Source organism: Bacteroides ovatus, from assembly GCF_001314995.1.
Classification (GTDB): domain Bacteria; phylum Bacteroidota; class Bacteroidia; order Bacteroidales; family Bacteroidaceae; genus Bacteroides; species Bacteroides ovatus.
In genome coordinates this window covers 4379457-4610142 of record NZ_CP012938.1, presented here as the reverse complement: position 1 = coordinate 4610142, position 230686 = coordinate 4379457, and the positions used below count along the sequence as shown (strand labels likewise).

The 230686-nt window shown below is 41.4% G+C and carries 162 protein-coding genes, 1 tRNA gene and 4 pseudogenes (2 of these 167 only partly in view); 94 read left to right on the top strand and 73 right to left on the bottom strand.

Features of this window, described 5'->3' with window-relative positions; all coding sequences use genetic code 11:
• The 3 genes in view from Bovatus_RS17650 to Bovatus_RS17640 are tightly spaced (at most 21 nt apart) and all read left to right on the top strand, a layout consistent with a single transcriptional unit that may run on beyond the window.
• Positions 1 to 2492, top strand: the 3' portion of a protein-coding gene (locus Bovatus_RS17650) for a SusC/RagA family TonB-linked outer membrane protein (RefSeq protein WP_049701670.1). 634 nt of this gene lie to the left of the window's left edge; 2492 of the gene's 3126 nt are visible here — the last part of the coding sequence; its start codon lies off the left edge, out of view; it ends in the stop codon at positions 2490 to 2492.
• A gap of 14 nt (positions 2493 to 2506) precedes the next feature.
• The gene (locus tag Bovatus_RS17645) at positions 2507 to 4558 is read left to right on the top strand and encodes a RagB/SusD family nutrient uptake outer membrane protein (RefSeq protein WP_004297623.1); all 2052 of its coding nucleotides are present in this window, start codon (positions 2507 to 2509) and stop codon (positions 4556 to 4558) included.
• A 21-nt stretch (positions 4559 to 4579) separates the two neighbouring features.
• On the top strand, positions 4580 to 5599 hold the full coding sequence (locus Bovatus_RS17640; RefSeq protein ID WP_004297621.1) for a DUF4973 domain-containing protein: 1020 nt from the start codon (positions 4580 to 4582) through the stop codon (positions 5597 to 5599).
• A 113-nt stretch (positions 5600 to 5712) separates the two neighbouring features.
• Here Bovatus_RS17640 and Bovatus_RS17635 read toward each other — a convergent pair whose 3' ends face one another.
• Positions 5713 to 7062 carry an ATP-binding protein gene (locus tag Bovatus_RS17635; protein WP_052587893.1) on the bottom strand — a complete coding sequence of 450 codons (1350 nt, stop codon included), beginning with the start codon at positions 7060 to 7062 and terminating at the stop codon, positions 5713 to 5715.
• Positions 7063 to 7342: 280 nt separating this feature from the next.
• Here Bovatus_RS17635 and Bovatus_RS17630 point away from each other — a divergent pair.
• The 16 genes and pseudogenes from Bovatus_RS17630 to Bovatus_RS17555 form a co-directional block, all read left to right on the top strand.
• Positions 7343 to 7954: pseudogene (locus Bovatus_RS17630) on the top strand (DUF1793 domain-containing protein); the annotation flags it as partial.
• Positions 7955 to 7972: 18 nt separating this feature from the next.
• Entirely contained in the window at positions 7973 to 9457 is a 1485-nt protein-coding gene (locus tag Bovatus_RS17625) for an IPT/TIG domain-containing protein (protein ID WP_004298154.1), read from the top strand.
• A gap of 21 nt (positions 9458 to 9478) precedes the next feature.
• On the top strand, positions 9479 to 12601 hold the full coding sequence (locus tag Bovatus_RS17620; protein WP_049702262.1) for a SusC/RagA family TonB-linked outer membrane protein: 3123 nt from the start codon (positions 9479 to 9481) through the stop codon (positions 12599 to 12601).
• Between the two features lie 15 nt (positions 12602 to 12616).
• Positions 12617 to 14665, top strand: a complete 2049-nt coding sequence (locus Bovatus_RS17615) for a RagB/SusD family nutrient uptake outer membrane protein (protein ID WP_004298159.1) — start codon at positions 12617 to 12619, stop codon at positions 14663 to 14665.
• A gap of 16 nt (positions 14666 to 14681) precedes the next feature.
• Positions 14682 to 15680 (top strand): DUF4973 domain-containing protein, encoded by a 999-nt coding sequence (locus tag Bovatus_RS17610; RefSeq protein WP_049702263.1) that lies wholly within the window; start codon positions 14682 to 14684, stop codon positions 15678 to 15680.
• 238 nt (positions 15681 to 15918) lie between these two features.
• Positions 15919 to 16725 carry a type IV toxin-antitoxin system AbiEi family antitoxin domain-containing protein gene (locus tag Bovatus_RS17605; protein ID WP_049702264.1) on the top strand — a complete coding sequence of 269 codons (807 nt, stop codon included), beginning with the start codon at positions 15919 to 15921 and terminating at the stop codon, positions 16723 to 16725.
• Entirely contained in the window at positions 16722 to 17522 is an 801-nt protein-coding gene (locus tag Bovatus_RS17600; RefSeq protein ID WP_004298164.1) for a nucleotidyl transferase AbiEii/AbiGii toxin family protein, read from the top strand. The genes Bovatus_RS17605 and Bovatus_RS17600 overlap by 4 nt, the downstream gene beginning before the upstream one ends.
• A 241-nt stretch (positions 17523 to 17763) precedes the next feature.
• Positions 17764 to 18375, top strand: a pseudogene (locus tag Bovatus_RS17595) (DUF1793 domain-containing protein); the annotation flags it as partial.
• Positions 18376 to 18618: 243 nt separating this feature from the next.
• On the top strand, positions 18619 to 21771 hold the full coding sequence (locus Bovatus_RS17590; protein WP_004298170.1) for a SusC/RagA family TonB-linked outer membrane protein: 3153 nt from the start codon (positions 18619 to 18621) through the stop codon (positions 21769 to 21771).
• Between the two features lie 21 nt (positions 21772 to 21792).
• A complete protein-coding gene (locus Bovatus_RS17585; protein WP_004298172.1) occupies positions 21793 to 23673 on the top strand; it encodes a RagB/SusD family nutrient uptake outer membrane protein in 1881 nt (626 codons plus the stop codon).
• Positions 23674 to 23691: 18 nt separating this feature from the next.
• The gene (locus Bovatus_RS17580; protein WP_004298175.1) at positions 23692 to 26763 is read left to right on the top strand and encodes a SusC/RagA family TonB-linked outer membrane protein; all 3072 of its coding nucleotides are present in this window, start codon (positions 23692 to 23694) and stop codon (positions 26761 to 26763) included.
• 18 nt (positions 26764 to 26781) lie between these two features.
• Positions 26782 to 28578 carry a RagB/SusD family nutrient uptake outer membrane protein gene (locus tag Bovatus_RS17575; RefSeq protein WP_004298178.1) on the top strand — a complete coding sequence of 599 codons (1797 nt, stop codon included), beginning with the start codon at positions 26782 to 26784 and terminating at the stop codon, positions 28576 to 28578.
• A 14-nt stretch (positions 28579 to 28592) separates the two neighbouring features.
• Positions 28593 to 29531, top strand: a complete 939-nt coding sequence (locus Bovatus_RS17570; RefSeq protein WP_004298180.1) for a DUF1735 domain-containing protein — start codon at positions 28593 to 28595, stop codon at positions 29529 to 29531.
• 150 nt (positions 29532 to 29681) lie between these two features.
• The gene (locus Bovatus_RS17565) at positions 29682 to 30110 is read left to right on the top strand and encodes a hypothetical protein (protein WP_004298183.1); all 429 of its coding nucleotides are present in this window, start codon (positions 29682 to 29684) and stop codon (positions 30108 to 30110) included.
• A 241-nt stretch (positions 30111 to 30351) separates the two neighbouring features.
• Positions 30352 to 31704: a sulfatase family protein gene (locus tag Bovatus_RS17560; RefSeq protein ID WP_004298185.1), complete on the top strand. Its 1353-nt coding sequence runs from the start codon at positions 30352 to 30354 to the stop codon at positions 31702 to 31704.
• A 37-nt stretch (positions 31705 to 31741) separates the two neighbouring features.
• Entirely contained in the window at positions 31742 to 33427 is a 1686-nt protein-coding gene (locus Bovatus_RS17555; RefSeq protein WP_004324401.1) for an arylsulfatase, read from the top strand.
• A 121-nt stretch (positions 33428 to 33548) separates the two neighbouring features.
• On the opposite strand, the gene Bovatus_RS17550 is transcribed toward Bovatus_RS17555, so the two are convergent.
• Genes Bovatus_RS17550 through dut form a run of 5 tightly spaced genes read right to left on the bottom strand, consistent with a single transcriptional unit; the run spans position 33549 to position 41687 of the window.
• A complete protein-coding gene (locus Bovatus_RS17550) occupies positions 33549 to 37565 on the bottom strand; it encodes a hybrid sensor histidine kinase/response regulator transcription factor (RefSeq protein ID WP_004298189.1) in 4017 nt (1338 codons plus the stop codon).
• 20 nt (positions 37566 to 37585) lie between these two features.
• Entirely contained in the window at positions 37586 to 38887 is a 1302-nt protein-coding gene (locus Bovatus_RS17545; protein WP_004298191.1) for a murein hydrolase activator EnvC family protein, read from the bottom strand.
• The gene (locus Bovatus_RS17540) at positions 38884 to 39462 is read right to left on the bottom strand and encodes a DUF4292 domain-containing protein (RefSeq protein ID WP_004298193.1); all 579 of its coding nucleotides are present in this window, start codon (positions 39460 to 39462) and stop codon (positions 38884 to 38886) included. The genes Bovatus_RS17545 and Bovatus_RS17540 overlap by 4 nt, the downstream gene beginning before the upstream one ends.
• Entirely contained in the window at positions 39459 to 41231 is a 1773-nt protein-coding gene (locus Bovatus_RS17535) for a tetratricopeptide repeat protein (RefSeq protein ID WP_022200118.1), read from the bottom strand. The genes Bovatus_RS17540 and Bovatus_RS17535 overlap by 4 nt, the downstream gene beginning before the upstream one ends.
• A gap of 24 nt (positions 41232 to 41255) precedes the next feature.
• Positions 41256 to 41687: a dUTP diphosphatase gene (dut, locus tag Bovatus_RS17530; protein ID WP_004307331.1), complete on the bottom strand. Its 432-nt coding sequence runs from the start codon at positions 41685 to 41687 to the stop codon at positions 41256 to 41258.
• A 124-nt stretch (positions 41688 to 41811) separates the two neighbouring features.
• Here dut and Bovatus_RS17525 point away from each other — a divergent pair, with 124 nt between their 5' ends.
• Entirely contained in the window at positions 41812 to 43158 is a 1347-nt protein-coding gene (locus Bovatus_RS17525) for a deoxyguanosinetriphosphate triphosphohydrolase (protein ID WP_004322452.1), read from the top strand.
• Here Bovatus_RS17525 and Bovatus_RS17520 read toward each other — a convergent pair.
• On the bottom strand, positions 43130 to 44146 hold the full coding sequence (locus tag Bovatus_RS17520) for a GNAT family N-acetyltransferase (RefSeq protein WP_004298199.1): 1017 nt from the start codon (positions 44144 to 44146) through the stop codon (positions 43130 to 43132). The genes Bovatus_RS17525 and Bovatus_RS17520 overlap by 29 nt on opposite strands.
• A gap of 26 nt (positions 44147 to 44172) precedes the next feature.
• Positions 44173 to 44991 carry a 1-acyl-sn-glycerol-3-phosphate acyltransferase gene (locus Bovatus_RS17515; RefSeq protein ID WP_004298200.1) on the bottom strand — a complete coding sequence of 273 codons (819 nt, stop codon included), beginning with the start codon at positions 44989 to 44991 and terminating at the stop codon, positions 44173 to 44175.
• 259 nt (positions 44992 to 45250) lie between these two features.
• On the opposite strand from Bovatus_RS17515, the gene Bovatus_RS17510 reads away from it, so the two are divergent.
• The 22 genes from Bovatus_RS17510 (at position 45251) to Bovatus_RS17405 (ending at position 71467) form a co-directional block, all read left to right on the top strand.
• Positions 45251 to 45754: an RNA polymerase sigma factor gene (locus Bovatus_RS17510; RefSeq protein ID WP_004298201.1), complete on the top strand. Its 504-nt coding sequence runs from the start codon at positions 45251 to 45253 to the stop codon at positions 45752 to 45754.
• A gap of 418 nt (positions 45755 to 46172) precedes the next feature.
• Positions 46173 to 46643: a division/cell wall cluster transcriptional repressor MraZ gene (gene mraZ / locus Bovatus_RS17505; protein WP_004307337.1), complete on the top strand. Its 471-nt coding sequence runs from the start codon at positions 46173 to 46175 to the stop codon at positions 46641 to 46643.
• On the top strand, positions 46630 to 47544 hold the full coding sequence (gene rsmH / locus Bovatus_RS17500) for a 16S rRNA (cytosine(1402)-N(4))-methyltransferase RsmH (protein ID WP_044919145.1): 915 nt from the start codon (positions 46630 to 46632) through the stop codon (positions 47542 to 47544). The genes mraZ and rsmH overlap by 14 nt, the downstream gene beginning before the upstream one ends.
• A 6-nt stretch (positions 47545 to 47550) precedes the next feature.
• The gene (locus Bovatus_RS17495) at positions 47551 to 47907 is read left to right on the top strand and encodes an FtsL-like putative cell division protein (RefSeq protein ID WP_004298204.1); all 357 of its coding nucleotides are present in this window, start codon (positions 47551 to 47553) and stop codon (positions 47905 to 47907) included.
• 76 nt (positions 47908 to 47983) lie between these two features.
• Complete coding sequence (locus Bovatus_RS17490) at positions 47984 to 50110, top strand: penicillin-binding protein (protein ID WP_004307341.1); 2127 nt, start codon at positions 47984 to 47986, stop codon at positions 50108 to 50110.
• A 29-nt stretch (positions 50111 to 50139) separates the two neighbouring features.
• Positions 50140 to 51588 carry a UDP-N-acetylmuramoyl-L-alanyl-D-glutamate--2,6-diaminopimelate ligase gene (locus Bovatus_RS17485; protein ID WP_004298206.1) on the top strand — a complete coding sequence of 483 codons (1449 nt, stop codon included), beginning with the start codon at positions 50140 to 50142 and terminating at the stop codon, positions 51586 to 51588.
• A 90-nt stretch (positions 51589 to 51678) separates the two neighbouring features.
• Positions 51679 to 52947, top strand: a complete 1269-nt coding sequence (locus tag Bovatus_RS17480) for a phospho-N-acetylmuramoyl-pentapeptide-transferase (RefSeq protein WP_004298207.1) — start codon at positions 51679 to 51681, stop codon at positions 52945 to 52947.
• Positions 52948 to 53088: 141 nt separating this feature from the next.
• Positions 53089 to 54423, top strand: a complete 1335-nt coding sequence (murD, locus tag Bovatus_RS17475) for a UDP-N-acetylmuramoyl-L-alanine--D-glutamate ligase (protein WP_004298208.1) — start codon at positions 53089 to 53091, stop codon at positions 54421 to 54423.
• 32 nt (positions 54424 to 54455) lie between these two features.
• Positions 54456 to 55784, top strand: a complete 1329-nt coding sequence (locus Bovatus_RS17470; RefSeq protein ID WP_004298209.1) for an FtsW/RodA/SpoVE family cell cycle protein — start codon at positions 54456 to 54458, stop codon at positions 55782 to 55784.
• Positions 55785 to 55815: 31 nt separating this feature from the next.
• A complete protein-coding gene (gene murG / locus Bovatus_RS17465) occupies positions 55816 to 56937 on the top strand; it encodes an undecaprenyldiphospho-muramoylpentapeptide beta-N-acetylglucosaminyltransferase (RefSeq protein WP_004307349.1) in 1122 nt (373 codons plus the stop codon).
• 88 nt (positions 56938 to 57025) lie between these two features.
• Positions 57026 to 58402 (top strand): UDP-N-acetylmuramate--L-alanine ligase, encoded by a 1377-nt coding sequence (gene murC, locus Bovatus_RS17460; protein WP_004298211.1) that lies wholly within the window; start codon positions 57026 to 57028, stop codon positions 58400 to 58402.
• A gap of 70 nt (positions 58403 to 58472) precedes the next feature.
• The gene (locus tag Bovatus_RS17455) at positions 58473 to 59210 is read left to right on the top strand and encodes a cell division protein FtsQ/DivIB (RefSeq protein WP_004298212.1); all 738 of its coding nucleotides are present in this window, start codon (positions 58473 to 58475) and stop codon (positions 59208 to 59210) included.
• Positions 59211 to 59290: 80 nt separating this feature from the next.
• On the top strand, positions 59291 to 60742 hold the full coding sequence (gene ftsA, locus Bovatus_RS17450; protein WP_004298213.1) for a cell division protein FtsA: 1452 nt from the start codon (positions 59291 to 59293) through the stop codon (positions 60740 to 60742).
• Positions 60743 to 60799: 57 nt separating this feature from the next.
• On the top strand, positions 60800 to 62110 hold the full coding sequence (gene ftsZ, locus Bovatus_RS17445) for a cell division protein FtsZ (RefSeq protein WP_004298214.1): 1311 nt from the start codon (positions 60800 to 60802) through the stop codon (positions 62108 to 62110).
• A gap of 85 nt (positions 62111 to 62195) precedes the next feature.
• Positions 62196 to 62645 carry a GatB/YqeY domain-containing protein gene (locus Bovatus_RS17440; protein ID WP_004298215.1) on the top strand — a complete coding sequence of 150 codons (450 nt, stop codon included), beginning with the start codon at positions 62196 to 62198 and terminating at the stop codon, positions 62643 to 62645.
• A gap of 753 nt (positions 62646 to 63398) precedes the next feature.
• On the top strand, positions 63399 to 65096 hold the full coding sequence (locus Bovatus_RS17435) for a tetratricopeptide repeat protein (RefSeq protein ID WP_004298216.1): 1698 nt from the start codon (positions 63399 to 63401) through the stop codon (positions 65094 to 65096).
• Positions 65097 to 65256: 160 nt separating this feature from the next.
• On the top strand, positions 65257 to 65646 hold the full coding sequence (locus Bovatus_RS17430; RefSeq protein WP_004298217.1) for a DUF3244 domain-containing protein: 390 nt from the start codon (positions 65257 to 65259) through the stop codon (positions 65644 to 65646).
• Between the two features lie 44 nt (positions 65647 to 65690).
• Positions 65691 to 67157, top strand: coding sequence for a C10 family peptidase (locus Bovatus_RS17425; protein WP_004298218.1), 1467 nt, complete (start codon positions 65691 to 65693; stop codon positions 67155 to 67157).
• 7 nt (positions 67158 to 67164) lie between these two features.
• Entirely contained in the window at positions 67165 to 68715 is a 1551-nt protein-coding gene (locus Bovatus_RS17420) for a C10 family peptidase (protein ID WP_004322468.1), read from the top strand.
• A 7-nt stretch (positions 68716 to 68722) separates the two neighbouring features.
• On the top strand, positions 68723 to 69472 hold the full coding sequence (locus tag Bovatus_RS17415) for a hypothetical protein (protein ID WP_004298220.1): 750 nt from the start codon (positions 68723 to 68725) through the stop codon (positions 69470 to 69472).
• 23 nt (positions 69473 to 69495) lie between these two features.
• Positions 69496 to 70215 (top strand): hypothetical protein, encoded by a 720-nt coding sequence (locus tag Bovatus_RS17410; RefSeq protein ID WP_004298221.1) that lies wholly within the window; start codon positions 69496 to 69498, stop codon positions 70213 to 70215.
• Positions 70216 to 70234: 19 nt separating this feature from the next.
• Positions 70235 to 71467 (top strand): C10 family peptidase, encoded by a 1233-nt coding sequence (locus Bovatus_RS17405; RefSeq protein ID WP_004298222.1) that lies wholly within the window; start codon positions 70235 to 70237, stop codon positions 71465 to 71467.
• Positions 71468 to 71503: 36 nt separating this feature from the next.
• Here the strand turns inward: Bovatus_RS17405 and Bovatus_RS17400 are convergent, their stop codons facing one another.
• From Bovatus_RS17400 to recO, 3 genes are all read right to left on the bottom strand, one after another.
• Complete coding sequence (locus tag Bovatus_RS17400) at positions 71504 to 72730, bottom strand: acyloxyacyl hydrolase (protein WP_004322474.1); 1227 nt, start codon at positions 72728 to 72730, stop codon at positions 71504 to 71506.
• Between the two features lie 7 nt (positions 72731 to 72737).
• Positions 72738 to 73691: a hypothetical protein gene (locus Bovatus_RS17395; RefSeq protein WP_032842883.1), complete on the bottom strand. Its 954-nt coding sequence runs from the start codon at positions 73689 to 73691 to the stop codon at positions 72738 to 72740.
• A gap of 269 nt (positions 73692 to 73960) precedes the next feature.
• A complete protein-coding gene (recO, locus tag Bovatus_RS17390; RefSeq protein WP_004298226.1) occupies positions 73961 to 74689 on the bottom strand; it encodes a DNA repair protein RecO in 729 nt (242 codons plus the stop codon).
• A 141-nt stretch (positions 74690 to 74830) separates the two neighbouring features.
• Here recO and Bovatus_RS17385 point away from each other — a divergent pair, with 141 nt between their 5' ends.
• The 11 genes from Bovatus_RS17385 to Bovatus_RS17335 all read left to right on the top strand — a co-directional run bounded on the left by Bovatus_RS17385 (position 74831) and on the right by Bovatus_RS17335 (position 86117).
• Complete coding sequence (locus tag Bovatus_RS17385; RefSeq protein ID WP_004298227.1) at positions 74831 to 75790, top strand: tyrosine-type DNA invertase cluster 3b; 960 nt, start codon at positions 74831 to 74833, stop codon at positions 75788 to 75790.
• A 350-nt stretch (positions 75791 to 76140) separates the two neighbouring features.
• A complete protein-coding gene (locus Bovatus_RS17380) occupies positions 76141 to 76812 on the top strand; it encodes a DUF3575 domain-containing protein (protein ID WP_004298228.1) in 672 nt (223 codons plus the stop codon).
• Positions 76813 to 76837: 25 nt separating this feature from the next.
• Positions 76838 to 77869: a DUF3868 domain-containing protein gene (locus Bovatus_RS17375; RefSeq protein ID WP_004298229.1), complete on the top strand. Its 1032-nt coding sequence runs from the start codon at positions 76838 to 76840 to the stop codon at positions 77867 to 77869.
• Between the two features lie 12 nt (positions 77870 to 77881).
• On the top strand, positions 77882 to 78451 hold the full coding sequence (locus Bovatus_RS17370; protein ID WP_004298230.1) for a DUF3575 domain-containing protein: 570 nt from the start codon (positions 77882 to 77884) through the stop codon (positions 78449 to 78451).
• 251 nt (positions 78452 to 78702) lie between these two features.
• Positions 78703 to 80118, top strand: a complete 1416-nt coding sequence (locus Bovatus_RS17365) for a DUF3868 domain-containing protein (RefSeq protein WP_004322478.1) — start codon at positions 78703 to 78705, stop codon at positions 80116 to 80118.
• 24 nt (positions 80119 to 80142) lie between these two features.
• A complete protein-coding gene (locus tag Bovatus_RS17360; RefSeq protein WP_004298232.1) occupies positions 80143 to 81636 on the top strand; it encodes an Mfa1 family fimbria major subunit in 1494 nt (497 codons plus the stop codon).
• Positions 81637 to 81667: 31 nt separating this feature from the next.
• Positions 81668 to 82642: a FimB/Mfa2 family fimbrial subunit gene (locus tag Bovatus_RS17355; protein ID WP_004298233.1), complete on the top strand. Its 975-nt coding sequence runs from the start codon at positions 81668 to 81670 to the stop codon at positions 82640 to 82642.
• Positions 82643 to 83170: 528 nt separating this feature from the next.
• A tRNA-Glu gene (locus tag Bovatus_RS17350) sits at positions 83171 to 83242 on the top strand.
• Positions 83243 to 83284: 42 nt separating this feature from the next.
• A complete protein-coding gene (gene rpsT, locus Bovatus_RS17345; protein ID WP_004298235.1) occupies positions 83285 to 83539 on the top strand; it encodes a 30S ribosomal protein S20 in 255 nt (84 codons plus the stop codon).
• A 198-nt stretch (positions 83540 to 83737) separates the two neighbouring features.
• Positions 83738 to 85696: a DNA topoisomerase (ATP-hydrolyzing) subunit B gene (gyrB, locus tag Bovatus_RS17340; protein ID WP_004298236.1), complete on the top strand. Its 1959-nt coding sequence runs from the start codon at positions 83738 to 83740 to the stop codon at positions 85694 to 85696.
• A gap of 211 nt (positions 85697 to 85907) precedes the next feature.
• Positions 85908 to 86117 (top strand): hypothetical protein, encoded by a 210-nt coding sequence (locus Bovatus_RS17335; protein WP_004298238.1) that lies wholly within the window; start codon positions 85908 to 85910, stop codon positions 86115 to 86117.
• Here Bovatus_RS17335 and Bovatus_RS17330 read toward each other — a convergent pair.
• Together Bovatus_RS17330 and gpmI are read right to left on the bottom strand one after the other, a co-directional pair.
• Positions 86114 to 86695, bottom strand: coding sequence for a DUF3109 family protein (locus Bovatus_RS17330; RefSeq protein ID WP_004298239.1), 582 nt, complete (start codon positions 86693 to 86695; stop codon positions 86114 to 86116). The genes Bovatus_RS17335 and Bovatus_RS17330 overlap by 4 nt on opposite strands.
• A 66-nt stretch (positions 86696 to 86761) precedes the next feature.
• A complete protein-coding gene (gene gpmI / locus Bovatus_RS17325; RefSeq protein ID WP_004298240.1) occupies positions 86762 to 88276 on the bottom strand; it encodes a 2,3-bisphosphoglycerate-independent phosphoglycerate mutase in 1515 nt (504 codons plus the stop codon).
• A 172-nt stretch (positions 88277 to 88448) separates the two neighbouring features.
• On the opposite strand from gpmI, the gene Bovatus_RS17320 reads away from it, so the two are divergent.
• Both Bovatus_RS17320 and Bovatus_RS17315 read left to right on the top strand, forming a co-directional pair.
• Complete coding sequence (locus Bovatus_RS17320) at positions 88449 to 90899, top strand: TlpA family protein disulfide reductase (protein ID WP_052587920.1); 2451 nt, start codon at positions 88449 to 88451, stop codon at positions 90897 to 90899.
• 230 nt (positions 90900 to 91129) lie between these two features.
• Positions 91130 to 92059: a magnesium transporter CorA family protein gene (locus Bovatus_RS17315; RefSeq protein ID WP_008776058.1), complete on the top strand. Its 930-nt coding sequence runs from the start codon at positions 91130 to 91132 to the stop codon at positions 92057 to 92059.
• Between the two features lie 127 nt (positions 92060 to 92186).
• Here Bovatus_RS17315 and Bovatus_RS17310 read toward each other — a convergent pair whose 3' ends face one another.
• The 4 genes from Bovatus_RS17310 to Bovatus_RS17295 form a co-directional block, all read right to left on the bottom strand.
• The gene (locus Bovatus_RS17310; RefSeq protein ID WP_004298243.1) at positions 92187 to 93728 is read right to left on the bottom strand and encodes a DUF5723 family protein; all 1542 of its coding nucleotides are present in this window, start codon (positions 93726 to 93728) and stop codon (positions 92187 to 92189) included.
• Between the two features lie 180 nt (positions 93729 to 93908).
• Positions 93909 to 94511 (bottom strand): ribonuclease HII, encoded by a 603-nt coding sequence (locus Bovatus_RS17305; RefSeq protein ID WP_004298244.1) that lies wholly within the window; start codon positions 94509 to 94511, stop codon positions 93909 to 93911.
• A gap of 90 nt (positions 94512 to 94601) precedes the next feature.
• The gene (locus Bovatus_RS17300) at positions 94602 to 96806 is read right to left on the bottom strand and encodes a sodium-translocating pyrophosphatase (RefSeq protein WP_004298245.1); all 2205 of its coding nucleotides are present in this window, start codon (positions 96804 to 96806) and stop codon (positions 94602 to 94604) included.
• A 476-nt stretch (positions 96807 to 97282) separates the two neighbouring features.
• Positions 97283 to 100111, bottom strand: coding sequence for a two-component regulator propeller domain-containing protein (locus Bovatus_RS17295; protein ID WP_004298246.1), 2829 nt, complete (start codon positions 100109 to 100111; stop codon positions 97283 to 97285).
• Positions 100112 to 100353: 242 nt separating this feature from the next.
• Here Bovatus_RS17295 and Bovatus_RS17290 point away from each other — a divergent pair, with 242 nt between their 5' ends.
• Together Bovatus_RS17290 and Bovatus_RS17285 are read left to right on the top strand one after the other, a co-directional pair.
• Positions 100354 to 102723 (top strand): porin family protein, encoded by a 2370-nt coding sequence (locus tag Bovatus_RS17290; RefSeq protein WP_004298247.1) that lies wholly within the window; start codon positions 100354 to 100356, stop codon positions 102721 to 102723.
• 82 nt (positions 102724 to 102805) lie between these two features.
• Positions 102806 to 104995, top strand: a complete 2190-nt coding sequence (locus Bovatus_RS17285) for an alpha-galactosidase (RefSeq protein WP_004298248.1) — start codon at positions 102806 to 102808, stop codon at positions 104993 to 104995.
• A 377-nt stretch (positions 104996 to 105372) separates the two neighbouring features.
• Here the strand turns inward: Bovatus_RS17285 and Bovatus_RS17280 are convergent, their stop codons facing one another.
• From Bovatus_RS17280 to rimP, 8 genes are all read right to left on the bottom strand, one after another.
• Positions 105373 to 106584 carry an aminotransferase class V-fold PLP-dependent enzyme gene (locus Bovatus_RS17280; protein WP_008776065.1) on the bottom strand — a complete coding sequence of 404 codons (1212 nt, stop codon included), beginning with the start codon at positions 106582 to 106584 and terminating at the stop codon, positions 105373 to 105375.
• Positions 106585 to 106603: 19 nt separating this feature from the next.
• Positions 106604 to 107947, bottom strand: a complete 1344-nt coding sequence (gene sufD, locus Bovatus_RS17275) for a Fe-S cluster assembly protein SufD (RefSeq protein ID WP_004298250.1) — start codon at positions 107945 to 107947, stop codon at positions 106604 to 106606.
• A 13-nt stretch (positions 107948 to 107960) separates the two neighbouring features.
• A complete protein-coding gene (sufC, locus tag Bovatus_RS17270; protein ID WP_004298251.1) occupies positions 107961 to 108713 on the bottom strand; it encodes a Fe-S cluster assembly ATPase SufC in 753 nt (250 codons plus the stop codon).
• Between the two features lie 43 nt (positions 108714 to 108756).
• Positions 108757 to 110235, bottom strand: a complete 1479-nt coding sequence (sufB, locus tag Bovatus_RS17265) for a Fe-S cluster assembly protein SufB (RefSeq protein WP_004307399.1) — start codon at positions 110233 to 110235, stop codon at positions 108757 to 108759.
• Between the two features lies 1 nt (position 110236).
• Positions 110237 to 110770 carry a CvpA family protein gene (locus tag Bovatus_RS17260; RefSeq protein ID WP_008776068.1) on the bottom strand — a complete coding sequence of 178 codons (534 nt, stop codon included), beginning with the start codon at positions 110768 to 110770 and terminating at the stop codon, positions 110237 to 110239.
• Between the two features lie 187 nt (positions 110771 to 110957).
• Positions 110958 to 114056 (bottom strand): translation initiation factor IF-2, encoded by a 3099-nt coding sequence (gene infB / locus Bovatus_RS17255; protein ID WP_004298254.1) that lies wholly within the window; start codon positions 114054 to 114056, stop codon positions 110958 to 110960.
• A 91-nt stretch (positions 114057 to 114147) separates the two neighbouring features.
• On the bottom strand, positions 114148 to 115443 hold the full coding sequence (gene nusA, locus Bovatus_RS17250; protein ID WP_004298255.1) for a transcription termination factor NusA: 1296 nt from the start codon (positions 115441 to 115443) through the stop codon (positions 114148 to 114150).
• Positions 115444 to 115445: 2 nt separating this feature from the next.
• Positions 115446 to 115913 (bottom strand): ribosome assembly cofactor RimP, encoded by a 468-nt coding sequence (gene rimP / locus Bovatus_RS17245; protein ID WP_004298256.1) that lies wholly within the window; start codon positions 115911 to 115913, stop codon positions 115446 to 115448.
• Positions 115914 to 116085: 172 nt separating this feature from the next.
• Between rimP and Bovatus_RS17240 the strand changes: the two genes are divergently transcribed.
• A complete protein-coding gene (locus Bovatus_RS17240) occupies positions 116086 to 116481 on the top strand; it encodes a hypothetical protein (protein WP_004298257.1) in 396 nt (131 codons plus the stop codon).
• A gap of 124 nt (positions 116482 to 116605) precedes the next feature.
• Here the strand turns inward: Bovatus_RS17240 and Bovatus_RS17235 are convergent, their stop codons facing one another.
• Positions 116606 to 117304, bottom strand: coding sequence for a YgjP family zinc-dependent metalloprotease (locus Bovatus_RS17235; protein WP_004298258.1), 699 nt, complete (start codon positions 117302 to 117304; stop codon positions 116606 to 116608).
• Positions 117305 to 117433: 129 nt separating this feature from the next.
• Here Bovatus_RS17235 and Bovatus_RS17230 point away from each other — a divergent pair, with 129 nt between their 5' ends.
• A complete protein-coding gene (locus tag Bovatus_RS17230) occupies positions 117434 to 118216 on the top strand; it encodes a head GIN domain-containing protein (RefSeq protein ID WP_004298259.1) in 783 nt (260 codons plus the stop codon).
• 182 nt (positions 118217 to 118398) lie between these two features.
• Here Bovatus_RS17230 and Bovatus_RS17225 read toward each other — a convergent pair whose 3' ends face one another.
• The 9 genes from Bovatus_RS17225 to Bovatus_RS17185 form a co-directional block, all read right to left on the bottom strand.
• Positions 118399 to 118878: a hypothetical protein gene (locus Bovatus_RS17225; RefSeq protein ID WP_004298260.1), complete on the bottom strand. Its 480-nt coding sequence runs from the start codon at positions 118876 to 118878 to the stop codon at positions 118399 to 118401.
• Positions 118868 to 119377, bottom strand: a complete 510-nt coding sequence (locus tag Bovatus_RS17220) for an RNA polymerase sigma factor (protein WP_004298261.1) — start codon at positions 119375 to 119377, stop codon at positions 118868 to 118870. The genes Bovatus_RS17225 and Bovatus_RS17220 overlap by 11 nt, the downstream gene beginning before the upstream one ends.
• Positions 119378 to 119438: 61 nt before the next feature.
• Positions 119439 to 120212 carry an acetylglutamate kinase gene (gene argB / locus Bovatus_RS17215; RefSeq protein ID WP_004322481.1) on the bottom strand — a complete coding sequence of 258 codons (774 nt, stop codon included), beginning with the start codon at positions 120210 to 120212 and terminating at the stop codon, positions 119439 to 119441.
• A gap of 56 nt (positions 120213 to 120268) precedes the next feature.
• Positions 120269 to 122161 (bottom strand): biosynthetic arginine decarboxylase, encoded by a 1893-nt coding sequence (gene speA / locus Bovatus_RS17210; RefSeq protein WP_004298263.1) that lies wholly within the window; start codon positions 122159 to 122161, stop codon positions 120269 to 120271.
• Between the two features lie 69 nt (positions 122162 to 122230).
• The gene (locus Bovatus_RS17205) at positions 122231 to 123301 is read right to left on the bottom strand and encodes a tetratricopeptide repeat protein (RefSeq protein ID WP_004298264.1); all 1071 of its coding nucleotides are present in this window, start codon (positions 123299 to 123301) and stop codon (positions 122231 to 122233) included.
• 8 nt (positions 123302 to 123309) lie between these two features.
• Complete coding sequence (locus Bovatus_RS17200; RefSeq protein WP_004298265.1) at positions 123310 to 125076, bottom strand: HSP90 family protein; 1767 nt, start codon at positions 125074 to 125076, stop codon at positions 123310 to 123312.
• Positions 125077 to 125085: 9 nt separating this feature from the next.
• Positions 125086 to 127584: a tetratricopeptide repeat protein gene (locus tag Bovatus_RS17195; protein ID WP_004298266.1), complete on the bottom strand. Its 2499-nt coding sequence runs from the start codon at positions 127582 to 127584 to the stop codon at positions 125086 to 125088.
• A 256-nt stretch (positions 127585 to 127840) separates the two neighbouring features.
• Entirely contained in the window at positions 127841 to 128368 is a 528-nt protein-coding gene (locus Bovatus_RS17190) for a shikimate kinase (RefSeq protein ID WP_004298267.1), read from the bottom strand.
• 115 nt (positions 128369 to 128483) lie between these two features.
• Entirely contained in the window at positions 128484 to 129086 is a 603-nt protein-coding gene (locus tag Bovatus_RS17185; RefSeq protein ID WP_004298268.1) for a nitroreductase family protein, read from the bottom strand.
• 140 nt (positions 129087 to 129226) lie between these two features.
• Here Bovatus_RS17185 and Bovatus_RS17180 point away from each other — a divergent pair, with 140 nt between their 5' ends.
• On the top strand, positions 129227 to 129862 hold the full coding sequence (locus tag Bovatus_RS17180; RefSeq protein WP_004298269.1) for a ribonuclease H1 domain-containing protein: 636 nt from the start codon (positions 129227 to 129229) through the stop codon (positions 129860 to 129862).
• Between the two features lie 29 nt (positions 129863 to 129891).
• On the top strand, positions 129892 to 131664 hold the full coding sequence (locus tag Bovatus_RS17175; RefSeq protein WP_004322482.1) for an ArnT family glycosyltransferase: 1773 nt from the start codon (positions 129892 to 129894) through the stop codon (positions 131662 to 131664).
• On the opposite strand, the gene Bovatus_RS17170 is transcribed toward Bovatus_RS17175, so the two are convergent.
• The 7 genes from Bovatus_RS17170 to Bovatus_RS17140 all read right to left on the bottom strand — a co-directional run bounded on the left by Bovatus_RS17170 (position 131651) and on the right by Bovatus_RS17140 (position 141100).
• Positions 131651 to 133630 carry an LTA synthase family protein gene (locus Bovatus_RS17170; protein WP_004298271.1) on the bottom strand — a complete coding sequence of 660 codons (1980 nt, stop codon included), beginning with the start codon at positions 133628 to 133630 and terminating at the stop codon, positions 131651 to 131653. The genes Bovatus_RS17175 and Bovatus_RS17170 overlap by 14 nt on opposite strands.
• Before the next feature lie 46 nt (positions 133631 to 133676).
• Positions 133677 to 134096 (bottom strand): GtrA family protein, encoded by a 420-nt coding sequence (locus Bovatus_RS17165; protein ID WP_004298272.1) that lies wholly within the window; start codon positions 134094 to 134096, stop codon positions 133677 to 133679.
• Positions 134080 to 135036, bottom strand: coding sequence for a glycosyltransferase family 2 protein (locus Bovatus_RS17160; protein WP_004298273.1), 957 nt, complete (start codon positions 135034 to 135036; stop codon positions 134080 to 134082). Before Bovatus_RS17160 ends, Bovatus_RS17165 begins: the two co-directional genes overlap by 17 nt.
• A complete protein-coding gene (locus Bovatus_RS17155; RefSeq protein ID WP_004298274.1) occupies positions 135033 to 135836 on the bottom strand; it encodes a polysaccharide deacetylase family protein in 804 nt (267 codons plus the stop codon). The genes Bovatus_RS17160 and Bovatus_RS17155 overlap by 4 nt, the downstream gene beginning before the upstream one ends.
• A gap of 14 nt (positions 135837 to 135850) precedes the next feature.
• Positions 135851 to 137686 carry an ABC transporter ATP-binding protein gene (locus Bovatus_RS17150; protein WP_004298275.1) on the bottom strand — a complete coding sequence of 612 codons (1836 nt, stop codon included), beginning with the start codon at positions 137684 to 137686 and terminating at the stop codon, positions 135851 to 135853.
• A 120-nt stretch (positions 137687 to 137806) separates the two neighbouring features.
• Complete coding sequence (locus tag Bovatus_RS17145) at positions 137807 to 138940, bottom strand: AAA family ATPase (protein ID WP_004298276.1); 1134 nt, start codon at positions 138938 to 138940, stop codon at positions 137807 to 137809.
• 78 nt (positions 138941 to 139018) lie between these two features.
• The gene (locus tag Bovatus_RS17140) at positions 139019 to 141100 is read right to left on the bottom strand and encodes a BT4734/BF3469 family protein (RefSeq protein ID WP_004298277.1); all 2082 of its coding nucleotides are present in this window, start codon (positions 141098 to 141100) and stop codon (positions 139019 to 139021) included.
• Between the two features lie 606 nt (positions 141101 to 141706).
• Between Bovatus_RS17140 and Bovatus_RS17135 the strand changes: the two genes are divergently transcribed.
• Complete coding sequence (locus Bovatus_RS17135; protein WP_004298279.1) at positions 141707 to 142318, top strand: HU family DNA-binding protein; 612 nt, start codon at positions 141707 to 141709, stop codon at positions 142316 to 142318.
• 171 nt (positions 142319 to 142489) lie between these two features.
• Here the strand turns inward: Bovatus_RS17135 and Bovatus_RS17130 are convergent, their stop codons facing one another.
• From Bovatus_RS17130 to Bovatus_RS17125, 3 genes and pseudogenes are all read right to left on the bottom strand, one after another.
• Positions 142490 to 144043: an ATP-binding protein gene (locus Bovatus_RS17130; protein ID WP_004298280.1), complete on the bottom strand. Its 1554-nt coding sequence runs from the start codon at positions 144041 to 144043 to the stop codon at positions 142490 to 142492.
• Between the two features lie 45 nt (positions 144044 to 144088).
• Positions 144089 to 144277 (bottom strand): annotated as a pseudogene (locus Bovatus_RS25825) (ATP-binding protein); the annotation flags it as partial.
• A gap of 168 nt (positions 144278 to 144445) precedes the next feature.
• Positions 144446 to 145318 carry a glycosyltransferase gene (locus Bovatus_RS17125; RefSeq protein ID WP_004298281.1) on the bottom strand — a complete coding sequence of 291 codons (873 nt, stop codon included), beginning with the start codon at positions 145316 to 145318 and terminating at the stop codon, positions 144446 to 144448.
• 384 nt (positions 145319 to 145702) lie between these two features.
• Between Bovatus_RS17125 and Bovatus_RS17120 the strand changes: the two genes are divergently transcribed.
• Together Bovatus_RS17120 and Bovatus_RS17115 are read left to right on the top strand one after the other, a co-directional pair.
• Positions 145703 to 146701: a glycosyltransferase gene (locus Bovatus_RS17120; protein WP_004322484.1), complete on the top strand. Its 999-nt coding sequence runs from the start codon at positions 145703 to 145705 to the stop codon at positions 146699 to 146701.
• 313 nt (positions 146702 to 147014) lie between these two features.
• On the top strand, positions 147015 to 147806 hold the full coding sequence (locus Bovatus_RS17115) for a family 6 glucosyltransferase (protein WP_004298285.1): 792 nt from the start codon (positions 147015 to 147017) through the stop codon (positions 147804 to 147806).
• Between the two features lie 18 nt (positions 147807 to 147824).
• On the opposite strand, the gene Bovatus_RS17110 is transcribed toward Bovatus_RS17115, so the two are convergent.
• The 3 genes from Bovatus_RS17110 to Bovatus_RS17100 all read right to left on the bottom strand — a co-directional run bounded on the left by Bovatus_RS17110 (position 147825) and on the right by Bovatus_RS17100 (position 150822).
• On the bottom strand, positions 147825 to 148736 hold the full coding sequence (locus Bovatus_RS17110) for an alpha-1,2-fucosyltransferase (RefSeq protein ID WP_004322485.1): 912 nt from the start codon (positions 148734 to 148736) through the stop codon (positions 147825 to 147827).
• A gap of 119 nt (positions 148737 to 148855) precedes the next feature.
• Positions 148856 to 149830: a glycosyltransferase family 2 protein gene (locus Bovatus_RS17105; RefSeq protein ID WP_004308033.1), complete on the bottom strand. Its 975-nt coding sequence runs from the start codon at positions 149828 to 149830 to the stop codon at positions 148856 to 148858.
• 11 nt (positions 149831 to 149841) lie between these two features.
• Entirely contained in the window at positions 149842 to 150822 is a 981-nt protein-coding gene (locus tag Bovatus_RS17100; protein ID WP_004298288.1) for a glycosyltransferase family 2 protein, read from the bottom strand.
• A 276-nt stretch (positions 150823 to 151098) separates the two neighbouring features.
• Between Bovatus_RS17100 and Bovatus_RS17095 the strand changes: the two genes are divergently transcribed.
• On the top strand, positions 151099 to 152040 hold the full coding sequence (locus Bovatus_RS17095) for a glycosyltransferase family 2 protein (protein ID WP_004298289.1): 942 nt from the start codon (positions 151099 to 151101) through the stop codon (positions 152038 to 152040).
• A 93-nt stretch (positions 152041 to 152133) separates the two neighbouring features.
• Here the strand turns inward: Bovatus_RS17095 and Bovatus_RS17090 are convergent, their stop codons facing one another.
• A complete protein-coding gene (locus tag Bovatus_RS17090; RefSeq protein ID WP_004308031.1) occupies positions 152134 to 153138 on the bottom strand; it encodes a glycosyltransferase in 1005 nt (334 codons plus the stop codon).
• Positions 153139 to 153431: 293 nt separating this feature from the next.
• On the opposite strand from Bovatus_RS17090, the gene Bovatus_RS17080 reads away from it, so the two are divergent.
• From Bovatus_RS17080 to Bovatus_RS17050, 7 genes are all read left to right on the top strand, one after another.
• A complete protein-coding gene (locus Bovatus_RS17080) occupies positions 153432 to 154421 on the top strand; it encodes a glycosyltransferase family 2 protein (protein ID WP_004298291.1) in 990 nt (329 codons plus the stop codon).
• A 421-nt stretch (positions 154422 to 154842) separates the two neighbouring features.
• The gene (locus Bovatus_RS17075; RefSeq protein WP_004298293.1) at positions 154843 to 155652 is read left to right on the top strand and encodes a glycosyltransferase family 2 protein; all 810 of its coding nucleotides are present in this window, start codon (positions 154843 to 154845) and stop codon (positions 155650 to 155652) included.
• A 1-nt stretch (position 155653) separates the two neighbouring features.
• Positions 155654 to 156703, top strand: a complete 1050-nt coding sequence (locus Bovatus_RS17070) for a pyridoxal phosphate-dependent aminotransferase (RefSeq protein WP_004298294.1) — start codon at positions 155654 to 155656, stop codon at positions 156701 to 156703.
• The gene (locus Bovatus_RS17065) at positions 156700 to 157431 is read left to right on the top strand and encodes a phosphocholine cytidylyltransferase family protein (protein ID WP_004298295.1); all 732 of its coding nucleotides are present in this window, start codon (positions 156700 to 156702) and stop codon (positions 157429 to 157431) included. Before Bovatus_RS17070 ends, Bovatus_RS17065 begins: the two co-directional genes overlap by 4 nt.
• 15 nt (positions 157432 to 157446) lie before the next feature.
• Positions 157447 to 158259 (top strand): LicD family protein, encoded by an 813-nt coding sequence (locus tag Bovatus_RS17060; protein WP_004298296.1) that lies wholly within the window; start codon positions 157447 to 157449, stop codon positions 158257 to 158259.
• 29 nt (positions 158260 to 158288) lie between these two features.
• A complete protein-coding gene (locus tag Bovatus_RS17055) occupies positions 158289 to 159422 on the top strand; it encodes a glycosyltransferase family 4 protein (RefSeq protein WP_004298297.1) in 1134 nt (377 codons plus the stop codon).
• The gene (locus tag Bovatus_RS17050) at positions 159419 to 160231 is read left to right on the top strand and encodes an FkbM family methyltransferase (protein ID WP_004298298.1); all 813 of its coding nucleotides are present in this window, start codon (positions 159419 to 159421) and stop codon (positions 160229 to 160231) included. Before Bovatus_RS17055 ends, Bovatus_RS17050 begins: the two co-directional genes overlap by 4 nt.
• Here the strand turns inward: Bovatus_RS17050 and Bovatus_RS17045 are convergent, their stop codons facing one another.
• On the bottom strand, positions 160232 to 161143 hold the full coding sequence (locus tag Bovatus_RS17045; RefSeq protein ID WP_004298299.1) for a lipopolysaccharide kinase InaA family protein: 912 nt from the start codon (positions 161141 to 161143) through the stop codon (positions 160232 to 160234).
• A 232-nt stretch (positions 161144 to 161375) separates the two neighbouring features.
• Between Bovatus_RS17045 and Bovatus_RS17040 the strand changes: the two genes are divergently transcribed.
• Positions 161376 to 162434, top strand: coding sequence for a glycosyltransferase family 9 protein (locus Bovatus_RS17040; RefSeq protein ID WP_004298301.1), 1059 nt, complete (start codon positions 161376 to 161378; stop codon positions 162432 to 162434).
• On the opposite strand, the gene Bovatus_RS17035 is transcribed toward Bovatus_RS17040, so the two are convergent.
• Genes Bovatus_RS17035 through Bovatus_RS17025 form a run of 3 tightly spaced genes read right to left on the bottom strand, consistent with a single transcriptional unit; the run spans position 162417 to position 165191 of the window.
• The gene (locus tag Bovatus_RS17035) at positions 162417 to 163493 is read right to left on the bottom strand and encodes a glycosyltransferase family 4 protein (protein ID WP_004298302.1); all 1077 of its coding nucleotides are present in this window, start codon (positions 163491 to 163493) and stop codon (positions 162417 to 162419) included. The genes Bovatus_RS17040 and Bovatus_RS17035 overlap by 18 nt on opposite strands.
• Positions 163494 to 163550: 57 nt before the next feature.
• Positions 163551 to 164582: a glycosyltransferase family 9 protein gene (locus Bovatus_RS17030; RefSeq protein WP_004298303.1), complete on the bottom strand. Its 1032-nt coding sequence runs from the start codon at positions 164580 to 164582 to the stop codon at positions 163551 to 163553.
• A 3-nt stretch (positions 164583 to 164585) separates the two neighbouring features.
• Complete coding sequence (locus Bovatus_RS17025) at positions 164586 to 165191, bottom strand: DUF4254 domain-containing protein (protein WP_004298304.1); 606 nt, start codon at positions 165189 to 165191, stop codon at positions 164586 to 164588.
• A gap of 117 nt (positions 165192 to 165308) precedes the next feature.
• On the opposite strand from Bovatus_RS17025, the gene pdxB reads away from it, so the two are divergent.
• Positions 165309 to 166349, top strand: a complete 1041-nt coding sequence (gene pdxB, locus Bovatus_RS17020; RefSeq protein ID WP_004322488.1) for a 4-phosphoerythronate dehydrogenase PdxB — start codon at positions 165309 to 165311, stop codon at positions 166347 to 166349.
• A 106-nt stretch (positions 166350 to 166455) separates the two neighbouring features.
• Here the strand turns inward: pdxB and purN are convergent, their stop codons facing one another.
• On the bottom strand, positions 166456 to 167082 hold the full coding sequence (gene purN, locus Bovatus_RS17015) for a phosphoribosylglycinamide formyltransferase (RefSeq protein ID WP_004307440.1): 627 nt from the start codon (positions 167080 to 167082) through the stop codon (positions 166456 to 166458).
• Between the two features lie 98 nt (positions 167083 to 167180).
• Here purN and Bovatus_RS17010 point away from each other — a divergent pair, with 98 nt between their 5' ends.
• Genes Bovatus_RS17010 through rnc form a run of 3 tightly spaced genes read left to right on the top strand, consistent with a single transcriptional unit; the run spans position 167181 to position 169719 of the window.
• Positions 167181 to 167417: an acyl carrier protein gene (locus Bovatus_RS17010; RefSeq protein ID WP_004291965.1), complete on the top strand. Its 237-nt coding sequence runs from the start codon at positions 167181 to 167183 to the stop codon at positions 167415 to 167417.
• Positions 167418 to 167432: 15 nt separating this feature from the next.
• On the top strand, positions 167433 to 168695 hold the full coding sequence (gene fabF, locus Bovatus_RS17005) for a beta-ketoacyl-ACP synthase II (RefSeq protein ID WP_004298307.1): 1263 nt from the start codon (positions 167433 to 167435) through the stop codon (positions 168693 to 168695).
• Entirely contained in the window at positions 168661 to 169719 is a 1059-nt protein-coding gene (gene rnc / locus Bovatus_RS17000; RefSeq protein WP_004298308.1) for a ribonuclease III, read from the top strand. The genes fabF and rnc overlap by 35 nt, the downstream gene beginning before the upstream one ends.
• Here the strand turns inward: rnc and Bovatus_RS16995 are convergent.
• Positions 169661 to 170671 (bottom strand): ATP-dependent 6-phosphofructokinase, encoded by a 1011-nt coding sequence (locus Bovatus_RS16995; protein WP_004298309.1) that lies wholly within the window; start codon positions 170669 to 170671, stop codon positions 169661 to 169663. The two genes, rnc and Bovatus_RS16995, sit on opposite strands and share 59 nt — an antisense overlap.
• A gap of 137 nt (positions 170672 to 170808) precedes the next feature.
• On the opposite strand from Bovatus_RS16995, the gene Bovatus_RS16990 reads away from it, so the two are divergent.
• A complete protein-coding gene (locus Bovatus_RS16990; RefSeq protein ID WP_004298310.1) occupies positions 170809 to 172335 on the top strand; it encodes a GH3 auxin-responsive promoter family protein in 1527 nt (508 codons plus the stop codon).
• 180 nt (positions 172336 to 172515) lie between these two features.
• Here Bovatus_RS16990 and mnmA read toward each other — a convergent pair whose 3' ends face one another.
• Positions 172516 to 173652, bottom strand: coding sequence for a tRNA 2-thiouridine(34) synthase MnmA (gene mnmA, locus Bovatus_RS16985; protein WP_004298311.1), 1137 nt, complete (start codon positions 173650 to 173652; stop codon positions 172516 to 172518).
• A 53-nt stretch (positions 173653 to 173705) separates the two neighbouring features.
• Here mnmA and Bovatus_RS16980 point away from each other — a divergent pair, with 53 nt between their 5' ends.
• From Bovatus_RS16980 to Bovatus_RS16970, 3 genes are all read left to right on the top strand, one after another.
• Entirely contained in the window at positions 173706 to 176546 is a 2841-nt protein-coding gene (locus Bovatus_RS16980; protein ID WP_004298312.1) for a DEAD/DEAH box helicase, read from the top strand.
• A gap of 145 nt (positions 176547 to 176691) precedes the next feature.
• Positions 176692 to 179280 carry a DUF4955 domain-containing protein gene (locus tag Bovatus_RS16975; protein WP_004322491.1) on the top strand — a complete coding sequence of 863 codons (2589 nt, stop codon included), beginning with the start codon at positions 176692 to 176694 and terminating at the stop codon, positions 179278 to 179280.
• 21 nt (positions 179281 to 179301) lie between these two features.
• Positions 179302 to 181299, top strand: coding sequence for a PL29 family lyase N-terminal domain-containing protein (locus Bovatus_RS16970; protein ID WP_004298314.1), 1998 nt, complete (start codon positions 179302 to 179304; stop codon positions 181297 to 181299).
• Between the two features lie 137 nt (positions 181300 to 181436).
• Here Bovatus_RS16970 and Bovatus_RS16965 read toward each other — a convergent pair.
• Positions 181437 to 181653, bottom strand: a pseudogene (locus Bovatus_RS16965) (AAA family ATPase); the annotation flags it as partial.
• Between the two features lie 147 nt (positions 181654 to 181800).
• Between Bovatus_RS16965 and Bovatus_RS16960 the strand changes: the two are divergent.
• Positions 181801 to 182613 (top strand): Cof-type HAD-IIB family hydrolase, encoded by an 813-nt coding sequence (locus Bovatus_RS16960; protein ID WP_004298316.1) that lies wholly within the window; start codon positions 181801 to 181803, stop codon positions 182611 to 182613.
• Between the two features lie 231 nt (positions 182614 to 182844).
• On the top strand, positions 182845 to 184326 hold the full coding sequence (cysS, locus tag Bovatus_RS16955; RefSeq protein ID WP_004298317.1) for a cysteine--tRNA ligase: 1482 nt from the start codon (positions 182845 to 182847) through the stop codon (positions 184324 to 184326).
• Between the two features lie 140 nt (positions 184327 to 184466).
• Here cysS and Bovatus_RS16950 read toward each other — a convergent pair whose 3' ends face one another.
• From Bovatus_RS16950 to Bovatus_RS16910, 9 genes are all read right to left on the bottom strand, one after another.
• Positions 184467 to 187328 carry a chondroitinase family polysaccharide lyase gene (locus Bovatus_RS16950; protein ID WP_004298318.1) on the bottom strand — a complete coding sequence of 954 codons (2862 nt, stop codon included), beginning with the start codon at positions 187326 to 187328 and terminating at the stop codon, positions 184467 to 184469.
• 113 nt (positions 187329 to 187441) lie between these two features.
• Positions 187442 to 188992 carry a sulfatase family protein gene (locus Bovatus_RS16945; protein WP_004298319.1) on the bottom strand — a complete coding sequence of 517 codons (1551 nt, stop codon included), beginning with the start codon at positions 188990 to 188992 and terminating at the stop codon, positions 187442 to 187444.
• A 151-nt stretch (positions 188993 to 189143) separates the two neighbouring features.
• Positions 189144 to 190346: a glycoside hydrolase family 88 protein gene (locus Bovatus_RS16940; protein WP_004298320.1), complete on the bottom strand. Its 1203-nt coding sequence runs from the start codon at positions 190344 to 190346 to the stop codon at positions 189144 to 189146.
• Between the two features lie 282 nt (positions 190347 to 190628).
• Positions 190629 to 192437, bottom strand: coding sequence for a glycoside hydrolase family 2 protein (locus Bovatus_RS16935; RefSeq protein WP_004298322.1), 1809 nt, complete (start codon positions 192435 to 192437; stop codon positions 190629 to 190631).
• Positions 192438 to 192476: 39 nt separating this feature from the next.
• Positions 192477 to 193553 (bottom strand): metallophosphoesterase, encoded by a 1077-nt coding sequence (locus Bovatus_RS16930; protein WP_004298323.1) that lies wholly within the window; start codon positions 193551 to 193553, stop codon positions 192477 to 192479.
• Positions 193554 to 193556: 3 nt separating this feature from the next.
• Complete coding sequence (locus Bovatus_RS16925; RefSeq protein WP_004307466.1) at positions 193557 to 194642, bottom strand: family 43 glycosylhydrolase; 1086 nt, start codon at positions 194640 to 194642, stop codon at positions 193557 to 193559.
• Between the two features lie 26 nt (positions 194643 to 194668).
• Complete coding sequence (locus Bovatus_RS16920) at positions 194669 to 196498, bottom strand: RagB/SusD family nutrient uptake outer membrane protein (RefSeq protein WP_052587921.1); 1830 nt, start codon at positions 196496 to 196498, stop codon at positions 194669 to 194671.
• A 23-nt stretch (positions 196499 to 196521) separates the two neighbouring features.
• Entirely contained in the window at positions 196522 to 200022 is a 3501-nt protein-coding gene (locus tag Bovatus_RS16915; RefSeq protein WP_004298326.1) for a TonB-dependent receptor, read from the bottom strand.
• Between the two features lie 57 nt (positions 200023 to 200079).
• Positions 200080 to 201804 carry a hypothetical protein gene (locus Bovatus_RS16910; protein ID WP_004298327.1) on the bottom strand — a complete coding sequence of 575 codons (1725 nt, stop codon included), beginning with the start codon at positions 201802 to 201804 and terminating at the stop codon, positions 200080 to 200082.
• Positions 201805 to 202209: 405 nt separating this feature from the next.
• Between Bovatus_RS16910 and Bovatus_RS16905 the strand changes: the two genes are divergently transcribed.
• The 3 genes from Bovatus_RS16905 (at position 202210) to Bovatus_RS16895 (ending at position 204343) form a co-directional block, all read left to right on the top strand.
• The gene (locus Bovatus_RS16905; RefSeq protein ID WP_004298328.1) at positions 202210 to 202806 is read left to right on the top strand and encodes an RNA polymerase sigma-70 factor; all 597 of its coding nucleotides are present in this window, start codon (positions 202210 to 202212) and stop codon (positions 202804 to 202806) included.
• A 101-nt stretch (positions 202807 to 202907) separates the two neighbouring features.
• Complete coding sequence (locus Bovatus_RS16900; protein WP_004298329.1) at positions 202908 to 203900, top strand: FecR family protein; 993 nt, start codon at positions 202908 to 202910, stop codon at positions 203898 to 203900.
• A gap of 32 nt (positions 203901 to 203932) precedes the next feature.
• Positions 203933 to 204343: a PaaI family thioesterase gene (locus Bovatus_RS16895; RefSeq protein WP_004298330.1), complete on the top strand. Its 411-nt coding sequence runs from the start codon at positions 203933 to 203935 to the stop codon at positions 204341 to 204343.
• A 169-nt stretch (positions 204344 to 204512) separates the two neighbouring features.
• Here Bovatus_RS16895 and Bovatus_RS16890 read toward each other — a convergent pair whose 3' ends face one another.
• Together Bovatus_RS16890 and Bovatus_RS16885 are read right to left on the bottom strand one after the other, a co-directional pair.
• Entirely contained in the window at positions 204513 to 205388 is an 876-nt protein-coding gene (locus Bovatus_RS16890; protein WP_008641759.1) for a DUF3108 domain-containing protein, read from the bottom strand.
• The gene (locus Bovatus_RS16885; protein ID WP_004298332.1) at positions 205333 to 207249 is read right to left on the bottom strand and encodes an Ig-like domain-containing protein; all 1917 of its coding nucleotides are present in this window, start codon (positions 207247 to 207249) and stop codon (positions 205333 to 205335) included. Before Bovatus_RS16885 ends, Bovatus_RS16890 begins: the two co-directional genes overlap by 56 nt.
• 337 nt (positions 207250 to 207586) lie before the next feature.
• Here Bovatus_RS16885 and Bovatus_RS16880 point away from each other — a divergent pair, with 337 nt between their 5' ends.
• From Bovatus_RS16880 to Bovatus_RS16870, 3 genes are all read left to right on the top strand, one after another.
• Positions 207587 to 208198, top strand: a complete 612-nt coding sequence (locus tag Bovatus_RS16880; protein WP_004298334.1) for an HU family DNA-binding protein — start codon at positions 207587 to 207589, stop codon at positions 208196 to 208198.
• Positions 208199 to 208674: 476 nt separating this feature from the next.
• The gene (locus Bovatus_RS16875) at positions 208675 to 209019 is read left to right on the top strand and encodes a hypothetical protein (RefSeq protein ID WP_004298335.1); all 345 of its coding nucleotides are present in this window, start codon (positions 208675 to 208677) and stop codon (positions 209017 to 209019) included.
• A gap of 333 nt (positions 209020 to 209352) precedes the next feature.
• On the top strand, positions 209353 to 209829 hold the full coding sequence (locus tag Bovatus_RS16870; protein ID WP_004298336.1) for an HU family DNA-binding protein: 477 nt from the start codon (positions 209353 to 209355) through the stop codon (positions 209827 to 209829).
• A 96-nt stretch (positions 209830 to 209925) separates the two neighbouring features.
• Here the strand turns inward: Bovatus_RS16870 and Bovatus_RS16865 are convergent, their stop codons facing one another.
• Genes Bovatus_RS16865 through Bovatus_RS16850 form a run of 4 tightly spaced genes read right to left on the bottom strand, consistent with a single transcriptional unit; the run spans position 209926 to position 219322 of the window.
• Complete coding sequence (locus Bovatus_RS16865) at positions 209926 to 211581, bottom strand: RagB/SusD family nutrient uptake outer membrane protein (protein ID WP_004298337.1); 1656 nt, start codon at positions 211579 to 211581, stop codon at positions 209926 to 209928.
• Positions 211582 to 211589: 8 nt separating this feature from the next.
• Positions 211590 to 214361, bottom strand: coding sequence for a SusC/RagA family TonB-linked outer membrane protein (locus tag Bovatus_RS16860; protein ID WP_004298338.1), 2772 nt, complete (start codon positions 214359 to 214361; stop codon positions 211590 to 211592).
• A 27-nt stretch (positions 214362 to 214388) separates the two neighbouring features.
• Positions 214389 to 216185, bottom strand: coding sequence for a RagB/SusD family nutrient uptake outer membrane protein (locus tag Bovatus_RS16855; RefSeq protein ID WP_004298340.1), 1797 nt, complete (start codon positions 216183 to 216185; stop codon positions 214389 to 214391).
• An 11-nt stretch (positions 216186 to 216196) separates the two neighbouring features.
• Positions 216197 to 219322, bottom strand: coding sequence for a SusC/RagA family TonB-linked outer membrane protein (locus Bovatus_RS16850; protein WP_004298342.1), 3126 nt, complete (start codon positions 219320 to 219322; stop codon positions 216197 to 216199).
• A 484-nt stretch (positions 219323 to 219806) separates the two neighbouring features.
• Here Bovatus_RS16850 and lacZ point away from each other — a divergent pair, with 484 nt between their 5' ends.
• The 5 genes from lacZ (at position 219807) to lpxA (ending at position 229913) form a co-directional block, all read left to right on the top strand.
• Positions 219807 to 222914 carry a beta-galactosidase, LacZ type gene (lacZ, locus tag Bovatus_RS16845; protein ID WP_004298344.1) on the top strand — a complete coding sequence of 1036 codons (3108 nt, stop codon included), beginning with the start codon at positions 219807 to 219809 and terminating at the stop codon, positions 222912 to 222914.
• A gap of 183 nt (positions 222915 to 223097) precedes the next feature.
• The gene (locus Bovatus_RS16840; RefSeq protein ID WP_004298346.1) at positions 223098 to 224273 is read left to right on the top strand and encodes an efflux RND transporter periplasmic adaptor subunit; all 1176 of its coding nucleotides are present in this window, start codon (positions 223098 to 223100) and stop codon (positions 224271 to 224273) included.
• 16 nt (positions 224274 to 224289) lie between these two features.
• Positions 224290 to 227721, top strand: coding sequence for an efflux RND transporter permease subunit (locus Bovatus_RS16835; protein WP_004298349.1), 3432 nt, complete (start codon positions 224290 to 224292; stop codon positions 227719 to 227721).
• Positions 227722 to 227732: 11 nt separating this feature from the next.
• Positions 227733 to 229124, top strand: a complete 1392-nt coding sequence (locus tag Bovatus_RS16830) for a TolC family protein (protein ID WP_004324284.1) — start codon at positions 227733 to 227735, stop codon at positions 229122 to 229124.
• Between the two features lie 18 nt (positions 229125 to 229142).
• Positions 229143 to 229913, top strand: a complete 771-nt coding sequence (gene lpxA, locus Bovatus_RS16825) for an acyl-ACP--UDP-N-acetylglucosamine O-acyltransferase (RefSeq protein WP_004298353.1) — start codon at positions 229143 to 229145, stop codon at positions 229911 to 229913.
• A gap of 161 nt (positions 229914 to 230074) precedes the next feature.
• On the opposite strand, the gene Bovatus_RS16820 is transcribed toward lpxA, so the two are convergent.
• Positions 230075 to 230686, bottom strand: partial view of a carbohydrate-binding family 9-like protein gene (locus Bovatus_RS16820; protein ID WP_004298355.1) — the 3' portion only. Its footprint extends 30 nt past the window's final position; the window shows 612 of its 642 coding nt (coding positions 31–642); the start codon falls outside the window, past its right edge — the gene reads right to left on this strand; its stop codon occupies positions 230075 to 230077.

Below are 230686 nucleotides of genomic sequence, written 5' to 3'. Positions count from 1 at the left end.
CGGCTATCTATGGTCCCCGTGGTGCTAACGGAGTAATACTTATTACTACAAAACGGGGTAAAGAAGGTAAAATTAATATCAATGCAAAGGTGGAAAGCTCTTATAATACACGCACTATCACACCTGAATTTGCAGATGGTTATAGTTATGCGATGTTGATGAATGAAGCACGTATTACTCGCAACCAGGAACGGATCTATCGCGATGATGAAATGGAAATTTTACGATTAGGTCTTGATCCGGATCTCTATCCGAATGTAGATTGGATGGATACATTGTTGAAAGACGGAGCCATGACTTACCGTGCTAACTTAAATATGAATGGTGGAGGTAGTACCGCACGATATTTTGTATCTCTTAGCTATATTAATGAGGAAGGGATGTATAAGACAGATGAAGCGATGCGTAAAGATTATAATACTAATCCCAGTAGTCAACGTTGGAATTATCGTTTGAATACGGATATTGATGTTACGAAAACAACACTTGTGAAAGTCGGTGTGTCCGGTTCATTGAAAAAACGGAATGCTCCGGGACAAGGTGATAATGTATGGTATTCTTTGTTAGGACAAAATCCGATTAGTATTCCTATTATGTATTCTGATGGTTCCATACCTGCATTCGGTGAGGGTGAGAATCGGAAGAATCCTTGGACGCTTGCCACACAGACCGGTTATAAGGAGATTTGGAATAACAAGATACAAACGAACATCTCATTGGAACAGAAATTAGATTTTGTTACTAAGGGACTGCGTTTTGAAGGTCGATTCGGTTTTGACACTGACAACCAGAGCTCGATTACTCGTAAGAGAATGCCGGAGACATGGCGTGCCCAACGTGAGCGCGATGACAACGGAGATATTATATTAAAACAGCAAAGTATCGAGAAACCGATGGAACAAACAAGCTCGTCAACTGGTGATCGCCGTGAGTTTTTTGAGGCTATTCTGCAATACAATCGTGCATTCAAAGCACATCATTTAGGCGGAACGTTGAAATATAGTCAAGATGCATACCGGACTACAGTGGATATCGGTACTGATGTAAAGAATGGTATTGCCAAGCGTCATATGGGTGTGGCAGGACGTTTCAGTTATAACTGGAATTACCGCTATTTTGCAGATTTCAATTTCGGCTATAACGGTTCGGAAAACTTTGCAGACGGGCATCGATTCGGCTTCTTCCCTGCCTTTTCCGTAGCTTGGAATGTTGCTGAAGAGAAATACATCAAGAAGCATCTGAAATGGATGAATATGTTTAAGCTGCGTTATTCTTACGGAAAAGTGGGTAATGATAAACTAGGTGAGCGTTTCCCTTATTTATACACTCTTGCTAATGAATATACGGAAAAGGTAGATGGTAAAGATGTGGTGAAATATTATCCGGGATGGACCTGGAGTGACTATGACTCTGAAGACAATAAATACAACGGCATGTTGTATACCCAGTTGGCTTCGGAAAGTGTTACTTGGGAGATTGCAACCAAACATGATGCGGGTGTAGATATGTCTTTATTTAATGATAAGTTTACTGCTTCTGTTGATTATTTTCACGAACAGCGTGACGGCATTTATATGGAGAGAAAATACCTCCCCAGTATAGTCGGTGTAAGAAGCAATCCGAAAGCTAATGTGGGAAGTGTTTTATCACAAGGCTTTGATGGAAATTTTGCTTATAAACAAAAAATAGGCAAAGTAAACTTAACCGTCCGAGGAAATATGACTTATAGCAAGAACGAGATATTAGAAAAGGATGAAGAAAATGCTGTTTATCCTTATCAGACAGAAGCCGGTTATCGAGTGAACCAGGCAAAAGGTTTGATTGCGCTCGGCTTGTTCAAAGATTATGATGATATCCGTAACAGTCCGAAACAAGCTTGGAATAAAGTACAACCGGGTGATATTAAGTACAAAGATGTCAATGGAGACGGTATTGTAAATGATGCTGATATGGTAGCTATCGGCGCAACTACTAAACCAAATCTGATTTATGGTTTTGGTGTTTCAGCACAATGGAACGGATTTGATTTTAATGTTCATTTCCAAGGTTCGGGTAAATCTTCTTTCTTTATCAACGGTACCAGTGTGCATGCCTTTAGTGACAGCCAATGGGGTAATGTTTTTACTAATCTTGTAAAAGATCGCTGGGTAGATCCGGAAACGGCAAAGATTCTAGGCATTCCTGTCAACGAAAATCCGAATGCTTCTTATCCGAGGCTTACTTACGGAGGGAATGAAAACAACTATAAAAAATCCACATTCTGGTTGCGTGATGGTTCTTACTTACGTCTGAAGACATTAGAAGTTGGCTATACTTTACCTAAATCAATTGTAAATAAGATGAGATTCAATAAAATCCGCATATTTTTCATCGGAACCAATTTATTGACATTTGCCAAGTTCAAAGAATGGGATCCGGAAATGGGTAGTTCGAATGGAGAACAATATCCACTGGCTAAAGTCTTTACTTTGGGATTGACTGTTAACATCTAATAAATGTATGTGAAATGAAAAAGATATATAAACTATATATTGGTGTTTTATTAAGCGTGATTGCCGTTTCTTGTACAGATAGTCTGGATTCGGACAAATATTTCACTGACCGGAGGTCGTTGGAAGATGTGTTTACTGATAAAACATATACGGAAGAATGGCTGGTACATGCTTATTCTTTCTTAGGAGGCAATAATATGGAAGTCTCTACCAGAGATAATATTCTCTGGAATTTTGCCGATGATATTTATTTCGGCGGCAATAGTCTCGGTGATTATAAGAAATTCAAAACCGGAACTTATGATGAAAATTGGTATCAATCATGGGGGGCTAGTTATAAAGGTATTCGTCAGGCATCCATCTTCATCGAAAATATTGACATGAATACAAAGTTTACGGAAGAAGAAAGAGCCGATTTGAAAGCCCAGGCTCGTTTCGTACGTGCATACTATTATTGGTTGTTGTTACGCAGGTATGGACCTGTACCTTTGTTGCCTGACGAGGGACTTGATTACACAAGTAGTTATGACGATTTGGCTGTTCAACGCAACTCGTATGATGAATGTGTAGAATATATAGAGACCGAAATGCGTTTGGCAGCTCAAGATCTGCCTTTGACCAGAGCGGTGAACCAAATTTCACGTCCAACGAGAGGTGCAGCATTAGCCGCACGTGCCAGAGCATTACTTTATGCGGCGAGTCCGATTAATAATCCTCGTCCGGAAGATACAGATAAGTTTTCGGATTTGGTAGATTATGATGGAAGATGCCTGATCTCACAGGAATATAATGAATATAAATGGGCTAGAGCTGCAGCTGCTGCAAAAGATGTAATGGAGCTTCCTGGAAGTAACAGTGGACATCGTTACGAACTATACCATAAAAAAGCAGTCACTACATCGGAGCCGGGATATCCTGCCACTGTCGCTCCTTGTCAAGACGGTGATTTTTCGGAGAAGACATGGGATCAAGGTGGTTATAATGATATAGATCCTTACGCATCCTATCGTGAAGTTTTCAATGGTTCATTGGCCATGTACCAAAATCCGGAACTGATTTTCAGTCGTGGACGTAATCAGGGAGATAACAGTCTCGTTGCAATGGTGAGGCTCCAAATGCCCAAAGTATTTGGTGGTGGGAGCAATGCTTATGGCATGACAATGAAAATGTGTGATGCTTATTATATGGATAATGGAGAGGAATTCAATAGAGAACTGTTTAAAGAAACATATCCTGCGGATAAGCGTTTTGTGACCAAAGAGGAAGCCGAAGCTGAAACCTACCCTCATTTGAAAGAGGGAGTATATAAGGAATATGCTAATCGTGAACCGCGTTTCTATGCTTCCGTTTCGTTTAATGGTTGTGTGTGGTCCTTGTTAAAAAATGCAGAAACGGTAGATTATAAAAAAGATGTTGAGAAACAAGTTAATTATTATTATGGTATCAACACAGATGGTTTCTCGGGGACAGGTGTCTATTTGCGTTCCGGTATTGGCATCATGAAGTATGTGCATCCGGATGATACTAATCGTAAGGAGATTAAACCGAAAGCAGAACCTGCTATTCGTTTTGCTGAAATCCTGTTGATTTATGCTGAAGCGTTAAATGAACTTGAAGAAGGAGCCAACTATGATGTCCCTTCATGGGATAGTTCTACTACTTATTCTATTAAGCGTGACATTGATGAAATGAAAAAAGGAATCCGCCCGATTCGTCGTCGTGCGGGTGTACCAGACTATGATCTTGAGACTGTATACAAGAGCCAGGATGAATTCCGTAAAAAAATGAAAAAAGAACGTCAAATAGAATTGATGGCAGAAGGACAGCGTTATTTCGATTTGCGTAGATGGAAAGATGCAGAAGTGGAAGAGTCGAAAAAGAATTATGGTTGCAATTTCTATATGTCGGATTCTAAGGACCAAAAAGAACAGTTCTATACTCCGATAGAGATTACAGATCTACCGACTGCATTTTCTCGTAAATTGTATTTTTGGCCGATTAGTCATGAAGAATTGAAGCGGAACAAAAGGTTGACACAAAATCCAGGATGGACATATAATGATTAGTTCAAAACAACAGAATATGATATGAAAAATATATATGCTTATTTAATGATATTGGCTACTGTCACATTGAGTGCTGCCTGTAATAATGAATGGGAAGACGAACAGTATGAACAATATATATCTTTCAAATCGCCTATTCCTGCAGGGGGCGAAGGAGTTACTGATATTTACGTCAGATATAAGGAAGATGGAAAAGTGACTTATCGGTTACCGATCGTTGTTAGCGGGTCTACGACGAATACACTGGATAGGGAAGTACATATAGCAGTGGATAAAGATACGTTGGAAACGTTGAATATAGAGCGTTTCAGCATTCATCGTCCGGGATTGTGGTATACAGCATTGGAGGAAGATAAATATGATTTTCCTAAGACGGTACATATTTCGGCCGGTTCCTCTGTGGAACAATTGAATATTGATTTTAATTTGCAAGGCATCGATATGTTGGAGAAATGGGTATTGCCTTTAACTATTGTTGATGACCCTTCTTATAATTATAAAAGTCATCCGCGCAAAAATTATGCGAAAGCATTGTTGCGTGTAATCCCATTCAATAATTATTCTGGTTCATATACTTCTTCGGCTATGAAAGTATACACATACATAAACGGTAAGCCGGATACGAATGCAAGAACCGCGAATAAGCGGACTGGATATGTGATAAATGATAATACCGTTTTCTTTTATGCAGGTTTAATCAGTGAGGATTTGGATAAAGAAGTGCGTGAAAAATACAAAATAAACGTGCATTTTAATGAGGATGGAACACTGCACATGGAGCAAGGTGATCCGACAAATAAAATGAAGTTTGAGTTGATAGGAACACCAACTTATAGCAAAACGTCAGTTATGGATGCCACACGTCCTTATTTGGAACGGCGTTATGTTCAAATCATGTTTGAATATGACTTTGAAGATTTTAGTTACGGTGGGAACGGTGTAGATGTAATTCCTATTAAATATAAAGTAGAAGGTAGTATGACGCTGCAACGGAACATCAATACACAGATTCCGGATGAGGATCAGCAGATTGAATGGTGATGCAGACGAACTGCAATAGAAGAGCTCCATAAACACTAATTATTCCCCCAGTTACAACATAGTAGCTGGGGGAATTCTTTAAGAGCACCGTCCATCACTCTATTTGAATAAAATTACATATCCTCTAGGCCTAAGACTCGTGTTTCAATATCATATTTCGCCATTTCTTTGTGTTTTAAATGCTCCACTTTCTCCATGAAAGTTGAATGGACATAATTATTCTCTGGCATCCGTTTAACCTCTGCTATAAGAGCTTTCTTACCACTTGATTTGAGAGCGACAATATCAATTTCAAAAGAGTTTAATCGTTCCTTGTTTGCAGAACTTTTAGTTTCCCACCAGGAACCAATTTCTTTAAACCCTCCTTCCTCTGCTAATTTCTGTTTAAAATATTTCTCCAATACTCTACCTGAATAAGTCTGATAATCAGCCTTTGCTAGTTGACGAAGGTCTTCAAAGTTCTGTAGCTCAATATAAGAACGGTTCCGTTCAATGTATTTAAACCAGAAATTTAGAAAGTTATCGCCAATAATATATCGTACATTCTTCTTAGTACCGGGTTTCGCAAAAATAGGCCGCTCACGTGTTATCAAATTATACACATTTTCTAATTTACTTAAATGGCCCCCGATAGATATACCACCTAATGCCGATTCTATTTCTCCTTGTGTATAATGCCCATTTGCTATTTCTAATAGGATAGAAAAGTAAATACCATAATTTTTCCCAAATTCAGTAATCAACAAATTACGCCCTTCATCTATAAACAGGGAATTCTCTGAAAAAACAAAGTCATATATCCGGTCAACAGAAAGGGCTTGATTGTCACAGAACAGCTCTACATATTTAGGGATTCCTCCGGTCAGTGTATACAAAGCTAATAGGTCATCATTACTATATCCGGGCGCAAAATCCTCCATAATTTGTTTTAGCACTTTTGTATTGAAGGGTCGAAGACATAAAATATTGTCAGCACGTCCGAATAATGGTTCTCCATGATCTGTGAATATCTTTTGCATCAATGAATATACAGAGCCGCTAATTACAAGATTTATTTTAGTTTCTTGCCGATATTCATCCCAAAGATTTTGCATATCACTAAAAACATCGGGTCTGATATTATAAAACTCCTGAAATTCATCAATAACAATATTAAAAGAACGTGTTTTTCCTATTTCGAAAAGATATTGTATCAAAGTAGTAAAGTTGGATATGCCATCCGGAATAAAAATAGATAATGTCTCGCGTACTATTTTTATAAAATCTGCGACTAATATACTCTCTGCTTTTCTTCCAATGAAAAAATATACAGTAGGTGTTCCTTTCAGAGCTTGTTTTATAAGACTGGTTTTTCCAATACGCCTACGGCCTGTTACCACAATCATTCTGGAATTTTGACCAAATGCAAGCTCTTGTACACGCTTCAATTCTGCAATTTCTTTCTCTCTATTATAAAACTTCATAATCAATAAGTTTTTCTCAACGGCTGTTGAGTCAACCGTCGTTGCAAAAATATGAAATAAATTAAGAACAGCCAATTTTGCAATACTTAATTATTGATGTTTTCGCCATTTTTAGAGTTCATCCGAAAGAAAATAGAATAATAAAGTAATGAAAATAAGTGACTTTATTGAGAGAAAAATCACTTTAATTTTACTTGAAAAAGATGTAAAGCACAACACAGTAACAATACGCTAATTTATAATATTCAGATTATCAAATAGATACAATTAGGTTTGTTAGTTTGGACAGGACCCGGAAAACCAACTTTGCACGGATGACTTCGCCGGACATTGGGCTCATAATGCCAATCTTTCCGTGAAAGCGATCATGGGAGTGGCCGGATACAGTGAAATGGCTCGGATGCTCGGGTTGAATGATGTAGCTGAAAAATATGCTGTTATAGCTAAGAAAATGGCAGTGAAATGGGAAAAAATGGCGAATGAGGGTGATCATTACCGTTTGGCTTTTGACAGAAAGAACACTTGGAGTCAAAAATATAACATGGTTTGGGATAAGTTATGGAACCTGAATTTATTTCCTAACGATGTAATCGGAAAAGAAATAAACTATTACTTGACAAAGCAGAATCCTTACGGGCTTCCTCTGGACTCTCGTAAAGAATACACAAAATCCGACTGGATAATGTGGACGGCAGCTATGTCTCCGGATCAAGTAACCTTTGAAAAGTTCTCTGATCCTGTCTATAAATACATTAACGAGACCGTGTCACGTGTGCCTATCAGTGATTGGCACCATACCGACAGCGGTAAATGGGTAGGCTTCAGAGCGCGTTCGGTGATCGGAGGATACTGGATGAAAGTGTTAATGGATAAAGTTCAGAATAATCAATAATTTTAAATCTAGTGTATTATGAAATGTAAAACTATGAAACATGGGAACATAGGACTACAATGCATGATGTTGGCATTCATCTTTACAGTCTGTTTCAGCAGTTGTAAAGACGACAAAGATACAACTGCAGCCCCTTATGATCCAAGTCAACCAGTAGAGGTAACGGACTTTACCCCTAAATCAGGAGGAACAAAAGTACGTATGATTATTTATGGTAGTAATTTTGGCATTGATCCCTCTATTATTTCAGTTAGGGTAGGTGGAAAAGAAGCTAAGGTTATTAGTGTAGAAGGCAATTGTTTATATTGCATTACTCCAGACCAGTGTTATGAAGGTACGATAGAACTAACAGTCGGCGAAACCCCAACTGTAACTATACCACAGAAATATAAATATGTCCAACAGATGCTTGTCACTACTTTATGTGGCTATGTGGATGAACTAGGAAATGGAGAAATAAAAAAAGAAGGTCCATTTAATGATTGTGGAAAGATAGATTCTCCTACGTGGTTTTCATTTGATCCAAAATTTCCGAATCTTCTTTATTTAACCCAAGACAATGGTGATCAAGGTAAAAAGCCTATACGAATTTTAGATTTAGAAAGAGAATACATAACGACTGGATTGGCTGCCGGAAGTGATGGAGTAGGACGTTTTCGCAGTATTACCTGGACATTAGATGGTGATACAATGATAATTGCATGCTCAAAAGGAGATGTTAATGGTGCAAGTAACATCTTCATGACTCGCCAAGGTAACTTTTTGGATCAGAAACGATTGACTACCGGTAATGGATGCCAAGCTTCTGCTGTGCATCCCAGAAATGGAGAATTATATTATAATAACTTCGGAGAAGGTATGGTGATAAGATATGATTATCACAAGTGGGGAATAAACAATAATAAGGAACATCAAGAAAAGCTGTACGCTATTCAAGATATAGATTGGGAATTCAATTATATCATTCACCCATCCGGAAAGTATGCATATATAGTGGTAATAAACCGTCACTATATCCTCCGTGCAAACTATGATGAAGACAAGAAAACATTTACCAATCCGTATGTCGTATGCGGAGCACCAGGTCAAGCTGGCTATGATGATAAAATTGGAGCTAAGGCGCGATTAAGCAGACCCTACCAAGGAGTGTTTGTCAAGAATCCAGAGTATAAGGCAGCCGGAAAAGATGAAATTTACGATTTTTACTTTACTGATCGTGATAATCATTGTATTCGAAAGCTGACACCAGACGGAATTACTTCAACTTTTGCAGGACGAGGAAGCGTTGGTATGAATATACATGCCAATGGTTATGTAGATGGGGCATTACGCGAAGAGGCTCGTTTTGATTCTCCAGCCGCATTGGCATACGATGAAGTAAACAATATATTTTATGTGGGAGATGTAAATAATCATCGTATCCGTAAAATTGCTTTGGAAAAAATACCGGAAGACCTCATTAGAGACCAATCAGATAAAAGAATATCGGATGAAGTTAAATAATAACCGAATAATATGGAATGCATAAATATTAAGAAATTGATAACTTTCTGTCTATTATTGATTTCTATAAGCGTTTTTGCGCAAAAAAAGATAGAAGTTACAGGAATTGTAACAGATGAGAATAAGGAACCACTGATTGGTGTGAATGTAACAGTAAAAGACCAGGCTGGCTTGGGAGCTATCACAGATATTAACGGACGTTACAAAATAAATGTTGAAGAATATTCAAGGCTGCTCTTTTCATATATTGGATTTGATAAACAGGAAGTGCTGATAAAGCAGCAACGTATAGTGAATATTACAATGAAAGAAGCCAATGCAAGAGAGATTGATGAAGTTGTCATCACCGGAACAGGCGTGCAGAAAAAACTGACGGTGACAGGAGCGGTAACGACTGTAAATGTAGACGACCTGAAATCAAATCCTTCAGCAAACCTCTCAAATGCTTTGGCAGGTAATGTAGCAGGTATTCTCGCCATGCAGACATCAGGGCAGCCGGGAGTGAATACTTCTGAATTCTGGATTCGGGGTATCTCCACTTTCGGAGCAAACAATTCTGCGCTGGTATTAGTTGATGGATTTGAACGTAGCCTGGACGAAATGAATATAGAGGACATTGAGTCTTTCACTGTATTGAAAGATGCTTCTACGACAGCTATATATGGTCCCCGTGGTGCTAACGGGGTAATCTTGATTACCTCCAAACACGGTAAAGCCGGTAAAATCAATATAAACGCAAAAGTTGAAACGTCTTACAACACACGCACCATTACACCCGAATTTGCAGACGGTTACACTTACGCACGCATGATGAATGAATCACGCATTACTCGTAATAAAGAACCTATATACCAAGATGATGAATTGGAGCTTTTACGATTAGGACTTGATCCTGATCTTTATCCGAATGTGGATTGGAAGGATGTGTTGCTGAAAGATGGAGCGATGACTTATCGTGCTAATGTGAACATGAATGGTGGTGGGGCTACTGCACGCTATTTTGTTTCACTTAGTTATATCAGCGAAGGAGGAATGTATAAAACAGACGACGCTATGCGTGAGGATTATAATAGCAACCCAAGTAGTCAACGTTGGAATTATCGATTGAACACGGACATTGATATAACTAAAAGTACTCTCCTGAAAGTTGGAGTTTCCGGTTCTTTAAAGAAACGAAATGCACCGGGACAAGGGGAAAATGTATGGAAATCATTGATGAATCAAAATCCGATTAGTGTTCCATTGATGTATTCTAACGGCTATATACCGGCATTTGGTAAAGAAGATGATCGCTCGAACCCATGGGTGCTTGCTACGCAAACTGGATACAAAGAGTTTTGGAATAATAAAGTACAGACAAACATTTCTTTGGAACAAAAACTGGATTTTATAACAAAAGGGCTACGCTTTGAAGGACGTTTTGGATTTGACATCAATAATGATAATGAAATCAACCACAAGAAAATGCCTGAAACATGGCGTGCACAACGTTTCCGTAATTCGGCGGGCGAAATAGTGTATGATCGACAAAGGGAAGAACAGAAGATGGAACAGACCAGTAAGTCATCAGGTAATCGCAGAGAGTTCCTCGAAGCTTTTTTACAGTATAATCGTGGATTTAAAGAACACCATGTAGGAGCAACTCTCAAATATAGCCAGGATGCTTATAAAACAACTGTTGATGTTGGTACAGATGTAAAAAACAGTATTGCCAAACGTCATATGGGAATAGCCGGACGAGCCAGTTACAACTGGAATTACCGTTATTTCGTCGATTTCAATTTTGGATACAACGGTTCGGAGAACTTTGCTGACGGACATCGGTTCGGTTTTTTTCCTGCATTTTCTGTTGCTTGGAATATAGCTGAAGAAAAATTGATCAAGGATCATCTGAAATGGATGAACATGTTTAAACTACGTTATTCATACGGAAAAGTCGGAAATGATCAGTTGGGAACACGCTTTCCTTATTTATATACCATTTCCGGTAAGTATACAGAAAAAGTGGATGACAAAGATGTAGAAAAGATATTCCCCGGATGGAATTGGGGAGATTACGGATACGATAAAAAGTTTGATGGTATGACATATAGCATGTTGGCTTCCGAAAATGTAACATGGGAAATTGCTACCAAACATGATTTTGGAGTAGATTTATCTCTATTTAATGATAAATTGACAGCTACAGTCGATTATTTCCACGAGCAACGTGATGGCATTTACATGGAGCGAAAATTTCTTCCAGGTATGGTAGGTATCGTAAGAAGTAATCCTAAAGCCAATGTCGGTAGTGTATTATCTGAAGGATTTGACGGTCATTTTGCTTACAAACAAAAGTTAGGTAAAGTAAATCTCACCATTCGAGGTAATATGACTTATAGTAAGAATGAAATTCTGGAGAGAGATGAAACAAATACTGTCTATCCTTATCAATTAGAAAAAGGATATCGTGTCAATCAGGCAAAAGGACTTATTGCGTTAGGTCTGTTCAAAGATTACGATGATATTCGTAATAGTCCTAAACAACAGTTTGGTAAAGTACAGCCAGGTGACATCAAGTATAAGGATGTGAATGGTGACGGGGTCATTAATGATGGAGATAAAGCGGCTATTGGAGCCACTACCAAACCGAACTTGATTTACGGATTTGGTATTTCGGCACAATGGAGAGGACTTGACTTCAATGTTCACTTTCAAGGAGCCGGCAAGTCTTCATTCTTTATTGAGGGCTCTACCGTATATGCTTTCAAAGACAACCAATGGGGAAACGTATTGGAGAATTTGGTGGAAAATCGCTGGGTGGATGCAGAAACTGCTGCCAGGTTTGGTATTCCTGCTAATGAAAATCCAAATGCTTCGTATCCTCGTTTAAGTTTCGGTGGAAATGATAACAATTTCCGGAAGTCTACATTTTGGTTGCGTGATGGTTCTTATTTGCGATTAAAAACTCTGGAAGTTGGCTATACTTTACCTAAAACAGTTGTAAACAAACTGAAATTTAATAAGATACGCGTATTCTTTATCGGAACGAACTTATTGACATTCGCTAAATTCAAAGAATGGGATCCTGAACTCGGTAGTTCTACAGGTACCGAGTATCCACTTTCCAAAGTCTTTTCTCTAGGTTTATCTGTTAATATCTAATTTAATATACGTGAAATGAGAAGAATATATTATATATGCATATATATCCTATTAGGAGTAGGAATTGCATCCTGTGCGGACAACTTGGATTCTGACAAGTATTTCAAAGACCGCATGTTACTTGAAGATGTGTTTACTGATGAAACACGGACAGAAAGGTGGTTAGCACATGCTTTTTCATATCTGTCAGGAGAAAATATGGATGTTTCCAGTAAAGATAATAATCTGTTCTGCTTTGCCGATGATATTTATTTCGGTGACCGTGATGATTATAAAACATTTAAGAACGGTACATATAATGAAGGCTTCCGACATTCTTGGGGAGCAAGCTATAAAGGCATTCGTCAAGCTTCTATTTTTATTCAAAATGTTGACATGAATATGAAGATTACGGAACAGGAAAAAGCAGACTTTAAAGCACAAGCGCGCTTCGTAAGAGCTTATTACTACTGGCTTTTACTTCGTAGGTATGGTCCTATACCTTTGTTGCCGGACGAAGGACTTGATTACACTGATAGTTATGAAGGTTTGGCACGGCAACGCAATACTTATGACGAATGTGCCAACTACATTGCTTCCGAAATGGCTTTAGCTGCAAAAGATTTACCATTGGAGAGAGGAACCAACCACATAGCTCGTCCAACCAGAGGAGCCGCTCTAGCTGCGCGTGCCAAAGTGTTACTGTATGCGGCAAGTCCGATAAACAATCCTCGCCCGGAAGATACAGAAAGATTTACTGACTTGGTGGACCATGATGGTAAATGTCTCATTGCGCAGGAATATGACGAATATAAATGGGCAAAAGCTGCTGCAGCTGCACTTGATGTGATGAAACTCGGGCAATATGAGTTGCATTATTCGTTAGCAAAGACAGAATCAAGTCCAGGCTTTCCTAAAACCGTTACTCCCTATCAAGATAACGATTTCTCGAAACAGGATTGGCCGGATGGGTACAAAAATATAGATCCGTTTGAGTCATACCGTTCGCTCTTTGATGGTGATTTAGCAGCCTCAGATAATAAAGAATTGATTTTTACACGTGGTAAAAATCAGGGTGACCGTGATCTGGCGGATATGGTCAGGCATCAACTCCCATCAATTTATGGTGGTTGGAATACACATGGTATGACACAAAAACAATGTGATGCCTATTATATGGCTAATGGGGATGATTGTCCGGGTAAAGAACGTGAATTAAATATTCCTGGTCGTAGTGACATGCGCGAACGTGCAAATGGATTTGTCAGCAAAACAGAAGCAGGAACTGAAGGATATGAACACTTACGTGCTGGAGTCTCCAAGCAATATGCCGGGCGTGAACCTCGCTTCTACGCTTCCGTCGGATTTAATGGAGCTATATGGCCTATGCTACAAAATTCATCCCTAACCCCTGCCCAGCCGGTAGATGTACAAATATTCTATTATCGTGGTAATGGTAATGGATATACGAATACAAATTTCTGGTTACGTAGTGGAATAGGAATTATGAAATTTGTCAGTCCGGATGATACAGCAGTAGGCAAAATAAACGACCGCATCACTAAAAAACCAGAGCCTGCAATCCGCTACGCAGAAATATTACTGATATATGCGGAAGCTTTGAATGAGCTGGAAGATGGATCCACGTATGACATTTCGTCGTGGGATGGCTCTACTAGTTATTCCATCAAGCGTGACATTAATGAAATGAAGAAGGGGATTCGACCGATTCGCTGCCGTGCCGGTGTGCCTGATTATGATCTTACTACTATATATGGGAATAAGGATGAATTTCGTAAGAAGTTGAAACGTGAGCGCCAAATTGAATTAATGGGTGAGGGGCATCGATATTTTGATTTACGTAGATGGAAGGATGCTCCGGTGGAAGAGGCAATGAAAGTATATGGATGCAATACGTTAATGACTGATTCGGAAGATCAAAAAGTTCTATTTCATTCTCCTGTGGTTATAAACGATCTGCCTTCAACCTTCTCGCGCAAACTATATTTCTGGCCTATTAGCCATGATGAGTTAAAACGGAATAATTTGTTAACCCAGAATCCTGGATGGACATATAATGATTAATATAAAAAAGTATAATATGAAAACTATATATAATTGTTGGATTGTATTGTCCGTTTTGCTATTAGCTACATCTTGTAATGATGAATGGACAGAAGAACAGTATAAGCAATACATATCTTTTGCAGCTCCCATAAACGATCAGGGTGTCATGAACATCTATGTGCGGTATAAAACAGATGGTAAAGTAACGTATAAGTTACCTCTAACAGTGAGTGGAACCACTATGAATTCTCAAGATCTGGATGTACATGTCGCCATAGATCCAGATACTTTGAATATTATGAATCAGGAACGTTTTAGTACACGAACTGAATTGTTCTATGAGCTATTGGATGAGAAGTTTTACAGTTTTTCTGAATCGGTTCATATCCCTGCCGACTCTTATGCGGAAACTATGAATATTGATTTTACATTAAACGGAATTGACATGGTAGAAAAATGGGTATTACCTCTGACTATAGTTGATGATGCTTCTTATAATTATATGAGTCATCCGCGTAAGAATTATGCAAAAGCACTCTTAAGGGTTATTCCGTTCAATGATTATTCAGGAAGTTATAGTACAACTACTATGGAAGTGTTTTTTCGTAATCCGGATGGAAGCATTGATAAAAAGCCAATGGTTGCCAATTCACGTACTGCATACGTAGTAGACGAAAATACAATTTTCTTTTACGCAGGTTTAGTCGGTGAGAATTTAGACAAAGAGATACGCCGTACCTACAAAATATATATGCAATTTGATCAGGAAACAAAAACATTGAAAGTATGGCCGGAAGATGATAGGATTAATTTCGAATTGTTTGGTACACCTGATTACAGTGTTGCGGTAATTAAAGATGCTACTCGTCCATACTTGGAACATCATTATGTCTCCTTTTCGATTGAGTATAATTATGATGACATTACTTCTGCTCCGGGAGCAATAGTGCCATATAAAGTAAAAGGTACATTAACGCTTGAACGTAACATCAATACCCAAATACCAGATGAAGATCAACAGATTGAGTGGTAATATTAGTCTTTACTAGAAGAGGTTAAAGAAATACGTCTGAAAGGATTTCCCCCCTGTTACAAAACAGTTGTAGCAGGGGGAAACTTCATTTTAAGGCATTTCTCGAATAGTCACTTTTAATGATTAAGACAAAAATAAGCTATTCTTTCGATGATATATTAATGGATAAAATGCCTGTTTTTAATGCAAAAGTAATCTATTTATGATTATCTTTGCATTGAATTTAGCATATCAAGAAATGACAGTAAGAGAATGGATCAGAGAAAAAGAAATCAATGGGACTTCAACTTTTAGTGTTGAAGAGCTTCGTTCTTGTTTCATTGCTTCATCAGAACAAGTAATTAAGAATGAACTTTACCGATTAAAAATGCAGGGCAAAATTTTGTCTGTTTATAAAGGATTTTATGTAATTGTTCCCATACAATATGCTGCCAAACGTATTGTACCGCCAATATATTACATTGAACAGCTAATGAGTTTTCTGAAAAAACCCTATTACATTTGCCTGTTAAATGCTGCTGAATTATTAGGTGCTGCCCATCAACGTCCACAAAAGTTTTCAGTAATGACTATTCTTCCCAAATCGTCTGTTTCAGAAAATAAAAATAGTTTTTTGAGTTGGATATATCGCAAACAGATTCCTGATAGACTTTTACAAGAAAAGAATTCAGAAACAGGAACTATTCTTTTTTCTAATCCAGAGTTAACAGCTATTGACCTTGTACAATATGAGCAATATGTAGGTGGATTATCACGAGTGTCTACTGTATTAGCTGAACTTGTTGAAAAGACAGATTTCTCTAACGCAGTGGAAGATTATTTGTTTGATAATACATCCGTAGCAACTATTCAGAGACTAGGTTATATTTTGGATTGTATTCTCAATGAATCAGAACAGGCAGATACACTATATGAACAGTTACGGATTTATGATAAACGTTTGAATTATATACCTTTGAGTTCACGCCATCCTCGAATTTTGAAGGGTGCGAATAGACGTTGGAAAATAAATATAAATATTGATATAGAAATAGACGAACTATGATAAACAGAGCTGCTATAATGCAATGGAGAACACATGTTCCATGGAATGCAAACGAACAAGTTGAGCAAGATCTTATTATTAGTCGGGCATTAGTTGCCATCTTCAGTGATGATTTTTTAGCTTCCAAACTTGCTTTTAGGGGTGGAACTGCATTACACAAATTATATCTTTCTCCGCAGCCTAGATATAGTGAGGATATTGATCTTGTACAAATCGATGCAGAACCAATTAAATCTACTATGTATAGACTAGGTGAAGTCTTGAATTTCTTGCCAGACCGAGTCACAAAACAGAAAAGATTTAATAACACAATGCTTTTTCGTATGGAATCGGAGATACCACCGACTGTGCAAATTCGATTGAAAGTGGAGATTAACTGTTTTGAACACTTCAACGAATTAGGGCTAGTCAAGATTCCTTTTTCTGTAGACAATAGTTGGTTTACAGGACAATGTGAATTAACGACTTATAGACTGAATGAACTGTTAGGCACTAAGTTACGCGCATTATATCAGCGTAAAAAAGGTCGTGACTTATTTGATTTATACAAAGCTCTCACTTTACATGAAGTAAATCCGGATGAAATTATTCGCTGCTATAAACGATATATGGACTTTGTTGCCGGACAACCACCTACTTACAAACAGTTCATTTTGAACATGGAAGAAAAGATGAACGATATGGATTTCTTAGGGGATATCCAAAATCTAATACGTCCTAATGAGATGTTCAATCCTCAAGAAGGGTATGAGCTTATTAAAGAAGTATTGATTGAGCGTTTGAAAAAAGACTTTTAAATTCATATACTTTATTACATACACTTATCTATTTTTGATTTTGTTTTTTGGGGGAGGGAAAGACAAAATAATTCATAATTCAAGCACATTATTCATTAATATACCTGATAAAAAATAAAAGCTATTTTTTATCAGGCAAAATCTCTGGTTTTTACCTGATACATCTTCTTATAACAATACAAAAACAACACAATAATGAATAATACACTAAATTACAGCAGGTTACATACTTATATCTTAGTTTGGACAGGACCCGGAAAACCAACTTTGCACGGATGACTTCGCCGGACATTGGGCTCATAATGCCAATCTTTCAGTGAAAGCCATCATGGGAGTGGCCGGATACAGCGAAATGGCTCGGATGCTCGGATTAAATGATGTAGCAGACAAATATGCGGCTATAGCCAAGAAAATGGCGGTGAAATGGGAAGAAATGGCAAATGAAGGTAGTCATTATCGCCTGGCTTTTGACCGTAAAGATACCTGGAGCCAAAAATACAATATGGTTTGGGATAAGTTGTGGAATCTGAATTTATTTCCTAATAATGTAATTGGAAAAGAGCTCAATTATTATCTAACAAAACAGAATCCTTATGGACTCCCTTTGGATTCTCGTAAAGAATACACAAAATCCGACTGGATCATGTGGACGGCAGCTATGTCATCAGATAAGGAAACTTTCCAGAAATTCTCTGATCCTGTCTATAAATATATCAATGAAACAGTCTCTCGTGTACCTATCAGCGACTGGCACCATACAGACAGCGGTAGATGGGTAGGCTTCAGAGCCCGTTCGGTGATCGGAGGATACTGGATGAAGGTATTAATGGATAAAGTTCAGAATAATCAATAAAGTTAGCACGACGTTTACTTCAAATTTATGCATATGAGATCTTTAAAGAATATTACTATAAAATCAAATTATCTCATTTTGCCCATAGCATTATTGTTCATCAATAATGCTATGGCAAAAAGTAGTTGAAATGACAAAGGCTTACAAAATATGGGCTAAACGCTGTATAGTAGAACCTTACCCAAAACAGAAAAAAAGAAATAAGAATGTTTTTTATACACACAACTTTTTAACGTTATTACTATGAAACATCAAAACTTGGAATTTAAGTGGATGTGTCTACTCTTTCTAGCTCTGCTACTCTCTCCTCCTCTACTTTGGGGACAGAATCATAGCATTAAAGGGCAAATTGTAGATGCAAAAAGTAATGAACCTTTAATAGGAGTAAATATTACTGTTGAAGGCACTTCGAATGGTACCATTTCTGACATAGATGGTCGGTTTACGCTATCTGTAGCTGCTAATGCCGTACTCAAAATCTCTTATATCGGCTATCAAGAAAAGAAAATCAAAGTGGATGATCTGAAAAAAGAGCCTATCATTTCTCTGGAAGAAGACAGCAAGCAACTAGAAGAAGTAGTGGTAGTAGGTTATGGTATTCAGAAAAAGGTATCAAGTGTAGGCGCCATTACCCAAACTAAAGGAGAAGAATTGTTGAAAGGAGGTAATATTACTTCTGTATCAGAAGCTTTACAAGGCAAACTAAATGGTTTGGTAGCTATCAATACGTCAGGCAAGCCTGGAGCAAGTGATACCAAAATGTACATTCGTGGTAAGGCTTCCTGGCAAAACTCTGACCCTTTAGTATTAGTGGATGGTATAGAAAGGGATATGAACGATGTTGACATGAATGAAATCGAGTCTATATCTATTCTAAAAGACGCTTCTGCTACAGCTGTATATGGGGTTCGAGGTGCAAATGGTGTAATATTGTTAACAACCAAACGCGGACAAGATAAGAAACCAAACATCAATTTTTCTACAAGCTTTGGTATTAAACAGACTACTGCAAATATGGAATGGGCAGATTATGTTACATCTATGAAAATGTATAATGAAGCTGTAGCTAATGACAACAACTGGAATCAACAAATTAAACAATCTGTCATCAATGCTTGGTCAAATGCTTTTGATACAGGCAACTACGGCCCTTATAATGATGTCTTTCCACAAGTAGACTGGTGGGATGAGTTGGTTAAACCAGGTTTTTCCCAACAATATAATGTGAATATCAGCGGAGGAACCAATTTCATGCGTTACTTCGCCTCCATCGGTTATCAAAATGACGGTGATATTTATGATTTACAGAAACAGGAGAATTTTGATCCAAGGAACTACTATCGCCGTTATAACTGGCGTTCAAATTTAGATTTTAATTTAACTAAAACGACTTCCTTATCAGTAAATATTGCAGGGAAAATGGGATACCGCAATGACAATTTTGCTGATGATGTGTACACTAGAATCATTGCGGCACCAACCAATTCCTTCCCGATAAAGTATAGTGATGGCTATTGGGGAGATGGATCTACTGCCGGCTATAATCCTGTTTGTAATATGAATACAAATGGATCACAACTGTATAAAACCTTTCAAGGATGGTATGATGTTCGTTTGGAACAAAAACTGGACTTTCTAACTAAAGGACTAAAAGCTGCCGCTAAAGTTTCATACACCTCTGCTTCCACTACTCGTTCTAGTATAAAGACTGGTGAAATTTGGGGTAACAATGATTTTGAATCCAGAAACAGTATTATTAAATACCATCGCGAATATGATTATTCTAATCCGATAGTCAATGCAGATGGTTCCCTCACTTACCCCATGATTTTGGAAAAACGATGGCCAAATGATGAGGATATTGAACTCCCTCCCAACGTTTCTTATGATAATTTGGATGGTTATAATCGTAAGTTATATTACGAATTCTCTGTGGAATATAATCGTTCATTCGGGAGTCATAATGTAACAGCGTTAGCTCTGATGAACCGTCAAGTATCTGATTCAAAAGATGATAAAGTTATCAAATTCCCAAGTTATCGTGAAGAATGGGTGGGACGTGTTACTTATAACTGGAAAGAACGTTATTTGGCAGAGATGAATATCTCTTATACAGGTTCGGAAAAATTTGCCCGAGGACAACGCTTCGGCCTGTTCCCTTCCTATTCTTTGGGATGGCGTGCTTCAGAAGAACCTTTTATAAAGAAACATGTTGGAGATGTGCTGACTAACCTAAAATTTAGATATTCATACGGAAAAGTCGGTAGTGATGCAGCTGCTGCACGTTGGAATTACATCCAATTATTTAATTCTTTAGGAAGTATTGAATTAGGAAATACACAAGGAGTCACACATAGCCCGCTCTATACAGAAGGAGATATTGCTAACTTGACTTCAACATGGGAAAAAGCGACTAAACATAACTTTGGAATAGAAATTGGCTTATGGAATAAGTTAGATTTAACTTTGGATTTATTTAAAGAGAATCGTAAAGATATTCTAATGACTCCACAAACCACATCTTCCATTGTAGGAGCTACTTTTAACGCTATCAACCGAGGAGAAACGAAAAATCATGGTTTAGAATTAGAGTTACGCTGGAATGACAAAATCGGACGTAATTTTAATTACTGGGGAGCTTTAACTTTTGCAGCCAGCGAAAACCGGATTGTCTATAAAGATGATCCTAGAAATGCGGATGAGCACTTGAAAGCTGCAGGTAAACCGATTGATTATCAAAACCGTTTTATTGCGATCGGTAATTATGGTTCGATAGACGATGTGTTCAATTACGCACAAACAGCTATAAATGGTACTACAGCATCGCAAGTAATTCCTGGAGACCTTATCTATATAGACTTCAATGGAGACGGAATAATCAACTCAAACGACAAGGTAGTTGTAGACGAATTGAATTACCCATTGACTACCATCGGATTTTCTTTCGGGTTCAATTGGAAAGGACTTAACTTCAGTGCAATGCTCTATTCGCCACGCAATATATATAAGTTACAGTTCGATCAATATCTGTGGGATTTTCCAGCTTCAAACATACGTGTTCAACCAAAATCCATGGAACGATGGACGCCGGAAACAGCTAATTCATCGGGTGTTATGCGACCTGCTACACACTTGAACAATACATACAACAAAGTGGAAAGTACTTATCGCTATTCCGACTATTCGTATATACGATTAAAGAACATGGAGATAGGATATACATTCCCTAAAAAATGGTTGAGTGAAGCACATATCTCTAATCTTCAGGTTTACATGAACGGGAATAATTTACTAACCTTCTGGAAAGGGGACAAACGCGTGGACCCTGAAACAGGAGGTGTTGGCAGCTATCCGATTGTCCGTACTTACACTTTAGGACTAAGAGTTTCATTTTAATCATATTCAAAAGAAATAAAGATGAGAAAAGTATTATTATATATCTGTTCAGTTTTCATTCTTGGTGGGATGACAAGCTGTGAAGACTTCTTAGATAAAAGGGAAGATGTAGGATTGACAGAAGATGATATCTTTAGGGATTACTATTCCTTACGAGGTTTCTTAGATCAATCTTTCAACCAATTGGAAAATGTTATGGTAATGGATAATTGGGAAAATGGACGCGCATTTGTCGGTCTCTTTGCAGACGAAATGGCAACTACAGATAATTCATCTGCCGTTTTTACTTTACATTCCGGAAACTGGTTAAGTAATGCCAAATCAAATAAGACTTTCGAAATCGGTAATGCTGGAAGTACAGCTATATCTCGATCATATAAGGCGTTGCGTATCAATAACCGCATTATTAATGATATCGATAAGGCTCCTTTGACACCTGAACAAAAAAATGAGATTCTGGGACAAGCTTATTTCTATCGTTCTTGGTTCTACTTTCAGATAATCAAAAGATATGGGGGGATGCCTATTATTGACAAGGTCTTTGAAGGTGGAGATGATGATATTCCCCGTATGACCTACCATGAATCACACGACTGGATGATGGAAGATATACAAAAAGCAATCTACATGTTACCTGACAGTTGGGATGATCCAAACTATGGAAGACCCACAAAAATTGCAGCAATGGCACTTAAAGAATGGGCACAGTTGTTTGATGCAAGTCCATTGATGCAGAATGATTTAAATTCTACAGAAAACAAAGGCTATGACACGGAACGCGCAAAATCCGCAGCAAAATCAGCTTATGAAGTAATACGTTATATGGATGGAAGCAAGTCTGCCCCTTATCCCTATGGTTTGGCTAGTAAAGAAGAATATACGAATGTTTTCTATTTTAAATATCCACCTGTGCATCAACCGGAATACATTTGGGTCAAGCGACAATTTCCTAACGCTGCTAATCAAAACCAAAAACGCACTATCCGCACATTCTGGCAATATGAGGATCTTGCATTCGGTTCGGGACCAGATGGAAATTCCATGTGCTGCCCAAGTTTGAATATCGTCAACATGTTTGACAAGAAGGGAGCAGACGGTATTTATTACCCGATTGATGACCCACGAAGCGGCTATGCACTTGACTATGACCATAAGCCATTTGAGGATCGTGATCCCCGTTTCTATAACAACATCCTTTTACCTGGAACAACTTGGGGACATTACGCTGATGGACGTACCTATTACATTACAACCTACAAAGGAGGAGCAGCCTATCAACACATGTTAACTCAAAAAGACTGCAACAAACGAATGTTCACAGGATTTATGTGTAAAAAGTTCATGTGGCCGGAATGCAATCAGTATCTTGAAAAGAACAATCCGAACTGTTGGTGGGACTATCGCTTCCTCACCATATATATCCGTGCTTCGCAAATTTATTTAGACTATGCAGAAGCGCTATTTGAGGGTTGTGGAAGTGCTACGGCAACTATTGAAGGATGTCCTATATCAGCTGCAGAAGCTATTAATATTCTTCGCAGACGAATTGGCTTAACAGATCTGCCATCAGATATTGTAGCCGATCCTGATAAATTCCGTGCAGCTTATCGCCGTGAGCGTGCCGTAGAATTAATGTTTGAAAATCATCGTTGGTGGGATATCCGCCGCTGGATGATCTTGGAAGAAACATTCAAGGATACTTATCCTATTAAGGGAGCATTATTCACACCACGAGAATCTAATCATGGAAGTATCACGGATAAGTCTACATTGACTTATGATTATGAACAAATCGATATAACTCCGGAAGTGCGTTCTTTTACAAAGAAGAATTACTGGTATCCTTTGCCTCAACATGACGTAGACGCATTGAATAATTTGCAACAAAACCCATATTGGTAATTAAAATGGCTTAATCAAATGAAAAGATATAATAAATTCATATTTATTCTGTTTGTCACTGCTATATTATCCGGCATAGCCACTTCGCTAGAAGCACAGGATAAACCTAAAAAGAAAAAAACAGCCCTTATTGAAGTGAAAGGGCTGGTGACAGACAACACAGGTAAACCGCTAAGCGGAGTAACAGTATTGAGCGGTGAAGGTTCTATTATAAACTATACAGATGCAAATGGAAAATTTGCACTCAAAACAAAAGCTAATGGAACCTTATTAATTGAAGCGTTCGGTTATAAAGATGTTGTAATAAACCTCGCAAAAGAACAGCCCACTGTCATCAAATTACAAAATGAAGATCTATATGCTTCAGAAAGGGACATACACGAACGTGCAGACGGTGGAAAAACGTATCAGCGGGACCTGGTAGGTACAGTATCCAAGTTATCTATGGAAAATGTATTAAAATACCCTGATTTACAATTATCCAATGCCTTACAAGGACAGGCTGCCGGGCTAATTGCTATTTCCGGTGATGGCGGCTTGGGCTATAACACATCAACATTATATGTACGCGGACAACACAATAATGGAACAAATACGGCCTTGGTTATTATTGACGGAATAGAACGCCCGATAGATGATATTTTACCGGAAGAAATAGAATCCATCGAAGTTTTAAAAGATGCTACAGCCAAAATCCTGTATGGAGCAGCCGCCACAAACGGAGTGGTTTTGGTACGTACTAAAAGAGAAGAAGCCCATAAACGAATTGTTCGTGTCGGGGTAGAATACGGTGTACAACCCTCTACACGTGTACCTAAATATCTGGATTCCTACAACTATTCAAAATTGTTTAATGAAGCTCGTATAAACGATGGAATGAATCCTTATTATACTGACACACAATTAGAAGGATACAGAAATAGTAGTGGAGTCAATGATGTATTGTATCCAAATGTTGATTATTACAATGAATTCTTATTGAACCAAAATATCTACCGAAAAGGTACAATTGAGTTTAATGGAGGTAATGAAGGTGTGAAATACGCATTAGTTGGTGGATATACTGGTGGTTCCGGATTAGAAAAAGTTGGAGAACGTTCGGCTTTACACCGTATGAATGCACGTGGTAATCTGGATATTAAAATCACCGATTTTCTTACAGTAACAGCAGATGTTGCAGCTCGTGTGGAACTGAAAAACTGGGGAGCAAAAGATGGTGCAGGCATATTCAGTACATTATCTTCTAATCGTCCCAATGAGTACCCTTTCATTATTCCTAATGAAACATTATCGGGACAGTTTACCCCCAATGAAGATGGCACGCCATTCTTCGGAGCCAGCACACGGATAGTAGACAATTTATATGCAGATATGGTTTATGGAGGTGACACTTCCGAAAGGTATGTAAATAGCCAGACAAACCTTGGAGCAAATTTTGACTTCAATAAATACGTTAAGGGATTGACATTTAATGCTTATGTAACTTTTGACAATTATAGTTACTTACGTCAAGAATTAAGGAATACCTATCCAACTTATGCCATTGACACTTATAGTGATTTAGACGGTGAAACTATCACCCGATATACACAGATGAAAAAACTGGATTTGCCCAAAACGCAAAAGATAGCCTCCAATAATACCTACCGCTATTTTGGTATGCGTGCAGATATAGGATATGAACGCACATTAGGAGTGCATGACTTTTCAGCAATTGGCGCATTCCGGTATACAAAGAATGAGATGACAGGAATGACACAAGATTTTAAAGATGCCAACATCTCTCTGCGTTTAAACTATAGTTATGACAAACGCTATCTAGCCGAGCTAACTCTGGCTGGTATGGGGTCCAACAAATTTGATAAAAACGATCGTTTTTTCTTTTCTCCGGCTGTAGGAGCTTCATGGATAATTTCTAACGAAAGTTTCATGAAAGAAGTAAAGGCTGTTAACTTTCTGAAGCTAAAAGCAAGTTTCGGTGTATTAGGCTATACAGGTAATACTGGATTCTTCTTGTATCAAACTGGTTGGAATAATAATGGCAACTATAATTTCTTCCAGGATCAAACAGATCATAAAGTTAGTTTAGCTCGCTGGGGAAATCCTGATTTAACATGGGAATACTCTCAAGAGTTTAATATTGGTATCGAAGGATTATTCTTTAATAATCGCCTAAGCACAGAACTCAATTATTTCCATGAATGTAGAAAAGATATCATCGGAGTGAATAACGCCCAATATGCCGCTACAGCAGGGAATTATACCATGTATGAAAATATCGGCCAAGTGACTAATCAAGGTATAGATATTGCAATCAACTGGAAAGGGAATATCGGACGGGACTTTTTATACACAGTCGGAGCCAATATGACTTATTCAAAAAATAAATTAGATAAATGGAATGAAATAGAAGGAGTGGAAAGCTATCGTAAAGCCATTGGACGGCCTACTAGTACTATTTTTGGCTTACAAGCACTAGGATTATTTGGAAAAGACATTCCATTAGAAGATCACTCATTACAATCATACGGTATATATCAAAACGGCGATATTGCATACGCTGACTTAAACAACAATGGGATTGTAGATGATAATGACCGTATGAGCCTAGGGCAAAGTTTTCCTGTAACCACTTGGGGAATCAATGTAGACCTCAAATACAAAGGGTTTGGACTTTATATGTTAGGAACTCTTCATACAGGTATTACTCAATTATGTACAAACGCTTATTATTGGAATAATGGTCTGAATGGATACTCTGAATTAGCATTAAATCGCTACCATGAGGTTAATAATCCTTCAGGTACAATGCCCCGATTAACAACAACGACAGAAAGCAATAACTTTCGTGATTCCAGTTTCTGGACAGAGAATGGCTCATTTTTCCGTTTGAAAAATGTAGAACTTAGTTATACATTTGAAAATAAGGCAGGTAGATTCTTTGCAAACAAATGTAAACTATTCGTACGTGGTACAAATTTGCTTACCTTCTCTAAAATAAAGGATCTGGACCCGGAAAGATTAAATGCCGGAATCACAAATTATCCGGCCTATATGACTGTAACCGGCGGTTTATCCGTCTCTTTCTAAACTTAAAAATATGCAAATATGAAAATAAGCAAATTAATACTGTTAACCTGTGTTTGGGGAAGTATTGTTTCTTGTGAAGATCTGCTTGACCCTAAATTGACAAATGAATGGTCCAGTGAGACCGTATGGACTAATCCCGATATGGCACAAGCCGTTTTGACGCAAGTATATGCAGATTTAATGGTTGTTCCGGATCATTATGATGATAATTTCTTAGATGCTGCAACAGACAATGCACTAACCCGAAATTATGGTTCGAGTGTATACCGAGCTAGCATGGGAGCATTCAGCCGATCAACAAATCCACTTGGAAATTGGGACAATATGTATGATAAGATACAAAGCATCAATCTATTCATGGAAAAAGGAGTTACAGATGATGTAATATACAATCGTGTAAGTAAAGAAACTGATCAGGCAATAAAGACTCGTTTACTTGGTGAAGCCTATTTTTTAAGAGCATGGTGCAGCTTCAAATTGTTACAAACTTATGGAGGACGAACAGACGAAGGAGAAGCATTGGGATATACGATCACCAACCATTTCATTGGTGATAAGGAATCTGCGAAGCCGAGCCTGTTTAAACGTGACTCGTATAAAGATTGCGTCAGCCAGATTGTTTCCGACTGTGAAGAAGCTGCCAGACGTTTGCCTGTAACTTACACAGGAGATGATGTAGTTGTCGGAAAATCTAAAATTGGTAGAGCTTGCGGATTAGCGGCAAATGCTCTTAAAGCAAGAACTTTGCTCTATGCAGCAAGTCCGGCTTATCAAGACAAGGATGTAATTCAAATAAATGGCATGGGTAATTTTACTGTATTAAATGAAGCTACTTATCAAGCTGGTTGGGAGCGTGCTGCCCTTTTTGCCAATGAAGTGCTCAAAGACGCAGGGATAAACTATACCTTTACAGCGATGGCTGCTAAAGATTTGGCTGACGCTGGCAGTGATACCCCGGCCGATTTTATTTTCCGCACCTACATGGGACTTGTACATGGTATGGAAAGCCGACACTATCCTCCTTTTTATTTGGGAAATGCACAAACAATTCCTTCCCATAATTTAGCTGCCGCCTTTCCTGCCAAAAATGGTTATCCAATAACAGATTCACGTTCATTATATGACGAGCAAGATCCGTATTTGATAGCTAGAGATAACCGATTCAATATGAATCTATATTATCAAGGAAAAAAATTTGGAGCTTATAACTCAAACATTGATGTATCTGAAGGTGGAAAAGATTCAGAGAGTTTTCACATTTATGCCAGTCGTTCGGGATATTATTTATCTAAGTTCTTGTCTACTACACAAAAAAATATGCTGGATCCGATTCAAACATTGAATTCTCGGCACTTTAACCCATTATTACGTAAAACAGAAGTTTGGCTGAGTTATGCAGAAGCCGCCAATGAAGCATGGGGACCTGAAGGTAAAGGTGACGACTGCAAATATAGTGCTTATGATGTCTTAAAAATCATACGTGAAAAATCAGGTGGTATCACAGATGCTACCTATTTGTCAGAAGTAGCTTCTGAAGGTAAAGACGCATTCCGGAAATTAATCCAAAATGAACGTCGTATAGAATTTGCTTTCGAAGATCACCGTTTTTGGGATTTACGCCGCTGTTTACTTCCCCTAGATACCACTATTGAAGGAATACAAGTGACAAGAACAGATAACGGTCTTTCTTATGAAATAAAAGAAATAGAACAACGTCCGTTGGATGCACTTCGCTATTACTATTTGCCGTTACCTAACGACGAATTATTAAAGAACCCAAACCTCAAAAATAATATGGGGTGGAATAATAACTAATATTAGATACGATTATGAAAATTGCAAAAATAATATTGCTCGCTTTGACGACTTGTTTAACGTCTTGCTATGAAGATTATACGCATGATTATGAAACAACAAATGTTGGTTTTGCTTTACAGAACCCATTGCGCACAGTAATATCAGACCGTGACATGCCTATATATGTAGGAGTATCATTAGGAGGTAAACGAGAAGTTGACATGAATGATTGGGCTAAATTTACCTTGGATGCTTCTTTATTAGAGGGTACTCCTCTTACACTTCTCCCCAAAGAGTATTACATATTGGAAGATCCGGAGATATTTAAAGTGCGGAAATCTAATTTACCTGTAGCAGATGTTGAAATCAAGTTTACAGATGCTTTTTATACAGATCCATTAAGTCTGACTACCCATTATGCCCTCCCTTTCAAAGTTACAGAAAGTTCCATGAACACTATTCGCGAGGGAGCGGATTATTCTATTGTAGCAATCAAGTATGTCAGTTCCTTTTCCGGAGTTTACTACCTTCAAGGTGAAGTAAGTGAAGTAGACGATAATGGAAATACAATAGAAGGTACCACTGTGGTGTATAAAGAAAAAGACTTGATAAATAATAATACATTGGAACTAAGTACTCTCGCGAAAAATAAATTGTTAAGACCCGGAGTAGCAAACTTGGCAAAAAGCAACATCAATCGTTTCCAGTTGACAATCGACAACAACGGCGAATCAGGTTCAGACTACAATGTTCAAATAGAAGGTATAGAAGGAGGAGTTACAATCATTGAAGGAAATGGCAGCTACATTGCCCAAAGTCCGACTTACACCTTCAACAATGGAGACAAACCTTGTCCGGAAATCAACCTGAATTACACCTATGAATTGGCAGGCAAACGCTATAAAGTGAAAGAACAATTAGTGTTACGTCGCGATCCTGTGAATGATTTACGAGTAGAATCATGGAAGTAATCTAAAAACTTGAGACATGGGGAACTATATTGGTTTCTCATGTCTCAAAATGATAACAATATAAGTAAAAAGGTATATAAGAAATGAAAAGAAAAATCTCTGATCTTGTCTATAAATATACCAATAAAATGGCTTCTTGAACGCACCTATATGGCCGCTGATGCCATGAAATATACAAACGAAGTCGATTTCTCACTCGGAGATATTATCTTGCCTTCAGGAAGCGAAACTGTACCAGTTCTTGTTTCACCTGCTAAAAGAAGTGATTATGGCTTGATGACAATTAATGGTTTACAACACACATTATTTGCTGAAACCTCTTTATCACAATCAGAATTTAATGCAATCTCCCAAGTAGATGCAACTCCGATAGAAAATCTGGCAGATCCAATCTCCGAAGTCTTAGCTATTCAGGCAAATAAAGTTTACCTGTTTAAAACAGCCAATGGAAAGAAAGGATTGATTTGCATACAAAAAATAACAGCAAAAACTGGTACTATCGAAGTCTCACCGGATAATTGGGCAGCAAACACTAAATACTCATGGGTACAATTACTGACTAAAACCGTGGCGAAGTAAAGCTCCCATTCAAGATACTTTCTCCAATGATCGTATCATAGAATAATTAGAAGAATAGAGAAGTTCTTGGTTTCTACGAGCTTCTCTATTCCTGTTTTCTCAATTAGAAGAAAGAAGAAATCTATCATTCTACCATTTTTTTTCCTTTATTGATTAGTATTTTTCCTTCCTTCTCTGATATCTTCCCTACTTTTGCGAAAAGTCATCATGAAAAACTGAAGTTAATTAAATCACAATAATTATGAATCTGAAAAAACATTTACCCTGGCTGGGAGCCCTACTCCCTATTGCTAACACACAAGCAGAAACAAAACCTAATGTAGTAATTATCTATATCGATGATATGGGTATCGGTGACATAGGTTGTTATGGAGGTAAATTCGTTCCTACTCCCAATATTGACAAGTTGGCACAGGACGGACTATTATTCAACCAATATTACTCTTCTGCGCCGGTTAGCTCTCCATCCCGTTGTGGATTAACCACAGGTCTCTTTCCTCTTGAAGTGGGAATCAACACTTTCCTGAACGACAAAGCTGCTAATAAGAGATGCGAACAACATAATTTCCTGGATGACAAGTTGCCTTCCATGGCGCGTGCCTTCCAAAATGCAGGTTACTCAACAGGACACATCGGAAAATGGCACATGGGAGGCGGACGTGACGTACATGATGCTCCTTCTATTAAGAATTACGGTTTTGATGAATACATATCAACTTACGAGAGTCCGGATCCGGAACCGGCAATCACTGCTACCAAATGGATCTGGTCGGATAAAGACAGCGTGAAACGCTGGAGACGTACCGAATACTTTGTAGATAAAAGTATTGAGTTTGTAAAAAAGCACAAAGACGAACCCTTCTTCCTAAACCTATGGCCGGATGATATGCATACCCCTTGGGTACCGGAATTCAAACAAAAGGAAAGAAAAAGCTGGGAAACACAAGAAGCATTTGCTCCTGTACTAGCGGAGATGGACAAACAACTCGGACGTTTCATCAAAACCCTGGATGAGTTGGGAGTGGGAGAAAATACAATCATTATTTTCACTAGCGACAATGGTCCTGCACCCAGCTTTAAATCTGTACGTTCCGCTTATTTGAGAGGAACTAAAAATAGTCTTTATGAAGGGGGAATCCGTATGCCGTTCATAGTTAGATATCCCAAAAAAATTAAAGCCGGACAGGTAAATAACGAGTCTGTATTATGCGCAGTAGATTTATATCCGACTTTGTGTTCTATAGCCGGAATCAAAACAGAAAAAGGTTACAAAGGCGATGGACAGAACTATTCAAAAGTTCTTCTCGGTAAATCGGAAGCCAAACGCAAGACCGATTTAATGTGGGACTTCGGACGAAACAAACATTTTGGCTTTCCAGGAAACCCTTATGACAGAAGCCCCCATTTAGCTATACGCAGTGGAAAATGGAAATTATTAGTGAACGGTGACGGAAGCGATGCGCAATTATATGATATGGAAAAGGATAAGTTCGAAAAGAATAATATCGCAAATGAGCATCCTGATTTGGTTGCCAAGTTGAGCAAGAAAGTATGTAAATGGTATGAGGAAAACAAAGACAAAGGAAAAGAGTAATACAGTGAAAAACAAATTATAAACCAACATTAAACTTATGAATTCTAATTTTTTACTATTACCAACCGCCTTGATGGTTGCAGGACATTCTGCAGCAGAGGCCAAAGGAAAAAAGTCCGATCAAAGACCCAATATCCTGGTAATTCTTGCAGATGACCTAGGCTATTCCGACCTGGGATGCTACGGTAGTGAAATTCACACACCTAATCTGGACAAACTGGCAAAACAAGGAGTACGTTTCAATCATTTCTATAACACCAGCCGGAGTTGTCCGACGCGTGCTTCCCTGTTGACAGGACTTTATCAACATCAGGCAGGAATCGGACGTATGACCTTCGATGACCACCTGCCGGGTTACCGGGGAACACTCTCACGCAATGCCGTTACTATCGCAGAGGTATTGAAAGAATCAGGATATGCTACCAGCATGGTAGGTAAATGGCACATCGCAGAAACTCCACTACGCAAAGACCAACGCGAATGGCTCGCACATCACGTATACCACGAAACCTATTCTGATCTTTGTCATTATCCGGTGAATCGCGGATTTGATACCCACTATGGTACTATCTACGGAGTAGTAGACTATTTTGACCCATTCAGTCTGGTAGAAGGTGAAGTACCCGTGAAAGAAGTACCCGACGGATATTACATCACACAGGCGCTTTCAGACCGTGCAGTGAAAGAAGTGAAAGAGTATGCCAAAGACGATAAACCATTCTTTATGTACCTGGCTTACACAGCACCACACTGGCCATTGCATGCACTGCCGGAAGATATTGAAAAATATAAGGATACCTATAAAGTAGGCTGGGAAGCTATCCGTAACGCCCGTTACGAACGTCAGAAACAGCTTGGTATATTCCCTAACATGGATAATTTCCTGTCTGATAGACAGTTCAAAGATAAATGGGAAGATAACCCACATGCTGAATGGGATGCTCGTGCCATGGCTGTTCATGCTGCCATGATCGACCGTATGGACCAGGGAATAGGACAAGTAATCGATGCTCTGGAAAAGACAGGACAACTTGAAAATACACTGATTTTATTCCTTTCCGACAATGGATGCAGCAATGAAGATTGTCAGAACTACTCTCCAGGAGAAAATGACCGTCCTGATATGACACGTAAAGGGGAGAAAATGGTTTATCCTCATAACAAAGAAGTGCTGCCTGGCCCGGAAACAACTTATGCTTCACTGGGAGCACGCTGGGCAAACGTAGCCAACACACCGTTCCGTTTTTGGAAAGCCAAATCTTATGAAGGAGGTATCTGTACTCCGATGATTGCTCACTGGCCGAAAGGTATCAAGAAGAATGTCGGCAAAACGACTCCCGAAATCGGACATGTGATGGACATCATGGCTACTTGTATCGATATGGCAGGCGCCACTTATCCTACCAAATATAAAGGAAATGACATCATCCCATTGGAGGGTAAGAGTCTGGTTCCTATCTTCAAGACCGGACATCGTGAAGGACATGACTACCTTGGATTCGAACATTACAATGAACGTGCATTCCTCTCTAATGACGGTTGGAAACTGGTTCGTCCGGGAGAAAACGCTAAATGGGAATTATACAACCTGAATGAGGACCGGAGCGAAATGCATAATCTAGCAGCACAATACCCTGAAAAAGTAGCTGAAATGACAAAGGCTTATGAAGCATGGGCTAAACGTTGCATGGTAGAGCCTTACCCGGGACAAAAAAAGAAATAAAGCCTACTCAATTAATTAGAAAGAGTACTCGATTAATTATTTTATATTTGACTCCTGTCGGAAAATATCCAATGATATTGCACGACAGGAGTTTTTTTTATATGCTTTTATCCCTTCTTTATCAAGCCTCACCTGAAATCGGAGGCTGACCTGTATATTCCTTAGGCAGTACACCATATTGCGCTTTAAAACATTTCGCAAAATAAGAAGAAGAAGTAAATCCTACCTGCGCTGCCACTTCAGAAATCCGGGTACCGCTCACAATCAGTTCAGCGGCTCTATTCATACGAAGTGTCTTCAAATAATCATTAGGAGACATTCCGGACAAAGCCTTTATCTTCCGATAGAAATTAGAACGGCTCATATTCATCTGTTCCGCCAAAGTATCTATCGAGAAGTTCTCATCCGCCAACTGTTCGGCTATTACTCCCTGTATCTTCGCTATAAATTCACAGTCTTTTTGAGACATCGCAAAATCCGTTGTCGAAACAGCAACCGTATCTCCTGCCAAGCTCACCATCAATTTATGGAAAGACTGCCTCAACTTCAACAGATTCTCGATCTGCATATGGAGCTGTTTAACAGAGAATGGTTTCTCAACATATACATCCGCTCCACATTCAAGTCCTTCGACTTTAGACTCCAAAGTGGTTTTCGCCGTCAACAAAATAACCGGAATATGTGAATAAGAGATTTCAGACTTCACCTTGCTGCAAAGTTCCAGCCCATCCATCTCCGGCATCATTACGTCACTCACTATCACATCCACATTTTCCTTCGCAAGCACTTCAAGTGCTTCACGACCGTTGGAAGCCCTCAACACACGGAACCATGCCGCCAATGACTCACGAGTCAGATTCAGCAAATCAACATTATCCTCAACCAACAGAACTGTGAACTTCTTTCCAGCATACTCCGAAGAGATCGTTTCAGAAGCATCTGCATGCTCCGGGGATATTTCTACAATATCGCCCATTTTTTCCGTCTCCCACTCTTTGAACGGAAGAGACAGTATAAACGAAGAACCACCTCCAACATTATCTTCCAGACGCAAATCTCCCTGATGAGCTTCTGCCAAAGATTTCGCAAAAGCCAATCCGATGCCAGTGCCTACTGCTGTGGCCACCTTATCGTCAGGCAGTTGATAGAAAGCCTCAAATATCTTTTGTTTCTGTTCATTTGGTATTCCGGGACCATCATCGTTCACTTGTATCTCATATCCCCCATCAGTGACAAGCAGCTTCAAATCAATACGCGCATGCGCATATTTGATGGCATTTCCCATCAGATTGACAAGAATCTTACTTAATTTGTCCCTATCCACCGTAGACACCAGCTCTTGTTCGGGCACGATCAGTTGCAAATCAATTCCTTTTAATTCAGCAGGGCTTGTAAACTGATTATAAACGTCACTGACAAGTTCTTTAATATCACTCTTTTTCAGATTCAGATGTAGCGTACCACTCTCCATTTTCTGAAAATCAAGCAATTCATTAGTAATCCCCAACAGATAATTTACATTCTTATCTATCACAGACAAATACTTGAGATCTTTTCCTTCATGCTCTTTCTCTAATAATTTCTCCAAAGGAAGCCGTATCAAACTAAGCGGAGTACGTATCTCATGTACCAGATTGATGAAAAAGCTAATCTTCGACTTATAAACTTCCTGTTCCTTGGCAGTTTGGTATTTTTCCATCCGCCGTTTATATTTGCGTTTAACACGGAGGTTCCATCGCCAAGCCATCCAGCCGATCCATCCCAACAGCATGAGCACATAAACGAAGTAAGCAAAGGTACTACGCCACCAGGGAGGAGTAATCACCACCTTTAAAGTGGTAGTATTCTCGTTCCACTGACGATCATTATTAGAGCCTCTGACTTCGAACAAATACTCACCGGGAGGCAAATTGGTGTAAGAAGCCATATTGTTATCGGTATTCAGAATCCACTCCTTGTCCACTCCCCGAAGTATGTAAGAATACCGGTTCTTCCCCGGATCTTCAAAACTAAGAGCGACAAAACGAATGGAGAAGCTATTGTTTTCATAAGATAAAGTCACCTTATCAGCCATATAAAGCGGTTTATCCAACTGAAGCAGTTTCTTCACCTCCTGCTCATCGGTTTGATAAGGTAACCGGATATCGGTCACATAAACCGGAGGAATATATTTGTTATCTACAAACTGTTCCGGCTGGAATACATTAAAGCCATTGATCCCACCAAAATACAATTTTCCTTCGGATGATTTTAATGAAGATCGAGCTATAAACTGATTCCCTTGCAAGCCGTCATTAATCGTGAACTGGCGGAAATGATCTTTGGTAACAGGATTAATCTTAAAAATTCCGGCATTGCTGGATACCCAGAAATCACCTCCTTGATCTTGCTCAATCGCATAAATAACCTTGTTAGGTAATAAAGTATTATGCGGGTCAAACTCAATGAATCTTTTCTCTTTAGCATCAAAAGAACACAGTCCTCCCCCATTCGTTCCAAACCACATGGTTCCTTTCGTATCTTCAAATAAAGTAATGACCGAATTACTGGTGATCGTAGTCGAATCTTCCCGTTCATGCTGATAATGTTTCCAATGAGCATTCATTGTATTGTAAGAAAACACACCACTATTGGAAGTCGCAATCCAGAGATGATTGTACATATCCTCATAGATATCGACAACAGAAACCATTGAACCGACACTTGTGATGGTCATAAAGTTATCTCGAGCAGCGTCATAACGACACAATCCCCAACTCGTTCCTACATAAATTTCTCCTTTTCGTCCTTTATAAATACACAACACATCGTTGCTACAAATCGTATTGGGGATTCCACGAGAATGAGTATAGGCTTTCACTGCCCCTGTGCGTAAATTGATAACCCGTATTCCCCCGGCATAAGTACCGATCCATAAATAGTCACCATCCAGCATTAGAGAACGAATGTCATACTTTTGATTTTTAGTTCCTCCTATTGCATAAGGAGAAAGCTCCCGAGTAGCAGCATTGAAAAAATACAAACCGCTTTGAGTTCCAATCCAGATATTCCCATCCTTATTCTCACAGAAAGGAGCAACGACCTCCCCCGCTCCCGGCACTCCGGACAGATAGGCAGGCGAATAATAATCAAAACGTTTAGTCTGCTTGGACATATAGTTAATCCCACCCAAATTGGTCAACACCCAAAGAGCCCCTTCGGCATCCCACATCATTCCATTGATAGTCTGGTCGCTCAAACTTCTCGGATCGGCGGGATTATCCGCCCGCTGAAATGTGTTTGTATTTTGATCGAACAGATAAAGCCCGTTATCCGTTCCTACCAACAGCTCTTTATCCGTATACTTCAACAAACAATGAACAGCTCCGAAATTAAACGCCGAACCACTGTAATTGTCTATAGCTTCGGTTCGTTCATCCAAACGGCTCAACAGATTACTTCCCGCACCAATCCAGATTTCTCCATCGATATTCTGAATACAGTTCACTTTATAACTATCGGAAGCATTTATATCCAATGAGATTTCATACGTCCGGAGAAACTTGCCGTTTTCGTCAAAGCACAAAAGTCCTTCCTGTAAGGAAGATATATAGACCCTCTTCCGATCAGCGCTCTGACAGAGGTCCCATACAAAAGACGTCTGAACACTATTTTGAGTCAGCACCTCTGTTTTCGGATCATAAATAAAAAATCCCTGGCCCAAAGTCGCAATCCAGATAAGACCATTTTCCGTCTTGATAATCTTTTTAATCTCACTGCTGATATACACATTATACTGCGTCGTTTTATCAAAGTAAGAGAAACGATCGGTATCCCGGTCATAAATATAAAGTCCGGAGTTTGTTCCAACCCAGAGATTCTTGTCCACCTCTATCAAGGCTTCTACAAAATTGTTTTCTAATGAGAACTTTTCGTTGAGAACATTCCGGTACACTTTATTGCCCCGCCCGTCATAACGGTTCAGTCCGTCACTGGTACCCAACCAGATAAAGCCATAACTATCTTGAAGGGCGCACCACACGGTATTATGAGACAATCCATCTTCTACCTGATATTTCTTGAACGAAAAATAAGGAGACGCGGATAGTGTTCCGGTCCAGAAGATCAGCAAGCATATTAGTATTTTAGTTAACTTCATTCTACGTGTTTTTTATTCAATTATCGGTTCAGCCAAGGTTCAGGATTCAACTTTTCTTTCTCCCTACGCAACTGGAAGTGCAATACCGTCCGTCCATTATCCGTACCGTCAGAAAAGACCTGACCGATGGATTGCTTCGTCTTCACCGTGTCACCGGCTTTGACGGATGCAGAAGAAAGATTGCAATAAACAGAAATATAATTGCCATGACGAATGAGGACATTAAATAATCCGTTCAATTGGAATACAGCCGCCACCTTTCCATCAAAAATGGCACGTGCCTGTGCACCCGGTTTTCCCTGAATATCAATACCCTTGTTATCCAGTTTCACGTTGCGCAACCCCTCTACGGCATATTGTCCGTAACGGCTGGTGATAATATAAGCGCCGGATATAGGCATTGGCAATTTCCCGCGATTCGCGGCAAAGTTACCTGATAATTCCCGATCCGCCTTACTCATGGTATAAGCCTCAAGAGGTTTCGATTTGGCGGCCGTTTCCGTTGCGGCGGATTTTCCCTCCTTGCTTTCCTCTTTCTTACGGGCAGCCGCTTCACGACGAGCTTCTTCCTGCGCACGCTTGCGGGCACGCTCTATTTCTTCTGCAATTAATTTATCGATGCGGGCATTCAGCTGATTGGCTTCCCTGCGTTTTTTATTTATCTCATTCTGCAATCCTTTCTGCTTCTTTTGCAGATTAGTCACTAGCGTGCGTTTCTCTTTTTCCTGCTCTTCCAACTTCACCTTTTCGCTCTCACGTTCTTGCAGCAGGTTCTCTTTGGCGGCTTTCACTTGCTGACGTTCCGCTTTCTTCTTGCGTATCTGCTCCTGTTTCTTTAGGATTTCTTCCCCTTGCAGACGTTGATAAGTGGCATATTCACGAACATATCGCATACGCCGATAAGTCTGCCCCAGATTCTTTGCCGAAAAAATAAACATGAGCTTCTCCTCTATCGACTTATTCTTATACAAGTACTGGACAGAAGCTTCATATTTCTTCTTTTTATCTTTCAAATCCTTCTCCAGCCCGTGCAACTGGCGCTCCAATGAAGCCAACTCACGCTGGATAGCCTCCACATCATTGTTGATAGCCATGATATAGCGTTTCCGCTCTTCAATCTGTCCGGTCAACACAGCCAGACTATTCAACTGGCTTCCCACATCTTTCTTTGTATCCTTCAATATAGATTCCGATTCGGCAATCTGTTTTTGCAGCGCACCGCGTTTACTTTCCAGCTCACGAATCAACTTGTTCGATTGAGCGAAAAGAGGAACTGCCAACCAAAGGCAACTGATTAGAATAACAAAGAAACGTTTCATCATAATAAAGCTACCAGCATTTTTACTAATTCTTCCAAGGGAATCTGGTTGTATTTGGACGTCAGTTCCGTCGGAGTTATCGAAAACTCTTGTGTGGAGAACTCATAAAGTTGGACTTTTGCCTTTTCTAATGAAGGAATTCCTATATCTTTTCCTGTCAGCTCTGTCTTTCCACCAGGAAGAGAGGCATCCATCAATATCTTTTCCAAACGGGAAAACTCCACATTCTTCGACAATACATTTTTCAATTCAGCTTTAGTGGCACGAACAAAGCGTTTATTCATCCTGTCTACCAATAAAACTTCGTCGGGAGTAACTTCTATACGTGCCACTTCTGTACGCAGAATAGGCATCAATAAGGAGATTTGTACCCGCTCATGAGTTTTCATCTTCATGGTTCCCCCTACAGACATGCTTCCCTTCTTGCCGGGAATAGTCAACTGAAGCTTGGAAGCCAGGTAACTGGATGTCGGAGCCTTTGTCGAAGTCTTAGTTTCCGAAGTTGCCAAGTGTTTCGAACTCTTACAGCCGGCCAACACCACTACCACCAACAACAGTAGATAAATGATTCTTTTCATTCCGCAATATATTTCTTCTTCTCTATTTTCTGTTTCAACGTTTTCGACTCGCTACCCATTTCCAGTGCCTTCTTCCAATATTTCAACGCACCTTCCACATCGCCGGTCATAAAATAAATATCTCCGCAATGCTCCACAATCACATCACTCTTCTCGCCGTCGTTCTTCATTGCATTATCAATATAGATACGGGCTTCGGCATAGTTTCCCTTTTCAAAAAGAATCCATGCATAAGTATCGAGATAGGTCGAATTATTAGGTTCGGCTTTCACCGTTTTGTAACTCATCTCCTCCGCCTTGTCCAAGTCACGACGTTCCACAGACAGATAATAAGCATAATTATTTAATGCGCCAATATTGGAAGGATTATATACCAAAGCCGAATCGTAAGCAGCATAAGCCTCCGTCATTTGTTTCTTGGTATGATAAATATCCCCCATGATAGAATAAAAATCTGAAATGACTTCTTTTCTGGTATCGGGAGTTATATGTTCCAATGCTCTATTACAAACACTCAATACACTATCTCCCTGTTCTGCCTGATGATAAGCGATAGCCAGATAATAATAAAGTTCCAACGCATCCGGAGTAGCTTCAATGCCCGGTTCGCAGACCTTGATAATTTGCTTGTAATCTTCCTTCTTCACCGCCGCACTAACCAGCATCAAACGGGCCGCCTTATTGGTAGGATCCAGATCAACCACCTGCTCCAATACCGGCACAGCCTCTTGTTCCATATTCTTCGACAACAGGTATTGAGAATAAAGCATCGGTATCTGCGGATCATCCATATCCTGCTTCATCATCCGGTCAAACAAGGCAATCACCTGAGTGCTATCTTTAGCGGACGACTGTTCATTTTCCGCAATCACCTGTCTCATGACACTGATTTTAGTATCAGAAGTCACCTTTTTGTTCAATAACAACGTATCCAGTTGCTGTTGATACAATTCTTTCTGCCCGGTCTGTTCATAGTAAGAAGCCATCGAGAAGAGAGCCATCGGATTATCAGGCTCTACAGCCAGTACCTTCTGGTATGCATCATAAGCTTCCTGCTTTTTCCCGTTCTGAAGATATACATCTCCCAGTATCACCTGATAACGCATATCCATCGGATATTCCTGTACCAGACTTTCTATTTCCTGAAATGCCTTCTTATCATCTTTCATCTGAAGATAAATCCGGAATTTCTCCATAGACAGCTGCTCATTCTTACCCAAACGTTTCTCTAAACGATTCAATGTAGAAATGACATCATTATACTTCTCCTGGCGACTGTAAATATCAAGAAGGCTGAACAAAGGGTCCTGTTTCGACGGGAAACGGGTCACCATCTTCTCAAGCAAAGCCGCAGCCTTATCCAATTCATTTTGTTGCTGGTACAAACTGACCAATCCCTGACTATACCAATAGTTATCAGGCGCAAAAGCCACTGCCTGCTCCAAAGCAACCTGACCTTGCGGCACCTGGCGAAGGAACATATAATATTGCGATATTTCATAAAGCGCAGAAGAAGCAGTGGGGTTGATATCCAGACAATGCTGTAGCAATCCAAATGCCGCATCATACTCATTCTTTCCTTTCATCCGCATGGCTTCTAAAAAGAAGTAGTCATATTTACGCTGTTGTTCAGCAGAAAGCAATGTTTCCTTCATCAAAGAAGCTCCATCTGCTTTCGCTGTTGTTTTTGCTGTACGCACAGACCGGATTCCCCCACATGAAGTGAGCATCAATACCGTCACGAACAGCCATCCTATTTTTATCTTCATTCTATTTTCTCCATTAAGCATTCATCATACTCCGGTATGTCCGAAACCACCGGCTCCCCGTTCTGTTTCATCCAGCACCTCTACTTCCTGCCATGCAGGCTGTTCGTGCTTCGCTATCACCATCTGCGCGATACGTTCACCGTCTTCAATCACAAACGTTTCAGAGGAGAGATTGACTAAAATGATACAAACTTCCCCACGATAATCCGCATCAATCGTACCCGGAGAATTGAGCACCGTAATCCCTTTCTTGATCGCCAGTCCGCTACGTGGACGAACCTGTGCCTCAAATCCCTTCGGCAAGGCGATATACAGTCCTGTCGGCACCAGACAACGTTGCAACGGTTCCAATGTGATAGGTTCAGAAAGATTAGCACGGATATCCATTCCTGCGGACAATTCAGTGGCATAAGCCGGAAGCGGATGCTTCGATTTATTGATAACTTGAATATTCATAAATGCATGTTTACTATTTAACGGGCGAAAATACACATTTTGAACTGAAAAATAGTTAAGTTTGCAGTTAAATAATGTACCTGTAGCCAATTTGCGAATGGTAAACACTAAAATTATAGATAAAATGATGAATTGGAACCAATTAATATCAGCGAAACGTTTCGGAATGGAAGAATTCCATGAGGAACGACAGGAAAACCGATCCGAATTCCAACGGGACTATGACCGTCTTATTTTTTCGGCTCCTTTCCGCAGATTACAGAACAAAACGCAAGTATTCCCTCTACCGGGCAGCGTTTTTGTACACAACCGACTTACGCACAGTCTCGAAGTCGCCAGCGTTGGCCGTTCACTCGGGGACGATGTTGCCAAAGCACTTCTGGAACGTCATCCGGAACTTCAGGATTCTTTCCTGCCGGAGATTGGTTCTATCGTCTCGGCCGCTTGCCTGGCACACGATTTGGGGAATCCGCCCTTCGGTCATTCAGGTGAAAAGGCTATTTCTACTTTTTTCTCTGAAGGAAAAGGAGTTCGCCTGAAAGAAAAGCAGCCGAACGGCGAGCAACTTTCTCCGATGGAATGGGAAGATTTGACACATTTTGAAGGAAATGCAAATGCGTTCCGAATACTGACACATCAGTTTGAAGGACGTCGCAAAGGCGGATTTGTCCTGACATATACCACTCTGGCTTCTATCGTGAAATATCCCTTTTCATCAAGCCTTGCAGGAACCAAATCGAAGTTTGGATTCTTCATCAGCGAAGAAGAAAGTTTCCAAAAAATAGCAACTGAATTAGGACTGACCTTGCTCAACGAGCATCCTTTGAAGTATGCACGCCACCCACTAGTCTATTTAGTGGAAGCGGCAGACGATATTTGCTATCAAATGATGGATATTGAGGATGCATATAAACTGAAGATTCTCACCACTGAAGAAACCAAAGAACTATTAATGACCTATTTCAGCGAAGAGCGGCAGGAACATCTCCGGAAAACATTCCTGATTGTCAATGATGTCAACGAGCAAATCGCCTACCTGCGCTCTTCCGTCATCGGTTTATTGATCCGGGAGTGTACCCGTGTCTTTTTAGATCATGAACAAGAAATACTGTCCGGCACGTTCGAAGGATCACTAATCAAGCGCATAGCCGAACGTCCGGCAGCAGCCTACAAACACAGCGTCGAAGTATCTATCAATAAAATCTACCGTTCACGGGACGTGCTGGATATCGAGCTAGCGGGATTCCGCATCATCAGTACCTTACTCGAATTGATGATAGACGCCGTAACCTCACCCGAGAAGGCTTATTCCAAACTCCTGATCGACCGGGTATCCAGCCAATACAATATAAATTCGCCCGTACTCTATGAAAGAATACAGGCGGTACTTGACTATATATCGGGAATGACCGATGTCTTTGCTCTTGATCTTTATCGTAAAATTAACGGGAACAGTCTGCCTGCGGTGTAACCACTTTAGGAGTAAAAACCTCTTCCCCTTCACAAGAAGACAATCTCAACGCATCCGGATGGCTTTCAATAAACGTCTGGATGTGTCGAATTCGTTTATCTTCAAGAATTTCGTCTACAGCAATCAGGATACCGGTTTCTTCCACATCACCGAACTCGTAATTGACAGCTGTTCCGAACATACGCATCGTAGGGCTTAAGCTCATATACGCATTTACCAACGGAGGAATATTATAGCCCAATTTACGGATTTCACAATTCAATATCTTATAGTCCTCTTTAAAAGTACTCTTGCAGAACAATGCGTTCAACTCTTCTTCGGAAGTCTCAAGTTGCAGAGGCTCAATCGGAGTAACAAGTTTCTCTTTATCATAAAAATGTTTCTTGAGGAAATGAAGAATCATATCACGGCCACGACGATGGTAGCTAGGATACATGGTCACCTTGCCAAAGAAATACTTCACATTCGGCATAACCACGGTCAACGCTCCCAACCCGTCCCACAGATTATCCAAAGCGAACAATCCTTTGCTTCCGGCACGGGTAGACTGATATTCAAGCGTAACAAACGAACGCCCCAGTTCAATTGTCTGCGGCAGGTATTCTCTAATAAAAGCATCAGAAAAATGAAACATGTGGGAAGTAGCCAGAATTGGCGCGCCTTTTTCATCAAAACGCACGTCCGTACCAAGCAGATACCGGTAACCACCCAGAATTTCTTCCGCTTCCGGATTCCATACGATCAACTGCTTGTAGGGGTGTTCCATCGTGTCGTATTCATCAATATCCATTGACAGGCCTGTACCTCCACCAGCAGCACGGAAAGCTATTTCACGCAAACGACCAATCTCTCTCATTACATTAGGAGCATTCTGATGAGTAATAATATAAATCTGATTATTACTCTTATTCGTCATTCGTAAGCGTTTGTCTTCCGTCAATTCTGCCTTCAGCAGTTCTTTGCTTACCGGTTTAATAATCTCTTCCATATTCCTTGTTATAGTTGTTCTATCAGTTACAGTTTATAAACAATATCCTTTACGTATTCAGCCCACTGCGCAGGGGTTTTCGATTTATCAAAAGTCTGCCAGGGTATGGGTTTGCCAAAAGTGACAGTAAAAGTTTTGTGGCGATTCTTAAACATTTCATCCGCAAGATACAACATAGCAATGTTAAACTTGATACCCAATGCCTTGCAAATATTTGCCAGGTTGTAAAAGAAATCAGAATTCCTGCCCCCAAAATGCACGGGTATTACATCACGTTTTGCTTGTATGCTCTTTACTACAAATGTCTTTTTCCATTCCAGGTCGCGAATCACTCCATTCTGACGGCGCGAGCACAGTCCGGCAGGAAACATAATCAGCTGATCGTCGGACTGGAATCCGGCTTCCACCATCTTCGGAAAGTCCTTTGCCTGCTTGCCGGTTTTATTAATAGGTATGCAAAGGGGAGCCAACCCGCGTAGATTCATCAATAGATCATTCACCAGGTATTTCACCTTCCCCTCATAGTGCTTTCCTAACACATAACCAAGCGCAACACCATCCTGTCCGCCTAACGGATGATTGGAAACAAAAGTGTACAGACCATCCTTTGGCAAATTCTCAATGCCTTTTACGTCCACTTTCGCATCCAAAAAGCCCATACATGCCTCCAGAAAGTCCACTCCCAGTTTATCCTTCGACTCATTCAGGAATACATTAATTTCATCCTGATGAACAATTTTCTTCAGATAAGAAATCACGAACTTAGGGATGTACTTGTAATGCTTCGGAGCCTTCGTCCGAAGTATCTTATCGACATCGATCAAAAATAAAGAGTCATCAGTCATTCTTTTCAAATAAAAATGATGGCACAAAATTAACGGTTCTTTTTTATTAATCGCAATAATTTGGTAGAAAATGCAGGATTTAAGTTCAGAACACAAAAAAACACCACCCAAAAACTATCAAAAATGACCTAAAAACTATCCGCGGATAGTTTTCGGATAAAAAAACGTCAGTTTTTCCCCTACCGGGTTTCAAAAATTCATGTAAACTTGCAACATCGAAAATAACAAACGAATATTCACCTTTAAAAAGCAACACATTATGAAAAGTTTAAGCTTCAGAAAAGACTTAGTAGGAGTACAAGATGAATTACTACGCTTCGCTTATAAACTGACAACTGACCGTGAAGAAGCAAACGATTTGTTGCAGGAGACATCATTAAAAGCATTAGATAATGAAGATAAATATACCCCTGATACAAATTTCAAAGGATGGATGTATACCATCATGCGCAATATATTCATAAACAACTACCGCAAGGTAGTCCGCGACCAGACATTCATCGACCAGACTGATAATCTTTATCATCTGAATTTGCCACAGGATGGAAGTTCTGAAAATACAGAAAGAGCATACGACCTGAAAGAGATGCACCGTGTAGTTAACAAACTCCCCAAAGAATACAGAGTTCCGTTTGCGATGCACGTTTCAGGATTCAAATACCGTGAAATTGCGGAAAAACTGAACCTCCCGTTGGGTACAGTGAAAAGCCGTATTTTCTTCACGCGCCAGAAATTACAGGAAGAGTTGAAAGACTTCCGCTAAACCTTAACTATATAAAACTTAGTGATTTTGAATCACATATTTCTTTAATGCAGATTTTTAGTTTTGATAATGATTAAAAGGCAGAAATACTCCGGTATATTCTGCCTTTTCTTTTATTGCGAAGATTAGTTGTCCGACACCCGGGTGTCGGGTGCACTGAGACCCAGGTGTCAGATAAACCTCTATTGCATGAAAAAGAATCTCCCCCACCACATTATTTAAATTTTACCTATACAGACATTTTTTCCGTTCTACGCCCACGGGCTCCCCACCAGTAAAGCATTCTCGAAGGCACATCATTTTCAAGCAAATAGACATTTAACATTCTGTTGAAAACTTCTCTGAAAGTTTTTTATGGAAAGTTGTGGGGAATTGTGGGGAATTTCATACTTTTACGGTCGCTTATTATAATAAGGTAATGATACGTTTTTTAGGAAATATTGAAGCCAGGGCGGACGCCAAAGGAAGGGTGTTCATACCCGCCACCTTCAGGAAGCAATTACAAGCCGCTTCCGAAGAGAGGCTTATTATGCGTAAAGACGTATTTCAGGACTGTTTAACCCTGTACCCCGAGAGCGTGTGGAACGAGGAGTTGAACGAGCTACGTAGTAGACTTAACAAATGGAATAGCAAACACCAACTTATTTTCAGGCAATTCGTGAGCGACGTTGAAATAGTGACACCTGATAGCAACGGGCGCATATTAATTCCGAAACGGTATTTACAGATTTGCAGTATCCATGGGGATATTCGCTTTATCGGCATCGATAACAAGATAGAGATCTGGGCGAAAGAACGGGCAGAACAGCCTTTCATGTCACCCGAAGAGTTCGGTGCAGCATTAGAAGAAATTATGAACGATGATAATAGACAAGATGGAGAAAGATGAATTGACATATCACGTACCTGTATTGCTGAAAGAAAGCGTTGACGGTATGAATATCCAACCGGATGGAACGTATGTAGACGTTACATTCGGAGGAGCGGGACATTCGCGCGAGATCCTTTCACGGCTCGGAGAAGGCGGACGTCTGCTGGGATTCGACCAAGACGAGGATGCTGAACGGAACATTGTCAACGATACTCATTTCATCTTCGTGCGCAGTAACTTCCGCTATCTGCACAACTTCCTGCGTTATCACAACATCGAACAGGTAGACGCGATCCTGGCCGACCTCGGCGTATCTTCCCATCATTTCGATGATAGCGAACGTGGCTTCTCCTTCCGTTTTGACGGGGCACTGGATATGCGTATGAACAAGCGTGCCGGTATGACAGCAGCAGATATCGTGAATACTTATGATGAAGAACGTCTTGCAAACATCCTCTACCTGTACGGGGAACTAAAGAATAGCCGCAAACTGGCTTCTGTCATCGTTAAAGCCAGAAGCGGACAGAATATCCGGACCATCGGTGAGTTTTTGGAAGTCATCAAACCGCTTTTCGGTCGTGAACGCGAAAAGAAAGAGCTGGCAAAGGTGTTCCAGGCACTACGAATTGAAGTAAACCAAGAGATGGAGGCGTTGAAGGAGATGTTGCTGGCTGCTACGGAGGCATTAAAGCCGGGCGGCAGACTGGTAGTTATCACCTATCATTCGCTGGAAGACCGAATGGTGAAAAACATCATGAAGACAGGCAATGTAGAAGGAAAAGCGGAAACCGACTTCTTCGGCAATCTGCAAACGCCTTTCCGCCTTGTCAACAATAAGGTAATCGTTCCCGACGAGGCAGAAATAGAACGAAACCCGCGGTCGAGAAGCGCCAAATTACGAATTGCAGAAAAGAAATAAAAAGATATGGAAGAAGAAGTAGTAAACAAGAAAGCAGAAGAGGACAAGAAGAAAAAACGCACCTCTCTGAAGAGTATTCTGGGTGGAGACATTCTGGCTACCGATTTTTTCCGCCGTCAAACGAAGTTGCTGGTACTTATCATGGTATTCATCATCTTCTACATTCACAATCGTTATGCCAGTCAACAGCAACAGATCGAAATAGACCGGCTGAAAAAGGAATTGACAGACATTAAATACGATGCACTGACTCGCAGCTCAGAGCTGATGGAAAAGAGCCGCCAGTCACGCATTGAAGATTATATATCGAGTAAGGAAAGCGATTTGCAAACATCAACCAATCCTCCTTACCTTATTAAATAGATGATAGTGGATAGTTGATAAATGATAGTTAAGCGTTTAAAAGACAAATACTGTGGCAGTTAATAAAAAGAACATAATGACCCGTTACTTCTTCGTCATCCTGTTGATGGCGTTGATAGGAGTAGCTATTGTTGTAAAAGCAGGCATCACCATGTTTGCCGAACGACAATACTGGCAGGATGTGGCTGACCGTTTCGTAAAAGAGAATGTGACGGTAAAACCTAATCGTGGAAACATTATTTCTTCTGACGGTAAACTGATGGCCAGCTCTCTGCCCGAGTACAGAATATATATGGACTTTATGTCCGGTGAAAAGGATGAAAAACGCAGGCAGAAAGATCAGGCACGCCGGGATTCCATCCTCAATGCCAATATGGATTCAATCTGTATCGGACTTCACAAGATATTCCCGGACAAGAGTGCGGCTCAATTCAAGGCACACCTCAAGAAAGGACGCCAGGCAAAAAGCCGCAATTATCTGATTTATCCGAAACGTATCTCCTATATACAATATAAAGAGGTAAAGAGACTGCCTGTATTCTGCTTGAACCGGTATAAAGGCGGATTCAAGGAACAAGCTTACAATCAGCGTAAGAAACCGTTCGGTTCACTGGCTGCCCGTACACTGGGAGATGTGTATGCAGACACAGCCAAAGGAGCGAGAAATGGTATCGAACTTGCTTTCGACACCATCCTGAAAGGGCGGGACGGATTGACACACCGTCAGAAGGTGATGAACAAATACCTGAACATTGTCGATGTGCCACCAGTTGATGGTTGCGATCTGATTAGTACTATCGATGTAGGTATGCAGGATATTTGCGAGAAGGCGTTGGTGGATAAGCTGAAAGAGCTGAATGCGAGCGTGGGTGTGGTGGTATTGATGGAGGTAAGTACCGGAGAAGTGAAAGCCATCGTCAACATGATGCAAGGCAAAGACGGTGAGTACTACGAAATGCGCAACAATGCTATTAGTGATATGCTCGAGCCGGGGTCTACTTTCAAAACGGCCTCTATCATGGTAGCTCTTGAAGACGGAAAGATCACGCCGGACTATGTGGTAGATACCGGCAACGGCCAGATGCCGATGTATGGACGTGTCATGAAAGACCATAACTGGCATCGCGGAGGATATGGAAAGCTGACTGTTACGGAAATTCTAGGGGTTTCGTCCAATGTGGGTACCTCTTATATTATAGACCATTTCTACGGCAGCAACCCGCAGAAATTTGTAGACGGGTTGAAACGGATGAGCATCGACCAGCCGTTACACCTGCAGATTGCGGGAGAAGGAAAACCGAATATACGCGGCCCGAAAGAACGTTATTTTGCAAAGACAACATTGCCGTGGATGAGTATCGGCTACGAGACACAGGTTCCACCGATCAATATTCTCACATTCTATAATGGGATAGCCAACAACGGAGTCACCGTGCGTCCGAAGTTTGTCAAAGCTGCCATGAAGGACGGGGAAGTAGTGAAAGAATATCCGACAGAGGTAATCAATCCCAAGATTTGTTCGGATAAGACTTTGGCACAGATCCGTGAGATTCTCCGAAAAGTGGTTGGTGAAGGACTTGCCAAACCTGCGGGAAGCAAGCAGTTCCACGTTTCAGGAAAAACAGGAACGGCGCAGATTTCACAGGGAGCAGCCGGATACAAAACGGGAAGAACAAATTATCTGGTTAGTTTCTGCGGGTATTTCCCGTCAGAAGCACCTAAATATAGCATGATTGTCTCTATCCAGAAACCGGGATTACCGGCTTCGGGAGGTTTAATGGCAGGTAGTGTGTTCAGCAAGATTGCAGAAAGGGTGTATGCCAAAGACTTGCGGTTACCGCTGACCAATGCGATTGATACTAATTCCGTAGTCATTCCGAATGTAAAAGCCGGAGAGATGCGCGAAGCGCAACGAGTATTGGAAGAGCTGCAGATTAACGTACAAGGCAAAATCGCTGATTCGGGCAAAGAGGTTTGGGGAAATACCCATTCTGCCCCACAAGCTGTGGTTCTTGAGAGCCGGAGCAATATGCAGAATTTTGTACCGAGTGTGATAGGTATGGGAGCGAAAGACGCTGTGTACTTGTTGGAAAGCAAAGGATTGAAAGTCAATCTGGTCGGCGTAGGCAAAGTAAAAAGCCAGTCGATAGCCAACGGAACGATTGTTAAGAAGGGACAGACAGTGACGCTTACGCTTAATTAAAAATTAAAGATTAAAAATTGAATAGAGTGATGTTATTAAATGAGTTACTGAAAGCAATCCAACCGGTAGAGGTAGCCGGAGATTCAAACATAGAAATCACCGGTGTCAACATAGACTCCCGTCTAGTGGAAGCCGGACAGCTATTCATGGCAATGCGTGGCACACAAGCCGACGGCCATGCTTATATACCTGCTGCCATCGCAAAAGGAGCAATCGCCATCCTTTGCGAGGATATGCCGGAAGAACCTGTAGCGGGGATCACCTATGTACGAGTAAAAGACAGCGAAGATGCGGTAGGAAAAATTGCCACTACCTTCTACGGAGACCCGACTTCCAAGTTGGAACTGGTCGGCGTTACCGGAACGAACGGAAAAACAACGATCGCTACCTTATTATATAATACATTCCGTTATTTCGGCTATAAGGTGGGATTGATTTCTACCGTTTGCAATTACATCGATGATGAACCGATTCCGACAGAACATACTACTCCTGATCCAATCACGTTGAACTGTTTGTTGGGACGGATGGCAGATGAAGGATGCAAATATGTGTTCATGGAAGTCAGCTCCCACTCGATTGCACAGAAACGTATCAGTGGATTAAAGTTTGCAGGAGGGATCTTTACCAATTTGACCCGCGACCATCTCGACTATCATAAAACAGTAGAGAACTATCTGAAAGCGAAGAAGAAATTCTTTGACGATCTGCCGAAAAATGCATTCAGCCTGACCAATCTGGACGATAAAAACGGACTGGTAATGACGCAGAATACACGTTCGAAGGTCTATACTTATTCATTGAGAAGTCTTAGCGACTTTAAAGGACGGGTATTAGAGTCTCATTTCGAAGGGATGCTGCTCGACTTCAACAATCATGAACTGGCAGTTCAGTTTATCGGAAAGTTCAATGCTTCCAATTTGTTGGCGGTATTCGGGGCGGCAGTTCTGTTAGGCAAGAAAGAGGAAGAGGTGCTTGTAGCTCTTAGCACACTTCATCCGGTAGCCGGACGCTTCGATGCGGTCCGCTCACCGCAGGGAATTACGGCGATTGTTGATTATGCACATACCCCGGATGCTCTCATTAATGTACTGAACGCTATTCATGGAGTGCTTGAAGGAAAAGGAAAAGTGATTACCGTGGTAGGCGCCGGCGGTAACCGCGACAAGGGCAAACGCCCCATCATGGCAAAGGAAGCTGCCAAAGCGAGTGACCGCGTCATCATCACTTCCGACAATCCGCGCTTTGAAGAGCCGCAAGACATCATCAATGACATGCTTGCCGGACTGGATGCGGAAGATATGAAGAAAACACTAAGCATTGCCGACCGTAAAGAAGCGATTCGCACGGCTTGCATGCTGGCGGAGAAAGGAGATGTAATTCTCGTTGCCGGAAAAGGACATGAGAATTACCAGGAGATAAAAGGAGTGAAACATCATTTTGATGACAAAGAAGTACTCAAAGAAATTTTTAAATAACGAATAGACTGTGCTAATATGCCGACCGGCTTCGTTATCTATCCGACAGCAACCGGCATAACAACACATCAATAAATTGGCAAATTATTTATGTTATACTATCTATTTGAATGGCTACATAAGCTCAATTTTCCAGGAGCGGGAATGTTCGGATATACTTCATTCCGTGCTTTGATGGCGGTTATCCTCGCATTACTTATTTCAAGTATCTGGGGAGATAAGTTCATCAACCTACTCAAAAGGAAACAAATCACAGAAACGCAGCGTGATGCTAAAACCGACCCGTTTGGCGTCAATAAAGTAGGCGTGCCGAGCATGGGAGGTGTCATCATCATTGTAGCCATCCTGATCCCTTGTTTATTGTTAGGTAAACTGCATAACATATACATGATACTGATGCTGATCACTACCGTATGGTTGGGATCGCTCGGATTCGCAGACGACTATATCAAAATCTTCAAAAGAGACAAAGAGGGTTTGCATGGCAAGTTCAAGATTATCGGTCAGGTCGGTTTAGGTTTAATTGTCGGAATGACCTTGTATTTAAGTCCGGACGTAGTGATCCGTGAGAATATCGAAGTTCATAATCCGGGACGGGAGATGGAAGTGATACACGGAACGAATGATCTGAAATCTACCCAGACAACGATTCCTTTTTTCAAGAGCAACAACCTTGATTATGCTGATCTGGTTTCGTTCATGGGAGAACATGCGCAAACAGCCGGATGGATATTGTTCGTCATTGTCACAATCATTGTGGTTACCGCCGTATCAAACGGCGCCAATCTGAATGACGGTATGGACGGAATGGCAGCCGGGAACTCGGCAATTATCGGTGCAACGTTGGGGGTACTGGCCTATGTATCATCGCATATCGAATTTGCAGGCTACCTGAACATCATGTATATTCCGGGCTCGGAAGAACTCGTAATCTATATCTGCGCCTTTATCGGTGCACTGATAGGTTTCTTATGGTACAACGCCTATCCGGCACAAGTATTTATGGGAGATACAGGCAGTCTTACTATTGGCGGTATTATCGCAGTGTTTGCCATCATCATCCACAAAGAGTTGCTGATACCGATTCTTTGCGGTGTATTCCTGGTAGAAAACCTGTCGGTAATCCTGCAACGGGCTTATTATAAGGCGGGAAAACGAAAAGGTGTGAAACAGCGATTGTTCAAGCGTACACCGATTCACGATCACTTCCGCACTTCGATGAGCCTGATTGAACCGGGATGCACGGTGAAATTCACCAAACCCGACCAACTGTTTCATGAATCAAAGATTACCGTCCGGTTCTGGATTGTAACGATTGTATTGGCAGCAATAACGATTATAACGCTTAAAATAAGATAACCGGCAAGGTGCCGGAGCCAAGTTTCCATACGGGAAACAAGTTTTATAGATAGAGAGTATTAACCCGATTATTAACTTTTAAAGATGTGCACAGCTAATAGATAAATCAATCAATTAGAAAATAAGGGCACATTATTGTAGATGAAAAGAATAGTAATTTTAGGAGCTGGCGAAAGCGGCGCAGGTGCAGCCGTACTCGCTAAAGTCAAAGGATTTGAGACGTTTGTTTCGGACATGTCCGCTATCAAGGACAAGTATAAGGAACTTCTCGACAGCCATCAGATTGCCTGGGAAGAAGGACACCATACCGAAGAACTCATTCTGAATGCCGACGAGGTAATCAAAAGCCCCGGTATCCCGAATGATGCCCCGATCATCCTGAAACTGAAAGCTCAAGGCACACCGGTGATCTCCGAGATAGAGTTTGCCGGACGCTATACTGATGCCAAAATGATCTGTATTACAGGTTCTAACGGGAAGACCACAACGACTTCCCTGATCTACCATATTTTCAAAAGCGCAGGTCTGAACGTAGGTTTGGCAGGCAACATCGGCAAAAGCCTTGCTTTGCAGGTAGCCGAAGATTACCACGATTACTATATTATCGAACTTAGCTCTTTCCAGCTGGATAATATGTATAACTTCCGTGCGAACATCGCCGTATTGATGAACATCACTCCGGACCATCTTGATCGCTACGACCATTGTATGCAGAATTACATCGACGCTAAATTCCGCATCACCCAAAACCAAACACCGGACGATGCTTTCATCTTCTGGAACGATGACCCTATCATCAGACAGGAACTGGCAAAACATGGTCTGAAAGCTCACTTGTATCCTTTTGCCGCTGTAAAAGAGGATGGAGCGATTGCATACGTAGAAGATCACGAAGTGAAAATCACCGAACCGATTGCCTTCAACATGGAGCAAGAGGAACTGGCCCTGACAGGACAACACAACCTGTACAACTCTTTAGCCGCCGGTATCTCGGCAAACCTTGCCGGCATCGCCAAAGAAAACATCCGGAAAGCCCTCTCCGATTTCAAGGGAGTGGAACATCGGTTGGAAAAGGTGGCACGTGTGCGCGGAATTGATTTTATTAACGACTCTAAAGCCACGAATGTCAACTCCTGCTGGTATGCCCTGCAAAGCATGACTACCAAAACGGTATTGATTCTCGGTGGTAAAGATAAAGGAAACGACTATACTGAAATTGAAGACCTGGTACGCGAAAAGTGTTCAGCACTGGTATATCTGGGACTTCATAACGAAAAGCTTCACGAATTCTTCGACCGTTTCGGTCTGCCGGTAGCCGATGTGCAAACCGGCATGAAAGATGCCGTAGAAGCAGCCTATAAACTGGCAAAGAAAGGTGAAACGGTATTATTAAGTCCTTGCTGCGCTTCTTTCGACCTCTTCAAGAGTTACGAAGACCGTGGCGACCAATTTAAAGAATGTGTCCGTGCCCTTTAATTTCTAATTATTAATTTTTAAATTCTGCAAGATTGGATTTATTAAAGAACATATTCAAAGGTGACAAGGTAATCTGGATTATCTTCCTCTGTCTCTGCCTCATCTCGATCATCGAGGTGTTTTCGGCAGCGTCGACGCTGACTTACAAAAGTGGCGACCATTGGGGGCCGATTACGCAACACTCCATCATCCTGATGGTGGGAGCTGTGGTAGTCGTATTTCTGCATAATGTTCCCTACAAATGGTTCCAGGTATTTCCGGTCTTTCTATATCCGGTATCTCTGGTTCTACTGGCATTTGTCACGCTGATGGGCATCATCACAGGCGACCGTGTCAACGGGGCCGCCCGTTGGATGACCTTTATGGGATTGCAATTCCAGCCATCGGAATTGGCAAAGATGGCGGTAATCATTGCCGTCTCATTCATCCTGTCCAAAAGGCAGGACGAATATGGGGCCAATCCGAATGCCTTTAAATATATCATGATCCTCACCGGACTGGTATTCCTGCTCATCGCACCGGAAAACCTTTCGACAGCAATGCTGCTGTTCGGAGTGGTATGTATGATGATGTTCATCGGACGGGTATCTTCCAAGAAACTGTTCGGGATGTTGGGGATATTGGGGCTTGTAGGCGGTGTTGCCGTAGGCATACTGATGGCTATTCCCGCCAAAACACTGCACAACACTCCGGGACTTCACCGTTTCGAAACGTGGCAGAATCGTGTTTCCGGTTTCTTTGAGAAAGAAGAAGTGCCGGCAGCCAAATTTGATATTGACAAAGACGCACAGATTGCACACGCGCGAATCGCTATTGCTACCAGCCATGTAGTAGGCAAAGGTCCGGGAAACTCGATACAACGCGACTTCCTTAGCCAGGCATTCTCCGATTTTATCTTCGCGATTGTGATTGAAGAAATGGGACTGGTAGGAGGAATATTTGTGGTGTTCCTCTATTTATGGTTGCTGATGCGAGCCGGACGAATCGCCCAAAAGTGCGAGCGAACCTTCCCCGCCTTTCTCGTCATGGGTATTGCGCTGTTGTTGGTATCACAGGCAATACTGAATATGATGGTTGCCGTCGGGTTATTCCCCGTCACCGGACAACCCCTGCCTCTGGTCAGCAAAGGAGGTACAAGTACGTTAATCAACTGCGCTTATATCGGAATGATATTAAGCGTAAGCCGATATACCGCTCATCTGGAAGAACAGAAAGCGCACGATGCACAGATCCAACTGCAAATAGAGGCGGATGCCGCAGCCAATTCGGAAGCACAGGCCGCAGCCGAACCGACAGCGCAGATTCTGAACAGCGACGCCAAATTTGAAGATGAGCATGATAGCAGAAACAATGAACGGTAAATGTTGAGAAAGGACAGAAGAAAACAGAATGATGGAAAAAGAACTTAGAATTATCATCAGCGGTGGAGGAACAGGAGGACATATCTTTCCTGCCGTCTCTATCGCAAACGCTATAATAGAGCTACGCCCCGACGCAGAAATTCTCTTTGTAGGCGCTGAAGGACGTATGGAAATGCAACGGGTTCCCGATGCAGGCTACCGGATTATCGGACTTCCGATAGCCGGATTCGACCGCAAACATTTATGGAAAAATGTATCCGTATTGATTAAACTGATGCGCAGCCAATGGAAAGCGCGCAAAGTAATCAAAAACTTCCGCCCGCAAGTGGCGGTAGGTGTAGGCGGATATGCAAGCGGGCCGACACTAAAGACTGCCGGAATGATGGGAGTCCCCACATTAATCCAGGAACAAAACTCGTATGCCGGAGTTACCAATAAACTCCTGGCACAGAAAGCTCGTAAGATTTGTGTAGCTTATGACGGAATGGAAAAGTTCTTCCCCGCCGACAAGATCATCATGACGGGTAATCCCGTCCGCCAGAACCTGACAAAGGATATGCCGTCAAAAGAAGAAGCGCTAGGTTCTTTCCACTTACAGCCCGGCAAAAAGACAATCCTGATTGTAGGTGGCAGCTTGGGTGCACGCACCATCAACAACACGCTGACAGCCAGTCTGACAACCATCAAGGAAAACACGGACGTGCAGTTTATCTGGCAAACGGGCAAATACTATTACCCGCAAGTAACAGAAGCCGTAAAAGCGGCAGGAGCACTTCCGAATTTATATGTAACGGATTTCATCAAAGATATGGCAGCCGCTTATGCAGCAGCCGATCTGGTTATCTCCCGTGCGGGAGCAGGTTCCATTTCTGAATTCTGCCTGCTGCACAAACCTGTTATCTTAGTGCCCTCGCCCAACGTGGCAGAAGATCACCAGACGAAGAACGCCTTAGCGTTGGTGAACAAACAGGCAGCTATCTACGTCAAAGACAGTGAAGCGGAAACCACTTTGATGGACGTAGCCCTGTCCACTGTCAACGACGAGCAGAAACTGAAAGAACTAACAGAGAATATCGCCAAACTGGCTTTACCCGATTCAGCGAGAATCATCGCACAAGAGGTCATTAAGCTGGCGGAAGCAAAGAACAGATAAATGGACGATCGGATTACGCAGATTGAAGTAACGGCACAATGCCCGTATCAAACAACGTAATCTGCACTAAAATAAAAAGACAGAAGAAATGAATATAGAAACGATAAAATCAGTCTATTTCGTAGGTGCCGGCGGCATCGGTATGAGCGCACTTGTACGCTACTTCCTTTTCAAAGGAAAGGTAGTGGCAGGATATGACCGTACTCCTACTCCATTGACTGAAACGCTAATCTCCGAAGGCGCACAAATACATTATGAAGAAAACGTCGACCTGATTCCCGCAGCCTGCAAAGACAAGGAAAGTACGTTAGTCATATACACTCCGGCCGTTCCGCAGGAACACGAAGAACTCGTTTATTTCCATAACAACGGATTCGAAATACAGAAACGCGCCCAAGTATTGGGAACGATTACCCACTCAAGCAAAGGTCTGTGTGTGGCAGGTACCCACGGGAAAACAACCACATCGACTATGACAGCTCATCTGTTCCACCAGTCGCACGTGGAATGTACCGCTTTTCTCGGAGGAATCTCAAAGAATTACGGCACCAACCTGCTGCTTTCTCAAGCAAGCCCTTACACAGTGATTGAAGCGGATGAATTTGACCGTTCTTTCCACTGGCTGTCACCCTATATGACCGTAATCACGTCTACCGACCCCGATCATCTGGACATCTACGGAACAGAGCAAGCCTACCTGGAAAGTTTCGAACATTACACCACGCTAATCCAACCGGGTGGCGCACTGATTATCCGCAAAGGCATCTCTCTGCAACCCAAAGTGCAGCCGGGCGTTCGTGTCTACACTTACTCACGTGACGAAGGCGACTTCCATGCAGAAAACATCCGTATCGGAAACGGAGAGATATTCATCGACTTTGTTGCTCCGGGCACCCGTATCAACGACATCCAACTGGGAATTCCGGTAAGCATCAACATAGAGAACGGCGTAGCCGCCATGGCCTTGGCACACCTCAACGGGGTGACCGATGAAGAAATTAAAAGAGGTATGGCAAGTTTCCGAGGAGTAGACCGCCGGTTCGACTTCAAACTCAAGAACGACCGGATTGTCTTTCTAAGTGACTACGCACACCACCCCTCTGAAATCAAACAGAGCGTGTTGTCTATGCGCGAACTTTACAAAGACAAGAAGATCACAGCCATCTTCCAGCCTCATCTCTATACCCGCACCCGCGACTTCTATCAGGATTTTGCCGATAGCCTGTCGCTACTCGACGAAGTGATTCTGGTAGACATCTACCCGGCACGTGAAGCACCAATTCCGGGCGTCACCAGCAAACTGATTTATGATAATCTCCGTCCGGGTATCGAAAAAAGTATGTGCAAAAAGGAAGAGATACTGAACATTCTGAAAGATAAAAACATTGAAGTATTAATTACTTTAGGAGCCGGAGACATCGATAACTATGTCCCCGAAATAAAGGAACTATTAGAAAAAAGATAAATGAATAATCATCCGGCAGCCTGTCCGAAACAGCGCAAGCATTTTAATTTTTAATCTTTAATTTTTGATTATGATTAAAAGAATCCTTCTATCCATCGTCATGCTGGTGCTCATAGCTTACCTTGCCGTAGCTATCACCGCTTTCAACCGCAAGCCTGCCGACCAGACCTGCCGTGACATGGAATTGGTTATCAAGGATACCGCATACGCCGGCTTCATCACCAAAGAAGAGCTGAAAGGTATCCTTCAGCAGAAAGGGATCTACCCCATCGGGAAGAAAATGGAACGCATCTCCACCAAGTCACTGGAACGGGAACTAAGCAAACATCCGTTGATTGACGAAGCCGAATGCTACAAAACACCCAGCGGCAAAGTGTGCGTGGAAGTGACACAACGTATTCCTATCCTCCGGGTCATGAGCGCCAACGGCCAAAACTACTACCTTGACAACAAAGGAACTATCATGCCACCGGAAGCAAAATGCGTCGCTCACCGGGTAATTGTCACCGGAAACGTAGAAAAGTCGTTTGCAATGAAGGATTTATATAAGTTTGGTGTATTTTTGCATAATAATAAATTCTGGGACGCCCAGATAGAGCAGATCCATGTGCTGCCCGACCAGAACATCGAATTGGTGCCGCGTGTGGGAGACCATCTGGTCTATCTCGGAAAACTGGAGAACTTTGAAGATAAACTGGCACGTTTGAAGGAGTTCTACAAAAAAGGACTCAACCGGGTAGGCTGGAACAAATATTCACGTATCAATCTCGAATTCAGCAACCAGATTATCTGTACAAAACGAGAGTAGTTGATAAGTGATAGATGATAAGTAAACAGTCTCTCTATATAGTAAATTGTAAATAGTAAAATAGTAAATAAAATAACCCTATGGCAACAACAGAATTTATCGCCGCTATTGAACTTGGTTCATCGAAGATAACCGGTGTGGCCGGAAAAAAGAACAGTGACGGAAGCATGCAGGTATTAGCGTATGCCCAGGAAGACTCTTCTACGTTCATTCGTAAAGGAGTGATCTTTAACCTGGACAAGACAGCGCAAAGCCTGACTTCAATCATCAACAGACTGGAAGGTGAGTTGAAAAACTCAATTGCCAAGGTATATGTAGGCATCGGCGGACAATCACTCCGCACCGTCCGCAATGTAGTAAGCCGCGACCTGGAGGAAGAAGCTATCATATCCGAAGAGCTTGTAAGCGCTATCGGTGATGAGAACATTGCCATCCCGGTGGTCGATATGGATATATTGGACGTAGCTCCACAAGAATATAAGGTAGGTAATAACCTGCAAGCCAATCCGGTAGGTCTGGTAGGAAGCCACATCGAAGGACGTTTCCTCAATATCGTTGCCCGTGCTTCCGTACGTAAGAACTTGGAGCACTGTTTCCAACAGGCTAAAATTGATATTGCCGACCAACTGATCGCTCCGTTAGTAACCGCAAATGCCGTACTGACAGAAAGCGAACGCCGTTCGGGTTGTGCACTGATCGACTTCGGAGCAGACACAACTACCATCTCTGTATATAAGAATAACATTCTCCGTTTCCTGACTGTATTGCCTTTGGGAGGCAACAGCATCACGCATGACATCACCACCCTGCAAATGGAGGAGGAAGAAGCCGAACGCCTGAAAAAAGCCTACGGTGACGCCCTCTATGAAGAGGACCCCGAACAGGAAGAAGCAACCTGCAAACTGGATGATGACAACCGTATCATCAAAGTGGCGGATCTTAACAATATCATCGAAGCCCGTGCCGAGGAAATCGTTGCCAACGTATGGAACCAGATACAACTATCGAGCTACGAGGACAAATTGCTGGCAGGAATCATCTTGACAGGAGGGGCCGCCAACCTGAAGAATCTGGACGAAACCTTGCGCAAACGCAGCAAGATAGAAAAGATACGGATGGCGAAACTCCCACGCAATACGGTTCATGCGCCCAACAACATACTGAAGAAAGACGGTTCGCAGAACACTTTGTTCGGGCTCCTGTTTGAAGGTAACCAGAACTGCTGCCTGACGGAAACTGCTCCGCAAGCTGCTCCTGCACCATCAGTCTCCAAACCGGAGCCGGAAGTGCATAAGACAGTGGATATGTTTGAGGACGATCAGGAACTGAAAGAACAGGCCCGCATCGCCCGTCTCAAGAAAGAAGAAGAAGAGCGGGAAGCCAAGCTAGCCGCCAAAGAAGCGGAAAAACTTCGCAAGCAAAAGGAAAAGGAAGAGAAAGAAAGACGGAAAAGAGAAGCAGGTCCGAGTTGGATTCAACGCAAGATCGATTCGTTGACGAAAGAAATCTTTTCCGACGACGATATGAAGTAACCTTCAGCAGCTTGTTAATCAATATTCATAATTCGTAATTCATAATTCAATCAAGATATGGACGAGATAGTACAATTCGATTTCCCGACAGATTCACCGAAGATCATCAAAGTGATTGGTGTAGGTGGTGGTGGTGGTAACGCTGTAAACCACATGTACCGGGAAGGCATCCATGATGTAACGTTCGTTCTTTGTAACACGGACAACCAGGCATTAGCCGAATCACCTGTCCCGGTGAAACTGCAACTGGGCCGTAGCATCACGCAAGGGCTTGGAGCCGGCAACCGTCCCGAACGGGCACGCGACGCCGCCGAAGAAAGTATAGAAGATATCAGAAACCAGCTGAACGACGGCACCAAGATGGTATTCATCACCGCCGGAATGGGAGGAGGAACCGGAACAGGAGCTGCACCGGTCATCGCCCGCATTGCGAAGGAAATGGATATTCTGACTGTCGGTATCGTCACCATCCCCTTTATCTTCGAAGGAGAAAAGAAAATTATCCAGGCACTGGACGGCGTAGAGCGTATCGCCCAGCATGTTGATGCCTTGCTGGTTATCAACAACGAACGCCTGCGCGAAATATACGCCGACCTTACTTTTATGAACGCCTTCGGCAAAGCCGATGATACTCTTTCCATTGCTGCCAAGAGCATTGCCGAGATTATTACCATGCGGGGTACAGTCAATCTTGACTTTGCCGATGTGAAAACCATCCTGAAAGATGGTGGAGTAGCAATCATGAGTACCGGATTCGGCGAAGGAGAAAATCGTGTGACGAAAGCAATCGACGATGCCCTGCATTCTCCGTTGCTCAACAACAATGATATCTTCAATGCCAAGAAAGTAATGTTGAACGTATCTTTCTGCCCGTCGTCGGAACTGATGATGGAGGAAATGAACGAGATACACGAGTTCATGAGCAAATTCCGCGAAGGGGTGGAAGTGATTTGGGGTGTTGCCATCGACAACTCACTGGAAACAAGAGTAAAAATCACCGTATTGGCAACCGGATTCGGTGTGGAAGACGTTCCCGGAATGGACAGCTTGCATGCTGCACGCAGCCAGGAAGAGGAAGAACGTCAACTGCAACTGGAAGAAGAGAAAGAGAAGAACAAAGAACGTATCCGCAAGGCATACGGCGAAAGTGCCAGCAACATCGGAAGCAAGAGCCTCCGCAAACGCCGACACATCTATCTTTTCAATACGGAAGATCTGGACAACGACGACATCATCGCCATGGTAGAAGATTCTCCCACTTATATGCGTGATAAGACTACTCTTACCAAAATCCGGACGAAAGCCGCTCTGGAAGAGGAAGTAGCCACGGAAGAAGCTACAGATGACAACTGTGTGATTACGTTCTAAACAAAGAACTAAGAACGAAAATTATAAACTCGCAAAATCAGGCTTCAGATCTAATTTTTAATCTTTAATTTTTAATTATAATAGTATGGATTTATTCGATCAAGTCAGCGAAGACATTAAAACCGCAATGAAGGCGAAAGACAAAGTAGCCCTTGAAACTTTGAGAAATATAAAGAAGTTCTTCCTGGAAGCTAAGACTGCCCCGGGAGCTAACGATATATTGACAGATGATGCTGCTCTGAAGATTATCCAGAAACTTGTGAAACAAGGAAAAGATTCTGCTGAAATCTATATCGGACAGGGTCGTCAGGATTTGGCTGACGTAGAATTAGGCCAGGTAGCCGTTATGGAGAAATACCTGCCGAAACAAATGACTGCCGAAGAACTGGAAGCTGCATTGAAGGAAATTATCGCTGAAACAGGTGCTACAAGCGGTAAAGATATGGGTAAAGTAATGGGAGTTGCCTCCAAGAAGCTAGCAGGTCTTGCAGAAGGACGTGCCATTTCTGCAAAAGTGAAAGAGCTTTTGGGATAACCTCTGCGACTTCCACAGAAGATTTTATTATTTTGATTTTATCTTGCACCCTACACTAACCAGAGTTTATCTATTTGATTAATAGCAGTATAAACCTGTGCAAGATACCGTTGCAGATGCGTGCAAGATGTTTTATCTTACACACATCTGCAACTTTTCTTTAAACATGACGTTCACCTCCTTCACCACTCTGAAACATCGATGAATAAAGGGATTTCGGGTGAAGAGCTGCCTTTCACATAGGTTTCACCCGATTCACTATACCTTTCTGCCGAATTTTGATTAATAGACTGATTCCAATCTATTAGATATAAACTTATTCTCTATTAATGCCAAACTTCCTTTTCACTAATAGAAAAGATTACTTACATTAAAGGTAATCTATAAATGAAGCTTTTGTTTTTATAAACAAAGCTTTCATTTATAAAATCAAAAGCTTCATTTATATAATTACAACTTGCAATTATAGATTACGATTAATGAAAAACAAGTTTAGAATTATAGTAAAGTAATTTAGGTATTAATAGAAAGGAACTTTTCTCACTATAAATAAGAAAGAGTCTATTAATAGCTGGGAAATAATCAAATTAGATCACATGAACTTAATAAAATAAAAGCACATTTGAAATTAATATGATGTATGATATAGACAGTACTAATATTATTTCCCGAACTAAAAGAATCTCCCTATAAAAGAGCATAATATAGAAAATAAAGATTACTTTTACAACGAAACTAAACCACGACAGACAAATGAGAAAGAGTATTGCTATAATTATAACATCTATATTAGTGCTATCAGGATGCAACAAACAACAATCCGTATCTGACAGACTGCTAAATGAAGTAGAAAAAGCCATTGCCATAAATCCTGACAGCGCATCCAACCTACTAAAAAGTATATCATCTCCTGAAAAACTAGACGACAAAGCTTTTGCACGCTGGTGTATGTTATCAGGTAAGATTACAGACGAAATTTTTAATAGTATCCTACCAACTTACCAATTAGAAAGAGCTTATGACTGGTATTCCTCACATGGTAGCCCTGACGAGCAAGTGCAAATTTTGATTTATTTAGGTCGTTCCTATTTTGCTGATGGAGATTATGATAAAGCAATGTCTATTTATACTAATGCGCTGGACATTGCAGGAAAAAACAAGCTCAATAACCTCATTGGATATACCTATGACTATATAGGCGATCTATATCGAGAAAAATTCATGTTCACAGAAGCTATCAAAAAATACGAGACTGCTGCCGAATGCTTTAAAAAAGAAAATAACACCGATAGTTATGCCTGCGCATTAAAAAACATAGGACGTGAATATGCATGTATAGACTCATTATCATGTGCTATAGAAATACTGACTATTGCCGATTCCGTAGCAGCTAATACTAAAGATATAGAAGTTACCGCTTCAATAAATAATGCTTTAGGAAATATCTATGTAATGCGAGAAGAATATGATAAAGCCGAAAAGTACTTTCTTAAAGCATTATCGACGGGAAAAGAAAAAATGCCTGATTATGTAGCACTGATTGACTTATATACCACAACTGATTCTATAGATAAAGCTAAAGAACTATTATCTAAAATTCCACAAGATGACCCCCAATATACGTGTAGCATCAATTATTTATATTATCAAATCCATAATGCAGAGAGAGACTATAAAGAAGCGCTTGCCTACCTGGAAGAATATGTTGACATGGTAGATTCTATCGTATACGCTGACAGCCAATCTAAGATATTAAACATAGAATCTAAATATAATCATTTAAAAATCAGTCAAGAAGTAGATAGATTAAAGATTAAACAACAAAGCTACATTATATTTTCAGTTATCTGCATTTCATGCTTATTATTAATAATGATAGTGTATTTACTATATAGAAAACAAGCAAAAGAAAAAATACACAGACAACAAGATGAATTAAACCGGATAAAAACAGATTTAACCTATGTTTCATTAGAATTGGAAGAGAAAAAAAAGTTATTAGACACATTTAAAGAAAAAGATGACAACTATAATAAAATAGAGAAAGAAATAGCTCTTTTAACTAGCAATTATAAGGAACTACAACATAAGTCTCTAGAAAATTCACCAACATTTAAAGAGTTGGTACGGTTAGCCAAACAAAATAAGCCAAGAAATGATAAGCCATTAATAACAGATAAGCAATGGGAACTCATTGCAGATGAAATAACATATATCTATCCAAATTTATCTAAATACTTATATAGTCTATGTCCCAACTTACCAGAACAAGACTTTTTGTATTGTTGTTTATGTATGTGCGGATTTGATACTAACACAGAAGCAAAGTTGCTAAATATTGCAAGTGATTCAGTAAGAAAGAAACGGTTTAGACTTAGAGAAAAACTGAACATTGCATTGCTGAATGACAATACTACATTATATGAGTACTTGATTGAGAATATGCACTAATACCTTCATTTTAGTAGGAAATAAACTACAGTTTAAGAAGTTGTCCACGCAAAATTGCATAAGCCACTGATTATCAACAGTCTTTTGTCCACGCCGAAAAACATCTTTTGCTTGTGCACCCCTTCATTTCTCTATAACTTTGCAGAAAACAATTAAAAATATGAGAAAGCTAAGTATTGTACTATTATTAATTGGCATTTCATTTATAACGATAGAAGCCAATACTCTATCAGAGCATAGAGCTAAGCGTTTAGTTATCAAAAGATGGCATCAGCACAGAGGAGTACCAGTTCCTATTCCTATAGAAGCTATTCTCTACGAAAATACTATTGAAGTTCGTTTTTTAGAAAACGTAGACAAACAAGTCATCTTCCAAGTAAAAGATCAGCAAGGAAACATCATGTTCCAAGGTGTGATAATCCCCCCTAATGGGCAAGAGACTTATAAAATTAATTTAACAGGCTACAAAACCGGTCATTATGAGCTTCTTTATATAGAAGAAGACATGACTTTAGTTGGAGAGTTTGAAATTGAACACTCAATGCCATAAAAGTAACAAACATACAATCATTACGCAACTTAATAATTAAAAATATGAAAAAACATTTCTATTTTTTATGTGCAATAGCCAGCCTATTCACCATCTATTCGTGTACGAATGATGTTTCAGAAGATTTTATCTCTCAAAAGAAAGTCAAACTAACACAAGATGAAGTCTTTAGCATCTCCTATGATGAAACAAAAGATTTGGAAGAGAAAACTCTTTTCAACATGGTAAGTGCCTTTGCTAATCTGCAAAACGGAACAACGACAAGAAGCAATGCAACTTCCTTTAAGATTGTAAAAGAGAGTTTTATTAATAAAGAGGGAGAATTCAAAAAACAAGAGCAAGCAACAAGAGCCATTAACAATGACGATATCACATCGAAAATTTGCGAAATCGAATTTAGTAATGGCTCTTCTATCGGTCGTGCTATAGTTTCAGCGAATGCAAATTTTCCTGCCCTCATTGCCTTCATTCCTAAATGTAGTAGTGAAAAAATGATGGAGCAAACAGGAGCTAGTAAACTATTACATGCTTCAAAAGCAAGCTATCTCTATAATACAATAAAGATGAAAGAAGCTGTAGACTCTTTACGACTTCCAACACTTGAAAAGATTAGTAAAGAACTGGAAATACCTATAAATGAGGTTTCTTATGAGGCAGTCAAAAACTATATAACTATTACTGATGCAGAACCTACAACCAGATCAACTGCTGTACAAATAGGAGATATAGAAATGCAAATCTATCATGACAAATCTATATTTCCTCTAGTAAAAACAAATTGGGGACAAGAGGATCCTTATAATGGATGGTTCTCTAATATAGATAGAGATGGTTTACGAGACTGGGTAAGAACACAAGATGGAGGAAAGAATTTCACATCAGTTCCTGCTGGATGTGTGAATATTGCTATGGCGCAGATGATGACATATACTCACTGTAATAAAAGGCCTCCAGTTGCATTTCTAATCCCTACAGGAAAGTATGAAGTACAAACAGGTATGACTTTCATTCCCAATTGGGATCAAATGACAAAGACCCCTAAATTAGATGACCCAGGCGCAGGAGGCATAATTGATGCCCAGCGCCTAATTCTAGACCTCTATATCGAAAACAAAACCACATCTAAAAAAGACTGGGATAATGCTGTTATCTCGAGTGAAGTTTCAGAACAGAATATGCTAAAGACAATGAACAAATACTTTAAATACCAAGCTAAGGCAGCTTTTAATGGTGACATGGCGTGGGCAGCATTACGAGACAAGCATTTGGTTCTAATGTTAACTTCTGATCACGCCTTCATCATATCCGGTATACTGGTTACAGAAAAAGCCATTTCGACTCGCGAACTAGTGAAAAGAAACGATGTTTATTGGCACGCTAATTTAGGATGGGCAGATGAATGTACTGGATTCTACCAATTGGACAGCAATGCCAACACATATTTTCAGGCAAATGCCGTTCAAGAATGGGCTCATAAGATGGATTACTTAAATAATATTTATGCTAAATAGACACAATATGCTAAATAACAGATACTTAATATATCTATTCATCATTTCCTTTCTTTTTTCATCATGTACAGATAGCAACATTGCCAATAAGTTTGATAATGAAAAAGCTGAAAATGACCAGATAGTTTTAACTCCAGAAGAGTTCGCTAGCATTGCGTATGACAATCCGCAAGAACTGACTATAGAAGAAATCAGCAATATTGTTGCTAATTTCCAAAATAATATAGAAGTTGGAGATAAAATAGCTACACGAAACTCTGAAACAACAAAAATATCTATAAGAAAGAAGTATTATGTTGCCGAGGAAAACAACATCATTAAAAATATAGCCGATACCCGCTCGACAACATCCAAAGGGCCCACAGTTCCAATATTCGAGGTTGAATTATCCAATAATGAGGGAAATAAAAGTCTAGCTGTCATATGTGGAGACGAGAGAGTGCCGGAAGTTCTTTACTATGTGGACAATTATACTTCGCATTCCGAAATTGCCACGGAAGCACGTTATCTATTGGAACTATCTAAAAAAAATGTCTTTTTAGATATCCAGCAAATAGAATGTATGAGATCTACAAAAAGGGATTCCACTTTACATAAAATAGCCCAACAATTAAACATCCCGCAGAAAAATGTTTCCTATTCTGACTTTAAAGACCGAATTATAACAACGGATGAGATATCAACTAGAAATAATAATCCTGGAAATCAGTCTGGAGGCGTAAGCAGACCTCAATCCAATGTAGTAGGTTTTGTCAATCCTTTATCTAAAGTTTCATGGACTCAGAATGATCCATACAACTACGGCAGGCCTATAATGATGATCTACGACGGATATGGAGGTGAGCGTGAAGGGCATCTTGCTGTAGGATGTGCCAATGTAGCAATCGGAATATTGTTCAGCATAGTGAAACCAGACATGTATTTAGCTAATAGTCAAAAGGTTGACTGGGATTATGCAACATCAGTCGAATTCATCAAATTTACCCAAGGATATCCAGAAGCTAGTTCACCTGAAGATCTGGTAAATATGATTACAGGATTATTTGCACAGATTGCCACAGCAACAGATTCACACCCCTCTTATGAAGAAAAGGACTTATTAGATGTCAATACAGGAAAAACATATAAAAAATCAGTGATTACTCAAACAGAAACTCCTACAATCAATACCATAAATTATTTAAAGAGTATGGTTAATTTCTACGGGAACCAAAATAACAAGTTTAATGGCAATCTAGCAAAACAATCTTTATTTGAAAGAAAACCTGTTTTTCTTTGTGGGCCCGGACATATTGTAGACGACAATGGTAAGATTCTAGGTAATGGGGGAGGACACGCATGGCTAATCGATGGGGTTGTTATTACGAAGCGTCAGCACCAAGCCGGATATGACCATTACTGGTCAGTAAATATGGGATGGGGGAAAAGATCTAGAGTTTACTTTAGAACAAGTAATGACCTGCAGGATTGCGATGTTGTATTTCCAGACGACGATAATAATAATATTGCATATTACACGCAGGAAATGACTATGCTATATAATATAACTAGAAAATAACCGGACTATGAGAATCAGTAGAGTTTTACTAATTGTATTATTACTGGCATCTTCGTATGGTTGCTCTGAAGAGGAACCATACGAAGTTGAAAAGAAATCAGTTTCTATATGGGAAGGAGACACATGGCATGTCATTATAGAAACAGACTTAACAGAGCACAACTATAGGTTAGAATCAGAAAATCAAGAAATTGCGACTGCTATTCTTGACGAAATGAGCGTATGCATCACTACCTACAAAAGTGGAAGCACCATGATACGACTTATCGATACTGACAATAATAAGATAGCATGTGAAATCTCCGTATATGTCAAATACTTCAACAGTCCGGAAATTGTCAATTGGGGAATTCCGCTAAAAGGTAACCCTGATTATCCGGGAGTAATAATAAAAGCAGTGGATCTAAGAATCCCCCCAGAGATAGAAATTGAGTTACGAGAAAAAGAAAAACCATTCATCGGTGCCACTTATACATTCAATCAGGAAACCAAAAAGTTTACAATGAAAACTGATTCGGGAATATTCAGAGAAGGCACATACGAATGGAATATTACCTCTTTAACCCTAATGTATGACGATAAAACAGAAAAATTCGGTTTTAAATTTGCTACAAAAATGTCATACGGATATATTCTACAGAGTGATAAAACAGCAGAATATCAACAGCGGTATCCTGACGCAGGTATCACAGAAGTAAAAGTGAATCATATTTGGAAAGATAATGGAATAATTCTATTAGGAGGGCTTACATTTTGATCGATAAAAAAGGAGATAGATAAATGAAACTATTATTTTTGATATTCTGTATATTTACAATCAGTTGCTCAAACGAAGACAAACTAAATTGTGAATCCATTGAATTAAGTAGCAACTCCATACACATTTTGGCTGGAGAGAAAAGAACTGTGTATATATTGTCTGATTTAGAAAAATTCCAAATGGGGCTTGGATTACAGTCAGAGAATCCCCAAATAGCAACAGTTGAACCACAGAACGATAGTAAGGCAATCCTCATCACAGGAAACAGTGTAGGAAACACTTCCATATATCTGCGTGACTTAAAATATCCTGACAATTATGCAGAGATTAAAGTTATTTCCGACTACCTTTCTGGAAAGTTCATAGAAAAAGGAGATTCATCCAATACTTGGATAAATGGTGATGACCTGCACATTCGAGAAATAATAGAGAGCGAATTAAGAGGAATTGCCAAAAGCAGATCGGGAATACTATACTCTTTTGACAAAGATACTAAAGCTGTGGAAATTGATTATTCTTCATCCGACTATGACAATAATAAAAGAATCGGAACCTACGAATGGGATAAAGACAGCCTTACCTTAAACTTTAACAACAGCATATCTAAACACGGATTTGCCGTAGTGAACGACCATACAATTATCATTGTATTAGACTTTACAGAAAAGTGTAAATCAAAATATCCGAATGCATCTGTAAGAGGTGCAAAAATCCAATGTTTTCTATCAGCAATTGAATAATTAAGTAAACAAAAACATTATGAGAAAAAACATATTTATATGTATCATTTTTACTGTATCAATTTCAGCATGCACAGAGGAACTAGACAAGGAAATTAAGATAGAAGCTAATAGTAGCCTTTATGATTTGTCAGAAAGTGAAGCACTTGCAATTGCCAAAACATTTCACGAATCTGTAACATCCGAACCACAAACTAGAGATAATTATACCGCATTTGATGTAAAAAGCACATACAGACTACACGCTTCTGAAAAAACAAGAGCTTTATCAAGTGAAGAACTCCCCTTGGTTTATGAAATAGAGATAAATAATGGTCTGGAAAATGGAAGAATTATTGTTTCTGGAGATAAAAGATTTCAAGAAGTACTCGCATATATGCCTTCATTCAATGATTCGCTTTATCAAGTCTCCTTAGGGCCGAATATTATGATGCAAATGGCGAAGAATACTTTATTGGATAAAATCCAAAACTATAAAAACGCATTGTCTACACGTTCTTACCCTGTTGACCCTATACCAGGAGAAGTAAGTGTGATGATTGTGCCTTTCTGTAGCACCCAATGGTCACAAAGTGCACCACACAATCGTTTATTACCCAAAGCATGGGTACAATATGCTGAAGGAATCGGAAGTAGACCGGGATCGGCATGGTATGATAACTATTATACAGGAGAAGCGGTTATAAGCATTGCTCAAGCAATGGCTTACCTACAACCATATATAAGCATTAACGGAGTGTATATTAATTGGGAAACATTAATTATGGAGAAAAACGACACAGTACCCGAATGGTGGGAGTTAGCAGGAATTTTATCCAAATACATATATGACACTATTGGAACATATCCAGTATGGGGCAAAGCCTATGATGACAAATGGCCACAATCTTCTATTGTAAATGCCGTTGTTGCCATGGAAACTCCAACAGATAAAATATCTGCAGCCTTGAATTCTTCTCAATGTGGGCTGTTTTGTGATAAAGATCAGAGTTGGAATTTAGATATAGTAAAAAAGTCGTTACTTTCTCTATATCCTGTTTTAGTAGGAGATCGAAATAGACTGGCTTTTCTAGTAGACGGTTATGCAATTAATGAAGATAATTCAACTTACCTCCATTGCAACTTTAGTAAAAATACAAATTTTGATGGATATTTCTTAGTTAATAATGACGGAGGAATTACATTTGAACTTAATGGATTAAAATATAAAGATGTAAATCTTGGGATAATCGCCAACATAAGAAACAAATAGATAAGAAACAAATGTATACAAATACAGATTACCCTTTCATCGTTTATCATGAAATCTATATCCAAGCCCCAGCATCAAATTGTTGGGGTCTTTAAACTTGCTCAACTGATACCCTACATGCAGAAACAAATGGCGTGTAATGTAAGTCTTGAGAGCCAGAATTTGGTAGAACCCTTTCATATCACCACCGCTGTATATCAGATTCCGACCGACACCGACATTGATAGAAAAAACAGGCATCACCAGTTCTGCCCGAAGAGATAACCCCATGGCAAATTGCTTACGGAAAGGAGGACGATGAAACTTCAAATCGCTTGAGTAAAACTCGCCCACTCTATACTCCTTAAGATTGGCACTTTCATCATATTGCGCATCCGCAGAAAGCCCTGCCCGAAAATAGTTGTTGAAATTATACATCGGGGCGAAATTGATGCCCACCACACCGAACGAACCAGGAATCATACTCGACACATCGTCTCCAATCAGTCCTCTTTTGCGGGTGGCTCCGTAGATCACCAAGTCATAGCTGACGTGAGGCTTTATAAAGAGCCGTCTAGGAGTGATGGAACCGGGTGCCTCATCCGCGTCCAAAGTGCGTACGATGCCGATTCTTCCTCCAATAACATTAAGACCGCCATTAGGATAATGCGTGTTTCCATTGGAAAAATGGGTGAGATCTACACCTGCCGCCAGTTTCCAGTACTTGTGAACTTGCCAGTTCAGCAAAAAGCCGAGATTGATGTACGCATTGATCTTGGAGCCAATCAACACGTTTTGCGGATTGGATAGTTCGTCATATTTCCTCCAGCCAAAAGAAGCTCCGAAGTTCCATTCGTAATCGAGCGATAGACGGGGCGACAGTTGCGCGATACGTGACCCCTGAAAAGCGTATACCGACACCGGATTTCCCAATTCAACGGGACTAAAGAAGGTCTGGTAGGAAACGCCAATGCCCTGATAGGTATGAGGAAAGAGCCTGCCGAGATTGGATTCTTTGCTAAATCTGAAAGCGTACTTGAGATGGAAAGAAAGCGATTGGTCGATTTTCTTTTGCTGCATATTGTCTCCTTGCAGAAAACTATGGGTGGAGACGATATAGCCCGGACGAATGTCAAAGCCAAGCTGATGGCGGATCAGGGAATGGCTGACGCTGTCGTTCCGTTGTCCGATGATTGTCTGGGCTTCCAGATTTGCGTTGATTGCCGGATATACCAGAAGGCAAAAGAGGCACAGCAACCGTATGGCGTTCCTATTTCTAATCATTGATATGCTAGTTGTTGAAAGGTATATCCTTGTGTGTTATATAATATTTTACAGGCATTTCGCTATGCAACGTGCCGGTTACGATTCGTTGTTTCTTGGTTTTGGAGTGAGAAACATAGAGGGTATATCTCGTTTCCAACCAATCATACATCATCGATAAGGTGTAGTATCGAGAAGTCCGGGGAGGAATTATGTCTTTGTTCTGTTCCGTACTAGAGCAAGGCAACATTTGTTGCTCAGAAATGAATGGCGCCCGTTTGCCGTTCATCACTAAATATCCGTCTTTCATACTTGGTATTTCCACTGTCAGACCGGCTTCGCCCAGTAGTTGAAAAGCTTCGGGCACATCGCTTTTGAACCTCATAAAATGGTAAAAAGCCTCGAAAGGAAAAAACGTGTATGTAGACGAAACATCTGTTAAGTTATGAAAGGAGACGCCTTCTTTTTTCTCTATCTTGTTTTCCGGATCGTAAGAATATGCATTCAAAGAATAAATGATACTATCCATCACATATCTGTCTCCCGGAGAAATCTCGACGTGTATCTCCTGCCACTCATATTCGTTGCTTGCCGTGAGCAGGAATTGAAAAGGAGCGGAAAGGGCATTCTCGCCCACCGTTATCTTCACTTCTTCGGGATGAACACGTTCGATGGTGAAATCAATCATCTCTCCGGTGCACACAATCTTTCCCAATCCGTTCAGCGATGGACCTTGGTCATTTGTTACCAAGCGATTGTCCGCATCATATACTTTATATTGAACGGGAAGACTAGAAGCTGTATACATTGCTAACCAATCCCAATTGGCAGCTGCAAATTGAATAGTGGCAACATCCCCGTTCCCGTCCAGCGTCAGTTCGGAATCGGAAGGACGGAAGTCGTCGACAAATACGTCTCCGTTACAACCATAAAACTCCCCCAGGATGAGAAGGCAGACCGTCAGGTATAGGAATCTTTTCATATTGTTTTCTCTCTTGTTCATTCTCTTTTGTTCTCTACGGACAAAAGTAACATATATTTTCAGGAACAGCATACAAACCCGCATTAAGAAGTGTTATTATCACCTGATTAATTGCCGCATACAGTGGCGGACGATAAAACACTGCTAAAACAATATATGGCAAGTAAATGGACTCGACACGACAAGGGAACGACAGAATTGAAAAGCACCGCACTCGTGTTTCAAGAATGAAAACTAGCTAGAACAGTTGAATGGAGAAAAGTTACTAATTAATCAAACAGTTCTTTCAATACCTCCAGTGATTTCAATGCCGGGAAGTCAGGCAGATGCAAACGATAATAATCATTCATAATCGTCAGGCAACGAGTACGCTCCGCACGGCTCATACCAAAAAGATGCATGGTCTCATAGTTCATGCGCATCAACTGACGGAGACGGGCGGCCTCTTCAGGATTGATATAAGAAGAATGTAATTGGGGACGAATGGAAGTGAAACAGGCATTCAATAAATCGAAGTAATCGCCGGTATGATAATCTTCCAGGTTCGGGTAAAGCCCCAGAAAACGCGAAAGACGCATCAGAAAAACCAGATGAAAATTGGCAAATCCCTCTCCACACTCGTCCAGCCAAATGATAGAATGTTGCAGATAGGCAAACAACGGACGGTTCTCTGCCTCCTCCCGGATAGCCCTGTAAAGAAACTCCGACAGGAAAAGTGCCATCGAAGACTTATACGGATCATAAGGTATGGAAGAAAATGGATAAAAGGATTTCGCTTCCTTCACACGATAAAGTGTCGCATTAGGCCGATAGTCAGCCTCGAACTCGATAAAAGATAACGGCTGGAAAAGTACGGATTTCACAGCCGCTTTTCGCGAACGAGGCACTGTTACAAGAAAAGAAGCTCTGCCGGACAACTCCGTATACATATCTACAATGATAGAAGTATCATTGTATTTCAACGTATGAAGAACTATTCCTTTCGTTTTCTGCAGCATAACTGAATAACCTCATTTCCAAATCCGAAGCAAAGCTACAAAAAATACAAGGTAATCGGAGAGATTTTAAAGGCATTAACAACAAAAAAGATAACTACTTTTGTTATAGTCCCTGAATAACAAGTAAAGATAAACAAGCTTATGAAACGAAAAAGTAATAAAAACGGATTTACCGGATGCGCCAAAGCATACATCCGGAATTTACAGGAAGAAGGTCGTTATTCGACAGCACATGTGTATAAGAATGCAATTCTGTCATTCACAAGGTTCTGTGGTACTCCCAGCATAACTTTCGGGCAGATCACTCGCGATAGTTTGAGACGATACGGACAGTACCTCCACGAACATGGGTTGAAGCCAAACACAGTTTCGACCTATATGCGTATGTTGCGCAGCATCTATAATCGTGGTGTAGAAGCAGGGGTAGCCCGCTTTATCCCCCGGCTGTTTCGTGACGTATACACTGGCGTAGATGTACGACAGAAAAAGGCGCTCCCGGTCAGCGAACTGCATACACTTCTCTACAAAGCCCCTCAATCCCAACACTTAATCCGTACGCAAGCTATCGCACGGTTGATGTTCCAATTCTGCGGTATGCCGTTCTCTGATTTCGCACATTTAGAGAAATCGGCATTGGAAGACGGAATCCTTAGATACAATCGTATAAAAACAGGCACACCAATAAGTCTTGAAATCCTGGACACCTCCAAGAAAGAGATAAACAAACTGCGTAACAGCAATCCACCGAGAGAAGATTGCCCAGACTACCTATTTAATATAATGAGAGGAGATAAGAGACGAAAAGAAGAAGGCATATATAAGGAATATCAGTCAGCCCTCCGCCGATTCAACAATCAATTAAAAAGCCTGTCAAGAAAACTAAACCTAAAATCACCTGTCAGTTCATATACCATCCGGCATTCTTGGGCAACAAATGCCAAATACCAGGGAATCCCTATTGAAATGATCAGTGAATCACTAGGACATAAATCTATAAAAACCACACAAACTTATCTGAAAGGTTTTGGTTTGAAGAAAAGAACAGAAGCCAATCAATTGAATTGTTTTTACGTAGAATCTTACAACACAAGTCATCAATAACACATAAACAACTATCTATCAGCAATCTGCCTTATCCATTACTTCTTAGGTAACGGATATAAATACTGCACAAAGATATATAAAAAGAGTATTACATTCCAAATTAATTATACATTATTTTATTCAACTTCTTTCGAAGAATAAAATAAGATATGAGAACACGAATCACTTTTAGTTCATGTTCCAACTATCTATTGCCAATCATCGGACCACTTTTTTCTGTCCGAAAGCTTCCAGAGACATATATCAATAAAAGACCACCGTCTTTTTTACTTTTCCCCCATGTGTTCCTGTCATTAAACAGGAGTTCCGTTACCTAAGAAGTAACAGATACACATAAACAAATAATTATGACACACAAACCCAATATCAGCAAAAATGAAAGGTCTGCTGCCAGCAACAGGTGGAGACATGCAGCAAACATTAAACATGGGCTAGCCATCATTGCCTTTGTTGCATGTATTCTGCCTGCTTCGAACCTTTGCGGACAAAATATAGCCATTAAAAGCAATCTGCTTTACGATCTAACCACTACTCTCAATATGGGAGGAGAAGTGCGATGTGACGATACGCATACCATCAGCCTTTCCCTCAATTACAACCCCTGGAACTTCGGAGGGAACAAAAAGATGAAGCATTTCCTGTTGCAGCCAGAATACCGTAAATGGTTTAATGAAGTATTCACAGGAAGTTTTATCGGCTTTCAGCTACACTATGCTTTGTTCAATTTTGGAGGAATGCTCCCCTGGGGATTCAACAATGGGAAAATGCTGGGTATTGAGAACAGGCAGATTGCTCACAACAGATATCAAGGCAATCTGGCGGGTTTCGGCATTTCCTACGGTTATCAATGGATAATCAGCCCTCAATGGAATCTGGAAGCTGGAATCTCACTCGGATATGCACACCTTAACTATAAACGCTACGGACAGTCTGAAGGTGCAGCCCTATTGGAAAAATCAAGCTGCAACTACTGGGGACCTACACAAGCAGGAATATCAATTATATATTTCATCCGATAAATCAACCTAATAATAACCACATAAAATGAAAACGAAAGCATTCATATTTTTCAGCTTATTGATATGCAATCTACTCCCGGCACAAAACATTAAACTGGATATTACTCCACACTTTCTCGGAGTGCGGGCAGATTCATTACTTCTCTCCATGGATGTATCGGTAGAGATAGAAAATATGGAGTCTAAAAATGCCGTCAGACTAACGCCCGTCTTAACCGGACAGGAAAGAAAAATCTTACTACCTTCCATCTTATTAAACGGCAAACAAAAACAAAAATTATATCTGCGTAACCAGATATTACGAAAAAAAAGCGAGCATAAGGAAGAGAACGCAACCTACCTCGTTGCCGGTATCGACGAAAGTCATTCCCGCACCATCGCTTACCGAACTTCGTTGCCCGCAGAAGATTGGATGAACCACGCAACTCTCCTCCTTCGGAGAACAATCATCCGTCCTGAAGGTGAACAAGCGTTGAAAGATACTTTACTCATTACATCTCAACCTGCTGCACTCCCATCCTCCCAAAAGAATCCGGACGAGGTTACGTCAACAGCAGAAAACACGTCTCCAGCTGATATGACAACCACAAAAATGAAATATAAAGGTTCGTATGTTTCCCCGGCTACGGATGATGTAGATATACGAAACCAGAAAGAGTTGAATTTTAATCTTGAAGAAGCTAAGATTATGGCTGATGTCAATCCACAAATGTTGTCGCTCCGCGAACTCTATACCGTAGCTCTGTCGTATGCAGATAACAAAGCTAAGTTTTACCAAATTATTAACATCAGTGTCAAACTGTATCCTGTACACCCCATCGCCAACCTAAACGCTGCCGCTGCTGCCATCGAACAAGGAGACACTCAATCAATAAGCAAGTTTTTATCGATGGCTCCTCATGACAGCCTTGCTTACAAGAATTGTCGGGGTGTATATGAGCTGATGACTGGAAACACATACGAAGGTATTCGCATGTTAAAGGCTGCTAAGACAGAAGGTTCCGAAGAAGCTTCTTACAATCTGAATGTATTTTTTGAAAATAATAAACGTCCTTAACAAACAGACACAATGAAATATTTCTTATTCTTATTCCTATTCTTATCAGTTGGTTGGCTCCACTGTCGCTCACAGAGAGTAGCAGTCAGCGTGAATGCGCTTCCGGCAATAGATGGGGCTTTCGAAGCCGGAGTCTCCTATGCCATAAGAAATAAAAGTACAGTTGAACTGACCGGCAGTCTGCGACCATGGAAACGGGAAGAGAAATATGTGAACCGCTATTGGCTGATACAGCCAGAATATAAATACTGGACTTGCCAGAAGTTTAACGGCTTTTTCTGGGGTGCTTACCTCAATGGGGCACAATTCAATATCGGAGGGAAAAAACTGCCTTTCGGTATATTCGCCGGGTTGAAAAAATACAGATATGAAGGATGGCTGGCAGGTGGAGGTATCAGTGCCGGATATCACTGGATGCTGGATAATCATTGGAATATAGAAACAAGTCTGGGAGTAGGATACGATTTTATCCGCTACAAGCAGTACAACTGCGTCAAGGAATGCGCCGGATTACGAGACAAAGGTGATTATCATTACATAGGGCCTAGTAAGGCTTCAATAAGTTTAGTTTATCTATTTTAAAATAAAACAGGATGAAAAGTTTATGGAAAGTCTGGTTCTCCAGAAGAAGAAGTATCTACATACGAATAGCACGTCAATGCCATTCTACCCCATGGAGAGTATATTATCTAGGGCATGGAGGCATCAGCAGATCAATAAAGGACATAAAGATATTGAAAGCATTGCAACAGCAAGGAATCATCTCACGAATTTATCCATGGTGAGTTATGATTGCTTTTGTTACAGATAAGAAGTCATTTAGTTATAAAATTATGAAAACAGGAGGAACTTTTATCATTGCAGCCATCTTATTTCTTTCTCTTCAGGCACAGACACCTGTAACAGGAGATGATGGCACTGTTCGAGCCACTTCCTCCAGCCTGCACAAGGCCGGGAAAGAATTACTGGTTTCTATTGAAATAGAAATCACCCGTGACTTCCTGCCCAATGAATCAATGACATTGGTACCTGTTGTCAGTGACAGTTTGGAACACCGGTTGGAATTACCAGCTATCTATATCAACAGCCGAAAACAACACATCATATTTTTGCGCGAAGCCGGCAAGAAGGAAAAAGAAGCCGAAGCATTGCAAAGAAAAAACGGAAGTCGGCAGACAATGCATTATCTGCAATCTGTACCTTTCGAAAGTTGGATGAATCATGCCACTCTCTCACTCGTTGAGAAAAGCTGTGGCTGTGGGATTCCGGGTGAAGAAAATCTCACTTGTATCGCCCGTTTACACCCACAGCCAACCCCTATTCCACAACTCGTATTCTTGACTCCCCAAGTGGAAACCTCGAAAATCAGAGAAGAAAAAGGGTGCGCGTTTATTGATTTTCCTGTCAATGTGACTGCTATATACGAAACGTACAGCAACAATACAGTAGAACTGAATAAAATTATTGAAACAATCAACACCATTAAAAATGACACCAACGTTACCATCACACACATCAGCATTCACGGCTACGCTTCACCCGACGGACCTTACCGACTCAATGAGAAGTTGGCCCGTGAACGTACTCAATCTGTGAAAGAGTATGTAAATCAGCTATATGCATTCGACGGAGCGCATATCCAGACAGACTATACTCCTGAAGATTGGGAAGGATTTGAAGCTCTTCTCTGTGATACGACTTTTCAAGAGAAAGAAGCGATAATAAAAACCATAACAAGCGACATTCACCCCGATAGCAAGGAGAGAAAGCTAAAAAAGCACTTCCCTGCATTCTACGATTTTGTCCTGAAGCATTGGTTTACTCTACTTAGACATTCCGACTACACTATTGAGTATCGTGTACGCCCGTTTACTCTTGCAGAATCCCGGAAAGTCTTTACTACAAACCCTAAAAATCTGAGTCTTGAAGAAATGTTTCGTCTCGCACTTGCCAGTACACCTGGAAGCGAAACTTATAATCAGATTTTCATGACTGCCGTACAACTATTTCCCGATAATCCCACAGCCAACCTGAATGCCGCCTGCATAGCCTTGATGCAAAGAGACGTCCAAACAGCTGCCACTTATTTGGAAAAAGCTCCGAAAGTACCGGAAACAATATTAGCAAAAGGAGTTCTATGCTTTCTTAAAAACAACTATGAAGAAGCAGAGTACTTATTCAGACAAGCTCAAAAAGCAGGACTATCACAAGCGGATAATAATCTGCAATTAGTCCGTGCACTAAAATAAACACTCATTAAAACCAAATGTAAAATGAAAAGATTCAGTAAATTAATGTCACTGCTTTTATTCGCAGCAGTCACACAGTACAGTTGCATCAATGATGCAGATGTTGTCATCGCCGATGATACTCATTCAGAGTCAAATGGCAATCTCGCCTTGTTCTTCGAGATTCCAAACGTTGCTACCAGTCGAAGTGCCGAATCGTCCGGCGTTACCACCGAAGGTTCTAAAGAAGAATATGCGGTAAAGAGTCTCACTGTTTATCTATTTGACTCGACCACAAAAACGCTCAAAGATCAGCAGGAACTGAAGAACATCAACCGGGCAGTTACGAGCGGTCAAAACATACAGTACACCGCCGACAAAATCACTGTAAATCCGGGAACTTATAACATCTTTGCCATAGCTAACGGAAAAGCAATCACAGGAAATATCAGCACACAAGAGGCTTTTCTGAATGCAGTTGATGCCGTAACTTACAGTGCAGGAAAAATTCCAAGCGTACCCGAAAACGGTTTCGTTATGACCAATCGTGGAGCTGCCAATCTGAACGTTGAAGTGAAAAAACCTACAGACTCCGATAAAGTGACTAGTGTATCCATCGGTCTTGAACGCGTGGTTGCCAAAGTTGAACTGACTCAAACACAAGAAACTTTCCCACTAACAGACCCATCCGGAAAGACCTACTGTACAATCAAACTGAACAATTTTAGAATGTTGAACTTGGCAACCCAGTTTTATACTTTCCGCCATACAGCAGTACTGAACAGTTTTCAGGAACCAGACTCATATACTGATGAAAACTTCGGTGATATCAACGACAACAATGGTTATGTTATCGATCCTTATTTCTTCAAGAAAACAGTGGAGAACGCCGGGGACTTTACAAACGCCGACGGTTTCTTTGCACAAGCTCTAGTACAGTTGGATATCAACGACGGCAACTGGGCAGGCATGGCTCAAGCTAACAGCTGGTCACATATCTACTGCCTGGAAAACTGTATGTTCCTTGACGCCCAACTGAATGCATACAGCACGGGAGTTATGTTCAAAGCCAACATGGATATTGCCCCCGACCGCGTTTTCAATGAAAATGGCGATGTAGTTAGCAATCAGTCCAACTGGCCGACTAATATGTTCTACTTCAATTACAACTTTTATACCAGTGTAGATGCAATCCGTAAACTAGTCCTTAATAATTTGCCCGACGATGTCACTGACAACTCGACAACAGAAGAGCTAGCTCGATATAGTATCAAACGTTTCAAGAAAACGGAAAACTACTCTTGTTATTACAATTACTGGATCAAACACCTTGATAATAATTCTCCGGAAATGGGTGTCATGGAATTCGGTATCGTACGCAACAATATATACAGATTGTCAGTCAACAAAATTGCAGGACTCGGTAGCGGCGAACCTTTCATCGACCCGGATCAGCCGGATGAATATAAAGCCGAACTAGACATCAATTTCAATGTTTTTCCGTGGGCCGTACGTAATCAAGATGTAGAACTTGAATAAGTATTGGCCACCCGAACTAAATTTATTATAAATGCGTCCATTTTTACTCTATATTATCAGTGCCATCGCCTTGTTCTCATCCTGCAACTGGGTGAACGACGACTTGTCAGACTGCCCTTCCGGGACTTGGCTGAAAATCTCGTATACCTATAATATACTAGATGTGGACGCTGCCTCCACACAAGTAAGCGACATTACCATCCTTGCTTTCGACAAGGATGATAAATATGTGGATCGAGTGGACGTAGACAGCATTACATTACATCAAGGCTACTGTATGGTAAGAGTACCGTTTCCCGAAGGAACTTATCGTTTGCTTATATGGGGAGGGACATCCAACCACATGTACCAGCTCCCTAATCTCAAAGCTGGACAAACGGAACGAAGGTCCCTGAATATATCATTGGCATGCGATAATAAGAATCAGTCGAACAAGAAACTGAATGCACTCTTTTACAGTAGCCTTGAAAATATTACTATTAGTCAAAAATATCAGGTTATTACCGCCAATTTAGTGAAAGATACTAATTATTTCTCATGCATTCTTCAAGATGAAGCAAATGCCCCTCTAAGCCAAGAGGACTTTTCCTTTACTCTGGAATCTGCCAACGGAATAATAGACTACACAAACACACCGGTCGGTACAACTCCAGTCTACTATCTTCCATACCAGAAGGAAGTGGCTGTAATGTCCGAGCAAACTCCGGTCATCCATGCGAGATTAAATACATTACGTATCATGAAAGGAGATCAGACAACCTTATCGATCAAACATATACCAAGCGGCCAGAACATTCTTCGTCTCCCACTCACTCAATATCTGTTGTTATCCAAGATCTACAATGATATAGGTGAAATGAGTGACCAGGAGTATCTCGACCGTCAGGACTCATATACGCTTTTGTTCTTTATCCAGCCATCAGATACCGGAATTCCGCATATATGCCCAAGAATGCAAGTTAACGGATGGATTATACGCCTGAACAACTCCGAACTGGAGTCTTAAAAACGTGTGACGAAATAGTATGTGAACAATATTTAGGTGAGATGTATTTACAAAGGCTACTGCGAAGTACCCTAGTGGGCTCTTTTGCCCTCTGCTCATGTAATGTTTCCCACTACATGTAGCGTCTTAATAAAACGGTTTTTCAAAGAAAATATCGTTTTATTAAAATTGTTTGTTTTGTTTGTGTTTAGTGCATTCTGTCCAAGCGAGGAGAGAATGCACTTTTTTTGTTACAAGAGAAATCACAAAAATAAGCAGCCTTTTTATTCCACTACAATATAATAAGGTATATGGAAGAGAACACCTTCCAGTTTTTTTTCACTGATAAGATTTTTTTATAAAAACTGAAACCGTCTATTTTATTGAATATCAACATAAAAGAATGGTCACTTTGAAAAAAAACACATATTCAATGAAAAAATTCCTATAAATCATTTGCCAGTTTCAAAAAAGTTCCTACCTTTGCATCCGCAATCGAGAAACAAACACAGATTCGAGAAAGCAAAATGCAGAAATGCAACAAAGGATGGCCCGTTCGTCTATCGGTTAGGACGCAAGATTTTCATTCTTGAAAGGGGGGTTCGATTCCCCCACGGGCTACAAGTTAAAAGAATAAAGAACTAAAAAAATAGATTAGTCGAGATGGCAAATCATAAATCATCACTGAAAAGAATCAGACAAGAAGAGACAAGAAGACTTCACAACAGATATTATGGCAAAACCATGAGAAATGCTGTTAGAAAGCTTCGTGCAACTACTGATAAAGCAGAAGCAGTTGCAATGTACCCAGGCATTACAAAGATGTTGGATAAGTTGGCTAAAGTGAACATCATTCACAAAAACAAAGCTAGCAATCTGAAATCTAAGTTGGCTCTTTACATCAACAAGCTCGCTTAATAATAAGAATTTAACAATTCTATATAGCATCCAGGCTGAACTTTTAAGTTCGGCCTTTCTTGTTTATAACCAACTGAATATCAAACTTATCAAGAAAGCGGAGAATCAACCCGCATTCTTTATTTTTCACTGATTATTCTTCGCCAAGTCGACAATTTTCACTATATTTGCTCTGTTATTAAAGTTAGAAAGGCAATTATGAGCGAAGAACAAATCACTCCCAATAACGGGTCTTATTCTGCGGATAGCATCCAGGTATTGGAAGGTCTTGAAGCAGTAAGAAAACGCCCTGCGATGTACATTGGTGACATCAGCGTCAAGGGACTTCACCATTTGGTATACGAAATCGTTGACAACTCTATCGACGAAGCATTGGCCGGTTATTGCGACCATATCGAAGTAACAATCAACGAAGACAATTCAATCACAGTACAGGACAACGGACGCGGTATTCCGGTGGACTATCACGAGAAAGAAAAGAAGTCGGCACTGGAAGTTGCCATGACCGTACTGCATGCCGGAGGTAAATTCGACAAGGGTTCTTACAAGGTATCCGGAGGTTTGCACGGTGTAGGTATGTCTTGCGTAAACGCGCTGTCTACCCACATGACTACGCAAGTATTCCGCGATGGTAAAATCTATCAGCAGGAGTATGAGATCGGTAAACCGCTTTACTCTGTAAAAGAAGTCGGTACAGCCGACATCACTGGAACCCGCCAACAATTCTGGCCGGATAATACCATCTTTACAGAAACGGTATACGATTACAAGATTCTGGCTTCACGTCTGCGCGAATTGGCTTATCTGAACGCTGGTCTCCGCATCACCCTGACGGACCGTCGGGTTGTGAACGAGGACGGAAGCTTCAAGGGTGAGCAGTTTTATTCAGAAGAAGGTTTGAGAGAGTTTGTACGTTTTATCGAGTCTTCACGCGAGCACTTGATTAACGACGTTATCTATCTGAACTCGGAAAAACAGGGAATTCCTATTGAAGTGGCTATCATGTACAATACCGGATTCTCCGAAAACGTTCACTCATACGTTAACAATATCAACACTATCGAAGGTGGTACACACTTGGCAGGTTTCCGCCGTGCGCTGACCCGTACGTTGAAGAAATACGCCGAAGACAGCAAGATGCTGGAAAAGGTGAAGGTTGAAATCTCGGGAGATGACTTCCGTGAAGGTTTGACTGCCGTTATTTCTGTAAAAGTAGCTGAACCACAGTTTGAAGGACAGACTAAAACGAAGTTGGGTAACAACGAAGTGATGGGTGCTGTTGACCAAGCAGTGGGTGAAGTATTGGCATATTATCTGGAAGAACATCCGAAGGAAGCAAAAACGATTGTAGACAAGGTGATTCTCGCGGCTACCGCACGTCACGCAGCAAGAAAAGCCCGTGAAATGGTACAACGCAAATCGCCGATGTCGGGTGGTGGTCTGCCGGGTAAATTAGCCGACTGTTCGGATAAGGATCCTTCAAAATGTGAATTATTCCTTGTCGAGGGAGATTCGGCAGGTGGTACTGCCAAGCAGGGACGTAACCGTATGTTCCAGGCTATCCTCCCATTACGCGGTAAGATTCTGAATGTGGAAAAAGCCATGTATCACAAGGCTTTGGAAAGTGATGAAATCCGCAATATCTACACAGCTCTCGGTGTAACTATCGGAACTGACGAAGACAGCAAGGAAGCCAACATACAGAAGCTGCGCTATCATAAGATTATCATCATGACCGATGCCGACGTCGATGGTTCTCACATCGACACACTGATTATGACATTCTTCTTCCGCTATATGCCACAGATTATCCAGAATGGCTATTTGTACATCGCTACTCCCCCGCTCTACCTCTGCAAAAAAGGTAAAGTAGAAGAGTATTGCTGGACAGATGCACAGCGCCAGAAGTTTATTGACACTTACGGTGGCGGTTCGGAAAATGCAATTCATACACAGCGCTACAAAGGTTTGGGTGAAATGAACGCCCAGCAATTGTGGGAAACAACCATGGACCCCGAAAACCGTATGCTGAAACAAGTAAATATTGACAACGCCGCAGAAGCTGATTATATCTTCTCTATGTTGATGGGTGAAGATGTAGGGCCACGCCGCGAGTTTATTGAAGAGAATGCAACGTATGCAAATATCGATACATAATTAAATAATTACGTTTTATAAACCAACCTCACATCTTACAACGAGGAAACGCCGATGGCGAAGGAACATCCTTCGATCGGCGTTTTTCTTTTGCCCAAAGGGGCTTTCATATTCAAATCGATCAACCATCCATCTCTTAATAAAACCTAACAGCAGAAACGTTTTCCATACAAAATCACTATCTTGCATAAAAAGCAAAGAAAACATAACTATGAAAATGAAAACTACTGCTCCTAATCCGTTATTTGCAAAGATCAGGTTGTTTCTTATTGTATTGACTTCCTGCGTAATCGCCACTTGTATTTTCTTGATTATTATTCATCCGGAAGTATGGATGATACCGGCATGCGGAATTATTATCGCATTGTGTATTTTACTATATCAGGTATATTGCATACGCAAGAACCGGAAGAGAATTTAAATGTACTGTTGCTTTTTCAGTTCTTCGGCAACAGTAACCAATTCTTTGTACCATTCTTCACCGAACTTACGGATTAAAGGCTCTTTCAAAAACTGATATACGGGAAGATTCTCTTTTTTTCCCAGCAAAACCGCTGCTTTGCATACGTCCCAACGATTATAATTCACCGCTTTATAAGGTCCGTAATCTCCAATCCGGATAGGATAAAGATGGCAGGACACCGGTTTATAGAAGGCAGTCTTTCCCTCTCGATAGGCCTTTTCGATCGCGCAATAGCAGCAACCATTCTCATCATAACAAGTAAACACACAGTCCTTATTATTGACAATAGAAGTCACCAAATCACCTTCCTGATCCGTATATACCACCCCTTGCTTTTCAATCACCGCACGTGCTTCCGAAGCCAGTTCGTCCCAGATAACCGGCAAAACCTCTTCCAGCTCCATCACCTCATCCAGCTCTACCGGAGCACCGGCATCACCTTCAATGCAACAAGCGCCCTTGCAGGCACCCAGATCGCAAAGAAACTTCTCCTGAAATACATCAAGAGACACTACTACATCACCTATTTGTATCATTTTAAACCTTATGTGAGACAAAAAGGGCGGAGTTCTACTCCGCCCTCCCAATTATAGAAATTTAAATTACTTAATCAAAACGTTTCCGTCCATTTCAGCCGGAGCAGCCAGACCCATAATCTTGAGAATAGTCGGAGCAACATCTGCCAGACGACCGTTTTCTACTTTCGCAGCTTTGTTCTCTGTTACATAAACACAAGGAACAGGGTTCAAAGAGTGAGCAGTGTTCGGAGTACCGTCTTCGTTCAGAGCGTGGTCAGCATTACCATGATCGGCAATGATAATTGCTTCGTAATCCTGTGCTTTGGCAGCTTCGATTACATCTTTCACGCAAGCATCTACAGCAATAACAGCTTTCTCGATTGCTTCATAAATACCGGTATGACCTACCATGTCACCATTAGCAAAGTTCACTACGATGAAATCATATTTGTTCTCATTGATGGCAGCCACCAATTTGTCTTTTACTTCGAAAGCACTCATTTCCGGCTTCAAGTCGTAAGTAGCCACTTTGGGAGAAGGAACAAGGATACGATCTTCTTTGTCGAACGGAGTTTCACGTCCACCGTTGAAGAAGAATGTTACGTGCGCATATTTTTCTGTTTCGGCGATATGAAGTTGGCTCAAGCCTTTGGAAGCAAGATATTCGCCCAATGTGTTGGATACGTTTTCTTTGTCGAACAGGATATGAACGCCCTTGAAAGATGCATCATACGGAGTCATACAGTAATATTGCAGCCCCGGAATGGTATGCATGCCAGCTTCCGGCATATCTTGTTGAGTCAATACAACAGTCAACTCTTTGGCACGGTCGTTACGGTAGTTGAAGAAGATAACTACATCACCTTCTTTGATTGTTCCGTCGCAGTTGGCATTCACAATCGGTTTGATGAATTCATCTGTAACACCTTCGTCGTAAGATTCCTGCATTGCCTGAACCATATCAGTAGCTTTCTTACCTACACCGTTTACAAGCAGGTCATAAGCTTCTTTTACACGTTCCCAACGTTTGTCACGGTCCATAGCGTAATAACGGCCAATGATAGAAGCAATCTTTCCTGCTGATTTCTCACAGTGTGCAGAAAGTTCTTCGATAAAGCCTTTACCGCTCTTCGGGTCAGTGTCACGACCATCCATGAAGCAGTGGATAAATGTATTGTCGATGTTATATTCTTTAGCGATATCGCAAAGTTTGAAGAGATGAACGAGTGAGCTGTGTACGCCACCGTTAGAAGTCAGCCCCATAAAGTGAACACTCTTCCCGTTTTCTTTTGCATAAGAGAAAGCTGAAACGACTTCAGGATTTTTCAGGATGCTATTGTCAGCACATGCACGATTGATTTTTACCAAATCCTGATAAACTACGCGTCCGGCACCGATATTCAAGTGACCTACTTCCGAGTTACCCATCTGCCCGTCGGGCAAACCTACGTTTTCACCGCTTGCCTGAAGTTGAGAGTGAGGATAAGTAGTCATCAGATAATCCCAGTAAGGAGTGGGAGTGTTGAAGATTACGTCATCTTTCTTTTGGTCACCTAATCCCCAACCATCGAGGATCATTAAAAGGGCTTTCTTACTCATAATATTTCAATATTTAAATTATCACTCTGATTTTCGGGCGCAAAGGTACAAAAAAGATGGTTACGTAAACGTTTAATCTATGTTAAGTTACAGGGCAGAAGTGCACCAGGCTATGGATATTTTTCTTACTTTGTAAAATTACTTTCAATATGTTGATCGAAAAACTATTATTATGAAAACAACTTTATTTTGTATCTTACTTTTGTTATCGGGTATAGTATCCGCACAAACAATCGACCATCCTCCTTTCAAAGCCCGATCAGGAAGTATTTCTAACATCACCCGCATAGAGCGCACTCCCGAGAACACAAGAGTATATATTCATGCTATCTTCCGCCCGCACTGGTGGATCATGGAGGATGGAGATACCTATCTGGAAGATGCCGCAACCGGCAAGAAATATCTGTTCAAAAGTGCTGAAGGTATCGAACTCAAAAAAGAAGTCTATATGCCGGATTCAGGAACGATGGATTATGTGCTGGTTTTCGAGCCGTTACCGTCAGAAACACAGACCATTCATTTTCTCAATCCTACTGACCCCGAAGGCAATATTTATGACATATCGCTGGTCCCGCAAAAGAGGAAAGATTCTTCTCCACTAGCCACCATCAAAGGCAATTGGTTCAAGACAGACGGTTCCGGTTCATGGGAATATGGAGTTTACGACTCCATCAGCATTCTGAATAACCGGATATACACCAATGCAAATATCCGAAAAAAGGGAAAGCGGATTGAAATGACTTTAAAAGATAGAGAGAGTCAGGAGGAAATGACTTTATCATTCACCCCGCAAAAAGACGGCACGTGTAAGATTCAGCAGAAAGGAGCGGAAGAATTAGTGTACAGCAAGGAGAGAACTCCGATTACACAGGTTGCTGCAGAACCTGATTTTAAGCAATTCTTCCGCCAGGATTCAACTTATCTGCAAGGGTATATAAACGGATACGATCCTCGTTTAGGATTTGACACCGGTCTTATTTATCTGTCAAATGAACTGACCCGTGAAGATTATCCGACCGTCATCCAGATAGCCCCGAACGGTAGTTTTAGCTGTCGATTTATCATTAATCATCCGATAGAATCATCGGTAGTACTAGGACACAACTGGATTCCATTCTATATTGAACCCGGACAAACTCTCACCATGTATATCGACTGGGAAGCTGTAATGGCACGCAGCCGTGCACGCGATCGTTACTTCCCTATCAGGAACACAGCATATATGGGTCCATCCGCCTCTCTCTCCTACCTGCTGAAAGACTTTGATAACCTGATAACCTATCGCTATGAGGACTTATCGAAATCACAAAAGACATTAACTCCCGACCAATACAAGGAGCACATGAAGCCTATCATTGCACAATGGAAACAGGTTGCAGACTCTGTAAGCCAAATCTATCAGCCCTCTCTCAAGGCAGTTCATCTGATAAAGAACAAGGTAGATTTGCAAGCCGGAAGTATGCTTTTTGATTTCTTGATGAGCAGAGATTATTACGCAAAGCAAGATAGCACCAATCAGGCGCTGAAAGTAAAGGAAGACGATTCCTATTACAGTTTCTTGAAAAATATGCCACTCAATGATGTAACCGTACTTGCAAACACAAACGCAAGTACATTTATCAACCGTTTCGAATATATGGACCTGTTCCGGAAAGCATATTCCGACCAGTCTTTTTCTCCATCAGACAGCATTGATTATACTTATCCGAAGAAACCTCTATTGACTTTCCTTAAAGAAAAAGGTGTGAAACTAAATAAGGAGCAGGAAGCAATAAGACTTAGACAGGAGAAGTTGGCCGGAACTACTGCCAAAATTATAATGAGGCAGCTAATTGCAGAGAACGAGAAGATGGCATCGCTCTATGAAAAAGAACAAAAACTCATACAAGAATATGTGGCATTATATTCCGAGAAAAAGGAAGAATCCCAGCAGGATAAGGATAGAATCTTTATAAAAATGAACCAGAAATATGATTTCAAGAAAGATTCCATCATTGCACAATTATATCCTACTCCCAACCCTTTGCTCTGGCAAATAGCCAAAGTGCGGAGCCTTAATTTTAATTTAGGAAATATCAAAGACAGCCAAATAGCTCATGAATATGTGGATAGCATCAAACAAATATTCACCGAACCGTTTCTCGCATCAGAAGCTGAACGAGTGCTGGAAAAGACACACCCGAAAGATAGGGCAAGATCTTATCAGTTGCCTGATGGAAAAGCGACTGAAGTATTCCGCAACATCATAAAGAATCATTCAGGTAAGGTTCTGTTTGTCGATTTCTGGGCAACGACTTGTGGCCCTTGTCGTGCAGGAATAGAGGCAACTGCCGATTTACGCAAAAAATATAAAGATCATCCGGAGTTTCAATTCATCTATATCACAAGTCAGAAAGATTCGCCCGAGAAAGACTACAAAAAATATATAGGGAAGAATCTAAAAGGAGAAGCCTGTTATTATGTTTCGGAGGCAGAGTTCAATTATCTGCGTCAACTATTCCAGTTCAATGGTATTCCACACTATGAACTTGTTGAAAAAGATGGCAGCATATCCAAAGAGCGTTTAAGCAGTTACAATATCAGGAAATATCTGGATAATCATTTCGAAGGAAAAGCAGAATAGGATCGGAGCCTCTAAATAAAGGGCACAAATAAAAGAATATCAAAAAAAGCGATACAAAGGGCGGAACCCTCTTCATTTTTCCGTACCTTTGCATCGCTTTTAAATTAAAATCATAGAAATATGGACGATTCAAACCCGCGAACGTGCACAACTAGTATTAATTAAAGCGAACAGAGTCATTGAAACCTGATGCCTCTGCTCGTGTAAAACAAACGAAAGGAGGCAATAAGATGAGAACGTATCTTTATTGTGAAGCCGGCTTTGTGGAAAAAGCTCAATGGCTTCCTAACAGCTGGGTAAATGTAGTATGCCCAAATAATGATGACTTTGAATTTCTAACTCAAACTCTCAACGTACCCGAATCATTTCTTAATGACATAGCCGATACGGACGAACGTCCGCGTACGGATACGGAAGGTAACTGGTTATTGACCATTCTTCGTATCCCTGTGCAGAACAAGCAGAACGGCAGCCTGCCCTTCGACACTGTACCGATTGGAATAATCACCAATAACGAGATTATTGTGTCCGTCTGTTATCACAACACCGATTTGCTACCGGATTTCATAGAGCATACCCGTCGAAAAGGGATTGTTGTACGCAACAAGCTGGATCTGATTTTTCGGATCATCTATTCTTCTGCCGTATGGTTCCTGAAATACCTAAAGCAGATAAACATAGACATCAGCGCCGCAGAAAAGGAACTGGAACGAAGCATCCGCAACGAGGACCTGCTCCGGCTGATGAGACTGCAGAAAACATTGGTCTACTTCAATACTTCCATCCGTGGAAATGAAGTAATGATAGGAAAATTAAGGACTATTTTCCAGGATACGGATTATCTGGACACTGAACTAGTGGAAGATGTGATTATCGAATTGAAACAGGCACTTAACACGGTGAATATTTACAGTGACATTCTCACGGGAACGATGGATGCTTTTGCCTCCATTATCTCCAATAACGTGAATACAATCATGAAACGCATGACAAGTCTGTCCATCGTCCTGATGCTCCCGACATTGATTGCCAGTTTCTATGGTATGAATGTGGATATTCATCTGGAAGAGGTACCCTTTGCTTTCTCTTTGATCGTACTATTTTCCATCGGATTGTCAACTCTTGCGTTTGTGATATTCCGGAAGATAAAATGGTTCTAATACAAAAAACAGCTTACCATCTGTGATCCTTTAGAGGATTCTAAGACGGTAAGCTGTAAATTATACGTTTTTTATTCTATAGAGAATTAATTAAAAGAGAATGTTTAGAGAGAGAAATTAAAATATCTTATCCTTCTTTACTTGCTTTTCTTCCGCCCAACGGAATAGAAACTCCAACGAATCCATTCACAGAGTTAGAGTTCTTGCCTAAGAACATATAGTCAGTTCCGACAAACAGAGGACCTAATTTCAGACCCAGACCGAAAGATTTACCGGCTGACTGGATAGCTGAGTAACTAAGTGCTACATTGAACCAGCTTTTCGGACGGTAGTTTGCAGAGAATGTTAATTCTGTAAGAGCATCAGGCTGTACAAAACGAGTGGTTGACAATACACCCACTGCTAATTTGTTATTGAAGAATCCATATTCTGCACCTAATACTAGGATAGAAGCAAGACGAGATTTACGAGATTCTTTAGCATCGCTTACTTCGAGTTGCAACATGTCATAGTCAAGTACATCACCATTTGTTACACGGTCCATATATCCTTGAGCGTCATTCTGCAACTGATTTACAGCGTTCATAACAGTATTCGGATTATTCGGATCAACCATATTTGCATAGGTACTTCCTTTAATATCAATCGGATCCGGATTAGCAGATGCAATCTTTGTACTTGATTTTGACCAAGAGATAAAACCTAAGTCAAGAACAGAAGCAGATACAGTCAGATTATCCAATATTTTATAAGAAGCTCCTAAATCGATACCAAAACCGTACCCAGCTATACCCAATTTACCGCTATCGAAATCAAAGTCAGTTACATAATCTTTACCCTCTTCTTCTTGCAATTCCAAGCCTTTGAAAGAACTTTTCAGTTCGGCACCAACAGTCAAGTTTGCATGATAGTTATTAAACTTATCCTTTAATTCTTGTGCTGCCTGTGCTGCCTGTGAAGGGGTCATAGAATTCCAATAGCTCTCACTTGACCACTGATTTATTTGTTGATCACTAGGTAAATTAGCGCTCATTGCAACTCTATTAAGTTTCAACTCCATGTTACCAATACCCAATAAAGCTTTCACTCTAGCACCAACTGTCAAACGGCTATTAATCTGACGTGAAAGTCCTAAACCAATTTCAGTATAAGCATTAATGTTCAATTGCTGACCACTAATATCATAGTTACTATTTCTCCAGTTTTCTTCAACTGTTTCCATCTCATTCAAGAAGGTAAACATATTCTTTGTCAGGTTAGCACCGATATCTGTACGAAGACCGATATTGAATGACCAAAAGTTTTTTCCTTTATACCATCCTGCAGAAAGAATTTCTGTACTGAAGTTCACATTCAATTTATTATTATCTTTCAGACGATTCATGAAATCCGGTTTGGTGTAGAAATCATCGCCATCATCAATAATATCAATGATATCCTGATAGCCTAACGAAGTAGAACCAACCGTTGCATTAACAGCACCGATCACCGGAAGATTGAAGTAACCTTTAGTCGGTGTTAAAGCCGGATTCAGTTGTTGACGATAGTGAGTACCTTCCATGAAATAGGAAGTACGTAAAAACTGTGCATTTGCAGAAAGAGTGCAAACCAACATAATAAAAAATACCCCAATGAGCTTAGAAGACCATAATAGCTTGTTCGTTGCCATGATTTTAAACTTTTTAATTCTTATTATTGTTCGCAAAGATATAGCATTTTAATAACAAATAAAAGCACTAAGCAACACTTTTTTAGCCTAAACGGAACAATTTCACGGTTATCCGTAACAAAATCGTGCTTATTCTGCAAAAAAATGTAGAAAATGTGTGTAAAATGAAACAAAGCGACTTTAGAAGCTCAAAGTCAACTGGCCATCTCCCAACAGATTGAACGTCATGCGATGGTAAGGAGTAGTGCCACGTTCGGCAATGGCGGCACGATGTTTTTTAGTTGGATAACCTTTATTGTGGTCCCAGTCATAATATGGAAATTCTTCGTGAAGACGGTTCATATAATCGTCTCGATATGTTTTAGCTAAAATTGAAGCTGCTGCTATCGAAAGATATTTCCCGTCTCCTTTCACTACTGTAGTATGGGGAACACCGGGGTATTTAGTGAAACGATTACCGTCGATCAGTAAATGTTGGGGACGGGTGGTCAACTGATCCACTGCACGATGCATCGCCAGAAAAGAAGCCCGCAGGATATTTATTTCATCAATTTCTTCCGGTGACACAATGCCAACTGCCCAAGCTATCGCTTCTTTCTCTATTACCTCACGCAATGCATAACGTTGCTTTTCGGTCAGTTGTTTGGAGTCATTCAACAGTTCATTCTTAAAATCCTTCGGAAGAATAACCGCAGCAGCATATACCGCTCCCGCCAAACATCCACGACCGGCCTCATCACATCCGGCTTCAATCAGATTCTCGTTCAAATAAGGTAATAACATATTTATCGCTTCTATTTTGATACAAAGGTAATTCAAATTAAAAAAGGAGACTTGTATTGTCTCCTTTTTCTTACTTTCCCTTCTGCTTTTTTAGAATAAACTCCAGGCCACAGTAAGTCCTGCCATCACAATGGCCACCATACTCATAAGTTTTATCAAAATATTCAAACTCGGACCGGAGGTATCTTTAAACGGATCACCTACTGTATCTCCTACTACGGTTGCTTTATGCACTTCACCGCCTTTTCCACCAAAGTTACCTTCTTCCACATATTTCTTTGCGTTATCCCATGCACCTCCGGCGTTAGCCATAAAGATAGCTAATACGAAACCACTGCTCAAACCACCAATCAGTAGGCCGAGTACGCCGGGAACGCCAAAGATAAATCCTGTAAGAATCGGAGCAATAATAGCAATCAAGGAAGGAATAACCATCTCACGCTGCGCACCCTTTGTCGATATTTCAACACAACGTTCGTAATCCGGCTCGGCTTCTCCAGTCAGAATACCCTTTATGTCACGGAACTGGCGACGCACTTCGTCAACCATGTGACCTGCCGCACGTCCTACTGCATTCATTGTCAAACCACAAAACAGGAAAGCCATCATTGAACCGAGGAACATGCCCGAAAGTACTTTTGGATTCATCAAGTGTACTTCGTAATAATCCATGAAGTCGATAAAAGTGGCATTTGCTATGCTGATAGAACTTCCATCTGCAAAAGTCAGGTCTACATTACCAAGACGTGTCAGACCGATTCGGATTTCTTCAATATAAGAAGCCAGCAAAGCCAGACCTGTCAGCGCAGCGGAACCGATTGCAAAACCTTTTCCCGTGGCGGCAGTTGTGTTACCCAATGAATCGAGCGCATCAGTACGTTTGCGAACTTCAGCACCCAGACCGGACATTTCCGCATTACCTCCCGCATTATCCGCAATCGGACCGTAAGCATCCGTTGCCAATGTGATACCTAAGGTAGAAAGCATACCAACAGCTGCAATACCGATGCCATACAATCCCATGCCTACATTACCGAAATCACCTGCGGAAGCCAACAGATAGGAGGCAATGATACCAATCACTACTGCAACTACAGGAATAGCTGTAGAAAGCATACCCAAACCAATACCGGAAATAATGACGGTAGCAGGACCAGTCTTACCGCTTTCACTTAGTTTCTGGGTAGGACGATAAGATTGAGAAGTATAATATTCCGTAGAACGTCCGATGATAATACCTACTACCAGTCCGACTACTACGGCACAAGAAATCCAAATCCAGTTATCTAGTTGCAAGAGCCACAGGATTAAGAATGTAGCTGCAACAATAAGCACGGAACTAAGGTTCGTACCGAAAGCCAATGAACCGAGCAAGTCTTTCATGGTCGCATTCTCTTTAGTACGGACAGCGAATATCCCTATAATAGAAAGGATAATACCAACAGCTGCAATCAACATCGGAGCAATAACTGCCTTGAATTGCATCACTGTATCTGCCGAATGGATAAAAGCAGCAGCACCCAGTGCAGCTGTTGCCAGAATCGAGCCACAGTAAGATTCATATAAATCGGCTCCCATACCGGCCACGTCACCTACATTGTCACCTACATTATCGGCAATAGTAGCAGGATTACGAGGGTCATCTTCCGGAATTCCGGCTTCTACTTTACCTACCAAGTCGGCTCCAACATCGGCTGCCTTCGTATAGATACCACCACCTACACGGGCAAAGAGTGCTTGCGTAGAAGCACCCATACCGAAAGTCAGCATGGTAGTAGTAATCACACAGAGTTTATGAGTAGGTGTCAGCGCATCAGCAGGAATCACTGCATTCAACAACAGATACCAGAAAGATATATCGAGCAATCCCAGGCCAACTACAACTAATCCCATCACCGCGCCGCTTCGGAAAGCAATCCTCAACCCTGCATTCAGAGAATTACGGGCGGCATTAGCGGTACGAGCCGACGCATAAGTCGCCGTCTTCATCCCTAAAAATCCGGAAAGCCCGGAGAAAAATCCGCCTGTAAGAAAAGCAACGGGAACCCATGCGTTCTGTACATGAAAGCCATAGGCCATAATTGAAAACAAAATAACCAATCCCAAGAATACCCAGCCTACTATTTTGTATTGCTGTTTCAGATAAGACATAGCTCCTTTGCGCACAGCAGCAGCTATCTTTATCATTTGGGGTGTACCTTCGCTCTCTTTCATCATTTGCTTATGAAAGTAATAAGCAAAGCAGAGGGCTAACACGGAAGCGACTGGAACCAGCCAGAAAAGAATGTTGTCCATAGGAGCAATTTTTAAAGGGTTTACGGAGGCTAAAAGTATGGAAATCAAATGAAATAAGCAAGTAAAAAAGAAAGAATTTATAAAGCTGAATTATTCTATCTTTTAATCTCTTTAAACAAAATGGGCACACTGTAGTTATTTACTTCATTCCCTCATTTCTATACGGAAATGAACTAATTTCGAGCTTGTGCAGATTTATTTTTGATACCTAATGGGGTTATGGCTAATGATACATGAATTTATTCGTCTGACAGCTGTTTCTTTTTCGTCTGACAATTGTCAGACGAAAGAACAACAATTGCCAGACGAAAGTTCAACAACTGTCAGACGAATAAATCTATATATGATGAATATTAAATCATCGCATATTACCAATTAAATCTTAGAAGAACTAAGATTAGTTCATTCCAGTACCGAAAGGAGCTAAAACCTGTTCACCACCCCATGATAAAATAACGAATAATAGCCCATAGTTACTAATCCTCTGCCATTCTCTGCTTATTTTGTTGGGCAAACTCTGTAGGAGTAACTCCGAATTGCTTCTGAAATATCTTTGCGAAGTAAGAAGGCGACTGGAAACCTACTCTGTCAGAGATTTCGTTGATGCGCAATTCTCCCTCCTGCAATAGTTCTGCCGCACGTTTTAATCGGATGATACGGATAAAGTCGAGTGAAGAAAGATCGGTCAGCGCCTTAATCTTACGATGCAGGCTGGAGCGGGACATATTCATGGCTGCAGCCAATGCTTCCACATTATAATTGGCGTCGGAAAGATTCTCACGCACTTTGGCTATCAGTTGGGACATCAGTTGTTCATCAGCCCGTGACATCGCACCCCCTTGCGGAGTACAAGCTCCGTAAGTGATCTGATTAATAAACATCTCATGCGTACGATGGGATTCACGCTCACGCGCCAGTTCTGCCAATAATTGCTGCTCACGGATCTTTTGTACTTCCCGGCGGCGATAGGCGCGAAGAGTCAAGACAAAGCTGCCGGACACTACAATGATATAGATAAGGTAAGCCCACACTGTACGCCACCAAGGTGGAAGAATACGCACTGATAAAGTAGCTTCTTCCTGATTCCAGACACCATTATTATTACTGCCCCGCACACGGAACAGGTAGTCTCCCGGCGGGAGCTGGGCATAAGACGCTGTATGCACATCAGATGTATAATTCCAGTCATTATCTATCCCTTCCATTTTGTAGGCATAGCGATTTGCACCCGGTGAGGTATAACTTAAAGCAACAAAATCAAAGCTGACGTTAGAACGGTAAGGCAGTTGCACACCATCCGCCGTGAAAGGAGTTTCACGTCCCTGCACGTACATTCCGGTGATATAGACTGGAGGCACAAAAGTATTCGGGTGGACAATTTGTGGATTAAAAGAGACCAATCCATTGATAGTTCCCATCCAAATAGTACCATCAGAGGCAGCCAAGGCCGACTTATAGTTAAACTGGTTATCAGGTAACCCGTCATTTCGGTTGAAAACTTGCAGGCTGTCTGTTTCCGGATGAAGACAAACCAGCCCACGGTCTGTTCCGAACCAGATACGATGTTGCCGGTCTTCCACGACTTTATATGTTACGTTGTCCGGAAGCCCGTCCGCTTTGGTGTATGTCCGGAATCTTCCGGTTTCGGGGTTAAAACGCAACAATCCACCCCGGTCTGTAGAAAACCAGATAAAGCCTTTACTATCCTCCGAAATACCTGTCACTTCATTTGTTCCGATAGAAGTGCTATCCTCCGGTATACATTTATAGCTGACCATCTGATCTGTCTGCGGATGATACCGGAATATTCCACTGCCCATCGTTGCCACCCATATATTGCCGGATTTATCTTCGAGAATATCACGCATATAAGCATACCCGAATTGCTCCATTTTCTCAAAAGTCTGTCCTTTGTCGGCCGAACGGAAGATGTTCCAGCCATCACCCAACCAGATTGCTCCCCCACGATCGCGGTAAAGGGCAAACACGGAACCTTCACTGATACCAAGTTGTGCGGGATAGAACGTCTGAACCTGATCTTGAGGAACAATCAGGTCAATGCCCCCTTTAAAGTAACCTGCGCCAACCAAATCATCCGAAGCGAACAGGCTTAATACATTCTGACGGTCAGGCGACTGGGGAATTTTAGTGAAAGTCTGTGTTCCCGGATTCCAGTAGCAAACACCGCCATCCTGTGTACTAACCCACACCACTCCGTCTTTTCCTTCCGCCAATTCACTGATGCGTCGTCCGCTGACTGTACCGGGCGCTCCCGGAAGATAAACCGAAAAATCGAGCGTACGTACAGGCAGATAGCTGGCTCCTCCAAATTGCGTACAGATCCAGGTTCCCCCTTCACGATCACGATAAATCTTATCGACGATAGCATCTCCAAGCCCATACTTCCCTCCGGCATCGGCAGGAATATGTTGCACACTGTTGTGTTTCTCATTAATCACATAAACGCCATTCTGCGTACCCACCCACAGCTCGTCTCCGAAGCAAACAGCGTAGCGAATAATTTTTCGATGTACTTCGGGCGCAGGGAATATACTCACTTCTCCAGTCTTTTTATTGAACCGTTTCAGTTCCTCTTCATGCACTCCGACAATCAGTTCATCGCCATAATCGCACAGAGTAAAGATGAAATCCCCTTTAAGGGCTTCTGTTGCATAGGGCACAAACTTATCCTGCTCCGGACTGTAACGGTAAATTCCCGCTCCATACGTACCCACCCAGACCGTACCTTCTTTATCTACACAGATAGACTGCGGAAAGTCCTTGCTTTTATCCTTACTGGGACAGGGAATATAGCGGAACAGTTTACCCGTCTCCACCTGATAGCGGAAAACTCCCTGATTCGGTGCATTCACCCAGATATTTCCTGAATGATCTGCCAGAATATCTTCAATCCAGTTGTATCTGATTTGCTCTCCGCTCTCTGTGCGGGCATCAAAGAACGAAAACTTCCCGGTAGCAAGCTCTTGAATATAAACACCATCATCCGTACCTACCCATAATTGACGGTGATTATCCTCAAAAAGAGCGGATATGACCTGATTGCCATGCTGCAAAGTTTCGTCATAGCAGTTATAAAGCTTCATCGACACGCCGTCATAACGATTAAGACCGTTGCGCGTACCCAGCCAGATAAAACCGTAACTATCTTGAATAATGGACTTGACATGACTGTTCGAAAGACCGCTTCCTCCATCTACACGGATAAAGTTATACTGTCCCGTCGCGGCAAAATCCGGAAGGAAAAAACAAATAGAAAGGAGAAAAAGCAGCAATTTCCTTTTCATACACAGATATTAGATAGCGACAAATATAGTTTTTTTTACGCTAAATGCATAGGAAGGATGAAACATTTGTTGCACGGATGGCAATAAATGTCGCACTGCAAAGGGCTATCGCACACTTGAAACATCTCTTGCACATCTTGACAAAAAAGAGTATAGCCACTTGTTTCTCCTCCTCCTATCTTTGCCTTCGTCAAAATGACACAACCGATGTGAACTTCCAAATCTTTAAATGAATACAAGTGATGAAAAAAGTAACCTTTAGTTGCCTTACTCTAGCAACCCTGTTGCAACTGATTCCTTCCAACGGGAATGCAGCGAACATTCAGGTGAACAAGAAAAAGACGAACCGAACCGAAATGAAGCAGGATACGATTCCTGCCAACTCTACTAAAAAAGAATCAGAAGAAGGCGAACGCAATGTGATGCTGAATGCTTCTGACGCCAACAAACCCCGCGAAATTCAAATCGGCCTTCCCAGCGAGGACGTTAATGTCTATGAGAATGGACTTCCTGCCGTATATTCCTCTACCGTTCACAAACTTGCCGCTCATTGGCGTAGCGACAGCAGCCTGGGAGAAGTAGGACTTTTATCTCCTTCCGAATCGGCCATCACGACCGGTAATATTGCTTACTCCGTCAACTCATTCAGCAAACTGGGACAAAAGGATTTCCAAGGTATATTAAACTACCGCACCAATCATTTCGGTATGCAGAACTTCGACTTCAATGTTTCAGGAGCCATCAATAACCAATGGCTTTACACGGCAAGCATTTACCAGAACTTCGACCCGGGAAGTTTCGACCTGGAATTTACGAACTATGCAGACCGCACAGAGATTTATCATGCCGGCCTGACCCGTCTCTTCAACAACGGACGCGGCAAAATATCTTTGCTCTACAAACACTCCCGCAGTGAAAATCCGGCCAGCTATGCCAATGCAGCTCCTTTTATCTATGTCGGCGACGGCTCGGTCAAAGAGATAGACGGTTTCAAACTGGGAACAAATTCTTATGTTCCGCAGAACGGTTCTTTTCCATACATGGACGTAAGAGACGGAAAGATGAAAACATGGAATTTGGGCGATGGTTCTGAAAACCGTGCCAATGAGATTGCATTGATCTCCGATTATCGTTTCAGGAACGATCTGCTATGGAAATTCAATCTGAAATATATGGATGCTCCACGTGCCAACTATGTCGACTTCGGAGGCAGCACCATCAGCGAAGTAACCGCCAACGATGGTTTTACGCTATCAAACGGTGATCCGTATGAGGGACTGGCAGAAGGTCGCCGCACCTGGTTGCACGTAGGCAAAGTGAAAAACTTCCTAATCACTTCCGAGCTAAACAAGACCTTTGGCAACCATGATCTGCGTCTGGGAGTGAACGAATGGTATTACCATCTTGATTATTATTCCTCTTCTCTGCAATGGATGGCCACCGTACAGAACTATCCACAGTTGCTGACTTCCACAACTACAAGTTCCCTGGACCCTACTCTGACCGGTCAGCGCGTACAGACATACGGGTACAACGAACTTAGTCCCGAATATACAAAGGGATATGAGAACAAACTCGCCCTTTACTTTACAGACAACTGGCAAGTAACTCCCCAATTCAATATCTATTATGGCGGACGCCTGGAATATTACCGGATGAGTGCCGATCAAATATCCGCTTCCCGTTTCCCGGGTTTCCGCATCGGCGACTTTACCACTTATAGCAAAGAGGAAGAAACAGGAAATATCATTGCCACACAACGCAGCATTCATCCCGCCAAAGTGGTAAAGGATAAACTGAACTATGCCGCCACGCTCCGCGCCACTTACAACGTAACCGGGCAATTCGGCCTGACTGCCGACGGAACAGTAGCCACCCGCTTCCCACGTATCAACGAATATGCCGGAACAGGTCCTACGGAAGAGCAATACAAACGTGTCACCATACCGTTAATCCGTGGCGGTTTGTTCTACAAGAACAAGTGGATCAACCTCACCTCTATGGTTACCTATATCTCTAAATCTAATAATATTGACCAGCAAAACCTGACGAAACCGGGAACGGAAGAAGGAAAGACCGTATTGCTTATTTATAATATCAAAACACTGGGATGGACCACATCTGCCGAAATCGACCCGTTCAAAGGTTTTCACCTGCACGCTCTGTTCACGTATCAGAAACCTGTTTACAAGAACTATAACGCAAGCGTCACATTCAACGATGGTTCGGAAATGTCTGTCAACGCCAATGGGATGATTGTAAAAGAGATTCCGCAGATTCTTGTCGAACTCGACCCAAGCTATAATATCACGAAGGACTTACGCCTTTGGCTTAGTTTCCGCTATTTCGGCAAGACTTACGCCAATCTCCAGGAAGCCCTCTATTTCAACGGTCGCTGGGAAACTTTCGGGGGGATCAACTGGAATGTAAACAAGCATCTTTCTTTAGGGGCAACAGTCATCAACTTCCTGAATCAGAAGGGGGCCAGCGGAACCATCAACGGTTCGGAACTGATTACCAAAGAAGAAGCTGCCCAGTATGCAGGCAACTATATGAGTGGAAATTATTTACGCCCATTTACCGTAGAATTTAGCGCAAGCATTAAATTCTAGTTCATTCCTGACGAATTATAATTATCTTTGCGGCATTCTATGCCCACAAACTAACTAATACCTAATTAATTATTAAAAAACCATGAAGAAACTTCTCGTATTACTTATGGCATTGTTTACCCTGGCGCAAGTGGACGCCCAGGAAAAGAACGTTATCCGCATCGCAACGGACAACACAGACTTAATTCTCCAAGTAGCTCCTAACGGACGACTCTATCAGGCTTATCTGGGCGATAAGTTACTGAACGAGAAAGACATCAACAACTTTTCTCCTTACGTAAAAGGAGGAAGTGACGGTAGCGTATCCACCCGAGGATGGGAAGTATATCCGGGCTCCGGCGCCGAAGATTATTTTGAACCGGCTGTAGCTATCACGCACAATGATGGAAACCCAAGTACGATTCTCCGCTATATATCCTCCGAGCAGAAGGCAGTGGCGGGCGGAACGGAAACGATCATTCAACTAAAAGATAATCAGTATCCGGTAGAAGTCACACTACATTACATCGCTTATCCGAAAGAAAACGTCATCAAGACGTGGAGCGAAATCAAACATGCTGAAAAGAAGCCTGTGACCTTATGGCGTTATGCTTCCACCATGCTTTATTTCTCCGGAAACGAATATTACCTGACAGAATTCAGTAGCGATTGGGCAAAAGAAGCACAAATGAGCACACAACCTCTGTTGTTCGGTAAAAAGGTGATCGACACCAAACTGGGAAGCCGTGCTGCCATGCACACCCACCCGTTCTTTGAGCTTGGTTTTGAACAACCGGCACAGGAAGCGCAGGGACGTGCCATGCTAGGTACTATCGGATGGACAGGAAACTTCCAGTTCACTTTCGAAGTGGACAACGTAGGTAACCTCCGTGTAATCCCCGCCATCAATCCTTATGCATCTGATTATGAACTGAAGCCGAATGAAGTGTTTACAACTCCTGAATTCATCTTTACTTTCAGCAACAACGGTACGGGCGAAGCCAGCCGCAACCTTCACGCATGGGCACGCAACTATCAGCTGAAAGACGGACAAGGCGACCGTATGACTTTATTAAACAACTGGGAAAATACTTACTTCAAATTCAATGAGGAACTGCTTGCCGAACTGATGAAGGAAGCTAAACATCTTGGTGTAGATATGTTCCTGCTGGATGACGGCTGGTTTGGCAACAAGCACCCACGCAACAGTGACAATGCCGGACTGGGTGACTGGGAAGTGATGAGATCCAAACTGCCGGGCGGTATTCCTGCCCTTGTACAGTCTGCCAAAGAAGCCGGAGTGAAATTTGGTATCTGGATTGAACCGGAAATGGTTAACCCTAAAAGTGAGTTGTTCGAAAAACATCCCGACTGGGCTATCCAACTGCCTAACCGCGAAACATATTATTACCGTAATCAGCTGGTACTCGATCTTAGCAATCCGAAAGTACAGGACTTTGTATATGGTGTAGTGGATAAGATCCTGACAGAGAATCCGGAAGTGGCTTTCTTTAAATGGGACTGTAACTCTCCAATTACAAATGTTTATTCTCCATATTTAAAAAATAAACAGGGACAGCTTTATATCGACCATGTACGTGGTATATACAATGTATTGAAACGTATCAAAGACAAATATCCAAACGTGCCAATGATGCTCTGCTCCGGCGGTGGCGCCCGTTGCGACTACGAAGCTCTGAAATATTACACAGAATTCTGGTGCAGCGACAACACAGACCCGATAGAACGTCTGTTTATCCAGTGGGGATTCTCACAAATCTTCCCGGCAAAAGCCATGTGTGCACACGTAACCAGCTGGAACAAGAACACAAGCGTGAAGTTCCGTACGGATGTGGCAAGTATGTGCAAACTGGGCTTTGACCTTGGACTGAAGGAACTGAATGCAGACGAACAGACTTACTGCCAGAATGCAGTTGCCAACTGGACGCGTCTGAAAAAAGTGATTCTGGACGGCGATCAATACAGATTGGTTTCTCCCTACGATGGCAATCACATGTCTCTCATGTATGCCTCACCGGATAAGAACAAAGCTGTGCTTTATACCTACGATATCCACCCACGTTTCGGTGAGAAACTGCTCCCGGTAAAACTTCAGGGACTGGATGCGAAGAAAATGTATAAGGTGAAAGAAATCAACCTGATGCCGAATTCCAAATCGAATCTGGCTGCCAATGAGAAAACTTATTCAGGAGATTATCTGATGAAAGTGGGAATCAATGCTTTCACAACAAATCAGGCTTTCAGCCGCGTAATTGAGCTGACTGCTGAATAAAAAGGAAGGAAATAATCGATAAAAAAGGGGGATTCGCTGTTATCAGCGTTTCCCCTTTCTTTTTACATACAATAATATTCAATTCATCTTCAATCGCAACAGCTGTTTCAATGGTTACAACTATTCTATTAGACGGAGGAAGTCTCTAAAAAAGTTGCAGCTACACCGTAACTTTTTACGATATAGCTGCATTAATGTTAAAGAGAGAGAATTTATATAATATAAGCATGGTCTCACGACCCTCCTGATATTCAATGAACATTTTGTTTCTTTACCTATTAGACGCACGAAAGCTCAAATCACTGCACTCGAGGCCCTCTTTTTTTAGTTAAAGAATAAAAAAAGCCGCTACTCCACAGGAATAGCAGCTCATATCTTTAAAACATCTTGCTGACACGTTCAATTCCTGCCACCAAAGTGTCTATTTCCGATTTGGTATTGTACATGGCAAACGAAGCACGTACAGTTCCTTCTATGCCAAGACGTTGCATGAGAGGTTGTGCACAATGATGCCCTGTTCTCACGGCAATACCTAGACGATCCAGCAACGTGCCGAGGTCGAAATGATGGATATCTCCCACCAGGAAAGAAATGACCGCTCCCCGTTCGGCTGCTTCACCAAATATACGTATATGGGGGATTTCTTTCAGACGTTGCAAAGCGTAAGTTGTCAGTTCATGCTCATGGGCGGCTATCTGTTCAATGCCATGTCCGTTCACATAATCAAGGGCTTTTGCCAGTCCGGTAGTTCCGATATAGTCGGGCGTACCGGCTTCAAACTTGAAAGGAAGTTCATTAAAAGTGGTCTTCTCGAAAGAGACATGCTGAATCATCTCTCCTCCTCCCTGATAAGGTGGAAGGCGATCTAACCATTCTTCTTTTCCATAAAGTACTCCGACACCTGTCGGACCATATATCTTATGGGCGGAGAATACCAGAAAATCGGCATCCAACTCCTGTACATCCACTTTCATGTGAGGAATAGACTGTGCAGCATCTATCAGGCAAGGTACACCATGCGCATGAGCTGTTGCGATCATCTCCTTCACCGGATTCACTGTACCCAGTACGTTCGATACATGAACTACGCTGACTATTTTCGTGCGTTCGGAAAATAGTTTTTCATATTCATCCAGCAGAAGTTCGCCTTTATCATTCATCGGGATGACTTTTATGGCAATTCCTTTACGGGCAGCCAACAGTTGCCAGGGAACGATGTTGCTATGATGTTCCATCACGGAAACAATCACTTCATCCCCTTCTTCCATAAACTCGTCGCCGAAGCTGGAAACAAGCAGGTTGATACTTTCTGTTGTTCCGCGTGTAAAGACAACTTCATTCGTGCTATGGGCATTGATAAACTCACGTACCGTTTCACGGGAAGCTTCATGCAGTTCCGTAGCTTGCTGGGAAAGATAATGTACGCCGCGATGCACATTGGCATTGACGGAATAATATTCATCCACCAACGCATCAACCACCAGACGGGGTTTCTGTGTTGTCGCACCGTTGTCGAAATAAACCAAAGGTTTACCGTAAACCGTACGGCTCAATATCGGAAAATCTTCACGTATCTTTTGAATATCCACGTTCATTATTTTTTAGTGGTTACTTACAAATGGCACAACCCTGACATCTATTCAACTCGCCACGGAAACGTTTCTCTACTAATAGATGCAAACGATCTTTCAGCGCTTCCAAACGAATGGTATCGATCACTTCGTTGACAAATGCGAACATCAACAGCAGACGGGCTTCTTTCTCTGCAATACCGCGCGAACGCATGTAGAATAATGCGCCTTCATCCAACTGGCCTACTGTTGCTCCATGCGAACATTTCACATCATCCGCATAAATCTCCAATTGAGGTTGTGTATACATTCTTGCATCACGCGTAGCACAAAGATTCCGGTTAGTCTGTTGGGAATTCGTATGTTGTGCATCGGGACGCACGAGTACCAATCCGGCAAACGCACCTACCGACTGGTCGTCGAGCACATACTTGAACAGCTCATTGCTGGTACAGTTCGGTACGGCATGGTCAATACTTGTATGATTGTCTACGTGCTGGTTTTTATCGGCAATCGCCATACCACAAAGGTTTATTTCGGCTCCTTCTCCTGCCAGCAACACTTCGGTCGTGTTGCGGGTAGTACCATTATGCAAAGTCATTCCGTTGAGCAATACATTGCTGTTGGCCTCTTGCTTTACATACAGGTTACTGATACGAACTGTGCTTGTATGTGTTTCTTCCAGTTCATACATATCGAATACCGCATTCTCACCAGCAAATACTTCAATAACTTGTGTCGCCAGGAAGTTCACATTATCCATTGCATGGTCACAAATCAGCAAACGGGCTTGCGCGCCATCCTCCAGGATAATCAGTACGCGACGGTTCACCATAAAGTTAACATCTGCACGCAGGATATTTACCAACTGGATTGTTTTTTCCACCACCACATTCTTCGGCACATAAAAGACAACGCCATCTTGTGCAAAAGCGGTATTGAAAGCAGTCACACCATCTTTAGAGGTATCTGCCAGTTGACCGTAATATTTCTTCACCAATTCCGGGTGTTGCTCGGCCACTTCTTTCAGGCTACCGAAAATCACACCTTCCGGCAGATTTCCTGTGGGAAGCGCTCTATTATAAAATGTGTCATTTACCACAAAATACAAGGAGGTACTCATATTCGGCACATCACACTTAAACACTTCATACGGATTGACCGGAATAGCCAAACGATTCAAGTTCAAACCGAAATCCGGTTCAAAGTACTTGCTCACATCCGTATATTTGTACTTCTCCATCTTACGGGTCGGAAATCCGAGTCGCTCAAAATCGGCAAATGCTGACGCACGAGGTGCATTCAGCACTTCGGCACTATGCTTACAGATCATCGCTTCCGTCTGTGAGAAAAGTTCTATATATTGTTGTTCAACCATCATCGTTTTATATTTGTCATTCTCCTACTTCTTTCTTGATCCAATCGTATCCTTTTTCTTCCAGTTCCAGAGCAAGTTCCGGTCCGGCAGTTTTTACGATACGACCTTTATAAAGGACATGCACAATATCAGGCTTGATATAATCGAGCAAACGTTGGTAGTGGGTAATAACGATTGTACTTGTTTCAGGAGTTTTCAGCTTGTTCACTCCTTCCGCAACAATACGGAGCGCATCAATATCCAAACCGGAGTCTGTCTCGTCGAGGATGCTCAAACGCGGTTCCAGCATAGCCATCTGGAAAATCTCGTTCCGTTTCTTCTCACCACCGGAAAAGCCTTCATTCACCGAACGGTTAGCCAGTTTATTATCCAACTCCACCACCGCACGTTTCTCACGCATCAGCTTCAGAAACTCACTGGCGGTCAGTGCAGGCAGACCTTTATATTTACGTTGCTCATTCACAGCAGCACGCATAAAGTTCACCATGCTCACACCCGGGATTTCCACCGGATACTGGAAACTAAGGAAGATTCCTTCATGGCTACGATCTTCGGGGCTCAACTCCAACAGATCCTTTCCATAAAAAGTGACCGAACCTTTTGTTACCTCAAAAGCCGGATTACCCACCAATACGGAGGAAAGCGTACTTTTACCGGAACCATTCGGTCCCATAATAGCGTGCACCTCACCGGGATTCACCGTCAGGTTAATACCTTTCAATATCTCTTTGCCATTAATGCTGGCATGCAGGTCTTTTATTTCTAACATGATTATATTTACGATTTTACGATTTACTATTAAAAAGTCAACATCACCCCACGCTTCCTTCCAATGAGATGGTAAGCAGCTTCTGTGCTTCTACCGCAAACTCCATCGGAAGTTTATTCAACACTTCCTTTGCATATCCGTTCACAATAAGTCCGATAGCATCTTCTGTCGGAATACCGCGCTGGTTGCAATAAAATATCTGGTCTTCACTAATCTTGCTTGTCGTAGCTTCATGTTCTACCACTGCCGTCTCATTGTGAATATCCATATACGGGAAGGTATGTGCACCACACTTATCTCCCAGCAACAGAGAGTCACACTGGCTATAATTACGGGCATTATCCGCTTTCTCGGCCACGCGTACCAACCCACGATAGGAGTTCTCACTATGTCCGGCAGAAATGCCTTTACTTACAATCGTACTACGAGTGTTCTTACCCAGATGAATCATCTTCGTTCCGGTATCTGCCTGCTGATAGTTGTTCGTTACAGCTACGGAATAGAATTCAGCGGTCGAGTTATCGCCCGTCAGGATACAGGAAGGATATTTCCAGGTGATTGCCGAACCGGTTTCCACTTGTGTCCAGGATAATTTACTGTCCACTCCTTTACAGTTACCGCGTTTAGTCACAAAGTTGTATACACCGCCCTTGCCTTCTGCATCTCCCGGATACCAGTTCTGAACGGTACTGTATTTTACCTCTGCACGGTCATGCACAATGATCTCAACGATAGCGGCATGCAGCTGATTTTCATCCCGCATCGGAGCCGTACATCCTTCCAGATAAGAAACATACGAATCATCATCCGCTACAATCAGCGTACGCTCAAACTGTCCCGTGTTACGGGCATTGATACGGAAATAAGTGGAAAGCTCCATCGGGCAACGTACTCCTTTCGGAATATACACGAAAGAGCCGTCAGAGAACACTGCGGAATTCAACGCTGCAAAGAAATTGTCCCGATAACCTACTACCGAGCCCATATATTTCTTCACCAGATCCGGATGCTCCCGCACGGCTTCACTGAACGAGCAGAATATAATTCCTTTCTCCATCAGCGTTTCCTTGAAGGTAGTCTTTACGGAAACAGAGTCCATAACGGCATCCACTGCCATTCCACTAAGAGCCATTTGCTCTTCCAAAGGAATTCCCAGTTTATTAAACGTCTTTATCAGTTCAGGATCGACTTCCTCCATGCTCTTCGGTCCTTCTTTCTTCTTTGTCGGATCGGCATAATAAGAAATCGCCTGATAATCAATTTCAGGGATACGGAGATGTGCCCAGGTAGGCATTTCCAGCGTCAGCCAATGGCGATACGCTTTCAGTCGAAACTCCAGCAACCACTCCGGTTCGTCCTTTTTCGATGAAATCAGACGAATGACATCTTCATTAAGTCCACGCTCAATGATGTCCGTATGCACCTCTGTGGTGAAACCGTATTTATATTTCTCCTCCGCAAATTTCCGGACAAACTCATTATCAGTCTTCTTTTCAAGTTCGTCTTTCTGATTGGGTTTCATTTTATTGGGTTCTTGTTGCATCTTTATCTTTATTCTCTAATATATATTGTTGCGTCATATTCTTCGCAGCAGGGAAAAAGATCCCCGCAAACGTTTCCATCGGATAATATAACAAAGATTCTTCCTTTTTTGTTGCACTAATTAACTTATTATCGCTGTCCACAAACTCTATCGCACCAATCACTACACTCGTTAACAACAGAAACTTAAGTGCTCCCAGCCCACTTCCTAACCAGCGATTCAACCAGTTCAACGAAATAGCCTGCATTGCTTTTGTCAATAGCGAGGCAATCAATACAAAGATCAATGGTACGGCAATCCAGATCATGATAAAAGCCAACACTTGCGCAACTGTCATTGAATCCGTCACCGTCGGGCAAAGCTTTTCCGCCAAAGAAGCATACAGAGCTTTCGCTGCCAACAGACCGACTATTAACCCCAAAATAGAAGCCAACTGACGAATGAAGCCTTTTACAAAACCTACAATCGCTCCGGCGCCTATTACAATAAGGATAATTATATCAATCGTTGCCACGTTTATTATGTTATAAGCTATAAACCAATAAGTCGTATATAAGCTGATTATAATGAGAAGGTGCCGAATGATAAAAAATAAGGTGGTAAGGTGGTGTTCTGCAAACAGTACCACATTACCACCTCTTTATCATATCATGACCTCTGCTATATTATAACATTATAATACACTTATAACCTTACTATATTTACAGCGTCTGTTTCACTTCTATTTCTTCGAATGTCTCAATCATATCGCCTACCTTCATGTCGTTGCAGTTCACCAGACTGATACCACACTCGAAGTTTGTACCTACTTCCTTCACATCGTCCTTGAAACGTTTCAATGCGTTGATGTTTCCGGTAAAGATCACAATACCATCGCGGATCAAACGAGCCTTGTCGCTGCGTTTCACCTTTCCGGTCTTCACCATTGCTCCGGCTACAAGACCGACTTTCGTAATATTGAATACTTCGCGGATTTCGATGGTTGCAGTAATCTGTTCCTTTACTTCCGGAGCCAACATACCTTCCATAGCAGCCTTTACCTCTTCGATTGCATCGTAGATGACAGAATACTTACGGATGTCAACACCCTCTTGGTCGGCCATCTTACCGGCAGCACCCGAAGGACGTACCTGGAATCCGACAATAATCGCATCCGAAGCAGCAGCCAGAGAAACATCAGATTCGGAAATTGCTCCCACACCCTTATGGATAACATTTACCTGGATTTGTTCCGTAGACAACTTAATCAACGAGTCGCTCAATGCCTCAACAGAACCATCCACGTCACCCTTAACGATGATGTTCAATTCCTGGAAGTTACCCAAAGCAATACGACGACCCAATTCATCCAATGTAAGGATCTTCTGCGTACGCAAACCTTGTTCACGAGCCAGCTGCTCACGTTTATTAGTGATCTCACGAGCTTCCTGATCGCTTTCGACTACATGGAATGTGTCACCTGCGGCAGGAGCACCATTCAATCCCAGAATCAATGCCGGTTCGGAAGGTCCTGCTTCCTTGACGCGTTGGTTACGTTCGTTGAACATAGCCTTCACACGTCCGTAGCTGGTTCCCGCCAATACGATGTCTCCTACTTTCAAAGTACCGTTAGATACCAATACAGTAGCTACATATCCGCGTCCCTTATCCAGTGAAGATTCGATGATGGAACCCGTAGCATTACGGTTCGGATTTGCCTTCAGGTCGAGCATTTCCGCTTCGAGCAATACTTTTTCCAGCAAGTCTTCCACACCCATACCTTTCTTGGCAGAGATATCTTGTGACTGATATTTACCACCCCATTCTTCAACAAGGTAATTCATTGCAGCCAGTTCTTCTTTAATCTTATCCGGATTTGCAGTCGGTTTATCTACCTTATTGATTGCAAATACAATAGGTACACCGGCAGCCATCGCGTGATTGATCGCTTCTTTCGTCTGTGGCATCACGTTATCATCGGCAGCCACAATAATGATAGCAATATCCGTTACTTTGGCACCACGTGCACGCATAGCGGTAAACGCTTCGTGACCCGGAGTATCGAGGAATGTAATACGACGACCGTCTTCCAATTGCACGTTATAAGCACCGATATGCTGGGTAATACCTCCGGCCTCACCGGCAATTACATTCGCCTTACGGATATAGTCAAGCAAAGAAGTCTTACCGTGGTCAACGTGTCCCATCACCGTTACAATCGGAGCGCGCGGTTGCAAATCTTCCGGAGCATCTTCTTCTTCAACGATAGCTTGTGCCACTTCCGCACTTACATATTCAGTCTTGAATCCGAATTCTTCAGCCACCAGATTGATGGTTTCAGCATCCAAACGCTGGTTGATGGAAACCATGATACCAATACTCATACAAGTAGCGATAACCTGGTTAACAGAAACATCCATCATCGTTGCCAATTCGTTAGCCGTAACGAACTCGGTCAACTTCAATACCTTGCTGTCTGCCATTTCCTGATCTTCCAGTTCCTGCATACGGTTGGAAGCCATTTCACGTTTCTCTTTACGGTATTTGGACGTTTTATTCTTACCTTTGGTTGTCAGACGTGCAAGGGTTTCTTTTACCTGTTTTGCTACGTCTTCCTCGCTCACTTCCTGTTTGATAACCGGTTTCTTGAAGCGATCTTTATTGTTGTTATTTCTTCTGTTGTTATTTCCCTGTCCGTTGGCCTGGCCACCCTGACCGTTACTATTGCCGCCTTTACCCTGTACATTAGGTCTTGGAGCAGCAAAGTTGGAAGTTGCAACATTGTTAACGTCCACCTTCTCTTTATTGATACGGTTACGTTTCTTCTTGTTAGCAGCCGCTTCCGCACTGTCCTTAGGTCCGCTCTTCGCCAATTTAGAATCATCCTTACGGATTTCCTTGATGATAGCTTCCTTCATCAACTTCTTCTGATCCTGACGGATTTTTTCCTTTTCTTCACGTTCGCGACGTTTCTCTTCCTTCGATTTCTTCTTGGGACGAGTAGACTGATTCAATGCAGCCAAGTCGATCTGACCGATCACATTAATCTTTGCGCCCAATTCCGGTTGACGGATTTTGAAAACACCATCATCCTCCGGAGCCTTTTCCGCTACCGGGGTTACTTCAGCCTGTGCAGTTTCCACCTTTTCTTCTTCTTTATGTTCTTCCGCCTTCACAGGTGCAGCTACTACTACCTTCGGCTCTTCTTTTTTCACTTCTTCTACTACTTTTTCAACTTCTACCGGCTTCGTCTCCACTACAGGTTCCGGCACTACTACGGGTTCAACCACCACTGGAGTAGGCTCTACTACAGAAACAGGAGGTGTCACCACCTCTTCCTTCTTCACCTCGGGTTCTCTCTTCTCGGGCTCCTTTTTCACTTCGGGTTTAACGACAGGCCGTTCCACAACCGGTTCTTCCTGTTTCTGTTCCGGTTCTTTCTCTACCTTTTCAGGTTTACGACCGTTCAATTTATCCAAATCTATTTTTCCGACAGGTTTAAACTTCGGACGTGCATCCTCAGGTACGACTGTCTTAATCACATCTTCCGACTTCGGTTTTTCGGGCTGCTTTTCGAAGCCTTCAATCGATACCGACGCCTTATTACGTTCCTTATTCTGACGTTCCTGTATGAAACGCTCCGATTCAAGTCTAAGGTTCTTATCTGTACTAAACTCCTTTACGAGTATAGCGTATTGCTCCTCGCTAATTTTAGTATTAGGATTAGCCTCAACGGTATGCCCTTTCTTTTGCAGGAACTCAACTACCGTCGCGATTCCTACGTTCAAATCTCTTGTAACTTTGTTTAACCTTATCGTCATATTTTAAAATTAATGAATAAATGGAGCTTGTTTAATTGAAAATTGAGAATTAAGAAATAAAAGTCTGCTGCATTATATTGTATCGCAACTTTTAATCTTTAATTTCATCTTTATTTTCAATTGAAGGATCTTCTTCTTCAAACTCCGATTTCAAAATGCGTATTACCTCGTCCACTGTCTCTTCTTCCAAGTCCGTCTTTTCAATCAACATCTCACGAGGAGCATTCAACACAGCCTTCGCTGTATCGATGCCGATAGCTTTGATAGCGTCGATCACCCATCCGTCGATTTCGTCTCTAAACTCGTCGAGATAGATATCTTCGTCAGCTACATTCTCATCCAACTCACGGAACACGTCGATAGTGTACTCAGTTAACATACTGGCCAGTTTGATATTCAAACCGCCTTTACCGATAGCCAGCGAAACTTCTTCCGGTTTGAGGAATACCTCTGCTTTCTTCTCTTCCTCGTTCAGACGAATAGAAGAAATCTTAGCCGGGCTTAAAGCGCGCTGTATAAACAATGAGATGTTCGATGTATAATTGATTACGTCGATGTTCTCATTGCGAAGTTCACGAACAATGCCATGAATACGACTTCCCTTTACACCTACACAGGCTCCTACAGGGTCGATTCTGTCATCGTAAGATTCCACCGCGATCTTGGCACGTTCGCCGGGGATACGGGCAATCTTCTTGATGGTAATCAAACCATCATTAATTTCGGGTACTTCCATCTCGAACAGGCGTTGCAGGAAAACGGGAGAAGTACGTGACAAGATAATCTTAGGATTATTATTCTTGTTATCCACGCGGGCAACTACTGCACGGGCCGTTTCACCTTTACGATAAAAGTCGCTCGGAATTTGTTCGGTCTTAGGTAACAGCAATTCGTTTCCTTCATCGTCTAAAAGCAACATCTCTTTTTTCCAGATCTGATATACTTCTGCATTGATGATAGTACCTACCTTATCTATATATTTATTATAAATACTGTCTTTTTCGAGTTCCAGAATCTTGGAAGCCAGTGTCTGGCGAAGATTCAGGATCGCACGACGTCCGAACTTGGCAAAGATAACCTCGTCAGTCACCTCTTCACCTTCTTCGTAAGAAGCATCAATTTTCTGTGCTTCGCTCAACGAAATCTGCATATTCGGGTTAGTCAAATCTTCATCGGCCACAACTTCACGGTTACGCCATATCTCGAAGTCACCCTTGTCCGGGTTCACGATTACGTCGTAATTTTCATCGGTGCCAAACATTTTCGCGATTACGCTACGGAACGACTCTTCGAGTACGCTAACCATCGTCGTTCTATCGATATTCTTCAGTTCCTTAAATTCCGAAAATGTATCAATCAAGCTGATTGTTTCTTCTTTTTTGGCCATAACTATTTAAAGCTAATTAAGTATTTAGTATATTTTATTTGCTCATAAGTGAAGGTTTCGTCCTCTTCTACCAATTTCGGGCGCTTTGATCCTTCGGTTTTTACTTTCTTTTGTACGCCTACCGTAAACTTCTCTTCATCGGCATCTTTCAGTATACCGGCCAGCTTCCGTCCGTCTCCGGTCAGCACTTCCACCTCTTGTCCGATGTGGATATAATACTGTTGCAGAACTTTAAAGGGTTGTCCGATCCCAGCCGACCCTACTTCCAGTTCATAATCTTCCTCTTCGCGGTTCAGTTTCGACTCTATGAAGCGGCTAAGCTCCACGCAATCTTCAATCCAAACACCTTCTGCATGGTCTATTTCAACCACAATCTTGTCATCCGGGCTCACGGTTACCTCTACTAAAAAGTAGTCTTTTCCTTCCAGCCACTCTTCTACAATCTGACAAACAGTTTTCTTTTCTATCATTTATTAGCTATATAAGAACAAAAAAAGGAGCTTAATTGCCCCTCCACCTTTCATCCGTTTTCGGTTGCAAAGATATAAATAATCTGTTCGACTACAAAACATTAAAGAAAAAAAGTATGAATTAACAGTGCTATATTCGTATCTTTACGCCGTAATTCAAAAAATAACGACTATGGCACATCGTCTCAACACAAATAAACAGTTTATGGTAGGTAACGGAATTCTTGCTTTTGCCGTCATTTTTGTCGTGGTTATTTTTGTCTATATGAGCATGCGGCTACAACGGGAAAAGCAGGAAGAACGTCATTTCATCGAAAGCTATACGATCAGTCTGGTAAAAGGTTTTGCCGGAGATTCTATCTCATTATTTGTCAACGACAGTCTGATCTCCAACAAAACCATGTCGGAAGAACCTTACACTGTAGAAATAGGACGTTTTGCCGAACAGAGCGCCTTGTTGATTGTAGATAATAACACAGAATTAGTGTCTACGTTTGATCTTAGTGAAAAAGGAGGAACTTATCAGTTCGAAAAAGAATCAGACGGGATTAAACAATTAGCCAAGTAATAAAGGTATTAACTAAGTCTGTGCCACCATATTGGCACAACCATGCCATCGCATTGTCACGACTGTGCCAGCGTGTTGACACAAGTGTGCCAACACGATAGCACTATCCTGGCAATAAAGTATTCTAAATCTCCGTACGATACTTTCTCAATTCCCCCCGCAAAGCCAATGCTTTTCCTTCTGTAAATTGATTGAGCAATACCCAAAATCGTTCGCTATGATTCATCTCGCGCGTATGACATAATTCGTGCAGCAACACGTAGTCTATCAAATGAGAAGGTAACAGAACCAGGTAATAGGACAAATTAATATCCTTTCGAGCCGAGCAACTGCCCCATCTGCCCTGACTGGAGTTTATTTTCACACTCGAATAAGGAAGTCCGCATTGCTTGGACAAGGAAGCCAAACGTGAAGGAAGGATACTTTTCGCATTCCGCCTCAACGATTCTTCAATCACCTTATGCAACCAGCTTTGCAGTTTCTCGTCCGTAAAATCCGCATGAGGCGGACAAACAATTTCCATAACCCCCAACCGGGAATTAGCCAGAAACTGATCCTTTTCACCGGACACCAAGGACAACTTAAAGTGTTCCGCATCAATTTTATAGTCCAAATCAATCAATGGCCGGGCTAATTTTTGACGGGAGGCCAGAAGTTTACCACGCAGATTCTCGATTGCCTGCTTCACTTCTTTCAATGTAGTGCCGGGAGGAACTGAAACATAAACAGCATCACTCTTTGTACGAAACACAAGACTCCTCGCACGTGAATTGACACGCACTATCAGACGTCCTAATTCGTCATCTTCTACGATCTTATCCATTATAATCCTCCTATCAACAGCCACAAAAGTAATAAAAAAGAAGATTCCAATGAAAAACTTCGCGGAAGATGCAACTTTATATCAGTTTCTTCCGTCTAACTGTCATATCAATCATAGAAAAACATAATTATGAAAACAAGTTTATTGCTCGTATTAGTCACCGGATTGTCTCTAGTACTTACTGCCGGCTCTTGCTTGCAGGGAAAACACGTAGTAGGCAGCAAAAACTACATCTCCCAAGAAGTAAAAGCCGATCATTTCAATGAAATCAAACTATTGGGAAGTGCCAATATCAGTTATCACCAAGACACACGCAGTCACGTGGAGATACATGGTTCCGACAACATTATACCACTTGTAGAAACGTATGTAGACGGTAATACATTAATGATAAAATTCAAGAAGAATGTCAGTATATGGAAAGGAAAACTGGAAATAAAAGTTTTTGCTCCGGAACTGAATAAGCTGTCAATCAACGGATCGGGAAATATAAAATTAATCAATGGAATACAAACCTCTAAAGATATCGAGTTCCATATAAATGGTTCGGGGAACATTCAGGGAGAAGGGCTTAATTGCCGAAGAATGGCTGTTTCAATTAACGGATCGGGAGATGTTAGACTGCAACAAATAGAGAGCCAGGAATGTCAGGCAGGAATTTCAGGTTCGGGTAATATTAATCTTAAAGGTAAAGCCATTCAAGCAAAATATGCTATTGCCGGATCGGGAAACATTCAGGCTGCAGATTTAGAAGCAGAGAATACGGATGCAAGTATCAGTGGATCCGGAAACATCAGTTGTTATGCAAGTCAAAAACTGGTTGCCCGCGTGAAAGGAAGTGGCGATATTGCCTATAAAGGCAATCCACAAGAAGTGGATGCTCCACGGAAAAACATACGGCAGATCAAATAAAGACAATTTGAACAAATACAGTCTAAAAGCATAAAAGGGCTACTGCATCGCGCGGTAGCCCATTTATTTAGTTAGTTTTATTATAAAAATTTGAGAGAATTGAAAACTTCACAGTTTCGCCTTCGTTGTTGTTTTAATTAAGCACACTAACTATATTATATGTTTAAAGCAAATGAAAATGTCTATTCGTTTATAACTTGCACCTTGTGGTTAACCCTCGCCAAACTATCGGCTAGAACCTGTTCCGCTTTCACATCATTTGAAATAGCGACCGATGGTGCTGTTACTTGTTTACCAATGGTATCCGTTGCCAATACACTTCCGTCATCTCCGGAGAAAGAATGTTGTGCCACATTCCCCAAAGAAAGGATGATTGCAATCACGGCAGCGGCTTTGAACAGAGGAATAAAACGACCGGTCAGTGTCAAGCGTTTCGCTTTTACGACCGTAGGCTCCACCTCTGCCAGAATACGTGTATCAAAGTCTTCGCCCAGTCCTACTTCCTGCTGAACCTGTTGATAAACAAACAGGTTTTTATAGCGAAGCAAATGAGCAGGAACTTCCTCCTTTGCGAAGAAGTCGCGCAATGTTGCTTCCTCCTCAACGGAAGTTTCGCATTGCCAGTATCGCTCCAGGAGCTGTTCTATATCCTTATAATCCATATTCGTCAATTTCTAAATACCTTTGTTTTACTTTTTGTCTGGCTCTGAAGAGGTTCACTTTAACTTGTTCCTCTGTCAGATTCAGCAACCCTGCAATTTTCTTATAGCTTTCACCTTCAATGTCCCTCAGTTGCATGATAAGCCGCTGTTTTTCGGGAAGTTCGTTTACCAGTCTATTAATAATGTTCATTCTTTCATCATGAATCATCTGGTCATACGGACTGTTTGCATCAGGTTCTTCCTCCATCTCGGGGGTGAGTTCCACGTTTTGAGCTTCTTTCTTTTGACTTCTATCTATCGCCAGATTCTTTGCCACTGTCAGGCAATAGGCTTCGACCGATTCAAATTGAGACCACTCATCACGCTTATTCCACACTCTTATCATGGTGTCCTGAACGACATCCTCGGCTTCGGCCCTATCCAGGGTGATTCTGAGAGCCAATCGAAAGAGTTTATCCTTCAACGGCAAAATATCGTTTCGGAAGCTGATTTCTTGCATCTCTATAATAATGACGGGCTAGGATATGAAAAGTTACAGTCGCCCACTACTTTTTTTTGAATTATTTTTTTATTCTTGTTCCACCAGAGTTATTAATCGCTGATGCTAAGGTGATTACCACTTCAGATACTCCTGCATTTATTGCTTCAAAAGAATTCTCCAACTTGGGAATCATACCTCCCTGAATAACGCCATCAGCTACATATTGTTCAAATTCGGCACGGGTGATTTGGGGAATCACACTGTCGTCATCATTCTCGTCACGCAACACGCCTTTCTTCTCAAAACAATATACCAATGTCACATCAAACAGGGCCGACAACGCTTTCGCCGTTTCTCCGGCAATGGTATCTGCATTCGTATTCAGCATATTGCCGTGGCCGTCGTGCGTCAATGGAGCCATCACAGGAACAACGCCTTTATGTATCAAATCCGACAATAAAGTAGCGTCCACCTGTTCCACATCTCCCACAAACCCGTAGTCTACTTCTTTCACCGGACGTTTCACCGAACGGATTACATTCATATCCGCACCGGTCAATCCGAGTGCATTGACTCCGCGTGCTTGCAGACCTGCCACAATATTTTTATTCACCAATCCGCCATACACCATCGTTACGACTTTCAATGTTTCGGCATCGGTAATCCGACGACCATTTACCATCTTGCTTTCAATACCCAGTTGTGCGGCAATCTTTGTTGCCGAACGACCGCCACCATGAACCAACACTTTATGTCCGTCGATAGCGGCAAAGTCATTTAACAACTGACGAAGGGTGGCTTCCTCTTCTACGATTTTGCCACCCACCTTAATAACTGTTAGTTTTTCTCTCATTTCTTGATTTCTAATAAGTTCACCGAATGGAGAATCCGGCTCCGGCACCCTGCCGGTTATTCCAAATAAGTATATCCGTAAAGCCCCGAACGATAGTTGGAAAGGAATTCTTTTCCTTCTTCCAAAGAAATCTTTCCTTCTTTCACTGATTTCGTCACCCAAGTTTCGAGCGTACGTACCAGTTTCTTCGGATTGTACTGCACATAGTCCAACACCTCCGCTACCGTTTCTCCGTCGATAATCTGTTCGATATTATATCCTTTCTCGTTCACCGAAACATGCACGGCATTCGTATCACCAAACAAATTATGCATATCTCCCAAAATCTCCTGATAAGCTCCCACCAGGAACACAGCCACATAATAAGGTTCTGTTTTCTTCAGTGCATGTACAGGCAGATAATGAGCCACGTTACGGGTAGAGATAAAGTTGGCAATTTTGCCGTCCGAGTCGCAGGTTATATCTTGCAAGGTAGCCGAACGTTCCGGTTTCTCATCCAATCGCTGGATAGGCATGATCGGGAATATCTGGTCAATCGCCCAAGAGTCGGGAAGCGACTGGAAGAGCGAGAAATTACAGAAATATTTATCGGCAAGCAACTTAGACAGTCCGCGGAATTCATCAGGCGCATGCTTCAAACCGCCGGCAATCTGATTAATCTCACGTGTAATAGACCAATACAGACGCTCGATTTGTGCACGGGTTTTCAGATCTACGATTCCATGACTGAACAAGTCCAGCGCTTCCTCTCTGATCTGCTGCGCATCGTGCCATGCTTCCAACATCTTATTCTGATTCAGCGAATCCCAGATTCCATATAACTCCTGCACCAATTCGTGTGCATCCGGAGCAATTTCCTCCTCGTCATCCCATTCGGGCAATGTAGCGGTTTCAAGTACCTCAAAGATAAGAACAGAATGATGTGCCGTCAATGCGCGTCCACTCTCCGTTATGATATTCGGGTGTGGGATACCATTTTTATCGCTCACGTCCACCAAAGTAGAAATAGAGTCGTTTACATATTCCTGGATGGAATAATTCACGCTGCCTTCGCTATTGGACGAACGGGTTCCGTCATAATCCACTCCGAGTCCACCGCCAATATCTACAAACTCCACATTGAATCCCATCGAATGTAGCTGCACGTAGAACTGTGAAGCCTCACGCAAAGCCGTTTTAATACGACGTATCTTTGTCACCTGACTACCGATATGGAAATGAATCAGTTTCAAACAATCCTTCATCCCTTTGCTCTCCAGGAAGTCGAGCGCTTCGAGAAGTTCACTGGAAGTCAAGCCGAATTTGCTGGCATCACCTCCAGACTCTTCCCACTTTCCGCTACCGGAAGAAGCGAGTTTGATACGTATACCGATGTTAGGCTGCACATTCAGCTGTTTTGCCATCTTTGCAATCAGCTTCAGTTCGTTCATCTTCTCTACAACGAGGAAGATACGTTTACCCATTTTCTGGGCAAGCAAAGCCAGTTCGATGTAACTTTCGTCTTTATATCCGTTACAGACAATCAATGAGTCAGAATCCGTATTGACCGCAATCACTGCATGGAGTTCCGGTTTGGAACCGGCTTCCAGTCCGAGATTGAACTTCTTTCCGTGGCTGATAATCTCTTCCACCACCGGGCGCATTTGGTTGACCTTAATCGGATAAATTATAAAGTTCTCGGCTTTATAACCATACTCTTCGGCCGCTTGTTTAAAGCAGGAAGACATCTTTTCAATACGGTTGTCCAAAATATCCGGAAAACGTATCAACATGGGAGAAGCCACATCACGCAATTGCAACTCATCGACCAGTTCTTTCAGATCGACAGTCACTCCGTCTCTACGAGGTGTAACAACTACATGACCTTTGTCATTAATACCAAAGTACGAGGTACCCCAACCTGTGATGTTGTAGAGTTCCTCAGAATCTTCAATACGCCACTTTCTCATTTTCTGTTATTCAGTGTTTTTAGTAAATAATTGGACGGCAAAAATACGGATTAATCTACATGTTGGCAATTAATTAGACATTAAATCTTTCAAACGGTCCATATAACCACTATTTCCGTTACGGGCGTCATAGCGACGTGCCAGCTCTTCTGCCTGTTGATAGAAATAATTGCGAAGTTCGTTTACCTGATAAATCCCATCCGGACGATAAAGCGGGAACTCTTCCGGCAAAGACAACGAGACTTCCGGACGGGTTTCATATTTCAGAGCCTCTACCATATCACAGGAGAAACGATAACTCTTCAGCGTATTAGTACGCAAACTCCAACCGATACAGCGTTCGGCATATTCCCAAGCTCTTTCCGGCTTCGTCATCATATTATAGGCAATAAACAATCCCAGATAGAGCAAAAGATATTCATCCTTCTCTCTTCCCACCAATGCTTCTTCGGCACGTGCACACATATCGGCGGCAATCTCCGGTTTACCTGCTTTCTGCGCATAATAAGCAAGCTTCAAATAGGCCCGCAAATTGGCTTCATAACAAGTGACCTGCTTATTAATCAACGGTTGCGCGCGGCTGTAAGCCTCATCAAACTGTCCCGTTTCCAGATAATAATCCAGCATAAAGTTCAATTCACAAGCCTCACACGACTGATCGTCTATCTTCTCATTCAACATTTTATCAATGTATTCTTTCGCCTTGTCATACTGCCGCATCCAGACACATTCCACAGACCAGCGGTGATAATAACTCCGCAAAGAATACCCGTTCCGGAGGATACGGGTTTTATAATCCTCCCCAATTGCCTGTACCTGCTCCATCGGGATCTCCGGAAGATCGAACGTACAAGCCCATATCCACTTATATTTCCACAACAAGTCATCTTCCTTAATCACATCCTTGTGGTTCTCGTAATCATCCAGAATTTTAGAGAACACGGTAATCTCTTCAGCATCCGCCGAAAGAAGATTCAGTTCATAAATAAGATCCAGTCTCAACTCCGTAGCCCATTCCACATCTTCGTTCTCATCGGCGATGCGGATAGCTTCTTTCAATAGATTGGCTTTTTCGCGGGGATGCAGGTTGTCATTCTGTGTCTGCAACAGCAATTTTTGTATTTCAAGTGTGTATCTCATACTCTTTTTTAATTCAGGAAATTTATAAAATCATTCATTTTCGAAGTCATCAGTTCACTTAGCGAATGGTTGAAAAGCTCCATTTCTTCGCTGTTTACCGGATATTTACCTTGCAGAAGCGATTGTACATACAATATATGCACCACATGCTGAAACAGTTTATTGTCTCCTTGTATTTGCAATAAGGTCTGCACCATTTCATTATCCGCATTGAAAGTGAGTGTCGGCGGAATCTGCTTTGTAGTATTCACAGCTCCCAGTACAGCCGCCAACGGATTATTAGCACTTTTAGCGGCATTCTCCTTTTCCTCCGCCACAAAAATAACCGGAATATCCACCGGAGTAAAATGCTTCAGACGACAGATACAGCCAAATCGCTTCAACAACTCGTTCGCTTTCACCTCAAAAGCCTGAAACTCCTGGTTCGCCTCCACTTCACCAAACTGCTCCAGCAACCGTGAAGGAGATATTTCATCCAAAGTAAGTTCCGGATTCAGGCGGACATACTTTTTCAACAACGTTTCATCAAACGTATAAGCAGCATTCACGACCAGCCAACCCTGTGCTCCGGCTATACGCCGCACTTGCCGGAAATCCTCCAGATTCTTGGTATAACATATCACATTGCTTGCCGAACGAATACTTCCAAAGCTACGCAAACCCTTATTGGTTTCAAAAGGAAGATAATCCATAAACAAACGAAGCAATTCATTATCCTCCGAAGCAATCGCCTTGATATGAAAGTGATGAACATCCAGAATCCGATTGAACATGGCACGGTCATTCTGCACCAATCCCCGCAGATAATCCTTGATAGCCACCCCGATCTCTTTCCGGGCATCTTTCAGTTGGTCATTACTCACCAAAGACTCCCGGGAAGCGGTAGACAGCAACCCGTCCGCATTCACCAGACAACGGATAAAGAAAGCCCACGACGGCAACAGATTGCAATCATCCTCACTCAACAGCATACGTTTGAGATAGACCTTATGAGAGTTGCGCACTGAAAATTGTGTACGGAAAGGCAGGACATAAAGCACCCCTTCCACCTTGCCGCTTTCAGTATAGATCCGGAAAGCATCGAGAGCAGACGATTGAAACACTTTCGCTCCATAATCCAGCAACTCCTTACGAGTCGCCTTCGGGTCAAGCCATACAGGCGAAGGCGTATTTACCAACTCCTCTTCCCCCTGATAATGCAGATAGATAGGATACGGCAGCACTTCTCCGTAACCGACCAGTATCTTCTTAAATGTTTCATATTCAAAAAGATGCATCCAGTCTCCTTTCGGGTGCAATACCACTTGTGAGCCGATGGGCCGTTCTTCGTCTGATAAAGTCAGCTGATACGTCCCATCCACTTTTCCACACCAGCAAACAGGCTGTCCGCCCATTGCAGAACGACTCTCTACGGTGATTTCATTGGTCACCACAAAACAAGATAACAATCCGATACCGAACCTTCCGATAAAATCGTCCGCATCGGGAGTATCCCGCTTTGAGCTCTCCCCGATAACAGTCAGAAAGCGATAAACTTCCTCCTCTTTCAGTCCGATACCATTATCCCGAAATACCACTGTCTTGTCCTCATTCAGAAAGACATCGATGCGACCTTTATAATTCTCGTCAATATTGCGTAGAGCCGTGATGGCATCTACGCAATTCTGCAACAGTTCGCGAACAAAAGTATTCGGGTTACTATAAATGTGCTCTGATAACAGGGCAATCATACCTTTAAGATTGACCTGAAACAGATTATTCCCTTCTTTTTCCATGTTCCTCTTTTACTTCCTCCTCCTTCCGGTGATTTTAAGAGCTTTCTCATTGCCATTCTCTGCGGCCTTTTCGAACCACTCCATTGCAATTTCATCGTTTTCTTCCACGCCATTTCCTGTCAGATAGGCATTTCCAAGTTCAAATTGTGCTTTATCGTTATTTTTCTCGGCAGCTTTCAGCAACCATTGCACTGCAGCTTCCGGATCAGGGTTACAACCTTCGCCATACATCATCATCTTGCCCAGATAATAAATTGCAGCGACATTCTCATTCCCCGCCGCATCCGTGAACCAGCGATAGGCCTCAGCATAATTCTGTTTCACACCTACTCCGTTATAATAGCAAAGTCCGGTACGATACATACTTGTCGTATTTCCATTATCCGCAGCCAGTGTATAATATTTAAAGGCTTCCGTTTCATTCTCTTCCACTCCGATACCCATTTCATAACAGATACCCAGTCCTTCACTATACCATTCATATTCGGCAGCTTTCTTGAAATAAGCAAAAGCCTTTTCCGACTCATTCAGGCTATCATAGTCATACAGATAATACTCACCCACACGCAGCATAGCCATCGGAATCTCATTAGCCACTGCCTTTTCATACCATTCCACTGCCGTTTTATTATCTTCCAGACAGGGACCGCAACCGAAGAAATAATAATCTCCCATCTTAAACTGAGCATAGCCATAATCCTGTTCAGCAGCCTTCATCATATATTCCACTGCCTTCTGTGGATTCTCTTCCACGCCATTACCATTCTCATAAGCCATCCCCAGTTCCGTCAGACAACGGGCTTCATTCTTTTCCGCCCCTTTACTAAACCATTCGAGTGCCCTATCCCAATTTTCTTCCGTTCCGATACCTTCTCTATAGCAACGTCCCAAAGCAAAGATCGCATCATTATCGTCCGCTTCAGCTGCCTTTGTATACCAGGCAAAGGCCTCTTCCGGTTTCACTTCACCAAGAACACCCTTTTCCATATAAAGACCTACACGGAACATTGCATAAGGATAACCCTGTTCGGCAGCCTTGCTAATCAGTTCAAATGACTTTTCATAATTCTTCTCCACTCCATCGCCATTCTCATATAAGAATGCCAGTTCCACAAGGGCAAAGCAAGCACCCAGTTCGGCCGCTTTTTCATAATATTCCCTTGATTTTACAGGGTCCTTCACACCGCTATATCCATTAGCCAGATAAAGAGCCACACGGCAATACCCATCGGCATTATTCAGTGAAGCCGCTTTTTCATAAAACTCTAAAGCCTTCACATAATCCGGTTCTTCAGACAAGAAGCCACGTTCATACATCCAGCCCAAACGATAAGCTGCACTTCCCGAACCCAACTCAATGGCTTTCTCCAACAACTCTTTCGCGCGATTCATGTCTTCCGGCACCAAATCACCGTTGAAATAAATATTGGCCAGTCCTTCGATACCTTGTATATAATCATCCTCCACGCAACGGTTCAGACACATCAGTCCACGTTCCACGTTCTTATATTCATCATTATACAGGTAGATCAATGCCAGTTCATACGCACTGTAGGGTTCACAATAAAGCATGCCCTTTTCCAGCCATTCAATCGCCTTAGGCATATCCAGCCATTCCTCCTCCTGATAGTTATATCCCAGGAAATTGGCGGCAGACCACACACCGGCATGCCAAGCCTTTTCCCAAAGTTCAAAGCTCAATTCTTTCGGTTTATTCAGTTCCGGGTAACGGAAATAAAGCGTAGCCAGATTTTTAAGACTATAAAGATTGGGAACTATTTCCAGGGCTTTTTCGTAGTAAGCAGCTTCCTCTGCCACGTTACCTTCCGCTCTGTCGAGCGCATCTCCTAACGATGCATATACATGAGCACGCAAACGTTCACCTTCAGGCAGTTCGGCAAGCAGTTCATTCCGTATCTGTAATGCCTTTGCTTTATCCCCTGCAAATTCTTCGGCAAAAGCACGATAATGCTTTCCCCATAAAATAGCTTCGGGAGAAGTGAGAGCTGCAAAACGCCGTTCACCCTCTTCTTTATCTTGTTCGCAATAGAATCCCATGTATCGCCAATAGGCAACAGTTGCTTCCGCTTCAGCCCAACCCATATCGGCGGCCTTCTCGTAGTATGGAAACAAATAACTCATGTCCCGCTTTCCATAACGGGCTTCGGAATATTGTGCACCCTTCTGCGCCCATCCCGCACCGCTAAACTCTGCCACACGGTCGCATACCTGCATCACCTTTTCCCACCAGAATTCATATTCTTCCGCGTTGAGTTCCACCTCTACGTTACAGTCAAAAGCACTGAATATCAGTTCAAAAAAATCTTCTGTTAATTTCTCGTCTTCTTTTGTGTCCAAAGCATATTCACATACAGCCAATGCTTCCCACCAGTTTTCCGCACTTAACAATGAAGCCGGTGTATACTGCGGAAACCATACCCTTGCAGGCTGTCCGGATGCTTTAATTTTAGCGGATAACTCCCCAAATTTCTCTTTTAAAGTTTTCATGATATAGAACTTTACCTTAATTTTGTGTTACTAGTCAATAAAAAATCTCATAACGAGTGCAAGGTACAAATATTGACCGAATGCACAAACAAGAGTCTCAAAAAAAACGAAGTTCCAACAAAAAGAGAACATTACAACTACCTGATTTCTGAATACAGTAAAATTCCTCCCAATAATCATTCATTATCAGGCACAAATTACACACATTCCACAGCTTTCCAAATGACGATTACACAAAATATAACGACTGTTACTTCTACAATCCCAAAAGTTGTCGCAAACATTGCACCGATGTTTCAATCTGCCAACGATCTTCCAATTCGTCTGCATTAAAGATATATTGTGCCTGATGATAAAAAGGAGCACGCTTCTCGAGTGCCTGAACAATGAACGCTTTCAGTTCTTCATCCTCTTTACCCTGAAGAATAGGACGTTGTTGTTTAGCCACACGCAAGCGCCTGAACAACACATCCGGATGCACCTCCAGAAAAACAGTCTTTCCGGTCCGGTTCATAAAATCCATATTATCATAAAAACAAGGCGCTCCACCCCCCGTCGAAATTACCACATTCTCAAACTCAGCTACTTCATGGAGCATATTTCTCTCCAGCTCCCTGAATCCTGTTTCGCCTCGTTCAATGAATAATTCTCCAACGGTTTTGTGAAAACGCTCTTCAATATACCAGTCCAGATCGATGAACGGTATATTCATATATCGGGCAAAAGCCTTACCCAACGTCGTTTTTCCGGCACCCATATAGCCGGTAAGGAAGATACGAACCATAAATGATTAATTTTGCTCACAAAATTAATCATTTAATGAAGAATGAAGAATGAAGAATAAAGAATTTTAGCCATTATGCCATCCAATTCTTCATTATTCATTCTTCATTCCCGATTTATTTAAAGATTCTCACCCGTTCTTCAAGCGGCTGGAATTCTTTTTCACCCGGTTTGCCGAGAGGAAGTCCGAACGGCATTTCCGCAATCAAATGCCAATGTTCCGGCAAATCCCATGCACGGCGCACTTCTTCATCAATCAACGGGTTATAGTGTTGCAGCGATGCTCCGAAACCTACATCTTCGAGCATTACCCAGATAGCTAACTGGTGCATGGCAGAAGTCTGCAATGACCATCCCGGGAAATTCTCCTGATAAGCCGGGAAAGCCTCCTGAAGCCCTTTCACAACCTTCTGATCCTCAAAAAACAATACAGTGCCATACCCACAGGCAAACGAATGATCTATCTTCTCCTCTGTCTTGACAAACGCTTCAGCCGGTACAATCTTCTTTAATGCGTCCTTCACAATCTGCCACAATTTCTTATGCGATTCTCCCAATAGAAGTACCACACGGGTAGATTGCGAATTGAATGCCGACGGTACGTGGCGCACGGTCATATTAACGATACATTCGATCTCCTGATCGGATATAGGTGACTGATTAGTAATTGAATAGTAAGTTCGACGTTGTTTCAAAGCTTCACTAAAAGATCTTTCCATAATAGTTCCTTTCTTATTTTATATTCTTAAAACTCTCTTTTTTTTATAACAAGTAGCCCCCCTAACTTGTTCAGTTAGAGAATATATTTGTACCTTCGCAGCGTCAATTCATTGACTATCTAAAATTATCGTCAGAAAAAATGGCTAAACAGAAATTTTATGTAGTATGGGAAGGTGTCACCCCCGGAGTTTATACTTCCTGGACAGACTGCCAACTTCAAATCAAAGGATATGAAGCTGCCAAATACAAATCATTTGATACGCGCGAAGAAGCGGAACGCGCGTTGACAATGTCTCCCTATGCTTATATCGGCAAGAATGCAAAGGCTAAATCAGGAGGTCCTAAACCTTCTTCAGATACTTTACCTTCTTGTGTGATCGACAATAGCCTGGCTGTCGATGCAGCCTGTAGCGGTAATCCGGGACCGATGGAATATCGCGGCGTACACATTGCCAGCCGTCAGGAGATTTTTCATTTCGGCCCGATGAAAGGCACGAATAATATCGGTGAGTTTCTAGCCATCGTACACGGTTTGGCGTTGCTGAAAAAGAAAGGTTTCGATATGCCCATTTACAGTGACAGCGCGAATGCCATCAGCTGGGTGCGACAGAAAAAGTGCAAGACCAAACTCCCCCGAACCCCGGAAACAGAAGAACTCTTTCTGTTGATTGAACGGGCAGAAAAATGGTTGCAGGGAAACACCTATACCACCCGTATTCTGAAATGGGAAACGAAAGAATGGGGAGAAATTCCGGCCGACTTCGGCAGAAAATAAAAGAACATAAATTTCAATATAAGATAAAGATGAAAACATTGACTTCAAACAAAGCTTTCTGGCTGTTACTAGTCATTTGCGTAGTTACTATCCTGCCTTTCCTCGGTTTATCGGAGTACCACACCAAAGGGGAGCCTCGCGAATCTATTGTCTCCTACTCCATGCTGGATAGCGGAAACTGGATTTTACCCAGAAACAACGGAGGAGAAATGGCTTACAAACCGCCTTTCTTCCACTGGAGCATTGCTGCTGTTTCGGCAGCAGTGAATGGAGGGCAAGTCACAGAAATGACCTCCCGCTTGCCGTCTGCCATCGCCCTGATCGCCATGACCCTCTGCGGCTTTCTGTTCTTTGCCAAAAGAAAAGGAGTGGAACTGGCGTTGTTGGCCGCCTTTATTACCCTGACTAATTTTGAGCTGCACCGGGCCGGAGCAAACTGCCGGGTGGATATGGTATTGACAGCGCTCACCGTTGGCGCTCTGTATTGTCTCTACAAATGGTATGAGAAGGGACTCAAAGGTATTCCCTGGCTGGCCATTCTCCTGATGAGTTGCGGAACACTGACTAAAGGACCGGTAGGTACTATCATTCCATGTTTAGTGGTAGGCATCTTCTTGTTACTCCGGGGTGTCAACTTCTTCAAAGCATTCTTGTTACTTTCCGCCTGGGCCATTCTTTCACTCATCCTGCCTTTCTGCTGGTATGTCGCTGCTTACCAACAAGGTGGAGAAGAGTTCCTGGCATTAGTTATGGAAGAAAACTTCGGTCGTATGACTAATACCATGAGTTACAATTCATGCGTGAACCCCTGGCATTATAATTTTGTGACCCTATTTGCCGGATACGTTCCCTGGACACTGTTAGTCGTGCTCTCCCTGTTCAGCCTGACTTACCATAAATTCAGCATCCAACCGGCAGCCTGGTGGAAACGCTTCACCACATGGATAAAGAATATGGACCCGGTGGATTTATTCTCTTTCACCAGTATCGTTGTAATCTTCGTCTTCTACTGTATTCCGCAGAGCAAACGTAGTGTATATCTGATGCCGATCTATCCTTTCATTGCTTATTTCCTTGCCAAATATCTATTCTATCTGGTCAAGAAGCAATCTAAAGTCATCAAGGTATACGGAAGTATTCTTGCAGTAATCAGCCTGCTACTGTTCACCTGCTTCATCGTATTAAAATGCGGACTCATCCCTGAAACTATTTTCCAGGGTCGTCACGCGCAGGACAATATTAATTTCATGCGTGCAATACAGAATATCAGCGGAGCAGGGGCCTTATTCCTGATTGCCATTCCTACCATTCTCGGTATCTACTGGTGGTTCTATCAACGGAAAAATGCATTGAACAACCGTTTCCTATACGCTCTCGTTGTGCTTACAATGGGATTATACCTTGCATTGGACGGTGCTTATCAGCCGGCAGCATTAAATTCGAAGTCGGTCAAATTCATCGCTACAGAAATAGAAAAGGTTGCGCCGGAAAGCGAAGGAACGATGTACGAATTCATTGAAGAAAGTCTGCATGCAGCAGGTGACCCCGTACATTATTTCGAACTCAATTTCTATCTGCACAATCGTCTCGACAACTTCTATGAGAAACGTCCTTCGGAAGGTTTCTTGTTAATCGGCACGAATGATGCAGAGAAATATCTTCCCGAATTCGAGAAAGAAGGGTATCAGTTTGAGGAGGTATATGAATCCCCTAAACGAGTACTCCGGCAAATAGCCAAGATATACAAGTTCGTTAAAAACCAACAGCCTGAAAATAACGAAACGACTCCTATTGTTGAGTAAAAGGTATAGAATTAAGCGTTTTTCCATGCTTCACAAGGAACTCCGCCGATTGGAGCATGGAAAAACTATATTCTTTCAAAGGAAAAAAGCTATCATCCATCGGAACAGCATTCAATTTGCCGTTACCGATATCATAAGTAAGTTCCTGCTGAGTCTCGTAATTATAAAGGTAGAGTAACGTGTCATTGCGTCCCACCACCATATTGTCAGCAGTATAGAACATACAGGGACGTTCTTCCTTCAGCAAGTCCACTCCAAAATTATTCTGTAGATAATCAATATTCAACAGCCCTAATATTGTTGGCTGTATATCTACCTGACCGCCAAATGCAGTTTTCTCTTCCGGCTGAATACGGCTGGAGTAAATCATCAGTGGAATATGATTATAAGATTCCGGTAGTTCACATTCGGCGTCTCCCACCAGTTTGCCATGATCTCCTTCCAATACGAATATCGTATTATCAAACCAGGGTTGTTTACGCGCCTCTTCAAAGAACTGACGCAAAGCCCAATCCGCATACTCAACGATCTGCATCTCCGGTTCACTTGTTTTCGGATGGAAGAAAGGAGGTATCACATACGGCGGATGATTACTGATGGACAGTAAAGTAGCAAAAAACGGTTGTCCGGTGGCAGCCCGCTGATTCAATACCGGAATTGCATAGTCATACAAGAAATCATCCTGCACTCCAAAGCTATTCACAACCTTATCAACCGGATAGTCTTCTTGTGAAAACACTTCATCATAGCCGTTCGTCCGGAAGAAAGCGTTCATATTATCATACTGTCCTTCATGCGTCATAAAGAAAAGGTTGTAATAGCCGTTTTCTTTCAGTACGGTAGGCAGTCCCGAATAGCGGGGAATGACAGAGCCTTTCATCAGGTTCCGTTTCATCATAGCCGGAAAAGAATACAAGGTGGCATACAAACCATGGTTCGTATGGATTCCTGCCGAATAGAAATTGCGGAAACTGATAGAACGGGTATACAGGCTATCCAGGAAAGGAGTCAAAGTCTCCGATTGCCCGAAATGCTTCATAAACTTGGCGGACATAGACTCCATCATAATCAAGACGACATTAGGACGGCGTTGTTGCACGCTATCCGCTTTTGCAGCATGCCTATAAACAGCCAACGGGGAAACATTCGCATCTCCCGGACGGTTGAGCAGAGCTTGCGCCTTGGTGATGGCTTCCTGTTCATCCATCAGATGCAAGTATTTATTTTCAGGTCTCATATCATCCATCACACTCGTCAGCAGGTTAAAAGTAGGACTTACTCCCAGTTGATTGAGAAAAGCATCCTGACAGAAATATGCCGCACTTACTTTGATCGGGTTATAGCCTGTACGCCCCCGGATTCCAAAGATGCAGAGTCCGATTAAGCAAGCACCGATCAGAACCGCCCCTCCTCGCTTCCAATAAGGAAACGGAGCGGAAATGGTAAGGCTACGATGATGGAAATAACGTGCCAGATAGATAAGCCAAACTACGAATCCGGCCAGAAAGAGAAGGAATAATCCGATGGACAGATAATAGGCACTTTCCCCCAATATCATTCCGGCGGTAGTTCCCGCATAACCGAACCATTCGAATATGGAAGAGTTGATATGTTTAAAGAAATAGGCAAAATAAGGAATGTCCGACGCACTGATTAAATAAACCAATCCATAAAAGACACTGAAAAAGATCGTAAAGAAACGGAACAACGCTTTCCCATAATAGTTGCAAACTCCACATACCACCGCAACTACCAGAGGCAACAGAAGTATGTAACAGCCTATCACATTGTCAAACCAGACACCATGCACAAAAGCAAGCATCGGAAGTGTCTTATCCGACAAGGCTTCAGAGGTCAACTGATGATAAGATGAGATAAAAAGTACCAGGCGAAACAGTCCTGCGATCAGTAAAGCCGAAACATGTATGGTAAGTATATATACAATAAGATTTAGAAAACGTTTCATAATAGCCTTTTCTTTTTATGAATTAAATGAAAGGGATTGAATAGTGTTATTTCCTCCCTTTATAGATATAAACGAAATGAAGAATCAGGAAATTGATAGGCACCACGATAATCATTACCAGTATCGGTGCAAGCAGTTCACCCGCCCCTATCCAGAGGAAGAGATTCAGTAAGCCGATCTCAAGCAGGTAATTAATCAGATGACTAAAACCAAAGCCGATCGCATTATGCGAGGATGGTTTGGAACGAAAGGTGAAGAAAGTAGTCAGGAAGTAGTTGCAGACAAATCCTACAGCATAACCAGCCGTAAAGGAGATATTGGCATTCGCAACCAACAAGACCAGGCAATATACGCCGTAATGAATGGCTGAAGATATAGTGCCGACAACTCCAAAACGAACAAATTGCCAGAACTTATCCCGCCAATCCGGGTGCTTCTCAAGTATAGCCTTACTTATTCTGATCATCGTACAACACTTCTTCCACATTATAGAGCGGACGACGTTTTACCTCTTTATAAATCTTGCCAATATACAGTCCGACAGCTCCTATGGATAATAAAACAACCCCGCCAACAAACCAGATAGACAACATCAAAGAGGCCCAGCCATGTTCCGCAGTACCCGAAATCAATGCGTAAAGAACATAGATTCCAATCAAAATACTGATAAAAACAAAGATACCTCCCAGATAAACAATTCCGTAAATGGGCTTTACCGAGAAAGAGGTTATCCCGTCCAAAGCCAGACTGAACATCTTTCTCACTGTATATTTGGAAGTTCCGGCTGTCCGTTCCCGGATCACATCATCTACCGTAGTAGAAGGGAAACCCAGCAACGGGATAATACCACGCAGATAGACATTGCGTTCCTGATAATGAGACAACTTTTCCAGCACTCTCCGGCTTAGAAAACGAAAATCCGCATGATTGTAGATAGTCTCCACTCCCATCCTGTGCTGTAATTTATAAAAGGCTGTTGCAGAAAGACGTTTCAACACGGGGTCTGCCTGACGGGATACTTTCACTCCATATACAACATCATATCCTTGCATATAGGCATCGACCATCTCCTCAATCGCATTCAGATCATCCTGCAAATCGGCATCAATGGTAATAACGGCATCACTCCAGTCTTTAGCGGTCATCATACCGGCCATGATCGCATACTGATGTCCCACGTTCCGTGCCAGATTCATTCCTTTTATATAAGGATTCGTCCCGTGCAGTTTCTTAATGATGCTCCATGTACGATCTTTGCTGCCATCATTCACAAAGAGCACAAAGCTGTCGGCACTGATCTTTTCTTTCGCCACCAACTCATCAAACAAGGCTGTCAAACGGGCGGCCGAATCTTCCAACACTTCCTCCTCATTATAGCAGGGGGATACAATAGCCAATTTTATCATTTTTCGTCCGGTTTATTTAGTTCAGCCAGTTTTATCTGTGCAAATTCCGAGTAAGTCATAAAAGCATATCCTTTTTCTTTCAGTTTGCGGATAAGCACATCCAAACGTTCCTCCATTCCTTTACCGGAATGATTGCGGATAATAAAAGGCATCTTAAATTCAGGATGTTCACCCAACGGGTAGAATTCCCACGGGTGGAAATAAGTCACAAAATATCCGTCATGCTTCAATACCCGGTTTACCAGGAGTTGATACAGCCACATCGGCAGATTATGACAAGACAACCAGAATAGCGGGAAGCGAATCCACGGAGTTACAGAAGCCGGGATTTGAAGTAACTTACCCGTCATAAAGCAGGTACGGGGCTCCGACAAATGCATATATCTTCCGGGGATAAATGCGGGATTCAATGAGGAGTTATATACATACCCCATCCGTTCAAGTTCCGTATCTGATACGGGGAACATACGCGGCTGGCGATAACCTTGTATCGTCCTGCCGGTAAGACGTTCCAGAATTTCTTTTGAACGACTGACATCCGAAGCCTGTGGCTGCCAATGGTCACATCCATGCGCAGCAACTTCATGTCCTTCGTCCATAATGCGCCGCATCACTTCCGGCGCATTTTCTGCAAAATTGCTTGTACAAAAGAAAGTAGCTTTCACCCCGTTGTTTTTCAGGCAGTCCAGTATCCGATTTGTACCATAGACTGACACTTTCATTGCTTCATCCAACGGAAAGTCTACACCATGCTCACGAGGTACATCAAATTCTTCTGTATCAAAACTTAATAATATCATTGCAATATCAAGAATTACAACTGCTGCATATCATGCAGACGTTTATAGTAACCGTTTAACTCTATGAGTTCTTCATGCTTACCACGTTCCACAATCTCACCCTCATACAGTACACAGATTTCATCTGCATTCTTAATCGTAGAAAGACGGTGGGCAATAGCAATCGTCGTACGTGTTTTCATCAAACGTTCCAACGCTTCCTGTACAAGACGTTCTGATTCGGTATCCAAAGCAGAAGTAGCCTCATCAAGAATCAGAATCGGAGGATTCTTCAAAATAGCACGCGCAATACTGATACGCTGACGCTGACCACCGGACAATTTTCCGCCACGGTCACCGATATTCATATTATATCCTTCCGGTTTCTCCATAATGAAATCATGCGCATTGGCAATCTTCGCCGCCTCTACTACTTGTTCCATTGTCGCATTCTCCACACCAAAAGCAATGTTATTGAAGAATGTATCATTAAACAGAATAGCCTCCTGGTTTACATTACCAATCAAACTGCGCAAATCTGCAATACGTACATCACGAATACTTGTTCCGTCAATGGTAATATCACCTTCCTGCACATCGTGGTAACGCGGCAACAAATCGACTAATGTAGATTTACCGGATCCCGATTGGCCAACCAGTGCGATTGTTTTTCCTTTGGGAACTGTCAGGTTTACATGCTTCAACACCTCTCTTTTACCATCATAGCTGAAAGAGATATCTTTAAATTCGATTCTATCATTCAAACCTTTCAACGGTTTCGGATTCGGAATTTCCTTAATCTTATTCTCTGCCTTCAGGATTTTGTCCACACGTTCCATGGAAGCCAACCCTTTCGGAATGTTGTATCCCGCTTTAGCAAAGTCTTTCAATGGATTGATTACACTATATAAGATAACCATATAGAAGATGAATGTAGGAGCATCGATGGTTGCATTCTTTCCTAAAATCAATGTACCTCCAAACCACAATACAGCTACAATCAGAATCGTTCCTAAGAACTCACTCATCGGATGAGCCATAGCCTGACGTATAGCAACCTTGTTTGTCGCATCCCGGAGCTCGTTGCTACATTTGGTGAAGCGGTTAATCATTTTATCTTCCGCAATAAAAGCCTTGATGATGCGCAAGCCTCCCAGTGTTTCTTCTAATTGTGACATCGTATCACTCCACTTAGCCTGTGCTTCCAGTGATTGACGTTTCAGTTTTCTTCCGACGACTCCCATCAACCAACCCATTCCCGGTAATACAATGATAGTAAAAAGAGTCAACTGCCAACTAACCGTAACCAATGTCACAAAATATATAATAATCAGAATCGGGCTTTTCATCAACATATCCAATGAACTGGTAATGGAATTTTCCACTTCCCCCACATCACCACTCATACGAGCTATAATATCTCCCTTTCTTTCTTCCGAGAAGAAAGACATCGGCAGACGCATTACCTTAGCATACACCATAATACGAATATCACGTACCACTCCTGTACGTAATGGAATCATCACGGCTGAAGAAGCAAAGTAACAACCGGTTTTAAACAATGTCATCACCATCAGGAATAGTCCCAAGAAAATAAGAGCTACAGTGGGACCATTATCCACAATCATCTGAGAGATGTAATAATAGAAGTTATTCTTGGCAACATCTGCTAAATCGCCACTACCCCATTCCATAAAATGGTACACCTTATCTGCTCCTTCTGTTTTAAACAGAATACTCAAGATAGGAATCAAAAAAGTAAATGAGAACACATTGAATACAGCAGACAAAATATTCAGCAAAATAGCCCAGCCGATATACTTCTTATAAGGCGACACAAAACGTCGCATTAGTTGTAGAAATTCCTTCATTATTTACCATTAAAAAAGTTAAGACCGCAAAGATACAATAAAACAGATTAACAGGCAGCAGTTTCTATTAATTATTAACGCGATTTATCGAAAAGCCCTCTTCAATAAATGAAATATGACTTAATAATTCTCTTTCAGCCAAATACCCAAGAAACGATCATATATTTGACAAATACCCATTTCCTGAGTCACAAAATCCTTTTCCAGCAACCCTTTTAGTGCTGCCTGAACTGAACTAGCAGAAGCCAGTTTGTATTTTTTAATAAAAGTGCCGGAAGTGAGAGCTTTAGCCCTTCCTTCTTTAGTGATAGCAATTAGCAGTTCCTTTTGTTTCTCCGGCAAACGAAAAAGAATTTCCGAATAAGTATATCTGAATGAATCAATAATCTGCCGAATAGCCCCTGACACCATTCCCACTTTACAAACTCCGTACTCCGGGGTCATATCATAAAGTGTATTCAATACTTTTTGTATATACCATGTGATTCCTTCAAACTGTTGATAAACTGTGGTAACAGCACTTTCCTCTATTTCTTTGCCTGCACGTTTGAAATGCATACTTGCAAAACGAATATATTCTTCTAAAGGAATACTTTCCAAATGCATCATTGACACACTTTGATAAAAAGGTCTGGAAGGCGTCAAAAACATATTCCCCATCACATGTCGCTGGCTCCCGGCAAAAATGAAACGCGCATTATTACAATGCTGCACATAAGTCCGGAGAGTAGCCTCTACATTTTTCTCCACATATCCAGTAATCTGCTGAAATTCATCAATAGCAATCAAACAAGGCTTATCCGCTTGCTCTAAATACCGGAAGATTTCATCAAGCGTAGTAGCCGGAGCTTGTATATCTCCTAATCCCAGATTCAAAGAAGGCATACCATTCACATCAAAAGAGATACTAGCCTGCAAAGATTTTACACATTCCCAAAAGCCATGCAAAGCTTTCTTCCCCATAGGTTTCAGTACTTCCAAAATCTCCTTACTAAGTGCAAAGACCAAATCACGCAATGAACGGCTATCATATATATCAATAAAAAAGGTATAGTAACCCTGTTTAATTTCAGGAAACTGAAAGCAATGACGGATCAGCCCTGTTTTTCCCATTCGCCGGGTAGAGACAAGAGCCAAATTATTCCCATTCATCACCTCGCGCACCAACTGTTCGCTCTCAAAACGGCGATCGCAAAAATAATCAGCAGAGACATATCCGCTTGTTATAAAAGGATTTCTTATCATAGTCTTCATACATCTCACGTTATTACGCAAAGATAATTATTATAAAATAATAAAAGCCATCTACTATACATTATTTCATCATCATCCCTACTCAACAGGCACCACATGATAATAAACCCCACGCGTTTTCCTGAACGACTTTACACCCAATCTCTGCAAGAGACGTCCGAAATAATTAACTTGCCCGGAAGAAAACTTCATTTTACTTGCTTTTTGTATCCGTTGAAGGATATCCGCAGCAAGTAACCATTCTCCCTCTTCTTCCTCTTCCGCTGCCCGGTAATATACCTGAAACAATTGTTCAATCACCGGCGACTGTTCAAACTCCCGGTTAGCCTCCGTCATAATCGCCTCCTCTTTTTCATCAAACCAATAGCGCTCATTACTCCGCAATGCAGCCATTGCCTGTGCATATAACTGCTCATAATCAATAGGGCGGACCACATCTATCACTCCCGTCACCTCGACACCGATAAAACGGCGACTGCCGGAAGTATCCGTCAACAGATCCTTATGATTACTTGTGCCTATAAAAGAAGCGTACCGGCGGAGTTCCTCCACTGCCGAAGCATTCGGACGTCGCGTATTGACAACAGGCTTTTGCAGAATATGCTTGAGAAAAGACTGCTGACTGATGCCAATCTGATCGAACTCATCCATATTAATCAATAAAAAGCGATTCAAATACAGTTCAGCATCCCGTTTCCGACTGAAATCGATACTGTCCGTATAATATGCCTGTAAACATGGTGGTAAGATCAAGCGGCAAAATGTAGACTTACGATAAGCTTGCGGGCCTATCAATATAGGCGAAGTGCTATTCGCATGATTCTTACCCATCCCACGCCAATGTGCGACCATACTAAGAAACCAACGACGAAACAATTGAGTCCAATAAGGATGGTCACAAGGAACCCGTTTGGCTAAATTGCCAATATAATCCTTACCGTTCCAACGAGGAAGGTCATAAAGAAACTCTTCAATAGGTTGATAAACCGGTACATGATCCGAATTCAGGAAACGCACGACATCTTTATCCCAAAGTTTAAGCCCCTCATATTGTGCATTCATTGTAATGCTTGCCATCAACCGTTTATCCACCGGAAGAAAATAAAAATTAAAGCTATTCCGTTCGCGACATTCCACTTGTGACGTTAGTTGGTTGAAACGGAAATCATAACGCCGTTTCATAAACTCATCCATCTGCATGACAAATAATTGTTCCGGCAACAGGCTGCTCTTACTCGCAAATCCCTCTGAAGTCCGATATACATTCCGTACAGTCCCCCGAACCAATGTATCATCTTTTGGCAAACGATAATGCGCCCGACACCATCGCACCGTATCTTCTTCAGGAATACCGGCGCGAAAACAATACCCGGCCAGATTTATCAACAAAGACTGTTTATCACCTTCTTCCGGTTGATAACCATCCTCCTCATCCAGTGCACGTGCGAAGGCTGCTTCAAAAAGAACAGAAAGCGCATCACATCTTTCATACCCCGGTGCAAGCCGTTGCAATGGTGAAGTTTCCGTTTGCACCCGTTCACGATAAGTGGTTTCGCCCGGCATAGCCACAGGTTGTTTCATATAAATAGGCATCGCTTCGGGATTAAAATACAAATCCGGATCAAAAGTCCAGCGACAATATTGTTCCAATGAAGGTTCTTTCAGTTCGATATCAAAAGGAAGTTGGGGCTGATAGAATTTCACAGCCAACCGATAGGCGTGTGCATGAAAAAGCTCTGCCTGTTCACGGGTTTCCGGTAAAAGGTCATTGGGATAAGTAAAACGGACCCATATCTTCACTGACTTTCCGGAAGAACCGGTGAAAGCTAAATAAGTTTGCGGCAGCTCCCTCACCCGCTCTTTCACTTCATCCGCTTCCATATTCCCGGATAAGTTATTCACCTGAATCATCACAATTCCGTTGTATTCACTCATGGTCGTTATTCCGTCTTTGCGGAAAAAGGCCGCTGCAGGTATCACCTTCTGCACTTTCTGCACATAGTCATTTTTATCACCCGGAAGCATAAAAGGCAGGACTTCTCTCATTTTTGAAACAGACTGTGCTTTGGTTTCCACTTTCATTTGCTCTACGAGCTGTTCGATTCTTAACGTACGCATAGTGTTCACCTTGCCATCGTCTCTTACCAATGTTATTCTCATTGCTTAATTAATTTATTTGTCCTGCATGTGTTTGTAGGGCGATTATTACCACAGACAAATGTACGGTTAATATCCCGTATAAACAAATTTGACACCTCCCAAACGCACGTCCACTAGTAATGATTTGCAATTCTTATTCTCATATTCTCATAAGTTTCAGATAAAACACACAAAATCAGCATAGTACACCATGAGAAACGTTTTTAAATCCGGTATTTCTCATACTTTGTCTTTCATTTTTACTCAAAAATTGTCTATTTATCATAGTATTCCGGATCATTTCTCATAGTCAAATACCAACCATTCATTTCGCTCATTGGCCAACCTTATTTTACACAGCCCTCATCTATTATTTACATGTAAACAACCGTGTAATTATTTGTTTTTCAGTTAATAATGTCGTATCTTTGAAAGAGGATCTCAATCGTTTCACTACAGTGAACGGTTCTGTTCACTAGAGTAGAAAGATCTGTCTACTAGAGTGAAAAGAACCGTTCACTCTAGTGGAACGAACTAGCTGGTAGTTAAATAATAAAAGAATAAAGGCAAGATACACTAAGCGCATCAATTACATAATATATAAACAACCATTAAATTAGAACAAAGATGGCAATACAATTCGAGTTTTATAAGAATCCCCAACCGGAGAAAGAAGGAGAAGAACCTAGTTATCATCCACGGGTAGTCAACTTTCAACATGTGACTACTCAAAAATTGGCAAGAGAAATCCACATGGCAACCACTTTCGGAAAAGCGGAAGTAGAAGCCATGCTAATGGAATTGAGCAGATGCATGGGCAACCACCTATGCGAAGGAGAACGAGTACATCTGGATGGGATCGGCTATTTCCAGATTACATTGCAAGCGACCGAACCCGTGCACTCGCTTACCACCCGTGCAGATAAAGTGAAACTAAAATCCATTAACTTCCAGGCTGACAGGAATTTAAAGAGTTTGTGTATGAGTAGTCACTTACGACGTTCGAAATACAAGCCACATTCGGCTTCTCTTTCAGAAGAAGAGATCGACAAGAAACTCACTGCCTATTTTGCAACCCATCCTGTATTGACCCGTAGTAATATGCAGTCACTCTGTTGTTTTACCCAAAGCATGGCCAGCAGACAGATTCGTCGTCTAAAGGCACAAGGAAACTTACAGAATATAGGCAAACCCACACAGCCTATTTATGTACCAACTCCGGGGCATTATGAGAAATGATTTCAACGGGTATGAGAAATAAGCCAAATTAAGGTCTATTTGTGAATAAAGCTATGAGAAACACTAAATTTAAAATCATTTCTCATAGCTTACACCATTAACAATCTGACACTTAGGTCATATTTATGAGAACATGAGAAATGAATATTTTATATCCATTTCAGAGGCGCATCAATTCTCCACCAACCACTTTTCTATATTTCTTGTTTCAACACTAAAGTTAACGCCAATCTTGAAAAGTTTCCGCGAATCCGTTGCAAACGGACGAGCATAATGTTTATCCTCTATCTGCCGCAAAGCTTCTTCCGCCGTACCATTCAATTTAAATTCCATGATGTAGATAAATTTATCGGTCTGCAATACCATATCCACACGGCCCTCACTCGTATGATATTCCGCTTTTACATAGAAGCCTACCAGTTTACACACGATATATAGTACATTCTGATAATGTAATTCCAATTCGCGTGCTAGTTCATAAGGAATATCCGAAAAGAAACTTTGCAGACGGCGGAAAAAAGATTCGTAATCACCAGCACGTACCTCACGAACAAATTTTTGGATTTCAAAGGGAGATTCCACTTTATTGACGTTCGCATAATAAGGAAGCAGAAAACGGATAAATCCTTCCTCCACTTCACGATTAGGAAAACCTAAACGGTAAATACCAAATTCTTCATCATATCCCTTAATGGTGAGATATCCGCTCTGATAAATCACCGGAATAGGATTGGTAGATTCAGAATCCATACTGTTCAGTACCTGTTCATCGGTTTCTTCATGGGCCATCCGATGAAGGTCGTAATGGTGTTTCTTCAGCAATTCCACCAAATAAGTGGGAGTACCTGTTTCAAACCAGTAGCTTTTAAACTCATTCCTATCAAAAGCTAAAAGCAGACTGAAAGGATTGTACATTCCTTTGGAATTGTGCGTGAAATGATAGCCATCATACATTTCTTTCAACCTGGCACATATCTCTTCATACGTCACTCCCTGCACATTGGCAAATTCATGAAGTTCGGCATCCAGATTATCGTATAGCTCCTGTTCGCTCACACCACAAATATCTATATACTTATTCCACATTGAAATGTCATTCAGGTTATTCAAATCACTGAACACACTGACTTTACCGAACTTGGTAACTCCCGTCAACAAAGCAAACTTGATACACCCATCCTGACTTTTCAATGCGCCGTAGAAGGCTTTCAATGTATTGCGGAAACTCTTTTGCAAAACATCATCACCAATAGCCTGTAACATCGGCTTATCATACTCATCCACTAGGATCACCACACTTTGCCCCTCTTGCTGACAGGCACGCCTAATAATCCCCTCAAAACGCATCGCTAAAGATTTATCCGAGGGCTCTTCGCCATATATCTTCTCCCATTCCACCAACGCCCCATTCAGTTTATTCTCCAAACTTTCCGGAGTATCGTATTTTTCCGTATTAAGATCAAGATGTAATATAGGATATTTTACCCAATCTTTTTCCAGCTTCTCCATAGCCAGCCCTTCAAAGAGTTCCTGCTTTCCTTGAAAGTAAGCTTCAAGCGTAGAAATAAGCAGACTTTTGCCAAAACGGCGCGGCCGACTTAAGATATAGTAACTCCCGGTTTTCACCAATTGATAAATCAATGCCGTTTTATCAATATAAAAATAGCCACCTCTACGGAGTTTCTCAAAATTCTGTATACCAATAGGGTAAATCTTGCCACCCATATTTCAATCTGTTTAAGTTCACATCGTACAAATATACATATTATCTCAATATAAAAAACCAAATGTCCAAAGAGGAATCACATTCCGCATCCCGTACTCAATATCATCTTTCACGATATACGCATTCTCCACATCATGCACCTGCTTCTGCGATTTATTCTTCCCACCTACTTCAAAGGTATAACCACCTATTGTAAAATCAGAGACCTCTGATGTAGTTACCGGACGTACAACTCACAAAGTAGAAAGAAATTAAAAATGAACGATAAGAAGAAATGCCTAAGGCGATGCTTCCGCATCGCTGCACACGAATATAAGGATTTTTATTACAATAACAAGCGATAAACAATATTTCTTAAATGAAAAGCCGTGCTCCACTCAACATAAAGTGACACATTTTACCTAATAGATTAGTGACTGAAGCATTTTTTTATCACAGCAGTATCGCAATAAATATAGCTTCTCTGAGAATTTATAATAATGACTAGGCTTTCGATTATTCTCATTAATAATATAATTCATAGTTTGAAGATTGTTCTTCTCTAAAACTCTTCTTTCTTTTGCTGACACTGGATAACTTACTATCGGCAGACAGTTTTTCCATTTTGTGAAAAATATTCGTGCATTAGTCAGCCATTCATTATCTAGCTTTGAATTACTAATGTGCTCTATTAGAATATCATATACACATAATGATTTCAGTCCCAGCATATAAACCTGCAATGAGATATCAAGATCATAAAAATGAAATCCTTTGTAATTTATTTCATCAAATCTTATTTTATCAAAAACAGATTTCCTCATGCAAAAAAAACATCCATCCACTGCTACCACTTCTATGGCATTCGCATCTGCAATGGGTTTAAAGCAAGTATTATAAGTAATGGTTGGATCAGCTCTATTAGTGTCAATAGAATACTGGCAAATTGCATCCTTTCCTGCATCTGTACTTCCAGGTCCCCACCAAATACCCGGTATTTGACTAATAAAACGTGGTCCAGAAATTCCAATAAGCCCTACTTTCAAATCTCTGAAATGATTTATCAGAAGCTTTCCCCAATCACTAGTGTAATGTAAAATATCTTCATGCATAAAACATAGAAGTGGATATTGGCTCCTTTTGACCCCTTCGTTATAAGCACTAAATATATCATATTGACTTTTACTGTTATCAATACATATAATCTCATGAACAACCCCAACCGTATTCTCAATATTATCCTTCAATTCCTTAGAGATGGATTGAAACCTACTGCATATTATAATAGAAATCATATTTATTCAAATCAATTTTATATATTAAGATACTTTTATACGAATATCTCTAATTCATAAAAAAATAGTTCACAAAACTAAGGATAAAATCCTGTAAGGACAAACTTAGATTTAAAAAAATAAAAAACTCCAGACTTCCAAAGCTAACAGATAAATATAGAATGTAGATCATCCATCCTTAACTCTTCGAATTCAATTCTTCAGGAAAGAAAATCCTAACATATCACAATTATTTATCAAAACGTCTTAGTAAAAGTTTTTTTTGCTTATTTTTGTAAGATACAATACAATTCTAACAGTTTGGCAAGGACTATTGTATAACTTACAGTTATGATAGCTTTGAGAAACATATTAGTATAATTTATTTTATATATTCTATAAATTATGAAATGTTATATTTGTTTGACAGACTCTATTGTCAACAGAAAAGATTACTTTAACATGTTAAAGGTAACCTTAATTAGTGCTCGTAAAAACACATCTCTTCGATTAATTTGCCTATATGATGGTAAAATTGGCGATCCTGTTTACAACTTACTAAAAGATTTTAAAGTTGAGATCATCATCCATGAATTACCATATAAAAAGGAACTAATGGAAATATATTCTCACGAATGGATGGAAACAGAACTAGGAAAAGATATAGAATATAGTCGAATATTCGGCACATTCATGAGAATGGAGATTCCTATAATAGAAAAAGAAGACGAATATGTATTATACACCGATATGGACATAATCTTTAATGATGATATATTACTGAAAGATCTACCTCATCCTGCTTATTTAGCTGCTGCTCCCGAATTTGAACGCGATACAAAAAGAATGAGTTATTTCAATGCTGGAATATTAGTCATGAACATCCAAGGAATGAGAATCAAATATCAGCAATTTGTAGAGATGATGAAAAAAAGGCAAAGATCTACTTCAGGACTTTTTGATCAAGGGTACTTAAACGAGCTGTGTTTCAAGGACATGGAAATTTTACCTATTGAATATAACTGGAAACCGTACTGGGGAATTAATGGGAATGCTAAGCTTATCCATTTTCATGGAATGAAACCATGCAGCAACCTCGAAGAAGCAGGATTTGACACCAGAGAATCATTCTTTCGGACTATATTTGACAATAACAGTCAAGGCTATGCAGGGTATATATACTATTTTATTCTCTTTTTTAATTACCTAGGTCAAAAACAAGACCAATGGTTATGCTATCATTTACAATACATCCTTGACCTATATAAAAAACCTTTAATAGCCCTTGCACAAAAAACAGACTATAAACCAAAATACAGAAAATACAAACGTCTATACTCAATATTCGTAAGTATCTCTATACTATTAGCAATTCTACTACTTACTGCTTTATTTTTAGTATAATCAATATAAATAACACTCTCAAATGGACAAAACCGAAGGTCTAAAATTAAAACAATAAACATGAGAATTGGTATATTATATGTTTGCACTGGAAAAAACTTGCAAAGATACAGAGTAAGAACTATAGAAAAAACGGGGTTCACCGAATGCTTACTACCCATTTGCAAGACACTCATGACCAGAAATAAATAGAATTTACTTTTAAAAAGCTCCTGCTACCGGTAATTCACAGAAAATAAAAACACCTCAAACAAATAATATAAAATAAATCTTTATATATTTGCCAATAATATGAATCAAAGCAATAAATAAAATGAGAATTGGTATATTATATATCTGTACTGGCAAATATGACATTTTTTGGAAAGACTTTTATCTAAGCGCAGAACGTTATTTTATGCAAGACCAATCTTTCATTATCGAGTATTATGTATTTACTGATAGTCCTAAACTATATGACGAAGAAAACAACAAACATATTCACCGGATCAAACAAAAGAATTTAGGATGGCCTGACAACACATTAAAACGTTTCCATATATTCCTTCGTATCAAGGAACAGTTAGAGCGAGAAACCGACTATCTATTTTTCTTCAATGCCAATCTCTTATTCACCAGTCCTATTGGCAAAGAAATTCTACCACCATCAGATAGTAACGGATTACTAGGAACTATGCACCCTGGATTCTACAATAAACCGAACTCCGAATTTACATACGAGCGAAGAGATGCTTCTACTGCCTATATCCCAGAGGGAGAAGGTCGATATTATTACGCTGGAGGGCTTTCAGGTGGATGTACAAAGGCCTACTTGAAACTCTGCACAACAATTTGCTCATGGGTTGACAGAGATGCCACAAACCATATAATACCAATTTGGCACGACGAATCTCTAATCAATAAATACTTTTTAGATAATCCACCAGCTATTACATTGTCCCCTGCATATCTATACCCAGAAGGTTGGCTCCTTCCTTTTGAACCAATAATCCTCATTCGAGACAAAAATAAACCCCAATATGGCGGGCATGAATTATTGCGAAGAAAAAACTCTTTATGGGAAAGGATTAAGCTAATCTGCCAAAAATTTAAATCGGCTGATTAGTTATCCAATTTTTCTCTATTATAAAAATACAGAATTATGGAAAACTCCTTTCCACTGATATTCAACTTTATCATCACAAAGAATCACTATTTTATCTGCACTATCTCTCAATAAAGCACCATACTTTCCCAAAGTACCTTTACTTGTTATCTGATGTTTGCAATAAGCTATCAAAAACAAATCCATATACCCCTTATCTGAACCATTTATATCCACCACCTTGTAATTCTCATTTGCAAATTCAAGATAGGGAATAAGTTCTGATGCCACCCATTCCGGCTCATCTGAGAAAAAGTAAAAAAAAGGCATAACAGTCTCTTTTTCCATATAATCAACAGCCCTTTTAAAATAGCTCAAAGAAGCAGGCTTCCCATACGCTCGAACTTCAACACTTAAATCACCCCGTCGAACATGCACTGCTACAGGATTGATATTCTGTTTTATTTCTGACATTAACATTTTGCTACCCTCATCAAATATTTCAGATGAGATTCTATAAGTAGACATAAATGCGGGTACCCAAATATTTATCGGCAAATGATAATATCCACCTAAATAAATAGGGGGATTTTTTTCCAAAAATGAAAAATCATCTATCCATTCCGATGTATTATTCCCAACATAATAAAAATGTCTCTTATAATAGGAGATTTCGAACTCTGTTGCAATTGTCAGCCCCAAATAAGGAAACACTTTCAACAAATCAAAATTGCGGGCAAATTTATAATCCATGTCACTTCCCCATTCCTTATAAAAGGATAGATCATACACAACCTTACATCCACGCTTTCTAAAAAATTCTCCCAACAAATATTGGAGCATTTGAGAACAAATACCACCATCCATCAACACTACAACCTTAGGAGTAACTAAGCGAGCCTTCAACATTCTTTTATAACAACTTCTTTGCCACCTTCTAATAATACTCATTTCTTTATATCTTATTTTACCAACTATACTGCAACAGATTCAAATCCTCCAACCAGCTAGATTATAAGCGATAAACAATATATGCTTCATTTCTCAACGCCTTAATTTATCTGAGCACATTACAGTTTATGGCGCATATTATAATATCTAAGTTTCAAATCTCCCCAGAAACCTGATACTCTATAAGCATTCACAATCTTACGTTCTCTTTTTGACAAGTTGTTTATTAAACAAGGATAGGATTCCATTTCATTAACAAGCCGTTTCATTTCCTTCCTAATATCAGCAAAACGTTTCCAATAAATTCTTCTAAAGGCATTTTCAAGATGGAAATGAGCAAGTGCTTCCTTCATCTCTTCCCTCAACCCTTTTTTATCAATATAATTTTCAATCCATATTGTATAATTCACAAAGTCTCCATACTTTTTATCATCAAAAGTTGCTGGATGTGACATTGACGTATTGGTAAAATTATAGTCAATAATTATATAATCAACTGAAACGACTTTTTGTAAGTATAACAATAATTGTGTGGAAAGAACGACATCTTCACCAAATGATATATCTGGCCTTTCTATTTCATTCTGATATAATGATCGAAGATGAAATTTTGACCATACACACCAATAAGCCTTTTTTAAAAGAATATTTTTCAAAAACTCCACGCCTGACAACTCTACAAAATCAAAAAAAGTTGATTTATGAAACTCTCCATCATAGCAAAACATAAAAGGGGCCACTACCATATCCGCTTGCGTTTCCTCTGCTTTAGCAACCAGCCTAGTTATTGCATCCTCATGCATAATATCATCACTATCTAAATATTGGATATATTTGCCAGTAGCAATATCTATACCCGATTTACGCGCCTGCACTAATCCTTCGTTTTGTTTATTAAATACAACAATCCGGGGATCTTCAGCCGCATACGTCTTTATTATATCTAAACTATCATCTGTACTTCCATCATTCACTACAACAATTTCAAGATTAGTATACGTTTGATTAATAACACTCTGCAACGTTTTAGTTATCGAATTGTGCGCATTATAAACAGGAATAATAACCGAAACTAAAGGGTATTCTTTTTCCATTATATCATTTTTTAATTCTTTTTCTTGGCAAAGTGAGTCCAATAATAAATTGGCCAAAAATAAGTTATCTTACGTAATCGTTTATAATATTTAGAAGACAATTCTTTTCTTGACAAAAAACGCCATCTACTCAACTTGTTCCTCATATCTTTAATTTCAACAGGATACGACTGATGATTAGGATCCGTCATAAACCCTTGAAAATGATTAAAGCAATTTTCCACAATCACATTGACGGCATCAAACCAATCTCTACCTTCAAACAACCGCCGCTCCTTTGCAAACTCCAATCTTGAATATTCAGCCAAGAAATAATGATAACGTTTTATAGGATTGATTGTATGGCAAATACTATCACCTCTCTGTATATAATGATAATAAGCAGCATCAATCCAAACTATTTTATCGCAAATACTTATCCAGCGATAAATAGTCGCATGATCCTCAAAAAACATACCTACAGGAAAGCGATAAGAATCAAAAAAAATTTTATCAAAAAGTTTAGTACAAGCTGAACTACTTACTCTCTCAAAAATAATATCTCGCTGAACATCTTGACTAGTACGTACATACACATTAGCTGTATTAGGATACATTTGTTCTATACGGCCATCTTCATACTCAAAGCAAAAGTTGCAATATACCATATAAACTTTGTTCTGTACCATGACTGACAACATGTTTTCATACATTGTCGGTTCAATATAATCATCGCTATCTATAAACCCAATATATGGAGCAGTCGCTATTTCAATTCCTGCATTACGAGCTATAGATAAACCTGCCTCATCAAGATGCAACACTTTTACTCTAGAATCAATATTAGCATATTCATCACAAATAGAAGGGGAATCATCGGTCGACAAATTATCCACTAATATGATTTCTATATCTTTCAACGTCTGATTACGTACAGACTCTATACAACGTCGCAAATACGGAGCTGTATTATGAACAGGGATGATAACGCTTACCGAGTATTGAGATTCCATATTTGAATATTCATTTTCTACTTGCAAAAATAAGGAATAATATCCATAGGAAGTATCTAAAAAGAGATTGTTTACAAATAGAGCAGAATTTCACGCTTACAATTAACCATTATTAACAATACGTATATATAACTGAAAAGCCAAAAGAAAAAATTCTATGGGGTATTTTGCATTCAGCAACTTGCTAGTATAGTTTTCCATCACAAAAGTTTGCAAATACAATATTTAAACAAACTGAATGTGTATATTTGCAAAACCTAATTGATAGCAATAAAAATGAAAAAATTAGCAATTATTATACCAGCTTATAAACCACGTTTTTTGCAAGAAACACTTGATTCTATCGCTAAACAAAACAATCACGAATTTACCGTATATATTGGTGATGATGCAAGTCCCTACCCATTAGAGACCATAGTAGATCGTTACAAGAACAAGTTTGACATTATATATCATCGTTTTGAACAAAACATGGGCAAAAAAGACCTACCCGGTCATTGGGAACGATGTATATTATTGTCAGCAGAAGAACTTATATGGCTTTTTTCAGATGACGACTTAATGCCCTTTGACGGAGTAGCACGTATAATTCGAGCCTCACAAAAACATTCTGAAGGAAAATATATATTCCGTTTTCCTTTAGAAGTCGTTGACGAGTATGGTAAACTAAAGTATAAAAACCCTCCTTTTAAAACCGATTTAACTTCTGGATATGAATTCCTATTAGATAAATTATCTGGGAAAATTAGTTCTGCCGCCTGTGAGTATGTATTTAGCCGAACAGTATGGGAGCAAACGGGAGGATTTATTAAATTCCCTTTGGCTTGGTGCACCGATGATGCAACATGGGCTAAATTTGCAGAATTTACAGGAGGAATCATATCTTTACCAGGCAATCCTGTCAGCTGGAGAAATGCTGAAGGAGAGAATATATCAAACTCCACTCATTTCAATAAAGAAAAGATTAGAGCAACAATACTTTTCATGGAATGGATTAGTATAAACTACCATTCCCATCTTCACGAAAGAAAATTCAAAAAAGCAATCAAACGTTATATATATAAATTCCTACAGCATTCGCTAAAAAACGACTTTAGCTTACACGACCTTTTACTTTTATGCAACGCTCTAAGAAAACTCACACTAAATGTATCTTTGCTAGTTTTAGTTCATCATGTTGGGAAGAAAATAAAAAGGCAATTAACTCGCAATAAATAAATTGCCTTATATTTTTGAATTTAAGGAATACCCTTGCTAACAATATCCTTTAAGAATTTTACTATAATAACTGTAAACGGCCATACTCTTCAATTACTTCAATAGAGATGACAAGCTAACACAATAATTATCGATAGAAAACTGCTGTGCTTTTTTCAAAGACATTTTTTTTAACGAATTGAGCAACTCTCGATCATTTGCTAAGATCATAATATTCTTTATAAAATCATCGGGAGAAGAACAGAAACATGCATTAGTCTCATCGCAATAGTCCCGTATAGATCCAACATCACTAACCACCATCGCCAATCCTGTTGCCATTGAAGTACAAATTACATTACTTCCAATAGTATCCTTCATCACATTTAATGAAATATCAGAATCATTCATATAATGCTTTAATTCCGCCTCCGGAACATACCCCACCAATGTTGCATTCTTTAAACCTGAAAACAAATAATCAATATTCTCCCGCCCTTTGCATATATAAAAATGAATTTGCGGAAGTCTTGAAACAATATAAGCAATCTGTTCAAAGTCACGTGCCAAAGCACCCATTACTATTACCTTGACATCACCACCTCTGTTATAAAGATTTGCAGAAGGAGTATAATAATTATTATCGACATAATGAAAGGAAGTATAAACATTCTCTATTCCTAAATTATTGAGATAGCATGTCAAACTACTTCCCAATGTTACAATTTCTGTAACAAATCGCGAACTCTTCTTTATTTGTGCTTTCGAATATCGCCTTTCCAATTTTTCAGGAACAAGATGCACCATAGCATATATAGGTGCTTTAGGACATATAAAGCGTATTATTTTTGCAAACAATATTTGATATGAATCTCTATGTAAATATTCAGTAAGAACAAACTTATCTCCTGATTTATATGTCATTGCTAATTTAAGTGCCGTAAAAAGCACAGAGATTTTCTTCCCCTTTTTTCCCTTATCCAAAAAACGCCTACCCATATTGAAAGTATACATTTTATACAATTCAGGATTTCTTTTTTGAATATATTCATAAAGATACCTCATTCCTGTATGATTACCAGATGTTGAAGGCCAATCATAACAAATAATATATATCATATTATTAAAATTTAAATTAAAGAACAATAGTCTTAAACAATAGAGGAATTGCAGAATTTACATCAGTCCCATTATTTAGACAAACACAATATTCTGAACAAAGGTAATGAAAATAATCCAAAGTTTTATTCTAATGAAATTATTCTTTCTATATATAGGGCAAGCTCGGGATAAGAAATCAATAAAAAACGAAATAACTTTCATCATTACAAATATTAAAGTAACTTTGTAATCACCTAATATTATTTTGTTATTAATGATTGAAGAAAAGTATGTGCTTAATAACTCTCTCAATGCCTATTTATAATGTAGAAAAGTACATTGAACGTGCCTTATTATCTGCATTAAACCAAACCTATCAAAACTTAGAGATTTTGATAGTAGACGATTTAGGGCATGATAACAGCATGGATATAGTCTACCAACTTAAAAGCACACATCCTAGAGGTAACTGCATCCGTATAATTACACATAAAAAAAATCTTGGTTTGGGAGGAACAAGAAACACAGCAATTGAATCTGCTCAAGGGAAATATCTATACTTTATGGATAGCGACGATGCTATTGTTCCTGATTGCATTGAAACTTTATATAATATTATTTCACACGAGAAAGTAGACTTTGTAGCAGCCGGAATCAATCAAATTGATGAGAATGAAAATTCACTCAAAATTACTAACTATCCTAATATTACACGAAAAGGTAAATTATGTATGGCTCAATACTTTTATGAAGAAAAAAATGAGATATGGGTAACTACATGGAATAAATTATATAATCTTTCTTTTTTAAAAGAATTTCATATTCATTTTTTGGAACACGTGTACCACGAAGACATAGTAATGCATGCCATGCTCGCTCTAAATACCAGATCATTTAGCCTAACCAACCGGACAACTTATCTTTATAATTGCAAGAGAGAAGACTCTATTACAAATATAGAACAAGGCTACACCTTGAAGCATCTAAATGATCTTACCATAGTTTTTAGTGAGATCAGGAGATTGATGCAAGCAGACAACAACCTTAGCAAACATCTTCAAAAAGAAATAAACTTATATTATTTATTTGAAATTTATCATCGATACCTACCAGCGATGTACTCAAATATTAAAAGGGTTGATTTAATAAAAGGATTAGCAAGGCTCTCTCAAAACTGTATCCCTCCTATTTTGGAAACCCGACTAACATTCAAATCTATAAAACGTTTTTTATTCCTAAAACTTCCTTTTAGCATTCAGTATCTAATTAAAAGTCATAAATACAAAAAGGACAAAACTTAGGCGGAAAAACTATCAACAAATAATATACTATAAGAAGGTTCATAGAAAATATTATTTTCATTTACAAAATTTACAGTCTTATACTTCTTAAAAACATGGAAAAGCATCTCTTCATTCTTAGTCATTTACAAGAGAAGTTTCATCATAATGATATTTTGTATGTAAGAGGATGAATATAGTCTTTTGGAAAGAAGATTTATACAAAGCCAATAGTTATAATGAAGAGATGACTTACTAGAGCCGCAAAGACAACGAACTTGCATGTAGACTTATTAATTCCAGAACAAAAAAAGAATCATAAAATTTGATGTAGCTATCCTGAAAAAGCCTTTAACGCTTGTCACAACCAAATAAAATGTATACATTTGTAGAATTTTAATGCAAGCCCCCTTAACTATTTAACTAACTTAGTAATAATTATATGAATAAACCAATGGCGAGCAACATAAGTACATCGCTAATTATATCCACCTATAATAGAAGCGACGCATTAGAATTATGCGTTAAAAGCGTGCTACGTCAATCTCTCCTTCCAGATGAAATTATCATTGCCGATGATGGTTCTAAAGAAGATACAAGAGAACTAATTCATCAATTAGCAGCCTCCTCCGAAGTCCCTATTATTCATGTTTGGCATGAAGATCTAGGCTTCAGGCTGGCTTCCATCCGTAACAAAGCTATTGCGAAAGCATCTAAAGAATATATTATACAAATTGACGGGGATATCGTCTTACACAAAGATTTCGTCAAAGATCATGTACGTTTTGCTAAAAAAGGCAGTTTCGTAACCGGTAGCCGTGTATTAATCCGGGAAGGTTTAACCCAAAAGATGCTAGCAGAAAGAAACTGCATGATCTCTATTCACGACAAAGGTACTAAAAACACAATCAACGGAGTACATTTGCCTTGGCTAAGCCCACTACTTCAGCATTATCGCCAATGGGATATTTCATATTCCAGAGGATGCAATATGGCTTTCTGGAAAGAGGATTTATTAAAAGTCAATGGGTACAATGAAGCTATTACCGGATGGGGAAGCGAAGATCATGAATTAGTGTGCCGCCTCATCAATAGCGGTGTACGCAAGCGTACCATCAAATTTGCGGGAATTGTGTTCCACCTTCATCACGAACTACATGGAACGGATAATTTGAGCAACAACCGCAGTATTTTGAACGAAACGAAAGTCAGGAAACTAACCTGGTGCGATAAAGGAATCATACAAAACTAATATGGAAAAGAATTTGAACTTTTTAGATCGAAACGAATTTAACTACAGTCCATCAAAAGAAGTAGTAGAAGCTTTAAAAAACTTCGATATAAATAAACTTTGTTTTTATACCCGCATTTATGATGAAGGAAAGAAAAGTATATTATCTGTTTTCTTATCCGAACTTTATGATATAGATGAAACACAAGTCTTATTAGGATACGGCGGAGAAGATATTCTGAAGCAAGCTGTACACTACTTCCTGACTCAAGAAGATGGAAATAAAACGATGTTGATTCCCAAGTTCTCATGGTGGTATTATAAATCAATTGCAGATGAGGTGAATGGCCATACTTTGCAATATCCTCTCTACGAAGACGGAAATACTTTTAAATATGACTTTGAGACGCTAAAAGATATGATTCAGAAAGAGAATCCGAAGATTCTTTTACTAGCTTCTCCCAATAACCCTACCGGCAATGGTTTAACTCCAAAAGAATTGGATGAACTGCTCGCAGAAGTACCCAGCCAAACAGTGGTACTGATAGATGAAGCATACGCTTCTTTTGTTTCAACTGATACTAGTTATATCAAAAAGCTGGTTAATAAATATCCGAATTTGATTATTTCCCGTACTTTATCCAAGTTTTATGGATTGCCCGGTTTACGTATGGGATTCGGATTCATGAGTAAGGAGCTGGAAAAATTCAGCAGATACAGCAATAAATATCTGGGATACAACCGGATATCCGAAGATATCGCCATTGCGGCTCTCAAATCGGACGCACACTACCGAAACATCGCCAAACTGATGAATGAAGACCGTGAGCGTTACGAAAAGGAAATCGGCGTATTACCCGGATTCAAAGTATATGAATCGGTTGCCAATTTTATTTTAATCAAATACCCGATAGAACTGAAAGAGGCTTTACAAAAGGCTTTTGCTGAACAGAGTTATAAAGTGAAGTTTATGAATGAACCGGATATCAATACTCATTTGCGTATCACATTGGGACGCCCAGAGCAGAACCGGATCGTTATAGATACAATCAAAGAAATAGCATCCAAATGAAAGCAGTAATATTAGCCGCAGGAATAGCTTCACGCTTACGCCCGCTGACCGATACGACGCCCAAATGTCTTCTCAAAATAGGAGAACGATGCCTTTTGGAAAGAGCTTTTGATGCTCTGATACAAAACGGATTTGATGAATTCATCATTGTCACCGGGTATCGCCAGCAGCAAATCGTAGATTTTCTACAGGCACATTATCCAACCCAAGATATTACTTTCATCTATAATGACAGGTATGAATCAACCAACAATATCTATTCATTATGGCTCACCCGTTCCTATACAGATGGGCAGGAGATTTTATTATTAGACAGCGACATTGTATTTGATCCGCAGATTGTAGAGAAACTGCTTCATTCGGATAAGGACGACATATTGGCACTGAATCGTCATGAGCTCGGAGCAGAAGAAATAAAAGTCATCGTGGACGACGCACAAAAGGTCGTTGAAATCAGCAAAGTCTGCTCGATATCCGATGCTATCGGAGAATCTATCGGCATTGAAAAGATGTCAGCTGAATATACCAAAGCGCTATTCCGGGAACTGGAAATTATGATTACTACCGAAGGGCTGGATAATATATTCTACGAACGGGCTTTTGAGAGACTGATTCCGCAAGGATATAGTTTTTACGTTATGGACACCACCGAGTTCTTCTCGGCCGAGCTGGACACAGTAGAAGACTTTCAACAGGCACAGAAGCTGATTCCAGCCAGTCTTTATTAATTAAAATCAGATAGAATGGCTAATTACGACATCCGCCCTCTACAGCTTCGCATATTAAAGAACTTATTAGCTGTTGACAAAGTTTGCAAAGAACATAATCTGCGATATTACATCATGGCAGGCACCATGCTGGGAGCTGTGCGCCACAAAGGATTCATCCCCTGGGATGATGATTTGGATATCGGAATGCCAAGAGCTGATTATGACTTACTAATGGCTAATGCCAAAGAATGGTTACCGGAACCTTACGAAGCGGTATGCGCTGAGAATGATAAGGAATATCCTCTTCCGTTCGCAAAGGTGCAGGATGCCAACACAACCTTAATCGAGCGTATGCATCTCAAATATCTGGGAGGTGTATATATTGATATATTTCCACTAGATGGAGTTCCGGAAAGCCGTATGGCGCAAAGAATGCATTTTGCGAAGTATGAGTTCTACAAACGAGTACTTTATCTTATTCATCGCGATCCATACAAACATGGGAAAGGTCCCAGTTCATGGATACCGCTATTATGCAGAAAGTTTTTTACCCTTACCGGAGCACAGGAAAGCATCAGGAAGGTGATGAAGAAATACGATTTCGACCAATGCGCATTAGTCTGCGATTATGATGATGGAATGAAAGGAATCATGTCGAAGGATATCCTGGGCACTCCCACTCCTATCCGGTTTGAAGATGAAGAAGTATGGGGAGTACAGAAATACGACGCTTATCTGTCACAGAAATATGGAGATTACATGACCATACCTAAACAAAGTGGACAAAGACAACATAATTTCCATTATTTAGACTTGAATAAACCTTATCGGAATTTTGAAGTCTAATTATAATCACATAAAGGTAAGAAGAAGAAATGAGAATAGGTTTTGACGGAAAACGTGCAGTACAGAATTTCACCGGTCTGGGTAATTATAGCCGCTATATAGTGAATATCCTATGCCAATTCTATCCGGAGAATGAATATGTGCTGTATGCCCCCAAGAAACGGGAAAACAAGAGACTGGACAAATTAACGAAGCAGTATCAGCAACTACAGCTTTCTTATCCCACTACTTCTTCCTGGAAAAAGTTAAGTTCATTGTGGCGAGTATGGGGCGTTACCCAACAACTGGAAAAAGAAAAAATCGATATATTCCACGGACTTAGTAATGAGTTGCCCCTGAATATACATCAAAGCGAGGTAAAAAGTATTGTAACGATTCACGATCTGATCTTTCTGCGCTATCCGCAGTATTACCATTCGATCGACAGGAAAATATACACATACAAATTCCGTAAAGCTTGCGAAAATGCCGATAAAATCATTGCTATCAGCGAATGTACCAAGCGTGATATTATTGAGTATTTCAGGATTCCCGCCGATAAGATAGAAGTTGTTTATCAGGGATGTGATCCTTCATTCATGCATCCTGTAGCAGCAGAGAAGAAAAGAGAAATCCGGGCTAAATATCAGCTACCGGATCACTATATCCTTAACGTAGGAAGTATTGAAGAACGCAAAAACGCCCTTTCAGCGGTGCAGGCACTAACGATGCTTCCTGAACAGATTCATCTCGTCATTGTAGGACGCCACACGGAATATACTGATAAAATTGAACGTTTCATTAAGGAGAATAAGCTGGAAGAAAGGGTACATATCATCAGCAATGTTCCTTTTGATGATCTACCGGCTTTTTATCAGTTAGCAGAAATTTTTGTATACCCTTCCCGTTTCGAAGGTTTTGGTATTCCCATTATAGAAGCTCTATACTCCGATATTCCGGTAGTGGCCGCGACTGGATCTTGCCTGGAAGAAGCCGGAGGTCCCGACTCTATCTATGTACATCCTGACGATATCAAAGGAATGGCCAATGCTTTCAAACAGATATACTCCGATACTGAAAGAAAAAAGGAGATGATTGAAAAGGGGCAAAAATTTGCCAAAAGATTCTCTGAAGAAAAGCAAGCGGAAGAAATCTTAAACATCTACAAGAAACTAATGAAATGAACGTACTTAAACATACAATAAAGAAATTTATATATGGCACTCTCCCATATTATTTCATGAAAGGATATAAGCCTGGCTCTCCTTATCTGAAATACTATGAATATATTAAAGAACATGGATATTCAAGACACCTGTATGAATTCAAGGATGAATACGCCAATATGCCTGTTGATGTACAGAAAGATGAGGAAAAAGGCTTATACTATGTTCAAAAAGAAAAGAAGCGACTCTATTTCAGAAAAAGCACTCCAGCCAAGAAAATTCAAAAATATTATAGGGCTTTGAGTATGGAACAAGACAGGCGCTCACCGCACCATTACTTCAACAGCGTTAAAGAAGTGACAGGGAAAGTATTTGTGGATGTCGGTTGTGCCGAAGGATATTCATCATTGGAAATTATCGAAGAAGCCAAACATGTTTATTTGTTTGAGCAGGACGAGCAATGGTTAGAGGCCATCAGAGCTACCTTCGAACCATGGCAGGACAAAGTGACGATTGTCCAGAAGTATGTGAGCGATCATAATTCTTCGAGAGAGCAAACACTAGATGATTTCTTTAACAACCAGACGAATGAACATCTATTTCTTAAAATGGATATAGAAGGAGCCGAACGGCACGCATTGGCCGGATGCAATAACTTATTCCAAAATTGCCAGAAGCTGGATTTTGCCATTTGCACATACCATTTGCGTGATGACGAAGAAGTTATCTCTGCATTTCTGGACAAACATAACTGCACATATATTAATCAAAAAGGGTTTTTCAGGCATAAAATCCGCAGTGTAGTGATGCGCGGAAGTAAGAAGTAATCATTGATAATCAGCAGAAAGCAATTCACAATAATCATACTTGCACAGGTATGTATCATAGATATGCTTTTCCTTTTTCAATAAGAAACGTGAGATATGCGGTTCCCAAGAAAAGAATTTACGTACGGAACGGTATAAACGGAAGAATAAAATCAGGGATACAATATGCTTTTCTTTCTCTTTCCGTGCCGCACGACGATAAATATAATGAGTAAAAAACTGATCGCTGTAACGAAGGGCCAGACTGACCGTAGATTCGACGTCCCATCCACGCAAAGAAGCATATTCTGTCATGATGTAAGTCAGTACCTCACGCGAAATACACAAACGGCACATATTACGGCATACCATATCACAATCAATATCCGATAGCAACTGCATGCGATTCACGTCGACCAGAGAGAAACTGTATTCATTCGTTTCATTCTGATGAATCAGTATATTACCGGGAGAATAGTCCAAATGGAGAATACCTGCCTGATGCAAAGCAGCAGTGTAGCGCGCAAAAGCAGAAAGTTTATCTTCATTTCCCTCTACTTTCCCATCCATCAGGGAACGGACAGTTTCGCCACCATCATAACAACAAATATAATAGCTATGTGAAAGAAGACCATTCTGAAATTGTTCAATCATAGCCACTGGCTCCGGAGTGTCAAAACCATGCTGTTGGATCTCCATAGAATAAATATAGGAACGTTCTGCTTTTGATTGCCGGAAAAACGAATATACAACGCGGTTGATGATGTGAGGCTTCTTAAAGCTCTTCACCACAACATCAATACTGCCCAAGCCAATTCGTTTTAAAACATTACGACCATCATACACCACATCTCTTTCTTTCTGGAAGGACCTTGGAATTTCTTCTATCTCCTTCTGCAAATGTGCGTACTTGGGATTTACAATCACTCTCATTACACTCTCCTATATAATACTAATTACAAAGATTGAGCAAAGATAAAGAAATTAGGCCATATTCCGACTATATTTTTCTCTTTTCTCACAAAGATTGGCTAACTCTCTCTACATATAAGTCCTGTTACGAACCGCTTTAGTCATTTTTTCTTTTTTCTTTTCATTTATATTTAGACATAAATGCTTTTTTTTAGTTATGTTTGCACGATAAAAAGCATAAGGAAGTTTAAGCATGAAACCAATCAAAAGAATTCTAATTATTCGATTTAGACAAATAGGCGACTCAATTCTGGCTGTTGCATTGTGCAGCACGCTGAAAAAAAGTTTTCCCGATGCAGAGATACACTTCGTGCTTAATAAAAATATTGCTCCACTCTATGAGGGGCATCCGGATATAGATAAAGTCATTACATTTGACAAGAATGAGAATAAACCATTCACTGCTTATATAAAAAAAGTATGGCAGGTAATGCATAAAAACAGATACGATGTAATCATCGATATGCGCTCTACTATCCGGACTCTTTTTTTCTCTCTTTTTTCATTAAGAACCCCTTTCCGGATAGGACGCATTAAAGGATATACACATTTTCTACTGAACTACCGGACAGACACTTACAGTAAGAATCTGACAACTGACATGGTACAACGCAATCTATTGCTTGCAGCACCATTAGAAAAGATCAGACCTATTCAATACACAAAAGAATTCAAGTTATATCTGACTGACCGGGAAAAAGAAGATTTCCGATATTATATGGAAAAGGAAGGGATTGATTTTGCACGCCCTGTGTTATTAATAGGAGTCACAACCAAACTCATCCATAAAAAATGGAATACGGAGTTCATGGTAGCCACACTGAAAAGAATATTAGAGGAATACAAGGACATACAAATGATCTTCAACTACGCGCCGGGGTACGAAGAAGAAGATGCCAGAAATATCTACAAGGAATTAGGATGTCCGGAACGTATCAAGATCGATATACAAGCTTCTTCATTACGACAACTGGCAGCACTTTGTGCCAACTGTTCATTTTACTTCGGGAACGAAGGAGGAGCCAGACACATCGCCCAAGCTCTTGGAGTTCCTTCATTTGCCATTTATTCACCAAGTGCGTCAAAGTCAATGTGGTTACCCGCCAATTCCGTACTCGCCGAAGGAATTAGTCCTGACGACATTCTTCCACCGGAACAACAGGCGACATTACCCTATGAGGAGCGTTTTGCATTAATTACTCCCGAAAAGGTATACGAGCAATTGATTCCAATACTAAGGCAATTGAGCTAACTCCCGATATAAATCAAGGTAGGCTTGTATATGCTTCTCGTAACTGAATGAAGCGGCATGTTCCTTGATTTTCTCCAAGCGTTCCTTATCTTTATAAAAATCAGGTAGATGCTCCCGGATACTTTCCACCATAGATTCTGTATCCAAATGTTCCCACATGATAGCGTGTCCATTACAAACTTCCGGCAAACTAGTGCGATTAGCAGCAAATACAGCCTTCCCAAATTGCATAGCTTCCACCACCGGCAATCCAAAGCCTTCTCCCTCACTAGGAAACAGGAATGCCTCACAGTTCCGATATAACCAGATCTTCTCGCTTTGAGAAATAACATCCGTCAAAAAGACATTAGTGAGCTGATTCTCACGGATCAGATTGCGCACTTCTTCAGCATAAGCAAAATGAGCATCGCCACAAATATATAGATCATATTCCGGGAAATGACGCATTACGTCAACCAAGAGATGGAAGTTCTTTTTTCTACGGATTTGTCCAATCGTAAAAAAGAAAGGACGCCCTGTAGCAAACGACGGCTTTATTCCTTCCAATGTATCGATTCTCTCCACTCCATTATAGATGACCCGGATCTCCTTCCCTTTCAAATCTACATGCTGCCGAATGACATCTGCCACATAATGAGAGATCGTAGTCACGACCGCTGCTTTATTGACCTTATTCTGCATCCGGCGAAGATACATTTTCGCCTTCCAGGGCTTTTTCTCTGTTAAGAAATTAAAGTCGTGTATAGTAAAGATAAACTTTGTACCACCGGCAATACGCAACAGCTTGCGCTGTTGATTCACCGCATGCCATACATCTACCTTGGGAAGGGTAAAAGGAAAAAACTTATTGATACGACGTACCGGAACAGAGGTCACATTCGGACCAAATTCCTGCATATATTTCTGCCGCAATAAATATACAAAATGAAGATCATCTACCGGCATAGACGAAAAGGCGGTTGCATAGTTGGCCGCAATCTGCCCGAAGCCGGCTGTGAGACTACCATAATTCGTAAGATCTATCAGTACCTTTTTCTTTCGTTGTATCTCTTTCATCATTATTTGATTCTACGCTCTTTCAGCTCAATAAACAGCTAATTTGAACTTCAGCAAGGATTAATCTACAAGCCCTTCTATTTTCGCAATGACCTGCTCCGGCTTTATATCCCTCAAACAGGCATAATCACCTCGCCAGCAAGGCTTCTGACCATATACAGAACAGGGACGGCATGACAAATCGAGTTGCACGGTATTGACCGGCAATTGTTTCCAACCCATAAAACCGGCATAAGGATGGGTGGCTCCCCAAATAGAGACAACCGGAATATTGACCAGGGATGCCAAATGCATATTGGCAGAATCCATTGAAAGCATCACGTCCAGATGGCTCATCAGATTCAGTTCGGTACGTATATTCAGTTTACCGATCATTGAAACGACAGAAGGATATTTAGCAATCCATGCATCAAATACGTCCTGCTCGCTTTTACCGCCTCCAAAGAGGAAAACCTTTACTTTGGGATTGGCAGCAAAATGTGCTATAACTTGCTCCTGCAGTTCTAACGGATAAATCTTACCTGCATGTTTGGCAAAAGGAGCTATACCAATCCACTTTTGATCTTCTTTAGGCCCTGTGACTGGTTCTATTTCCGCAAAGTTTCCTTTTCCTTCGCCATAAATAGAAGAGAAATTTAATAGTACCGGTAAACCTAGCTTCTCAAGTACATCGGCATAACGACGAAAAGAACTCTTCTGATTTTCCATCACCTTATCATGACGGCGAACCAGCTTCTTTTTGCCTGCCCTTCCTTTACAAATGGAAGCTACCGGTTTATTGGCAAGACGGAATCGCAAACATAAATACTTAGAACGAAGTACATGATGAAAATCAGCAATGTAATCAAAATGCATTGCTTTCAATTCCGAATAAAGGCTATTCAAGCCCCAAAGCCCCTTGTGCTTGCCTGTTAAATCAGCTCCGACAAAACCCACATTGGCAGGCAACCCCTGAAAGAGTGGCTGCCATACAGCACGACTTAACACTGTTATTTCATGCTGCGGGTATTGCACAGCCAGCGAATGTATTACCGGGATTGTCATGGCTACATCGCCAAGAGCTGAAAAACGAATAATGAGAATACGCGCCATTCGTTATTTTTTCGCATAAAGCACCGGATTTAATGCCGGGTCATTATACATCTTCATCTGTTTATATACTTTCATATATTTTCTTCCGGCTTCGATATCAGCCAACAACTGTTCAATAGCCGTAGAAAGGTCTTTGCGTTGTTCCAGCAGGATATTCAACTTAGTCTGGCATTGAGCACGGTGTTCCTCGGTAGTGTCCGTACGTTCCACCTCCTGCTGCATGTGGTAAATTTTCAATGCAAGAATTGACAAGCGGTCAATTGCCCATGCAGGGCTTTCCGTATTGATCGTTGCGTCAGAGAGAGGTTTCACCTCTTTGTATTTGTCTAAAAAGTAGCTATCAATTAATTCCACCAGGTCTGTACGGTCCTGATTTGATTTATCAATTCTTCTTTTCAAGGCCAATGCTTCTACCGGATCAATCTGCGGGTCACGGATAATATCCTCAAAATGCCATTGCACAGCATCAATCCAGTTCTTTAGATATAAATAATACTCAATAGTTTTCAACCCGTAAGGATTGTTCATCGGAGCATCCACACTATCCGTTACATGGTAATCTGTTGTCGATTTCCAAAAAATCTCGTTGCAAAGGTTACTAAATGTCATAATCTTAACTAGCTAATAGATATATAATAGGGCAAATCTATGTAATATTTTTCAGACAAGCAACCGTTTCTTACTTTTTTATTTGTTACCTTTGTGGGTATAAAAGATGAATTGTATATGAAAATTATTATCGACAATAAAATACCTTATATAAAAGAAGCGGTACAGAGAATAGCCGATGAGGTAGTTTATGCACCGGGGAAAGATTTCACTCCGGAGCTCGTACGGGATGCGGATGCACTTATTGTCCGTACCCGCACACATTGCAACCGGGATTTATTGGAAGGTAGTCGAGTGAAATTCATAGCGACGGCAACCATAGGTTTCGACCATATTGATACGGAGTATTGCAAACAGGCCGGTATCGAATGGACGAATGCACCGGGATGTAATTCGGCTTCTGTCGCCCAATATATACAGTCATCGCTTCTTGTATGGAAGTCCGTCAGGAATAAAAGACTGAATGAACTGACGATTGGAATCATAGGAGTAGGAAATGTCGGAAGTAAAGTAGCTAAAGTTGCCCAGGATTTTGGCATGCGTGTTTTATTGAATGATTTGCCACGGGAAGAAAAAGAAGGTGCAGAACGATTCTCTTCACTGGAGAAAATAGCGGAAGAGTGTGACATCATCACTTTTCACGTACCTTTATATAAGGAAGGAAAGTATAAAACGTTCCACTTGGCGGATGAAGTTTTCTTTCAGTCACTCAAACGGAAACCTGTTATCATCAATACCTCACGGGGAGAAGTCATCCAGACTGATGCTCTTTTAAAAGCCTTGAACAGCCGGATGATTTCGGATGCCATCATTGACGTATGGGAGCATGAACCGGAAATCAACCGTGATCTACTGGAAAAGACATTTATCGGAACTCCTCACATTGCAGGTTACTCTGCAGATGGAAAAGCAAACGCCACACGTATGTCATTGGATGCCATCTGCAATTTTTTCCAAATAAAAGGGGATTATGAAATTAACGCACCCGCACTTGTCTCCCCCATTATTCATGCAAAAAACCACGAAGAAGCAGTCCTCCAAATGTATAATCCAACCGAAGACAGCAACCGGCTAAAAAATCAACCGGAGCTATTCGAAACCCTACGCGGAGATTATCCTTTGCGGAGAGAAGAGAAAGCATACATTATTAAGTATTAGGTATTAAGTTTCAAGTAAGTATCAGACATTAATCGCATCGACTGAAAAATTTAATAAAATTCTGTCAAAGGATTATCTGTACGACGTAATACTTAATACCTGATACTTAATTCTTATTATTTAATACCTGTTCTATGATTTGCGGGAAGTGTTCATATTCCAAAGCATGCACCTTCTTAGCTACATCATCCGGAGAATCAGTCGAAAGAACAGGGCAAGTAGCTTGAAAAATCGTATTTCCTTCGTCGTAATGCTCATTTATATAATGTATAGTAATGCCGCTTTCTTTCTCACCGGCAGCCACTACCGCTTCATGAACCCGGTCACCATACATCCCCTTGCCTCCAAACTTCGGCAGAAGAGCAGGATGTATATTTATAATTTTATCGGGATAAGCATGCAAAAGTAAATCAGGCACACGAACCAGAAAGCCAGCCAGCACGACAAAATCAATGCGGTACTCCTGCAAAATAGCCAAAATTTCATCTCCGGCTATCCAATCCTCCTTTGGAAACACGTTAGAAGGCACTCCCAGGCGATGCGCACGTTCCAAAACATAGGCGTCACTTTTATTAGAAAGCACCAACGAAACCTGAACGGAATCGTTTTTTTGGAAATACCGGATAATATTCTCGGCATTTGAACCGGAACCGGAAGCGAAAATTGCGATGTTTTTCTTCATAACTCTCAAATTCGATGCACAAAACAGTGAAAAATGTGCAAAACATTGCATTTATTTAGTCAAATATTTGCGCAAAACGATAAATATTCATTCCTTTGCACCGCAAATTTAAAGAAATAAAACTAATTATTAATTAAAAACTTAAAGTTATGTCTGAAATTGCATCAAGAGTAAAAGCGATTATCGTTGATAAATTAGGCGTAGAAGAATCAGAAGTTACTAACGAAGCAAGCTTCACTAACGACCTGGGAGCAGATTCTCTTGACACTGTAGAACTTATCATGGAATTCGAAAAAGAATTCGGTATCTCTATTCCTGATGACCAAGCAGAAAAGATTGGTACTGTAGGTGATGCTGTATCTTATATCGAAGAACACGCTAAGTAATTCGATTTCATCAATATGGAATTAAAAAGAGTGGTAGTAACAGGCCTTGGCGCCATTACTCCCGTTGGCAACAGCGTTCCCGAATTTTGGGAAAACATTGTGAACGGGGTTAGTGGAGCAGGGCCTATTACTCATTTTGATGCGTCGTTATTCAAGACCCAATTCGCATGCGAAGTGAAAGACTTCGATGCAACGAAATACATAGACCGCAAAGAAGCAAGAAAGATGGACTTGTATACTCAATATGCCATCGCTGTTGCTAAAGAAGCGGTGAGTGATTCCGGTCTTGACGTCGAGAAAGAAGACTTGAACAAAATCGGTGTTATTTTCGGCGCCGGTATTGGTGGTATACATACATTTGAAGAAGAGGTAGGCAACTACTACACTCGTCAGGAAATGGGTCCGAAGTTTAATCCGTTCTTCATTCCAAAGATGATTTCGGATATTGCAGCCGGACAGATTTCTATCATGTATGGTTTCCATGGTCCTAACTACGCGACCTGTTCAGCATGTGCGACTTCAACCAACGCTATTGCAGATGCCTTCAACCTGATTCGTTTGGGTAAAGCAAATGTAATTGTATCCGGTGGTTCGGAAGCAGCAATCTTCCCGGCAGGTGTAGGCGGTTTCAACGCTATGCACGCCTTGTCAACACGCAACGACGAAGCTTCTAAAGCTTCACGTCCGTTTAGCGCAAGCCGCGATGGTTTCGTTATGGGCGAAGGTGGCGGTTGCTTGATTCTGGAAGAACTGGAACACGCTAAAGCTCGTGGTGCAAAAATCTATGCAGAAGTTGCCGGTGTAGGTATGTCTGCAGATGCACATCACTTGACTGCTTCTCATCCGGAAGGTCTGGGAGCGAAACTGGTGATGATAAATGCACTGGAAGATGCGGAAATGGATCCGAAAGAAGTAGACTATATCAATGTACACGGTACATCTACTCCGGTTGGTGATATTTCAGAAGCAAAAGCAATCAAGGAAGTATTCGGTGATCATGCGTTCGAGTTGAACATCAGTTCAACCAAATCAATGACAGGTCACTTGCTGGGAGCTGCCGGTGCGGTAGAATCTATTGCAAGCATCCTTGCCATTAAGAACGGCATTGTTCCTCCGACTATCAACCACGAAGAAGGTGACGACGACGAGAACATCGACTACAACCTTAATTTCACGTTCAATAAAGCACAGAAACGCGAAGTTAATGTTGCCTTGTCCAATACATTTGGATTTGGTGGTCACAATGCGTGCGTTATCTTCAAGAAATACGCAGAGTAATATCGTGTTACGTAACGAAATAGATAAGATAAGGCTCTTGTTCCGCAAGGATAGAGAGTCTTATCTTTGTTTTTACCGGATACTCGGGTTCTACCCGCGCAATATCCAGCTTTATGAGCAGGCTCTCCTGCACAAATCGACTTCTGTCCGCTCCGACAAGGGACGTCCTCTCAACAATGAACGGCTGGAGTTTTTAGGTGACGCCATCCTCGACGCCATCGTGGGAGATATTGTCTACAAACGTTTCGAAGGGAAACGGGAAGGTTTCCTGACCAATACACGTTCCAAGATCGTACAACGAGAGACGTTGAACAAGTTGGCCGTTGAAATCGGCCTGGATAAGCTCATCAAGTATTCTACCCGCTCCTCTTCTCACAACAGCTACATGTATGGAAATGCTTTTGAGGCGTTCATCGGAGCTATTTATCTGGATCAGGGATATGAACGCTGCAAACTGTTTATGGAACAACGGATCATTAACCGTTATATCGATCTGGATAAAATATCCCGAAAAGAGGTTAACTTCAAATCCAAGCTTATCGAATGGAGCCAAAAGAACAAAATGGAGGTTTCCTTTGAATTAATCGAGCAGTTTCTCGATCATGACAGTAACCCTGTATTCCAAACTGAAGTACGTATTGAAGGACTTCCGGCAGGAACAGGTACGGGGTATTCCAAGAAGGAATCTCAACAGAATGCCGCCCAGATGGCTATAAAGAAAGTAAAGGAACCGACATTTATGTCAACCATCGAGGAGATTAAAATACAACATTCGGCAACTGAAACGGAAACAGAAATGGAAGTTGAACTTGCGACAGGTTCTGATACTGAATTGGCAACCGAGCTTGAGAATGAACTCGAAACCGAACTGAATGCAAATCCCGAGATAAAACCAGAGAATGTTTCAGAAGAAAACATCCTCGTCGATGAGATTTCCACAGTACAGGACACAGAAGCTCCGGCAACTAACCAAAACAAATCCCCATGCGACGACCCTGAATCACCAAATCGTGATCTTCAGTAACCAATTTCAGTTTTCCTGCAACTTCTTCAAGAGGAATAGATGCTATATCGTCTCCTTTTAAAGTCACCATACGCCCGAATTGGCCATTGGCTATCAATTCTGTTGCATGCCCGCCCATGCGGGTAGAAAGATTGCGGTCGAAAGGAGTAGGCGAACCACCACGCTGAATATACCCCAGAACTGTTTCGCGAGTTTCTATACCAGTTTCATATTCAATTTCCTGCGCGATATATTCAGCAGCACGTTTACGCCCGTCAGTCTGAATTCCTTCCGCTACCACTACAATAGAATAGGGTTTGCCTTTCTTTAGTCTTTCCAGAATCGTATTGCCAATATTTTTAATGTTATAAGCGATTTCAGGAACGAGAATCACATCCCCTCCTCCTGCCATACCGGAATACAAAGCAATCCAGCCAGCCTTATGCCCCATCACTTCAATCACCATCACCCTTTTATGAGAGCTTGCGGTGGAATGTAGACGGTCGATGGCATCAGTAGCAATACTTACCGCCGAGTCGAAACCAAAAGAGATGTCCGTGCCCCAAATATCATTATCAATGGTTTTAGGAACAGATACGATGTTAACTCCCATTGCAACAAACTTGGCTGCAGTCTTCTGCGTTCCATTTCCACCGATACAAACGACACAATCCAGCCCAATTTCATGGATATTCTGAAGAATTAAAGACGGTTTGTCAACATCAGAGACAACGCCTCCTTTTTTGAAAGGCTTCTCACGAGAAGTTCCTAACATCGTTCCACCCAGATTGAGCAAACCGGAGAGCGACTTGTCTGTAATAGATTCGACATCTTTAGTCAGCAAGCCCTGAAAACCGCTGTGAATACCTACCACTTCCATTCCGTAATAATTGATGGCAGTTTTGCACACGCCACGAATCGTGGCATTAATACCGGGACAGTCCCCGCCGGATGTTAAGATTCCAATTCTCATTGTCGCATTTTTTAGTCTAAAACTCGGGATTTATATGAAAGTCGTCAATTTTTAACGATTATTTCCGTCGTAAAGATAGAAAAAAAAGATAAATAAGTTACTTTTGCACGACTAAACATTATTATGTTAAAGCAGAAATGAATATTACAAAAATTATTAGTAAGACTTTCGATTCCCGTTTAAAACAGATAGACCTATATGCTAGTCAGGCTAGTGAGATACAGCATCGTGTGTTAAGCCGCTTAACACGCCAGGCCGCTCAGACTGAATGGGGAAGAAAGTACGATTATTCCTCTATCCGTAACTATGAAGATTTCCGAAAACGTGTTCCTATCCAAACATACGAAGAAATCAAACCTTATGTAGAACGTTTGCGAGCCGGGGAACAGAATCTGCTTTGGCCATCGGAGATACGCTGGTTTGCAAAATCCTCCGGAACGACTAATGATAAAAGTAAATTCCTTCCCGTCAGCAAAGAGGCACTGGAAGACATTCATTACAGAGGAGGAAAAGACGCGGCAGCTCTTTATTTCCGCATCAATCCGGATAGCCATTTTTTCTCCGGCAAGGGACTGATTCTCGGGGGTAGCCATAGTCCGAACCTCAACTCCAACCATAGTTTAGTAGGAGATTTATCCGCTATTCTGATTCAAAATGTGAATCCGCTTATCAATTTCATTCGTGTACCTAGCAAGAAAATTGCATTGATGAGCGAATGGGAGACCAAAATAGAAGCAATCGCCAACAGCACTATTCCGGTAAATGTGACAAGCTTGTCCGGCGTACCGTCGTGGATGCTGGTACTTATCAAACGTGTTCTTGAAAAGACAGGAAAACAGGCTTTGGAAGAAGTATGGCCCAACCTGGAAGTTTTCTTCCACGGTGGAGTGGCTTTCACTCCTTATCGTGAGCAATACAAGCAGGTAATTCAAACACCGAAAATGCATTATGTAGAGACTTATAATGCTTCGGAAGGATATTTTGGAACTCAAAACGACCTCTCTGATCCTGCCATGTTATTAATGATCGACTACGGAATCTTCTACGAATTTGTTCCGCTAGAGGAAGTAGGAAAAGAGAGTCCACGAGCTTATTGCCTTGAAGAAGTCGAGCTCAACAAGAACTATGCAATGGTTATTTCTACTTCTTGCGGCTTATGGAGATACATGATTGGGGATACAGTGAAGTTTACCAGCAAGAATCCCTATAAGTTTGTCATCACAGGAAGAACAAAGCATTTCATCAACGCATTTGGCGAAGAGCTGATTGTCGATAACGCTGAAAAAGGATTGGCAAAGGCTTGTGCCGAAACCGGAGCACAAGTTAGTGAATACACCGCGGCACCTGTATTTATGGATGAGAATGCCAAATGCCGGCACCAGTGGTTAATAGAGTTCGCTAAGATGCCGGATTCAGTAGAAAAATTTGCAGCGATACTTGATGCCACACTGAAGGAGGTCAACTCCGATTATGAGGCGAAACGATGGAAAGATATAGCTCTGCAACCATTGGAAGTAATCGTTGCCCGTGAGGGATTATTCCATGATTGGCTGGCACAGAGAGGAAAGTTGGGAGGACAACACAAAGTCCCCAGATTAAGTAATACGCGCGAATATATAGAAACAATGTTAGCGCTGAATGACAGCATTCTTTCGGAAGAATAACCAAAAACCAAGACATAACCGACACTAGTTTTCTTTATTACAGAGATTACTTGTACAAGGAGAGCGTTTCGAAGCACCTCTCCAATTTCTTTCAGGCACGGATTATGCGAATTACATGGATAAAGTTTATTCTCTTTCCGTGTTTATCCGTGTAATCCGTGCCTAAATTATGTCGGCTAATTACCGGGCGTTGACTATTATCCCTCCTCCCAATAATAAGCCATCTTTATAGAATGCAGCAGCTTGTCCCGGAGCAATGGCGGTTAAAGGCTCATGAAGTTGCACATGCAGTAGATGATCTGGTGTAATGGTAATCGTAGCATGGTTTTCCTGTTTGCGATACCGTATTTTCACAATGATGTCAGAATGCCCTAAAGTACGCTCCTGATTGACAAGATTCCAGTCTTTCAACCACATTTCTGTTTTCTCCAGAGCTGAAAGAGAAGCTAATACTACTTCGTTCTTTTCAGGATTAATCTCTTTCACAAATACGGGACGGTTCAAATGAATGCCCAAGCCACGTCTCTGTCCAATGGTATAAAAAGGATAACCCTCATGCCAGGCAATAAAATCTCCCTTTTCATCGACAAACCTTCCTCGTTTCACTTTATTGAGTCCTGCCTGATTACTTCCAACCAATGCTTGATTCTCCCCCATCATCTGCTCTTCTTCTGCCAATGCCTCATTATTTTGAGCCAACCAGTTTTTCAGAAAAGTTCGATAGTCCATTGGGCAAAAACAAACGCCTATACTATCCTTTTTAGTTGCCACCTTCTGGAACCCATGTTCCGCAGCCCAGACACGAGCTTCCACTTTCGTAATATCCCCCATCGGCAACAACATCCTGCAAAGAATATCTTGTTTCAATCCCCATAGAAAGAAGGTTTGATCCTTATCCGAGTCGGCAGCGTATGTTATATAAAAGGTATTATTTAGTTGTATATTCTGTGCATAATGCCCGGTAGCGATATAGAAAACACCCATTTCATCGGCAATTTTAGCAAGCAGAGGCCATTTCAGGTAATTATTGCACAATGTACAAGGGACCGGAGTCCGTCCTGCCAGATACTCCTGCACAAAATATTCAATAATCTGTTTACTGAATATTTCACGGGCATCGTATGTTATATGCCGTATTCCTAAACGTTCTGCCAGATTACGGGCATCTTCCAGATACTCTGTCGAGCCATTCAATTCATAAAAACGGAAGGTTACTCCGATCACTTCATAACCGGCTTCCAGCAATCGCATAGCAGCAACAGAACTATCTGTACCGCCACTCATTCCAAGCAATACTCGTTTGTTTTCCTCCATCATGCTGCAAAATTAAGTATTTTCCCGTATCTTTGTTTGTTAAAGTCTAAAAGAGAATGAAAGAGAGACCAACTAACGGACAAGTTATAATCGTTTTCACAGACCATCCGATACTCGGCATATTGCTGATTCCCTATATTGCGGAAAAGCTGGACGATGGTACCTTGCAATTGGTAGAACAAGCATTTCACGCCTCTCCCGAAGCTATGAGCAAGATGAGTGAGTCAGAAAGACAAGCTATTCATATCGCCTCTTATTATACAGAGAAGCATCTAATGAGAGTCTACTCCCGCGAAAAAACAGTATCGCGTTTTTTACATAAATTATCCGAAGATCCGGAACGAATAAAGAATGATATCCGTCCATCTATCGAAAAGAAACTGTTGGAAATGCTGATACTGATACGGGACAACGGACTGCCTTTTTATCAGAAACAAGCCGGCAGTAAAATACTATACGCCCATCATGCCTATCACATAAATCCTCATAATGCAGAAATTCGTGTAACGTTTCATGTTGACAATAAAACGTTTCGTTATCAGTTGCAGTGCTATTATGAAGGACAGCCATTCTCTTTAAGTGAGTTGAAACCTGTGGTTGTACTGACATCCGCACCAGCCACGCTATTATTGGGAATGGAGCTATACTTCTTTCCGCACATTGAAAGCGCACGCATCTTACCTTTTACAAAGAAAAGATCGATCAGCGTAGACGCTTCCCAAATTGAAAAATACATAGATAACATTGTTATCCCGATTGCTCGTTATCATGAAATCGAGACTCACGGTTTGAGTATAATGGAAGAGAAATGCCCCTGTGAAGCAATTCTCTCATTCGAAGATACCACGTACAACGGACAAGCATTGCAGCTTGGTTTCCGTTATGGAGATCAGACATTTACATCGGATAGTGCCCTTGAAATGAAAAAAATCATTTATCGGAAAACATCCGGTGAAATCTTCTTTTTTCGCCGGAACATTACTGCTGAAGAACAAGTCGTTCAGCTCTTAACGGATGCAGGCCTGCAACAACTCAATAATACACATTTCAGCCTATCCCCTGAAGCTCCGGAGAAAACGATCGTCGAATGGATCAACAGCCATCGGGAGATGTTGCAGCAGTCCTTCCATCTCACCAGCAATATGGGAAACACACCTTATTGCCTGGACGAGATACGCATCGAGCAAAGTTGTGACGATGAGGTCGACTGGTTTGAATTGCACATCACCGTTGTTATCGGCAATCTACGTATTCCTTTTTCACGCTTCCGCAAACATATCCTGGAGGAAAAGAGAGAATATCTGTTACCTGATGGCCGCATGATTCTCCTGCCAGAGGAATGGTTCAGCAAATATGCGAATTTACTAGAGATGGGAATTCAAACGGAAAAAGGAATCCGCTTGAAACATACATTTGTAGGTGCCGCACAGACCGCCTTAGGTGAAGAGGAATTAAAGAAATTTCCGGTGAAGCAACAGATACAAAATATTGCCGTACCCAAAAACCTCAAAGCAACGTTACGTCCCTATCAGCAGAAAGGATTCTCATGGATGGTACATTTGCATAAACAAGGATTTGGCGGATGCCTGGCAGATGACATGGGGCTTGGGAAGACACTCCAAACTCTTACTCTATTACAGTATATATATAAACCATCTACCCCCAGACAACCGGCTACCCTGATCGTTGTCCCCACATCGCTACTTCATAACTGGCGACGGGAAGCCAAACGCTTTACAGCACTCTCGATGGCGGAATACAACAACACCATGGCTATAGACAAGGAACAACCGGAAAAATTCTTCGGTCATTTTCACTTGATCTTTACGACGTATGGCATGATGAGGAATAACATTGATATACTCTGTTCATACCGTTTCGAATACATCGTGCTCGATGAAAGCCAGAATATCAAAAATAGCGAATCGCTCACCTTCCGGTCAGCCATTCGACTACAAAGTAAACACCGGCTTGTACTTACTGGCACTCCCATCGAAAACTCATTAAAGGACCTGTGGGCTCAATTTCACTTTATACAACCAGACTTACTGGGTACGGAAAATGCTTTCCAAAAGCAGTTTATAATGCCGATTCGTCAGGGGAATGCCCGTGCAAAAGTATTATTGCAACAACTGACAGCCCCATTTATCCTCCGTAGAAGCAAGAAAGAGGTAGCTCCGGAACTTCCGGCACTTACCGAAGAGACCATCTACTGCGACATGACTGAAGAGCAGAATACTTGTTACGAACAGGAGAAAAACAGCCTGCGCAACATCCTTCTTCAGCATCCTCAAAGTACCGACAGGCTTCATTCGTTTAGTGTATTAAATGGCATCTTACGTTTACGACAACTATCTTGCCACCCGCAACTTATCCTTCCCGACTATACCGGAACATCCGGAAAAACGGCACAGATAATCGAAACATTCGATACGCTACAGAGCGAAGGCCACAAAGTTTTAATTTTCTCCTCATTCGTCAGACATCTGGAGGTGCTCGCCGAAGCTTTCCACGAACGGGGTTGGAAATATGCCTTATTAACAGGATCGACCAACAACCGTCCTTCCGAAATCGCCCATTTCACCGATCAAAAAGACGTCCAGGCATTCCTGATTTCACTAAAAGCAGGAGGCGTGGGACTTAATCTGACTCAAGCCGACTATGTATTTATCATAGACCCCTGGTGGAATCCTGCCGCCGAATCGCAGGCGATCGCCCGCGCCCATCGTATCGGGCAGGACAAGCAAGTAATTGCTTACCGCTTCATTACCCAAAACAGTATCGAAGAAAAGATTCTTCACCTACAAGATGAGAAACGGAAACTGGCAGAAACATTTGTTACTGATAGTGAGCCATTACCTATATTAAGCAACGAGCAATGGGTAGACCTGCTCTAATAATACATAAAGTCGCAATCTATCACAGAGACGTGTAAAATGTATTATTTCATCGTATTCCTGAATTTTTTTATCCATATACTCTTATTTTATCCGGTTATCTTTGCCATTGTGAAAATTATAAATAACCCGAAATAATAAACGTATGAAAAACAGGAGCATTACCTACCTATTACTATTTGGTATTTGCAGCATGTTGGCAATCATGCAATCGTGCCAGAAAACAGATGACCTGGAAGCAGACATCAATTCTCTGAAAGACCGTGTCGCTGCTTTGGAAAAAGCAACGGAAGGACTGAATACTTCATTTGCCAGTCTGCAAGCCCTTATGCAAAAAAACAAAGTCATTATCGGAATTACTCCGACTAAAGATGGTCTGGGATATTTGCTGGAACTTAGTGACGGAACAAGCATTAAAGTCATGGAAAGTGAAGCAGTACAGGCGTCTGTCCCTGAATTTTCCGTAGACGAAGAAGGCTACTGGATATATAAAACAAGTAATAATACTAATTTCAAATATCTGCCAGGAGCCGATGGAGAGAAAGTATCAGCATGGCCCCGTGATGAAGAAGGCAATGTGGTGGCAACTCCATTAATCAGCGTATCTTCCAGTGGATATTGGCAAGTGAGCTACGATAATGGACAAACGTATACAAGCTTAGGAACTAAGGCCGAAGGTGGAAGTCAGGGAGGAACCAGTATATTCAGTAAGGTAGAATATAATGAAGCAAACCATACTTTCTCATTCACATTATCCGATGGAGGAAAAACATATACCTTTCCGGTAGATGACACCTTTGGACTGATAATTTATGGTCTCAATGATGCCGACAGCGAACAAACTGTGCAGGTTTTCGCCCCCAATGAGAATCATAAGGAATATAAAGTAGAACAGAATGACGTACAACAAGCCGTAGTACAAGCTCCCAAAGGATGGAATGTTCTTTTATCCGAGAACTTGTTAACTATCACACCACAAGCAACTGCGACAAAGGATATGGAAGAAACTATTAAAATTGTACTGACTTCATCAAAGAATTATATCCGTATTGTATCTATTGAAGTTAAACAACTTTCCAGCGAAGCCGGAGCAGAAGCCTGGCAGCAGTTTGTTAACGCTGACCAACAGAATGTGTTATTAGACTTTTCATACGCCGGATATAAACATGGTGAAATAGCACCTCCTGAAACAGAAACATTAATAGCACAAGGATATAAAGTATATGATGTTACAGATCCCAAATACGGAGCTATCCCAAACGACGGCAAATCTGACAGAGCAGCTTTCATGAAGGTATTGGAAGAAATAGCAAGTGAAACAAAGCAAGAAGACCTCAATATGACCGACCGATATATCAAGGAAAATGCTAAAGCTATTATCTACTTCCCCGAAGGAAATTATATCCTGCAAGATGAGGATTCTAAAGATCGCAGAATTCGTATATCAATGAGTGATATTGTTTTAAAAGGAGCCGGAAGAAACAAAACAACACTCGAAATGACTGCTGCAAATAATTCTCCGAAACCAACAGAAGAAATGTGGAATGCTCCTGTCATGATGGAGTTCAAACACAATACAGGATTAAAAGAATCAATAGGTGTTATCACTGAAGATGCTCCCATAGGCAGCAGAACCATAACAGCCAGTTTAACCGGAGTAAGCGCAGGCAGTTGGGTATGCCTTGTATTGGAAAATACGGATGACAATGTAATTAACTCCGAATTATATCCACACAAATGGGAAGATATTAAGATACAGCAAGGCGGTACTCCCAATATCAAGACAAAAGGGATTCAGATATACGAATATCATCAGATTGAGAAAATCAGTGGTAATAGTGTCACCTTCAAAGAGCCGATCATGCACGCCATCAATAAAGATTGGGGATGGAATGTACATAAATTCGCCAATTATGCCAATGTGGGTGTAGAAGACCTTACATTCAAAGGACATGCCAAAGAAAAATTCATCCATCACGGCTCTGACATTGACGATGGTGGTTTTAAGCTCATCGATTTTGTGCGTCTGACCAATTCGTGGATGCGCCGGGTTAATTTTGAGAGTGTTAGTGAAGCCATGTCAATCACAAATTCTGCCAACTGTTCTGCTTATGACATCACTATTGGCGGTAATCGTGGACACGCCTCTATCCGTTCACAGGCTTCTTCCCGTATCTTTATTGGAAAAGTAACTGAAAACAGCAATGGCTACACACTTAGAAAAGGAGAAGGTGAAAGCACATTGATGGAATATAAAACGAACGTTGGCCAATATCACGCTTGCGGCGTTTCAAAGCAAAGTATGGGTGCTGTAATATGGAATGTTAGATGGGGAGATGATTCTTGCTTTGAATCACATGCCACACAGCCACGTGCAACACTAATCGACTGCTGTTCCGGTGGTTTCATGCATTGGAGACAAGGAGGAGACTCTGCTCAAATGCCTAATCACATGGAGAATCTGACAATATGGAATTTCTACGCAACAAATGCACAAACAGACCAGGACATCGATACAGGAGGTAAATTTACCTGGTGGGATGGTAACGGCTTTTGGTGGAAATTTATGCCTCCTATCATTGTCGGTTTCCACGGAAGTCCTTTAGATTTTGATGATACTCAAATGAAGCGGCTCGAAAGTAACGGAACTGCTGTGGAACCATATTCACTCTATGAGGCTCAATTACGTAAACGTTTGGGATATGTTCCTTCCTGGCTATCCTCTTTAAAATAATAACTTTAAAACAATATAATCATGAAAAAAGTATGGAGTATGTTCATGTTATTGGCTGTATGCCTGGTAGCATGTACCAACATTGACGATTTGGAAGATGATGTAGACGCACTGAAAAAGCGCGTTACCGCACTCGAAACACAAGTACGTGATATAAATAGTAATACTGAAGCTCTTCGCGAACTTTATAATGAAGGAACATTTATTACTAATATAGAGGAAAAGTCTGATTCCTACACACTCACTTTGAGCAATGGAAAGACAGTAAATCTATATATGAAAAACGATAATAACCTGTTATGCCCTATTATCGGTATTGATTCAGAAGGCTACTGGACTGTTCTTTACAACAAAAATGAAACTCCGGAGCGTCTGACTGTAAACGGACAACCTGTGAAAGCTAATGGAGAGAGTGGCAAGACTCCTACATTCAATGTAGATAGTGAAGGTTACTGGCAGGTTAGCTATGACGGAGGAAAGAATTATAGTTATATATACAAAGAAGGAACTAACGACAAAGTCAGCGCAACCGGTGACGGTTCTGCTCCGACAGAAGACAAAAACTTCAAGAGTGTAACAGTAGAAAACAACGAACTGGTCTTAGTACTTGCAGGTGAAGATGCTCCAACCATACGTATCCCTATCGTTCGTGATTTCGAATGTAGTTTTGCAGCCGAAGATTTAAAACAAGTACAGGAGTTTTCGGCAGGTGAAGTGAAAGAGTTTACCATGACCGTGAGAGGAGTAGAAAATACAATGATTACTGCTCCCGAAGGCTGGAGTGCTAAATTCTCTAAGGAAGCTGGAAAAGAAAATGTATTGGTTGTTACTGCTCCTGCATCAAGCGCAAAGATGATGACTCGTGCAACAGCTGATAACAGTACTGATATTGCGGTATTGGCAACAAGTGGAAAGTATGCTATGATTGCAAAGATTCAGGTTAGTATCAAGAATCGTACGGATTATAAGGCTGATTTTGATAATGGTAAAGACATTACTATCGGCGGCATCACCATCAACAACCAAATTTATTCAGATGCTGACATACAAATATTGGATGCAACAGATGCCGATGTAGCACTTGATACTTACTTTAGTGCCACAATGAGTAAACCAGTTATACTGTTCCTCACAGGTACAGCACACAATTTTACCACAGCCGGAGTAAAATCAATCAGTAATGATGTTATTATCATCGGTCAATATGATGACGAGCAAGTAACACTTCGTCCTGCTAATTGCTGGAAATCATGCAAAGGAAAGCTACTTTTTAAGAATATAAAAATAGATTTAAGTGATCTCAATGGAGGTAGCAATGCAGGTTACTTCATAAACAATGCAGGTATTACCAACAGTGGAGACTTCACTGACATATGCTTTGACAACTGTCTGATTGCGAATGTCTTGAAACCAATTTATTACGATGCAGCACAAAAGGGATATTTTGGTATAAATAACATTTCTGTTCAAGACACTCGTATTGAAGTTAATGCTATAAAAATTGCCTTGATAAATATATATAAAGGTTTCAATTTAGGAGATTATAAAACTTTCAACTTCAAGAACAATATTGTGTATAGCCAGACACCTCAAGAAGGCGTACAAATATTAAATTGGGCTGCAGGCAATACTCCTCAATCAGATGGTGTACTTTCTGCCGAAATTCTAAATAATACTTTTGTCAACATGGTAGGTAGCAATATATTCTTCAGATACCAAAAAGGAACATCATTGACTATAAGCAAGAATATCTTTGACGTAAGTCCAGAAGCAGAATTCGGCTCCTACTATTATTCTTTCTTAGAAAGTTGCACGCCTCAAATAGATGTAACCGATAATATCGTATATGGCTTAACCAAAAATTGGAATTATTATCATACAGGTTCTCAAGTTAAAGAACCAGCAAGCAGTAATAACATAACCAAGCACGCAACAGCTCCTATTACTCAATATGATTATGTAAATGGAATATTTACATTAGCTAGCGATGTAGCCGGTTATGGAGCAACAATTGAATAAAACTCTTTTACCAGTTTAATAATAAAAGCCGCATAACGAAAGTTATGCGGCTTTTATCTATCTAAATGTCATATCATCAATCAAGAAATCAGAAACAGGAGAAGCTACTACATCCTAAAAAATACGGGTCTGGTTCAAAAAGAAAGCCCCTGCATCTGATACATGACAGCGCGAGGACTCGAATATATCTAATACAGATGAACCTGTAAAAACAATATCCAACTTTGAATGATAATCGTAAATCAAATTAAGCTCTTTCGACCAATCTTTATTTTTATAAATTTCATCAATAAACAAGTACTTGCCTCCCATCTTTACAAAAGCATCTGCCAAGTCGAACAAACGATGGCAGGCTTAGATACGATTATTTGCACTATAATAGTGCAAATAACAAAACAAATTGCACTTTCACAGTGCAATTTCAGCTAAAACCACATCTTTTCCCCCACCACCTTGCAGAAAAACTTTTTTAATTTATCTTTGCATCCAAAACAACCCTACATGAAATACAAACTTATCGTGCTCGATCTTGACGGCACACTCACCAACTCTAAAAAGGAAATCACTCCCCGCAACAGGGAAACTCTGATACGTATGCAAGAGCAAGGAATACGACTGGTATTAGCTTCCGGTCGACCTACTTATGGTATTGTGCCATTAGCTAATGAGTTACGTATGAATGAATTCGGTGGATTCATCCTGTCCTATAACGGAGGAGAAATCATTAATTGGGAAACACAAGAGATGGTATATGAAAATGTGTTGCCTAATGAAGTTGTTCCAGTGCTCTACGAATGTGCCCGTACCCATCAACTAAGTATATTAACCTATGACGGAGCAGAGATAATAACCGAAAACTCTCAAGATCCATACGTATTAAAAGAGGCCTTTCTCAATAAAATGGCAGTTCGGGAGACAAATGACTTCCTGACAGACATCACGCTTCCCGTAGCCAAATGCCTCATCGTAGGAGATTCCGATAAACTGATTCCACTTGAAGCCGAACTTTGTCTCCGGCTGCAAGGTCGCATTAATGTTTTCCGTTCAGAACCCTATTTTCTCGAATTAGTCCCGCAAGGTATCGACAAGGCTCTTTCTTTGGCCGTCCTGTTAAAAGAAATAGGAGTAGCACGTGAAGAAGTTATAGCCATAGGTGATGGCTATAATGACCTATCCATGATTAAGTTTGCAGGATTGGGGATTGCCATGGGAAATGCTCAAGAACCTATAAAAAAAGCAGCAGATTACATCACCCTGAGTAACGAAGAGGACGGTGTAGCAGAAGCAATCAATAAGTTTTGCAATCAACAATAGCCAAACATCTACTGACATGCCGGCAGAGTTTTAGTTTCTCGGTGAGAAACCTTTGGTTTCAAGGAATGAAACTATTGGTTCCTCGGTGTGAAACTGTTAGTTTCATACCGGGAAACAAATCAAATTACCGGTAAAAACGATCCGACACTTAAAATCAACCGATTAAAGATAGGGCGCATATTCAGATTTTATACTAACTTTGCGGTTCCAATAAAACAAATATAAAATGTTATGGAACATCAACTTACCATTTACAACACCTTAGATAGAAAGAAAGAGTTGTTTGTACCGCTTCATGCACCTCATGTAGGCATGTATGTGTGCGGACCGACTGTTTACGGAGATGCCCATTTAGGACACGCCCGTCCGGCTATAACCTTCGATGTATTATTCCGCTATCTCACCCACCTAGGATATAAAGTACGCTACGTACGAAATATTACCGACGTAGGTCATCTGGAACACGATGCCGATGACGGAGAAGACAAGATTGCCAAGAAAGCACGTCTGGAAGAGTTGGAACCAATGGAGGTTGTTCAATATTTCCTGAACCGCTATCATAAAGCAATGGAAGCGTTGAATGTACTTTCTCCAAGCATTGAGCCACATGCTTCAGGACATATCATTGAACAAATCCAACTGGTACAGAAGATTTTGGATGCCGGATATGCCTATGAAAGCGAAGGCTCCGTCTACTTCGATGTAGCCAAATACAATAAAGATTACCACTACGGAAAACTTTCCGGACGTAATCTGGACGACGTATTAAATACCACCCGTGACCTCGACGGACAAAGCGAAAAACGCAATCCCGCCGACTTCGCCCTTTGGAAAAAGGCACAACCTGAACATATCATGCGCTGGCCGTCTCCATGGAGCGACGGTTTCCCCGGATGGCACGCCGAATGTACCGCTATGGGACGTAAATACCTGGGTGAACACTTCGATATTCACGGAGGAGGAATGGACTTGATTTTCCCTCACCACGAATGTGAAATCGCACAATCGGTAGCTTCACAAGGCGATGACATGGTTCACTACTGGATGCACAACAACATGATTACCATCAACGGAACCAAGATGGGTAAATCACTTGGCAACTTCATCACTCTGGACGAATTCTTCACCGGTACTCATAAGCTGCTGGCGCAAGCCTATACACCAATGACAATCCGTTTCTTCATCCTGCAAGCTCATTACCGCAGCACGGTAGACTTTAGCAATGAAGCACTGCAAGCATCCGAAAAAGGCCTGCAGCGTCTGATGGAAGCCATTGACGCATTGGATAAGATAACTCCCTCATCGACAACTTCAGAGGGAATCAACGTGAAAGAACTGCGCGCTAAATGCTACGAAGCAATGAATGACGACTTGAATACACCGATTGTCATCGCACAGCTTTTCGAAGGCGCCCGCATTATAAACAATATCATTGCCGGTAATGCCACCATCTCCGCCGAAGACCTGAAAGACCTGAAAGAAACATTTCATCTGTTCAGTTTCGACATCATGGGATTGAAAGAAGAAAAAGGCTCTTCAGATGGTCGTGAAGCAGCTTACGGCAAGGTAGTAGATATGTTACTGGAACAACGTATGAAAGCGAAAGCCAACAAAGACTGGGCTACTTCCGACGAAATCCGCAACACACTGACAGCACTCGGATTTGAAATCAAAGATACCAAAGACGGTTTCGAATGGAGACTGAATAAATAACAAGAAAAGAAAGTGCCCAACGCACCGTATAACTGCAGAGAAGACCGGCTCAACACGAACCGGTCTTCTCTTTTTTCATAGAAACATGATAACTAATACCCTCTCTTTAAATTCTTATTTTCTCTTATCTTATTCACTAATTATTTATTTTCCATGAGCATTTCAACCGGCTGTCCATGCTGACAAGTTACCGTCAGTACGGTCTGATCTCCCTGCTGTTCCAACCGGACATTTTCCATCGGACTTGTCAATGTCCAATGCCCTTTAAGCCGTATCTCCTTAGTAATAGGACGACTGGGTTCTTTCGTTGTATACGTCTTCTCTTCTATATTCAGATTCGGATCACAGACGCTTAAACGGATCCCCTTATCAGATTCTTTTGCATACATCACCATTGTTTCCGCAGGAATAGCCACGAACACTTTATCAGTGGCAGGCTGATAAGCTTCAAAAGCAGCATACGCCGTGATACCAGTCTTTTTATCATAAACAACGTGAGCTGTCTGATCCCGTTGCAACACCTCGTATGCAGGAGTTTTGCGCAGTTCGTCGAGATCGGAAGCAGAAGGCTGTATCAATACCATATATTCATAAGTCCCCTCTTTCGGCGCCTTGCCATGTTCTATCCAGGCAGAAGAAAATTTTCCCTTAGTAACTTCACGCGTCTTTTCGTGCCGTGATTCCTGTTCTGCCACCTGTGCGCGAACGGTTCCGTCCACTACATGATAATAATTGTCATAACCATCATGAAGCCAATAGTTATCCTCTCCTACTTTGGGCTCCTTACCATTATATTTTGTCTGGAAAAGAGTCGTTTCCGTAGGATAATCCGCATTGGAGTTCGAAATACCTGTTCCCAGGCAAACCATCCGGTTATCAAAACAGAATACGGATTTACGGGCCACAAAGTCTGGTGTGAAATTCTCATAATCCCGTTCTGCCAATTTCATAGCGAACATTCCATTTTTACCATCTAAAGAACTGCTTCCGGAGAAATTCTCTTTGGAGCGTGCCATAGTCGTTCCTTTCAATGGGCTATCAAGCAAATCGAAAGGCAAATGAATGGTAGTTGTACCCGGCAAACGGTTCCAGTCCCATCCCTCCTGCACAAAACCGCTTCCGGCACGTGACACGGGATTTCCTTTCCCCATAATCTGCACGGAGCCATAACTCTGATAACGTCCGTAACGGTTATCTTTCGTATAAATTTCAGAACCCCATACGTCAGTGGTATATCCTTTCAATGTCACCATCCAATCTGCACGACGGAAAATGCCTGCCGAACCATAGTTGTAAACGAAGAATCCCTGTGGAGCCTGTGCCGGTTGAATACCTTCCTTCTTGAAGAAACGCGCATTCGGAGTATCACTATTGCGTATCAGACGTAAATAGTCAGCAGCCAGACCACGATCAAACGTATTTCCCTGACCGGACAAATCGCCGGATAAAGCGATATTGGCAAATGCTTCGATATCATCGCTTCCCATCTTCCCTCCAAAAGGATGACGGCCACTGATTCCGATGCCCCATTCATAGAAATTGCAATAATTGCGCATAGCAATAAAGGCTGATTTCATGTGTTTGCGCGCATCTTCTGTCAGTTCAAAGCTTGTACCATTGGTAAATGCAATATATTCTCCTACAGTCGCAAGTACTCCAGTGGTATATCCCGGATAGAAACCGCCATGATGGAAAGTCGTACCGTCTACCTTTATACCACCGATCGTTCCCGGAGTATAACGCAAAGAAGAAGATAGCCAACGTGACAAACCACTCAACGCTTGCGCCTGTTCTCTTGCATCGGGAAACATCATAGCGGAAATAAATTTCGCCATCAATAACGTGTGCCAGGAATCCAACAATTCGTCACGTGTTGGAGAGCATGGCTGACGAGTTTCTTGCAGAGCCGCCCAAAAACGCAATGTGGAGAGATAAGCATCCCGATGAGGATGTTTATAGATAGCATCACGCATCAGCCAGGCAGTTGTATATATCTTACGTACCTGATAACCATAATGATGATTGGTACCCATACCGCTACCGTATGCAAATCCCTGATCGATAGCATAGTCGAATACAGTAAAGTAGTTTTTCTTTGATGTTTCGTTCTGGTTATAATAAGCATCATAGGCAAAGCCGGAAAGCATCGTTTCAATATCGTTCCATGACATTTCTCCTTTCTTCTTGTCCTGTTCATCAGGAGCAACAATAGGAGTTCCTATAAATCCCGTTCCGGCGATGGATGGACTGATAGCCGCTTTCTCAAATGTTTTATAGCCAGCATTAATCGGTCCTTGCGGAGCCTTTTTCACTTCCAGAAAGTCAGTCAAACGTTGTTCGATAGTCTTCAATTCTTTCTTTTGTTCGCTTGACAATTTAGAAGGCAGAGGGATATCATACGACTGTTGTTCCCATTTCCACACGAGACACCAATGCCATAGGTCACGATTAGACAATCCATTATTGGCAGGCAACTGCTGGTCGGGAGTAGTACGAAGATTCATTTTCTTTTCGGGGAAAGTCAAACGATCAAGAAAGATACGTCCTTTCCGTTGCGGGGCAACCAGTCGATAGGCTACGATTTTCTTATCTTTCTTATCTCCTTGCATATACTCAAAAGAGATCCAACAAGCCCGCCAACCTGCTGCCTGTAAACGATAAGAGAACCAATAAGAGACTTCTCCTGCCTTATTCAGAAACTCAAAACGAATAGAATCCTGCTGCGGTTTCTCATTATAAATCCACAAGGTAATGCCGAATTGCTTCTCATTTCTCGCATTCAACGATAAAGGAGCAATTTGAATGTCCAGCGTAGAACCAAGCTGAAAGTCCCATTCCAGACTACTTTCACCCTCCTTGTAAAAAAGAGAAGAGATTTTCACTTCTCCCTTTCCGGAAACTGTAAATGCTTCGGGCACTTCTTCTTCAAATCCGATGAGTTGAGCGAAAGCTGAAGGAATGATTCCCAAAAGGAATAATACTATAAAACAACTGTTTTTCATTACTATTTTCAATTTAAACGCGGATGCGGATTAACACCTATTATTGTCGCAGAGATTTACTCCTAAAATTGGCACTTATTTGCGTTAATCAGCGTTTTATAAATTACTAATCGCTAATAAGGAATCCGATCCGACAGAATCTTTTCCGTATACCAAGGATCGTTAATCTCCTTCAACATAGCTCCCATTTCACCGCAAAGTTGTGCCACAATCTCCTTATTTTCTTCCAAAGGCAGGTTATGCAGTTGATATGGATCTTTTACATCATCGAATAAGAGGCTTTTCTTCAATTGCTTCGTATCACGGTCGATATATAACGCCAATGTATATTGAGCCGTCTTGATACCTCTTGAAGAAGGGAAGTAAGTCTGCACCAATCCATTTTCATCTTTATCACCATCTACATTCTGAATATACAGTGCACCTGTAGGACGAACAATTTCAGCCTTTTCATCGAAGAAAAGAGGAGCGAAATTACGTCCCTGCACTTCCGCCGGAATAGAATCACCCAATCCGCACAAGCCAAGCACCGTAGGCATAATATCAGGAGCGGAGAGCAATAAATCATCTACCCTCGGCTGAATCTTACCGGGAAAACGAACCAGGAACGGAATATTCATGGATTCAGAATAAGGGGAATTCTTCGGATCATCAGTGCGCTGGCTACACATCGTCTCACCATGATCGGAAGCAAAGATTACGACTGTATTCTTATCCAATCCCAATTCTTTCAATGTCGTCAAAATCTGTCCGAAAGCACGGTCTACTCCGGTAACGGAAGCGAAATAATAACGTGCAGACTCCGCTTTCTTCATCTTCAAATCGACATTCGGACGAATCAACAGACTATCCAGAGGCTGATCTTTATAAAGATTAAAATCCTGCTCTTCACAGTCATTCAAGGAGCGATACGGGCTGTGAGGAGGATTCATGCCCACCATTATGAAGAAAGGTTTCTTGGTATCACGTACGTTACCGTCATTTTTCAGATAAGAAATGACTTTGCCTGATTCGTGCAAAGGTGACCATTCCTTCGGATCGTGTCTCTTACCATCCGTATCCCAATAATGCGGGTTCTTGTGTTCGTCAAATGTTCCGTAAGAATACCAGTAGTTAAAGCCGTGCCGGCGTTCTTTCGGTGTATAGGCATCCCATGCCGGACGTTTTTCTTCCACATACTGTCCCGGATGTTCGGGATCGTTCGGAGTCGGGAAGTCAGCGTGAAGTTTACCAAAATAAGCACAGTCATAACCTGCTTTGCTGAACACATCGCCGATACATTCCGCATCCTCGCGCAAGGAGCTGATCGGACGTGTAGAGTTGCAATTCAATGGTACACCACTTTTGTTCGGGTACATACCGGTCAGTAACATTCCACGATGAGGGCTGCTCAACGGGCAGTTACTCTGTGCAGACGACAAGACCATAGATTCACGTGCAAAGGCATCCAGATTAGGAGTATGCACGGGGTCTCCTTCAAAGTTTACTTTATCCCGGAATCCGTCCTGCCTCCAGAAGCCCATCGCCTGGTTACGGTATTGATCGGGAAATACATAGATTATATTAGGATGCTCCGCTTGTTGGGACGCTTGTTTCGGAGCCTTGCAACCTTGTGCGGCAAAGAGCGTCAAGCCTCCTACAAGAAGGTTTATAGGTTTATTCATGATAGTTTATGATAAATAATTAAAACAGGTAAATGACAAACGGTCAATAGAAAGTTATAGATAATAAGTAGCGAATGATAAACGGTAAACATGTTCCGTCAGAATCCGCTAAGCATTCACCGTTCACTGTTTACCGTTCATTGTCTATTTCTTATTTCTTTTCCAAATCTCTTTTACGCATCAGTCCTTCCAGGAAGTAATAGTCAGCATAGTTCAGAGGAACGTCAATTTCCTGACCGTGAGGAATACTGCCAACCGAATGCATCAGGATAAAGTTTCCATTTGTTCCAACTTCTGCGCGATAAGCAGGTGAGCCCAAACTTTCCATTATCTTATCAGCCGTTTCCTTGTAGTGGTTGCCCGGCAGATAGCCATCCAGTTCGTAAAGGGCAGAGGCTGTACAAGCTGCTGCAGAAGCATCACGCGGTTCGTTCGGAATATTCGGAGCATCATAATCCCAGTATGGTACGAGGTCTTCCGGCAGGTTCTTATTATTAAAGATGAAGTTATAGACTTTTTGTGCCTGGTCGAGATATTTCTTATCTTTGGTATAGCGATAGCAGGTAGTATATCCATACAGAGCCCATGCTTGTCCGCGAGCCCAAGCCGATTCGTCGGCATATCCTTGTGCAGTTTGTCTCTTACGCACTTCTCCTGTCTCCGGATCGTAATCTACCACATGGTAGCAGCTGTTGTCCGGACGGAAGTGGTGAGCCATTGTTGTATCAGCATGTTTCACTGCAATATTGTAGAAAGTAGAATCTCCGGAAAGAGCTGTTGCTTCAAATAAGAGTTCGAGATTCATCATATTATCAATAATCACCGGACATTTCCATCCCCGTGTTCCCTGCCAACCTTTATCGGCATCCCATGACTGGATAACGCCTGCATTCGGACGAAAACGAGTGGACAATGATTTGGCAGCTTCTATAATGACGTCTTTGTACTCTTTCTTATCTGCCATGCGATAGCCGTTCAAATAACTGCAACCGATCATGAAACCTACATCATGATGCCATTTCAGATATTTCACAGAATCAAGAGCTTCTGTATATTTCTCAGCCAGCGGCAACCATTTCTTATCACCCGTCAGATTATAAGTCAACCATATACTACCGGGAAAGAAACCGGAGCACCAGTCTTCCATCGGTATGTAAGAGATACTCCCATCTTCGTTGATTGTTCTCGGATTCAAGATTTTACCGGACTTCTCAATAATGTCCGTCTGGATTGTGTTCTGTGCCACAGCGTTGTCGATGTTGTCCTGAATAAAGTCTACTTCAACCTTTTTTTGTCCACCGCAACTCGTAAAGATCAATAGGGAAAGTCCTAATGCGCTAAGAATTGTTTTCATAATACAGGGATTATTTGTTAAGTGATTAATTTTCCTGATGGCAAAAGTAGTGCATTTAAATAGAATTGACCGACCTAAATAATCCAAATGAAGGACAATTTTGGTACATTTCACTGAAAAATGAAGGAATGGATAGAATTATATATTCAAAAAAAACAGAGTCCAGATACAAAGAAAGTATCTGAATTCTGTTTTCTCAATTATATAATATTGCAAACTATATCTATAATTCGAATGGCTACAGATGAGTTTTTTGTTCAGCCAAATAGCTAATCCGGCTTCTTACTTTAAACTTTCACAAATTTCCGTATTTGCCCTCTTCAATTTCTGTTCATCCAGTTTTATTACTTTGCGGTCGTATGTCATCAATCCGTTCACTTCGATCTCAACATCTGTAGTCTGTGTATAAACAGCAGCCGAGAATCCGCGTGCAATCATATCCTTCAGCATATTAGCATACTTCAGATACTCATCAGTAGCTTCTTTGGAAGTACTAAACTGAACATACCCCCAATTACGATTCGGCTCCCAAAGATGCTCCTTCAGCACTAAACCAATTCCTCCATACTCTCCGAGTACAGTTGCACGCTGTGCGTCATATAAATACATCTCCGGACCGGGATAATTATGCAAATCGAGCATATCACCACAGGTATAATGATTACCTCCACTGGCAGGATTCACTAAACGGGAAGGATCATATTGCTTTGTCCATTCTGCTATTTCAGGGGTTTTAAACTGCCCCCAAGCCTCATTGAAAGGTACCCATGTGCCAATACAAGGATAAGAGTAAAGGCAGTCGATAATTTCTTTCCATTCTTTACGATAAATAGCCTCTGATTCAGCAGACCGTTTAAATTCTGTTCCCTCAAAATACTTCCGATTCTGCCACTCGGGATTCTTATCACCACTCGGCATGTCCTGCCACACAATAACCCCTAAACGATCACAATACGTATACCAACGGGCAGGCTCTACTTTTATATGTTTGCGAATCATATTATATCCAAAATCTTTTGTCTTTTGAATATCATATACTAAGGCCTCATCCGAAGGTGCCGTATACAAGCCATCCGGCCACCAGCCCTGATCTAAAAGACCAAATTGAAACAAGTCCTTATTATTCAATTGTAGACGTACAATTCCATTTTTATCGCGTTTCGTTGAATATTTACGCATGGCAGTATAGCTCTTAACCTTATCGATCAACTTATTTTCTGAATACAGACAAATTTCCATATCATATAAAAACGGAGAATCCGGTGACCACCACTTTACATCAGACGGCATAGCAATTTCAACCGGAATACCATTTACGGAACTTCCTACAGCCACCAACTGCTTTCCTTCTAATACCTTCACCTCCAATTTATCTGAAAGCATCTGATGATCTGTCATAACCTCTACTGTCAACTTATTCCTGTCAATATCAGGAGTCGTTTTGATATTGCCAATCGACCGGATTGGCACAGGTTCTAGCCAAACTGTTTGCCAAATACCACTGACAGGAGTATACCAGATACCTCCCGGCTTACTAACCTGTTTTCCTCTAGGTTGAGGACCTTTATCAGTCGGGTCCCACACTTTCACGATCAATTCATTTTCCCCATTCAGCAAGGCAGGCGTGATATCAAAAGAAAAAGGAGTAAATCCTCCTGTATGTTGTCCCACCTTTACCTTATTTACCCAAACATCCGCTTTCCAGTCAACAGCCCCAAAATGCAATAAGATCCTATGTCCTTTCCATTTGGAGGGAACCGAGAATTGACGCTGATACCAAAGTTCATTCTTCTCCCCAAGACTTTTCCCCACTCCGGACAAGCTTGATTCTACAGCAAAAGGAACTAAAATCCGACCATCATAACTTTGTGGCATAGCTTGACCTACCGGAGAAATAGCATAATTCCACAATCCGTTCAGATTTATCCAGTCAGCACGTTCCATAATTGGGCGGGGATATTCGGGCAACACGTTTTCAACATCTATTTTCGCCGCCCATTCCGTCATAATTCGACCGCCAACCGGTTTCCACTGTGCAAATAGATAAACACTATTAATAAGTATCACTAAAGAACATACAATTTTTCTCATCTACATTATTTCTATTAAGAGTATTTTTACTAGGTCAAGTTATTCCAATATAATATCAAACTGATCGTACGGTGCCGTACGATGCGCCAAATGCTTAGTCAATTTTGAAATCCCAAACAAGGGAGAATAAGTACGTACTTTGATCGTTTTACCATCCGGCATAAATTCCAGAATGCGAAGCCAACCATCCCCTCCGTTCCCTTCCGGACCGCCTCCTACATATTGTACATTAAACGTCATTTGTGATACATCTTTCCCGGCACTGTTCTTATCCACCCGATAAGCCACATTATTCTCATATTCACCGGTGCCTCTTCCCACATGTCCGCAAAGTACGAGACGGATATTGGAAGAAGGATAAATAAGTTTCTCCCAAATAGCCTGCCCCGAGTTTTGTGGAGAAATCTTATACCCATCTTTCGTAACACGCTTATTACCTATATCAAGATAAGAATGAGTGATAAAAATCACCTTATGATTCTTGTATTTCGGCTTGTTTACCAAATCTTTCGCCCATTGCAAAACTTCATCACGAGGCACAAACTCTACTGCTATAACCAAAATCTTTCCCCATCCCGGCTCATCAAACTCAAAAGCCGAATTCTCTAAAGACGCCCTGCCTTCACGATTAGGAAATTCACTGACACAGATATTCCGCCAGGTAGAATTTCGTTCAAAAGGAATATAATCAGGAAAATAAGTACGACCGTTTTCTGCGGCTTTGTATCCATAATCATGATTGCCTGCGGCAATAATATAAGGTACTTTGTTATCCAGTCTTTTCAAAGCCTGCGATGCTGCCTCCCACATTTCACGACTGGTCTGGTTCAGCATCTTACGGTTTAATACATTATTATCATTCTGCTCCACCAAATCGCCTGTACAAAGGACAGCTTTAATTTTAAGCGACTCTATATTGTCCGCAATCCATGCGGTACAAAGATCAAAAAGCGGCTGGTTAATATCATACTTGGTATATCCCTGTGGATCACCGAGCAAAATCATAGAAAAGGATTCCGGATTGACCAATTTCTGGGGATCAGCCCGATGCTGCGCCGGGAGACAAGTGACAGAAGCACACAATATCCCGGCCAATAAATAGTTGAATAGTTTCATAGATTACTCTTTTTCTTCTTCGTTTTTAAATACAGGTGCACGAGATACGGATGCCGGTGTGCCATTAGTAATATAAGGCCAGCCATCACTGCTCCATTGTATGCGGTCACACATCAATTGACGACCATTATCTATTTTCGCTTTCTGCCAGGCATGATAGAAGAACCAGTCATTACCCTCGTCATCCGTGATAATTTCGGAATTGTGTCCGGTTCCGGCAAACAGGTTATTACCCTGTAGAATTACTTCATTATAACTACTATTTTCTTTCATCACAGTACCGTTTTTACCCACATAAGGACCTTCGATATTTTTAGAACGCCCCACCACTACACGGTACGTACTTCTTTCCTCTTCACAACAACTACCCGTAGAGCCAAATAGATAATAATAATTCCCGCGTTTATGAACCATGATGCCTTCTATTGAAGGACCCGCTATCTTTTCGGAAACAGCCCCTTTAATGGATAGACCGTCAGCACTTAACTCTACATAACGGATACCTCCTTCATAGCCTTTAGAAGTACTATTATAACTTCCCCAGAAAAGATACTTCTTACCATTATCTTCAAAATAACAAGGGTCGATGCACTGCATAGTACCAGAATTGTAGTCAAGAAGTTTTCCGTGATCCGTAAAAGGTCCTACAGGAGAGTCGCTGACCGCCACCCCGATACAACTATTCTTAGGCAAGTCCCAGTGCCCGAGAGTATAATAGAGCACATATTTGCCATTGATATAGTTAATGTCCGGAGCCCATAAGCGAGTGTCCGGCTGCCAGTTCGGTTTTTGCAGAAAGGCTGCCCCAGCATAAGTCCACTGTGTCATATTAGTAGATTTGTAAATCGGAATATAGATATTATCCTGTTGGGTAACATACAAATAAAAGTTCCCGTCTGCCGCATGAATTATAGTCGGATCAGGCAACTGTTTGCCGACTATAGGATTGGAGAATGAAACAGGGTTAGGTGTACTCCCCCCACCCCCATTTCCATTACCGTTACCCGGCCCATCCGGTTGTTCGTCAGAGCCACCGGAACATGCCATGATACACAATGCTGTCGCAATTAAAAAAGATAATTTTTTCATATATACTTTATTAGTTAAAACTAAGATTAATTTATCCAACCTTCATTCTGTTCCAAATTCGAGTTCATTTCCATTTCTTTAGCAGGAATAGGCCAGCTCCAGCACTGTTCTCCCAACCAGTACCAGGTATAAGTCGTTTCACCCCACATCTGCATCAGACCGTTACGATTATTATCAAACTTCTTATCTTTCCACGTTCCCCAACGCAATTCATGGAAATACATGGAATCTTCGCCACCGATTTCCCAGTAATACTCATTCCGGATACGTTCACGCAAATCACTCTGCCCGTTAACTTTCGTAGCAGGATAAGTTGCATTATTCAATTCGACATGCCCTGCACGACGTCTTACTTCATTAACACATCTGATTGCTTCGCTTTCATGGGTACTTCCCCATTCATTTAGCGCTTCTGCTTTCAGGAGCAATACTTCCGCATAGCGTATTAATGGAATATCCAATCCATAAGTATCACGTTCTGTCTGTTCCAGACCTTCAGGTACAAACTTTCTCCATAGATAGTAAAACTTATCGTTTGTATCAGTACGGATATCAAAAGGCTCTGCACTGTCGGAGCCACGATAAGGCCAACGCAATGTATAAGTATGAGCTATTCCAGAAGAAGCACCATTGTATTGTGCGTAAGGGGTAATGACAGCCATTTGCAGACGTGGATCACGGCTCTCGTAAGCTTTTTTGATACGTGCTTCATTGCCACTATCCAGATATTTGCTCATATCGGCCCCATAGGCAGTCATACGTTCCTTTTCTGCCGCGGACAGTCCGTCACGTAGAAAAAATACCACACGTTCTTTTTCTTTCATCGTACTATAGCCCGGCAAGTAGTTATCCCAATTAAATTTTTCTCCGGTCGCCGTTTCAAAGGATTCTACAAAATGCGGATTAGGCAAATAGTTATTCCACATAGAACCTGCTGTACAACGGTTGCCGTAAGTGATGTTCCTTGTATTGGAGTAGCCGTATTGCTTGATGCATTGCACAGAGAATATCATTTCTTCACATTGTTCATTTGCTATTTTCAACAACTGCTTATAACTGGTAGCACCGGCCTTAGTATATAACCCGAAGCCACAGTCAGCCACAGAATTAAAATCATCAACCGCCGCCTCCCAATTCTTCTGCCACATATATACTTGTCCGCGTAATGCATAAGCAGCTCCTTTGGTTACCCGTCCATAGTTAGAGTCACCCGAATTATATTTACCCGGTAGATTGGGTTCATTCACACAATCTGTCAGATCCTGGAGTATAGCCGCCCAAACATCCGCTTCTGAAGAACGGGCTTTGTTACCGTTTTCAGGACTCGTGATTGCATTCATATATAACGGCACTCCTTTATACAAGATATTCAAGCGCATATAAGCAAATGCACGCAAGAATTTACATTCGGCGATAGCCCGTTGCTTCTCTCCGGTCGACATATCAGGAACCTGACCAATATTATCTATCACATCATTAGCACGATAGATAAAAGTATAAAAACGTTTATAAATATCACTGAACAGGCCACTTGAGGGAGTAGCTGCTCCTGTACAATTAGGCATTCGCTTAATCCAGTTCTTGTCTGTATCCATCACAGAAGAATAAGCATCCCATGGAATCCGGTGCGAATCCAAAATGCCGGAGTTAGGACAATATTGATCCAGAAAGACATTATATACGCCGATAACAGCCTGTTCGGCCAAAGTTGCTTTCGTCCAGATACTACTACCGCTTATGTTATTGGTAGGAGTAGTATCTAAAAAGTCCGCACCGCATCCAGCCATAGAGAAAGACAGCAAGGCAATAGATGCACATCTTACTAATTTCCGAAATATTTTTATTTTGTTTTTCATCATAAAATCGTTTTAGAGTAAGTTTAGAAAGTGATATTTACACCGAATGCATATTGTCTCATAGTAGAATATCCCACTGCGGTACGCATTTCCGGGTCCATTCCTTCATACCCGGTAATGGTAAATAAATTTTCACCGGAAGCAAAGAAACGGATATTCTGTGCATATACTTTTTTCGACAGGACAGCAGGCAATGTATATCCGATAGTCAGGTTCTTCAGTTTAATATAATCCCCTTTTTGCAAATGTACTGATGACTGTGTCATACCACTTTGGTCGTTACCGGAGTTATTTGTCAAGCGAGGATTCTTTGAACTCAAGTTCGTGCGCGGATCATTGGGATTTTTGGGATCAAAGAAATAGTGATCGTTTGCTATTGCTTCCCCAATAGCATATCCTTTGATGGTAGCACTGCTGTTCAATGCCAAACGATAGTAGTAAATCTTGAAACCTGCCGCACCGGACCAGTTCATGGAGAAATCGAAGCCTTTCCAATTAGCGCTTGCCTGCAGACCGAAGTTATACTTGGGCACATTGGAGCATCCCTGAAACTCATTATCAGCGTCATTACCATATACACCGTCGCCATTTAAGTCAGCATAGATGTAATCACCATACCAAATGCCACTCTTACTGACGTTCTGACGCGGATAGAACTTATACCCTGCCCCTACCATAGCATTCAGCCATTTCATGTCGTCTACTGTACGGATCATTCCGTCTCTCGGACCACCGTTGATATTGACTGTTCCATCTGCGTTAAAACCGTTTCCACTGCCTTTATATGGTTGCAACATATAGTATTCATTAATCATTTTACCCTCTATTACACGGGTAGATCCTCCGGTAGAGACATCGCCGATATTGGTTTGATAAACACGGTTCCCGTTTTCATCTGTCACCCAGCCACGCTGCAACTCTCCTTTGTATTTACTGACCTTGTTCTGGTTATAGGCAAAGTTACCGGATACACGATATTCTACTTTACCGATACGGTCTTGCCAATTCAGGGTCATTTCAATACCGCGGTTAGTCACTTCCGCAATGTTCTGACGAGGGCCACTGGCTGTCCCGAGAGACATATACATATCAGGGCGATATAAGATTCCATCCGTTACTTTATTATAAAATTCAGCCTCAAACGTCAGACGGTTTCTTAAAGTTGCAAAGTCGATACCAATATTCGTAATGGCAGTACTTTCCCACTCCAACAGGTTGTTGGAAATAGAAGTAATTGCCAAACCATTATTAAGGCTACCTCCAAACGCGTACTTTGCCGAGTTGTACACAGCCTGCCATTCGTAGTTACCAATCGCATTGTTCCCTAACTTACCCCACGAAGCACGTAATTTCAGATTGTCGATAGGAAGTCCTTTCATAAATCTCTCTTCACTGATTCTCCACCCGGCAGAGAAAGATGGAAAAAGCCCCCAGCGATTATCCGGAGCAAAACGGGAGGAACCGTCATAACGCATATTAACCTCGAATAAATAACGGCTGTCGAAAGCATAGTTAATACGACCGAAGTAAGAACGGGATGTAAATTCCTCACCTGTACCACCTATGGAAGAAGGAGTAGTAGCAGAACTTGAATCACCCACAGACGAATCTATTAATCCAAGTTTGGCAGTGTCGGTAGTCCGTTTGACAAAACGTTCTTCTTCAAAGCCCAATAACATACCAATATCATGCTTATAAAAAGTCTGGTTATAGTTGAGCAAGTGCGTTAATTTCCAATGGTTTTCACGGACATACGCCATACGGGTATACAAATCGGCAGGATCTTTGGGGGCAGCTATCCACTGATCTGTACTAAAACTATATTTCCCATAATCCGTATTTACGGACATCGATTCATAACGGTAATCTTTATAGTTCAGATTAACATCGTATGAAAAGTGTTTCAGAAACTTCACGTTGGCATAGAAAGTAGTAAAGAACTGCGTGTTTTTGATATGCCCTTCCGATTGTGCCATGTCCCACAGAGGATTGTGAGATTGCGGATCTTCCTCGTTCGCTTCCGGCGCACCATATTTTCCGTCATAATATGGATATACGCCCGGTATCATTTTTTGGGTATTGATATTGGTGAGTGAACCGGTATCGCTTTTCTTCTGGTCAGTGTGATACCCCCATACGCGAGTACCAATACGTAACCACTTAGTAATATCCGAATAAACATTGGCACGCAAAAAATAGCGTTGGTATCCGGTATCCTTGATTAATCCCGGATTGTCAGTATAAGATATAGAAAGATTATATCCGGTACGTCCCTCCTGTCCAGTGACGGAAAGCGAATGTTTCATCATCCAGTCGTTACTATATATCTCATCGTACCAATCTGTATTAGGATAAGCTACATAATTAGGATAGCCGGAAGCCGAAATGCCATTCGGATCTTTTTCCGCCTCACGCCATTGATTGATGGTAATGTCGCTGAAAGGAGCAGATTCTCCTATATTAGTAGCAGCTTCGTTCATCAATTCCATATACTTGGCGTAGTTAGATACCGTTTTTATCAGTTTGGTAGGTTGATTCAGTGAAAAAGTAGCATTGTAGGACACGCTGACCTTTCCTGTTTGTCCGGTTTTGGTAGTAACTAGAATAACCCCATTTGCCCCTCGGTTACCATAAATAGCACACGAGGCCGCATCTTTCAGGATGGAAATAGAAGCAATATCGTTGGGATCTACATTATTCAGACTTTGTTCCATCCCATCCACCAACACGAGTGGTGAAGAACTGTTCAGGGTACCTACTCCCCGAATATTGAAAGAAAAGCCTTCATTATATGGAGTCCCGGAGCTTTGCATCACCTGCAAACCGGCTGTCATACCGCTCAACGCCTGCGAAGCACTGACCAAAGGACGGGAAAGTGATTCCTTTTCCAAATTTACCGTAGCAACCGAACCGGTCAGGTTCACCTTCTTTTGCGTGCCATAACCAACCACTACTACTTCTGAAAGCATTTTCACATTCTCTCCCATTACAATGTTGAATGTCGTCTTGCCGGGCGACAATGAGATTTCCTGTGTATCAAAACCGATATAAGACACTTGCAATTTCTTAGCGTCCTCCGGTATTTCCAGTTCAAATTTCCCTTCCATATTACTCACCGTGCCAATATTAGTACCGGGAATTGATACCGATACTCCAATTAACAATTCATCATTGACATCACTGACGATACCATTGATACGCCGTTTCTTATCTGATTTCTGAATGACAGGCCGGGTGATGATAATATGATTATCTTTTATTTTATAAATTAATTCCTGCCCTTTCAGAATCTGATCCAGTGCCTTGCTTATTGGTTGATTATCTACCTTCACGGTTACTTTACGGGTCAGGTCCACATCATTTTTCTCATATACTAAGGATACATTTCCTTTGACCTCCAACTCCCGGAACGCTTTGCGCACCGTTACGTCCTGCAAATGTAAGGTCACCTGCTGTGCGTGAACCGACAGTGGAAGAACTGCGGCTAATAGCACGAAGAACATGCATTTGATGATTTTACTCATTGATTTAAGTTTTTATATGTATATCTTTTGTTACTAACTCATTGTCTTACAATGTTCTTATTTAAACATTATCCAGGATTGCGAACTAGCTTCATTATCCGCATTTTTCACATTGCCGTTCGTTTCCCAGTCGTATCTACCGGCTACCTTTCCTAAAGGCACCCCTCTACTATCATCCCGAATAACAACAGGACTATGATAGTTCTCACCAAACACAATGGCATCCGTACAACCCACTTCCTGCAATGCCACAGCAACTTCCCGTAAAGAAGAGCCATCACTAAAGACATTCCAAGCTGCTTTTACCGAGTTATAAGAATTCGTAAAACGATTACTTACAAAAATGACCAAGTCTCCTTCTTCCGTGATACCGACAGCCCGGCGTCCTACAGGCTTGCCATCAAAAGTCCAAATGTTTACCGGATTAGCAGCCCATGAATTACTTCCTGACAATGCTCCATCCATTCCTCTGTTACGGGTCGAAGTATTTCTTCCTTCATTAGTGGCAAATGTCTTGTAAAGTTCTGCATTTTCTCCGGCAATCATGATCTGCCCTTTTTGCAACGGATAGGAATATCCACTGACAGCACTGGTTGGGGACCACTGTACTCCATTGGCAGCTTGTTTGCCGGCTCCGTCGCTGGTAAACTTATACAAGTTATTATCTATCACTTCTGCATACGAAATCTCCGCTTTTCCATCAGCTGTAATTCCCAGAGTTCCCGGACAATACTTCAAAGAAGTAGATAGGTTATATCCGAGACGCGGTGCGGATAGCAGCCCACTATCATTCCACCCGAGGCTATAAAATATCGGTACCCAGAATTGCCCGGACAATCCCGGAACAAACAGTGAATAATCCATATTATTATTCATGATAGCTGTTGTACGATGTTGAGCAGTGGGTTCAGCCCATGTTACATTGTCTTTATTCATATCCCAGCTAACTTTCATGTTTATTTTACCGGCAGGAATAGTTATCAACCATCCCGTATTACCGCTCCTTCCATGCAAGTTTTTATTTTCATAGACAATCATGAAATCAGGAATACGAATACTACTGTGTTGACTCTTTAAATCAGCAGTAATATTTTTCCAGTTTACCCCTGCGTCAATAATTCCATTTACAGCACTCAACTGATATTTTTTAGTCATGTTGTTCGCATTGTCTTTTACAGTAATAGTAAGTGTGCTATTTAGGTCAACAATCAGGTTCCCATTTTCATCTTTTTGACTGGAGGGATCCGTAGAGATGATTTCTGCGTTATCTGCCAAAGTCGGCATCAACACTACGTTTGCAAATACAGTGTTTTGTTTGAAACGTAACGAAGCGATGCCATTAATAAAGTTAGCACTAACCTGCTCTGTGTTACAAGTAGCCGTTACACCTCGAAGCAACTGGGTAGAAGTGCTGAAAATGGTATATTCAATATCATCTGCTCCATCATTCACTTTAATACGGGTGATACCGCTGCTCAAGTCCAGTACAGCATCAGTAGTGAGCGGATCAATGGGCTTTGCCCATTCATCCGCCAGTTTGAGTTTCACATTCACCGCACTTTGGTCGTCCAAAATGCGAAAATCTAAGGCTATGACCCTACTGTTCTGGTCAATAAGACCATTTATCCAGTTCCCTGTGCCATCTTCTGCCTGTATGGCTACCAATGGTTCTTTTACGTACCCCGGATCTTCGGATAAGACAACACCTTTCAGTTCATCTTCTCCGCATGACGTGAATATAAACACAAGGAATGTGCTTAATAGAAAATGTAGTTTCTTCATACAATATTATTTAAATAAGAAATAGCTTATTTTCTGTTATTCCTGAAAACAATCTTTATCCTGCATGACTAAACTAAAACAGCTGTTTGTATACCTTATAACTTAAAAAAGAGTGTCGCGCTATGCTCTTTTACAATCCTTCTTTTTACCATTCATAGAGATTCAGGTTAAAATATGCTTTATTGGCCTATTCATTAATATGACAGCCAGATTAATAAAAAGTATAGTGAGAAATGATTTTTTTATTCGTTCAGCCCTTCAACTCATCTTTTTATTAGTGAGTTTGGTCATCTTACATTTTTTCAATACCTTGCCCCCGAATTATCCATCGGAGAAACAGAACCTGTGAGTATTCACCTTAATATATTAACTAATAAATCAAATATACGATTTCTGAAAGACATAATGGAAAAAAACCTGGAAACAGAGATTATCGAGGCCCTGAAATCGGGTAAAGAGGAGGCATTCCGATACATCTATAAAACTTACTATACAGATCTTTGCCGGATAGCGAGAGGGTATTTGACAGACTCTTATCTATCAGAATCTATAGTAGAAGATTTGGTGTATAGTCTATGGGAAAACCGCTCTAAAATAACAATTAACACCTCATTGAAGAACTACCTTTTCAGAAGTGTAGCCAATAAGTGTATCAATTATCTTCAGCTTGAATATGTGAGAAGGGAAACGGCCTGCTCGTCAGAAGACCTGGTCATTTACAGCGATTTATGGTCCTTGGGCGAAAATCCGGTTGAGCATTTAGAGGGTAAAGAGCTACATTCTATTATCCAGAAGACGATTGACGGCTTATCTCCGGAAACCCGGAAGGTATTTTTATTGAGTCGTTTTGAGAACAAAAGACAAGAAGAAATTGCCGAAATCATGGGAATCACTATTCATACAGTGAAATATCACATGCGAAGTGCACTGGATAAGCTGAAAGAAGCAGCAAAATCTTATCTTGCCCTGATTGTAATGTTTATTACGAATATATTTAATTAATATTAAAAAGCAAAGTAATTCACTATACTTCTTCTATTGACAAACTGTCCTGATGATAGCGCAGGTATATGATTTTCAATAGATATTAAGTTTAAGATGGTATGAAAGAAGAATTTGACAGACTGATATATGATTTCCTCTCGGGAAGTATCACCAAAGAGGACTTGCATAAGTTGAACGAATGGATATACTCCGATCCGGAGAATCAGAAATATTTTGAACAGCAGAAACGAATCTGGCTTCTGTCTGCCGACTATAAAAATGTATCTGTACACGAAGAACAAGCCTATAACAGATTTGCGAAACGAATCCGCAAACATAAGAGTGCTCCGGCAGGAAAGATGAGAAGAGCCTTATTTGTGAAGTATGCAGGTTACGCAGCGGCAATCATTATATTACTGTTTACCACTCCTTTTATAATTTATAATTTTACAACACCTGATGATTCTTTGATTTCCGAAGTATACGCTCCAAGAAAATCGAAATTAAAAATGAAGCTTCCTGACGGTTCTATAGTGTGGTTAAACGCAGATTCCAAGCTTTCTTACTCCGAGAGTTTTAGTCGGAAGAATCGCAATGTCCGACTGGAAGGCGAAGGGTATTTTGAGGTAGCGCATGGAGAGCATCCATTTGTTGTACAAACAGACTCTGCACAGATTAAAGTACTGGGCACTAAGTTTAACGTAAAAAATTATGGTGATGAGAATTATATAAAGGTATCACTCCTAGAAGGTTCCATTGCCTTATCGTGCATCAACCAAGAGTTTATAATGAAGCCTAATCAAACGATGACAGTTAATAAGCTTGACCAAACTTATAAGCTGACCGAGAGTGCTGACTATGCAGAACAGTGGATCAACTGCAAAGTATTCTGGGATGAAGTTCCTATGTCGATCATTTCTAAAGAGTTGGAGCGCCAGTTTGATGTGACATTCGCATTTGAGTCAGAGCAACTCAAGAATTTGATTTTCCATGGAAGTTTTATTATAGAAACAAATAATTTGGAGAAAATATTGGATATTATGTCTGAAACAAATAAATTTAGCTACTCAATTGAAAAAGATAAGGTATATATCCATTCATTGAAAAAATAAGAAACGATTAAAGAATCTTCAAAAATAATATCATGACCGCACAAGAGTTTTTTAAGAACGATCTGTTTGCCGAAAATGCAGGAGTAGTACTGCTGGAAGTACGCAAAGGTTACAGTAAAGCCAAATTAGAAATAAAACCCGAACATCTTAACGCAGGTGCCCGCACACAAGGAGGAGCGATCTTTACGCTGGCAGACCTTGCGCTTGCCGCAGCTGCCAACTCGCACGGCACACTAGCTTTCTCTCTCTCGTCCACTATTACTTTTCTGCGTGCCAGCGGCCCCGGAGATACTCTCTTTGCCGAAGCACGCGAACGCTATATCGGTCGAAGTACAGGTTGCTATCAGGTAGATATAACAAACCAAGACGGAGAGTTGATTGCAACTTTTGAATCTAGCGTATTCCGAAAGGATCAGAAAGTGCCTTTCGAAGTTCAGGAATAAAACAGGAAAGCGCATCAACACTTTTAAAAGTATACCTTTTAGAAACAGATAACGCGAATGATACGGATAAAAAGATAATAAATCCGTGTCATCCGCGTTATCCGCGTCTAAAAAATAACAGGTTGGCAGGGCCATTTACTTCTGATATGCCTTCGTTTTTTCTCTATATCTATTTAACGATAGAAGTCAGCGGATGCCGGTTACCCGTCACATTATTCAGGAATGCTTTTGCCGAACCGAAGTTCAGGAATAAATCCAGACGGACAGGAAGATGGTTCAAGTCGTCCGTCACGAAGAAAGTAATCACCTCCTTTTCTTTTCCTTTCTTATCATATTCTACCAATGAGAAGATCAGGCAACGGTAAGTAACTCCATTCTCCGCTTTCACATTTTCTTTTCCACGGTAGATAAGCGTTTGCTCTTCCACTTTACGGCCCGTAGCCATCGGGAACTTGATTTTGTCTCCCACCTTATAATCTGCAGGGTCGTAAGAACGTGCCTGCGCCAAGATGCTTAACATATCGTATATACAACGGCTATCGCTAGCTTCAGATTCATCAAACGCTCCATCCCGATAAGTACGTTTCTGGTTTACGAGGCAAAGACCGTCCTTATAAGAAAACCAAGCCTCATCAACCGTGTAACGTTTTCCCTCTTCAGCACCTTTGCGGAAATAGCGCGGTTCCAGTTTTTCACCGATCACACAAGTCAGCGTATCGCGCATCTTGAAAAAGAAGTCTGCCCGTTTACTGCCCAAAGCAAGCAGATTGATCCGGTAGGCAGGTTGTGAATGATAAGTAGTAGCATTCGTCGTCAGACTGGCAAGTCCGGCTTTCACCCAGACAAACTTCCAGTTAAAATATAAATCATACATTACGTGTTCGCCGGATTGAAACGCATCATTCTTCGCTTCACATTGAGCACTGGCTGGGAGGGCGAAAGCTCCCATCAGTAAGGCCACTAATCCGATAATAAAATTGCGTCGAACGCTAACGACGGCGGTTCTGACTATTTCGTTCCCGATCCTTTTTCTTCTTGTCTTCATCTGGTTTTTGTTTTTTAAGTTCATCCAGCTTTTGCTTATCCAGCGGAACTGCATGAATATCCCAACTTTGTTCTAGATCCCAGTTGGCTTTCGGCTCTAAAATCTGATTATAATAATACACCTCTTCGGGCTGCACCCCTTTTTCAAAATTGCCGGTATCCCATTCACCGTTTCCATTCCGGTCGTTAATCAACCGGGCGGAGTACTTACCGGGATTTAAGTAATAAAAGTCGGCATAACCTCCTTCCTCTACTCTTCTTCGGCGTACCACTTTATCCTGCGCATCCAACAGTTCAACGAAAGCATTAGGTTCCGCTCCCGTCACCACAAACGTGATTTTGGCATATTCTTCCAAACTACGCACCTTGAACCCTTGTTTTATTTTGTCTGTAAACAATCCGTATATACCATGAAATGCGGTCGAATCCACCGAAAATTCATATTCCAGCGTCGGTTCCCAATCATAATACACATTAAACTTCTTCAGATTTACGGAATCCTGCTCAAATTCAAACGGTATATCCTTCCAGAGCGTATCCACCTTTTGCCGCAGATGTATGGCGGCAGTGTCGTAGCTGGCTATCGGTTCTTCAAAATTCAAAGAAATATATCCATATACATCCATTGACGAAGGGGCACTAACATTCACCGGCAAGAATTTCGTCGGTTCGGGTTCATCCTCTTCCCCTTTCTTTTTCTTCTTTTTCTTTTTGTCCTTATCCGACTCCTCTTTCTTATATTTCTGCTTCGAAACAAGATTCAGCGTATCTGTACGGGGTACTAATTGGTTTAAAGTATCTGTATAAAGATAAGTCAGACTCATGGCAAGAGTATCCTGTTTGAAGAGCAAAGAATCTTTCACCCAATAATGGATTGTATCGTTCCGCTGATTCTTTTCGATGACAAAAGCATCCTTTTCATCGAAGTTTAAGCCTTTCAAGACTGGCAAAGTGTCCGCCTTACCGGCAAAATAAAAAGTGAACTTATGAGGAACCAGTCTTTCCGACTTGATAAGATATTGCGAATAATTAAGCTCTTTAAAGGCACGGAGGATGACATCATCCGGCAAATAATGCATATATTTCTTCTCAACAATCGTGTCGTAGGTCAATGAGTCCACCCAAGCAGTATCCATGCGGATACGTTCTTCCATGCGGGGGATAATCAACGAATCATGGAAAGCGATCATCTCGCTCTTCTGATTAAAAGTAAAGTTTTGGTCGGCATCCATCAATCCATAGATGCGATATTTGCCGGGAGCTACACCACGGATGGAGAAACGTCCACGGCTGTCTGTACGTGCCACACGGTCGAAAGGCAATTTGTTGAAAGCCGAATCATTCAGGTTGGAATGTAGTCCGACAAGCATACCTTTAATAGGTTCCAGGTTAGAGGCGTCGAGCATTGTTCCTGCTACTTCCATCGTATCGATTTCCGTACCGGTAGAAAACGTAAATGCAAAATTCCCTAGCGGGTTACCTTCATTATTGTCGACAATTGCATCCGAGAAGTCAATCGTATAGGTCGTGTTAGGCTTCAAAGAGTCGAGTAGGTTGACTTGTATTCTCTTGCCGGAAGCCTTGATTTCCGGTTGCTGTATCTGGGGAGGAGAAACAACGACTTTTTCGGTTGCTTTCTCCAGCTTAATAAACTCATCAAACATCAAAGAAATTTTAGTCCTTTCATTATTCAGAGCGCCCGCAGCAGGAGTACTACCGATGAAACGGGGCGGCGTCTCATCATAAGGGCCTCCGTCCGGCCGTCCAATACTGGCGCAGGAATATAACATAGCTCCCAGCGTTACTACCGGAAGCACCTTGCGAACTATTTGCTTTATCTTTTGATTCTCAAATTGTAACATGCTGCAAAAATAAGGGTTCTTATTCAATAAACACCACACTTTCTAGCTAATTTATTAAAAAAGGAAAGGGTGACTTAAGGTAATAAACAATATTTGCGACGTTTTTATTTCTTTCCTGCTAATATAATTAGTTTTATTGCCTAAAGAGATTACCTTTGTTGCCTAATCTTTTTTCGTTCCACTATAGTGTTCCGCAAAGAACACTATAGTTTCCCTTGCGGAGCACTATAGTGGGACGAAAGAGAAACTATAGTGGAACGAAATAAAAGTAGCAAGTGAAGTAAATCCGGATAGGCAAACGGATTTATCAATGTGCCTACACTAAATAAAAACGAATATGAGTATACAATATGACCTTTACGACACGCCTGACATTCAACAAACAGGCGACGCACAACCGCTTCATCCCCGCGTAGTATTCAAAGGAACCGTCGATCAGGAAGAATTTCTAGACCGTGTACACAAATTCACAGGAATAAGTCGCAGTTTACTGGCAGGTGCTATGCAGTCTTTCCAAAACGAGTTGAGAGATCTGATTGCCAACGGATGGATTGTGGAACTGGGAGATATCGGATATTTTTCAGTGTCTTTAAAGGGACCTCGTGTAATGAAGAAAAAAGATGTGCACGCACAATCTATTGAGCTGAAGAATGTCAATTTCCGGGTAGGCAGCCAGTTTAAGAAAGAAGTAGGCCAGCAAATGAGACTAGAACGTGGAGAATCGATGACTCGTCACCATGGGAAAGGGCACAGTGAAGAAGAATGTTTGACAATAATCAACCAGCATCTGAACAAATATCCCTGCCTGACCCGCACCGACTATAGCCGATTGACAGGACACGACAAAAAACGTGCTTTGAAAGAACTGAATGCTTTTATCGAACGTGGACTCTTAATCCGTTATGGAACAGGCAAACAGGTGGTTTATGCAAAGGAAACAGAAAGTTAAGTTAAAATCATCTAGCAGAATTACCTAGAATTCCAATTCTGAACTGAACAAAAAAACAATAATTCAGTGTAGGGTTCTTTTTATATTAATCATATTTATACTGACTTTTAGTAAATCAGAACTATCTATGAAATTATAAAACAAGATTACTTGCTTTATCAATATTTATTGCTACTTTTGTAGCGGTTTCCTTTCATACGTAGAGAGGAACATTTTATTTTTTTACAGAGAACGATTATTTATTGCATTCAACCATAAATTCGGCAAAAATTTACCGCGAATGGCAATAAGTGATGTCAGGTCTCGTGCACACTTCTGTATATAATTTGTTTATATACCCAATGGGCGTGGGACTATCACTTATGTCGCGGAGGGTCTTTGCCGAGCCTATGGTTGGCGTACAGTTGGTAGTTTCCCACGCTCTCTTTTTTAAACCGCGCACCACAGGGAAATGATGCGACAAACATAACAAAGATATGTACGATGACTTGAAAGAAAACATTATTCTATTAATGCAGCACCCTATCGCGCGCCGCCCCATCTCCAACTTATCAGATGAAGAACGAGAAAAAGCATTCGACTTGTTGAACTATCTTTCAACTTTATCCGTTGACGAAAACTATACCTTGTTAGATTACATCCAAATGGCACGTCTTGAATATGCACTTGGAGAGCTTGAGTATAAAACAACCAATGATACAGAAAAAGTAATACGACATTTTAGAACCGCCCTCCAACATCTGGAGAAAGGAGGGTTCGACTTAAGTATAAGCAAGTGGACAGAGTTAGTCAGCCTGCGAACCAAAGAAGATACGGAATAATTCAGAATCATACTCCTTACCAGTATATATAGAAGATAGACAACAAAGCGAAAAAGATTGCTTGTGCAAGTAGTCCTTTCGTTCTATCTTCGAAGAGGATGCCTTCCCCACACTTGATACCCCAATATCTTGATCGGCATCCTCTTCTTCTATCTTTCTGCCAAATCTTTTTTACATAAAATTCCCCAATACAGCAGTATTCTACTTATTAACTAATTTATTAACGCACAATTCTTTTTCAGCTTGGTCATGAATTTCGGAAACCATATCTTTGCGTCGTGATCACAAAACAACAATAAAACAGATTGACTAACTATTAAAAGAAGAAAGACTATGGCATTAAAGTATGTTGTCAAGAAAAGAGTTTTCGGCTTTGACAAAACAAAGACTGAAAAGTATGTAGCACAGAATGTAATTACCAATACGGTAAATTTCAGAGATTTATGCAAGGAAGTATCCATGTTCGGTATGATTCCCGAAGGCGCAGTGAAACACGTGATTGACGCACTGATTGATGCGTTGAACACGAACCTCAACAAAGGATTGTCTGTGCAATTAGGTGACTTCGGATGTTTCCGTCCGGGCATGAGTTGCAAAAGCCAGAAAGAGGAAAAAGATGTAGATGCCGATACCGTTCGTCGGGTGAAAATTGTATTTACGCCGGGATATAAATTTAAGGATATGCTGGATAATGTAAGTATTTACAAGACGGAAGGAAACGGCGGCACCTCTTCCGGAAATGGAGGGGGAAATAAACCGGAAAATCCGGACGAAGGCGGTAGCGGTGAGGCCCCGGATCCTGCAGCATAAAACTGGAACAAGGGACCACACATAGAAAAGGACTTCTTCCCATAAAAATGAACCCTAAAAGTTAGACAAAAACTTTTAGGGTTCGCTTAGTCATAGTTACCAGCCTGTATTTTGACCTAAATTAGGATTCTTATAATATTCAGTCTGTGGTATAGGATATAAGTACATCTTATCATCCCAGTTACGTGTTTCAAGCAATTCTTTCTTATAAACAGGCAAGCCGTTTTCCATAGTGATCTTGATGCAATAAATAGCTTTGGTTTTATCACCGATTTTCCAACGGCGGATATCCCAGAACCTATGGTCTTCGAACGCAAGTTCCACTCGTCTTTCACGACGGACGCTTTCAGTAAACGCATTGCCGCTTGTTGTAATGGCGGGCATATCAGCAGCAGCACGCACCTGATTCAGTGCCGCACGTGCAGACAACGGATGATCATTATCCGTATAATCAGCGTCTTTCCAGGCATCCATTGCTTCCGCATAGTTCAGGAGAATTTCCGCATAACGGAATATGATGAAATGGTGCGGTTTCTTTTTCTCATTGGAAGGAGCTAGAGAAACAGTCTCATTCATATACTTCTTCAAATAATAACCTGTAGTAGTCGCTCCGGTTGTTCCGGCACCGTCTTTTCCTCCTTCATAAGACTGGATGGTCGAGTTCATCCATGTATCGCCATTGCAAAGCACCGTTTTATAGAATCTCGGGTCTCTGCCTTCATACGGATTCTGCCCCGGTGTAATCTGTTCCCAGTCAAAGTCTTTTCCATTAGTCATCTGGAAGGCATCCACCAGGTTCTGGGTGGGCACGTTGCCTGTTTTCCCCTTTTCATAACTGATAGGCAAATTGTTAGCTTCAAAATCAAAGCTTTCCCCATTTCTACGTTCAAAAATTAATTGCGGAGATTTCAATACATCGTTTCCACCATTCTTGTCATACAAAGGATCTACATTCGTCTTCGGCAAACTGTACCAGTTCTCTTTTATGATAGCATAAGCCGCATCGGCAGCCGCTTTCCATTTATCGGCATCCTGTGCGGGATTATGCAACAAACTCGCCGCATAAAGAAGAGCACGGGATTTCAATGCCAACGCTGTACCTTTGGTCACACGTCCCGTCTCCGCCCAAAAGTCCTGATGACTGACAGGCAGAGTTTTGGCCGCGTCACTACATTCGTCACAGATATATTTTATCACTTCATTGAAAGAAGTCTTTTCCACGCCGTTGATTTCATCCAAAGCATACGTACGTGTCAAAAGTGGAATATCACCGTATCGTTTAGCCAGTTCGAACAGATAAAAAGCTCGCAACACCCGTAATTCTTCACGATACATGGTAGCTTTGGCAATGTCTTCTTCATACGTGTCGTTCCAGCGGAAACGCTCCAGTTTTTCCTGTGAATAGTTTTCAAGAAATGAATTGACGGAACGGATAGCTCCATAGCACTTCGACCACATATTATCGACTGCATTGTTGGGACTCCAGGCATTGTTATAAAAGTCGTGAACACTATTATCACTCCAGACATAAACAGAATTATCCGTTGCAGACTCCCTCAAAGCCCCGTCGAGCACTCCGAGATCTCCGGGCAACTGGCTATAAACGTAGGTAGCCAAACCTTTCACATTGCTAAAGTAGGAATAGGCCTCTTCCCTGTCCAAGCCTGTCGATTCGTCCAATTCGAGCAAGCTACACCCCGATACGGATAATAGCAAACCTGTATATAAAAGGATATATTTTCTCATGGTCATTTCACATTTTAGAAGTTAATATTCAACCCGAAATAAACGGAAGTCATATCCGGATAATTGATTTTCAGATCTTCACTGTTCATATACTTCACATGATCGAGCGAAAAAAGATTGTTAGCTCTCGCATATACCTGAATCTTTTCCATTTTCACTTTCTTCGCCCAAGAGGAAGGAAGGTTATAGTAGACATTCAGGTTACGAAGTTTGAAATAGCTACCGTTCTCCAACCACTGTGTACTGTTTCTGAAGTTATTGGCATTATCCAGCGTAGTCAGGCGGGGGACATTTGCGATATCTTTCGTTTCTTCCGTCCAGCGGATTCTGTCGTTCAGATACCAGCTGGAAATATTCGTGTTGTTTCTCAACGGCCAGTATACGCTGGCAGTGTTCAACATCACACTATAATGGGCTACTCCTTGAAACAGAGCATCCACGCCGAAACCTTTATATTCAAATCCCAAATTAATGCCATAATAAATCTCCGGTATGGCAGTGGAATATCCTATCGCCTTCTGGTCATTGTTGTCAATCACGTTATCGCCATTCAGATCTCTGTACTTGACATCACCCGGACGTACTTCCGAGAATTTCTGCACAGGACTGCTCTTTATGTCCGCCTCATCTCTGAAATAACCGATAGCCTCCCAGCCAAAACACTGCCCGACAGGGTAACCTTTTTTAGACAAATAGCCATACGGCTGATATCCCTCACCATTTTCTACGACTTTACTTTTGGCATAGGAGAAGTTGGCTCCGATATAATAGTTGAAGTCCTTGTATTCCTTTTTCCACATGGCAGAGAGTTCCGTTCCTTTTGTTTCCACTTTTCCTGCATTCATCTGCGGAATAGTAACCCCGATTGCCGATGAGATCAGCCCACTTCCGTCAATCAGGATATTAGTGCGCTTGTCATAAAAACCGTCAATAGAAAAAGTCAGTCCCTTGAACAGGCTCATATCCAAACCGATATTATATTTATCCGCAACTTCCAGATCCAGTTGTTCCATTGCCAACACTCCTTCCTTCAGGCTACTTCCGGCAGAAGTATTTCCGGCCTGAAAATAGTAAGCACCGCTTCCTATCCAATATTGCTTATCCATGTCATAATCATAAATATCATATCCGGAGCGTCCGTAAGAAGCACGAAGTTTCAGATAATCAAAAGCGGAAATTTCTTTCATGAAATTCTCGTTCGAAAGTATCCAGGCGGCAGAAATGGCGGGATATGCACGATACTTGTCGTTCTTCCCCAATACGCTGCTGCCAAAACAGTTGGCTACGATATCCACCATATAACGGTTGTCAAAATTATAACCTGCGGTTCCGATGATGTATTGACGGTAACGACTGTTATTAGCCCCTGTCAACGTCATTGATTCTTGACGAAACATAGCACTGGCCGTAAAATCATGTTTATCCCATGTCCGGTGATAATTGACCTTCGCTTCAAAATTGGCATGTATGTATTGATTGGCCAATCCTTTGTTGCTGATTTCCAGTTCATCGTTAGGATTTCCGTAATTCGTGTAAATCGGTTCTCCGTCTGTGCCTTTTTCAATGGTCTGGTACATAAAACTTTTCTTGGCTGTTTCCTGATAGGTTGCATTATTATCATAAGCAATAGCGAGTTCCGCACTCAACCCGCGAGTCAATACAGACAAATCCTGCACCAACCGCAAATCCGCCTGCAACATACGCTGATTCAGTTTATAATAACCTACGTCCGCCAGATTGGCTATCGGGTTTGTTTTCAGCACATTGTTACTGCCCCAGAATCCATTCTGTGTCTGCACGGGAAATGCAGCGGACGGGGTGTTGAAAATCTGTTCAAACAAAGTAGCTTCCGATGTGGTGGGACGCTTGGTCTCTCGCAGCATACCGAGCATACTCAATTTCAATTTTGTCGCGTCCGTAATATCCACATCCAGATTCATGCGAAGATTGAGGAAGTATTTCTTCATCTGGGAGTTATAGCGATCTGTATAATCAGTGTACTTGCTATTCAGCAGTCCCATATCGTTTTTGTAATTGAGGACACTGAAATAACGAAGCCGCTTGCCACCTCCGCGGAAAGTGATGTCCAGTTGATGACTGGTTGTATGATTGCGTAACGCTTCTTTCTGCCAGTCCACATTCGGATAAAGATCGCTATTGCCTCCGGACAGGAAAGAAGCCTCATCCATGTCCGGTTGCAAGCCATCATATCTCAATGCTTCATTACGGGCTTTGGCATAGGTATAAGCATCGGCAAATTCCGGCTGATTAACAGGTAAGCCTAAACCGAACTTGTAGTCTACTTTTATATCCTTCTGGTTATATATACCGCGTTTGGTAGTTATCAATACCACTCCGTTGGCGCCTCTGCCTCCCCAAAGAGCAGTAGCAGCACCGTCTTTCAAAACGGATATTGATTCTATTTCCGAAAGGTTGATATATTCGAGAGGGCGTGCAAAACCATCTACTACAAATAAAGGTGTATCTCCATTCAAAGAACCGCGTCCCCGCACATTGAGACGAGATTTATCTGTGCCCCAACTAGTGTTCTGCATCACACTCAATCCCGGCAACAGGCCATAAATGGCATTGTAAGGACTAGTGGTAGCATTTTTATCTAATTCATCCGAATAAATGGTAGAGACAGCCTGTGTCTTCCGTAATTCGGTGGTCGTCTGTGTGCCCAGATCGATTACCTTATCTTGTCCTTCATTATTTTGCGCTATACCCGTAGTGGCAAATGCCAACGAGAAAGCTACGATATAAAGTGATTTATTCATAATCATTCTTCTTATTGTTCAACGATTTGATTATTACCAACCCGGATTCTGAATCAATCCATATTTCTTGTTTATCTCATCTATAGGCAGAGGCAACAGGAAATACTTGTCGTTCCACTTTTCAGGTTTTGCATACTGACGCGTTTCCGCCATTGCATGAGATACGGCATAAGAAAAGCCGCTTGGCTCACCGGCCGCTTTTTTAATAATCAGACGTGATAATTGTCCGGTAAATATATCTGCGCGTTTCCAACGTACCAGATCGAAATAGCGTACTTCTTCATAGCCGAATTCAATGGCTCTTTCGCGTAATATCGCTTCACGCAACGGTTTGCCAGCCGGAACATCTGTTGCCGAAATCGCAGGCATACCTGCACGCAGTCTGGTTTTATTCAGATAATCATAAGCCGTATTGCCAAACTCATCACGGACTTCCGCCTTATTCAATTCATTCATCGCTTCGGCCATATTCAAATAAACCTCCGGAAGGCGGATCAACGGACAAGAATAAAATTTGCCATTCACTTCGTCATTGAAGTTTCGTATAAATTTTCTCATGGCAACCCCATTGTAACTCATTCGTCCGTCTTTATAAGGCGCCTGGGTGGCTCCTTCATAAATCTGCACTTTCTGGGCGCCCTTAAACTTATCTCCATTCACAGCAACCGTTTCATATAAGCGGATGTCTCTTCTGGGGTTTCCGTCCTTATCAAAGAAAGGGAATTTATTATGGTCCGGATTGTTCCAGTCGAATTCTGTTCCGTCTTTCATCTGAAACATATCGACATAAGTCAATGTAGGAGAAGCAACTCCATAACGCACCTGGGCAAACGGAAGCTTTCCCGTAGCATAAGTGGTGAATCTTCTGGAAGAAATCAAAACTTCACCGTTATGGCGATTGAAATATCCTGCTGCAAAATCATCGCGGGGATTACCTGTATTCACCAGTTGATAAGCGTCCGAGTTCTTTTTATTAGCCCGCATAAATTCTAATCCGGCATCCAACGCCTTCTGCCACCTGTCCGGTGAATAGTTACCATACCAGGTAAGGAATTGAGACGAAGCATCTCCTTCCAGATAGGGTTTTTCAGCATTAAATAAAGGACTCGCCACAAACTGAAGCACCCTGGACTTTAACGCTAAAGCAGAAGCAGCCGTCATTCGTCCGTCATTATCTGCATTCACTTGCCAAGGCAGTACAGAGGCTGCCGCATCCAGTAATCCAACAATCTTCTGTACGGTTTCTTCCACTGTCATACGAGGAAATTTCATCGCATCTTCTGCCGTATATGCATGGTCTATCCACGGCATACCACCATAATAACGGAGCATTTGAGAATAATGATAGGCAATGATTACTTGCGCTTCCGCTTTTCCTATCGCTTTCTCATCCGCAGTCATATCCGGCACTCTATCCACATTCTCAATGTAAATGTAGGCTCTTCGAATACCATAAACCGGCCCTACTCCTATCGTAGCACTGGCGACATCCAACCGATATGGAAGATGTTCCAGATATGTATTTGTTCCGTCCACTGTTCCTGTATAGAATTTAGGCGCTCCCTTTTTCGTCCAGTCACCCAGATCGGTTAGCATTTCCAGAACGCCATATCCCAGACGTCCTTGCATCGGCAGATAATCCGGCAGGGAATGATAAGTTTCCGCCAGTGCCTGCTCAGCATATACCTTTTTGTTAAAAACAGAATCGATATTCTGTTCGTTACTTATCGGCTTATCCAGAAATTTCTCTCCAAATTTAAGGTCTTCGCACCCTATCAGTGTCAATACAGAGAGAGAAAGACAGCCTATATATTTTTTATAGTTTTTCATTGTCAGCACTATTAAAAGGTTAGATTAATACCTAAATTATATATTTTAATGATAGGGTAAGAATCCGCATTATTCGGATTACATTCAGGGTCCATGATGTCAAACTTATCAAAAGTCAGCAGATTATAGCCTGTCAGTTTTATACCTAACTGCTGGATACCCAGTTTCTTCAACATCTTCTTATCTGTGAAGTTATATCCTATTGTCACATTCTTCAGCTTCAAATAAGAACCGTCTCGCACCCACAAAGAGGAGGAACGCATATTATAGACTGCATTTGTCTCTGTAAACCGCGGTGTAGTAGCTGTATTAGCCGTTTCCGGTGTCCAGCGCGTATCTGCATGGAACTGCATCAAACCACGGATTTTACCATTACCAAAAGGTTCTCTGAAAGCTCCGTCCAGCAACAAAGAGCGTTGTGCAGCACCAGTCCAGTTCATCGTCAGGAAAAAGCCTTTGTAATTGATACCATAATTCAATCCGAATGTATAAGCCGGACGAGTCGGGTTTCCAATGATAGTCTGGTCGTCGGAAGTAATTTCCTCATCACCGTTCAAATCCCGGTATTTCACATCACCCGGCTTCACGGACACACCCGGATCGGGCAGACCTGCCACCAGTTTGCCGTTCTCTCCGAAGTCCGCTTCTGTATAGAAACCGTCCGCCACATACCCGAAGAGTGTCCCGACCGGATTTCCTGTCCGCCACATATAAGGTTCATTAGGCTCAACTTCGTCTTGGAAAATAATCTTATTCTTTGAATAGGAAACGTTTGCCTGAACATTATACTGAACCTGCCCGATCTTGTCATTCCACCTCACTTCTACCTCATATCCACGGTTTTTCACTTTACCCATATTTACAGCAGGTAGAATTGATGAAGTCAACCCCGTTAATAAAGGTACTGTCTTACGATTGATGAGAATATCCTTACGTTCTTCGAGGAAATAGTCCAAAGAGATTTTCAGACGGCTCTTCAAGAAATGAACGTCCAATCCATAGTTCTGTTTCAGCGCAGTTTCCCAAGTCACGTTCGGATTGCCCAGACGCTTCTCCAATGCACCCAGAATTAACGCCTTGCTGTTATAACCAAAGTTGAATCCATACTTATTGTTATTCCACCCGTCTACTCCGCTCAGATTCACATCATAAGAATCCGGCAGGAATAAGAAGCGGTTATTTCCAAGATTGTCATTTCCGACCAAGCCGACAGAAGCACGGAATTTCAGATAATCAACCACCTTCTGTTTTTTCATGAAGGCCTCTTCCGACAGGATATAACCGATGGAACCGGCAGGAAACGCACCGAATCTCTTACCCGGAGCAAAATTCTCAGAACCATTATAACCGAAGTTAACTTCTGCCATATAGCGGGATTTGTAATCATACGTCAGACGGCCTACAAAACCGATGTAAGCAGACGGTACTCCCACCCATTGAGCGGGATAGTATTTCTTACTCTGATTGTACAAGAACAATCCCCCGACATTATGAAAACCAAACTTACGGTTATATCTCAAGCTTGCTTCCAGATACCAGTCTCGTGCCCGCGAGGAAGTTTCCTCATATTGCAAGCTCTTATTTTCTCCTTTGATCTTATAAACAATATTCTTGTTGAAATCTGGCGAATCATAACCAAGTGACGGATCTTCCAAAGAAGATTGATAGAAAGGCATAAATTGTTCCACTTGCCCTTTACGCTTTTTGGTAAAACCATAACTCGTATTATAAGCACCTTTTATTTCCGCCGACAATCCTTTGGTTATGAAGTCCAACTTCTGATTTAACAGAAGGTCCAGATTCATCGTATTATTAATAGCAGTTGAGTAACCCGTTCCATAACATTTAGGCAAAGCACTGTTGCCCAGATTTATTTTATTATCAAAACGTTCCTCGGGGGTAACTATGAGTTGTCCGTCAATTACACCCGGACTACTGAACGGAGTTGTCTGATTAATCAGTGTCCAGATCGAATTAGTCGCATCATTAATCATCGGCTCATTCCGGTTACCTACAATGCCGCCGATACCAATCTTCAGCGTGGTAGTCTTAGTTACATTAAAGTCTAAATTCGCACGATAATTGTATCTTTTGTATTTATAATTATTATCATACCCCACTCCTTCAAACTGTTTCAACAGACCATTCTGATATAAGAAACCTAAAGATATGAAGTAACGTATATCCTTTGTTCCTCCGGAAATATTCAGGTTATGCTGTGTCTGCATAGATGTTTTATTAAGCAGATACTTTCTCCAGTCGATACTGGGATACATAATAGGTTCATCATTCAATCTGAACCGTTCAACTGCATAATTATTGAACACCAAATCGTTCTCGGTAGCATTTGGTTTGTCATTTGTTATAATCTCGTTTCTTAAAGTAGCATACGTATAGCTGTCTGCCATTTCAAGCATACGGGTGGGCATCTGGATACCAACTGAAGAATTTACGGAAATTTTCGCTTTGCCTTCCTTACCACGACGTGTAGTCACCAAAATTACGCCATTTGCACCACGCACACCGAACACGGCAGTAGCAGAAGCGTCTTTCAGAACCGTCACGCTCTCTATTTCATTCGGGTCCATTTGATAAAACGAACGTTCTATACCATCCACCAAAATCAAAGGAGAGGAAGCACTTTCTGTCAAGGACCCCACTCCGCGAATAAACACCTTAGGGTCTTCCTGTCCCGGCTGACCGCTAGTCTGGACGGATGAGAGTCCTGTAATCTGACCCGCCAGGGAATTGGCCACACTTGCATTCGGCGAACGTATCAACGCTTCATTGTTTACAGCAGAAATAGCTCCTGTCAGAGTTTCTTTCTTTTGTGTACCATAGGCCACAACTGTAACTTCCTGAAGTTCATTGGCCGTTTCTTTTAAAATAATTTTCAGTTGTTTGCGTCCATTTAATGGCACTTCTTGAGGTTCATATCCCATGAACGAAATTTGCAGAACTGCTTTTTGAAGATTGCTTACTTTTAAATGGAAAACACCATTCATGTCAGTAATAGCACCGTTGGCCGTGCCTTTTTCCTTTACATTGGCACCAATCACCTCTAAGTTAGATTCATCCAATACAGTTCCCGTTACTGTATTTTGCGCCCATGCCAAGAGCGAACAACACATAAGCATTAACGTACTGATGCACCTCTTGCATCTTTTTAGTCTCGTCAGTTTGTTCATAATAATAAATTTAAGAATTTGAAATAGGTTTGTTAAAAACACTCGCCACAAATTAAGTGATTGTAATAGTTTTTAAGATACAATTATCATACTAAAAAGGGACAAAATAGTACAAAATAAGAAATAAAAAGCATTAAAATTAGCTGTATTACTCATAGTATCAGGATGTCACGCTAGAAAAATACAGCCTATTCATCGTTTCTTCTTGACTTTACCATACTCGAGAGGTGATACTCAAAAAGTTAATTTACCAAGTTCTTCTTTCACCGTAAATCTATGCCAACTCCACATACCATTACCAGACTCCATTGAATAGTTCATAAATAAATTAAAATTGAACTATTGACATACCTATTAGACTTATTATTCTCCTTTATTAATCAAATTATTCCCTATCTTTGACTCCCGAAATTCAAACCTAATACAAAAACCCATGAAGAAACAACTACTCTCTTGCTGCTTGGCTGCATTGGGACTGACAGCAATTCAAGCACAAAGCTTCAATGAGTGGAAAGACCCGGAAGTGAATTCCGTAAACCGCTCCGCTATGCACACTAATTACTTTGCTTACGCATCGGCTGATGAAGCTAAAGCCGGCATTAAAGAAAATTCAACGAATTTCATGACCCTGAACGGTCCGTGGAAATTCAACTGGGTAAGACATGCAGATGCACGACCGACCGATTTTTATCAAACTAATTTCAACGACAAAGGTTGGGATGACCTTCAGGTGCCTGGCGTTTGGGAGTTGAACGGTTACGGTGATCCTATCTATGTCAACGTAGGATATGCCTGGAGAAGCCAATTCAAAAACAATCCCCCGCAAGTACCGACAGAAAACAATCATGTAGGCTCTTACCGGAAAGAAATCATCCTTCCTGCTGACTGGAAAGGCAAAGAGATTTTTGCACATTTCGGCTCGGTAACTTCCAACATGTACCTTTGGGTGAACGGACGTTACGTAGGATATAGCGAGGACAGCAAACTGGAAGCCGAGTTCAACCTGACCAACTACCTGAAACCGGGTAAAAACGTGATTGCTTTCCAGGTATTCCGCTGGTGCGACGGCAGTTATCTGGAAGATCAGGACTTCTTCCGCTACTCTGGCGTAGGACGTGACTGCTATCTTTACGCACGTGACAAGAAATACATCCAGGATATTCGCCTCACTCCAGATTTGGATAGCCAATATAAAGACGGTACGCTGAACATAGCCGTTGATCTGAAAGGAAGCGGCACAGTTGCCTTGGACTTGACAGATACTCAAGGTAACAGTGTAGCAACTGCCGACCTGAAAGGCTCTGGCAAATTAAACACTACCCTATCCATCTCCAACCCGGCCAAATGGACTGCCGAAACGCCTAATCTCTACACGCTGACCGCTACACTGAAAAACGGCAACAACGTAGTAGAAGTAATCCCCGTTAAAGTAGGATTCCGCAAGATTGAGCTGAAAGGCGGACAGATACTCGTCAACGGGCAACCGGTACTCTTCAAAGGAGCCGACCGTCACGAAATGGACCCGGACGGCGGTTATGTCGTTTCTCTCGAACGTATGTTGCAGGATATCAAAGTGATGAAAGAATTGAATATCAACGCTGTACGTACTTGTCATTATCCGGACGACAACCGTTGGTATGACCTTTGTGACCAATATGGTCTGTATGTAGTGGCCGAAGCCAACGTAGAATCTCACGGAATGGGTTACGGCGATCAGACACTGGCAAAGAACCCGAGTTACGCTAAAGCTCACATGGAGCGTAACCAACGCAATGTACAACGCGGATACAACCATCCGTCCATCATCTTCTGGTCACTGGGCAACGAAGCCGGCATGGGACCGAACTTTGAGGAATGCTACACTTGGATTAAGAACGAAGACAAGACACGTGCCGTACAGTATGAACAAGCAGGAACCAGCGAATTCACCGATATTTTCTGCCCGATGTATTATGACTACGACGCTTGTATCAAATATAGCGAAGGCGACATCCAAAAGCCGTTAATCCAATGCGAATACGCACACGCTATGGGTAATTCACAGGGAGGATTCAAAGAATACTGGGACATCATCCGCAAATATCCGAAATATCAGGGCGGATTTATCTGGGACTTTGTAGATCAATCCTGCCACTGGAAAAACAAAGACGGAGTAAATATCTATGGTTATGGCGGTGATTTCAACAAATACGACGCTTCGGACAACAATTTCAACGACAACGGTTTAATCAGCCCCGACCGCGTGCCTAATCCGCATGCATACGAAGTGGCTTATTTCTATCAGGATATATGGACTACTCCTGCAGATCTTGCCAAAGGTGAGATCAATATCTTCAACGAATATTTCTTCCGCGACCTCTCTGCATATTATATGGAATGGCAATTACTGGCAAACGGGGAAGTAGTGCAAACAGGCATCGTGTCCGACCTGAAAGTTGCACCCCAGCAAACTGTGAAAGTGCAAATTCCGTTGGACGTGAAGAATATCTGTCCTTGCAAGGAATTGTTGCTGAATGTGAGCTATAAACTGAAAGCCGCCGAAACGTTGCTGCCGGCAGGAACGACTATCGCTTACGACCAGTTAAGCATCCGCGACTACAAAGCACCGGAACTGAAACTGGAAAATCAACAGGCTTCCAACATTCCGGTTATCGTGCCCAGTATTTTGGACAACGACCGCAATTACCTGATTGTGAAAGGTGAAAACTTCTCTATGGACTTCAATAAGCACAATGGTTACCTTTGTCGCTACGACGTCAACGGCATGCAACTGATGGAAGACGGCAGCGCACTGACTCCTAACTTCTGGCGTGCACCGACCGACAATGATTTCGGAGCCGGACTGCAACATAAATACGCTGCCTGGAAGAATCCTGAACTGAAACTGACTTCTCTGAAACATGCTATTGAAAACGATCAGGCAGTGGTTCGTGCAGAATATGACATGAAGTCGATTGGCGGAACATTATCGCTGACTTACACCATTAACAACAAGGGAGCAGTGAAAGTTACCCAAAAGATGATGGCAGACAAGAGTAAGAAGGTTTCTGACATGTTCCGCTTCGGTATGCAAATGCGAATGCCTGTCAACTTCAACGAGGTAGAGTACTACGGTCGTGGTCCGGGAGAGAACTATGCTGACCGTAACCACGGAGCCATGTTAGGCAAATACCGCCAGACGGTGGAAGAACAATTCTATCCTTACATCCGCCCGCAGGAAACCGGAACCAAAACGGATATCCGCTGGTGGAGACTTCTGAACATTAGTGGTAACGGATTGCAATTCATATCGGATGCTCCTTTCTCTGCTTCTGCCCTGAATTATACCATCGAGTCATTGGATGACGGTGACGGTAAAGATCAACGTCACTCACCGGAAGTAGAAAAGGCAGACTTCACCAATTTCTGTATCGATAAGGCACAAGCGGGACTTGCTTGTGTGAACAGTTGGGGAGCCATTCCACTGGAAAAATACCGTCTTCCTTACCAAGATTATGAGTTAAGTTTTATTATGACTCCTGTATATCATAAAATAAAGTAAAAAACATAGTTAAAAAACACGGTATCAGAGAACAAGAATACCGAATTTAAAGTACTTTTGCAGCCGGAAACTAATTTAACCGAATTAGTTTCCGGCTTTTTCTTCCTTAACCTCCTTAATCTATATGGACGAACAGCACACTGGCAACAAATGCATTAAATTAAAAAACAGATATTTATAAGTATGAAAAGTAGAATTGTTTTATTTGCATTTTGCGTAGCCCTCTTGTCAAGTTGTGGCAATAAGGGCAATGACACAGGAAAGGTTCCTGAATATGCAGTACAAGAGTTACAAAAGACGACCGCTAATTTAACAACTGCCTATCCGGCTACCATCAAAGGTAAACAAGATGTAGAAATCCGCCCCCAAGTATCAGGCTTCATCACAAAACTCTGTGTAGACGAAGGAGCAGCTGTACGTAAAGGACAAGTGTTGTTCATTGTTGATCCGACTCAATACGAAGCAGCTGTACGCACTGCCAAAGCAGCAGTGGCTACAGCAGAAGCAGCAGTGAGCACTCAACAGATGACGTATGACAATAAGAAAGAGTTGAACAAAAAGCAAATCATCAGTGACTATGACCTGGCAATGGCAGAAAACTCCCTGGCACAGACCAAAGCCCAGCTGGCACAAGCAAAAGCACAACTGACCACTGCTCAACAGAACTTGTCATTCACACAGGTTAAAAGTCCGTCAGATGGCGTTATCAACAATATCCCTTATCGTGTAGGAGCATTGGTAAGCCCTTCTATCGCTACACCGATGACTACTGTTTCCGAGATTGACGAAGTATATGTATACTTCTCAATGACAGAAAAGGAATTGCTGGCAATGACCAAGTCCGGTAGCACTATCAAAGAAGAAATCAGCAAAATACCGACTATCAAACTACAATTAATCGATGGTTCCACATACGATATAGAGGGTAAAGTGGATGCTATCACAGGCGTTATCGACCAATCTACCGGTTCGGTAAGCATCCGTGCCATCTTCCCGAATAAGGAACATGTATTGCGTAGCGGAGGTACTGCAAACGTTCTGATTCCTTATGCTATGGAGAATGTAATCACTATACCGCAGTCTGCAACAGTAGAAATCCAGGATAAGAAGTTCGTTTATGTTCTGCAACCGGACAACACGGTAAAATATACAGAAATCAAAATCTTCAATCTGGATAACGGAAAAGACTACTTGGTTACTTCCGGTCTGAATTCAGGAGATAAAATCGTAATCGAAGGAGTACAAAACCTGAAAGATGGCCAGAAGGTTCAGCCTATCACACCGGCGCAAAAAGAAGCAAACTATCAACAACATTTGAAAGACCAACACGACGGTAATTTAGCCACAGCCTTCAACTAATAATCAGATAATCATTATGAAATTAGATAGATTTATTAACCGTCCGGTACTATCAACCGTTATTTCTATCCTGATAGTCATCCTGGGGGCTATCGGATTGGCGACACTGCCTATCACGCAGTATCCGGACATCGCGCCTCCTACCGTTTCGGTAAGAGCCACCTATACGGGAGCCAGTGCATCGACCGTATTGAATTCCGTGATTGCTCCGTTGGAGGAACAAATCAACGGTGTAGAAAACATGATGTATATGACCTCAACTGCGTCAAACACGGGTTCCGGTGATATATCCATATATTTCAAACAAGGAACAGATCCGGACATGGCCGCCGTCAATGTACAAAACCGTGTCTCTATGGCACAAGGTCTGCTGCCTGCCGAAGTAACTAAAGTCGGTGTAACCACTCAAAAACGCCAGACTTCCATGTTGGTAGTATTCTCTCTTTATGACGAGACGGATACCTATAGCGAATCGTTTATTGAAAACTATGCTAAGATCAACCTGATTCCTCAAGTTCAACGTGTACAGGGTGTAGGTGATGCCAACGTTTTAGGTCAGGATTATTCTATGCGTATCTGGTTACGACCGGATGTCATGGCACAATACAAGCTCGTTCCCGGTGATGTTTCCGCTGCTCTGGCAGAACAGAATGTCGAAGCTGCTCCAGGACAGTTCGGTGAACGCAGTGACCAGACTTTCCAATATACCATCCGTTATAAAGGACGCTTGCAACAGCCTGAAGAGTTTGAAAATATCGTTATCAAATCTCTTCCTGACGGTGAAGTACTCCGTCTGAAAGATATAGCAGAAATTCAGCTGGACCGTTTGGGATATAACTTTACCAACCGGGTAGACGGTCACAAATCTGTGACTTGTATCGTATACCAGATGGCAGGAACCAATGCGACACAAACCATCAGTGATATTGAGGCATTGTTGGATGAAGCATCAAAAACGTTGCCTACCGGATTGAAACTGAACATCTCCATGAATGCCAATGACTTCCTTTTCGCTTCTATCCATGAAGTGGTGAAGACGTTGATCGAAGCATTTATCCTGGTGTTTATCGTAGTGTATATCTTCTTGCAGGATTTACGTTCCACATTGATTCCGACTATCGCCATTCCGGTAGCTCTGATCGGTACTTTCTTCATCCTGTCCCTGGTAGGATTCAGTCTGAACTTGTTGACGTTATGTGCGCTCGTGCTTGCTATTGCGATTGTGGTCGATGATGCGATTGTGGTCGTCGAGGGTGTGCATGCCAAGCTTGACCAAGGTTATACATCTGCCCGTCTGGCTTCTATCGATGCCATGAATGAATTGGGTGGTGCTATCGTATCTATTACGCTGGTTATGATGGCCGTATTCGTTCCGGTAAGTTTCATGGGAGGTACAGCAGGAACATTCTATCGTCAGTTCGGTATGACTATGGCTATCGCTATCGGTCTGTCCGCATTGAACGCATTGACTTTGAGTCCGGCTTTGTGCGCCGTTCTTCTGAAACCTCACAAAAAAGAAGATGGAACAACGGAAGACTCCACATTGAAAGAACGTATGAAAGTAGCCTATACGGCAGCCCATACAACTATGATCAACAGATATACCGAAGCTATCGGAAAGATGTTGCATCCGGGAATTACACTTACTTTGACGCTTATTGCCATTCTCGGCATGATCTTTGGTTTGTTCAGTATCAATCCGATAGTCACTGCAATTTTCGTAGTGCTTAGTATTCTGGCACTGATCGGAATGAGTACGAAGAAGTTTAAAAACAGATTCAACGATACATACGAATCAATCCTGAAACGTTATAAGAAACGAGTACTGTTCTTTATCCAGAAGAAATGGTTGTCTATGGGATTAGTTGTCGCTTCCATTGCGATACTTGTATTCTTCATGAACACCACTCCGACAGGTATGGTGCCTAATGAAGATACCGGAACGCTGATGGGAGCAGTGACATTACCTCCGGGTACTTCCCAAGACCGTTCTGAAAAAATCCTGGCACGTGTAGACAGTCTGATCGCTTCCGATCCTGCGGTATTGTCACGTACCATGATTTCCGGATTCAGCTTTATCGGTGGCCAGGGACCATCATACGGTTCTTTCATCATCAAACTGAAAGACTGGGACGAACGTTCCATGATACAGAATTCAGACGTTGTAGTCGGTTCCTTATATATGCGTGCACAAAAGATTATCAAAGAAGCACAGGTATTGTTCTTCGCTCCTCCTATGATCCCGGGTTACTCGGCATCTACGGATATTGAGGTCAATATGCAAGATAAGACCGGTGGTGATCTGAACAAATTCTTCGATGTGGTTAATGATTATACGGCAGCATTGGAAGCACGTCCGGAAATTAATTCAGCAAAGACTTCCTTCAACCCGAATTTCCCGCAATACATGATTGACATTGATGCGGCAGCTTGTAAAAAAGCTGGCATCAGCCCGAGCGATATCCTCACTACTATGCAAGGATATTACGGAGGTTTGTACGCATCCAACTTCAATCGTTTCGGTAAGATGTATCGTGTTATGATTCAGTCAGATCCGTTATCACGCAAAAACCTGGAATCTTTAAAAAATATCAAGGTGCGTAATAGTGCAGGCGAGATGGCCCCGATTGCCCAGTTCATTTCTGTGGAGAAAGTATATGGTCCGGATATTATTAGTCGTTTCAACCTTTATACCTCTATGAAAGTAATGGTAGCTCCGGCAAGTGGTTATACATCCGGTCAGGCATTGACGGCTCTTGCCGAAGTTGCTCAAGAAAACCTGCCTACCGGTTATACGTATGAACTAGGAGGTATGGCGCGTGAAGAGGCTCAAAGTAGCGGAAGTGCTACCGGACTGATTTTTGTACTCTGTTTTGTATTCGTTTACTTATTGTTGAGTGCACAGTACGAAAGTTACATTCTTCCATTGGCCGTATTATTATCCATTCCGTTCGGTCTATTAGGCAGTTTCCTGTTTGTGAATGGTGTAAGTGCTATCGGTAATATTTCAGCATTGAAGATGATTCTGGGTACGATGTCAAACAATATCTATATGCAGATCGCGTTAATCATGTTGATGGGTCTGTTGGCGAAGAATGCCATCTTGATCGTAGAGTTCGCCCTAGATCGTCGCAAGATGGGTATGAGTATCACTTGGGCAGCTGTATTGGGTGCCGGTGCTCGTCTCCGCCCGATTCTGATGACATCATTGGCGATGGTAGTCGGTTTGCTTCCGTTGATGTTTGCCTTCGGTGTAGGTGCCCACGGTAACCGTACACTAGGTACTGCCTCTATCGGTGGTATGTTAATCGGTATGATTTGCCAAATTTTCATCGTTCCTGCCTTGTTTGTTATCTTCCAGTATCTGCAAGAGAAAGTTAAACCGATGGAATGGGAAGATATTGACAATGCAGATGCCGTAACAGAGATTGAACAATACGCTAAATAATGAAATTCGATATGAAGAAACAGATTCTATATATGTTGTGCGCAACTGCTCTCTTGAGCAGCTGCCACATCTATAAGTCGTATGACAGACCCGAAGATATCACTACTTCCGGCCTGTATCGCGATCCGGTAGCGGATAATGATACACTGGTTTCGGATACAGCCAACTTCGGTAATCTGCCGTGGAGAGAAGTCTTCACCGACCCGCAACTCCAGTCACTCATCGAAACGGGACTGAAACAAAATACTGACCTGCAGAGTGCAATACTATCAATCAAAGCAGCCCAGGCTCCGTTGTTGGCAGCCAAACTAGCCTATGTTCCAGCTCTGGCCTTGTCCCCACAAGGTACTATCAGCAGTTTTGATAATAGTAAAGCAAGTAAGACTTATTCACTTCCGGTAACCGCCAGTTGGGAGATTAGTCTCTTTGGAGGCTTGCTAAATGCCAAACGAGGTGCAGATGTTGCCGTTAAGCAGGCCAAAGCTTACAAACAAGCTGTACAAACGCAGATTATTGCCAATGTTGCTAATCTGTATTACACTTTATTAATGCTTGACCGCCAACTGGAAATCACCAGAGAGACAGCAGAAATATTAAAGCGTAATGCCGAAACAATGGAAGCAATGAAAAATGCTGCTATGTATAATATCAATTCGGCAGGTGTCGAACAGAGTAAAGCGGCTTATGCACAAGTGATGGCCTCTATTCCGGAAATAGAACAGAGCATCCGCGAAGTGGAAAATTCTCTATCAACTCTTCTTGGAGAAGCTCCCCGCCATATCCAACGCGGTACCATCGAAAAGCAAATTCTACCATCCGAATTTTCAGTAGGCATACCTATCCAATTATTATCCAACCGTCCGGATGTAAAAGCGGCTGAAATGTCACTAGCTTCTGCTTATTATAACACGAACTCCGCACGTTCCGCTTTCTATCCACAAATTACACTTAGTGGATCTGCCGGATGGACAAACAGCGCAGGCTCTGCTATCATTAATCCGGGAAAATTCCTGGCTACTGCCATCGGCTCACTGACACAGCCTCTCTTTTATCACGGAGCAAATATCGCTAAACTGAAAATGGCCAAAGCGCAGGAAGAACAGGCGAAACTCTCCTTCCAGCAAACGCTGTTGAATGCCGGTAGTGAAGTCAGCAATGCGCTAAGTTTATACCAAAAGACGAGTGAAAAGGTAGAATCTCGTCAAATGCAAGTAGAATCTGCCAAAAAAGCTTCGGAAGATACAAAAGAATTGTTTAACTTAGGGACTTCAACCTACCTGGAAGTATTGTCTGCACAGCAGGCTTACTTGAGCGCACAAATCTCACAGGTTTCCGATTGCTTTGATCGGATGCAGGCTGTAGTAAGCCTTTACCAGGCACTGGGTGGTGGAAGAGAAGAATAACTTTAAACATATACTATTATGATTAGTCCGTTAGCTTACGTAGATCCCGAAGCAAAGCTGGGCAAGAATGTAACCGTTCTGCCTTTTGCCTACATTGAAAAGAATGTAGAGATCGGGGATGACTGCGTCATCATGTCTTACGCTAGTATCCTGCAAGGTACTAAAATGGGAAAAGGAAACAAGGTACATCAGAATGCTGTCCTCGGAGCGGAACCACAAGATTTCCACTATACTGGAGAAGAAAGCAGCCTGATTATCGGAGATAATAACGATATTCGTGAGAATGTAGTAATCAGCCGCGCTACATTTGCCGGCAATGCTACCAAAATCGGAAACGGAAACTACCTGATGGATAAAGTACATCTTTGCCATGACGTACAAATCAACAATAACTGTGTGGTAGGTATCGGCACCACTATTGCAGGAGAATGTACGTTGGATGATTGCGCTATCCTAAGTGGAAATGTCACTTTACATCAATATTGTCACATCGGAAGCTGGACACTGGTACAAAGCGGCTGCCGTATATCTAAAGATGTACCTCCATACGTTATCATGTCAGGAAATCCGGTAACATATCATGGTGTAAACGCTGTAGTTCTTTCTCAACATCACAATACATCGGAAAGAATCCTTCGTCACATCGCTAACGCATACCGTTTGATTTATCAGGGTAATTTCAGCGTTCAGGATGCCGTACAGAAGATTATCGACCAGGTTCCTATGAGTGAAGAAATCGAGAATATTGTAAATTTCGTGAAGAACTCGGAAAGAGGGATTGTGAAATAAACAATATAACATCTATAAAAAGAAAGGGTGATGCTCAAAAAAAGCGTCACCCTTCTTTTTTATAGATGGATGACGCAATAGATAATATTTTTACAAATGGAGGATACTTCAGTGATTCAGCAACACTAGTGATTCATCTTCAAATCCAGAAATTCAATTCATCATTCAAATTCCAAAGTACCGAAAAAATCGGGGCGATGGAAATCCGGTTGGTCAATCTCTATCGGATTCCATGAAAGAAAATGAGGAGTCTGCAACTCATCACCACACTTATAGAAATTAGCTTTTATCTCCTTTCCATCGAGTGATTCAATCTGATGCTTAAAGAATACAGCATACGGAATGATGAGAGCAACTTCCCAGTCTGTCTCCTCGACACGTTCTGCAAAAGGCTGATTACCCAGACTAGACCAACGTTGTACGAGAGCAGTCACTTCTTTCGGTGCATGTTCCCGGTTGTTACGAACTGGGCCGGCACCTATCAGGATAGTTCCGATGCAATTACATTCTATATTATAATAGATCCCGTCGCCTGCAGGTATAGAAAAGAATTCCACACAAGAGTCAGTCCATACAGAACCGTTATCTTCTCCATACTTGGCACGTACACTCTCCTCTTTCACTTTAAAATGTAGCAAGATTGAGTTCTGCGTGTGAGCAATTCGAAAACTCACTTTAGGTTTGTAAGGATATTCAGCCCAATTGACACACTGGATCGGCTGAAAATCTATTTTTTCTTCATCGAATAGTTTAGGAAGCGAACAAGCCTCCAC

Bases quoted from the DNA above. Each gene is read 5' to 3' on its own strand.
- Bovatus_RS17050 (WP_004298298.1), top strand. From the start codon at position 159,419: ATGAACGTACTTAAACATACAATAAAGAAATTTATATATGGCACTCTC.
- Bovatus_RS17585 (WP_004298172.1), top strand. From the start codon at position 21,793: ATGAGAAAAGTATTATTATATATCTGTTCAGTTTTCATTCTTGGTGGG.
- Bovatus_RS17305 (WP_004298244.1), bottom strand. From the start codon at position 94,511: ATGTTATTACCTTATTTGAACGAGAATCTGATTGAAGCCGGATGTGAT.
- Bovatus_RS17055 (WP_004298297.1), top strand. From the start codon at position 158,289: ATGAGAATAGGTTTTGACGGAAAACGTGCAGTACAGAATTTCACCGGT.
- murD (WP_004298208.1), top strand. From the start codon at position 53,089: ATGAAAAGAATAGTAATTTTAGGAGCTGGCGAAAGCGGCGCAGGTGCA.
- Bovatus_RS17205 (WP_004298264.1), bottom strand. From the start codon at position 123,301: ATGAGATACACACTTGAAATACAAAAATTGCTGTTGCAGACACAGAAT.
- Bovatus_RS17115 (WP_004298285.1), top strand. From the start codon at position 147,015: ATGAGAATTGGTATATTATATATCTGTACTGGCAAATATGACATTTTT.
- Bovatus_RS17045 (WP_004298299.1), bottom strand. From the start codon at position 161,143: ATGAGAGTGATTGTAAATCCCAAGTACGCACATTTGCAGAAGGAGATA.
- Bovatus_RS17120 (WP_004322484.1), top strand. From the start codon at position 145,703: ATGAAATGTTATATTTGTTTGACAGACTCTATTGTCAACAGAAAAGAT.
- Bovatus_RS17385 (WP_004298227.1), top strand. From the start codon at position 74,831: ATGAAACGAAAAAGTAATAAAAACGGATTTACCGGATGCGCCAAAGCA.
- Bovatus_RS17070 (WP_004298294.1), top strand. From the start codon at position 155,654: ATGGAAAAGAATTTGAACTTTTTAGATCGAAACGAATTTAACTACAGT.
- sufD (WP_004298250.1), bottom strand. From the start codon at position 107,947: ATGATGGTTGAACAACAATATATAGAACTTTTCTCACAGACGGAAGCG.
- Bovatus_RS17515 (WP_004298200.1), bottom strand. From the start codon at position 44,991: ATGACTGATGACTCTTTATTTTTGATCGATGTCGATAAGATACTTCGG.
- Bovatus_RS17625 (WP_004298154.1), top strand. From the start codon at position 7,973: ATGAAATGTAAAACTATGAAACATGGGAACATAGGACTACAATGCATG.
- Bovatus_RS16905 (WP_004298328.1), top strand. From the start codon at position 202,210: ATGGAAAAAAACCTGGAAACAGAGATTATCGAGGCCCTGAAATCGGGT.
- Bovatus_RS17040 (WP_004298301.1), top strand. From the start codon at position 161,376: ATGAAACCAATCAAAAGAATTCTAATTATTCGATTTAGACAAATAGGC.
- Bovatus_RS17065 (WP_004298295.1), top strand. From the start codon at position 156,700: ATGAAAGCAGTAATATTAGCCGCAGGAATAGCTTCACGCTTACGCCCG.
- Bovatus_RS16970 (WP_004298314.1), top strand. From the start codon at position 179,302: ATGAAAAAAGTATGGAGTATGTTCATGTTATTGGCTGTATGCCTGGTA.
- Bovatus_RS17375 (WP_004298229.1), top strand. From the start codon at position 76,838: ATGAAAACGAAAGCATTCATATTTTTCAGCTTATTGATATGCAATCTA.
- purN (WP_004307440.1), bottom strand. From the start codon at position 167,082: ATGCAATGTTTTGCACATTTTTCACTGTTTTGTGCATCGAATTTGAGA.
- Bovatus_RS17380 (WP_004298228.1), top strand. From the start codon at position 76,141: ATGACACACAAACCCAATATCAGCAAAAATGAAAGGTCTGCTGCCAGC.
- Bovatus_RS17395 (WP_032842883.1), bottom strand. From the start codon at position 73,691: ATGAAAAGATTCCTATACCTGACGGTCTGCCTTCTCATCCTGGGGGAG.
- ftsA (WP_004298213.1), top strand. From the start codon at position 59,291: ATGGCAACAACAGAATTTATCGCCGCTATTGAACTTGGTTCATCGAAG.
- rimP (WP_004298256.1), bottom strand. From the start codon at position 115,913: ATGATAGAAAAGAAAACTGTTTGTCAGATTGTAGAAGAGTGGCTGGAA.
- Bovatus_RS17550 (WP_004298189.1), bottom strand. From the start codon at position 37,565: ATGAAGTTAACTAAAATACTAATATGCTTGCTGATCTTCTGGACCGGA.
- recO (WP_004298226.1), bottom strand. From the start codon at position 74,689: ATGCTGCAGAAAACGAAAGGAATAGTTCTTCATACGTTGAAATACAAT.
- Bovatus_RS17540 (WP_004298193.1), bottom strand. From the start codon at position 39,462: ATGAAAAGAATCATTTATCTACTGTTGTTGGTGGTAGTGGTGTTGGCC.
- mnmA (WP_004298311.1), bottom strand. From the start codon at position 173,652: ATGATGGAGGAAAACAAACGAGTATTGCTTGGAATGAGTGGCGGTACA.
- Bovatus_RS16840 (WP_004298346.1), top strand. From the start codon at position 223,098: ATGAAAAGTAGAATTGTTTTATTTGCATTTTGCGTAGCCCTCTTGTCA.
- Bovatus_RS16990 (WP_004298310.1), top strand. From the start codon at position 170,809: ATGAATATTACAAAAATTATTAGTAAGACTTTCGATTCCCGTTTAAAA.
- Bovatus_RS17320 (WP_052587920.1), top strand. From the start codon at position 88,449: ATGAAAACAACTTTATTTTGTATCTTACTTTTGTTATCGGGTATAGTA.
- Bovatus_RS16885 (WP_004298332.1), bottom strand. From the start codon at position 207,249: ATGTTACAATTTGAGAATCAAAAGATAAAGCAAATAGTTCGCAAGGTG.
- Bovatus_RS17175 (WP_004322482.1), top strand. From the start codon at position 129,892: ATGAAAACATTGACTTCAAACAAAGCTTTCTGGCTGTTACTAGTCATT.
- Bovatus_RS17355 (WP_004298233.1), top strand. From the start codon at position 81,668: ATGCGTCCATTTTTACTCTATATTATCAGTGCCATCGCCTTGTTCTCA.
- Bovatus_RS16880 (WP_004298334.1), top strand. From the start codon at position 207,587: ATGAGTATACAATATGACCTTTACGACACGCCTGACATTCAACAAACA.
- rpsT (WP_004298235.1), top strand. From the start codon at position 83,285: ATGGCAAATCATAAATCATCACTGAAAAGAATCAGACAAGAAGAGACA.
- Bovatus_RS17590 (WP_004298170.1), top strand. From the start codon at position 18,619: ATGAAACATCAAAACTTGGAATTTAAGTGGATGTGTCTACTCTTTCTA.
- Bovatus_RS17605 (WP_049702264.1), top strand. From the start codon at position 15,919: ATGACAGTAAGAGAATGGATCAGAGAAAAAGAAATCAATGGGACTTCA.
- Bovatus_RS17360 (WP_004298232.1), top strand. From the start codon at position 80,143: ATGAAAAGATTCAGTAAATTAATGTCACTGCTTTTATTCGCAGCAGTC.
- Bovatus_RS17030 (WP_004298303.1), bottom strand. From the start codon at position 164,582: ATGGCGCGTATTCTCATTATTCGTTTTTCAGCTCTTGGCGATGTAGCC.
- Bovatus_RS17600 (WP_004298164.1), top strand. From the start codon at position 16,722: ATGATAAACAGAGCTGCTATAATGCAATGGAGAACACATGTTCCATGG.
- lpxA (WP_004298353.1), top strand. From the start codon at position 229,143: ATGATTAGTCCGTTAGCTTACGTAGATCCCGAAGCAAAGCTGGGCAAG.
- Bovatus_RS16960 (WP_004298316.1), top strand. From the start codon at position 181,801: ATGAAATACAAACTTATCGTGCTCGATCTTGACGGCACACTCACCAAC.
- Bovatus_RS16860 (WP_004298338.1), bottom strand. From the start codon at position 214,361: ATGATTATGAATAAATCACTTTATATCGTAGCTTTCTCGTTGGCATTT.
- gpmI (WP_004298240.1), bottom strand. From the start codon at position 88,276: ATGAGTAAGAAAGCCCTTTTAATGATCCTCGATGGTTGGGGATTAGGT.
- Bovatus_RS17240 (WP_004298257.1), top strand. From the start codon at position 116,086: ATGGCACATCGTCTCAACACAAATAAACAGTTTATGGTAGGTAACGGA.
- Bovatus_RS17520 (WP_004298199.1), bottom strand. From the start codon at position 44,146: ATGGAAGAGATTATTAAACCGGTAAGCAAAGAACTGCTGAAGGCAGAA.
- Bovatus_RS17330 (WP_004298239.1), bottom strand. From the start codon at position 86,695: ATGATACAAATAGGTGATGTAGTAGTGTCTCTTGATGTATTTCAGGAG.
- Bovatus_RS16995 (WP_004298309.1), bottom strand. From the start codon at position 170,671: ATGAGAATTGGAATCTTAACATCCGGCGGGGACTGTCCCGGTATTAAT.
- Bovatus_RS16910 (WP_004298327.1), bottom strand. From the start codon at position 201,804: ATGAAGAAACTACATTTTCTATTAAGCACATTCCTTGTGTTTATATTC.
- Bovatus_RS17545 (WP_004298191.1), bottom strand. From the start codon at position 38,887: ATGATGAAACGTTTCTTTGTTATTCTAATCAGTTGCCTTTGGTTGGCA.
- ftsZ (WP_004298214.1), top strand. From the start codon at position 60,800: ATGGACGAGATAGTACAATTCGATTTCCCGACAGATTCACCGAAGATC.
- Bovatus_RS17555 (WP_004324401.1), top strand. From the start codon at position 31,742: ATGAATTCTAATTTTTTACTATTACCAACCGCCTTGATGGTTGCAGGA.
- Bovatus_RS17570 (WP_004298180.1), top strand. From the start codon at position 28,593: ATGAAAATTGCAAAAATAATATTGCTCGCTTTGACGACTTGTTTAACG.
- Bovatus_RS17485 (WP_004298206.1), top strand. From the start codon at position 50,140: ATGTTATTAAATGAGTTACTGAAAGCAATCCAACCGGTAGAGGTAGCC.
- Bovatus_RS17095 (WP_004298289.1), top strand. From the start codon at position 151,099: ATGAAAAAATTAGCAATTATTATACCAGCTTATAAACCACGTTTTTTG.
- Bovatus_RS17510 (WP_004298201.1), top strand. From the start codon at position 45,251: ATGAAAAGTTTAAGCTTCAGAAAAGACTTAGTAGGAGTACAAGATGAA.
- Bovatus_RS17420 (WP_004322468.1), top strand. From the start codon at position 67,165: ATGCTAAATAACAGATACTTAATATATCTATTCATCATTTCCTTTCTT.
- Bovatus_RS17480 (WP_004298207.1), top strand. From the start codon at position 51,679: ATGTTATACTATCTATTTGAATGGCTACATAAGCTCAATTTTCCAGGA.
- infB (WP_004298254.1), bottom strand. From the start codon at position 114,056: ATGACGATAAGGTTAAACAAAGTTACAAGAGATTTGAACGTAGGAATC.
- Bovatus_RS16980 (WP_004298312.1), top strand. From the start codon at position 173,706: ATGAAAGAGAGACCAACTAACGGACAAGTTATAATCGTTTTCACAGAC.
- mraZ (WP_004307337.1), top strand. From the start codon at position 46,173: ATGATACGTTTTTTAGGAAATATTGAAGCCAGGGCGGACGCCAAAGGA.
- Bovatus_RS17295 (WP_004298246.1), bottom strand. From the start codon at position 100,111: ATGAAAAGGAAATTGCTGCTTTTTCTCCTTTCTATTTGTTTTTTCCTT.
- Bovatus_RS17300 (WP_004298245.1), bottom strand. From the start codon at position 96,806: ATGGACAACATTCTTTTCTGGCTGGTTCCAGTCGCTTCCGTGTTAGCC.
- Bovatus_RS16870 (WP_004298336.1), top strand. From the start codon at position 209,353: ATGGCATTAAAGTATGTTGTCAAGAAAAGAGTTTTCGGCTTTGACAAA.
- Bovatus_RS16930 (WP_004298323.1), bottom strand. From the start codon at position 193,553: ATGAAACTATTCAACTATTTATTGGCCGGGATATTGTGTGCTTCTGTC.
- Bovatus_RS17230 (WP_004298259.1), top strand. From the start codon at position 117,434: ATGAAAACAAGTTTATTGCTCGTATTAGTCACCGGATTGTCTCTAGTA.
- Bovatus_RS17580 (WP_004298175.1), top strand. From the start codon at position 23,692: ATGAAAAGATATAATAAATTCATATTTATTCTGTTTGTCACTGCTATA.
- Bovatus_RS17185 (WP_004298268.1), bottom strand. From the start codon at position 129,086: ATGGAAAGATCTTTTAGTGAAGCTTTGAAACAACGTCGAACTTACTAT.
- Bovatus_RS17200 (WP_004298265.1), bottom strand. From the start codon at position 125,076: ATGGAAAAAGAAGGGAATAATCTGTTTCAGGTCAATCTTAAAGGTATG.
- Bovatus_RS17615 (WP_004298159.1), top strand. From the start codon at position 12,617: ATGAGAAGAATATATTATATATGCATATATATCCTATTAGGAGTAGGA.
- Bovatus_RS17640 (WP_004297621.1), top strand. From the start codon at position 4,580: ATGAAAAATATATATGCTTATTTAATGATATTGGCTACTGTCACATTG.
- Bovatus_RS16875 (WP_004298335.1), top strand. From the start codon at position 208,675: ATGTACGATGACTTGAAAGAAAACATTATTCTATTAATGCAGCACCCT.
- Bovatus_RS16830 (WP_004324284.1), top strand. From the start codon at position 227,733: ATGAAGAAACAGATTCTATATATGTTGTGCGCAACTGCTCTCTTGAGC.
- Bovatus_RS17010 (WP_004291965.1), top strand. From the start codon at position 167,181: ATGTCTGAAATTGCATCAAGAGTAAAAGCGATTATCGTTGATAAATTA.
- Bovatus_RS17155 (WP_004298274.1), bottom strand. From the start codon at position 135,836: ATGATATTATTAAGTTTTGATACAGAAGAATTTGATGTACCTCGTGAG.
- Bovatus_RS17405 (WP_004298222.1), top strand. From the start codon at position 70,235: ATGAGAAAAAACATATTTATATGTATCATTTTTACTGTATCAATTTCA.
- Bovatus_RS16850 (WP_004298342.1), bottom strand. From the start codon at position 219,322: ATGCTTATGTGTTGTTCGCTCTTGGCATGGGCGCAAAATACAGTAACG.
- Bovatus_RS17315 (WP_008776058.1), top strand. From the start codon at position 91,130: ATGAGAACGTATCTTTATTGTGAAGCCGGCTTTGTGGAAAAAGCTCAA.
- Bovatus_RS17160 (WP_004298273.1), bottom strand. From the start codon at position 135,036: ATGATAAAATTGGCTATTGTATCCCCCTGCTATAATGAGGAGGAAGTG.
- Bovatus_RS17075 (WP_004298293.1), top strand. From the start codon at position 154,843: ATGAATAAACCAATGGCGAGCAACATAAGTACATCGCTAATTATATCC.
- Bovatus_RS17495 (WP_004298204.1), top strand. From the start codon at position 47,551: ATGGAAGAAGAAGTAGTAAACAAGAAAGCAGAAGAGGACAAGAAGAAA.
- Bovatus_RS17335 (WP_004298238.1), top strand. From the start codon at position 85,908: ATGAAAATGAAAACTACTGCTCCTAATCCGTTATTTGCAAAGATCAGG.
- Bovatus_RS17425 (WP_004298218.1), top strand. From the start codon at position 65,691: ATGAAAAAACATTTCTATTTTTTATGTGCAATAGCCAGCCTATTCACC.
- Bovatus_RS17410 (WP_004298221.1), top strand. From the start codon at position 69,496: ATGAAACTATTATTTTTGATATTCTGTATATTTACAATCAGTTGCTCA.
- Bovatus_RS16940 (WP_004298320.1), bottom strand. From the start codon at position 190,346: ATGAAAACAATTCTTAGCGCATTAGGACTTTCCCTATTGATCTTTACG.
- Bovatus_RS16865 (WP_004298337.1), bottom strand. From the start codon at position 211,581: ATGACCATGAGAAAATATATCCTTTTATATACAGGTTTGCTATTATCC.
- Bovatus_RS17490 (WP_004307341.1), top strand. From the start codon at position 47,984: ATGACCCGTTACTTCTTCGTCATCCTGTTGATGGCGTTGATAGGAGTA.
- Bovatus_RS16835 (WP_004298349.1), top strand. From the start codon at position 224,290: ATGAAATTAGATAGATTTATTAACCGTCCGGTACTATCAACCGTTATT.
- Bovatus_RS17170 (WP_004298271.1), bottom strand. From the start codon at position 133,630: ATGAAACGTTTTCTAAATCTTATTGTATATATACTTACCATACATGTT.
- Bovatus_RS16900 (WP_004298329.1), top strand. From the start codon at position 202,908: ATGAAAGAAGAATTTGACAGACTGATATATGATTTCCTCTCGGGAAGT.
- Bovatus_RS17220 (WP_004298261.1), bottom strand. From the start codon at position 119,377: ATGCAAGAAATCAGCTTCCGAAACGATATTTTGCCGTTGAAGGATAAA.
- fabF (WP_004298307.1), top strand. From the start codon at position 167,433: ATGGAATTAAAAAGAGTGGTAGTAACAGGCCTTGGCGCCATTACTCCC.
- Bovatus_RS16915 (WP_004298326.1), bottom strand. From the start codon at position 200,022: ATGAGTAAAATCATCAAATGCATGTTCTTCGTGCTATTAGCCGCAGTT.
- Bovatus_RS17225 (WP_004298260.1), bottom strand. From the start codon at position 118,878: ATGGATTATAAGGATATAGAACAGCTCCTGGAGCGATACTGGCAATGC.
- Bovatus_RS17430 (WP_004298217.1), top strand. From the start codon at position 65,257: ATGAGAAAGCTAAGTATTGTACTATTATTAATTGGCATTTCATTTATA.
- lacZ (WP_004298344.1), top strand. From the start codon at position 219,807: ATGAAGAAACAACTACTCTCTTGCTGCTTGGCTGCATTGGGACTGACA.
- Bovatus_RS17310 (WP_004298243.1), bottom strand. From the start codon at position 93,728: ATGGCAACGAACAAGCTATTATGGTCTTCTAAGCTCATTGGGGTATTT.
- Bovatus_RS17535 (WP_022200118.1), bottom strand. From the start codon at position 41,231: ATGAAGATAAAAATAGGATGGCTGTTCGTGACGGTATTGATGCTCACT.
- Bovatus_RS17290 (WP_004298247.1), top strand. From the start codon at position 100,354: ATGAAAAAAGTAACCTTTAGTTGCCTTACTCTAGCAACCCTGTTGCAA.
- Bovatus_RS16950 (WP_004298318.1), bottom strand. From the start codon at position 187,328: ATGAAAAACAGTTGTTTTATAGTATTATTCCTTTTGGGAATCATTCCT.
- Bovatus_RS17365 (WP_004322478.1), top strand. From the start codon at position 78,703: ATGAAAACAGGAGGAACTTTTATCATTGCAGCCATCTTATTTCTTTCT.
- Bovatus_RS17090 (WP_004308031.1), bottom strand. From the start codon at position 153,138: ATGATATATATTATTTGTTATGATTGGCCTTCAACATCTGGTAATCAT.
- argB (WP_004322481.1), bottom strand. From the start codon at position 120,212: ATGAGAGAAAAACTAACAGTTATTAAGGTGGGTGGCAAAATCGTAGAA.
- Bovatus_RS17635 (WP_052587893.1), bottom strand. From the start codon at position 7,062: ATGAAGTTTTATAATAGAGAGAAAGAAATTGCAGAATTGAAGCGTGTA.
- Bovatus_RS16890 (WP_008641759.1), bottom strand. From the start codon at position 205,388: ATGAAGACAAGAAGAAAAAGGATCGGGAACGAAATAGTCAGAACCGCC.
- Bovatus_RS17150 (WP_004298275.1), bottom strand. From the start codon at position 137,686: ATGAAGGAATTTCTACAACTAATGCGACGTTTTGTGTCGCCTTATAAG.
- Bovatus_RS17560 (WP_004298185.1), top strand. From the start codon at position 30,352: ATGAATCTGAAAAAACATTTACCCTGGCTGGGAGCCCTACTCCCTATT.
- nusA (WP_004298255.1), bottom strand. From the start codon at position 115,443: ATGGCCAAAAAAGAAGAAACAATCAGCTTGATTGATACATTTTCGGAA.
- murC (WP_004298211.1), top strand. From the start codon at position 57,026: ATGAATATAGAAACGATAAAATCAGTCTATTTCGTAGGTGCCGGCGGC.
- Bovatus_RS17235 (WP_004298258.1), bottom strand. From the start codon at position 117,304: ATGGATAAGATCGTAGAAGATGACGAATTAGGACGTCTGATAGTGCGT.
- Bovatus_RS17190 (WP_004298267.1), bottom strand. From the start codon at position 128,368: ATGGTTCGTATCTTCCTTACCGGCTATATGGGTGCCGGAAAAACGACG.
- Bovatus_RS17125 (WP_004298281.1), bottom strand. From the start codon at position 145,318: ATGATTTCTATTATAATATGCAGTAGGTTTCAATCCATCTCTAAGGAA.
- Bovatus_RS16920 (WP_052587921.1), bottom strand. From the start codon at position 196,498: ATGAAAAACAAAATAAAAATATTTCGGAAATTAGTAAGATGTGCATCT.
- rsmH (WP_044919145.1), top strand. From the start codon at position 46,630: ATGGAGAAAGATGAATTGACATATCACGTACCTGTATTGCTGAAAGAA.
- Bovatus_RS17165 (WP_004298272.1), bottom strand. From the start codon at position 134,096: ATGATCAGAATAAGTAAGGCTATACTTGAGAAGCACCCGGATTGGCGG.
- Bovatus_RS17130 (WP_004298280.1), bottom strand. From the start codon at position 144,043: ATGGGTGGCAAGATTTACCCTATTGGTATACAGAATTTTGAGAAACTC.
- Bovatus_RS17140 (WP_004298277.1), bottom strand. From the start codon at position 141,100: ATGAGAATAACATTGGTAAGAGACGATGGCAAGGTGAACACTATGCGT.
- speA (WP_004298263.1), bottom strand. From the start codon at position 122,161: ATGAGAAAGTGGCGTATTGAAGATTCTGAGGAACTCTACAACATCACA.
- sufC (WP_004298251.1), bottom strand. From the start codon at position 108,713: ATGTTAGAAATAAAAGACCTGCATGCCAGCATTAATGGCAAAGAGATA.
- Bovatus_RS17145 (WP_004298276.1), bottom strand. From the start codon at position 138,940: ATGAAGACTATGATAAGAAATCCTTTTATAACAAGCGGATATGTCTCT.
- Bovatus_RS16895 (WP_004298330.1), top strand. From the start codon at position 203,933: ATGACCGCACAAGAGTTTTTTAAGAACGATCTGTTTGCCGAAAATGCA.
- rnc (WP_004298308.1), top strand. From the start codon at position 168,661: ATGCGTGCGTTATCTTCAAGAAATACGCAGAGTAATATCGTGTTACGT.
- Bovatus_RS17180 (WP_004298269.1), top strand. From the start codon at position 129,227: ATGGCTAAACAGAAATTTTATGTAGTATGGGAAGGTGTCACCCCCGGA.
- Bovatus_RS17455 (WP_004298212.1), top strand. From the start codon at position 58,473: ATGATTAAAAGAATCCTTCTATCCATCGTCATGCTGGTGCTCATAGCT.
- Bovatus_RS17195 (WP_004298266.1), bottom strand. From the start codon at position 127,584: ATGAAAACTTTAAAAGAGAAATTTGGGGAGTTATCCGCTAAAATTAAA.
- Bovatus_RS16935 (WP_004298322.1), bottom strand. From the start codon at position 192,437: ATGAGAAAAATTGTATGTTCTTTAGTGATACTTATTAATAGTGTTTAT.
- Bovatus_RS17105 (WP_004308033.1), bottom strand. From the start codon at position 149,830: ATGGAAAAAGAATACCCTTTAGTTTCGGTTATTATTCCTGTTTATAAT.
- Bovatus_RS17110 (WP_004322485.1), bottom strand. From the start codon at position 148,736: ATGAGTATTATTAGAAGGTGGCAAAGAAGTTGTTATAAAAGAATGTTG.
- Bovatus_RS17285 (WP_004298248.1), top strand. From the start codon at position 102,806: ATGAAGAAACTTCTCGTATTACTTATGGCATTGTTTACCCTGGCGCAA.
- Bovatus_RS17415 (WP_004298220.1), top strand. From the start codon at position 68,723: ATGAGAATCAGTAGAGTTTTACTAATTGTATTATTACTGGCATCTTCG.
- Bovatus_RS17080 (WP_004298291.1), top strand. From the start codon at position 153,432: ATGCCTATTTATAATGTAGAAAAGTACATTGAACGTGCCTTATTATCT.
- Bovatus_RS17435 (WP_004298216.1), top strand. From the start codon at position 63,399: ATGAGAAAGAGTATTGCTATAATTATAACATCTATATTAGTGCTATCA.
- Bovatus_RS16855 (WP_004298340.1), bottom strand. From the start codon at position 216,185: ATGAAAAACTATAAAAAATATATAGGCTGTCTTTCTCTCTCTGTATTG.
- Bovatus_RS17575 (WP_004298178.1), top strand. From the start codon at position 26,782: ATGAAAATAAGCAAATTAATACTGTTAACCTGTGTTTGGGGAAGTATT.
- Bovatus_RS17645 (WP_004297623.1), top strand. From the start codon at position 2,507: ATGAAAAAGATATATAAACTATATATTGGTGTTTTATTAAGCGTGATT.
- Bovatus_RS17370 (WP_004298230.1), top strand. From the start codon at position 77,882: ATGAAATATTTCTTATTCTTATTCCTATTCTTATCAGTTGGTTGGCTC.
- Bovatus_RS17565 (WP_004298183.1), top strand. From the start codon at position 29,682: ATGGCCGCTGATGCCATGAAATATACAAACGAAGTCGATTTCTCACTC.
- murG (WP_004307349.1), top strand. From the start codon at position 55,816: ATGGAAAAAGAACTTAGAATTATCATCAGCGGTGGAGGAACAGGAGGA.
- Bovatus_RS17135 (WP_004298279.1), top strand. From the start codon at position 141,707: ATGGCAATACAATTCGAGTTTTATAAGAATCCCCAACCGGAGAAAGAA.
- Bovatus_RS17400 (WP_004322474.1), bottom strand. From the start codon at position 72,730: ATGATTAGAAATAGGAACGCCATACGGTTGCTGTGCCTCTTTTGCCTT.
- Bovatus_RS17610 (WP_049702263.1), top strand. From the start codon at position 14,682: ATGAAAACTATATATAATTGTTGGATTGTATTGTCCGTTTTGCTATTA.
- pdxB (WP_004322488.1), top strand. From the start codon at position 165,309: ATGAAAATTATTATCGACAATAAAATACCTTATATAAAAGAAGCGGTA.
- Bovatus_RS17525 (WP_004322452.1), top strand. From the start codon at position 41,812: ATGATGAATTGGAACCAATTAATATCAGCGAAACGTTTCGGAATGGAA.
- gyrB (WP_004298236.1), top strand. From the start codon at position 83,738: ATGAGCGAAGAACAAATCACTCCCAATAACGGGTCTTATTCTGCGGAT.
- Bovatus_RS17060 (WP_004298296.1), top strand. From the start codon at position 157,447: ATGGCTAATTACGACATCCGCCCTCTACAGCTTCGCATATTAAAGAAC.
- Bovatus_RS17100 (WP_004298288.1), bottom strand. From the start codon at position 150,822: ATGGAATCTCAATACTCGGTAAGCGTTATCATCCCTGTTCATAATACA.
- cysS (WP_004298317.1), top strand. From the start codon at position 182,845: ATGGAACATCAACTTACCATTTACAACACCTTAGATAGAAAGAAAGAG.
- dut (WP_004307331.1), bottom strand. From the start codon at position 41,687: ATGAATATTCAAGTTATCAATAAATCGAAGCATCCGCTTCCGGCTTAT.
- Bovatus_RS16945 (WP_004298319.1), bottom strand. From the start codon at position 188,992: ATGAATAAACCTATAAACCTTCTTGTAGGAGGCTTGACGCTCTTTGCC.
- Bovatus_RS16925 (WP_004307466.1), bottom strand. From the start codon at position 194,642: ATGAAAAAATTATCTTTTTTAATTGCGACAGCATTGTGTATCATGGCA.
- sufB (WP_004307399.1), bottom strand. From the start codon at position 110,235: ATGAAACCCAATCAGAAAGACGAACTTGAAAAGAAGACTGATAATGAG.
- Bovatus_RS17025 (WP_004298304.1), bottom strand. From the start codon at position 165,191: ATGACATTTAGTAACCTTTGCAACGAGATTTTTTGGAAATCGACAACA.
- Bovatus_RS17035 (WP_004298302.1), bottom strand. From the start codon at position 163,493: ATGATGAAAGAGATACAACGAAAGAAAAAGGTACTGATAGATCTTACG.
- Bovatus_RS17440 (WP_004298215.1), top strand. From the start codon at position 62,196: ATGGATTTATTCGATCAAGTCAGCGAAGACATTAAAACCGCAATGAAG.
- Bovatus_RS16975 (WP_004322491.1), top strand. From the start codon at position 176,692: ATGAAAAACAGGAGCATTACCTACCTATTACTATTTGGTATTTGCAGC.